We start from the raw sequence: 230,686 nt of genomic DNA on the forward strand, positions 1-230,686 counted from the left end.
AAGGAAAGCTGGACGGCGGCCATCGTGCTTTGGGGCATGTCCATGTCGTGCCTTTTATCGATGACCTTGCTGGGCGCCGATTTCATCGGCGTCAACAAAGGGGCCGTGCATTTAGGGTTCTGGTTTGCCAGCGACCGTCTCAAAATTCCGGTGAATTTCATTACCACCGGTCTGAACGTCAGGATGGCGGCGTTGTTCTCGCTGCTGATTGCTATAGTGTGCCGTTTTTCGGTGAACTACATGCATCGGGAAACCGGATTTCACCGATTTTTTTTCACGCTCGGACTTTTCTGTTCGGCTATGCTGCTCTTGGTGTTGTCCGGAAATACGGTCGGCACCTTTGCCGGCTGGGAAATCGCCGGATTGTGTTCTTATTTCCTGATCGGCTACGCTTACGACCGTCCTGTGGCAACGCATAACGCCGCCCGCGTCTTCGTGACCAACCGCGTCGGCGACACCGCCTTCATCCTCGGCATCGGTCTTGGCTATATCTGGGCCGAGAGCGTGAACTGGCTCAAGCTGAACGCGCTGGCCGAGCAATTGACTTTCGGCGAGGCGACGGGCATCGCGCTTTGTTTTACCGTGGCGGCCCTGGTCAAGTCGGCGCAATTGCCGTTTTCTTCCTGGCTGGCGCGGGCAATGGAAGGGCCGACGCCGTCCAGTGCGGTTTTTTACGGGGCGGTCATGGTTCATGCCGGCGTTTTTCTGATCCTTCTAACGCATCCGATTATTGAAAAAACCGCTTTCGTGATGATTCTTCTGTCCGCCGCGGGCATACTCACCGCCTGTTACGGTTTTTATGCCGGTTTAACCCAAACCGACATCAAAAGTTCGCTGACCTTCGCCGTCACGGCTCAACTCGGCTTGATGTTTTTCGAATGCGGCATGGGCTGGTGGCAACTGGCCGAATGGCATCTTGGCACACACGCGGTGGTCCGCTGCGCTCAGTTTCTGACGGCGCCTTCGCTGTTGCACAATCTCAAGGGGGTTCCCGTTGCTCCTTTCCACTCGCGTCTTTCCGAACAGCCCTGGGCGTATACGGCGTCTTTGCATCGTTTCTGGCTGGAGCCCATCATCGATTGGGCCCTGGTTAAACCGGTCGGCCGGTTGGGTCAGGATCTGGCTTATTTCGACGATTTCATCGTCGATAAAAGCCTCGGTTCCCCGGCATCGGCGATCAACGCCATTTCTTCCCTGGCTCTGATGGAAGAGCAGAATCTCGGAGCCAGACTGGATAACGATTCCGACGAATTTGCCCAGGGCAGCGGCTTTGCCGGCAAGCTGACCGCCTGGTTCGCTGCTCTCAGCCACTGGTTCGAGGAGCGTTTCGTCTTGCGCGGCATAGGCAAGGACACGCTTCATTACGGCCGTCGCCTGGGCTATGCGGCCAACCGGTTCGAACAGTTGATTCTAAGGCCCCGTTATCTGGTGCTGTTCGTGTTTATTACCTTTCTCGTAGCTTTTTGATGCCTTTGATGGATAATTATGTAAGCTTCTGGCACGAATCGGCGGGGTTTCCGTTACTGACGGCGCTGACGCTGATACCGTTGCTCACCGTGATTGCCGTGCTGATCTCGTCCTCCGGCAGTCGGGCGCGGCTTTGGGCGTTCGCCGGAGCGCTGTTGAACGTCCTGCTGGCCCTGTATCTGCTGATAGTGTTCGATCCGGACGCCAATGGGATTCAATTGTTTGAACGCGTGGAATTTGCCGGGATGACTTACTGCGTGGGCGTGGACGGGGCCAATATCCTGTTCATTCCTCTTGCGGCGATTCTGGCCTTGATGGCTTTGGTGTACACCTTGATTACCCGCCATGCGTCAGACCGTCTCTTCATCGCCTGCCTGCTCGGTTATGAAGGCATTATGATCGGCGCTTTCGCCGCGTTGAACATCATGCAATTCTGGTTGTGGAGCGTACTGGAATTGTTGCCGGTCAGCGTTCTGACGCTGCACGCCGGCACCGGGCAGAACAAGCGTTGGGTCCTCGACCGGTTTTTACAGTACTGGATCAGCGGATTATTGATGACGTTGACCGGTTTTCTGCTGCTTGCCTTCGGTCTGATCGATTCCGAACATCCGTTGACGTTCGACTGGCTGACGCTGAAACAGAACAATGCCTATCTGCACGACGAAATTCTGATCTTCATTCTCCTGTTCTACGGCTTTGCCATTCGCATGCCCTTGTTTCCGTTTCACGGCTGGCTTCCTTTGCTCGCGGAACAAGGCACGGTCGCCAGCGCCGCGATTTTCCTGGTGGGGCTGAAACTGGGCATCTATGCGGTGATCCGTTTCATTTTGCCGATCGTGCCGGGCGTCGCCGAAGTCTGGAGCGATTTTGTCCTGACTCTGGCGGTCATCAGTATTTTTTACGGAGCCTTGCTGGCCTTGATGCAAATCAATATCCGGCGTTTGCTGGCCTTTGCCGTCATCAGCCATACCGGCATGCTGGTCATCGGCTTGTTCTGTTTTAACGATTACGGTCTGGAGGGGAGCATTCTGCTGTCCGCGGCGTACGGTTTGGCGACCTCGGGCATGTTGTTCAGCGTCGGCCTCATCTACGAACGAACCCGCACGGCCTATCTTCCCCGGCTCGGGGGATTGTTCGACACGAACGCCACCATCGCTCTGCTGTTTCTGGTTTCCGTATTGAGCACCATGGTCATGCCGGGAACGCCGGGCTTCGACGCGGCGCATTTGCTTGTCGAGGGCACCATTGAAGAGCGCGGCTGGCTCCTCGCCGTGTTTATTCTGATGGGCAACGTGCTGGCGGCCGCTTTTCTGCTGTGGGCTTTTCAACGCATTTTTCTGGCCACGCCCAAACGTTCCGTTCAGCCTGTCAGTTCGCTCCGTCATCCGGTCAGAAAAGAGCGCATCATTGCGGTGACCGTCTGTTCCCTGCTGATCGGCACGGGTTTTTACACGACACCGTGGCTGAAATTCATTGACCAGGAGGTGGCCGCCATGGGCGAAGGCTATCCCGTGCACGGCAGTTCGAAAGCCGTGGACGTGAAGCCGAGCGGCACGGACGAAGAAGAGGAACAGCCATGAGTGCCACTTTCCCCTGGTTAAGCCTGATTATCGGGCTGCCTTTGGCAGGCGCGCTGCTTTGCGCATGCATACGCCATCTTGCCGCCGCTCAATGGTGCGCGGTATCGATTACCGTTCTGGAACTCGCGGCTACGTTGAAAGTGCTATCCCTCTTTCATGTCGAAGACGGCGATCAATTCCAGTTGGTGGAGAAACACGCCTATCTTCCGGGGCTGAACATCGACTATTTAATAGGCATCGACGGCATTTCCGTCCAGTTTCTACCGCTGTCCGCGCTGTTGACCATGGGCGCCGTCGTTGCCGGCTGGAATACGGCAAATCGGCTGCCGCACTTTCATTTAGCCTTGCTGCTGGCTTTGGAAGGCGTCACGATGGGCGTCTTCACCGCGCTGGATACGGTGTTGTTTTTTTCCTTCTGGGAACTGACGCTGCCTCTTATTTTCTTTTTGATCAGTTTATGGGGCATAGGGCCGGAACGGCGGGGCGCGGCCATGAAATACACCATGTTCATGCTCTTCGGCAGTGTTCCGCTGCTGTTCGGGATCGTCATCCTGGCCGTCAATCATGCCACTGTAGTGGGCGGCCGCATCCCGCAGGATCTGGCTTTCAGTATGCCGGTATTGCTGGAAACGCCTTTGCAGGAGCATTGGCAGACCCTGGTGTTTGTCTTGTTGTTGACCGGTTTTGCGGTAAAAGCTCCGCTGGTTCCTCTGCACACCTGGCTGCCGACCGTGGCCATGGAAGGGCCGGCGCCTGTGACCGCACTTCTGGTCGGCCTGAAACTCGGGGCTTACGGCATCATCCGGTTGGCCATGCCGCTGGCGCCTTTCGCCGCGGTTCAATACAGTTGGCTGCTGGGCATCCTGGGGGCGATCACCTTGATCTACGGCGCCTTGATTGCCCTGCAGCAAACCAATTTACGCCGCTTGCTCGCCTATGCCGGCATCAGCCATGTCGGGCTGATCATCATCGGCATCGCCTCGCTCAACATCCATGGGATACAAGGGACGCTGCTGCAACTTTTTAATTTCGTTTTGTCGGCCGCTTCTCTGATGCTGATCGCCGGCTTTATTCAGCATCGCCTCGGCAGCACGGAAGCGATTCATTTGGGGGGGCTGGCCAAGGTTATGCCGCGCCTGACCGCTTTTTATTTCCTGTTCATGCTGGCCAGCATCGGAATACCCGGCACGAACGGTTTCCCGGCCGAGTTGTTACTGATCGTCGGAGCCTTGACCGCCCATCCCAGCCTGGGCATTACGGCTCTGGCCGGAGCTGTGTTGGGAAGCGCCTACACGTTGAACTATAGCCGGCGGGCATTTTTCGGCCCGGTCACTCATCCGGCGGTCGGCCAGATACAGGACTTAAGACCACGCGAGCTGGCCGTTTTATCTATTCCGGCCGTGTTGGTCCTGATTTTCGGTTTTTTTCCGGACGGCCTGGTCAAAACCGGGGCTGCCGCAACGGAAGCCTGGCTTGACCGCTTACTGGAGCAACCGATTAAAGAAAGCCGCGAATCGGACAGGGGCTGCCATTGGCCGGCAGTTCACGGATAGCCTTTGGGTTCCGGATTCAATTCATGCCACGGAATGTTCCTGACAGATTTTTTCACTATCGTTCTGACTGAGCGGTTCTTTGGTCAAATCGCAGACGAACCCGCTTCCAGTCGGGGTAAAATGGCGGCAGCTTTTGCAAAGACCGAAGGACTGCGACTGATGCGCTTTTTGCAGAGCCAGTAACGCATTGGCGAAAATGATCTCGTTTTGATCGATGTGATAGTTTTTCAAGAGCAGCGTCGCTCGTTTGAACAGCTCCGTGGAGCGGGCTTTGGTCAGGATGGCGGCGCCCTCGGGCAGCAGGTGAAGATGGACCATGCGGCGATCGTTGCTGTCGGATTTCTTTTCGAGAAATCCTTTTTTTTCCAGCAGCAATAACGTTTGCGATACGGTTCCCCGGGTCATGCCCAGATAATTGGCGAGCGCCGCCGGCGTATCGCTGTAACGATTGCAGCGGGATAAATAGTCCAGCACTTGAAAATGAACCGGTTGCAGTCCCAGCTCGGTGCATTTTTTACGTTCTTCCGAACGAATCAGCGCGGCCATCCGTTCTATCAATTCAAATATCTCAAGTTTTTCCATAATTTTCGACGATCCCGGTTAATTAATTATTGACAATAAGAGATATTCTATCATACTCTAAATATGCATCGAATCGATACTATATTTACAATCATTCAAGAAATTTTTTCGATGTAATTTCCAACGTCCGCTTTTGATTGAATGCGAAGATCGAAGCGCGGTTATTATACGATAATATCCTACTTTTAAGCTCCAATAGCATGCCGGTGCCTCGTCACCGGTTTTTTTGAGGAAAACCCAATGCCGATTTCACATGTCTATGACACCTATGCGAAAACAACCAAAGGAACGATCATGCACTTCGATGTGGTACTCGATGAACAGGATCAGGAGAAAGCCATTCGATACGCCAGGGAATGGCTGCAATCGATAGGAGAAGGAGATGCGACCGTGACCAGCGAAAACTGTTATTTTTGTCACAGCGCCGAAGCGCCCGCGGAACTCAGAAAACAAATCGACAGCCAGGGTTATGCCATTTATAAAATGGAAGGCTGCCCCAGGGATTAATCCACTGCGAACAGCTCTGTCTTTTCAATTGGCCGGTTTCGGACTTTCCTTCAGGTAACGGCGGCTCATTGTCAAACAGGGTTTAGAGCATTATCTTGTCGTGTGAGACGAATGCATTCGCTCTATCTCGTCCCGGCCATTCGGAGTCGCAACGCCGGCTTTGCCAATGGTGGAACTGACTGACAGAGCGTGCCTGGCCTTTCCGCTAAGCAATCCAACTCTTGCGGAAGCAAACCTGGCAGATTTTTGAAACCTGCCAGGTCTGTTATGGTTCCGATCCTTGTCTGTTTTGAAAAGCCGTCCGCTTTGACTGTCGACACCGGAGGTCCGAATTCATGCTCTTTCCAATGCCAGCGGGTAGCGGGCGGGATTGAGCGGACAACGGCAAGGCAACAAGCGGTCGAACTCCTGTTTGACCACGGTGTAACATTCGCACACCCGCTCTTCCAGACCCTCCCGGTGCTCGATCGTAATATGCCCGCGGCTGTAGCGGATCAAGCCGGCTTCCTGCAATTTTCCGGCCGCCTCGGTGATGCCTTCCCGGCGCACGCCGAGCATGTTGGCGATGAGTTCCTGAGTCATGACCACCTCATTGGACGGCAGCCGGTCCAGACTCAACAGCAGGCAGCGGCACAACTGCTGATCGATCGAATGATGGCGATTGCACACCGCCGTCTGCGAGATTTGCGTCAGCAACGCCTGGATGTAATGCAGCAGCAATTGGTGCAGCACGCCGTCCCGATTGAATTCGTTCTTCAACAAACTGCCTTTCAAGCGGTAGCAGTCGCCCGCGCTGCGCACCACGGCGCGGTGGGGCATGGTGCCGCCGCCGGTCAACAGAGCGACTCCGATCATCCCTTCGTTGCCGACCACCGCGATTTCGGCCGACGAGCCGTTCTCCAGCTCGTACAGCAGGGAGACGATGCTGGTCGTGGGAAAATAGGCGTAACACAAAGCATCGCCGGATTCGTACAGCACTTCGCCCGTCGGCATCGGCGCCGGTTCCAGGTGCGGCCGGATCCGGTCGAACACCTCGTCGGGCAAGGCGTTAATCAATAAGTTGTGTCTAGGCATAAGGTTTGGCCTCTTCTAAAGAAGGAACAGCGTTATGTCCATCAGACAGTGTTCCGTTAACAACCGTTAAGAAGACTCATGGGTTCCTGACCAGCCGAACTGAGAGTTGGTTAATAGCACTTCACGCAATCGGCTCAACCAAAAGCACCGCCGAAACCCGTCGAATCTTTAATTTAACGTTAATTTGGTTAGTAAAAACAAGACCATAGTGAAATTTATAGAACGTGGCAAAATTGTTAAGTTCAAGTTTTGGATGAATAGCGGTAGTTACTTACCGCTAATCATGAATTAGGCGCTATCTTGCCCTAACTGAAGCAAATTAACGGCGTATGGTATTGAATTACGCCGAAAATCGTCAAAAGTGCCGGTCAGGACCAAATAAAAAACCGATCGAAAGAAGGTCGCCGCGGCAAAACGGCTGAGCCTTCTGTCTGATACCGTACAGACCACAAAGAGTCGGTCCGGTATATTGAATTTGTTTTTGAACGAAATTCAGGAGGAACGCAGTTATGGACCCTATTTCGATAATCATAGGCCTGATCGTGATCGGTATCGTGTTATGGCTGGTCAATACTTACATTCCTATGGATCCAAGAATCAAGCAGATCTTGAACATCGTTGTGATCATTGTAGTAGTCAGTCAATTTAAATCAAAAGGATATATTGGGCTTGTAAGTCACTCTATAGTGGCATTGATGGTTACTGATTGAGGTCAAGCAATGCCAGCTCTTAAATACAAAGTCAATCTGACTGAAGACGAAAAGCGTGGCTTGGAAGCCATGATCAACAAAGGAAAAGCCGCGGCACGCCATCTGACACGCGCGCGAATTTTATTAAAAGCGGCAGCGGGTATTCAGGATAAAGACATTATCCAAGCTTTGGGTGTCTCGGAATCAATGGTGTTGACGACGCGCCAACGGTGTGTGGAAGAAGGCCCGGAAGCCGCCCTGAAAGAACGCCCCCGTCCAGGACGTGCCCCAAAACTGACGGAGAAGCAGGCCGCCCATATTATCGCCTTGGCTTGTAGTGAGGCGCCGACAGGGCATGATCACTGGACCTTGCGGTTGTTGGCGGACAAAGTGGTGGAATTAGCGTATGCCGACCGTTGCAGCTATGAAACCATCCGTCAGCTTTTAAAAAAACACTCTCAAACCCTGGCAGAAGCAAGAGTGGTGCATTCCCGAGGTGAGTGCTGAATTTGTCGCGGCGATGGAAGACGTGCTGGACCTTTATGAAGAACCCTACGATCCGTTGCGCCCGGTTGTGTGTTTCGACGAAAGTCCGAAGCAACTCATTGCGGAAGTCCGCCAACCTCTCCCGCCTGAGCCCGGTCAACCGGCCCGCTATGACACCGGCTATGAACGGAAAGGCGTCTGCGATTTGATGATGATCTGCGAACCTAAACGCGGTTTTCGGCAGGTGGACATCACCGCGCGGCGGACCAAAATCGAATTCGCGCACAGCATGAAGCATATCGCTGAACTTTATCCGGACGCGGCGGTGATCCGGGTGGTGCTGGACAATCTGAATACCCATAAAATGGCGTCTTTGTATGAAGCCTTTCCAGCAGAGCAAGCCCGTGAATTGGCGCGACGGCTGGAGTTCCACTACACGCCCAAGCATGGCAGTTGGCTAAACATCGCTGAGATCGAACTGGCCGTCTTGTCGAACATGTGTTTATCACAGCGGATACCGGACACAGAGAGCCTCCGGCGTGAGGTCGAAGCCAATATCCTACCGCGCAACACCAAGGCGACGCCCGTCAATTGGCGATTTACGACGCAACAGGCACGACGTAAACTGGCTCGCCTGTATCCTTGTGTTTCTTCGTGACTGACTAGTAGTCATTCTGTGGGTATTCAGTGCTTTTGGGCTTTAAGCCGGCTGATTGCAGATCCGCTCTCAAGAAATACAAAACGACTGTGTCTTTGCTTGAACGGTTTAACCACAACATTCAGTTCAAACCCGCCTGCCGAACGGCATTTCACTGATTGATTGTTTTCATTCACAGGAACAGGTTCATTTCGCTCATTTGCAAGACTGAGCACGAGCTTTTCGCCAGTTTAGAGGGATTTAAGCCGATAAAGGAGAGATAAGGTTCCGGCGCCGGCTGCTGTCGATCTTTTATTTTCAGCAGCCTATAGCCGTTTTATCAACATTCACTTTGAGGAATTGACCATGAAAATCTTGAATGCTTTACGAATAATTTCTGCCGATAAGGTGCTTGTGGCTTTATTGGTATCCGCTGTGACGGGACTGACCGCCTGCAAAGAAGAGGGACCTGCCGAAAAGGCGGGCAAAAAGGTGGATCAAGCCGTCGAAAAAACCAATGAAAATATCGAAAAACAATCGGAAGCCATACAGCAGAACGTGGAAAAGAGAGATGAAGCGATGGGGCGTAAATCCGAATCGCTCGGAGAATACGTGGACGACGCCACCATTACTTCCAAAGTAAAAGCGGAAATGATGGCCGACCCCTTGATTGGCGAAAACGACATCGAGGTGGTTACCGATAAAGGCATCGTGAAACTGACCGGTACGGTGAAGTCTCAACAGACGGCCGACAGAGCCGTTGAAATAGCCAACGGCATCAAGGGAGTGCAATCGGTGGAAAGCCATCTGCTGGTGAAAGCCGCGCCGTAAACCGGAAGACAGGCTTCCGGCGGCAGTTGGAGCGCCGATCGGGCGCCGTATCGACTGTTCGCCGGGAGCCGGCGAGATGCCCGAAACCGGCCATAAGATTCTCTCGATGGACGGGGATCGGGATCGAGTTTACAAACAATCCCGCTTTTTCCGGTAAATTCAGGGCTTGATAGCCGCCCCGGCCATTTTCATAAGGTCAATTCATTTACCTTATTGAGTTCGGAAGACAGCAATCTTAATTTGTCGGGCCGAGCCATTTTTTTGATGGCGCATTCCCGTTTGCCGGCGGAGCTGCGGTTATGCCCGGTTTCCAGATACACCAGACGTTGAGGCGGCCTTCCGCGGAAATATTTCGCTCCTCGCAATGTCGAGTGACGGCCGTAACGCCGGCGAATATCGGTAGTGATGCCGGTATAAAGGGTATTATCAGCGCAGAGAATGATATAAACGCTCCAGTTCATGCAAGGATCAAATTGCGGTGCCGAACCATGAACCGACCGCGCCGGTGAGGCCCATCGCCAGAGCGCCCCAAAAAGTGACGCGGAAGGCGCTCTTTACGATTCCGGAGCCACCGGTATAGGCCGCAACCGTTCCCAACAGGGTCAGGAAGAATAAAGAAGCCAGGACAACTGTCAAAACCAGATTCCGGGCAGGCATCAGCAGAATGATCGACAAGGGCAGCAAGCTCCCGGCCGCAAAGGTCGCGGCCGAGGTAACGGCCGCCTGAACCGGCCGGGCCGTGCCGGCGGCTGAAAAAATGCCCAGTTCGTCTCGGGCATGCGCGCCGAGAGCGTCGTGCTTCATCAACTGTACCGCGACCTGTTCGGCCAGAACGGGATCCAGTCCACGCAAAATGTAGATACGAGTCAACTCGTTCTGCTCGTAGTGCCTGTCTTCCGCCAGTTCCTTGCGTTCACGGGCCAAATCGGCCTGTTCGGTGTCCGCTTGCGAGCTGACGGAAACGTATTCGCCTGCCGCCATCGACAACGACCCGGCCACTAATCCGGCAATGCCGGCCAACAGAATCTCGTCCCGAGACGCCTGCGAGGCCGCGATGCCGACAATCAAACTGGCCGTGGAGATAATGCCGTCGTTGGCGCCCAATACGGCGGCCCGCAGCCAGCCGATGCGATGGGAACGATGTCTTTCCGAATGGAGTGTAGGCATTTTTGCAAGCCGTGATAAAAATTTTTCCGGAAAAGCCGGGAATCGTGCGAGCACTGCCGCCGTTTTCAAGCCGTTCAAAATCGCCCGCAGAGAAAGAACGGGCGACGTTTTTTCTTACTGTCCTCAAGGAACGGCAGCCTACCGGTCATACCGCTACCGTAAAAATGCCTTGTTCTACCTCCGGTTCGACGAGAGTTGCCGGAGTTATTTAACCTTGACCAGTTCCTTGCCGTTGCTGGAAAAGCGGCAAATGCCCGTGACAAAGTTGTCGCAGTCTTTGGACTGTTCGATTTTTGCGCCGGTCGGGCTCAGAGTTACCTTCAACTGACAGGAGGTCGCCTCGCTTCCCGAATGCTGTTTGAAGACCAATACATTGTCGCTCTCCATCCTGCCTTCGCCGGCCATTTCGCCGGAACAGGCTCGTGCGTCCGTCTCGTTGGCGTTGGGTTCAAAGTTGACGTCGGCGCTGGCAGTGATCTTGTCGTCGATTTTGGTGATTTTCAAATGCTGGACATGGTTGCCGTCGCGCAGCACATAATGATCCGTGACCGCATAGGCTGCATGGGACGCCAGCAAAGTAGCCGCTAAGATCAAACTTTTCTTCATGGATTCGCTCCTTTTGTGATGATTATTATAAATTCAACGGGAAATGGGGCCTCTGTGCGAGAGCAATGCCGTTAAGTTAAAAAGAGGAATTCGTCATTCCGGCAAAGAATGCCGGAATCCAGATGCCAGGGATGGCAAGCTTTAATACATCCTTGTAGTCTGTATCTCGGCAATCCATGCCGAAATGACGGCTTAACTTAACGGCATTGTGTGCAAGGGTCGGCCTGCATGCGGTTTTTGAGACCGTCGCCGAAGAAGCCCATTCTGCCGAGCATCATTTTACCTCAGAGAAGGTTATCGTCCCAAGGAGATCGACATCAAATTCGTCGATAAAAGCTTTTCTCCGGAACGGCCGGGGATTAGCGCTTAAGGGGGACGACGGAACCGTCTTCGATGGAGATTTCGAAAGCCCGCCCGAAGCCGGCCACATAGCGTCCGCTTTCCGGCGACAACTCGAACAAATGAAAATCGGGCAACGAGCGCAAAAGGGCGACCGTTTGTCCGAATTGTTCCTGGAGCCGGTCCAGTTGTTGCGTATAACTTTGTTCGGTCCGAGAAATTTCACGCGCCCGGCACTGAAAGGTTGCGCGTTCGCGCGCAAATGGATTGCGGGATTGGGCTTCCGGTTCCATCACCATCACCGAAGCTTTCGGATTATTGCGTAAATGGGCGGTGTGGACGGCCAATTCGCTGACGAAAATATAAAACCGGCCCTTAGGGTCCCGGATGAAGGGAGCGTAGCTGACGTCCGGACGGCCTTCTGGAGAAACCGTCGCGAGCAGCAGCGTTTGCCGGGAATCCAACAGCCGGCGCAAATCCTCAGACAGGACCGTGAAATCTTCATTTTCGCGGGTTTCATGCATGATTTTGTTTTTTCTCCGGAGATTTCCCGAGCCTGTCGCGGGGCAGTACGGTTTAATCTATAAAGAGCTCGAATGAAAAACGGCCATTTTTTCGATTTGCATGTCCCGAAAAGCATAGGGAATGCCGCCGGTGCCGTAGCCGGATTGCTTAAGCCCCGCAAACGGCATCCAGTCGACGCGAAAGGCGGTATGATCGTTGATCATCACCGCCGAGGCCGCCAGATGTTTGTAGGCGTACAGGGCGGTATCGAGCGAGCGGGTGGCGATCGCAGCCTGGAACGCATAGGGCAGGGCATTGGCCTGTTCTATGGCGTCGTCCAGGTCTTCGTAATCGTAAACGCAGATGACCGGGCCGAAAATTTCCAACTGGCTGACTTTGCTGGTTTTGGGCGGATTATACAACACCGTCGGCTGATACAGCGAGGAAGAAAGCCGTTTGCCGCCCGCTTTCAACAGGGCATTTTCAGTTACCGCTTCGTCGACCCAGGCTTCGATGCGGTCGACTTCGCGGCTTCGGATCAACGGCCCCACCTCGGTGGCGGCATCGGCCGGATCACCCACTTTCAATTGTTCCGCCAGCCGAGCCAGTTCGGCCGCTACCGTTTCGGCTACGGAGCGATGGGCAAAAATGCGCTGCACGGAAATGCAGACTTGTCCGGCATGATAAAAACCGCCTTTGATCAATAATGGCAACATTTTCTCAAGGTCCGCATCCTCGGCGATAATGACCGGCGCCATACCGCCATGTTCCAGCGCCGTCCGGGTTCCGGGCGCCAGTTTCGAGCGCAGCCGCCAACCGGTCTCGGCGCTGCCGATAAAGCTGAAAAAAGCAACGCGCGGATCGGTCACCAACTGTTCGGCCACGTGAAGGTCTTCCATCATGACGGGCTGGCACCATACCATCGGCAAACCCGACTGATGAAATATTTCGGCCAGGGCAAAAGCGGACAAGGGCGTCTCCCGGGCCGGCTTGACGACGACGGGGCAACCGGCAGCGATGGCCGGCCCGATCTGATGCACGATCAGATTAATCGGGTGATTGAACGCGCTGACGGCCGCTACGGGCCCGATAGGCTCCTTATGGGTAAACGCCAGCCGGTGCATGGAAGCGGGATTCAATTGCATCGGTATTTCCGTTCCCCATCCGGTGCGAATGCAGTCGATGCAAATTTTAATGCCGTCGATGGCCCGGCCGAGTTCGACCCGGGTATCCGCATACGGCTTGCCGCCTTCGGCCACCGCCAGCGCGATCAGATCCTCGGAACGCGCCATCATGGTTTGCGCCACCCGTTCCAGAATGGCGATCCGCACATAGGCAGGAAGCCAGTTTTTCCGGTCGCGGAAAACCGCATCCATATTGGCCAGGGCCTGTTCGGCGCCTTTTGGGTCGATCGTTTCCACCGAACCGACCAGTTTCCCGTCGTAAGGAGAGAAAACTTCGATCAAACCGGCCGGTTCGGCGTGGGGTACTTTGATTGAATAATGCATGATTGGGGCCTCAACAAGTCTCAAGGAGCGCAATTGTCAACCATCGGAGCTATTCGAGTAGACCATCAAATTATCCAGTAATTCATAAGAAAAAAGTAATGTACTGAATAAATACCGCTTATCCAGGCATTTCGGATAAAACCGGAGTGGGCCTTCTCTAAAAGTGAAGGATTCTTTCCGATCCGATGGGGAGCTGTTAAAATCCGAACCGGCTATCTCTCGAACTTTGCAGGCGGCGACGTCGATGTCCGATCATCCTTGAAAAGGCCGGATCCCATGAAAGCGATGGTATTGAAAAAACTCTGCGATCTGAAAGTCGATCCGTGCCCTCTGGAGCTTGAGGAACTGCCGGTTCCCGTCCCGGGAAGCCGCGATCTTCTGCTGAAAGTTTCCACCTGCGGCGTATGTCACACCGAGCTCGACGAGATCGAGGGCCGAACGCCGCCCAGGCTGCCGGTCGTCCTCGGGCATCAGGTCGTGGGCCGGGTCGTCTCGGCGGGCAGCGACACCGGTTTATTCCGGACAGGCGATCGGGTCGGGGTGGCCTGGATCTTTTCCGCTTGCGGCGCCTGCAAGTTTTGCCTGGCCGGCAACGAAAACCTGTGCCCGATGTTTACGGCCACAGGCCGCGATGCCGACGGCGGCTACGCTCAATACATGGTGGTCCCCGAAGCGTTTGCGTACTCGATACCGGAGTATTTTTCCGATGCCGAAGCGGCGCCTTTGCTGTGTGCCGGAGCGATCGGCTACCGGTCGCTGCGCCTGACCGGCCTCAGGAACGGCCAGCGGCTCGGCTTGACCGGATTTGGCGCGTCCGGCCATCTGGTGTTGAAAATGGCCCGGTTCCGCTATCCCGATACCGCTATTTTCGTCTTTGCCCGCAGCGCCGAAGAAAGGGCGTTCGCGCTGGAACTCGGCGCCGTCTGGGCCGGAGACGGCAGCGAAGCGGCACCTGACAAACTGGACGCCATCATCGACACCACCCCGGTCTGGGAGCCGGTCGTGCAAGCTCTGACCCAGCTTGAAGCCGGCGGAAGGCTGGTGATCAATGCGATCCGCAAGGAAGGAGACAAAAAGAGCTTGCTGGATCTGGATTATCCGGTGCATCTGTGGCTGGAAAAGGAAATCAAGAGCGTTGCCAACATCACCCGCCGCGACGTCGACGAATTTTTAAGCCTGGCCGAAGCGATGTGCTTGAAGCCGGAGGTTCAACTGTTCGGCCTGGAACAGGCGAACGAAGCGCTGCTTCAGTTGAAGACAGGGCGAATTCGCGGGGCCAAGGTGCTCGTCATCGATTAGAAACGCCCGCATCGATTTCAGGCTCATCGAGTTCATCGCCGGTTAAGGGAGTAGCCGTCAAAAATCGGCTGATCTGATCCATGTCGGCCGCGGTCAGATTGCTCGACAGTTGCTTCAAACGGATGCTGTTGATCACGTAGTCGTAACGAGACCGGGAAAGATCGCGCCTGGCCCTGTACAAGAACCTTTGCTCGGTCAGCACGTCCACCATCGTCCGGGTGCCCACCTGAAAACCCGCCTCGGCGGCGGTGAGCGCGGTTTCCGCCGATACCACCACGGCCTTGAAGGCTGCCACTTGGCTCAGATTGGCCATGACTCCTCGAAAGGCATCCTTGACCTGTCGTTTGATCGACCGTTTCGTCGCGATCAGGTTTTCTTTGGCGGCTTCGTATTCGAATTGGGCCTGGCGTATTCTCGAATTGACCGCTCCGCCTTCGAACAAAGGCAGGTTCAATTGCACGCCGACGCTCTGGGTATCGCCCCGAAAACCGAAACTGCTGTTGACGTCGGAGGCGTTGTAGGAGGCGATCACGTCCAGTTGCGGCAGATGGCCGTTGCGCTGCAGGTCGATCGACTTGCGCGCCGACTCCGCCTGGTTCAAAGCCGCGATGACATGGTAATTGTCGAGTTCGGCCCTGTGGCTCCATTCCGAAAGGATCGCAGGCTCCGGCTTTTTCAGCGGCAACCGGTCGCTCAAGGCATCGAGGGTTACCTCCTGTTCGCCGATGATTTCATATAAGGCTTCCCTGGCATTATCCACCTGGTTGATGGCTTCTATCTCGCTGGCGCCGGCCTGATCGAAGCCGGCCTGGGCTTCATTGACGTCGGTAATGGCGGCAATGCCGACTTCGAACTGCTGCTTGACCTGATCCAGTTGCTTGGCGATGGCGTCTTTTTCCGCCCGGATAAAAGACAGATTGTCCTGCGCGGACAGAACATTAAAGTAAGCTTCCGTCGTTCTCGTCATCAAATTCTGAAGCTCTGCCTGATAGTTCGCTTCGGCCTCGGCTATCCGGTTTTCCGACTGGCTGAGTTGGATCCAGTAGTCCCAGTGAAACAGGGGCTGGGTGATGTTCAGGCTGAACGTATGGCTCCAGAAATCCTGATTGACCTGGAGGCCGCGGAAATCGAAAGCTCCCGCTCTTTTATTGTGCAGATAATCCTTGCTGCTGGTTCCGGTCGCGGTAATCACGGGAAAAAAGCGCGCGGTGCTTTGATTCTTCGATTCGCCGACGGCGGCCTGCCGGGCTTCGCTCTGCTTTAATGCAGGGTCGTTTTGCAAGGCCAGTTGATGGATTTCCGATAAATTCTGGGCTTTTATCGATGGGGTTCCGGCTAGAAAAATTACGAGAGCAGCAAGTTTCTTTAATCCAAAGTGCCTGATCATGGTCCAGGATGGCTGATGAGGAAGCCCATTGTCCGGTTTAATGGGCATTTAATGGGCTGATGCTATTATGTAAGGTTGTTTTTCAACTGTCTTTTCCGATATCACTATAACGCATGAATCCGCTATTTAAAATTTTCTTTTTATTCGCAACAGCAGCTCAATTAAGCGGTTGCGCCAGCTTCGGCAAGGGCATGGTCGAGGCTTATCTCGAGAAACAGCAAACGGTCGACAGCCGCCTTTGCGAGGTCTGGGGCAAACCTTTCGACGGCATCGAACCGTATCTGGACAATGCCAGAGGAAGAATGAAGGTACTGATGGTGCACGGCGTGGGCGACCATTTGCCGGGTTATTCCACCCAGTTTCTTGAAAAACTGGCGCAAAAGCTCGATTTGCCGGTCATGGCGGCCAGGCAAAAAAACATCAAACTGACCAGCCGGACGGAAACCGGAAAAAAACTCGGAAATTTGAGAATCAACCGTTTGTTAAGCAGGGATAGAAGAAAAGAGTTGCTCTTTTATGAACTGACCTGGTCGGAAATCACGGCGTACCAGAAAGAAGTGCTGGCCTACGACAATTCCGGCGAGTATTCCTTCCGCCGGGCAAAAATCAACGATCTAATGAAAAAATTCTCCAACGATACAGGTCCCGACCCGATCATTTATCTGGGCGAGAGCCGGGAGGATATTCTGGTATCGTTCGCTCAAGCATTTTGCTGGATGACCAAAAGCGACTGGAAAAGCCTGCCGGACGACGTCATGCAAGCCTGTTCCTTCAATGAAGATAGTGCGCCGGCCAACATTCGCAACGACCAGTACGCGGTGATTTCGCACAGTCTCGGCAGCCGCATCACCATCGACGGCATGCAACGCATTGCTTCGATCATTGACGAACGGGACCCCGATTTCAGAAATGCCTTGAAAAACAAGGAAATTCCCATTTACATGATGTCCAATCAGTTGCCGATGCTGCAACTCGGCCGGAAGCTGCCCGAGATCAGCAATCAGAAAGCAGCCTATTGCCGGCCCGAAGGCGAAAAATTCAACGAACGCATCATCAGCAAAACGCCGATCATTGCTTTCAGCGATCCGAACGATTTGCTGAGTTACGCGATTCCGCACGGTTTTGCCGAAAAATATCTGGACTCCCGTTTATGCATCGACGTGACCAACATCAACATCAACGTCGCCACCATTTTTGACGCCTTCGGACTCGGCAAACTGGCCAATCCTCTGGATGCCCATATCGGCTACGATACCGACGATAGGATCATTGCGCTGATCGCCAAAGGCATCGGCAATCACCACACCGATCAACTGGTTCTGGACCGCTGCAGGTGGGTTGAGACCATTGATTGAGGAAAAGAATCAAACAGAAACTTTTAAATATTCTGAAACTATAATAATTAGACTCTGCTCAGTAAATATAACCTATTGAATAAAAATAATTATTAAGCGTTATTTGCTCTAATTAATGCACGTTGGTGCTGGGTAAACGGGACAAACCGGTCGACTTGGGTGCCAAACTCGGCGTCAGTCTAACCGGCGAGAGCTTGGCCCATGTCGATCACCTGCGTTGGGAGGCCTTCCATGAAGGGCTGGACTTGACGGCATCAGTGGAAGCTTACCGGGATCGCTACGGGTGCTCTCCGGAACAGGTGTTCGCCGATCCCGGCAAAAGCCTGACAACCCTTATCGAATTGCGCTGGGAGATCAGACAATAAGGCCGATAATATTTTTATCCCCCTCAGTCCTTTCCGCGGCTATGGTCCGTGAAAATACTCAATAACCCTTATGACCCAGCGACTGAGCCTACTAACCGAATGCCGACCAAATCGCGCGGCCTGATTTTAAGGCCCGATGCCGAGCAGTCGGCCGCGGAAGTTTCCGGTTTCAGACGCACGGTCACTTTCTGCTTAGTTCTCTGATTTTCACAAACGGCGCTTTGCAGGGTGAATCCGCTCGCCGTCGCTTTCACGGAGCGGCTGTTGAACTGAACCGTACCCTGCAAACGGACGCCGACCTTGTCGTTCTCGCTGACGGACAGGCCGGCTTTGACGCAATCGGCCGACGTCGATCCGGGCTGGACGGAAACGAGCACTTTCTGTCCCGTCGTCAGATTTTTTAGACTATTGAAGCCTTCATGTTAGTCCGGCATATGAGGCATTTTTTCTGGGCAACATAACCCATTATGGACCTAATGCCGGTCACCATCGGCAGTCCGGCATTCCGCTTAGAATATCCGTGGCTTTCCGTCCTTGCCTTACGACGGTTTAGCTTCAATTAATTTGGGATCCCGGGATTTTCTGTTCAATGCTTGGGAGCGACCCTTATGGACTTTACCAGACTGATCAGTTCTTTTCTGCTACCATCTGCGACGCACGAAGACATCACTCGCGCCATTGTCATCCCCCGGGACCAAGTTGCTGGCATCGGAGCCAAACGCCACGAAGCGGCCGTCGGCGGAAATTGAAGATTGGTAACTGGAACCGTTGCTTTCAAATCCCGAACTATCTACCGACACACGTTGGGTCACCCCCTTATTGAGGTCGCGAATGAAGATATCAGGTGAATTGTTGGTATCCTCCTCCACAAAGTTACTGGCAAATGATTCAAACGCCACAAAATGACCATTGGCTGAGATGGAGGGATTGAGGCTACCGAAGGAGCCGTTGTCTTCAATTCCCGTGCTATTCAATGAGACGCGTTGTGTTGCCCCCGTTTTTAGATCGTGGAGGAAGACGTCAAAAGTGTCGTTATTGTCTTCTTCGACCAGGTTGCCGGCTTCGGATGAAAATACCACGAAACGGCCATTAGCCGACATGGCAGCCGGGCCAATACTGCTGCCATTGCCTTCAACTCCCTGACTATCGATGGAAACGCGTTGAGTCACGCCGGTTTTAAGGTCGCGTACAAAGACGTCGGTTCTTCCATTATTGTCGTTTTCGACCAAATTGTTGGCATAAGATGCGAACGCAACGAAGCGACCATTGGCAGAAAGAGAAGGACCGTAGCTGTATTGATTGCTTTCATCCCCAAAACTGCTCAGGGACACCCTTCGTGTGGTACCGATTTTAAGGTCGCGAACAAAGATGTCCGCTACTCCATTGTTATCGCCAGTGACCAAATTGCTGGCATAGGATACAAATGCCACGAAACGCCCATTGGAGGAAATTGCGGGCCAATAACTTTCGAGATTAGCCTCTCTTCCCGCGCTGTCTACGGACACTCGTTGAGTTACGCCAAGTTTCAAATCACGCACAAAAATATCCATCCAGTTATTGTCATCCCCAGGGACCAAGTTGCCGGCATCGGAAGCAAACGCCACGAAGCGGCCATCGGCGGATATGGCGGGTGACAGATAACTCCCATTATTACCTTCTATCCCTTTGCTGTTAACGGAAACTCGTTGTGTCAGGCCGGTTTTAAGATCGCGCACGAAAGTGTCTGTTACGCCGTTAGAATCTTCGGAAACCAGGTTACTGGCATCGGAATTAAACACCACAAAACGGCCGTTGGCGGACATGACGGATCCAGTACTGCCGCCATTACCTTGTACTTCCGTACTGGATACCGACACTCGACTAGTACTGGGCGGAGCGGCTAAAGTTGTAGAGATGGGGGATAGTGCAATATTTAAAGCGCTCACAATAGCCAGAGCGGCCCATTGATTGAAAAACGGTAGTTGGGTTTTCATGGAGAATCACCTTCATTTTATCAGTGAGTGACCCTAACGCTGGCCATTATCGGCAGTCCGGCTTTCCCACAAGGATCCGCGACTTTCTGTCCCTACCTTGCGATAGGTTTGGCTTTGATGAATGATCAGTCGCTTTTTACTCTGTTCTTATTAACATTTCAACTGAGTGTTTTAGTCATCTTTAAATCTTAGAGCTTGCGCCTGATAGAATGAAAATGAGACAAAACCGATTAAGTTGCTCAGCGCAAATGCACCTTGATCCGATGGCGAGGCTCCTCCGGTTGAAACCAACGTTCAATCGCGAGACCTCAAACCGGAGCGCCAAGGAGCCCCGATTGAGCAAGATTTCACTGTAAGCATTGCCAATGCTTGATTTTGTAGCGTCGTTTCTTTGGATTCATACTTTTAATCCCAGCCGACGGTCTGATAACCTCGCTCTTGCAAACATCGGTTTACGAAATTCTCAAAGGCAGGACTGCGGTCCGGTTCGCTAAACAGCCAGTGCAATAGGCCGGTGGTCGCGCCGGCGGCCGCCCCGATCGCCGATCCGGAACCCGCCGCGCCCACCACCGCACCGCCCACGGCACCCGAAGCCGCACCGACGGCAGCGCCTCCGGCGGTCTGAGCGGCCGCCTTTCCGGCGCCGCCGCTATCCGAATCGGCCCCGGCCGCTTCGGCCAGATCCATGCAAACGTCGATGTCGCGTTGCGCAGTTTCAGCTCCGACCGCGTTGTAGTGCGCGTTGGGATAAAGAACCGGCCGGGTCGAGGCGCAGCCTTCCAGCATCAGGGCAAGGGCAAGAGACAAAATAGCAAGAGACAAAATAAACTTGGACATGAGGCTCTCCCATTTCAGAGGACAAGGGTATGCCAATGCAGTCATGGAATCAGGCGGCAAGCAACCGGCTGTATTCTCGCCAGCATCGAATTTAACGATCGACTCAACGCCTTGAAGTCGTTATAGATTACTAAAATTGAGCAATTAATTGAATTTTCTTGCAGACTTTCCGTAATTTTCCATACCCGGTCGAATCAGCTTGGACTCTCATCAGTTTAAATCGATACAGTTATCCTGAAGGCCGGAATGCCTGTGAAAATTAAAGTAAATCGCTAAATAGAATCGATCAAATAGAGGTCGGTTTCCTGAATTGATGGAAATTAGATAATGGGCTGGCAAACGGGTTCATTTTCAATGATTGTTGCTTTAGGGTGCAAAAGCTCAGGGTGCCATCGCCGATGGCGAGCTTGGGCATTTTCTATAGGTTGTGAATCGGCAAGTCCTGCACCGTTGATGCCGGGCGAGATTCAGCCCCGCATCATTTCATTAAATAATAAGCGCTCGCGGCAATCAGCAACTGCAAGAATGCCAGACCCCAAAAATAAAGCCCGAAAAGCACCGCTTTGACCTGCCGGGGCTGTTCGGACGAATAGCCTTTAACGATCATCCAGCCGCCGAGCGCCGACAGTGAAAGAATGATGACGCCGGCCAGGGCTATGTTCATCGTCAATCCTTGACCGGGGCCGGCGCCAGCACGACGCGTGAGCCGTTCGATTCGGCCGGGCTGACGACGCCGGCGGCTTCCATTTCCTCGATCATCGTGGCGGCCCGGTTGTAACCGATCTTGAAGCGCCGCTGCACGCTGGAAATCGAAGCCTTGCGCGTTTCAGTCACGAATTGTACGGCTTGATCGTACAGGGAGTCGGTTTCGGAGTCGCCGTAACTGCCGCCGCCATAACTGCCGCCGTCCCCGGTGTCGGAAACGTCCCGGGTAATTTCTTCGAGATAATTGGTCGGCGCGGTCTGTTTCAGGAACTCGACTACGCGATGCACTTCGTGGTCGTCGACAAAAGCGCCGTGCGCGCGGATGGGAATGCTGGTGCCCGACGGCAGGAACAGCATGTCGCCGTTGCCCAGAAGAGCCTCGGCACCGCCCTGATCGAGAATCGTGCGGGAATCGATCCTTGAAGACACCTGAAAGGAAATCCGGGTGGGCACGTTGGCCTTGATCAGGCCGGTCAGAACGTCCACCGACGGACGCTGCGTGGCCAGAATCAAATGAATGCCGGCGGCACGGGCTTTCTGCGCCAGCCGGGCGATCAGCTCTTCCACTTTTTTGCCGACGATCATCATCATGTCGGCCAGCTCGTCGATGATGATGACAATGCTGGGCAGCATCTGTAGATGAGGAATTTCTTCGCCTTCGGCAAGCGGATTGAGCGGTTGGAACATCGGATCGCGAATGGTTTCCCCTCGGGCTTCGGCGTCCAGAATCAATTGATTGAAGCCGGCCAGATTTCTGACGCCCATTTTCGACATCAGCTTGTAGCGCCGCTCCATTTCGGCGACGGCCCAGCGCAAGGCGTTGCTGGCCTCTTTCATGTCGGTGACGACGGGCGTCAACAAATGCGGGATGCCTTCGTACACCGACAGCTCCAGCATTTTGGGGTCGATCATGATCATCCGGACCTGTTCCGGAGTGGCTTTATAGAGCAGGCTGAGAATCATCGTATTGATGGCGACCGATTTGCCGGAACCGGTGGTGCCTGCGACCAGCGCATGCGGCATTTTGCCGAGATCGGCGATTAGCGGCGCGCCGGAGATGTCCTTGCCCATGGCCAGCGTCAGCAGAGACTTGGACTTACTGAAAGCGGCCGAGGCCAGGCACTCCCGCAAACTGACCATTTCCCGTTCGCGGTTGGGGATTTCCAGGCCGATGACCGATTTGCCGGGGATCACCTCAACGATGCGCACGCTGGTGACGGACAGGGCCCGAGCCAGGTCTTTCGACAGCGTGCTGATGCGGCTGACTTTGACGCCGGCCGCAGGTTGCAGCTCAAAGCGGGTGATCACGGGACCCGGCAGAAAACCCACCACTTCGACGGTGACGTTAAAATCCTGCAGGATGTTTTCAACCAGCCGCGACATTTCTTCCAGATCGCTCTGGGTGTAACCTTTTACCCGCGTATCGCGATTATCCAGCAACTCCTGGGCGGGCAGGACGCCCATGCCGGCATCGAAGCTGACGGTTTGCGGTTTTTTGGCCGACGGTTTCGAAGTTTTTTCGGGTACGGCATTGGGTTTTTCCGGAATGACGGTCGGTTTTGCCGGAGCCTTAGGCATGCCGGCCGCTTTTTCCGGAGCATTAGCGGAGAAGGAAGGCGTGCTTTTGGAAAGAGAGGGTTGTGAAACCGGGCGGTTCTCTTGTCCTGAATGTTCGTGCCGCAAATGGGCGGCACTGTGAAATACGACTCGGCAGAGAAAGACGGTGTATTTTCCGATGAGGTCGAGCAGCGCCAGCCAGGAGAGCTTGGTCACCAGCGTGATGCCGGCCAGAAGACCCACGATTAAAAACAGCGTCGCTCCCGAATTGCCGAACATGATGACCAGCGCATTGCCGATTTCCTGGCCGATGATGCCGCCGGTGCTGTTGGGCAGTTCGACTTTGATCCTGAGCAGATACAGATTGGCCAAGGCGGCACCTGAAACGATCGTCGTAAGGATGCCCAGCCACTGAAACACCAGGGTCATTTTCTGCAACGCTTGATTGCGCTGCCGGTAAATGCTGTATCCCTGCCAGAAAATGATCGCCGGGCACAAGTAAGCGATCAACCCCAGGAAGCTGAGGCTGAAATCGGCCAGCCAGGCGCCGAAAACGCCGCAGGCATTGCTGATGGTCTGCACTGTGCCGCTATGAGTCCAGCCTGCGTCTTCATTGCTGAAAGTCACCAGGGAAATCAAAAAAAACAATGCACAGGCTAAAAAAATCAAGACAGCGATTTCACGCAAACCACGAACCGTTTTTTCTTCCATCACAGCAGACATGTTGTTACTCAAATGAATTAATTCCGACAAAACATGATTATAGATTATCTATTGCGTATTTTACATGAATAATAACTTCAGGAGTAACCGGCTTTTTAGGGAGATTTTCACCTGGAACGGCTTGATTTTGAAGTTTACGAAACCCATATTCCTCTTCATAATTTGTTGCAGTTTTCCTATCTTGCTTTTCATCGAGGTTTTTCATGAGCGACTCCAAGCACTGCCGATTATTAATTCTTGGTTCCGGTCCGGCCGGCTACACGGCGGCGGTCTATTCCGCCCGGGCCAATCTGAAACCGGTGATGATCACCGGTCTCCAGCAAGGCGGGCAATTGACCACGACGACGGACGTGGACAATTGGCCCGGCGATGTGGAAGGTCTGCAAGGGCCCGATTTGATGGAAAGAATGCGCCAACATGCCGAGCGCTTCGATACCGAAATCATCTTTGACCATATCCATACCGCGGATCTGTCGGTCAGACCTTTCAAACTGAGCGGAGACGCCGGCAGTTACACGTGCGATGCTTTGATTGTCGCTACCGGTGCTTCGGCTCGCTATCTCGGTCTGGAGTCGGAGGAAGCCTACAAGGGCAAAGGGGTTTCCGCTTGCGCGACCTGCGACGGATTCTTTTACAGAAACAAGCCGGTGGCCGTGATCGGCGGCGGCAATACCGCGGTGGAAGAGGCGCTTTATCTGGCTAATATTGCTTCGCAAGTCACGATTGTCCATCGCCGCGATAAATTCCGTTCGGAAAAAATTCTGTCCGACAAACTGATTGAAAAATCCAGAAGCGGCAACGTCTCCATCGAATGGAACCATACGCTGGATGAGGTGCTCGGCGACGACATGGGCGTGACCGGCATCAGAATCAAGAACACTCTGGACGGTTCGACCAAAGAGCTCGACGTACACGGGGTATTCATCGCCATAGGCCACACGCCCAATACCGAGATCTTTGCAGGACAACTGGAAATGCTGAACGGTTACATCAAGGTCAGGAGCGGCATTGCCGGCAACGCAACCGCTACCAGCGTGGAAGGCGTTTTTGCCGCCGGTGACGTCATGGATTCGGTGTACAAGCAGGCCGTCACTTCAGCCGGGGCGGGCTGCATGGCCGCGCTGGATGCGGAAAAATATCTGGACGAATTGAAATAGCAGGAAGATGGCCGGTCAAAGTCGATAAATTGAGAGGACCCGAAAGACGCCACTTGCCGCAGCGAAGTATGCAACTGACCATCCTCGATCCGGATAACCCCGAGCAGGAATTTCCCGCTCTGGAGAAAGCGTTGCGCGAGCCCGACGGCTTGCTGGCGGTCGGCGGATGCTTGTCCGTCTCCCGCTTGCTCAATGCTTATCGGCACGGCATTTTTCCCTGGTACAATGCGGGCGAGCCCATTTTATGGTGGTCGCCCGATCCCCGGTTGGTATTATTCCCGGATCAAATCAAAGTTTCCCGAAGCCTTAGAAAAACCATAAGAAGGCAAAAATTTTCGGTCAGTTACGATCAGGCGTTCGACGCAGTGATTGCCGGTTGCGCAGACATTCGAAAAGGCAGTCTGGGGACCTGGATTACCCAGGACATCAGCCGTGCCTATAAGGATCTGTTCCGGCTCGGCATAGCTCATTCGGCGGAGGCATGGCACAAGGGCAAACTGGTGGGAGGGTTATACGGTATTGCCCTGGGCCGGGTGTTTTTCGGTGAATCGATGTTTCATACCATGACGGATGCCTCCAAAGTGGCTTTCGTCACTCTGGTCGAACAACTCGAAGAATGGGGATATCAACTGATCGATTGCCAGGTGCATACCGAGCATCTGGAAAGTCTGGGTGCCGTGGAAATCGACAGAAGAGATTTTGTCGAATTACTTGCCCGCTATTGTGAAGCCTCCGCCAAGACCGAGGCCTGGAGTAAGCAATGACTTCCATCCCTTTGATTCTGACCCAGGCGCATCCCTGTAGTTATCTGGAGGGAAAACAGGCGCAATCGCTTTTCGTTCATCCGGCCTGCCGGTTAACGACGCCGATCTACGCCCAATTGCTGGAGCTGGGTTTTCGCCGGAGCGGTGACGAGGTTTATGCGCCGCGTTGTGCGAAATGTTCGGCCTGCCTTCCGGCAAGAGTGGCGGTGGAAGAATTCAAGCCCGACAGAAGCCAGAAACGCTGTCTGAAAAAGAACGGCAATACGCGCGTCGTGCTGAAACCGGCCATTTTTGAAAAAGCCCATTATGAAATGTATCTGCGCTACCAGCATTTCAAGCACGAAGGAGGCGCGATGGCGGATGCCGGTCCGGCCGATTATCTTGATTTTCTCGGAAGTTCCTGGTGCGACACTCAGTTTGCCGAATTTTCGATCGGTGACGAACTGTCGGCGCTGGCGGTCATCGACCGGTTCGACCAGTCCTGGTCGGCGGTTTATACCTTTTACGAGCCCAAGTTTTCCGAATACAGTCCCGGTATGTACGCGGTTTTATGGCAAATCGAGCAAGTTCTCCGGCTTCAGAAAAAATTTCTGTATCTCGGCTTCTGGATAAAAAATTGCCGGAAAATGTCTTATAAAAGTATTTATCAACCCTTGCAATTGTACGTAGGGCAGGAATGGGTCGATTTTGCATCGGCTGAGAATTAATTCCAGGGCTCGCGTGGGGCTACTGTTGTTAAATCCGGTGTTATGATATTATTTAGCGTTTTAACAACCAGGACCAACTTTATGGCTAAAGAAGATCAGATCGAAATGGAAGGCAAGGTTATCGATACCCTTCCCAATACCATGTTCCGGGTACAACTCGAAAATGGTCACATTGTCACCGCGCACATTTCCGGAAAGATGCGCAAGCATTATATCCGCATATTGACGGGGGATACCGTCAAGGTGGAATTGACTCCCTACGATTTAACCAAAGGCCGGATTACTTTCCGCATGCGTTAATTCCATAGAATGGAAAAAACGCATGCTTCCGGTTCCGCTGTCTTACGACACTGTCAACTCTTTGCTTTCGATAGAAAAAGCAAGGTCGTTATTTTCCACGTATATCCGCACATGGCCACCGTTCGCCAATTTGCCGAACAATAGGTCATTCGCCAGCGGCTTCTTAATTTTTTCCTGAATCAGACGGGCCATCGGCCGGGCGCCCATTTTCGGATCGCAGCCGTGTTCGGCCAGCCACAAACGGGCATCGGCATCCAGGTTCAGAGTCACCTTTTTTTCGGTAAGCAACGCTTCCAGCTCGAAGATAAATTTATCGACGACGTGCCCGACAATGGAGATGTCCAGCGGTTTGAACTGAATGATGGCATCCAGGCGGTTACGAAATTCCGGCGAGAAGCCTTTCTCGATCACTTTCAAGCTGTCGGTGGCATGATCCTGTTGCATGAACCCGATCGAAGCCCGGCTGCCTTCCTCAGAACCGGCATTGGTCGTCATCACGATAATGATGTTGCGGAAGTCGGCTTTCCGTCCGTTGTTGTCGGTCAGCGTGCCGTGATCCATCACTTGCAGCAGCAGATTGAAGACGTCCGGATGGGCTTTTTCCAGTTCGTCCAGAAGCAGCACCGCATGCGGATGTTTGGTGACCTGTTCGGTCAGCAAGCCGCCCTGGTCGAAGCCGACGTAGCCCGGAGGCGCGCCGATCAGCCTGGAAACGGTGTGCCGTTCCATGTATTCGGACATGTCGAAACGGATCAGCTCCACGCCGAGGATTTTCGCCAACTGGCGGGTCACTTCGGTTTTTCCGACGCCGGTCGGGCCGGCAAATAAAAACGCACCGATGGTTTTTTGCGTTTCGCGAAGCCCCGCGCGCGACAATTTGATCGCCGAAGCCAGTGCCGAAATGGCTTCATCCTGACCGAAGACCAGCATCTTGAGATTCTTTTCCAGATTGGCCAGTTTGTCTATTTCATTGATGGAAACCGACTTGGCCGGAACCCGGGCGATTTTCGATACGATGTCTTCGATTTCGGCGGCGTCAATGACCTGCTTGCGCTCGGTCTTGGACACCATGCGCTGTTTCGCGCCGGCTTCGTCGATGACGTCGATGGCTTTGTCGGGCAAATGCCGGTCGGGAATGAATCGGTGTGACAGTTCCGCCGCAAGACGCAAGGCTTCGCCCGAATATTTAACGTCGTGGTGTTCTTCGAAGCGCGATTTTAATCCTTTCAGGATCAGTATGGTGTCTTCGACGGACGGTTCGACGACGTCCACTTTCTGGAAACGGCGAGCCAGGGCGTGATCCTTTTCGAAGACCCCGCGGTATTCCTGGTAAGTGGTGGAACCGATGCAGCGCATCTGGCCGGAAGCCAGCAGCGGCTTGATCAAATTGGAAGCGTCCATTACCCCGCCCGAAGCGGAGCCGGCGCCGATGATCGTGTGAATTTCATCGATGAACAGTATCGAGTCGGGCTCTCTTTTCAACTGATTCACCAGAGCTTTGAGCCTTTTTTCAAAATCGCCGCGGTATTTGGTTCCCGCCACCAGCGCGCCCAAGTCCAGCGCATAAATGGTGCTTTTCATCAGCACTTCCGGTACGTTTTCTTCGACAATTCGTTTTGCCAGGCCTTCGGCGATGGCCGTTTTTCCGACGCCGGCTTCTCCGACCAGGAGTGGATTGTTTTTGCGGCGGCGGCAGAGTATCTGAATGGTGCGTTCGATTTCCAGTTCGCGTCCGATCAGAGGGTCGATCCTTCCTCTTAACGCTTCTTCATTCAGGTTGGTCGTATATTTATCGAGAGGGCTGCCGGAGGCTTCCGCATCGGGATTGCCCGGATCGGGATTGCGATCATCCGACGATGGGTTTTCCTGATCGACTTTCGAAATGCCGTGCGCAAGATAGTTAACCACGTCCAGCCTGGAAATGTCCTGTTTGTTCAACAGGTAGACCGCATGGGAATCCTGTTCGCTGAACAGGGCAACGAACAGATTGGCGCCGGAAACTTCTTTTTTATCGGAAGCCTGGACGTGAAATACCGCCCGCTGCAGTACCCGTTGAAACCCGAGAGTCGGTTGGGTTTCGCGTTGCACGCCCGGAGGAATCAGCGAGATGGTTTCGTCGATGAATTGAGTCAATTGGCCCCGTAGCAGCTTGATGTTGCAGCCGCACGCTTTCATGATCGCTTCGGCAGACTCATTGTCGAGCAATGCCAGGAGCAAATGCTCCACCGTAATGAATTCATGCCGTTTATCATGGGCATTTTTAAAGGCATTGTTTAAAGTAACTTCGAGTTCTTTACTTAACATAAGCTCACCAATTCATGCTTCTTCCATTGTACACAGCAACGGATGCTGATGCGCGCGGGAATAATCATTGACCAAATAGACCTTTGTTTCCGCCACGTCTTTGGAATATGTTCCACATACTCCCACACCCTGGGTGTGAATTTGCAGCATGACCTGTGTGGCTTTATCTTGGGGCATGGCAAAAAAATTCATCAGTATCTCAATCACAAAATCCATCGGCGTAAAATCGTCATTCAATAGAATAACCTTGTATAATGGCGGTTTTTTCAGTTTCGGCTTGGCTTCCTGAAGGGTCAGGCCATTCATGTTGTCTTGAAACGGATCGTAATCGGACATAAGGCATCGCAAAAAAACTTTATGTGCGTAACATAATACCAATAACAGCGGATTTCAAGCCTGTGCATGGATCCTTTCCGAACTCGAAGGTTTCTTTGCACGATAACAGTGTAATAGTAGTCAATTTTTGCAGTTTCAAGCTTCCTTTGAGGAAAAGTCGAGGATCGGTTGGTGTATCGAAACAGCCGGCCGGCCATTCAACACGAAGGGTTATCGCACGATTTGACCTTGTGGGCGTAAAGAGTTCAATTCTTTCTTATCATCATACTTAAATCGAGTAAAATAGTCGCATTTTTTATATTGGGTCGGGTTGCGATGGTTTGGAAGCCTCACGTCACTGTCGCCGCGGTGATTGAAAGGAACGGCCGGTTTCTTCTGGTCGAAGAAGAAACCGATTTGGGCATTCGCTTCAATCAGCCGGCCGGCCATCTGGAAGAAGGGGAAACCCTGGCCGAGGCGGTCCGGCGCGAAGTTTACGAGGAAACCGGCTGGCGTTTTGAGCCGGAATCGGTCGTTGCGGTTCAACTCTGGCGGAGAAATCCCGGAGCGCCGAGTTTTCTTAGAGTCTGTTTTTCCGGCCGTTGCACAGGCCACGATCCGGACCGGAAGCTGGACGACGGCATCCTGGCAACCCACTGGCTGAGCCGCGACGAGATCGCCGCGGCGCATCCCCGCTTGCGCAGTCCCTTGGTGCTGATCAGCGTCGACGAGTATCTGCAGGGGCATCGTTATCCTTTATCCTTATTAAAATCATTTCTCGATCTGGACCATGAGTAACAACATCATCGTCGGCATGTCCGGCGGCGTCGATTCTTCGGTGACGGCTCTCCTATTGCTGGAGCAGGGCCATCAGGTGACCGGCTTGTTCATGAAAAACTGGGAAGAAGACGACGGCACCGAGTATTGCACGGCAATGCAGGATCTGGCCGACGCCCAACAGGTATGCGATCGGTTGGGCATCGAGCTGAAAACCGTCAATTTCGCCGCCGAATACTGGGACGAAGTGTTCGAAGTATTCTTGTCCGAATTCGCCAAAGGCCGCACGCCGAACCCGGACATTCTGTGTAACAAGCATGTCAAATTCAAGGCCTTTCTGAATTACGCCATCGAAGATCTCGGCGCCGAATACATCGCGACCGGTCATTACGCACGCGTCGGCGAACGGAACGGCGAATATTTTCTGCTCAAAGGCCTCGATCCGGGCAAGGAACAAAGCTATTTTCTCTACACGCTGAAGCAAAAACAACTGGCACGCACGCTGTTTCCGATCGGCCATCTGCACAAGACCGAAATCCGGGCGATGGCGGAAAAGGCCGGCTTCGCGAACAGCCGTAAAAAAGACAGCACCGGCATCTGCTTCATCGGCGAGCGCAAGTTCAAGGAATTTCTCCAGCGTTATCTGCCGACTCAGCCCGGCGACATCCGTACTCCGGAAGGCCATTTGATCGGCCGCCACCACGGCCTGATGTATTACACGCTCGGCCAGCGCCAGGGCCTCGGCATCGGCGGAATCAAGGACACGCCGGACGAACCGTGGTACGTGCTCGACAAGGATCTCGAGCACAACGTGCTGATCGTCGGCCAGGGCCACGATCATCCGTTGATGCTGCACAATACGCTCGAAGCCGGCCGACTGGACTGGTGCAGCGGCCGGCCGCTGACCGAAACGATCCGTTGCGCCGCCAAAACCCGCTACCGGCAGGCCGATCAGGGTTGTACGGTGACTCCTTTGCCGGACGGACGCTGCAAGGCCGTCTTCGACGAACCGCAACGAGCGATCACGCCGGGACAATCGGTCGTGTTTTATGAGGGCGAGGTTTGCCTGGGCGGTGGCATTATCGAAACCAAACGGAATGAATAAATTGATACAAAAAGCCTATCAGCCCGTCTATTGACCTTTTTTCTTTTTATCGAGCCATTGTTTCAAGTCGCTCGAGTTAGCATTATATTTTGTCAAATAAACCCGGACCTCATCATGACTGATTTTCCCCTTTTTGCCATCTCCCCCATCGACGGCCGCTATGCCGATAAAGTAAAGAATCTGCGTCCCATTTTCAGTGAATACGGTTTGATCCGGTTTCGCGTTCAGGTCGAAGTGCGCTGGCTGCTGGCTCTGGCCGCGCATCCGGGCATTGCCGAAGTCCCGGCCTTTACCGGGACGGCGGTCGACGTTCTGAACGAAATCGTGAGCGATTTCTCGGAAACGGACGCGCAGCGGGTCAAGGAAATAGAAAAAACCACGAATCACGACGTCAAAGCCATCGAATATTTTTTAAAGGAAAAAATCGCCGGCAACGCCGAACTGGAAAACGTCGCCGAGTTCATCCATTTCGCCTGCACTTCGGAAGACATCAACAATCTGTCCTACGCCCTGATGCTGAAGGAAGGCCGCGCGGTCATGCTCGAACAGATCGAGGCCTGTATTGCGGCGATCAAGAAAATCGCGGTCGAAACCGCGGCACAGCCGATGCTGTCGCGAACGCACGGCCAATCGGCCAGCCCGACCACCGTCGGCAAGGAATTCGCCAATTTCGTCGCCAGGATGGAGCGCCAGCGGCGGCAACTGGCCGACGTCAAGCTGCTGGGTAAAATCAACGGTGCGGTCGGCAATTACAACGCGCACAGCGTCGCCTATCCCGAAGTCGATTGGGAGGCGTTTGCGCAAGATTTCGTCGAATCGCTGGGGCTGACCTTCAATCCTTATACGATCCAGATCGAGCCCCACGATTACTTGGCCGAGTTTTTCCATGCGCTGTCGCGGTTCAATACGATCCTGCTGGATTTCGACCGCGACGTCTGGAGCTACATTTCGCTGGGCTATTTCAAACAGAAAACCGTTGCCGGCGAGATCGGCTCGTCGACGATGCCGCACAAAGTCAATCCGATCGATTTCGAAAATTCCGAAGGGAATCTCGGCATCGCCAATGCGCTGTTCGCGTTTTTGGCGGAAAAGCTGCCGATATCCCGCTGGCAGCGCGACCTGACCGATTCCACCGTGCTCAGGAACATAGGCGTCGGCATCGCGCATACCAGCATCGCCCTTCAATCGACCTTGAAAGGCATCGGCAAACTGCAGATCAATCCCGACGCCCTGGCGGCCGATCTGAATGCAAACTGGGAAGTGCTGGCCGAACCGATCCAGACGGTCATGCGCCGCTACGGCATTGAAAAACCTTATGAAAAATTGAAGGAGCTGACCCGAGGCCAGCGCATCACGCCGCAACAATTGCGGTCTTTCATCGAAAATCTGGAGATACCGGACGAGGCCAAATCGGCCTTGCTGGCGTTGGAACCCGGTACATACACGGGCTATGCCGAAACACTGGCCGGAAAAATTTGAAAGGTCATTCCGAATTTGCGATTCGGTTCACAGAAATTTGGCTGTGATCTGCCATGCTTATAGTGCATTACGATGAACTGCCCCTCAGAGTAATGCAAATAATATTATTTGCTCCCAGGCTGTACCGAAAGGTACAGCCTTTTTCTTTTTCACATCCTGGCGCTTCCATGAAGGTTTTTACGCCTTCGCCGGAAATCGGAAAACAACTCCTTTTAGATTTAAATAGGCACATCGTCCACCGTTTCGGCGGCGTCGTCGATGACGTCGTGCGCGGCATTGCCGGCAACCGGAACAATGGAAACCGCGGCTCCCACTACCCGCATCGGCACCGTGGCGATCTTCGTCAATACACAGCCCGATAACAGAAAGCTGGCGGCGGCCAATAACAAAATCTTGAATTTCATAAGCAACCTCGCAAGTCGAACTCATAATAAAACCGACCTTTGACGGCCCTCGGAATCTTGTAAGGTCGCCGTATTTTTATCGTCGGTATTTATTTTTGATATTGGAGCAAGACAATCGTTCCGGGCAGGCAATAGAATAGACCCCCATTCCATCCTTTTATGGTCGATCGTGCTAAACCTCATCTGGATCTGTTTTTTTCTTATCGCCTTCGTCACTGCCTCGGTCAAATGGCTCGTTTTCGGAGATGTTCAGGTCTTCGCCGACATCATGGCCGCCATGTTCAGCCTGTCGAAGTCGGCTTTCGAAATCGCCCTGGGCTTGACCGGCATTTTGTCGTTGTGGCTCGGCATCATGCGCATCGGCGAACGAAGCGGATTCATCCGCTTGTTGACCCGGGGGTTGACGCCGTTGTTCAGCCGTCTGACGCCGGAAGTTCCGCAAGATCATCCAGCGCTCGGCGCGATGGTCATGAATCTGTCGGCCAATATGCTGGGTCTCGATAACGCGGCCACGCCGCTGGGCATCAAGGCGATGAAGGAACTGCAAACGCTGAATCCGGATCCAGCCACCGCGAGCAACGCGCAAATCCTGTTTCTGGTCGTCAATACCTCGTCGGTAACCTTGTTTCCGGTGACGATCTTCACCTACCGGGCCCAGCTCGGCGCCGCCAATCCCACCGACGTCTTCATTCCGATCCTCCTGGCGACCTACGTGTCGACGCTGGCCGGACTGCTGGCGGTCGCCGCCGTACAGAGGATCCGTCTGGCGGATCGGGTGGTGCTGGCGTATCTCGGCGGGTTTACGCTGCTGGTCGGCGCCGTCCTCGGCTATTTCGCCGGACTGCCGAGACAGGCCATGCTTGAGCAATCGGCCCTGATCAGCAACGTCGTCCTGTTTTTCCTGGTTGTGGCGTTTATCGTCGGCGCTTTGCAGAAAGGGATCAATGCTTACGAAGCGTTTGTCGACGGCGCCAAGGAAGGCTTTCAGACCGCCGTGACGCTGATTCCCTATCTGGTCGCGATGCTGGTCGCGATCGGTGTGTTTAGGGCCAGCGGCGCGCTGGAGCTGGTCAATGATCTGGTGCGCTATTTGGTTCGAATGATGGCGCTGGACGACCGTTTCGTCGACGCGCTGCCGACTGCGCTGATCAAACCGTTCAGCGGCAGCGGCGCCCGGGCGATGATGATCGACACGATGAAAACCCTCGGCGCCGATTCCTTTGCCGGCCGTCTGGTCTGCATCGTCCAGGGCAGCACCGAGACCACGTTTTACGTATTGGCCGTTTACTTCGGAGCGGTCGGCATCAAAAATATCCGCCACGCGGCAGGGTGTGGGATAATAGCCGATTTGGCGGGCGTTATCGCCTCCATTTATATTACCTACTGGTTTTTCGGTTAATGTTGGTTCATCTTAAAACACTCGGTTGCCGTCTGAACGAAGCCGAACTCGAAACCTGGGCTCAGGCTTTTCAAAAGGCCGGTCATCGGATCACCCGCGAGGCGGAGTCCGCCAACCTGGTCGTGATCAATTCTTGCGCCGTGACTCAGGATGCGGCAAGAAAATCGCGCAATCTGATCCGCCGCATCCACCGGGACAATCCCAGGGCCAAACTGGTCGTCAGCGGCTGCTATGCAACCTTGAACCGGGACGAAGCGGCCGCGTTGATGGGCGTCGATCTGGTGGTCGGCAACCGGGACAAGGATCAATTGGTGGAACAGGCTCTGGCCGAACTCGACGTGACCACGATGCCGGCGATGTCGACCGAGCCGGGCGAGATTTCATTGTTCACCCGAGGCCGCCAGCGCGCCTTCGTCAAGGTTCAGGACGGCTGCCGCTATCGGTGTACTTTCTGCATCGTCACCGTTGCCCGCGGTGAGGAAGTAAGCCGTCCGATCGCCGACGTGATCGGCGAAATCAATTCGTTGCATCGGCAGGGCATCGACGAAGTGGTTCTGACCGGCGTTCATCTGGGCGGCTACGGCAGCGATTCGGGGCAAAATCTCGTCGAGCTGATCAAAGCCGTGCTCGCCGAGACGCCGATTGCAAGGCTGCGCCTGGGCTCTCTGGAACCGTGGGAGTTGTCGGACGAGTTTTTCGAGCTGTTCGACAATCCGCGTCTGATGCCGCATCTGCATCTGCCGTTGCAGAGCGGTTCGGACAGCGTGCTGCGGCGCATGGCCAGGCGCTGCAAGACGGCGGAATTCGCCCGGATCGTCGAGCGCTTGCGCGCCAGGATGCCGTATTTCAACGTCACCACCGACGTCATCGTCGGCTTTCCCGGCGAAACCGAACAGGAGTGGCGGGAAAGCGTTGATTTCATCGGACGGACCGGATTCGGCCATGTCCATATCTTTACTTATTCCCGGCGCGAAGGCACCAAAGCGGCATCCTTGCCCGATCAACTGCCCGACAGCGTCAAGAAGGAACGCAGCCGAGAACTGCATCGACTGGCCGAAGAAATGAAGCTGAAGTTCCTGACCGACAATCTCAGCCGGGAGTTTCCGGTGCTGTGGGAGGGTTATTCCGAACCGCTCTCCGAAAACCAAAAACGAGTTTATGGTTACACGCCCAATTACATTCGGGTAGGCTGCGTGATCGGCCGCGAAGAATCGCTCGAAAACCGGATCCTCCAGGCCGAATTGAAAACGATCGGCGACAATTATGTTTTGACAGAGATTTAAAAAACCGCTCACAATAGATCCAGGCCCGATATGGCCAAACGATCGGTTTTCGCATCAGGCGCAGCCGGCAGGAAAGTGCCGAAGCCGTCCGATCAATCAAAAATACCCAAAGCTTCCCGGTCTTAAAGCCCTCAAACGATAGTTGAAGGAGTACGGTGCATGCCATTACCCGACGCTGCCTTCCCCACCGACTGGCTCGCCGAAGAAAATCTGGCCGAATGGCGCCGACATTGCCCTTCCGCCCGAATTCTTCACCTTCCCGACAAAGCCTTGCTCTACCGCCAGGGAGAAGAATGCCCTTATGTGTTCATGCTCGGCCGGGGCATCGTCAAGATTTCCTGCCTGACCGAACAAGGCAACGAATGGACCGTGGCGCTGCTCCGGAGCGGCGACATCCTCGGCCGTCTTCAAGGTCAAACCATTGAAAAAACGATGCCGGAAACGGCGCGGACGCTCGGCGAAGCCGCCGTCGTGCGCCTGGATCTTGACGAGTTTGTCCGGTTGATGAGCGAGCAAACGAGACTGCTGTGGCAGGTGGTCGGGACGCAATACGCCAGAAGGCGGCAGGCCGAGCGCAAACTGATCGACATGCTGGCCAAGCCGGTGGAAATTCGAGTTCTGGAGATGTTGAAAGAACTCGCCGAATGGTTCGGCAAGCGATGCACGCACGGCTATGCGCTGGAAATCCGTCTGACCCAGCAGGAACTGGCGGACCTGGTCGGCGCCAGCCGGCCGGTGGTCAGCACCGTCATGAACGACCTGCGCAGCCGAAGCCTTCTGGATTACACACGGGAGCTCATTTGTGTCAAGGACGATCTGTTCGACTATCCGGACAAGCCGGCGCCGTTGTTCTCCGGCTAACAGACAGCTCCGCCCGGCTTGTTGTAGGGTATGAACGACGGTGACCGTTTCGGTGACCCTTCGACAAAAGGAGCAAGCTATGAATTTTTTATCCAACATCGCGCACGGCTATCTGGATTATGTCACGGTCGTCATCTTTTTACTGGCGCCAAGCCTCTTCGGCTTGAGCGGCCTGCCGGCGATGATCGCTTACGGCCTGGCCGCCGTCCATCTGCTGTTGACGCTGGCCACCGACTTTCCCAACGGCATGGTCAAGATCATTCCTTTTCATCTGCACGGCTGGGTGGAGCGACTGGTCGGTCCCTTGCTGGTCGTTCTGCCGTTCATTCTCGGTTTTTCAAACGATGCAGCAGCCCGCAACTTTTACATCGGAATCGGTATCGTCATTATCGCCGTCGGAATCGGCACCGATTACAAAGCACACGGTAAAGAGACCGAGCGGGAAGGCACCGCCGCGTCCACCTGAGCCTTTCTTCGAGAGCAAGGCGGCGTTTATGTTATGATCGATCCGATCAGCGCCGCCGATCTGCTTTTTTCAACACGGCGCACTCGGTTGTCCCGACGGAAAGCCGTTCCTGCTGATATAATGCGGTTTTTCTTCTTCTATGGAATAATCCGTTTATTTCGGCAGATCGGGATGACTCTTATGACTTTTTCTACGATTGAATCTTTTGTCGGCAATACGCCTTTAGTCAGGCTTCAGCGCTTGCCCGGAGCAACCGGCAATACCATTCTGGCCAAACTGGAAGGCAATAATCCGGCGGGCTCGGTCAAGGACCGGCCGGCGCTGAGCATGATCAAACACGCCGAGGCCCGGGGCGAGATCAAGCCCGGAGACCGTCTGATCGAAGCCACCAGCGGCAATACCGGCATCGCTCTGGCGATGGTGGCGGCGATCAAGGGCTACAAGATGACTCTGATCATGCCCGACAACATGAGCGAAGAACGCCGCGCCTCGATGAAAGCCTACGGCGCCGAAATCATCCTGACCCCGGCGGCCGGCAGCATGGAAGCGGCCATCGATCTGGCGCGGGCGATGGAGGCCGAGGGCAAGGGACGGATTCTGGACCAGTTCGCCAATCCCGACAATCCCAGAGCCCATTACGAAGGCACCGGTCCCGAGATCTGGCGGGATACCCAGGGCACCGTTACCCATTTCGTCAGTTCGATGGGAACGACCGGGACGATCATGGGCACGTCGAAATTCTTGAAGGAGCAAAACGAGGCGATTCAGATCGTCGGCGTGCAGCCGGAAGGCGAATCCAAGATTCCCGGCATCCGGCGCTGGCCAAAGGAATATCTGCCGAAAATCTATCAGGCCGAACGGGTGGACCGCATCATCGAGGTGGACCAGGCGTCCGCGGAAAATACGATGCGAGCCCTGGCCGCGAAAGAAGGAATTTTCGCCGGCGTGTCGTCGGGCGGCGCGGTTCATGCCGCGCTACAGTTGTCGCGTCAGGTTGAAAACGCCGTGATTGTGGCGATCATTTGCGACCGGGGAGACCGGTATCTGTCGACCGGGGTGTTTCCGGGATAACGGTCTATCGACTTCTTGCCGAGTTCCCGTCCTTGCGGGTAAACGAGCCCTTCCTCGCATTCTCAATGATGAGGATTCTTCTGGCTTTTCTTCTTGTGGCCGCTCCGCCGAAAGCCGTCGCCGTGCAAAACGTGGTTTTCGATGCGGCGGCGCTGAAGGCTCGGGGGTGGCGCCTGGAGGGAATCCATCTCACTCTGACCGACGTCAAGGCGGCAAGCCCGCGGCTGATTCTGGCCATCGACCAGTTGATTTTGCCGCCGCCTTATGATGCGCTGCGCATGGCCAATATTCGCTGCGATGTTTTCGACTGGGGGAATAACGAGCTTTGGTGCCGACGGGGCGGGGCGGAGATCGGTATTTTTCGGAGACAGACGGTTTCCGGCAAGATCTTCCTGCATATCGGCGAAAAAGAGATCGTCTTCGCTCTAAACGACTTGCGCCTGGCGCGCGGCCGGCTTTCCGTAGAAGGCATCGCGCGGGGCGATGAATGGCGGCTGCGCGTTCAAGCCGAAGAACTCGATGGCGGTCCTCTGCAACGGCTGCTGAAAATCGGCTTGTTCGACATTAAAAGCGGAAAAATCAGCCTGAATCTGGAAGCTGCGGGCCATAAGGCGCGGATCGACGATTTCGACCTGACGGCCGAGGTGGAGGATTTGACCTTGCAGACCCAAGAAGGTCGATGGGCTTCGGAAGGCTTGATTCTGGCCGCGGCAGTGTCCGCGCAAAACCGGGACGGCCTCTGGCAGTGGCGCCATCGTGCCCGTTTGGCGGGCGGCGCGGTGTTTATCGATCCGGTTTATCTGGACGCGGCGGAAAAACCGATCCAGTGGGATGCGGAGGGAGCCTGGAACAGCGCAAGGGAAGAAGCCGAAATCCGTTCCTTCCGGTACCGGCACGAGGGTACCGGAGAAGCTGAAGGCAGCGCCCGGATCCGCTTCGGGGACGGCTTCAGCCTGGAGCAGGCCGACCTGTCCGTCGGCAGCCGGGATCTGCAGCGCTTTTCCGTCGTCTATTTCAAGCCCTTCATGGAAGAAACTCCGGGGGCCGGCATTTCGATGGGCGGCAGTCTGACCGCGCATCTCGAATTGGCGCGAAATTCATTAACCGACGCTTCGATATCCTTTCACGATCTGGAAGTCACCGATGCGGAAGGTCGCATCGGCGTCGGCGGCGGCTTCGGCACGGTCAACTGGTCGCGCCGCGAAACCTTCCGGCAGCCGTCCCGCCTGGCCTGGCGGCGCCTGCAACTGGGCGCTTTGCCGGTCGGGCCGGCCCGTTTGTCGTTGTTGGCCAAGGCCGACACGATCCGTCTGCTGGAAAAGGCCAAACTGCCTTTTTTAGGTGGCGCCATCGCGATCAACCGGTTTGACTGGCTGGCGAACCGGCACCGGGAGCCGGAGCTTTATTTCGAAGGAAATCTAAACAACGTATCGCTGGAACAATTGTCCCGGGCGCTTGACTGGACGCCTCTGTCCGGCACCGTCAGCGGCCGCATTCCGGGCGTCGAGTACCGCAATGGCACGTTGAAACTGGGCGGCGAGCTGATCTTCAAAGTGTTCGACGGCCTCGTGAAAGTCGGAGAGCTCGGTTTGTCGGGACTGTTTTCCGATTTGCCGAGGCTCACCGCCGAGATCGAAGTCGACAATCTCGACATGGATCAAATCACCCGCCGGTTTGAATTCGGCGGCATTACCGGCAGGCTTTCGGGATTCGTTAAAAATCTGGTGATGGAAAACTGGCGGCCGCTTTCCTTTTATGCCTGGCTGGGCACGCCGGACGACGACGATTCCAGGCACCGAATCAGCCAGAAAGCCGTTAAAAACATCGCCAGCATCGGCGGAGGCGGCGCGACCGACCTGGTCTCCCGCAGTTTTTTGAGCCTGTTCGAAACGTTCGGCTACGACAAACTGGGCCTGGGCTGCTATCTGCATCAGGGCGTCTGCCAGTTGATGGGACTGGAGCCGACGGAATCGAAAGAAGGCTATTACATCATCAAGGGCGGCGGACTGCCGCGCATCGACGTGATCGGGTATAATGCCAGGATTGACTGGAATGTTCTGATGGAACGGCTAAAGCGCATCACATCGTCCGACAAAGTCATTATTCAATAATTCAAGAGATCACTATGAAAAAACTATCGATATTGGGTGTATTGCTGCTGAGCGCGTGCGTCACCATTAATATCTATTTCCCGGCGGCGGCGGCTGAAAAGGCGGCCGATGAAATCATCCAGGACATCCAGAATGCCGCCCCGCAAAAACCGGAACCTCAATCCGCCTTGCCGGATTCACAAAAAACCGTTTATCTGTGGCTCGACAAGGCCATCGGCGCCTTTATTTCCCCGGCGGCCGCTGCCGAAGCCGATCTAACGATCGACAGCGTCGACATCAGGCGCCTTACGGCCTCGATGGAAAGCCGTTTTCCGTCGCTGAAACCTTTCTACGACAGCGGCGCGATCGGCATTCAGGAAGACGGCTTGCTGACGGTGCGCGACGCCGCCAACGTGCCGCTCAAGGACAGGAATAAGGTCAATAAACTGGTCGCCGCCGAAAACAAGGACCGCACCGGCCTGTACCAGGCGATCGCCAACGCCAACGGCCATCCGGACTGGTTCGGACAGATCAAGGCCACTTTCGCGAAACGCTGGGTCGGCAACGCCCGGTCCGGCTGGTGGTATCGGCAATCCGGAAGCTGGAAGCAGAAATAACCGTATGGCCGTAAGAAAACCGAGAAAGAAAGTCCTGCCGGACACCCCGGTGCAGGCCGAGATAGAGTCCCTGACGCACGACGGACGCGGCGTGGCGCATGTCGGCGGCAAGGCCGTATTCATCGACGACGCCTTGCCCGGCGAATCCGTCGAATTCGTTTACACCGACAGCCGCCGCGATTACGCCGAAGGCAAGGTCGTTAACGTGCTTCAGCGCTCCGCGGACCGGGTCGAGCCCGCCTGTCCCCATTACGGCGTCTGCGGAGGATGCAGCTTTCAGCATGTCGAAGCCGGTGCGCAAATCCGGATCAAGCAGAATTTATTGGCCGAACAATTCAAACGCATCGGCAAGGTCGAGGTTCCCGGCTTCTGGCCGCCTCTGACCGGCCCCCATTGGGGCTATCGCCGCAAGGCGCGCATGGGCGTCAAATACGTGGCCAAGAAAGATCGGGCTCTGGTCGGTTTCAGGGAACGGCGCCATCAATATCTGGCCGAGATCGGCAACTGCCGGGTCATGCATCCGATTGTCGGCACTCGTCTGACCGCACTGTCCGAGCTGATCGCAGGCCTCAGCATCCGCGAAAAGATTCCTCAGATCGAGGTGGCCATCGGCGACGAGCAATGCGTTCTGGCCATTCGCGTGCTGGAGCCGCCGACCGCCGCCGACATCGAGCGGCTGCGTAGCTTCGGGCGGGAGCACGGCATCAGCCTCTGCCTTCAGTCGAAAGGTCCCGATACGATCGAGCCCCTGCCGGGAGAGCCGGAGGTGACTCCGGTTTATGCGCTGCCGGATCAGTCCGTCGAGTTCAAATTCAGGCCGGCCATGTTCACCCAGGTGAATTATGAGATCAACCGGCAGATGATCAACCGGGTGCTGGAACTGCTGGATCTCAACAAGAACGATAACGTACTGGATCTTTTTTGCGGACTCGGCAATTTCACGCTGCCGATGGCGACTCTGGCCGGTTCGGTGACCGGCATCGAAGGCGACCAGCCTCTGGTCGATCACGCCAGGGAAAACGCCCGGCACAACGGCATCGGCAACGTCGAGTTCTACGCTGCCGATTTGAGCAAGGATATCAGCGATCAGTCCTGGGCCAACCGCAAATACAACAAAATCCTGCTCGACCCTTCCAGGGCCGGCGCTTCGGAAGTCTTGCCCCATTTCAAGAAATGGCAGCCCGAACGGATCGTCTACGTCTCCTGCAATCCCTCCACGCTGGCCCGCGACGCCGGAATTCTGGTGAACGAGCTGGGCTACCGGTTGATCAAAGCCGGCGTCATGGACATGTTCCCGCAAACCGCGCACGTGGAGTCGATTGCGTTGTTCGAGAAGTAAAAATGATGTGTCTTGCGGAGGCTTCGGGTTTAGACGGCATAGCCTTCCGCAAGCTCACCGGCAATCATTTCGGCCTGTTTCAATACCGTTTCGGTGGCCAGTAACTGCATATCCGGCGGATAGCCAAATTGCCGCAAGGTTCTCTTCACGATGACCTTCAACTTGGCTTTGACGCTTTCTTTAATCGTCCAGTCAATCGAAGCGTTTTCTCTGACGCGTTGCGTTAAAACCACCGCCAATTCCCGCAATTGATCGTGCTGCATCAGCTCTTTTGCGCTGTCGTTGCTGGCGACCGCCGTGTAAAAGGCATACTCGAAATCGGTCAGACCCAGATTTTTTGCCTCGTTGTCGGAATCAACAATTTCTTTGCTGATTTTGATGAGTTCATCCATGACCTCGGCGGCGGTCAGGATTTTGTTATGGTACTTTTTAATCGCCGTTTCCAGCATCTCCATCAGGGATTTGCTTTGCACCAGATTCTTTTTCGCACGGACTTTCAGCTCGTCATTGAGCAGTTTTTTCAGCACTTCTAACGCCACGTTTTTATGCTCCATTCCTTTCAGTTCCAGCAAAAACTCATCGGAAAGAATGGAAATATCCGGCTTTTTAATGCCGGCCGCATCGAATATATCGATCACTTGTTCGGACACGAGGGCTTTATCGATCACCTGCCGGATCGTGGTTTCGATTTCCTCATTAGTTTTGCCGGAGCCTGCGCCATCAAACTTGGCTAAGCGTGCCTTGACCGCCTGAAAGAAGGCGACTTCATCCTTGGCATCCATGGCTTGGTCATGCGGAATCGCAATCGCAAAGGCTTGGGACAAAGCGGTGACTTCATTGATGTAGCGTCTTTTGCCGTCTTCCAGACCTAAAATATGATTCTCAGCCGCGAGGATTAGCGATAGCTTTTGCGCGGTGTTGGCTTCAAAATAGTTCTCATAAGGGAAGCCGTGATACATCGCGGAGATCACTTCGATTTTCTCCAGCATCACATTGACCGCTTGTTCTTGAGCCAAGGTTGGATCACCCCGACCGCCGGCATCGGAATGAAAGACAGCGCTTCTTTCAGATCGGCGGCAATGCCCAGATAATCGACGACCAAGCCGCCGGGCTTATCTAGATAAACCCGATTGACCCGCGCTATCGCCTGCATCAGGTTATGCCCCTTCATCGGCTTGTCGATATAAAGCGTGTGCATGCTCGGCGCATCGAAGCCGGTCAGCCACATATCGCGCACGATCACGAGTTTCAGTTCGTCATCGTTATCCTTCATGCGCTCCGCCAAGGCTTTGCGCTGCTGCTTGGTGGTGTGGTGTTTGGCGATCTTGGCGCCGTCTGATGAGGCGGACGTCATCACGACTTTAATGGCACCTTTATTCGGGTCATCGGAGTGCCATTCCGGTTTGAGTTTGACGATTTCTTCATAAAGATCGGCGGCAATGCGCCGGGACATCGCCACGATCATGCCCTTGCCGGAAAAGACTTCCTGCCGCGCTTCAAAGTGGACAACCATATCCTTGGCGATATTCCGAATGCGTTTTTCACTGCCGACCAAGGCTTCGACTTGCGTCCATTTCGCCTTGGCTCTTTGGGTTTCCGGTAGGGGCGAAAAATTTTTCGCCCCTACATCATCAAATTCCTGATCAAGTTCGGCAATGAGTTTTTTGCCTTCATCGCTCAAGCCCACTTTCGCCAAGCGGCTTTCGTAGTAAATCCGCACCGTTGCGCCGTCTTCGACCGCTTGGGCAATGTCGTAAATATCAACGTAATCGCCGAAGACCGCCGGAGTATTCACGTCCGTTTTCTCAATCGGCGTGCCGGTAAAACCTAAGTAAGTCGCATTGGGCAAGGCATTGCGCAGATATTTGGCAAAGCCATACACGACCTTTTTGCCGACGACTTCGCCCTAATCGTCTTTCTCATCGACCGTCTTTGCCTGAAAGCCGTATTGGGTGCGGTGCGCTTCATCGACCACGACGATGATGTTCCGGCGATCGGAGAGTTGTTCGTAAACATTGCCTTCCTCCGGCTGAAACTTCTGGATCGTCGAGAACACCACGCCGCCGGAGCCGACTTTCAGCAGTTCCTTGAGCTGTTGCCGGTCATCCGCCTGTTTGGGCTCCTGCCGGAGCAATTGCGCGTTTGCGGCAAAGGTATCGAACAATTGATCGTCAAGATCGTTGCGGTCGGTAATCACCAACACGGTCGGATTATCCAATGCCAACACGATCTTGCCGGTATAAAACACCATCGACAGCGATTTACCGCTGCCTTGGGTATGCCAGACGACACCGGCTTTTTTGTCGCCCCTGGCTTGCTTATCCACGCAGGGCAAACCGTAACTGGCGGGTGGTTCTTGTAGGGGCAAATAATTATTTGCCCCTACATTTGCCCCTACGGCGCGAAAGGTCGAGGCAATAGCCGCGTTCACGGCGTAATACTGATGATACGCCGCCAGTTTTTTCACCGTGCCGATGCTGATGACGCCGGTCTTCGGGTGCCCCTGGGCATTCTTTCTGGCTTCGCTATTCACCTTATCTTCTTTTTTGGATTTCTCGAACACCACGAAATGCCGGATCAAATCGAGCAGCGTGGCTTTGTTGAGCATGCCGTTAATCAGGGTTTCGAGTTGGCTGACCAGAGGCGAGGCTTCGGTTTTACCGTCAACCGATTTCCAAGTCATGAATCGGCTGAAACTTGCCGACAACGATCCGCCTTGGCTTCCAAGCCATCGGAAATCACCAGAATCGCGTTCGTGGTAAACAGGCTTGGAATCGTATGCTTGTAAGTGTCTACCTGCTTGTAGGCGGCTTTGATCGTGGCGTTTTCATCGGCAGGATTTTTCAGCTCGATCACCACCAACGGCAGACCGTTGACGAACAGAACCAGATCGGGGCGCTTGTTCTGGTCGTTTCCCCCATGCGGGGATAAATCGATGACCGTAAACTGGTTGGCGACGACGAATTCGTTATTGTCCGGCTTGGCAAAATCGATCAGCCAAACCAGATTGCCGCGATCCTGCCCGTCCTTTTGATAACTGACCTTCACGCCCTCGGTGAGCAGCCGATGGAAGATTTCGTTGGCCGCCAGCAATTCCGGCGAATGGATGCGCTCAACCTCTTTCAGCGCCTCTTGCAGCGAGCTCTGTGGAACGGCCGGATTGATGCGCTGCACGGCTGACTAGAGGCGGTCTTTCAGGATCACTTCATCATAGTGGCGGCGCTCCGGCTTGTCGCCATCGGGAGCAATGTCGGGAGCGTAGACGTAGTTATAACCAAGCCGTTCGAACAGCTTGATGGCGAATTCTTCTATCGCGGATTCGATGAGTTTAGACATGATAGGTATCGTCCAGCCATCGTTGAGGATTGGTTTGGATGTATTCCACGATTTTTAAGTAAGCTTCCTCATTGCGGATGATGTGTTCATGATAATTACGCTGCCAAACCACATCAATATCCGTATTTGCGCGAAACCATTTTGTAACGCCAATCTTAAACCCTCTTATGATCGAACCGATGGTCTTGGATGTGCCATGTAGGGGCAAATAATTATTTGCCCCTACATAATTATTTGCCCCAACGGTAATGGTGATAATTCCATGCACGTGATTGGGCATCACGACAAATTCATCGGCGACGACATCAGGAAAATGATCGGGGATGGCGCGCCAACAATTTTCTGCAGTTCTGCCACCATCATTCAATCGCATTTCTCCATCCACAATTTCGCCGAATAACGGCAAGCGTGTATACGTGCAAAGGGTGACGAAATAGAGCCCCGCCTGAGAATAATCATAGTTTTTAAGTCGGATCGATTTTCGATGATGAATTTCCGGATTAAATTTCATATCTTTAGGGAGAGCGCCGTTTTGGGCAAAATGGGAATATCGGCACGGGCAAAATTTTTTTATCATCGGCACGGGCAAAAAATTTTACCATCGGTAGGGGCAAAAAATTTTTTGCCCCTACAAGTCGTCCGGCAAACGGATGTGCAATTGATTATTGACGGGAATGTCGGTTTCGATTTCGTAATAAGCTTGCATGGCTGGTGTCCTATGGGGTAAGTCTGACGCGGATTTCGCCGCTCATGAGTTTGGGCAGTAAAGTGTCGCGGAGTTTTTCGAGGGTGTAAATTTGAGAAATGTTTTTGAACTTCTTGCCCAACAAGCATTTTGCTTGTTGTGTAAAAGCATCAATTTTTTCTTTAGGCGGCAAGAAAAACTCATAGCTTGGAATAGCTTCCTTGCTCAAATGCAACACCGTTGAGCCATTTGATAGACCCAAGCAGTGCTGTTTGAATTCTCTTGTTCTCATCATTCGGTAAAGGAATTCATTGGACAGCCATTCAAATTTTGGAGTGACTTTTACCAAGTCCATAGAAATGACTAATGTCTCGTATAGCGGATCGGATATGACCATCACCGGATTTCCTATAACGGCAGCATCTTGTGTGATGTCTGTGTGTGCAACTACCAAATCCCCTTAGGTTACAATATGCTGATCTTTATATTTACCAGTGAATTCTTTGAAGCCATCGAGCCTAAATTTAATTTTGGCTGGACAGCACCGGTGATGTATTCATTCAAATCCAAATTTTTGAAGTAATAAACAATAATGTCACTAAGATAACCTTTTTTGCATTTTAGAATATGAGCATGATTATTTACCCAGAATTGACCGATTGCCTTAAATGCTATTGGGGTTTTTCTTGTTCTTAGATTTTCTCCGTCTTCAGAGACCAATACATATTCGCCATCAAAAATGTAATCATTTATATAATCAACAATACCAGATGCGCCGTAGTATGGAAAAACGCCTTGCCTTTTAGACCTTTCCATAGAGCTAAGCGGTATGCGTTTTTGATTTTGGATTTCTGCAAAATCTTCTATTTTAAACTCTTGCCACTCACTCATAGCTGCACCTTCGCCAGATTTTCAGCAATGGCTTTATTGAGCGCCGCTTCCTCCAGTAATTGCGCTTCAAACTCGGCTTTCAGGACGGCAAAGCGTTCCTTGAAATCGAAATCGTCTTCTTCATCGGGCAGTCCGACATAGCGCCCGGGGGGCAGGACGTAATCCAGTTCCTTGACGCGCTCGGTAGGAGTAGATGAGCAAAATCCTTTAATATCTTCATACTTGGTCGCTTCCGGCTTCCGGCCTCCCGCGACATTAGCACTTCCCTGTGCGTCACCTACGACGGTGGCCGCTCCCGACATCCTGTCTCCCGCGGCATTAATGCATCCCTGCACGTCACGCCAAGCGTGGTAGGTGTCGGCGATCTTTTGAATGTCCTCGTGCGAGAGTTCCCGGGTGCGGCGGTTAATCAGGTGCCCCATGTTGCGGGCATCGATGAACAGGATTTCATTTTTGCGCGGGTGTTCGCTCTCACCCCCTCTCCCTGAGGGAGAGGGGAGAGGGCGGGCACGGTTCATAAACCAGAGCGCCGCCGGAATCTGGGTGTTCAAAAACAACTTGGCGGGCAGGTTGACGATGCAATCGATCAGGTTGCCGTCGGCAATCAGAGCCTTGCGGATGTCTCCTTCACCGCTGGTTTTGCTGGTGAGCGCGCCTTTCGCCAGGACGATCCCCGCCTTGCCGGTCGGCGAGAGGTGATAAATGAAATGCTGCAACCAGGCGAAGTTCGCATTGCCCGTGGGCGGTGTGCCGTATTGCCAACGCCCGTCGGTGCGCAAGAGTTCGCCGCTCCAATCGCTGTCATTGAACGGCGGATTGACGATGATGAAATCGGCTTTCAGGTCCTTGTGGGCATCGTTCAGGAAGGAGCCTTCGTTGTTCCATCTGACTTGCGAGCTGTCGATGCCGCGAATGGCAAGGTTCATTTTCGCCAGCCGCCAGGTGGTCTGATTGCTTTCCTGCCCGTAAACCGAAATGTCGTCGATCTTGCCCTGATGCTCTTCGACAAAGCGCTCCGATTGCACGAACATGCCGCCCGATCCGCAGCAGGGATCGAGCACGCGGCCTTTATACGGTTCGAGCATCGCCACCAGTAATTCAACGATGCTGCGCGGCGTGTAGAACTGCCCGCCCTGCTTGCCTTCGGCGAGCGCGATATTGCCGACCAGATCAATCAGTCCGCCCAAATTGGTAGGATCGAGATTTTGCCGCGCATAGACTTTGGGCAAAACGCCCTTGAGCGAGGGATTGTCTTTTTCAATGGCATCCATCGCCTCATCGACAAACTTGCCGATATCCGGCTGTCTGGCTTTGGCCAGCAGGAATGACCAGCGCGCTTCAGACGGGACGAAGAAAACGTTTTCGGCTTTATATTCGTCCTTGTCTTCCGGATCCGCTCCGGCGTATTCGGCTTGTCCCGCTTGCAGCTTGGCGAAATGATCCTCGAACGAATCGGAAATGTATTTGAGGAAGATCAGGCCCAATACCACGTGCTTGTATTCGGCGGCATCGATATTTTTTCTGAGCTTGTCGGCGGCCTTCCAGAGTTGTTTTTCGAGCGCTTCTTCTTTGCTGTCTTTAGCTGATTTAGCCTTGGCCATGTCGGTTGTGGATTCCTTGTTTCGGCAGTGGGTGTTTTTTGTGGAAAATGATTATACGGTATTTTCCAAGCCCTGCCGTCCTCAGTACGCAAGCCCAATCTACTTGCCGTACTGTCGCTCCAGATAATCCACGATCGGCGCCACGTCTTCCGGCGGGACCTGTGCGCCCATGGCGTGGATCATTTTGTCGACGGTTTTTTCCCAGCCTTTCCGGTCCAGGAAGGCCGAGTTCATCGGAATGTAATCGAGGCTGTGGCAGACGGCGCAGTGAGCGCTGACCAGCTCCTTGCCGGGGCCTTCCTTCAGTTGGATATCGCTTTCATCGGCGAAGGCGATTTTTGTAATCACCATGCCTAACAATATGACCCACAGTTTCACGGCGGCCTCCTAGACAATGACCAGTTCGAGAGTCTGTATGCGGTTGTGATGATACCCCGCGGGATTGGGAACCGGATCGATCGGCTGCATCGCTCCGGCTCGGTTGGTGGCTCTTACCATCAGTTTTAAGGCGCCTTTGGGTTGTTCGGATTGAAACTCGTAATGCCATTGCCGCCAGGAAAACCGGCCGTAATCTTCCTGGAGATCGGCTCGCCGCCAGGACTTGCCCTGATCGACGGAGATTTCGACCCGGTCGATGCCGTGTCCGCCGTCCCAGGCGATGCCTTTCACTTTGATCGGCTGTCCTGAATTGAAAGACTGGCCGTTTTCGATGTTGGTGACCAGCGAGTTGACCAGGATGTCGGTAATCGGCGTGGTGGTTTCGGAGGACTGCGAGTCAAACTCCCGCGGCACCGGAAAAGCGCCTTTGGGAACGCGGTAAGCGGTTTTCATCCAGAAGCCGTCGAACGGCGCGGAAACAACGCGGAGAGAAGACAGGTGTTTCATCCAGTAGGTCGCGGTCCAGCCCGGCACCACCAGTCGGGCCGGAAAGCCGTGCCAATGGGGCAGGGGCGCGCCGTTCATCTCGAAGGCTATCAGAGTGTTTTCATCGAGCGCTTTCCATAGCGGCAGGCTTTTCGCGAAATCGGGCAGCTTGGCGGTCAGACCGGCATCGGCACCGTTCGCGACGACTTCCAGCGCATCTTTTTTAACCCCCGCCTTATTGAGCACGTCCTTGAGCCGGACGCCGCGCCACCTCGCATTGCCCATCGCGCCGTAGCCCCACTGGATGCCCGGCACGTGAGGCTGCACCAATCCTCTTCGGTTGCCGGCGCATTGGTTTACTGCCGCGATCTCGACCTGTTCGAAGTTCCGCTTCAGATCGTGCAGGGTCAATTCGATGGGACCCGCAACCGAATCGCCGCCAATCTGCAATTTCCATTCCCGCGCATTCATTTCCGGAATGGAAGCCATGTGGTAGCGGACGAAAAAAGCTTCGTTCGGCGTGAAAACCTCGTTGAAATAGCTTAAAGGCGTCTCGAAATTCGGCGGACGAAACGTGCGCTTGATCAGCGGGACTTTATCCGGCAGCGCCGCCAGCAGGGCGGATTCGCGAGCGCCCGACGGCAATTCGGCCGGATCCCGAACGATCGGCCCGGCCAGGACGAGATGGGAGAGAAAGCTGCTGCCGGCTCCGGCCGTTGCCGCCGCGGTCACTTTTCTTAAAAATTCTCTTCGGTTCATTCCCGTTACCTCGCTTGGTTATTGTTATTTTCCGTTGCCGGTGGGAAAGCTTAGCCGTTGGCGTGCAACAAGGCGGATCCGGATGACGTCTCCGTGCCCGATTATTTCAGCCACGTCCGTTTCAATTTCTCCCGGTTCAAAGCCAGCCACTGAAGGGCGATGATCGGGATCGCGGAGACGAATTCCCCGTTTTCCAGCATTCGATACGCCTCGTCGAAAGACACCGCCCGGACTAGTATGTCCTCGTGTTCGTGATCCAGCCCGTGAATGCCGCCTACCGATGTGCAGTCGACCTTGCCGCAGAATAAGGTGATGCTTTCGGCGCAGGCGCCGGGCGTCGTATAAAATTCGCCGACCACCATGAGTTCCTGAATCCGGCAGCCCGCTTCCTCCAGCGATTCGCGGTAGGCGACTTCCTCGGCGGATTCGCCTTCCTCGATCGCGCCGGCCACGATTTCGACGAGCCAGGCCTGGTCCGGCTGCATCAGCGCCCCGACCCGGAACTGCTCGATCAACACCACCTGGTCGGCGTGGGGATCGTAGAGCAGGACGGCGACGCAACGGCCGCGCACGAACAGCTCGCGTTCGAGTTCGGCGCTCCAGCCGCCGCCGAACAGCGTATGCCTGAGGCGATATTTTTCCAGGCGAAAAAATCCGGAGTAAGCGATTTCCTTGTCAAAAATTTCAATCTGTTTTTGCATGCGAGCCTTTGTATTGCACCTTGTAAATGACGCCCAATTGATCGTCGCTGATCAACAGGCTGCCGTCCGGCAAGTCCAGGACGTCGACCGGCCGCCCCAGTACCTCTTCCTTGCCGGTGAGCCAGCCGCTGATGAACACTTCGTCGGAGATCGCCTTGTCTTTGTCGAATTTTACCACGGCGATCCGGTAACCGTCCGGCACGGAGCGGTTCCAGGAGCCGTGCTGGGCGACAAACAGTTGATTATGATATTGTTCCGGAAACTGCCGTCCCCGGTAAAAACGGATGCCCAAGGCGGCCACGTGCGCCTTGAACTTCCATGCCGGCGGCTTAAACTCGCTGCATTTTTTCTCCTTGCCGTATTCGGGATCGGAAACGTCGTCGCCGTGGCAGTAGGGATAGCCGAAATGGTCGCCGACAGCGGACCAGCGGTTCAACTCGTCGGGCGGCTGGTCGTCGCCCAGCCAGTCGCGGCCGTTATCGCTGAAAAACAAAGCGCCGGTTTCGGGCTGCCAGTCGAAACCCACGGTGTTCCGGATGCCTTGAGCGATGATTTCGAAATCGCTGCCGTCGGCATTGACTCTGACCAGCGAGGCATACACCGGCTTTTCCGGCCGACAGATGTTGCAGGGCGCGCCGACGCCGAAATACAGTTTGTTGTCCGGTCCGAAACGCAGGTATTTCCAGCCGTGATGCTTGTCCGAAGGCAGCTTGTCGAAAACGGTCACCGGCTTGGGCGGGTTATCGAGTTTTTGCGTAATTTGATCGTAGCGGAGGATGCGATTGACTTCGGCCACGTACAGCGAGCCGTTCCTGAAAGCGACGCCGTTGGGCATATAGAGTTCTTTCGCGATGACGTACCGGCTTTCGGCGACGCCGTCGCCATCCTGGTCCCGAACCGCGTAGACTTTGCCGTCGGTGCCGGTGCCGACGAACAAGACGCCGTTATCGCCCAGCGCCAGGCTGCGGGCCTGGGGCACGTTGTCGGCGTAAACCGAAATCGAGAATCCGTCGGGCAACCTAAGTTGTTTAAGGATGTCCTGCGGATTTTTTTTCTCGGCGCAGGCAATGCAGGTCTGCAGGACAAAGACAAGAAAAACGCTCAATTTTGCGATTTGCATGATCAGGCCCTCGTTCAGTAAACTTTGTTTTATCTTAACACTCTGAGGAGTATTGATTTAATAAATTCAATCCCTATATCGGCCATGACCTAAATTTTATTCGATGAAGGCAATCACATGATGCGTATATTTCTTTTTCTGGCGACCAATGCCGCCATACTCGTAGTTATCAGCATTGTATTCAATCTTTTGGGACTCAGCGGCGTCCTCGACGCGAACGGCGTCAACCTGAACCTGAACGCTCTGCTGATCATGTCGGCCGTCATCGGCATGACCGGCTCGTTCATTTCGCTGCTCATGTCGAAGTGGTCGGCGAAAAATGCGATGGGCGTGCACGTGATCGATCGCCCTGACAACCAGACCGAGCGGTGGCTGGTCGATACCGTCGCCAAACTGGCCCGGGAAGCCGGCATCGGCATGCCGGAAGTCGGGGTTTTCCAAGCGCCCGAAGCCAACGCCTTTGCGACCGGCATGAACAAAAACAGCGCGCTGGTCGCGGTCAGTACCGGTTTGCTGCAGACGATGAACGCCGATGAGGTTGAGGCTGTCCTCGGCCATGAAATCAGCCACGTCGCCAACGGCGACATGGTCACGATGGCGTTGATGCAGGGCGTGGTCAACACCTTCGTGTATTTTTTCGCGACAATCATCGGCCACGTGGTCGACCGCGCCGTCTTCAAAAGCGAGCGGGATTATGGTCCGGCTTATTACGTGACCCAGCTCGTCGCGCAAATCGTGTTGGGCATTCTGGCTTCGATGCTGGTGATGTGGTTCTCCCGTTACCGGGAATTCAGAGCCGATGCCGGCGGCGCCCGCCTGGCCGGACGCGACAAGATGATCGGCGCCTTGCGTGCCCTGCAGCGGGCTCACGAGCCTCAGGCCTTGCCGGGCCAGTTCGCCGCGTTCGGCATCAATGGCGACGGGGTCATGCGCCTGTTCATGAGCCATCCGCCGCTGGCGGAACGCATCGCCGCGCTGCAAAACAGCCGTTAATCCGGTCCGGTAAAAAGCCGGACAGAGGTCTCTCTGTCCGGCTTTTTTGCAATTTATTCCACATCATTCGCGATGGATGCGCTTCGTTTATTTGGCCTATGGCTTGCTCTTATTGCCCACTCCGTATCCTGGCCGATTCCTGTTGGGCCGGGTGTTCTCTGCCTCGGCAATTCTCCTTAAATCGCCCGGTTTAGGTATAATTCCGGTTTTGCGCCGGAATGGCTCCGGTCTCCTCGAATCAAGGCTCGCACCGTCCATGGGAATACTTCGAAAATTGGCATCGCAAACGGCGATTTATGGAATCAGCAGTATTTTCGGGCGTTTTCTCAACTATCTTCTGGTGCCGCTGTACACCTATTCCTTCAGCCCGGCGGAATACGGGGTCGTATCCGAGTTTTACGCTTACGCCGGTTTTTTTTCGGTGCTCTTGCTGTTCGGCTTCGAGACCGGTTATTTCCGCTTCCGCAGCAAGGACAATCCGGGCAGGGACAAGGCCTATTCGACTGCGCTCTGGTTCATTCTGCTGGTCAACCTGGGTTTCTTTCTGTTCATCCGGCTGATCAATCCGAAGCTGTCGGCCGCTTTGCATTATGCTCACCATCCGGAATACGTTCTCTGGTTTGCCATTATTCTGTGCCTCGATGCGGTCTCTTCGATTCCTTTCGCCCGGCTGCGGGCGGAGAACAGAGCGGTGCGCTTCGCTTCGATCAAAGTGACCGAGATTCTGGTCACCGTCGGCTTCAGCCTGTTTTTCATTCTGTATTGCCCGAAAGCCTACCAGGAAAATTCTTCTTCGTGGATTTCGCTGGTTTACGATCCCACCATTGGTTTGGGATATATTTTCATCGCCAACCTGATCGCCACCGGGGTTAAATTTCTGCTGCTTCTGCCGCAATTAAAAGGGATGATTTGGGGATTCGACCGGGCCTTGTTCGTCCGGATGCTGCGCTATTCGCTGCCGATGGTTGTGATCGGCTTCGCCGGCATCATCAATGAAATGCTGGACCGGGCCTTGCTGAAATATCTATTGCCTTACGACGTCAAGACCAATCTGAAAATGCTGGGCATCTACAGCGCCTGTTACAAGCTGTCGATCTTGATGTCGCTGTTCATCCAGGCGTTCCGCTATGCCGCCGAGCCTTTTTTCTTCGCTTATGCAGACAAGAGCGATGCGCGCCGGGTCTACGCCGACGTGCTCGAATATTTCGTCATTTTCTGCATGTTCATCTTTCTTCTGGTGACTCTGTACATCGATTTTTTCAAATATTTCATCGGCGCCGAGTTCCGCTCGGGGCTCGACGTGGTGCCCATTCTGCTGATGGCCAATCTGTTTCTCGGCATCTACGTCAATCTGTCGATCTGGTATAAACTGACCGACCGCACCTTGATGGGCGCCTGGGTGTCGCTGGGAGGCGCCGTACTGACGATCCTGCTCAACCTGTACTGGATTCCGTTGCTGGGTTATCGAGGTTCGGCGTGGGCGACGCTGGCCTGTTATGCCGGCATGGCGTTGGTTTCCTACCTGTTGGGACGGAAATATTACCCGGTCGCCTACGACGTCAAGCGCATTCTCGGCTATATCGTTTGGGGAGTGAGTCTCTATCTGGCCCGGGAAAAATGGCTGTGGATTCTGGATTGGCAGCCCTGGGTGACTGCCAGTGCGCTGATGTCGGTCTATCTCTTGACCGTTTTATTGTTCGAAAGGCGCCGGTTGGCCGCAAGAGCACGTTAGTCATGAGCGGCATCTTGATCTCTGCAATCTTTTATGCCCGGCCGGCGCCGGGTCTTCCCTGGGCAAGATCGTGACGGTCAGGGGCGAAATTTCATCTTCATAATTTCATCGGTTTTATGGAAAACAAAACGGAAGTTCGATCCCGCCTCGCCGCCAGTGTTGTTCTGGTGCTGCTCGGCGGCTGGGTGTTGCACAGCTTTCTTGCTTTGCTGATTTGGGCCGTGGTCATTGCCATCATTACCTGGCCGCTTTATCAGCGGCTATTGGCAGGGAAGCAGTTTCGGCATAACGTCACCTGGACCGCTTTGGGACTTACGCTGGCGATCGGCGCCATCTTTCTGGCGCCGTTGGGCTATGGTTTGAGCCGTCTATTGCAGGAGATGCAGTCGCTGGGGCGATTTCTGAGCGAAGCTCAGCAGGTGGGCATCCCGCCGCCCGCCTGGCTGGAAACCCTGCCGTTCGCAGGGCAATGGGCTAAAAACGTCTGGCTGGACATTCTAGGGAGTCCGGACGCGGCCAATAATACTTTGCACTGGCTCGGCACCGGCACTGCGCTGGGTTACAGCAAGGCTTTCGCCAGCCAGATACTGCACCGTTTCTTCGGTTTTCTGATCACGTTGCTGGTTCTGTTTTTTGTTTACCGGCACGGCGAGGGGCTGGGCCAAAAAGTGCTGGAGACCAGCAGGAACTTATTCGGCGAAGTCGGCATCCATTATGTATTGCATGCGATTGTTGCCGTTCGCGCCACGGTCAACGGCCTGGTTCTGGTAGGGCTGGGAGAAGGGTTATTGCTCGGGATCGGTTATGCAGTGGCCGGGCTCGGTCATCCGGCCCTGCTGGGCGCTTTGACCGGAATTCTGGCGATGATTCCGTTTGCGGCCAAATTGATTTTCGGCGGTTGCGCACTGGTGTTATTGGCCGAAGGTCATCTGGCCGCCGGCATGGGCTTGTTGATTTTCGGCCTGGCCGTCATCCTGGTTGCGGATAATTACGTACGTCCTGCCTTGATCGGCGGCGCGGTCAAACTGCCTTTTATCTGGACTCTGCTCGGAATTTTCGGCGGCCTTGAAAATTTCGGCTTGCTGGGCCTGTTTCTGGGGCCGACATTGATGGCCGTGCTGATGTCGATCTGGCGAGACTGGACTCTCGACCTGTCCAGGCAGGAAGCTGTCGATAAATAACAAGCCGTAAGGAAAACCGGTCCGTTCAGAGTATGTTAAGATTTGTTCCTTATGATGAGCGTCACTTATTACGACGAACAAAAATTTTTAGTTAGTCCGGATTATTTAACCCTGAAACTTATCGCTGGATGAGTTTGTGTCGGCTTCGCCAGAAGCCATTAACCGTAACAAGGCCTTAAAATGATGAAAAAAACTGTATTAGTGACTGGAATCGCTTCGATTCTTTTAACAGCCTGCGTTACCGATCCTTATACCGGCCAATCCACTATCGGCAATACGGCAAAAGGAGCGGGTTTGGGTGCGTTGGGCGGAGCTGCCCTGGGAACGGCCTTCGGCGGCAACGATCTGAAAAATGCCGGCTGGGGCGCGTTGGCCGGAGGTGCCCTGGGCGCGGCGGTCGGAGCTTACATGGATCACCAGCAGAAACAGATGGAGCAATCCTTGCAGGGGACCGGCATTGAAGTGCAAAGAACCGCGGAAAATACGCTGAACCTGAACATGCCGAGCAGCATTACCTTCGCCTTCGACTCCGCCACATTGACGCCTCAGGCGCAGTCGGCGTTAAATTCGGTGGCCAGTATTCTGAATCAGTATCCGGAATCGAAAATCACGGTCACCGGGCACACCGACGATATCGGCTCGGACAGTTACAACCAGCGGTTATCCGAACAGCGGGCGGCCAGCGTAGCCGGCTATCTGGCGCAGCAGGGCGTCAACTCCGCCCGTTTGAGCCAGCAGGGAATGGGCGAAAGGATGCCGAAATATCCGAATACCGACGAGGCTAACCGGGCGCAGAATCGCCGCGTCGAACTGGCGATCGTGGCCAACAATAATGCCGGAGCGCAGCAACAGGGATATCCTCAGCAACAAGGCTACCCGCAGCAGCAAGGATATCCGCAACAACAGGGCTATCCTCAGCAGCAAGGATATCCTCAACAAGGCTATCCGCAACAACAAAGCTATCCTCAGCAAGGATATCCTCAGCAAGGATATCCTCAACAAAGTTATCCTCAGCAACAGGGTTATCCGCAACAGCAATATCAACAGCCTTACGGTTATCCTCGATAGCCTTTGAAACAGACGGTGGGTTGACAGAGCGAACCCGCCGTCTATAAAGAAGAATCGGTATGGGATTGGCGAAGCAGACTGTTCTTCGTGTTGTCGGACAGTCAGAGTATCCGGCTATCAAAACTTCGTCCTGCGCCAGTTAGGCGAATTCATGCGGTAATCGCTTTCCGTTGCTTTATCGGGAGGCGAATAAGACATTCGAGGAGGCGCTCATGAGTTTAATCAACACCTTCCGGTTTCTCAGTATTTTGTTCACCGCGGTGGCGATGTCCGCCGGTTTTGCGCATTTGTTCGAGCTTCCCCACAAGATCGGTTTGTCCCGTGAGGACTACCTGATCGTTCAGCAGATTTATCGGGGCTGGGCTTTGCTCGGAATCGCCGTTATCGGTGCGCTCGTTTCCACGCTGGCGCTTTCCTTTCTGGTGCGGGAAGAGTCCGTTGCGTTTTATTTGACGCTGACCGCTGCGCTATGCATTGCGTTTAGCCTTATCGTGTTTTTCACGTTCACTTACCCTGCCAACCAGCAAACAATGAACTGGACCCGGTTGCCCGAGAACTGGCTGGAGCTTCGCCGGCAATGGGAATATTCGCATGCGGCCGGTGCCGGCTTCTATTTCCTTGCGTTCGTCGCGCTGACGATTTCGCTGCTGCTGAAGAAATAAAAATCGCCCCCGAATTTTCATTAGAGCATTTTCGGTTCGCGTGTGGTCCCTGCGTAGGGGCGAATTCATTCGCCTGGATTGGGCACCCAAGGCGAATGAATTCGCCCCTACAAGCGATATGAAAATGCTCTAGCGATCTGCTGAGTTAAGTTTGCAGGCCAGTACGCTATTTCATTGGCCATGGTAGGCCGGATAAGCTTGTTCTGTCGAAAGGGAAGCGCATCCGGGTCTAATAACCATGAAGTCGCTGGCATCGTCTGGAAGAGTAGGTTGATTATGTTTTTTAGGAAGCGATCGCCAGAAAATCGGCAATCGTTGCGGTTATTTTTCGCGATCCGGCTGGGCTAAAGAAAGAATTTACCGCAAAATAATGGCTTAAGGTTCTGTCGTTTTTTCACAAAAAATAACAACCCGGTCACATTTCTAAGGATACGCGGCTTTAAATCTGTTGAAAAGCCCGCTGTGCATTCCGGCAGCTCCCCAAATATTGTTGTAAACGTGCTACAGATGCAATTGTTGTGGGTTTGCAACGCTTGATCGATAAGCGGATCGTAAAATCGTTAAATGGTAATTTTTCCTTTCTTAAGATTTTCTTAAAACACTTGTTTTGCCGACTTTTTAAGTGGATTATTGTCCCACGGATTCAGCTTTTTATTCAGGTTACTCATCATGAAAGTCATCAAAATAATGCTTTTAATGGCGTCTTTTTTTGCAATTGCGGGAGCCGCCGTGTTTCAATTATTCGTCTTAATGACAAGTAAATTGTCAGCCCAGCACGATACTAACCGTCATACTCTCGGGGCAAGCTAAATCGTTTTGTCCGGCTTGTGTTTTTCTGTACCGGACAATGCAAAAGTAAAGATCCGAGGAGGTATAAAATGACAAACGGAGCGGTTAACGATCGAGAAACTGCATGGCTTCCCGCCACCAGGGATTCCAGGAGGCAAGGGGCAGCGTATTATGACCGGCGTGCTCAAAACGCCAAAGCCGTTTCCGCCCCGCCAAAGCCTCGTACAACGCCATCGTAGACCGATTGGGGATGATTTCATCCCGTTCGGCCAGAATGACGGCAGTGCTTCCGTTAAAATCTTCAAGATTTTTTAGGTTGTCGAATTTATCCTTGAGCAGCCATTTGGCGAAGAAAAACCAGTAATGGTGCTGCGCCACGTTCGCCATCGAATCGAAAGGCGTGATCAGCAGTAATCCTTTGACCGGCACCTCTTTCGAAGCGACAATGCCGGAAACGACGCCGCTTCCCAATGATTCACCGCACAGAAACAGAGGATCCCTGAATTCCTGCCACGCTTTTTTTGCGGTGGTAATCCCGTCCCTGATCAATTCCGCTTCGGAGAGAATACCCTTTCGGGCGCCGTAGCCGGGGTATTCGGCCACCATCACCCGATAGCCGAGGCGTTCCAAGGCCTCGATGTAGTACGTCCTGTGCATGGCCGATCCGGCATTGCCGTGAAACACGACCACGGTGCCTTTGGCGGAGGCTACCTGTGTCCGGCTGACGACGGCGCGGTTTTCTTCGTCCGTCGGCCAGGATTTCAGGTTCAGGCTGGCCAGTATTTGCCGATGCTGCTTGGGACCGTGCCGTTCGGGAAAATAGATCATTTTGCGTTGCAGCAAAAAGACCGCGAGCAGTATCAGCAAGTAGATCAGCAATAGGGACATCAAACGGTTTCCGAGCATTGCAGCCATCGAATCCGAACAGCAAACAGGATTCAGTTTTCTCCGGATGCCTTCGCCGCCGGTTTTTTCAGCCGGTACAGAGCCGAAATATCTTCGTCGCCGTAGCCTTGCGCCATCAGTTTTTGATAATCGGCTACGGTCACATCCGCCAGGGGAATGGAGATGCCGGCCTGCCTTGCCATTTCCTGGCAAATTTTCAAATCCTTGTGGTGCAACGCGAGTTTGAAGCCGGGAGCGAAAACGCCGCGCGTCATGGTCAGTCCGCGGCGGTCCAGAAACCAGTTGCCGGCGGCGCCGCCCGAGACGACCTCGATCACTTTTTCCATCGGCAAGCCTTGCGCTTCGGCGAATGCCAGAGCTTCGGTGACCGCCTCGTTAATGCCGGCGCACAGGATCTGATTGACCGCTTTGGTAGCCTGTCCCGCCCCGGTTTCGCCCATATGAGCGATACGGGAGCACATGGTTTCCAGCACCGGCCGCGCTTTTTCCAGCGTTTCGGCGGAGCCGCCGACCATCATCGCCAGGGTCCCGTTCCGGGCGCCTTCGACGCCGCCCGATACCGGCGCATCGAGAAAATCAACCCGATGTTCGGCCAGAAGCGCGGCGGCCGTTTTTGCGGTGAAGCGGCTGACCGTGGACATGTCGACCACGATCGAGCCGGGCTTCAAGGCTTTTGCGATGGCGTTGATCACACCGAGCAGATCGTCGTCCGCCGACACGCAGATTAATACGATATCCATGTCGGCCGCCAGTAAGGCCGGCCGTTCATAGGCAGGTACGTTCAGTTCCCCGGCCAGGCTATGCGCCTTGGCGGCGGTGCGGTTGTACAAGCCTGAAAGCAGGCCGGCTTGGGCGATGTTGCGGGCCATGCCGGTACCCATGCCGCCCAGTCCGATGAAACCGGTTTTCATGTTTTCTCCAGATAAGTATAGGCGGTGAGCCCTGCGATCAGCTCTTCTTCGTATTCCTGCCGCTGCTGGGCGCTGAGTGCACTGTTAGCCAGTTTTTCGCGGTAGGCTGCTTTCAATTCCTCGCTGCTGATATGGACGTAATCGAGCAGATCGGAGACGTGTTCTCCTTCCTGGAAATCATAAAAGTGGTAGCCGTTCTCGTCCAGTTCGATGTTGATCGAATGCGTATCGCCGAACAGGTTGTGCATGTCGCCCAGGATTTCCTGATACGCGCCGAGCATGAAAAAACCGATCAGGTAAGGCTGCGTCAGATCGATGGCATGCACCGGCAGGGTCTTTTCGAGATTCCGGCCGTCGATGTACTGGTCGATGCGGCCGTCCGAATCGCAGGTCAGATCCTGCAGCACGGCGCGCCGGATCGGTGGTTCGTTCAGCCGATGAATCGGCATGATCGGAAAGATCTGGTCGATGCCCCAGATGTCCGGCATCGACTGGAACAGGGAAAAATTGCAAAAGACCTTGTCGGCCAGTTTTTCGTTCAGCTCCTGCAGGATGGCGGCTTCATTCTGATTGTTCGGATTCAATTTCGACTGGATTTGCCGGCAGAGCAGGGCGTACCGGTTTTCGGCGTCGGCCAGTTCGGTGATGTTCAGCTTGTCCTGGGCAAAGCGGGCCCGCGCTTCGGCCAGGGTGAACTGGGCGTCGTGATAATGTTCGACCGGGTTTTGTTTGTCCTCGAGATCCGGCAGCCCGGCATCGCTGCTGTAGACCGTTTCGACGTCGGTAACGTTGGTGATCAGAACGGCGTGATGGGCCGTCATCGCCCGGCCGGATTCGGTGATGACGTCGGGCTGCGGCACGCCTTTTTCCGCACAGATTTCCGCAAAGCTGCGGACGATGTTCTGGGCATATTCGTCCACGCTGTAGTTCATCGACGAGTCGCGCCGCGAACGGCTGCCGTCGTAGTCGACGCCGAGGCCGCCACCGGCGTCGACGATCCGGACCGGAGCGCCCAGACGGTGCAGCTCGACGTAAAACTGGCCGGCTTCCTTTAACGCGATCTTGATGTCGTGAATGTTGGCGATCTGCGAGCCCATGTGAAAATGCATCAGATTCAACGTGTCAAGCAGGTCGGTTGCCTTCAGGCGCCGGAGCAGTTGCAGCACTTCGTGGGCGTGCAGGCCGAATTTGGATTTTTCGCCGCCGCTGTTCTGCCATTTTCCGGCGCTGATGCTCGATAGCCGAACCCTGAGGCCGAGTTGTGGCCTGATGTTGAGACGAGCCGATTCTTCGATGATCAGCTCCAGTTCCTGCGGTTTTTCGATGACCAGATACAAATCCAGGCCCATTTTCAGTCCGATCAGCGCCAGCCGGATGTAGGCCCTGTCCTTATAGCCGTTGCAGACCACGACGCCCTGATTCGACAACGCCATGATCGCCAGAAGCTCCGGTTTGCTGCCGGCTTCGAGGCCGATGTTGCGGGCTGCCAGAATGCCTTCCACCACCTGGCGCTGCTGGTTGACCTTGATCGGATAAACCGGCGTGTAGCGCCCCCGGTAATGGTGTTTGTCGCAGGCCTTCTGGAAAGCCTGCTGCAGGCGCATGACCCGGTCTTTCAAAATATCGGTGAAGCGCACCAGCACGGGCAGGGAAAGATTCTTGTCGTGCAAAGAATGGGCGATTTCGAACAGATCGAGCTCGACGGCTTTATCCGAGCTGGGTTTTACGCTGACGTGGCCGTCGGCGTTGATCGAAAAATAGCCCTCGCCCCATAAACGGATGGCATAAGTTTCCGCCGAGTCTTCGATGGTCCAGTGTTGGGTCTGACTTAAGTTCAAAATGATCTCCGTTGTAACGTGATTTTCCGAATTCTAATATAATGTAGCGAACTTCATCCTTTTATTTTTCAGGACCAGTCCATGAATGAAACTCAGTGGTTTACCGAGGAAGTCCCAGGGGCCGAATCGGCTTTTTCGTTAAAATATAAGAAAAAGCTGCACGAAGAACAATCCGAATTTCAGCACATCGAAATCTATGAAACCGAAGGTTTCGGCAATTTGATGGTGATCGACGGCTGCACCATGGTATCGACTCGTGACAATTTCTTTTATCACGAAATGATGAGTCACCCGGTGCTCTTTACCCATCCCGATCCCAAACGGGTCTGGATCATCGGCGGCGGCGATTGCGGCACCTTGAAGGAAGTGCTCAAACACCGTTCGGTAGAGCAGGCGGTGCAGATCGATATCGACGAGCGGGTGACCCGCCTGGCCGAGATTTATTTTCCCGAATTGTGCGAATCGAACAACGATCCTAGGGCCGAACTGAAATTTATCGACGGCATCAAGTGGGTCAAGGACGCAGCCCCGAATTCGGTCGACATCATCATCGTCGACAGCACCGACCCGATCGGGCCGGCCGAAGGGCTGTTCAACGAAGCGTTTTACCACGATTGTTTTGCCTGTTTGTCGGAACACGGCATGCTGGTGCAGCAAAGCGAGTCGGCCTTGTATCACATGAAACTGATCGGCGAGATGCGCCATGCGATGAGTTCGGCGGGATTCGCTCATCTGCAGACGTTGTTTTTCCCGCAATGCATCTATCCTTCCGGCTGGTGGAGCGCAACGATTGCCGGTAAAACCAGTCTCAATCAATTCCGGGAACTGGACTCGGCCGACAAACGATTCGATACGACCTACTATAATGTCGATATCCATCGCGCGGCCCTGGCTCAGCCCGAATTTTTCAAGCGGGCCATCGCTTGAGATAAAAAGCCGAGGCTGCCGGAGCGTATGTTTCGAGCCGAACCCGGGCCGGATCAAGGAAAGGTCCGGCATTTACCCTTTGGCCGGGTTGCCGTATCCGGCCCTTTTATTTGATAGAGAGATTTCCGATGTTTGATCCCAAATCGATAGACGACATTGCCGGCCGCCTGGCCGGAGCAATCCCTCCGGGCCTCAACAGCCTCAAAGAGGACCTTGAAAAAAATTTCCGCGCCATTCTGCAAAGCGCGCTGGGCAAATTGGACCTGGTAACTCGAGAGGAATTCGAAGTGCAGAAAATGGTGCTGGCCAAGACCCGCGCCAAGCTGGAAGACCTGGAACAACGGGTCGCTCAAATGGAGCAGCAGATCCTGACCAAGGAAGACGTTTAATTTCCTGGAGAGGCAGGATGCAGGGATAAGTTTTAACAAGGAAGAATTCAACGTGCCCGTTCAACATTCTGACCTTTTCTCATGTCGCTAGCGGTAGTTTACAGCCGGGGCCGTTCCGGCATCGACGCGCCTCTGGTCACGGTCGAAGTGCATGTCGCCAACGGTTTGCCGGCGCTGAATATCGTCGGCCTGCCGGAAACCGCGGTCAAGGAAAGCAAGGACCGGGTGCGCGGCGCCATCCTGAACTCCCGCTTCGAGTTTCCGGCTCAGCGCATCACTGTCAATCTGGCGCCCGCCGATCTGCCGAAAGAAGGCGGCCGCTTCGATCTGGCCATTGCACTCGGCATTCTCGCGGCGTCCGGCCAGATTCCGAATGTTCATCTGGATCAATACGAGTGTATCGGCGAACTCTCCCTGGGCGGCCAATTGCGCCCGATCAGCGGCGCCCTGCCGGTCGCGATCCAGACCCGGAACCAGCGGCGCAAGCTGATTCTGCCTCGCGAAAACCGGGAAGAAGCGGCTCTTGTGAAAGAGAGCGCGCTGATTCCTGCCGGGCATCTGCTGGAGGTTTGCGCCCATCTTTCGGGACAGCGGCCGATCGAGGCCGAGTATCGGCAGACCGAGCAGCCTCTGCCGGAGGCCGACCTCGATTTTACCGACGTCCACGGTCAGTATCAGATCAAGCGGGCATTCGAAATCGCCGCCGCCGGGGCTCATAACATCCTGATGATGGGCCCTCCGGGCACCGGCAAGTCGATGTTGGCGGCGCGCCTGCCGACCATTCTTCCCCAACTAACCGAAGAGCAGGCTCAGGAAACCGCGGCCATCGCTTCGATCAGCGATCAGGGACTGGACGTGGCCCGTTGGCTGAAGCCGCCTTTCCGGGCGCCGCATCATACCGCCTCGGCTGCGGCGTTGGTCGGCGGCGGCAGCAATCCCAGGCCGGGAGAAATCTCGTTGGCGCATAACGGCACTTTGTTTCTGGACGAACTGCCGGAGTTCGACCGGAAAGTGCTCGAAGTCTTGCGCGAACCTCTCGAAACCGGCCATATCACCATTTCCAGGGCCACTCGGCAGGCCGACTTTCCGGCGAGATTTCAATTGGTGGCGGCGATGAATCCTTGTCCCTGCGGTTATCTCGGTGATGCTTCCGGCCGCTGTCATTGCACGTCGGAACAGGTGGCCCGTTATCGGGCGCGCATCTCCGGCCCTTTGCTGGACCGCATCGACATGCATCTGGAAGTGCCGAGAATCCCCATGGAAATCCTGCGCAAAGGATCGGCCCAGGGCGAGGAAAGCAGCGCCGTCATTCGCGAGCGCGTAGTGGCCGCAAGAAATCTTGCCCTGGTCCGAAGCGGCAAGGCCAACGCCGCGCTGAATGCCAAAGAAGTCAAGCTGTTCTGCCGTCTGTCCGAACCGGGGCATCAATTGCTGGAACAGGCCATGGAAAAATTCGGCCTGTCGCACAGAGCCTACCACCGCATTTTAAAACTGGCGAGAACCATCGCCGATCTGGCGCATTCGGAAGCCATTGACATCACTCATCTTAGCGAAGCCATCGGCTACCGCAAACTGGATCGTCGGGCGTGAGGGGAGAGCGGCCGGGATCTTTGGCCAATTTCTGGTGCTTAGGATAGGGTCACAAATCACTTTCCGGAATCTGAGTGGTTCCGAAGCGCACGATGGTTGCTCTCCGCTTTGACAAGAGGGGCGGGGGAGATTTTTTTTAACAAATAATGAGAAATCCCCCGGCTTTGCCGCACTGCCATTAAGTTAAGCAACCTTTGGGAGCGGTAAAGGTCGTAGAAGGATTTGGAGGCCGTCATGGACAAAAAAGCAGGCGTTGAACCGGAGCCGAGAGAAAATCAGCGATGAGGTTTTCAAGCGGCGGCACTCGGCGACGGACCGAGCCTTCACCCGGTTGCGCAGCTTGCCTTTCAGTTTAGTGCTGGTAATGGTGCTCCGGAACAGTGTGAAGGCCCTCCAGAACGTGGTGAACGAGGTCATGGCGTGGTTGGAGCAGTGCCCGGTGACTGCCAGCGCGTACTCACAAGCCCGCTACAAATTCAAACATACGGCTTTCATCGAACTGAACGAGGAAGCCGTGGTGCGGGCGATGTATGGAAGCAACTATCTGACGTTCTGGGGGATGCGCATTCTGGCTGTGGACGGTTCCCGCCTGATCCTGCCGAACACCGAAGAGGTCAGGCAAGCGTTCGGAACACTCCCCCACACGAATGGCCGGGACGCGGGACGGCTTGGGGAACATCCCTACGCCACGGCGTCGGTGCTGTTTGATGTTCTGAATCGCGTGGCGTTGGACGCGACGCTGGGATGCGCTAAGGCCTACGAAGTAGATCTCGCCGTGGCGCACCTGCCCCATACCCGCCCAGGCGACCTTCTGATCATGGACCGGAATTGTGCATCCTACCGGATGCTCGCGGAGTTCGTCCATCGCGGACGTGATTTCGTGATCCGCTGTTCTGCGGCCTCATTCGGGCCTGCGCAAAGGATGATGAGAGGAGAAGGGCCTGACAGCCAGATCGTCACGCTGGTTCCGTGCGCTGCGCAAGCGGGTCCGGTTCGCCAGCTTGGCCTGCCCGCATCCATCAAGGCGAGGTTTGTGCGCGTCCTGCTGAATACGGGTGAGTGGGAGGTGCTGGTCACCTCCTTGCTCGACGAAATCCGATATTCCACGACAGAATTTCGGTCGCTCTATGCCTGGCGTTGGGGGATTGAAACATTTTACGGCTTGCTTAAAACCCGGCTGGAATTGGAGAACTTCACGGGTAACGGCGCCGAGGCCGTGCGTCAGGACTTCCACGCCACCATTTACCTGTCCGGCTTGGAATCCATCCTGACCGAACCGGCCCAAGCCCGCTTGGACGCGAGGACAACCCGTTATCCACAAGCCGTGAACCGCTCGGTCTCCTTCAATGCCATCAAGATGGCCGCTCTGGAATTGCTCTCCAGTGATCTCAACTTGGAGCCGCTGCTGGAACGGTTGACTCAGTTATTCCAGACCAGCCCCGTAACGGTCCGGCCAGACCGTTCCCCTCCGCGCCGGAAGCCTTCCGACCGCGTTTCGCTGAATTTCCATAAGCGCAAGAAAAAGCACGGTTTATAGGACTGGCAAACCTTAACTTAATGACAGTGCGGCAGAGCCGGGGGATTTCTCATTATTTGTTAAACCCTACGAAATCGGGGTGTTTGTCCGCTCTGAAAACGAATTAGATAGAGCAATCGCCGCAGTTGAACAATCAAAACTCCTTTCAAAGTCCTGGATGAGCATGTCGAAACGGTCAGCGGTTATGCTTCGGTTTGCACCATGCCTCTCGCCAAAGGGTTGGAGTTTCGAGCGGTTGTGGTGATGGCCTGCGACGATGAAGTTATACCGTCGCAAAAGCGTATCGAAACGGTTGCCGACGACGCCGACCTCGAAGAAGTTTATAACACCGAGCGGCATTTACTCTATGTAGCATGTACTCGGGCGAGAGATCATTTGCTGGTGACCAGTGGTGACGTTCCTTCCGAATTTCTGGATGATTTCTGTCAAGTGAATTGACGTTCTGCAGATCTTAGTTGTTTTTTAAGCTGATATCCATCACCACGAAATCCGACGAACGGTTCTCAATTGAGCGGCATAATGGATGTAAGCTGGCGTGAGCTCGGGATGAAAATGCTGGAGCTTCCGCCCGGAGTCCGGCTTTAGCTCGAAAATAGTAATGCAAATGGCGTTGCCTGGTCGTAGCCGGGTTTGCTTTTTAATATTTTCTTTTGGAAAAAATCACGATATAGCCGTTTTTCATGGCATGGTCCTGATTGTAAGTCACGCCGGTGGCCTCTATGTCTTGTAAAATTTCAGGGGTCGCGCTGGCCGGGCAAATCACATGAACGTTGCCGCCGGCTTTTTTCGCCATCGCATTGGCCTGGATCAATTGGTTCCTTGTCTTTTTCGACAGTCTGTTTCCCGAAATGATTTGCTTGTTGGAATAAACGTGTTTTTGAGTTACCACGAAATCGTCCAGCCGGCTCGGGGCATTTGCCGGCCGAGCCGGATACCGGTCGGTGACTATCGCCCAGATCGCCTGGGCTTTATCGGCTGTATTGGCACAGCCGGATAAAGGGAGCGACAGAACACCGATGACAATCAATAATAATTTCCGCATGGCTCAAAAAGGAAATGAGGGCTTAACACGGCCTGATACCATGGAAGTCATGGAGAAGCCAGACTTTTCGATGATCGAAATGGCCGTCCGAGCCTAATTTTTGAAAAAATCCTTTGCCCAGTCATCGATATTTGGGTCACTCGATAACCCTTTTTTGGATTTTTTTCTTTTGCCGGCGGAAGCGCTGCGCCGTTTGCCTTGCTCGTTGTTTGAAGATGCGGCCTTTTTCTCGGGCGTAGCTGCCTCTTCCGTTTTCAGCGCGGTCGCCTGCGGGCCTTCTGCCGCACGGCCCGCGTCCTCGCGGTGGATGTCATCCTGATCAGGCGCCGTGAGCATGGATTGAATTGAATTATCGGCGGACAGGAAAGGCTCATTGCCTGGAGAAGCGGTTAATGTGGAGACAGAAGCTAATTCTTCCGCCGACGAAAATTGCGCCAGCCGGAACAGATAGCCGGATCCGCCGGTCAGCAAGGCGATTAACAGAATAAGGACAGGATAATCTCGGCAAAATCTGAAAAAACGGTTTTCGATTTTGATGACCGGAGCCACCACCGTTTTGTCCGCTGTTTTGTAGAGCACCTTGTTTAATTCTTCAATAAATTCCCGGGCGGTGGCAAAGCGCTTGTCGGGCCGTTTTTCCAGCGCTCTGAGCACCGTTTTGTCGAGCATCACCGGAATCGAACCGGCAAAAAGCCGCAACGATTTCGGCTTTTCTTCGATTTGCGATTTGATTAAATCGTAGTCGGTGCTTTTTTCGAAAGGCAGCCGGCCGATCAGCATTTCGTAAAGAACCACCGCGGTCGAGTAAAGGTCGGCGCGTTCGTCGGTCTCTCTGCCTTGAAGTTGCTCCGGGGATACGTATTCGAGCGTTCCCACCAGATGGCCCAAACGGGTCAGCCGGGCTTTTTCCAGAATGCGCGCTATGCCGAAATCCAGGATCTTGAGTTCGTTGTTGGCCGTTACGATGATGTTGGAAGGCTTGACGTCCCGATGCACGATGTTGAAACCGTGCGCATGGGACAAGCCTTCGAGAATGGCAATGGCGCAGTGAACCGCTTCCCGCCACGGCAGGAAGCCTTTCTGTTGGATAATGTTCTCCAGCGTGTCGCCGTTGACGAATTCCAGCGCCATGTAGTATTGGTCTTGGTAACGCCCGAAATTATAGACCGCGGCGATATTGTTGTGATGCAGCCGTCCGAGCGCCACCGCTTCCGACCGGAACCTCTGGACCACGTCTTCCTTGCTGCTGAGTTCCGGTTTAAGCAGTTTGATCGCGACCTCCCGCTCGAGCATCACGTCGATCCCTTTATATACTTCTCCCATGCCGCCTTCGCCGATTTTTTCCAGGATCCGGTAATTGTCGATCTGATTCATCATAGCCGTGGCATTAATAACGGGTAGCCGGGATAGGGTCGAAAGCGCGGGCGGCTTTCAATATCTTGACAACGATGACCGAAATATTATCGTAGCCGCCTCTTGCATTCGCCAGATCGACAAGAAGTTTGCAGGCCTGCTGGGAAGGATGACGATCGATCAGCTCGACCATTTCGGCTTCTTCCACTAAATCGTATAAACCGTCGGAACACAAGAGAAAACTGTCGCCGATCGCGGCCGCCAGCGGTGCTTCCGCGACGTCGACCCGGACTTTGGTCTGAGTGCCGACCGCTCTGGAAATGACGTGCCGGTCGGGATGCGTTTTGGCCGCTTCGGGGGTGAGCAAGCCTCTATTGATCAGCTCATTGACGACCGTATGATCCTGGCTGAGCTGGCGCCATTGCCCGTCCCGAATGCGATAGAGCCGGCTGTCGCCGGTATTGGCATAATAAACGTACCCGTTCAGAAGCAGCATGGCGACCAGCGTCGTGCCCATTCCCGCCAGTTCGGGCGATTGCCGGGCTTGTTGAAAAATGGCCTTGTTCGCTTCCTGAAAGACTTTTTTTAACGCCAGGAACCCATTGTTGCGGTAGTCCAGCAATTTCGACAATTCTCTTTGCACGGTGTTCACGGCCATTCGGCTGGCCGTCTCGCCGCCTTGGTGGCCGCCCATGCCGTCGGCGACCATCGCCAGGAGATTTCTGCTGTTGGCGAAATTGATGAGGCCGACGTTGTCCTGATTGTTCGGGCGAGCGCGTCCGGTGTCCGATACCGAGCCGATTTCCAGGCAGTAGGCCGCTTCGGGGGAGGCGCCGCAGCCGGACGGATCGGAGTTTCGGTGATCGATGAACTGCTTCCAGTACTGAAACATGGCCGGCTTAGTCGAGGCTCGGGGTAATCCCTAACAGGGCTTCGCCGTATCGGATCGGTATGGCGAGACTGGCCGGGTGGCCGGATGAATCCGTCCGGCTGAAGTCGGCAATGGCGATGACTTTCCCTTTCTTGTCGAAAATCGGCCCGCCGCTATGGCCGCTGCCGCTCGCCGGTACGGTCAGTTCATACACTTCGGTCGTTCCGCCGGAGGTGACGGCCGAATCGAATAAGGGGCCGGCGGTGCTGCCGGTAATTTTACCGATGCTGCCGCCGGTCACGGTCGGCTCGGGCAGCGTTGTCGTCGGCCCGCTGCCGCTCACGGCATCCTGAGAACTCAGGCCGGCCGCGGGCAGGTCGGCATTGCCGGGATAACCCAGCACCGTAATCGGATCTCCGGCCGTGACGAGAGGCCGGGAATCGATCTCGACGCTCTTCAAATTGTCCGGCACGTCGATCTTGACGGCGGCGACATCGGCCGCATCGGATATCTGCGTGATGCGGGCGGGCAGTTTTTGTCGGGTTTTCGGAAAGGTGACGTTCAGATAATCGTTGCGTCCCTCCAGGCTGCTCTCGTTGGCAGGCAAAGGCCGTCCATTGAAGCATTTGGGTTTGAACGGCAGCCACTTGCTTTTATAGGCAAGCAAATCGGGATAGAGGATATAAGCTTCCGTCAAGGTCAGCGTGTCTGCCGTGTCGCAAGCGGCGTCTTTACAAATGTAAGCGATTCCTCTGAAGTCTTTCGGCAGGGAAAACCTGGCTTCTTGCGATCGCCATCCGGCGGCCACGTGACGATTGGTCAAAATAAAACCGGTCGGCCGGGCTACAAACCCGGATCCTGTGGCCGGGAAGCCGATTGCGATGCCGGAATCGGTTACCAGATAAGGCTCGACGATGCCGTTGTAAAAGGTATACCAGGGCAGTTTTTCGGTTTTACACAGCCTTTTTTTATCCCGAATGCAATCGATTTTCTGAAACACCGGCTTGCCCGAGGGAATATGGATTAACCTCCAGCTGGCTTCCACCCGGACGATTGCCGGGCTGTTCCGGCTGAAAATGTCCGAAGAATTGAGCGGCTGATTCGAGTGCAAGGCCGCGATCTTCGACCTTAACGCCGCGATCTCGTCTTTACGGATCCGGTCTCTGTCCGCCTGATTTCCTTCCAATTCCGTCTTGTTTTCGTAATTCTGGTAAACGATCAAGCCGAAAATCAGCACGATAATGCCGATGATGCCCGATCCGATATTGATCATTTTTTTCCGGGTGTTGGATTCGGCCTGAGTGATCAGCCGTTCCACGGTATGCCTGCCGACGCCCGTTCCGGACGGATCGGACGGCCGTGAATCGGCCGAGGGCCCGGCTTGGGAAGAACGAGGGTCAAGGCCAAGTTCGCGCGTCAGTGGCGCTTCCGACGCGGCATCGCCCAGCCGGGTGGCTTTCGGCGCGGGCTTCGGCCGGGGATCCAGGTCGAACACGAAGTGCGGGCCGCCTTTGCCCAATTGCACGGTATCGCCGGCGTAAAGCCGGATGGGCGCCACGATTTTTTGATGATTGACGAAAGTGCCGTTGCGGCTATCCAGATCGGTCAGGTAAAACTGATCGTCGTTTTGTACGGTGATCCGGCAATGCTGACGGCTGACCAGGTCGTCCTTTTCAGCATCGTATGCCACCTGGCTGGCCGCATCTCTTCCAAACGTCAGTTCTTTGACCGGAAATTCAAACGTTTCGGTTTGATTGGATTTCGAGCCGGACAAGTGTTTAATGATGACTTTCAACATGGTCATTCCCGCCTTGATTTTTATTCGATTCCGATTTTAGCTATTAACTATTGGCAATTCAAACTCTTGGAGATCCTTGCGCGCCGGGATTTCGGCATTAAAAAGACCGGAAGCTTCGGTAAGGGTCCGCGAATTCTTTTCTTGTACCCGGGATTTTCCGGAGCCAACCGAATGCCATTCCATTCGAATGGATCCGATTGATTTTTTCAGGGAAAAGCAAAAGCAGCCCGAACCGGCCCGGTTTCGGGGGCCGGAATCTCTTTTCCCAGGATATTCGGGAGGATATCAACAAGGTTCCGTTTCCGGTATTGCCTAGCCGCCAAAAATATCGCCGATTTTATCTCAAAGCGCTTAAAGTCCTCTTATTTGGGCGCATGAATGCCGTTTTTTCATATCACTCGCAGCCGGATCCCAAAAGTGGGGCATTCATGGGCATCCGCCTCGTTATTTTTCGATAAAGATGAACGGGAAAGATGAACGGAAGATGAACGAGGGATGGTTCTATCGAAGGCGCGGGCGTTGTGCCGGCCTTGGCCGGCTCTCGAACGCCGAGAAAGAGACGAGGAAAAAGCGCAAGCCGGCCTGTTCGGGAGATCAGGAACTCATCAGCGGTATTTTTTCCTTCAACTTCAAAAACCGCCGATAGCGGGTCATCGAGATCGTCCCGTTGTCCGCGGCTTCCCGGATCGCGCAGCCTTTGTCCGGGCCGTGACGGCAGTCGTTGAACCGGCAGTTGCCGAGAAGCGGTTGAAATTCCCGGTAGCCGTAGGCCAGTTGCGATTCCGAAAGATCGGCCAGACCGAAGATCGACACGCCGGGGCTGTCGATCAAATCGCCGCCGTCCGGCAAATGGTACAGCGTTGCCGCCGTGGTGGTGTGCCGGCCCAGTTGGGTGGATTCCGAGATCGCGTTGGTTTTCACCGCCTTGTCCGGAATCAGCGCGTTGGTCAGCGACGATTTGCCGACGCCCGATTGGCCGGAGAAAAGGCTGGCCTGATTTTTTAATGCCGCGCCGAGTTCCTGCAATCCGGTCGAGGTCAGGGCGCTGACCCGGTACAACGGATAATGCAGATTGCGGTACAGCAGCAGCTCGTTTTCCAGGGTTTCGTCCTGTCCGAGATCGGTTTTGTTCAACACAATCGCCGCGGAGATTTTGCTGTTTTCGCAAATGGCCAGGTATTGGTCCATTAACAGAAAATCGCAATACGGAGCCACCGCGATCACGATGAAAATGGTATCGATATTGGCCGCCACGGGCCGGATCTTGCCGTTTCGGGACGGGCGAATCAATAACGAGCGCCGGGGCAGGACTTCCTCGATGCGCCCTTGATCGGGACCTGCCGGCGACCATAACACCCGGTCGCCGACGGCAACGGTGGCCAACCGCCTGAGCGGCTGGCACAGGATGATTTCGTTCTCATGCTCGACGGCGATGCCCTGACCCAGATGGGCGATGACCAATCCTTCCTTCACCATGGACACTAAGCGGCCGAAATCTTTTCTTCCAGATGGGCGATGCGGATGGCCGCGGGCGGATGGCTGTAATGGAATGCCGAATACAACGGGTCGGGCGTCAGCGTGCTGGCGTTTTCTTCGTACAGCTTGACCAGGCCGCTGATCATTTTGGCCGCCTGCGCATGCTCGGCGGCAAAGTCGTCGGCTTCGAATTCGAACTTGCGCTGGAAATAAGCGCTGATCGGCTGCAGGAACACGGTGAACACCGGAGACACCAGCATGAACAGCAGCAGCGCCGCCGCATGGGAGGGCTGGGTAACGCCGAGGCCGTTATAAAACCAGCTCTGGTCGATCAGCCAGCCCAGGATCGCGAGGCCGATCAGGCTCATGACCGAAGTGGCGGCCAGCATCTTGATCACGTGCTTGCATTTGAAATGGCCCAGCTCGTGCGCCAGCACGGCTTCCAGTTCTTCTTCGTCCAGCGATTTGACCAGCGTGTCGAAGAAAACGATGCGCTTGTTGTTGCCGATGCCGGTAAAATAGGCGTTGCCGTGGCCCGAGCGCTTGGAACCGTCCATGATGAAAATGCCCTTGCTGTGGAAACCGCAGCGGGTCAGGAGCCTCTGGATCCGGTTTTTCAACGAGCCCTCTTCAATAGGCGTGAATTTATTGAACAAGGGCGCGATCACCGTGGGAAAAAGCCAGCTCATCAGCAGGGAAAAGGCCATGATGACGCCCCACGCCCAGAGCCACCAGAGCGAACCCAGGCTGTCCATGATCCACAGGATCAACGCCAGGAGCGGCAAGCCGATCACGGCGCCCAAAGCCAACTGCAAAAGATGATCCTTGACGAATTGCACCACGGTGCTTTTATTGAAGCCGTATTTTTCCTCGATGACGAACGTGTGATAAATACTGACAGGAAGCTCGATCAGGGTCGTCAGTAGAAAAACGGTGGCGATGGCGGCCACTCCGGACCACAAGGGCGATGCGATCATCCCCGACCAGAAGGTGAAGGCCTGGTCGATCACTCCGCCCAGCGTCAGCAACAGCAGCACGATGACGCCGAGGAAGCCGTCGATCTGGCCCAGCCGGTTTTTTTCGATCGTATAGTCCGCCGCTTTTTGGTGCGCGCTCAGAGAAACCTTGTCGGCAAAGGCGGCCGGCACCCTGGAGCGGTGCTCCGCGACATAGGCTGCCTGCCGTCTGGCCAACCAGAAATGGATCGAATAAGAAATGAACAGGGCAATTAAAAAGACAACGGTAAAAATGTTCATAAACGCAACCAGTTTAAGAATTAGCTATAGAGATGTGCCAATGCTACACTAATCGCCTTGTGATTTACATAACGGAGGCAATAAATGACGCAGGATTCTCAGCATCTGATCTGGATAGACCTCGAAATGACCGGGCTAAATCCCGAGACCGATTTGATTATTGAGATAGCGACGATCGTTACCGACAAGGAGCTGACCGTTCTGGCCCAAGGCCCCGTGTTGGCGATTCATCAGTCCGACGCGGTACTGGCCGCGATGGACGACTGGAACCAGAAGCATCACGGCCAGTCCGGCCTGATCGAACGGGTCAGAAATTCCGGAATCGACGAGCGGGAAGCCGAACGGCAAACCCTTGAGTTTTTAAAGCAGTGGGTTCCGGAAAATACGTCTCCGATGTGCGGCAACAGCATCGGCCAGGACCGGCGGTTTCTTTGCCGTTATATGCCGAAACTGGAAGCCTATTTTCATTACCGCAATGTTGATGTTTCGACATTGAAGGAGCTGGCGGCCCGTTGGGCGCCGGAAGTCAAAAACGGCTTCAACAAAGTGGCTTCGCATCAGGCTCTGGAAGACATCAAGGAATCGATTGAGGAACTGCGCTATTACCGCGAGCATTTCATCGCCAAACCTTACGCGGGTGGCCAGGGCGTTATTTAAATTCGGAGCATCATGAGTCAATTGCTTGCTGTGGCTTTCGGCGGCGCCTGCGGTTCGGTACTGCGTTTTCTAGTGTCCACCGGCTTTTATCAATGGCTGGGTAGAAGCTTTCCTTTCGGCACGCTGGCGGTCAACGTCATCGGTTCGTTTCTGATCGGGCTGCTGGCGGAAGCGCTGATCCTGCAGCGCATCACTTTTACTCTGGAATATCGCGCCGCGATCCTGGTCGGCGTCTTGGGCGGCTTTACGACCTTTTCCAGCTTCTCGCTGGAAACGCTGTATTTGATGGAACAGGGCGCCTGGGCCAAGGCGGCGCTGAACGTCACGCTCAGCATCGTGGCCTGTCTGTTTGCCGTCTGGATCGGTTTGCTGTTGGGCCGGTCGCTCATGTATTATGCCGACGGCGTGGTCAAATGGCCCGACGGCATGTTTCCGTATGCGCTGGTGATCGTCAACGCCCTGCTGGCTTTTCTGATCGGGCTGGTCGGTGCCGTGCTGCTGCAGAAAGTGACGCTGACGATGGAATACCGGGCCGCGCTGATGGTGATTCTGATCGGCGCCTATTTGACTTTGTCCGGCTTGTATTTGATCCTTTATCTTCTGGAACACGGCTTTTCCTTCGACGGTCATTTGAATTTAATGCTGGGGGTTTTCGTCAGCAACGGGCTGTTTTGCATTCTGCTGCTCTGGATGGGCTTATTGACGGGGAAACAGATATGACTACCAAAGACGTCGTCATCGCCAGAATCTATACAATGGAAGGCCGGGATTTGCTGGACCGCGCCCTCGAGATTCTTCACGGCGAGGCCATCGAGGGCGTTACCGTGCTTCGAGGCATCGCGGGCATCGGCGCGTCGGGCGAGATTCATACCTCCTCGCTGATCGATTTATCGCTGGATCTGCCGCTGATCATCGAGTTTTACGACGAGCCCGCCAAAGTGGAAAAAGCGATCGCCGCGCTGCAATCGAATCTCAGTTTGAAGCACGTCGTCAGTTGGCCGGCCTCCCTTCATGCCGCCGATTCATAAGAATTTGTTTTTTATTTTACCCAGGTTATCACGCTTACTATGTTAGATCCCCGTTTATTCAGAGCCGATCTTGATTTTGTCAAACAACAGTTGGACCGGCGCTCGTTCGATTTCGACAGCGGCCATTTCGCCGCTCTGGAAGCCCGGCGCAAGGAATGCCAGGTGAAAACACAGGAGCTGCAAAATGAACGCAACAGCCGCTCCAAAGCGATCGGCCAGGCCAAGGCCAAAGGCGAAGACGTCCAGCCGTTATTGGACCAGGTGCAGAATCTCGGCGACCGGCTGAAAGAGCAGGAAACCGAGCTGGCGGCCATTCAGACGGAAATGACCGCCTTGATGGAAGGCATTCCCAATTTGCTCGACGACAGCGTGCCGGACGGCAAAAACGAGGAAAGCAATCTGGAAATCAGCCGCTGGGGCGAGCCGCGCATGTTCGATTTCAGCCCCCGGGATCACGTCGATTTGGGCGCACGATTCGGCATGGATTTCGAACTGGGCGCAAAAATTGCCGGCGCCCGCTTTGTCGTGCTCACCGGACGATTAGCCAGACTGCAACGCGCGATCATCCAGCTCATGCTCGATACGCACACCGAGGAACACGGCTACAGCGAAACCTACGTGCCCTATCTGGTCAATGCCGACAGCCTGCGGGGCACGGGACAACTGCCCAAGTTCGAGGCCGATCTGTTCAAGGCCAGCCAGGACCCGGCGCTGTATCTGATCCCGACGGCCGAAGTGCCGGTCACCAACATCGTCCGGGACGTCATTCTCGATCCCAAGGACCTGCCCTTGAAGTTCGTCTGCCACAGCCCCTGCTTCCGCAGCGAAGCCGGCGCCTACGGACGGGACGTGCGCGGCATGATCCGCCAGCACCAGTTCGAAAAAGTCGAAATCGTCCAGATCACCCGGCCCGACGATTCGGCCAGGGCGCACGAAGAGTTGACCGCGCACGCGGAGGCGGTTTTGAAAAAACTGGAGCTGCCTTACCGCAAAATGCTTCTGTGCGCCGGGGATACCGGCTTTTCCTCGGCCAAAACCTACGATCTGGAAGTCTGGCTGCCGGGGCAGGGGGCTTACCGGGAAATTTCCTCGTGCAGCAATTTCAAGGACTTCCAGGCCAGACGGATGCAGGCGCGCTGGCGCAATCCCGAAACCGGCAAGCCCGAGCTGGTCCACACCCTGAACGGCTCCGGTCTGGCCGCAGGCCGAACGCTGATCGCGGTCATGGAAAATTATCAGGACGCCGAGGGCCGCATCCACGTTCCGATGATTTTGCAACCTTACATGGGCGGCCTTGAAATCATCGAATGATGCATTCCGGACGGCGTTTCATTCCGTGGCCGGATCCCGTTTGAAAATGCCGTTCGGTTAAAAATGGTAACGCTTGCCCCAATAGATCATTGTAAAAAATGTCGAGATACAAAATGCATCCTAAAGAACGATGCGCTTCACTGTGTTCGGCACATCCTACGTTACCGATTGAACCGATAAAATAAACTCTTTTGACTTTTTAAACTTGTTCATACCAGAATGCGTACGTCCCAATTTCCTCTCAATACCGTTAAAGAAACTCCTGGCGATGCCGTCATCGTCAGCCATCAATTGATGATTCGCGCCGGACTGATCCGGAAACTGGCGGCCGGACTTTACACGTGGCTGCCGTTGGGCATCCGGGTACTGCGCAAAGTCGAAAAAATCACCCGCGAGGAAATGGACAGGGCCGGCGCTCTGGAAGTATTGATGCCCGCGTTGCAGCCGGCGGAGCTCTGGCAGGAAACCGGGCGTTGGGAGCAATACGGTCCGGAACTGGCGCGGCTGAAAGACCGCCACGACCGTGATTTCTGCCTTGGCCCCACGCACGAGGAAATCATCACCGACCTGGCGCGCAACGAAATCAAGAGCTACAAGCAACTGCCGATTACTTATTATCAGATACAGACCAAGTTCCGCGACGAAATCAGGCCGAGGTTCGGCGTCATGCGTTCGCGCGAATTCATCATGAAGGACGCCTATTCGTTCCATCTGGACCAGGAGTCCCTACGTGAAACCTACGAGGTCATGTACCGGACCTACACCAACATCTTCAACCGCTTCGGCCTGAAATTCCGCGCCGTTATCGCCGATTCCGGCTCGATCGGCGGCGCGGTTTCGCACGAGTTTCACGTGTTGGCCGATTCCGGCGAAGACGCCATCGCCTTTTCGACCGGGAGCGACTACGCCGCCAACATCGAAAAGGCCGAGGCGGTAGCGCCCACAGGATCGCGCGCCGCACCCGGCCAGGAAATGAAACTGGTCGATACGCCCGAGCAGCACAGCATCGAAGACGTCAGCCGCTTTTTCAATGTTGATTCGTCGCAGTGCCTCAAAACTCTGATCGTCAAAGGCGAAGAAGACAGCCTGGTGGCGCTGTTGCTGAGAGGCGACCACGAACTGAACGAAATCAAGGCCGCCAAAATCGAAGGCGTGCTGTCGCCGTTGGCGTTTGCCGGCGACCAGGAAGTTCAGGCGGCCTGCGGCTGCAAGCCGGGTTCGATCGGTCCGGTCGGCCTGAAAATCCGAATCATCGCCGACCGCAGCGTGGCGCTGATGTCCGATTTCGTTTGCGGCGCCAATCAGGACGGCAAGCATTACGTCGGCGTCAACTGGGAACGCGATCTACCGTTTCCGGCCGAGACCGCCGATCTGCGCACCGTCGTCGCCGGCGATCCGAGCCCGGACGGCCAGGGCGAACTGACCATCGCCCGCGGCATCGAAGTCGGTCACATCTTCCAGCTCGGAATCAAATACAGCGGCTCGATGAAAGCTTCGATCATCAACGAAGCGGGCAAAAACCAGACCATGATCATGGGCTGCTACGGCATCGGCATTTCCCGCGTAGTCGCCGCGGCGATCGAGCAAAACCACGACGAACGCGGCATCGTCTGGCCGGAAAGCATTGCGCCGTTTCAGGTCGCGATCTGCCCGATGAACCTGCACAAGTCCGAACGGCTCAAGCAGGCGGCCGAAAAGTTGTATCAGGATTTGCAAGACGCCGGTTTCGAAGTCCTGTTCGACGACCGTAAGGTGCGCCCCGGCTTCATGTTCGCCGACATGGAACTGATCGGCATTCCGCACTGCATCGTCATCAGCGACCGCGGCCTGGATGCCGGCACTCTCGAATATAAGGCCCGGACGGCGAAGGAAAATCTGGAGATTCCGATGGGGGGTGTGATTGGGTTTTTGAAGGAAAAGCTGGGTTAAGGCGCGAACTTGCGGTAGCGGATTGGGACCGTTTTTGTTTTCCCAAGTTCTTAGAATCCGGCAGGTATCCAGCCGAGTGGGGTTATGGTATGGTATGAAAAATAAGGTTGTGGAGACATAGCGCGATCGATGCGGTGTTTTCTTCTCACCGCGTTGTTCGCCTTCCTAGCCTCCTTGCAATCCATGGGGCCTTTCGATTTCCCAGTTTCATTCGGCGGCTCCGATTTCAAACGTTTGTCAAAGAGATGACGGCCATGGAAAACTTCATGAAAGCTCGCAATATCATTCTTTCCTCACTCGACTGCGCCCGCTTGCGCGATTTGTTGATAACGGCCAAACAATTCGGGGCCACGGATTCAGCGATCTTGCGTACGCTGGAAGGCGAACTCGAACGGGCCAGGATTGTCGCGCCCGAAGAAATTCCACCTTACGTGGTCACCATGAATACATGTGTTTGCCTCATCGATACAGCCACGCACGAAGAGTTTCAGTACACGCTGGTATTTCCAAGCGAAGCGGACCCCGAGCAAGGAAAATTGTCTATTCTCTCCGAGTTAGGCGTTGCCCTTATCGGCTTTTCCGTTGGCGATACGATTGAATGGGAATTCCCCGAAGGTCCCAGATGCATACGGATAAACATGATCTATTTTCAGCCGGAGGCTACTAAGCAATACGATTTGTAGAGACCGTGCGAGCAGAATCAATGGCTCGACTGAACATCTACATAACCAATCAAACCCGATAAAATAAGCCGTTTTGACTTTCCAAACTTGTTCCTATCAGAATGCGTACGCCCCAATTTCCTCTCAACACAGTTAAAAAACTTGGCGATGCCCATCGTCAGCCATCCATTTGATACAGACCAAGTTCCAGGACGAAATAAGGCCGAGGTTCGGCATGATGCGCACGCGCGAGTTCATCATGAAAAACGCCCATTCGTTCCTATTCAAAATGGGATAATGAGTGAATGAATAAAAAGTAATTTACTATTTCATAATCACTGCAATGTTATCTACGCATATATTTGAATGCTGTTTTTTAATAATAAAAACAAGCGCCATATTGTGAGCTTTTATCGATGCTATTTAATTCTTGGCAATTTATATTTCTATACATTCCAGTAACCTTTTTTGTTTATTTTTTTCTTAATAAAGTCAGGTTGTTAATAGCCGGAAGAGTTTGGTTGGTTACAGCCAGTTTGTTTTTTTACGCCTACTGGGATGCAAAATATTTACCTCTCATCCTATGTTCAATTCTGTTTAACTTTGCCATAGGCACGGGACTGACACAATCTCATAATGAATTGACGCAAACAAGAAAAAAAAAGTACTCAAATAGAAAGATAGTCTTACTAATCGGTATTTTTGCAAATATTTGTCTGCTTGGTTACTATAAATATACTGATTTTCTACTGAGTAATATTAATTTCATTTTTGGGGAAAATTATAATTTACATCATATTGTTCTTCCGCTTGCAATCAGTTTTTTTACATTTACTCAAATTGCATACCTGGTGGACAGCTATCGAGGAGAAACATCGGAGTATGATTTATTAAGCTATTCTCTTTTTGTAACTTTTTTTCCTCATTTAATTGCCGGGCCAATCGTCCATCATAGACATATAATGCCCCAATTCGTTTCTAGATGGGCAGTTTTCCAAAAAACGTCAAATATCCAAAAAAGTTTATTTATATTTTCTATTGGATTATTCAAAAAAGTTGTTATTGCCGATAATTTTTCTTTATATGCAGATTATGGGTTTGACGGTGGCGCAGCACTCAATTTATTTTCTGCATGGGCAACCAGCTTGTCATATACATTTCAGATTTACTTCGACTTTAGTGGATATTGCGACATGGCAATCGGTTCGTCTTTATTATTTAATATCTGGTTGCCAATAAACTTTAACTCGCCATACAAGGCTTTAAATATTCAGGATTTCTGGCGCCGATGGCACATTACCCTGAGTTGTTTTCTAAGAGATTATTTATATATACCATTAGGCGGCAATCGATGTTCACAGCTTCGTATTTATATGAATCTTTTCATCACTTTCGTGCTTGGAGGCTTATGGCATGGCGCAACATGGTTATTTGTCATCTGGGGAGCAATGCATGGAGTTGCTCTTATAATCAATAGAATATGGAAAGGTTTACCATTCACCATGCCTTCTTATCTGGCCTGGCTTTTGACGTTTATATTTGTAAATACAAGTTGGGTATTTTTTAGAGCGAAAACATTAGACGACGCAATTAGAATACTTAAGGGCATGGTGGACATACGTTCAGTAACATGGTCATCTTCCACTTCGGATCTGGCATGGGCTGGCTGGATGTCGGACATTTTATTAAAAATATTTCCAGCTAGCTTTATTGGTCAATTACCTATATACCTATTTATTTCGCTTGCATTCGTAATTTTATCTTACAGTAACTCTATTGAGATGTTGAATAAAAATATAAATTTAAACAAAATGACGTATAGCGCAATACTTTTTTCTACATCTATTTATTTTATGCTGTCTTCCACAAGCACAGTGTTTCTATATTTTAATTTTTAATTATGTCGATATCATCAACACGATTTAGAGTATTTATTTTTATAGCATTTTCCTATCTAAACATAGCAATAGTGCCAATTATAAATATAGTTTCTTCTCCTGACGTTGATTTTATAAAAATTAAAGACAAATCATTTCTTTATAATATGGATTTTTTATCAAGAGCCATAGCGAAGCTTCTTTATCCGTTAGGCATTAACATAGACTCACGAAACGTTGTAATTGGTAAAGATGGATGGCTTTTTTTAGGGGATAATTATAACGACACTATTACCGTTGATCATCGTCAATCAACAATAGAAGATGGCGCTGTGGCAAAAAAAATTATTGAAGCAATGCATGCATGGAAAGGTTTTCTTTCACAAAAAGGAGTGCAGGATTTTAAAATTTTGATTGCACCGAATAAAGGTACTGTATACCCGGAACATATGCCTACATGGGCCATTCCACGTTCCCCAAATGCTACAGATATATTGATAGATAAAGCAGAAGAAAGTAATATTTTTATCGATCTGAGGAAGCCTTTGTTGTCGGCTAAAAAAAATCAGTCTGAAATATTATATTACAAGACAGACAGTCATTGGAATTTATTGGGAGGAGCAGTTGCCTTTCGATATTTTGCCCAACAACTTTCTAAAAATCACCCTGAGCTAAAATGGCCACAAGATGACCTATACAAACTAACGCACACGAATCAGCGAAATGGTGGCGATTTGGCTAATTTTCTTAGATTGTCCAACCACTTACATGATTTGGATCCGATTATTAAAGTGATGGAGCTTCCCGTACCCAATATTCGATATGATTATGATACTAATCATATGGTCTATCGAGGTGAAAATCCCTTGATTGAGCAGCATAATAAACCTCTACTGATAAAATCTCCCGGTGCATTAAATAACAAAAAGGTTCTTTGGATACGAGATTCATTTGGCACCGGAATCTCGCCGTTTATGACAATAACTTTTAACGAAATACTTCAAGTCAATTATGATGAAGCGCTAAAACCTGGCGGTCGATTTGTTCAGTTGGTTGAAAAATGGAAACCGGACTATGTTTTTTTTATTATTATTGCGCGAGATTCAAGAAGAGATTTATTTTATCAGGCTCCACCCATTACATTTATCAAAACACCTGATAATTTTGAGTCAAATCGTACTGGCACTCTGGTCAGACTGAACAATGTCGCAACAATCAATTCCCGGTATAAATTTATTATTGATGGAATTGACCCTTCTTTAGAATATTCCTTATCGGATAGCGAAATAACGCCGGAAAAAAATCGTTATATTAATCTTGAAATAGCATGTGAAGATCATTCTTCTGTCGTACCGATTCAATTATTTTGGCAAGAAAACAGGCAAGCCTACTTTGATGAGGAACATAGTGTAAGAATGAACTTTACTACCGGAAGAAATTTGATAGATATTCAATCGATACCAAAATTGTCTTTAACAAAAAGACAAATAGTAAAACTGCGCCTGGATATTGATCCACAACAAAATTCTTGCCAAAAATTTAATGTGGATGGCTTATATATGGGTAATTTTAATTCAAAATCGTGATTATAAATCGTACATGGGCGCATTCGGTACATCCTGAACAGGATGATGCCGAGGGCGTTTACGATAAAAAAATCTAAATAGCGAATGGCCGCATGCTGAATGGTCAAGCATTTGAAGAAATGCCACTGATACTCCAGCATCGTTTCCGATAAACGTCCGATGGTAGATAAAAACCATAAAAATTTTAATTTTTTTAAGGTTCAATTTATCTTCGCATGAAAGAATAATTCATCAGTAGCCAATTCTATTTGCACCCGGGCGCCCCGGATCGCCAAAATCGCGGCTGGGTTCATCTACAGGGAAAAATCCGAAGCGGTTTCGACTGCGTAAAGCAGGCGTGAAAAGTTGTAATACAGCGATTTCATATTGATTACGGAGACAGTGATTGCGATGAATAATAAAACAACCTCGAAAAAAGACATTTACATAGCCTTAGGGTACGTTTTATTGCTGGCTGTCATGGCGTTTCCTTTATCGCTGGCAGGCATGAAGATGCTTAACTTCGTTTTAGGCCATATCAAGATGTAAGTTTTATCCTGTCGATGGCGGATTCTACTTTCGCCTTATCGGCGGCAATCGGCCTCTTCGTTTTTCTAACCATAAAATTAAGGATAAGAAATGAAAAAAATAATGTTTGCTTTGATGGTGCTTGGGTTCGCCGTTACAACCCGAGCGGCCGAGAATATGACCTATTACGGTCATTTCACCAGCACCACCAATGCCGATACGCTGATAACGACCGAAGGGCTCGACGGCCAAAACACCAAATTTATCGTCAATAAAGTAGCCATCAACGTTTTCCAGGACTGCAACTCCCTGCAATACGGAGGGTTTAAAAAAACAGGCGCATGCGGAGCTTATAAGATGGGGGCGCAGTTGTGGCAAAGAGCGGCGACGACCAACATAAGCACCAACGGCGTCGCGGTCCGGGTTTATCCCTCAACAACGCCTTCGACGGAGATTTACGCCACGCCGAACATGGAGTACTTCATCGTAGGAAATCCGAAGTCCTACGCATGGCAGGATTGTACCAGCGCCAACACGGTGGATTATGCACTGGTCGGCTCTTGTACCAGCGGCTTGTCGCTCTGGAAGCGGACTACTCCTGTTCAATAAGTTTGAGCTTAGTTAGCCCTAGACTTTAAGATATCGAGAAAAGTTAATCAGGCTACGCACCGCGTACCAATCAAAAAACTTGATTGATCAATGTATTGTGAAAAGTCAAGTAGGATACGCACCGCGTACCTGCTCTAAACAGATTGAATGATCAAGCTCGTGAGTGGTACACGGTGCGTACCCTACCTTTTTGCGATTAAGGCGCTCGCTCAAGTTTTAAATGTTTACTCCTTTCGCCTGCATGTCGGCATGGTACGAAGATCTCACCAGCGGCGCGCTCGCGACCTGTTCGAAGCCCAGCGATCCGGCGATGCGTCCGTATTCGTCGAATTGCTCTGGCGTAATGTAGCTTTTCACCGGCAGATGGTCCTTGCTGGGTTGCAGGTATTGGCCGAGAGTCAGCATGGTGCAGCCGTGGTCGATCAGATCGCGCATCACTTGCAGCACCTCTTCCGGTTCTTCGCCGATGCCCAGCATCAGTCCGGATTTGGTCGGTGTTTGGGGTCTGGCTTTTTTATAGCCTTCCAATAACTTCAGAGAGCCCGAGTAATCAGCGCCGGGACGGGCCTGTTTGTAGAGCCTGGGCACCGTTTCTAGGTTGTGATTGAACACGTCGCAGGGTTCGGCCGCCAGGATGGCGATGGCTTTGTCCATGCGGCCGCGAAAATCGGGCACCAGAATTTCAATCTTGGTCGCTGGAGACTGATGCCGGATGGTTTGGATGCATTCGGCAAAATGGCCGGCGCCGCCGTCCCGTAAATCGTCGCGGTCGACCGAGGTAATGACGACGTATTTCAAGGCCATTGCCTTGATCGCCTCGGCCAGATGACGCGGTTCGTTTTTATCGAGAGGCAGGGGCTTGCCGTGGGCGACGTCGCAAAAAGGACAGCGCCGGGTGCACAAATCGCCCATGATCATGAAGGTAGCCGTGCCGTGCTGGAAACATTCGGCCAGGTTGGGGCAGGCGGCTTCCTCGCAGACCGTATGCAGGTTGTGCTCGCGCAAGAGCTGTTTGACCCGCGCGATTTCATTGCCGGCGGTCAGTTTGACCCGTATCCATTCGGGCTTGCGCAGCGGCGCGGCGGCGGTTTCTACTTTAATCGGAATGCGCGCCAGCTTCTCTGCGTTGCGTTGATGGGAATCGGGCGTGGAGCGGGACGGAGCTTGATAGGTCATGAGGACAGGGCCTGAGTTATGGCCTCGACCAGAGGCGAGGCGAGTTCTTCGTTGCTGAGATTCACTCCCAGATCGGCAAGCCGGGTCACTTCCAGCTTCGAATAGCCGCAGGGATTGATGCCTTTGAAAGGACTCAAGTCCACGTAATTGTTGAGGCTCAGTCCGTGGTAGCTGCAATTTTTTCGGATCCTTATGCCAATGGAGCCGATTTTTTTGCCGTCGACGTAGACGCCGGGCGCATCGGCCCGTGCGTTCGCGGCGATGCGATACAAAGCCAGCGTCTCGATCATGGCTTCCTCCAGCAAGGTAACCAGTGGGCGGACGCCCAGTTTCGACCGCTTCATGTCCAGCAGCGGATAAACGACCAATTGGCCGGGACCGTGGTAGGTGACCTGGCCGCCCCGGTCGCAATGGACCACGGGAATCGATCCGGTGTCGAGAAGGTGTTCCCGCTTGCCGTTGAGTCCCAGCGTATAGACCGGATCATGTTCGACCACCCAGATTTCATCGGGAGTGTCCCAGGTCCTGTTCTCGGTGAATTGCTGCATGGCCCGCCAAGTGGCCTGATAGTCCTGTATGCCGAGAAAGCGCGTCGTTAAGGCCATGCCGGAAGAAAGGTATGTGCCGGATTTTATAAGACCATCATGATCAGAGGGTGACTCGATAAATCCAGATAGATGTTATCGAGCTGCTGTTTGCTGTGCGCCTCGATGATGACGGTAATGGCGGTGTAATTGCCGCCCTTGCTGGGGCGCGACTTTACCGCGCCCTCGGTAAGGTCGGGGCTGTGCCGCCGGACGATTTCCACTACGACCAAATCGAGTTCGGGCGTGGTTTTGCCCATGGCCTTGATCGCAAAACGGCACGGGAATTTCAGCAGGGTCTCTTCGCTCATCTCAGGGATTGTTTGTAATTCTGGAACAGCCGGTTCATGGTGGCCCAGACCGGCCCCGGTTTGCCGCCGCCGATTGGAGCGGAATCGAGTTCGACCACCGGCATGATTTCGCGGGTCGAACTGGTCAGCCAGATCTCGTCGGCACTTTTCAGCGTTTCCAGGGAAATGCTGTCTTCCCGATAGGAAATATGGTTTCTTTCGGCGATTTCAAGGAGGACGTCGCGGGTAATTCCCGGCAATAATTCATGGCTTTTCGGTGGCGTGACCAGGACGCCGTCGACGACCGCGAAAACATTGCTCGCCGCGCCTTCGGTGACGTGATCGCCCCTCACCAGAATGGCTTCGGTGCAGTCTTTCTCGACCGCTTCCTGCCGGTAGAGAATATTGGCCAAAAGGGTAATGGCCTTGATATGGCACAGTTGCCAGCGCCCGTCCGGCATGGTCATGGCCCTGACGCCGGAGTTCTGGCCGGGCAGGGGGACAATGGCCGACGACATCGCAAAGACGGTCGGCCGGATCTGTTTCGGAAACGCGTGGTCTCTTTTTTCCGCAGAACCCCGCGTAACCTGCAAATAAACATACTGATCCAGGGCCGGGTCCAACAGCGGCGTCAGAATCTCGAGCCATTGCGCATAAGGGAAGGGATTGCCCAGACGAATGCCGGAGAGACTGCGATCCAGTCTCTCCATATGCTTGTCGAAATGAAACAAATGTCCCGAATAGGACGGAATGACTTCATAGACGCCGTCACCGAATAAAAAGCCGCGGTCCAGGACCGAAACTCGGGCTTCATTCAACGGAAGATAACGGCCGTTCAGATAGACCGTTTTATTTTCCATCGCGGTTGACCACCAGAAGAATGGCGCTGTCGGTCAACTGGCGGAAAATATTGCCTTTTTCCACGGTTTTTAGGGCCACCAGGTCTTTTTTGATGATCGGTTCGCCTTTAAAGGAAACTTCAACCGAACCCAGCTTGTCGCCTTCCTTGACCGGCGCGGTGATGTTCTTGTCGACGTTGATGACGGCTTTCAGCTCGTTGTAATGGCCGCGGGGGATCGTCGCGTAAAGATCTTCGGTCAGACCCAGAGGCAATTCCTTGACGTCGCCTTTCCATACCCGGGCATCGGACAGCGATTTTTTACCGTCGTATAATTTGTGGGCTTCATAAAAACGGAATCCGTAATTCAAGAGATTCTGGTTTTGCACCGCCCGGGCGTTGTCGCTTTTGGCGCCCATCACGACCGAAATCAGACGCATGTCGTTTCTGAGGGCCGACGCGACCAGGCAGAAACCGGCTTCATCGGTATGCCCCGTCTTTACGCCGTCGACCGAAGGATCGCGGCCCAGCAACTGGTTGCGGTTGTGCTGAACGATTTTGTTGTAGACGAATTCCTTTTGCGAAAACCACGGGTAAAAGTCGGGAAATTCCTTGATCAAGGCCTCGGTCAGAATGGCCAGATCGCGCGCCGTGGTGTAATGGCCTTCCACCGGAAGCCCGTCGCTGTTTTTAAATTGGGTGTTTTTCATGCCCAATCGTTCCGCCTGCTGATTCATCATCGCGGCGAAGACTTCCTCCGATCCGGCCACATGCTCGGCCAGAGCGACGCTGGCGTCGTTGCCCGATTGAATGATGACGCCTTTCAGCAAATCTTCGATTTTGACCCGGTCGTTCACTTCCACGAACATGCGCGAACCGGACGTGCTCCAGGCTTTTTTGCTGATGGTGGCCAGATCGTCCAGTTTCAGATGGCCGTTGGCGATTTCCTTGAATACGACATAGACGGTCATGATTTTGGTCAGGCTGGCCGGCGCGAGTTTGGCGTCGGCATTGTTTTCGGCCAATACCTTGCCCGTTTGATAATCCTGCAATACGAAGCTGCTCGCTTCGATGGTGGGTGGGATGGGGATCAGAACGTCTGAATTTTCTGCGTTGGCCTGGAACGGAGCCGTCAGGAAACTGAAAAGGAGTATGAAAAAGACCCGCTGGAAATTTAATAAAGACATCATTGCTATGGAAAGTTCACTTAGAAAAACATGGCTTTATTGTAGCATGATCGGAGCAGGTTGTCGGGATTCGCTTAATCACGGCGGTTTGCCGACGCATTCTTTTTCCGGAGCGGACGAGGGGCAGACGGCCGGATTTTGACGCTGCCTCGGGGAGGCAAAAACGAGTCCCTTAAAAGGAGCGTAAAATTAGCTTCGGGCTATAGAGGATACGCCGGAGGATTTCTTTCCGTCGGTCCGAATTGGATTGAATGAGCGGAATGGGCCGGTCTATCGCTTGCCTTCTTTTTCTTCTTGGTCATTCTCCAGTTGCGGCAAAGCCTGGGCGTCGGTTAATGCCACAATTTCCACTTTGGCCAAACCTTCTTTTTGAATGCCCAGTTTTTTGGCGGCGGCATAGGAAAGATCGAGCAAACGGTTGCCGACGTAAGGTCCGCGGTCGTTGATGCGGACAATGACGCTGCGGTTGTTTTCCAGATTGGTCACCTGGGCATAGGACGGAATCGGCAGGGTTTTATGCGCGGCGGTCATTGCGTACATGTCGAAGATTTCGCCGGTAGCGGTCTTTCTGCCGTGAAACCGGGGGCCGTACCAGGAAGCGATGCCTTGCTTGATGTAACGGGTGATCCGGGGTATCAGCGCTTCCTGTTGGGGCGGCTCTTCGGGCTTGTTGGGCCGGTTTACCTGAAGAACGGCATGTTGCCGGAGGGGGCGGTCGGCGATCAGATGGCGTTTGCCTGGAGCGGAAAGGGGAGAGGAGATGGATGGGGACGGGGACTGGGTCGTGTCTTTATTTTGAGTGGCTTCGGCGGTCAGCCGGGGCAGAGGGGTGATTTTGTTGATCGATACATCTGGCGTTCTGACTTGCTGCGTGGAACAACCACACAACACAATGACAGAAATGGATGGTATGATTTTATTCATAGGGAGATGTCGGTTTGTATTTTGAGATAGCCTCGCTTAATTGAAAAACAGCCATGGCGTACAAGGGGCTGTGGTTGTAGCGGGTGATGACATAGAAATTATCGAAAGCAGCCCATAGTTCATCGCCATGTTCTTGTTCAAAAGCAAGCAGTTTGATCTTACTGTTTAAAGGCGGATACCCTGAAATTTCAACATGGGCCGATTGTAACTCTTCAATTATTAAATCCGGCTTAAGGTTGCCGTTTAATTTCGATTTGTAAAAATCCCCGGATGCCTTCGCCGGCATCGCAACCGGCTGGCCCGGTTGCCAGCCGTGACGGGAAAAATAATTGGCGATGCTGGCGATGACGTCGTTCGTGTTGCGCCAGATGTCGCGCCGGCCGTCCCGGTCGAAATCGGCCGAATACGAGCGGAAACTGCTCGGCATGAATTGCGGCATGCCCATTGCGCCGGCGTAGGAGCCGACAGGCTTCAGGGGATTCATATTTTCTTCCCGGCAAAGCAGTAAAAAATTTTCAAGTTCGCCGGTAAAAAAACGGCTGCGGGGAGGATAGGCGAACGCCAGCGTCGTCAGAGCATCGATGACTCGATAGTTGCCGGTTTTTTGGCCGTAACGGGTCTCCACTCCCAAAATCGCGACAATGATCGGCGCCGGAACGCCGTATCGACGTTCCACGGCGGCCAGGGCGTCCGCATTTTCCCGCCAGAATCGGGCGCCTTCGAGAATCCTGGATTCGGTCAGAAAGATCTTCCGGTATTTATACCAGGGCATTTTTTCCGCCGGCGAGGCGATGCGAACGAGAATCTCCGGTTTTAATTCGACCGAAAGGAACAGATCGTCCAGAGCGGCTTCGTCGAAATGATGTTTGAGGCTCATTTCCCGGATGAAAACGTCCGCCGGCCGGGTTTTCTCCGGCGCGCAGGCAACGCAAAACAAAGCGGCGCAGCTCAGAATAACGGGGGTCAGGTTGCTTGTCGGTTTCATTGAAGGCTGAATTTCCGGTGAGTGTGAATGGACATGAGGATGCCGAAGCCGGCCAGCAAGGTGACGATCGAGGTGCCGCCGTAACTGATCAGCGGCAACGGTACGCCGACCACCGGCAAAATGCCGATGACCATGCCGATGTTGACGAAAACGTAGACGAAAAAGGTGAAGGCCAGGCTGCCGGCCAATAAGCGGCTGTAGCTGTCGCGCGCCTGTGCGGCGATGTACAGACAGCGTCCGATGATCAGCAGATACAGGATCAACAGGCCCAGGCAGCCGAACAGGCCGAATTCTTCGGCGAACACGGCAAAAATGAAATCCGTGGAGCTTTCGGGCAAAAAATCCAGTTCGGATTGCGTGCTGCCGAGCCAGCCCTTGCCGTACACGCCGCCGGAACCGATCGCGATCTTGGATTGAATGATGTGATAGCCGCGGCCCAGAGGATCGGCTTCGGGATTCAGCAGAGTGACTACCCGCGCTCGCTGATAGTCGTGCATGAAGTGCCAGATGACGGGAGTCGAGGCGCCGATGACGGAAAAAATCGCCAGAATGAATTTCCAGGAGAGTCCGGAAAAAAACAGCACCGCGGCGCCGGAGCTGGCCACCAGCAGGGCCGTTCCCAGGTCGGGCTGTTTGGCGATTAACAGCGTCGGCACGATGATCAGGAGGCCGGCGATCAGCAATTGTTTGGTTTTCGGCGGAAACTGGTGTTCGGCCAGATACCAAGCGATCATCATCGGCGTAGTGATTTTGATCATCTCCGAAGGCTGGAAGCGGAAAAAACCCAAATCCAGCCATCTTTGCGCTCCTTTGCCGATTTTTCCCATGATCAGAACCGCGACGAGCAGTACCACGCCGATGCTGAACAGTTCCGCCGAATACCGTTTGAATTGGTTGGGATGCACGTGTGCCAGCGCCGTCATCAGCAGGAACGCCAGGCCGATACGGGCCGCCTGGCGCAGCAATACGTCCATGTCCTGTCCGCCTGCGCTGTACAGGATCACGAAGCTCAAAAGGGCGGTGAACAGCAGACAGATGAATAAAGGAATGTCGATGTGAAGTTTTCTGAGAATACTGCCGAGAAGCGACGGAGAGTGAAAATGTTTATGCTGGATTTCAGTTCTCATGGTTTTCCTGCAGGTATTGCTTGATGACTTTCGCGGCGATCGGCGCTGCGACCGAACCGCCGTGTCCGCCGTGTTCGACGACCACGGCCACCGCAATTTTGGGATCGTCGGCCGGAGCGAACGCGATGAACAAGGCATGATCGCGCAGTTTGAAGTCGATTTCGTTTTCGTTGTATTTGGCGTTCTGCTTGATGCCGAAAACCTGGGCCGTGCCGGTCTTGCCGGCGATTTGATAGGGAATGTCCCGGCCGATGCTTCTCGCCGTGCCGCCGCCGCCATGCACGACGTTGATCATGCCGTTAATGATTTCATTAACGTTATTTTTATCCAGAGGAATGACTTTGGCGTGAGTTTCAGGCCCCGGCCGGGTGCCGTTCGGGGTGGCGATCTTGTCCACCAGATGCGGCGTGACGACCTTGCCGTTGTTCGCCAAGGTCGCGGTCGCCCTGGCCAGTTGCAGCGGCGTGACCTGGTGATAGCCCTGGCCGATGCCGGTAATCAGCGTTTCGCCGGGGTACCAGTCCTGATTCTTTTTCTTTCGCTTCCATTCCTTTGAAGGCAATAAACCGGGCTTTTCGCCCACCAGATCGATGCCGGATTTTTCACCGAAACCGAATTGCTGAAGGAAATCGTGCATGTGATTGATGCCCAGCATCGAGGCCAGACGATAGAAATAAACGTCGCAGGATTGCGTAATCGCGGTGCTCATGTTTACCGTGCCGTGGCCGCCTTTTTTCCAGTCGCGGTACTTGTGACTGACGCCGGGCAGTTGATAAAAGCCGGGACAGAACAAACCCTGATGAGCATGGATGACGTCGTATTCCAGTCCGGCCAGAGCGATGAACGGCTTCATCGTGGAGCCCGGAGGATACAGTCCCCGCAAGGCCCGGTTATAGAGCGGTTGATCCTCCGAGGCTTGCAGTTCGCGATAGGCGTCGCTGCCGATGCCGACCACGAACGGATTCGGATCGAAGCCGGGACGGCTGACAAAGACCAGGACGCCGCCTGTCTTGATGTCGATCGCCACGACGGCGCCGCTGTAAAAATCGAGCGCGTCATAGGCCGTTTTCTGCAGATCGACGTCCAGAGTCAGATAGAGGTTGGCTCCCGGCGTCGGCTGGACCTCGTTGAGCGTATTGAGCAGGCGTGCCTGAACGTTCGTCTCGATTTCCGCATAGCCGGTTTTGCCGTGCAGTTCGGTCTCGTAGGATTTTTCGATGCCGAGTTTGCCCATGTGGGTCGAGCCGCGGTATTCGGAAATGGGCAGATCCTTGAGCTCGTCCTCGCTGATGCGGCCGACGTAGCCGATCACGTGGGACGCCAGGTCGTTGTAAGGGTAATGCCGGACCAGATGGGTTTGAATGTCGACTCCGGGAAAATAAGGCCGGACTACCGCGAATTTGGCCAGTTCTTCGTCGCTCATGTTCGACAGTAACGGCGTCGGCACGAACCGTTTCTGGCGCTTCCGGAGTTTCTGGTAGAGCTCGATTTTTTCGTCCGGAATGTCGAGCAGAACCTGAAGCCGCTTCAGGGTGTCTTCGAGGTCGCTGATTTGTTCGGGAATCAGTTCCAGACTGAAGGAGGTCGTATCGTCGGCCAGAATCCGGCCTTTTCTGTCGTAGATGATGCCCCGGGTCGGCACCAGCGGCACCAGTTTGACGCTGTTTTCCTTGGCCAGCGTGGCATAGTGCTCGTGGCCCACGATCTGCAGATAAACCAGCCGGACGATCAAGCCGGTCGTCAACAGGCCGATGAGAACGAGCGAGGCAATGATGCGGCCCAGAAAAAGACGGTCTTCGACTGCATTGTCTTTAATGGAATAAATGCGGGACATGATCGATCGTTATTCAACCGAGCCGCTTGGTCAGGCGAACAAACCTGAGTGCGGTATACACCAGAGGCCAGCACAGAGTGCCGGTAAACACGGGCAGCCAGAACGTGCCCTTGAGCTGAGCCGGATGCTGGGCGTTTTTAATGAAGAACAGCAGTAGTTGGGACAGTAGCAGGCAGAAAAAGATGAACAACGCTTGCTGGATAATGGGAAACTGCCTGAGGCGCTTGTGCAGTTTCAGGCAAAGATAGATGACCAGGGAATATGCCAGCGCATACTGGCCGAGCAGCTTGCCGGTCAGCACGTCGGTGAGCAGCCCGAAGGTCCAGGCGTGGAAGATGCCGACCCGTTCGGGAACGGCCAACGACCAGTAAATCAGGGACAGAAGCACCCAATCCGGATTGAACAGGCTTGCCAACTCGGGCAAGGGCAGAATGCGCAGTGCCATCGCCAGAACGAGAGTGAAAATGATCCGGTAAAAACCGTAAGAACTACTGCCCCTCATGCGTGGGATTCTCCTGTTCGTTTGGGGCTGGCTTGGGGCTCAGCGGAATCGGGGTGGAATCGCTCCAGACGATCATCAGTTCCCGGTTGCGGTCCAGCAAGGCTTTGGGCGTGGCAGTCACCGTGGCGAACGGCTTGTTGTTCTGCGAGGTGAATTCGTCCACGACCGCGACCGGATAACCCTGCGGGAAGGTGCCGCCAAGACCCGACGTGATCAACAAGTCTCCGGGACGGATGTCGGCATTGTTCGGGAGATAAGGCAGGTTGAGGCGGTTTATCTGGCCGCTGCCGACCGCGATGGTCAACAGGCCGTTGCGATTGACCTGGACGGGAATGGCGTGGTTGGGGTCGGTGATCAGCATGATTTCCGAGCTGAACGGCAGAGCCCGGAACACCTGACCGACGACGCCGTTGGCGTCCATGACCGGCTGCTGGGGATGCACGCCGAAGCGAGTGCCTTTATTGACCACCACGATGTGTTCATAAGGCGCCATGTTGACCGACAGCAATTCGGCGACCAGGACTTTTTCACCGAGCTTGAAGGAGTTTTCCAGCAGGGCGCGCAAGCGGATGTTTTCCTTTTCCAGCGCGGCCAGTTTGAGCAGACGGGTCTGATGAATGAGCCGTTCCTCATGCAGCCTGCGGTTCTCTTCCTTCAAGGTGGTATAACTGCTGACGGTCTCGGTCGCCTCCTGGATGATCGACGGAGGCAGGTTCACCAGGTATTTGACCGGATCGGTCAGGATCGACAAGACGGACCGGAACGGGGTGAGTTGTTGCCCGCGCTGGTCCAGGACAAGCAAAGCAATTGAAGCAATGATGGCGACCAGCAACCGGGTAGTGATGGACGGATCGCTCGCGAATAGAAGTTTTATGGCTGGATTCCTCGGTATCGGACACCCGCAGCGCTCTGGTTACACTTTCCCTAGTTTGCCCTGTCTCCCCTATTCATGGGGCGGTTCATCGAATCCCCCATTTTCCAAGAAGAAAAAACAAAACTCGATCGGGAGTTGTCAGCGCCATGCAAGGGTGGTCTGGATCAATAAAACAAACGGACGGTCATCGGTAAGAATTCACACCGGGACCGTAAAGTCAATAACCTGGTCATTCCAGGGAAAACGTCGAGATTCCCTTCTTGTCGAGCATTTCCAGAACCATGCCGCCGCCTCGAGCCACGCAGGTTAAAGGATCGTCGGCAATGTAGACCGGCAAACCGGTTTCTTCGGCGATCAGACGGTCGATATCCTTTAACAGGGCGCCGCCGCCGGTCAGATAAATGCCCCGGTTGGCCACGTCCGCGCCCAGTTCGGGCGGCGTCTGTTCCAGCGCGATTTTGACCGCGCCGACGATGCCCGACAAGGGCTCCTGCAGGGCTTCGAGAATTTCGTTGCTGTTCAGAGAGAAGCTGCGGGGCACGCCTTCGGCGAGATTGCGGCCCTTGACTTCGATCTCGCGCACTTCGCTGCCGGGATAGGCGGTGCCGATTTCGAGCTTGATTCTTTCCGCGGTCGATTCTCCGATCAGCGTGCCGTAATTCCGGCGCACGTAACTGACGATGGCGTCGTCGAAACGGTCGCCGCCGATGCGCACCGAGGACGAATAAACGATGCCGTTGATGGAAATCACGGCCACTTCCGAGGTGCCGCCGCCGATGTCCAGAACCATCGAGCCGCAGGGTTCGTCGACCGGCAGACCCGCGCCGATCGCGGCGGACATGGGCTCCTCGATCAGATAGACTTCGCGCGCGCCCGCCATTGCTGCCGATTCGCGGATGGCTCTGCGTTCGACCTGGGTCGAGCCGCACGGCACGCAGATCAGAATGCGCGGGCTGGGTCTTAGCAGTTTGCTCTTGTGCACTTTTTCAATGAAGAACCGGAGCATGCGTTCGGTCACGGCAAAGTCGGCGATGACCCCGTCTTTCAAGGGACGGATCGCGGTGATGTTGCCGGGGGTCCGGCCCAGCATGAGTTTGGCGTCGGTGCCGACCGCCGCGATGGTTTTGGCGCCGCGAACCTTGTCTTCCTTGATCGCGACGACGGACGGCTCGTTCAGAACGATGCCCTGTCCCGGAATATAAATCAATGTATTGGCGGTTCCCAAATCGATGGAAAGGTCATTGGAAAAGATTCCGCGAATTCGTTTGAACATTTTTTACTGTTTCCTTATAGGAATAAAATCGTATTACTTTATCAATCCAGCGGGTATTTAGGCAAGATATAAAGTATCATATTTTAGAAGCTGTTTGGCAAGAATCACATTTTTCAAATTTCGTTTTTTATCCGGAGCCAAAACCGAGGGGAATGACAAAAACGTCCGGTTTTTTTCGTTTTCAGCTTCGTTTCTGCTGCGCCGCCGGTAGCGGACGGAAATCCGGATTTTTTTTTAATATTGGCAAGAGGTAATCATGTCTTTAACGACGGATGAAGTAAGAAAAATAGCACATTTGGCGCGCTTGGGAATTGACCCGCAGGATATCGCATCGTACGCGCAGGATTTGTCTTCGATATTGAACCTGATGACGGCCATGAACGACGTGAATACGGAAGCGGTCATGCCGATGGCGCATCCTCTGGATCAGGTTCAGAGATTGCGGCCGGACCGGGTCAGCGAACCGAACCTTCGCGAGAAGTTCCAGGCGATAGCGCCCCAGGTCGAAGCGGGCCTGTATCTGGTTCCGAAAGTGATCGAATAAATAAGGAATGGAACGAACATGTACGATCGAAGCATAACAGAACTGGCCCAGGGCCTGCGTTCGGGCGAGTTTTCAAGCCGGGAATTGACGTTGGCGTTTCTGGAGCGAATCGAGCGCCATCCGGAAATCAATGCCTACATTACGGTCACCGAAGAACGGGCTCTGGCCGACGCGAAAGAAGCCGATGACCGCCTCGCCAGGGGAGAGGGATCCTTGCTGACCGGCATTCCGATAGCCCATAAGGACATCTTTTGCACGGAAGGCGTTAAAACCAGTTGCGGATCGAAAATGCTGGATAACTTTATCGCGCCCTATGATGCGACCGTGGTGGAAAAGTTTAAAGAAGCCGGCGCAGTGATGCTGGGCAAGCTGAATATGGACGAGTTCGCGATGGGGTCGTCGAATGAAACCAGTCATTACGGCGCGGTACGCAACCCCTGGGGTATAAACAAGGTGCCGGGCGGCTCCTCCGGCGGTTCGGCCGCGGCGGTGGCGGCGCGGCTGGCGGCGGCGGCAACCGGCACCGACACCGGCGGCTCGATCCGGCAGCCGGCCTCGCATTGCGGCATTACCGGGTTGAAACCGACTTACGGCCGCGTTTCTCGTTACGGCATGATCGCTTACGCGTCCAGTCTGGACCAGGGTGGGCCGATGGCGCGAAGCGCCCACGATGCCGCGGTTCTTTTGCAAACGATGGCGGGTTTTGATGAGAAGGATTCGACCAGCGTCGATTTGCCGGTGCCGGACTATACCGCCGGGTTGAATGCCGACCTCAAAGGGCTGAAGATCGGCCTGCCCAGGGAATTCTTCGGCGACGGCCTGAGCCGTGAGGTCGCGGCAGTCATCGAGGCGGCGGTGAACGAATACCGGAAATTGGGCGCCGAGATCCGGGAAGTTTCGATGCCCGATCTCAATCTGGCCATTCCCGCCTACTACGTCATCGCTCCGGCCGAATGCTCGGCTAATCTGTCACGTTTCGACGGCGTGCGTTTCGGTTACCGCTGCCAGAATCCCTCCGACTTGACTGATTTATACACCCGCTCGCGCGGCGAAGGCTTCGGCAAGGAGGTCAAACGGCGGATTCTGATGGGAACCTATGCGCTGTCGGCAGGCTATTACGATGCTTATTATGTGAAAGCTCAGAAAGTGCGGCGCCTGATCAGCGACGATTTCAAAAAGACGTTTGCCCAGGTCGACGTCCTGATGGGGCCGGTCGCACCCACGACCGCTTTCGGAATCGGGGAAAAAATGGGCGACCCCGTTGAAATGTATCTGTCCGATATTTATACCATCGCCGTCAATCTGGCCGGGCTGCCGGCGATGTCCGTGCCGGCGGGATTCGCTTCCGGCCAGCCGGTGGGATTGCAGATCATCGGCAATTATTTTACCGAGCCCCGGCTGTTGAATATTGCCCATCAATTTCAACGGATGACGGATTGGCATCAGCAATTACCGGAAGGGTTTGAGTAAGGAGGAAATGATGGAATACGCTCAACAGGAAAAATGGGAAGCCGTGATCGGTCTGGAAATCCATACGCAATTGGCGACCCGGTCGAAGATATTTTCGGGAGCGCCGACCGCTTACGGCGCCGAGCCCAATACTCAGGCTTGTGCCGTGGATCTGGGCCTGCCCGGCGTGCTGCCGGTATTGAACGAAGAAGCCGTGACCATGGCGGTCAAATTCGGTCTGGCCATTGAGGCCGAGATCGCGCCTTATTCGGTCTTCGCCAGGAAGAATTATTTCTATCCCGACTTGCCCAAAGGCTATCAAATCAGTCAATTCGAGCTGCCGATCGTCGGCCGCGGACATCTGGACATCGACGTGGACGGCGAACGCAAACGCATCGGCATCACGCGCGCCCATCTGGAGGAAGACGCCGGCAAATCGCTGCACGAAGACTTTCACGGCTTGTCGGGCATCGATTTGAACCGTGCGGGCACGCCGCTGCTCGAGATCGTGTCCGAGCCGGACCTGCGCTCGGCCAAGGAAGCGGTAGCCTACATGAAAACGCTGCACGAATTGGTGCGTTATCTCGGCATTTGCGACGGCAACATGCAGGAAGGTTCCTTCCGCTGCGACGCCAACGTCTCTGTGCGCCCGAAAGGGCGGCAAGCATTCGGCACCCGCACCGAATTGAAAAACATCAATTCGTTCAAGTTCGTCGAAAAAGCGATCAATTATGAAATCGAGCGGCAAATCGATTTGATCGAAAGCGGCGGCAAGGTGGTTCAGGAAACCCGGCTGTACGATTCGGCAAAGGATTTGACCCGTTCCATGCGCAGCAAGGAAGAAGCCAACGACTACCGTTATTTTCCCGATCCGGACCTGTTGCCCGTTTTTATCTCCGAGGAATTCAAGGCGCAGGTCCGGGCCGATCTGCCGGAATTGCCCTGGGTCAAAAGACGGCGTTTCCTCGAACACTACCGTCTGGACGAAGAAAGCATCCACCTGTTGACTTCCTCGCGGGAGATGGCCGATTATTTCGAGGCGCTTATTCAAGCTTCGGGATGTGAACCGAGATTATGCGCCAATTGGGTCGCCGGCGAATTGTCGGCGGCGTTGAATAAATCGGGTCTGGAAATTGCCGGATCGCCGGTGGATTACCGGCGATTGGCCGGCTTGCTGGCGAGAATCGCCGACAACACGATCTCGGGCAAGATCGCCAAGCAGGTTTTCGACGACATGTGGCAGACCGGAGCCGGTGCCGACGAAATCATCGCCGCGAAGGGGTTACAGCAAATCAGCGACAGCGGCGTCATTGCCTCGATCATCGATAAGATCATCGCCGATAATCCGGCGCAGGTCGAACAATACCGGAGCGGCAAGGACAAGGTGTTCGGATTTTTTGTCGGCCAGGTGATGAAAGCGATGCAGGGCAAGGCCAATCCGGAAGAAGTCAATAAAATGCTCAAGGATAAATTATCGCCGTAGCGCTCGGTCCACCGGGAATTCATGGGCCGCCTCCGGATTGAAATGCAAGGCGGGCCCATGACTTCGTCAATGAAAAAATCGTTGCGCTTTAGGCGGTGCTGACATACATTACACGCAAAATTGTTATATAAATTGGGGGAAATACTATCATGCCTGTTGAAACACCAGTCAAACTGGAAAGAAGACAGCAAGCGGCTCAATTGATTGCCGAACTGCAAAGTGAAAGGCAGGCGTTGTGGTCGTTATATTGCCAGATAGCAGACCTTAAACCTTTTACCAAGGTGGAACAGGTCAGGATCAAACTGACCCGGTTTTCGCAAACCTTGGTCGATTACGTGTCGCTGGGACATTTCGGCCTTTATGAACGCATTCTGTGCGGCACGGAACGGCGAAACCGCATTCTGTCGGTCGCAACCGACATGTATCCGGAGTTTTCGGCGGTTACCGAAGCCACCCTGGCCTTCAACGACAAATATGAAAACCTGGACGTCATGGAGACCTTCGACACCCTGTCCGAGGATTTATCCGCAATGGGCGAGTCGCTGGCCAAACGGTTCGACCTGGAAGACCGTCTCTGCGAGTTGATGCAGCGATAGTTTCCTTGTGGTCGTTGATTGGCGGCCCGATCTTTTTTGTTGTTTTCCCTGACTGTTCCGGATTTTGGGTCGAAAAAACAAAGATTCAAATGCCGCAAAGCATTGCTTCTTCTCACGACGGCACACGCAGCGGTCCTAAGTCTTCTTTCGAAGCGAAAAAATAGAACCGGACCTGCGAGGTTGTTAAAATCTCGCAGGTCTTTTTATTACGGCGTCAAGCGGCGATTATCGCTTCTGTCAATGCAAATCCTGCGGATCGGCTACCTCTCTGTCCCGGGAAGAGTCAATGTCGGTGCGGACGTTCCCGTGCCCGCGTGCTCCCTGGCCTCTTTGGTATGCATCTGTTTCAAACGGTTGAACGCCGACCAGAAATTGGTGTCCATCACCACCTGGTTGCCGATCGAAACAATGATCCTGAGCAACTCGGGAATGGCGTTGTTCTTCGAGACGATGTATACCGGCTGCACGTAGAGCACGCTGTTGCCCATCGGCATGATGATCATGCGGCCCAGTCGTATGTTCGAGCCCCCTTGATCCCAAAGCGTGAATTGGGCGGATATTTCCGGATCCTGCTGAATGAGCGCTTCCACCTGGGCCGGACCGTTGACCTGAACGTCCTTGCGGAACTTGTAGATCGTGATGCCGGGTTTATAGTCCGTGCTGCAGGTTTTGGCATCCAGAATGCCGGCCACGCCGATCATGCTGAGGTTGTTGTTGTTGATCGGCGTCATCGGATTCAGCATGACGAACTCCTCCTTGCCGTTGCAGTTGCCGAAATCGATGGTCTGATAATACGGCTTGACCGGCTCGCCCCGGACTCTGGCGAATTGCCAGGTTTCGGCCTGTTCGTAGAACAGCTCGGGTTTTTGCTGATGATATTTCGCATACACTTTCATCTGCAGATAAAACAGATCACGCGGGTAGCGCAGATGAGACTTCAGGTCGGCGGGCATCTCTTCCATATTCTTGAAAAGGCTCGGATAAGCGTTACTGTAGGCCTGGATGATGACGTCCGAAGGATCGGAAATATAATACTGAACGTTCCCATCCAGTGCGTCGACCGCCACCTTGACCGAATTCCGGATGTAATTGAATTCCTGTTTGCCGTCCAGTAAGTCGTCCTCGGCGGGTTTCGCAACGGGATACCATTTTGACAGCGTGTAGGCGTCCTGGATCCAGTAAAACCGGTCTTTGGTCAAGACCAGATAAGGGTCGCTGTCCAGGTGCAGGAACGGCGTCAGCGTATGAATGCGTTCCGTGATGTTCCGGCGTATCAAGAGCTGACTGTTGTCCGTGATATTGGTCGAGAAGAATATTTTTTCATCTTTGAAATAAAACGCGAACAACGCCTTTCTGAACAGCGAAGGAATCGGTATGCCGCCTTCGCCTTTATAGAGGCTTGCCACGCCGGGATCGGTCGGGGTTCCGGAAATGCCGACGACGTTCAATTTATTCGGCACAATGGCGTAAGTGTATTGCTCCTGGCCATAATAAATGTCCGGATATTTTACCGTCAGGCCGACGGTCGAGTTCAGGTTCAAATCGCGCAGATACCAGAGCAGCGGCTTGCCGGCATCCTGCGCCGCCGGCGTCACCACGGCGCCGTAGCCGTGCGTGTAGCGCAAATGGGTGTTTTCCCAGTTTTGGGCTTCGGCCGGAAGCTTTTCCAGATTGATTTCCCGTGCGGCCAGATTGACCTGGCGGGTGTGATCCAGCAGAAAATAACGGTCTTCGTCGACGAGCGGAAACCGGTAATAAGGCCTGATCGATTGCAGTTGATTGTACGTGTCGATCAGGACTTCCCGGTCCCAGACCGGGATGTTTTCGAAATGTTTTTGCGTGCTCCAGGTTTCAATGTCCTCGCTCGCGTCGAGCTTGATGGTCTGGTCGACAATATGGATATTCTTGAGGTCGTAGGCGTCCTGAGTCGCGTCGATATTGTTCTGCATGAACGGTTTTTCAGTTCTGACCGGATTCGGATTGACGATGTATGTTTGAATCAATTCGGGGATGAACTGAACCCTAGGCAGCCACAATACGCAAAGAAAAAGCGTGAAGGAAATAAGCAAAGGCGCCTTGATCCGGTGTTTTTCGGAAAAAATGAACAGGCCCGCGGAAACGGCGGTGGCCAGAAAAGTAATGATGCCTAGCCAGATCAGCGGCAGTTTCCAGCGGATTTCGACAAAGCCGGGACCGAAAAAAACCGGTTCGTGATTATCCACGTACAGCAGCGAAAAACGCTCCAGCATGAATCCCCAGACCACGAATAAAACCACAAAGCCCATCAGAATGACCAGATGGATCTTGGCGCCCAGAGGAAATTCCTTGCTTTGATCGGGCACAAAAACGTGTTCCAGCCAATACAGGATCCCGACCATGCAGAACAGCAGAATGGCCGTGCTCAGCAGCTCTTTCTGGATCAGCATGTAGAGCGGATAGGACAGCAGATAAAAACTGCTGTCCTGGCCGTAAACCGGCTCGGTGACTCCTGACGATCCGCCGAAAAAATAAAGCAGCGCCGCTTCCCATTGATCATAAAAAGGGACGGCAACAAAAATGGCCAGAATCAGGGAAATGGGCGTATAGATCCTAACCGAGCCGCTCATGAAGAGATCGGCAAAACGCTGAAAACGCCGGCGTTTGTCTATGCTGGAAAGCACTTCATCGCGCGGATTGATGCCCAGATAACGCGAGGCGATCCAGAAGTGAAAAAAGAAGATGGAGAAGAACGCCAGAGTGACGACGCCCGACAGAAAAAAACGGTAGAGCAGCCTGAGCCAGAAGTAGGCTTCCAGTTTTAACGACTGAAACCACCATAAGTCAACGAACAGATCAAGGAAAATGAAATAAAAAGCGACATAAACAACGATCGCAATTCCCAGGGTCGCTCCAATCAACGCGGGTATAAACTTCAGGTTCCGCATAATGTCCTCTTTAGTATCGATGGTAGGTAATTGGTATTTTTATTGTCTTTCTACGGTACGGCAATAAGCCGTCGAACGGCGCAGCGCGATCCGGCGGGAAGGATAACAAGGGTGGGCCGGCCGCGTGGCGCATTGAATAGACTCTTCTTTAACATGAATTACTTGGGTTGAAGGCAACGTGAGCGCAATGTTTGTTGTTGGCAGAAAGGTCTTAAAAATGGATTGTATCCAAATACAAAGGTCTTTTCCCGTCGTTTGGAGAAAAAGCTGTTTTCGGGGGTTTCGCCGGTATTTCCAAGACTCGAACGATTCCGTGCGCCGGCCGAGTCCTGCGGCGACAGCCTGTAAGAGCGGCAATCGGCCAATCCGTTTGCGTGCTTGAATGCCGAATAAAATATCGCCATTTTAAACTAAAGAATGGCCGTTGCGCCTTCAAATTCCGATTCGGTTTGGAATTATTTGCGGGCCGGCCATACAAATTCATGGTTTTACTATATTTTTGCAATGTTTTTAGGTTAAAATAGTCGGCTATCGACGCTGGACGAGTGGGGGCGCTGGTGACTTAATAACGCGGTCTCACTTGGCTTGATCTACTTGTGATGTTCAAAAGCTTTTCATCCAAATCCCTTGGTTGTCGCGATCGCGGTCTTAGTTAGACTTAAGACGGCGGTGTAATGCTTTGTAGTTCAATTGCCCCGGTACGGATCCTTATTGAGTTTATCCTCAAGGCCGGTCACCAAAAAAGTTTTTTATGCCCAACTTAGAGTAAAAACATGACTGATTTATCGCTTTACAGAAATATCGGTATATTCGCGCACGTGGATGCCGGTAAAACGACCACCACCGAGCGGATTTTAAAGCTCACCGGTAAAATCCATAAAATCGGCGAAGTGCACGACGGAGCGGCGACCACCGACTTCATGGTGCAAGAACAGGAACGCGGAATTACCATTCAATCGGCGGCCACCACTTGTTTCTGGAAAAACCACCGCTTCAATATCATCGACACTCCGGGCCACGTCGATTTTACGATCGAAGTGTATCGTTCGCTGAAAGTGTTGGACGGTGGTATCGGCGTGTTCTGCGGTTCCGGCGGCGTTGAACCGCAATCGGAGACCAACTGGCGCTATGCGAACGATTCCAAGGTCTCCCGTCTGATCTATGTCAACAAACTCGACCGTATCGGAGCGGACTTTTTCCGCGTGATCAAACAGGTCGAAGACGTCCTGGGCGCCACGCCGGTCGTGATGACTTTGCCGATCGGCCGCGAAGATCAATTTACCGGCGTAGTCGATCTGTTGACCCGCAAGGCGTGGATCTGGGATGATTCCGGCGATCCGATGAAATTCGAAATCAAAGATGTTCCTGCCGACATGGCGGCCGACGTCGAAAAATGGCGCGAAAAACTGATCGACCAAGTTGCCGATCAGTACGACGAGGTCATGGAAAAATATCTGGAAGGCGAAGAGCCGGACATCGACACGATCAAGCGCTGCATCCGCAAGGGTACCATCAATATGGATTTTTTCCCGACCTATTGCGGCTCGTCTTTTAAAAACAAGGGCGTTCAGCTCGTGTTGGACGGCGTAGTCGATTATCTGCCGAATCCGACGGAGGTTAAACCTCAGCCTGAAACCGACATCGAAGGCAATCCGACCGGTCAATTTGCCGTCGTCGACCCCAGCCGGCCGGTGCGCGCCCTGGTATTCAAGATCATGGACGACCGTTTCGGCGCGCTGAACTTTATCCGTATTTATTCCGGCCGCCTGAAAAAAGGCGATACCCTGCTTAATACGTACACCGGCAAGACCGAACGGGTGGGGCGTATGGTGGAAATGCACGCCGACGACCGTTCCGAAATCGAAACCGCCCAGGCCGGCGACATTGTCGCCCTGATCGGCCTGAAAAACGTGCAGACCGGGCATACCTTGTGCGATCCCGACAAGCCGGCGACACTGGAGCCGATGGTGTTCCCGGATCCGGTGATCTCGGTGGCGGTGACTCCGAAAGACAAAGGCTCCAACGAAAAGATGGGCATTGCGCTCGGCAAAATGGTTGCGGAAGATCCGTCGTTCCACGTTTCGACCGACGAAGAAAGCGGCGAAACGATCCTGAAAGGCATGGGCGAGTTGCACCTCGACATCAAGGTCGACATCCTGAAGCGGACCCACGGCGTCGAAGTGACCGTCGGCAAGCCGCAGGTCGCTTACCGTGAAACGATCACTCGCCGCATCGAAGACGAGTACACGCACAAGAAGCAATCGGGCGGTTCAGGACAGTACGCGAAGATCAACTATGTAATCGAGCCCGGCGAACCCGGCAGCGGCTTTGCCTTCGAATCGGCGGTAACCGGCGGTAACGTGCCGCGCGAATACTGGCCGGCCGTCGAAAAAGGCTTCAAAAGCATGCTGGACCAAGGCACTTTGGCCGGTTATCCGTGCCTCGACTTCAAAGTGACCCTGACCGACGGTGCGTTCCACGCGGTCGACTCGTCCTCGATTGCGTTCGAAATCGCCGCGAAAGCCGCGTTCCGCCAGTCGATTCCGAAAGCGGCGCCGCAACTGATCGAACCGATCATGAAAGTGGACGTGTTCACTCCGGAAGACCACGTCGGCGACGTGATCGGCGACCTCAACCGCCGCCGCGGCATGATCAAATCGCAAGAGCCCGGCGTTACCGGCGTTCGGATCAAAGCGGACGTGCCGCTCAGCGAAATGTTCGGTTATATCGGCGATCTGAGAACGATGACTTCCGGACGCGGCCAGTTCTCGATGGAGTTCTCGCATTATCTGCCTTGTCCGAAAAACGTGGCCGATGAAGTCATCAAGGAAACGCTGGAACGCAAAAAACAGAAATAAACTCCGTATTTCCGGCAGACCGGGCAGCCTCGCTGCCCGGTCTTTTTTTTATCCCGTTTTTTTTCCACTTTCTCAAACACAGCCGATTCTCCTGAAGAGGATTGCGCGTTCATTTTTTCATCCCGGCATTCGGTCTGAATCGAGTGCCCTGGAAACAGTTCGCAAGATAGCCTCAATGTATCCGGAGGCTTACCGCCTTGATTGACAATCGTTGGTCCATACTTCATTCTTGGTTCCGAATGAGGGCATCTCATCATCGAGAGCGAGGAGGAACCATGTTAATCGATCACGAAGGAGGGCTTGCCGCGGAAGTTTCGGCTCTGGTGGAAAACGCCCGCCGCGCACAGATAAAAATCGAAAATTATTCCCAACAGCAAGTCGACGAACTGGTGACGGCGATTTGCTGGTCGGTGGTTCGGCCCGAACGGGCGCGCCGGCTGGCCCGATCGGCAGTGGACGAAGGAGGCTTCGGCAATTACGAGGACAAGATCGGCAAGATCCGCAATCGCTGCATGGGCACGTTGCTGGACATGCAATCCGTTAAAACGGTAGGGATCGTCGAAGAAATTCCGGAAAAAGGCCTAGTAAAAATCGCCAAACCCATCGGCGTGGTCGCGGCGCTGATACCGATTACCGGACCGGATGCGACGCCTCCCCTGAAAACCTTACTGGCGCTGAAAGGCCGGAACGCCATCATCATCGCCGGCCATCCCCGGGCGCAAAAAACCACCGAATTGACGGCCGAGTTCATGCGGGGCGCGTGCCGACAGGTGGGCGCTCCCGAGGATCTCATTCAAGTCGTGAAAAAACCTTCGCTGGCAAAAACCCAGGAATTGATGAAGCAGGCCGATCTGATCGTCGCCACCGGCGGCGCGGTCATGGTGAAGGCCGCCTACAGTTCCGGAACTCCGGCTTTCGGCGTCGGCGTCGGCAATGCCGTCCATGTGGTCGATGAATCGGCCGACCTGGAAGACGCCGCCTGCTGCATCGCCGCCGCCAAAAAATTCGATTACGCCACCAGTTGCCTGGCCGACAATGCGGTGGTCGCCCACGACTCGATTTATGCCGATCTGTTGCGCCGGCTCGGCGCCGCCGGCGGCCATCTTTGCAACGACGTGGACAAGGCAAGATTGCAGAAGGTGATGTGGCCGGATCCTTCGACTCACATCCCGGTGCTGGAGGTCATTGCCAAACCGGCCGCAGCCATAGCGCGCCTGGCCGGAATCGAGGTTCCGGACCACTGTACTTTCTTGATGGTCGAGGAAGACAACGTCGGCCCGGAATTTCCTTTTTCCGGAGAGAAACTCAACTCCGTCGTGACTTTGTACCGGTACCGCGGAGACTTTGCCCATGCCGTCCGGCAGGTGAACGCCATCACCCGATATCAGGGCCAGGGCCATACCTGCGGCATTCATTCGCAAAACGAAGCCAATATCATGGAATTGGCTTTTCAAACGCGGACCGGCCGAGTGATGGTCAATCAGAATTTGAACGAAGGCGCCGGCAGTCCGCGCAACGGTATGCCTTACACCCTAAGCCTCAGTTGCGGTACCTGGGGCGGCAACATCACCACCGAAAACGTCAATGCGCGCCATATGATCAATCTGACCTGGGTATCGCGGCCGATACCGCCCCGTTCCCTGGATGAGACGGTGTTGTTCGCCGATCATTGGCAGAAATATGGGCATTCCGAAGAATGATGAATATATAACAACAGCGGCTGGGTTCTCTTTTTCGACAGCCGGACTTTGAAATAAAAACAAGGATTTTCAAGGACTCGCCGGACTTAGGCAACCTTCCGTCTAGGCCTAAAGTATTATTGACAATGCGGAAATAAAGGAAGAATCTATTGCACACAGGGAGCGTTTGCTACAGAAAAGGTCGTTTTTCCCTTGTAAATAAAAAATAAACTTTCAGGAGGTACCTAATGAATAATAATAAGCCTCTACTGCCTACCAGCATGGTGGGCAATTATCCCAATCCAAGATGGTGGGACGCCGGTTTCGCCCGGTATTTCAATTGCGATCAGCAGCCTCCCGATTCGATGATCCGCGAAGCGCTCGAAGATGCTATGGCGGCCATCGTGCTCGATCAGGAAAAGGCCGGGCTCGACATCATTTCCGACGGCCGCCTGCACGGCGACAATTACGCCGATACCGCCGTTTATTATTATCTGCGCCGCCTTGGCTGCGACCTGTCGGGCGATTATCTCGGCTTTCCGATCTATAGCCGCCTTCATGCCGGTACCGTGCGGGAAAAAATTCGGCGCCGCGGGCAGATCATGGTCGAACAGGCGCGGGCTTTGCGGCGGGCCACCGACAAGCCGGTCAAGGTTCAATACACAGGAGTGCAAGTATTGGCCCAGTGCATGAACGATCAGTTTTATTCCAGCAACCGCGACCGCGCGATGGACGTGGCCAAAGCGATCAACGAGGACATCCTCGCCGTCGACGCGCTGGGCGTCGATTACATTCAACTGGACGAGTTCACCTCGCCCTACTTCTTTGAAGACTGGGCGATCGAAGCCTTCAACAAAGCGGTCGAAGGGGTAAAAAACGCGAAAATAGTATGCCACATCTGCTGGGGCAACTGGGGCGGCACTCCCGCGTATTCGCCCGACGACTCGGCTCAGCCGGGAAAAATATACGATCTGACCCAGCGCGCCGGTCAGCCCAAGGCGCCGATGCCCACTACGAGCGTCGTACCTAAAGTCTATCAGCAGAATATGGACGTGATGAATCTCGAAGGCATCGGCCGTCTGGATTTCGAACGTTCGGGGCTGTCGACGCTCAAGAGCCATCCGCTTCCGGGCAATATGGAATTCTGGGCCGGCGTGATCGACGTCAAGAGCACCATCACCGAAACGGCCGAAGAGGTCGCGAACAAGATCCGTCAGTTATTGACCGTCGTGCCGGCCGAAAAGCTGGGATTGACCACCGATTGCGGGCTGATTCTGCTGCAGCGGTACATTGCCCAGGAAAAGCTGCACGCCCTGGCGGAAGGCGCAAAAATCGTGCGTGCCGAACTGAGTTCCGCGAGCAGAAGCGCACAGGCCGGCGGCCGTTAATCCGACCCCCATCCGACAGGAGATCCGCCGTGGCCATATGGATCATCGAATGTCCCGACTGCGGTCATGTTTTTCAAAGCCTGGTCATGGACGGCACGGCCATGCCGAAAGAGTGGGTGTGTTCGAAGTGCGGCGGCCGCAAGGCCGCGCCTGTCGGCAAATCCGATCTTGAACACCCGCTGGAGCGGCGGCACGGCGCCGGCTGTCCCTGCTGCGGAGATTAAGAGGTAGGCGGGAAAAACAATGAAGATCATCGCCATCATGCGAAGAAAGAGTTTGGAATGGCGGGGATGCGCGCCGGATGAACTGCCCGTCTCGACTTTCTCTTCGAGCAGTCGCTTTCTGCTCCCGGCATAACCGAGGCCCCCGCCGAAGTCATGTACACGCAAGCCGATAAAAGATGTTCCATCAGCGAACTGGTCGGCCATATAAAATGCGGCGACTGTGTCGCCGTTGGAGGCGGCTTGTCCTGGCGGGAGCCGATGGCCACCTTGCGTGAACTGGTGCGAAGCGGCCTGTCGGATCTGACGGTGGTCGGGTCGGCGCACGGCATCGATATCGATCTTCTTTGCGGAGCCGGTTCGATAGCGGTCTGCGCCGAATCCTATGTCGGCTTCGAACAGGATTTCGGAATAGCTCCCAACTTCAGGCGGGCCTGCGAAAGCGGACGTATCCAGGCTTATGACAACTGCTGCTACACGCTGGTCCAGCAGCTCAGAGCCGCCATCATGGGTCTGCCGTTTCTGCCGATACGCTCGGTTCAAGGTACCGATCTGATGAGCCTGCACCCCGAATTCAAAACAATGCATTGCCCGTTCAGCGGCGAAGAGCTGGTGCTGGTGCCGGCGCTTTCTCCGGACGTAGCAATTCTGCACGCTCAATACGCCGACAGCCACGGCAATATTCATATCGACGGTCCTCCGGTGGCGGACGTACTGTTTGCGAAAGCGGCCAAAAAAACCGTTGTGACCGTGGAAAAGATCCTTCCTCATGCCGAACTGGCCGGAAAAGGCATCAGCATTCCCTACTTCTACGTGACCGCGGTTTGCGAAATGCCTTACGGCGCTCATCCGACCTCCTGTTATCCTTTTTACGCCTACGACCGCGCTCATACCCGAATTTATTACGAGGCGGCCAAGCTGGGCGAGCCGGCGTTCCGGACCGATTATCTCGATCGCTACGTCTACGGCTGTCCGACACACAACGATTATCTCCGCGCGGTGGGAGGGGTGGCCGTTATGGACAAATTGAGCCGCTGGAGTCAAGACACGGAAGCCTGGATGGAACTGTATGCCTGACACCTCCGCACCCTCTGGCTGCACCCTGGGCGAACTGATGATTTATCAGCTGGCGCAAACCGTTGAGGACGGCATACTGGTCTTTCATGGTTTCGGTTCGCCGTTGGTGCAAATCGCCCTGCATCTGGCCAAACGGACGCATGCGCCCCATACGGTACTGGTGGCCGGCGCGACCTACGGCGTCAATCCGAAGCCGCTTTTTATAACGCCGACTTCGAACGACTGGGCATTGTCGTCGGAAGCCGAATGTTCGCTCGATATCGGAGAATTATTCGACCTGGCGGCTTCGGGCCGCATGGGCCGGATGTTTTTGTCCGGCCTGCAGATCGATCGGTGGGGCAATCTGAACGTGACCCGCCTGGAAAGGGACGGTCGGATGACCTTGAAATTGCCGGGAGGAGGCGGAGGCTGCAACTTGTCCTGCGACGCGAACCGTATCACGCTCTGGACCGCGGCGCATCGGGCTGCCTCGGACGATCGGGGCAGGCGGCGCTACCGTCTGGTCAAACAGTGCGATTTCGTCACCAGCGTCGGCCATCGTACGGCCGAGGGGCTTCCTCGCTCGGCCATGCCTTACCGGGGACAAGGCCCGGACCGCCTGATTACCGAATTGGGCATTTTCGATTTCAACAGCGAAGGCCATGCCCGCCTGACGGCGCTTTATCCCGATACCGACGTCGAAGTTCTGATCGACAATACCGAATTCGACTTTCCCATCGCCGACGGCCTCGGCGTGGCCAAGCTGCCGGATGCGGATTCGGTCGAATTTATTCGCCGCCTGGATCCTTTGAAAGTCCATCAGCGGGAACTGAGCCCGGCGGACCGACAACGCACTTTCCCCTTGTCCGGAGTTTAGATTCATGACGCGCGACAACGGCGAAATTCTTCGGGTCGGACAGTTGAAACAGCAGCGAAACTTCGTTCCGTTGCCCTACCGATGCGTCAGTTTTCAGCCTTACGACGGCGAGATGAGCGCTTCGGCGATAACAGGCTACTTGTCGGAAAGAGAAGTCTATCGGCGCACCGATATCGTCATTCTGCATAATTCCGGCCAGGAGTATGCCGTTGCCGCGGTACAACGCGCCTCGTCGGATGCTCTGTTCAGCCGGGTGGAAAAGGTCGAAATACTGGCCTTGCCCGGCGAATGCCTTTTCATCGAGGATAAGGCCACCGATCCCGCCAACCGTTCGGCGCTGGCCAGACTCGCCCTTCGCCATGGCGTCGGGCCGGACCGCACGGCCATCGTCATGGGCGCGTTCGATCACGTCAACCTCATCCATCGTCCCGATCCTCTGGCTTTGCGCGTGGTCGAGGTGGTGCCGCCGGAGCCTCCCAAACTGTACCGCATGGTCGAACAGGTCCTGAGCTATGCCGACCTGCCGCCGATCGTGCCGGAATTGGTCCCGATCGATTTACGCGAACTGGCCGGGACGGTCCGTCCTGAAGCCTATCTGGTGCCTTGCCGTTCGGGCGGCCTTCAGGAATTGAGCGCGCCCGTTTTTTTTCTCGACGAACGGCCGAAACGGCGGGAAAACTGGACGCTGCTGGGATGCGAGCGCAGCCTGCAATTCCACAGACATTATTACGGAGACGAGCCGCCCCGGGTGGAAATGTGCCCAAGGCGGCTTTTCGAACCGGACGGCAAGGCGACGATCCTCAAATGCTGCCTGCTGGAATACGGTATCGAACCGGACGGGAATTCGATGATCGTGCCCTGGGGGGCGGATCTTCGCATGATCGAAAAGGCACTCTATCAACTATCGAAGGATATAACATATGTCTGAGCTGGCATGGGGAAGCGTTATCAAAAGCCTCAGGAATTCGCGAACAAATAAACCGCGTAAGAAAGGCTGCACGATGATCATGGACGTCGGTCTGGGGCTGGAAGAAACCAAAAGCCTTCTTCAGATGGACGCCAATTACATCGACCACTGGAAGTTCGGATTCGGCACTTCGGCTTTCGTCGATAAGGCCCTGTTGCAGGAAAAGCTTCGCTTGCTGGCGTCTCACGATATTTTGACCTTTCCGGGGGGAACGTTGCTCGAAGTCGCTCTGCTGGAAAACCATTGCCGCGTTTATATGAGCCATGCGAAGGAGCTCGGTTTTACCGCCGTCGAGATTTCGGACGGTACGCTGCCCATTCCCCGCTTCAGGCGCAAAAGAATCATCGAATGCGCATTGAAGGCGGGGCTCGTTCCGATTACCGAAGTCGGGAAAAAAGATCCGAAACGGCAACCGACCGCCGATCAAATCGCCGATGAAATTCTCGAAGACATCGATTGGGGCGCCGCCTGGGTGCTCATCGAAGGCCGGGAAAGCGGCCAGGGCGTCGGCGTTTTCGACGAGTCCGGAAACGTCGAAGATTTCGAGGTGGACAGGATCGTGGAAATCATCGGTCCGCATGTCGATGCGTTGATATGGGAAGCGCCGCTCAAGTCCCAGCAGGCATTTTTTATCGAAAAATTCGGCGCCAACGTCGGGCTCGGCAACATCAAAGCGGATCAAATTCTTGCCGTGGAAGCATTGCGCAACGGTTTGCGGTTCGACACGTTGAACCGGGTCTCCGGTAAATTGCTGCGCGAAGGCCGATGGAATCCGGAGCAGGTGGAACCGGAAAAAGGAATAGAAAATGCTGTTTTGGCTAACAAATACAGGGACGCCTGATGGCCGCGCATGAGCCCGGAGAAGCCCTGTCCGATCAGGTGCTGGAGATCGGGAGCCGTTTGAAGTCGGCGCCGGCGGCAAACATGGTCCAGTCCGTGTTTGCGCTGGAATTGAGCCACCAGAACGGTCTGTTCGAAGCCATGGGGCAGGCCGATCTGGCGTACACGCTGACCGCGATGGAGCTGAACACCATTCCGCTTGAAGCAGGGCGACAACTTTTGGCTTCATTGCTCGAGCTCCAGGCAAAACCCGTCAGCTTCGACACCGATCCGGCAAGAGGAGATATGTACACCAATCGGGAGGCCTGGCTGGCCGAACGGACCGATGCGGTCGGCTGGCTGGGCGCGGGGCGCGCACGGCGCGAAGCCACCACGGCGGCCTTTTTTATCGTGATGCGGGAAGAATTGCTCGAATTGGGCCAGGCCGTCGTTCGGTTGGCGGAAGCCCTCGTTGCCCAGGCCGATGCCCATAAACAGTCGGTGATGCCCGATTACACTTATTTGCAGGCGGCGCAGCCGACGACCTTCGGCCATTATTTACTGGGTTTTGCTTATCCGCTGCTACGCGACCTGGAGCGCCTGGAAGCATTGTTCGCACGGTTCAACCGAAGCCCGATGGGGTGCGGCAGCACCAACGGCTCCAGGCTGGCGCAGGGCCGGCGGCAAATGGCTGAACTGCTCGGTTTTGCCGGCGTGATCGAGCACGGCCGCGACGCCATGTGGCAGCCGGACTTGTGCATCGAAACCGCCTCGATACTGACCGCCTGTGCGATCAATCTGAGCCGCCTGGCGGAAGATCTTCAGATCTACGGCACGCAGGAGTTCGGGTTGGTCGAGCTGGACGACAGCCATGCGCGCGCCAGCAAAATCATGCCGCAAAAAAAGAATCCCTTCGCGCTGACGCACATTCGGGGCGTCGCCAACCGGATGATCGGTCTTTCGGCCTCCGTTTCGGCCACGGCCAGAACCCCTTCGGGACAACCCGACAATCGGCTGTTCCTGTACGGCGAGCTGCCCGAAGCGATGACGCTGGTGCTGAACGCGGTCGAATTAATGGCCGAGGTGCTGGCGAAGATCAGTTTCAACAGCGAAAGAGGCCGTCAACTGGTGGCATCGGGCTGGGTCATGGCGACCGACCTGGCGGAAACGCTGGTCCAGGAATGCGGGCTGGATTTCCGGGGCGCGCATCGGCTGGTGGCCAGTCTGGCGAGCGAATTCCCGGAAAAAAACCTTCGGGAGCTTGATCATGATACCGTCAATCGTTTCGGCGAGATCATCCTGGGGAGGCGGCTGGCCGTAACCGAAAACCAGTTGAGCATGGCGCTCGATGCGCACCGGGCGCTGGAGGCCAGGAAGGAGCCAGGAGGCACGGCCGTTGCCTGCATGGATCGCATGATGGCCGAATGCCGGGAAAGACTGGACGGTTTTCACGGCAAGCTTCAGGCCGGCAGAGCCCATCTGGCCGCAAAACACCAGGCTCTTCTGGCTCGTGCCGAGAAGGAAGCCGGCCTGTTCGAAGTTCCGGCGTAACGCGGCAGGAAACAGACCATGCCCAGGCCGATAGTCGATTACATTATTGTAGGCGCCGGCTCGGCCGGCTGCGTTCTGGCCCATCGTCTCAGCGAAGATCCGGCGTGCCGGGTGTTATTGCTCGAAGCCGGCGGCGAAGGCGATGCGGCGGCGGTTCGCACTCCGGGCTTGTTCTCCCGGTTGCAGGACAGCGCCTACGACTGGGGCGATCGCACCTTGCCTCAACAAGCCATGCAGGGGCGCCGCATTTATCTGCCGCAAGGAAGGGGGATTGGCGGCTCAAGTTCCATCAACTACATGATCTACATGCGCGGCAACCGGCGCGATTACGACCGTTGGGTCGATCTCGGGAATGCCGGCTGGAGCTACGAAGAGGTCTTGCCGTATTTCATCAAGTCGGAAACGAACCTGGCTTTTGCCGACCGCTATCACGGCCGCACGGGCCCGCTTAAGGTATCCAGCCATCCGCAATTAAGCCCGGTCACGCGGCGTTATCTCGAAGCCGCTCAGGAAGTGGGCCTTCCTTACAATCCGGATTTCAACGGCGAGCGTCAGGAAGGTTGCGGCCCCCTGCAAAGAACGATTGCAGACGGTATCCGATGCAGTGCCGCTCAGGCTTATCTTCAGCCGGTCCGGCATCGTCCCAATCTGAGCGTGATCGATCATGCGCACGTGACCTCGCTGCTGTTTCGCAACGATCGGATCACCGGCGTGCAGTATCTGCGTTACGGCGTCGTGGAGCAGGCCCATGCCGCCGTTGAAACGATTCTGTCGGCCGGCGCCCTCCGCTCGCCGCAACTGCTGATGCTATCGGGTCTCGGACCGGCGCGGGAACTTGAGAGACTCGGGATTGAAGTGCGCGCGGACATGCCGGAAGTCGGCAGGAACCTGCAGGATCATGTTCACGCCCGAGTGCGCTGCGAACTGACCCGGCCGTTGACCTTCGCCGCGCTTTCCGGCGAGGAAAAGGCTGCGGCCGCGGCGCTTTATGACGCTACCGGAACCGGCCCGTTATCCTCCAATTTTCTGGAAGCCGGCTGTTTCGTCGATAGCCGGTCCGAAGCGGGCTACCCCGATCTGCAACTGTTTTTATTCGGTAATCTGACTCCGGAATATCCCGAAGCGGCAACGCCGGACCGTCACGGCATCGCGCTGACCGCCTACGTCAACCGGCCGCGCAGCCGAGGCCGGGTGACCCTGTCTTCCGCCGACCCTCTGGACCGCCCGAGAATCGACCCGAATTATTTTAGCGATGCCGACGATCTTTGCTGCCTGGTTGCCGGAGTGCGCTGGAATCTCAAGATTCTGTACGGCAAGGCTTTCGACGACGTCCGGGGGAACGAGTTGTCGCCGGGCGCGGCGATTCGAAACGATGCCGGCCTGGAAGATTTCGTGCTCCGCACGGCTTCCACGACCTGGCATCCCACCTCGACCTGCCGAATGGGCGCCGATGCCGGGGCCGTGGTCGATCCGTTCTTGCGGGTCAACGGCGTCAGCGGTTTGCGGGTGATCGACGCTTCGGTGATGCCCGCCATCGTCAGCGGCAACACCAATGCCCCGGTGATCATGATCGCGGAAAAGGCGGCCGATCTGATCAAAAATCGCGGAGCTTGAGATTTGCCGGGGAAAGGGTTTCGGCGCGAGCATTTAACGAGCCGAAGATGATGCTTAGAAAACCGATCCGTCAGCGGATCGATCGCAATCAACAGAAAACGATGCATTCATGATGGATTCCGTTCATTTAAGCGATTCGACGATCTATGGCCCATCCTGGGCGGATCCTGAATTGCGCTGTTTCTTTACCGAATCGTACCGGATCAAAGGCTGGCTGGAAGTCATGGCCGTGCTGGCCGAAGTTCAGGCCGAATTCGGCCTGATTCCGGAGCAGGCGGCCGCGGAAATCAAAAAGGCTTATGATCGGCTGGAAGTCGATCACGCCTTTTTAAAGGAAATCGGCGAGGGCTTTGCCAAAACCCAGCATTCCTTGATGGGCCTGATTCAGGCGGTAAAAAACCGGTGCGAGAACATTGGCGGCGAATGGCTTTGCTACGGCGTCACCGTTCAGGACGTTACCGATACCCATACCGTTCGAACGTTGTTGAAGGTTCATCGCCATTTTTTGGAACGTCTCGCCGAAATCGAGCGAATTCTGGCGGATCTCGCCCGGCGGCATCGGGAAACCGTCATGCTGGGGCGCACTCACGGCCAGCCGGGCCTGCCGATCACGTTCGGCTTCAAAGCCGCCTCGTGGCTGGACGAGCTCGATCGCCACCGGCAGCGTTTGTTCGAAATGGAGCCCCGCCTTCGCGTCGGCCAGTTGGGCGGCGGTGTCGGCAGCCTGTCTTCCTTGGGCTCTAATGCCCTGGCCTTGCAGGAAGCCGTCATGCAGCGCCTGGATCTGAACGCACCGGCCATTTCCTGGACCAGTTCGCGCGACCGCTTCGCAGAATGGCTGAATACGCTGGCCATGACGACTTCGACCGGCGACCGGATCGGCCAGGAAATCGTCAATCTGCAGCGCCCCGAAATCGGCGAATTAAGCGAAGGATTTATCGAAGGTGCGATCGGCAGCATCACCATGCCGCAGAAACGCAATCCGGAAATTTCCGAGCATCTCGGCACCCTGTCCAGAGTGGTCAGACATCATGCGGCCCATATGGCCGAAAATCTCGTGCACAGCCATGAACGGGACGGCCGCTCATGGAAAGGCGAATGGGTCATTCTGCCCGACGCGACGCTGGCCGCCGGCAAGTCGTTGGCGCTGTTGAAGCGGCTGCTGAAGGACTTGCAGATCCATCCGCAGCGGATGCGAGCCAATATTCTGGCAACCAACGGATTTGTTTATGCCGAGTCGGTCATGCTGGCTTTGGCCCTGAAAATAGGCAAGCAAAGCGCGCACCGGCTCGTCTACGAAGTGGCTATGCAGGCTCACAACGAAGGAATGGATTTTAAGCAGGCGCTGATTCGCCATCGGCAAATCGCTTCTCTCCTTAATAACGACGAGATCGAGGCCTTGTGCGATCCCGAGCAAAGCACGGGAGTGTGCGGCGAAATGGTGGATCGAGTCATCGGACGTCTGCAGAGGCTTTAATGCCATGACCGATCTGTTCAGCGAAATTGAAATTCGCCGAAGGCACGCCGTTATCGAACGCATAACCGGGCAGATTCCCCGGCGCATTCTTGCCGATTATCCCACGCCGCTGCTGCGGGCGAAACGGCTGGAGGAAACGCTGGGCGGGGCCGAACTCTGGTTCAAACGCGACGATCTGATCAGCTTCGGCCTGGGAGGCAACAAAATTCGCGGTCTGGAAGTCCTGTTGGCCGATGCCCTGGCCCGGCGGGCCGACTGGCTGGTGACCGGCGCCGGCGTGCAGTCCAATCACGTGCGTGCCACGGCGGCGGTGGCGGCGCACGAAGGACTGGGTTGCAGCGCCGTGTTCTGGGGCAAGCCTCCACCTTCGGTTGACGGAAATTATCGGATGACCCGAATGCTGGAAGCCGAGATTCGTTTTACCGGCGACGATGACCGGGAGTCGGTGGACCGAGGCATCGCGAAGGCCGCAGCCGAATTGTCGGAACAGGGCCGCCGACCTTATGCGATTCCGCGCGGCGGAGCCTGTTTAATGGGGGCATTGGGTCATGTACTGGCCGTTTTCGAATTGTATCGGCAGTGTCTCGCCCGGAATTTACAGCCGGATACGATCGTGCTCGCCGTGGGCTCCGGAGGAACCTATGCCGGTTGGCTGCTCGGCATTCGCCTGTTGCATTTGCCCTGGAAACTGGAAGGTTACACGGTAAGCCGCGAGCCCGATCAGGCGAGCCGTCAAATTGCCCGCCTTGCCGGCGAGGCGGCTGAATTTTTGCAGTTGGCTCTAGGTTTTAGCGACGAGGACGCCCCGATACACGGGGGCTTTATCGGGCAGGGCTACGGCATTCCCAGTCCGGAAGCCGCCCAGGCCATCCGTCTGGTCGGCCGCGCGGAAGGCATCCTGCTGGATCCCACCTATACCGGCAAGGCCATGGCGGGCTTGTTGCACGGTATGCGGCACGGGCGGTTTGCCGAATCCCGAACCATAGTCTTCATTCATACGGGCGGCGAGCCGGCTTTTTTTGCAGGGCAGGGGGATTGGTTGTCCGACTGCTCGAATTAACCGACAAGAAACGAGAACTCATGCGAATCATTATTGTAGGCGGCGTCGCCGCCGGCGCCAAGGCGGCGGCCAAGGCCCGCCGGACCGGTCCCGATCATGAAATCATCCTGTATCAGGACGAGGCGGAGGTTTCCTATTCCGCCTGCGGAATGCCCTACGTCATCGGCGGCATTATCGATAACAGACGCAAGATCGTCATTCGTCAGCCGGAAGACTTTGGCCGGGACGGTATCCAGGTGTTGACCCGACGTCTGGTCACTCACATCGATCCGGAGCAACGGCAGCTCACCGTAAGAAATCGGCTCGATGATTCGGAGGAACGGGTATCTTACGACCGCTTGATCCTAGCCACCGGTGCCCGCCCGATGGTGCCCGAAGTTGAAGGAATCACTCTCGAAGGCGTTCTGACCTTGCGGAATTTTGCCGATCTGGCCCGGTTTCTATCGCTGTTGCAGACGAAACGGCCGAAACGGGCGGTGATCGTGGGTTCGGGTTACATCGGCCTGGAACTGGCCGAAGCGCTCCATGCGCTCGGCATCAAGACCACGATTGTCGAAAAATCGCCGCGGATACTGCCCAGGTTCGATGTGGAAATGGCTTGGCACGTCGTTGAACATCTGGTTGAAAACGGAGTGGAGTTGATGCTTGGCGAGGGGCTCGCCAAACTGCATGGAGAAAACGGGCGGGTCACCACCGTTGAAACCGACACCGGAACCTTGCTGGCGGCCGATCTGGCGGTGATCGCCGTCGGCGTTCGGCCGAATGTCGAGCTGGCGAAAACCGCTGGCATCGCACTCGGCGAAACCGGGGCGATTGCCGTCAACTCGGCCATGGAAACTCGAATGCCGGGAATCTATGCGGCCGGCGATTGCTGTGAAACGGTTAACCGCCTCAACGGGAAGCCGGTCTGGATGCCTTTGGGCGATATCGCCAATTTACAGGGACGGGTGGCGGGCGAAAACGCGGCGGGCGGGAATGCCCGTTTTCCGGGCGTTTTCGGAACCGCCATTTTCAAGTCGTTCGATATGGGGGTGGCGATGACGGGCTTATCCGAGCAGACGGCCCGGGAATCCGGCTTTGATCCGGTATCGGTCGAAATGGAAGGATCCGACCGGGCCCGCTATTATCCCAGCCGCCGGCCGTTCTTTTTTAAACTCGTCGCCGACCGGCGCTCGGGTCTTGTGTTGGGAGCGCAAGCCGTCGGTGAAGGAGCGGTAGACAAAATGATTGATATTGTGGCAACGGCGCTGCTGGGCAAATTGACCTGCGCAGACCTCGAAAATGCCGACCTTGCTTATTCTCCGCCGTTCAGCCCGGTACTCTCGCCGGTCATCGTGGCGGCAGGCGCATTGAATAATAAAATGTCCTGGTAATTGAACGCGGCGAGAGAAGATCATTCCATTTTCCCGATACCATCCATGCTTGCGTGTCGGTTTATGACGGCGGCTTGTACTTTCAGCCTGGAATAATTAGTCGTCCCTGATTAATTCATAAGAAATTGATTAATATCATATAAATGGATATTTATGAGGTCAAAAATTGCAAGAAAATGTTAAAATGGGTTTTATTTTCTTGCAAATTTTCACCGAAAAATGAAGCCCAAACGTCCTCAGGAAGTTGTGCAAAATGACCTTTTCAAAACTCGCCTGGACGAGTTTTTGAACCCGAAACATGAACTTTATCGATTGGCCAGCAAAATAGACTGGGCTCGGCTGGACGAAGAATTCGGCCCGTTTTTTGAAGCAGAACAAGGCGCCCCGGCGTTGTCGACCCGTTTGATCGCCGGATTGCATTATCTGAAACATGCGGAAGGTTTATCGGATGAAGCGGTCGTTAAACGCTGGGTTGAAAACGGTTATTGGCAGTACTTTTGTGGCGAAACCTTTTTTCAGCATGAGGTTCCCTGTCATCCGACCTCGCTGACGAAATGGCGGCAACGGATCGGTGAAGCCGGCTGTGAGTGGCTGTTGTTATTGACGATCGAGGCGGGCGTCGCTACCCGGACCGTGAAGAAACGAGATTTTCAATCGGTCACCGTCGATACTACCGTTCAGGAAAAAGCGGTTGGCTTTCCGACGGACGGCAAGTTGTACGAAAAATGCCGTCGGGAGCTGGTCAAGCTGGCTGGACAACACGGGCTGCCCCTGCGACAGAACTACAATAAAAAGGCACCGCTGCTGTTAGTGCAATCGCATCGTTATCATCATGCCAAGCAAATGAAGCGTAAGCAAAAAGCCCTGAAGCAACTGAAAACCCTGGTCGGTCGTGTTTATCGGGATATCCTGCGGCAACTGCCGCAACAGGAGCTGGCCGCGCAAAGGGGGCTTCAGGACGCCCTGGCCAAAACCCAGCGGATACTGAATCAGAAACACACCGACAAAAACAAACTCTACAGCTTTCATGCACCGGAAGTGGAATGCATCAGTAAAGGGAAAGCACACAAAAAATACGAGTTCGGCGTCAAAGTCGGCATCACGGTGACCAATAAAAGTAATTTCGTGCTGGGCGCCAGGAGCTTTCCCGGCAATCCTTATGACGGCGATACCTTGTACTCCTGCCTGGAACAAGCTGAAATCCTGAGCGGTACCCGAGCCAAAGAAGCTTTTGTGGATTTGGGCTATCGGGGGCGAGAAATACCCGGTGTCACCCTGTACAAGTCAAGGCAAAAACGGGGAGTCCATACCCGACGGTTGAAAACCGCGTTAAAACGGCACAATGCCATCGAGCCGGTGATTGGACACATGAAGAACGATGGCTTGCTGAGCAGAAATTACCTGAAAGGCCAACTCGGTGATGCCATGAATGCCGTTCTCTGCGCCGCTGGACACAACATGCGTTTAATCCTCAGGCGGTTGAGGATTTTTTGGCCGGAAATCGGGGAAGCCATCTGCCGGTTTTTACAAAATAAAACGGTTCAGGAATCTGTTTATGTTTCCTAATGAGCTGTTTTTTTCAAAAAAATGACTTTTTCAGGGACGACTAATTAATCGATCATTTTTGTTTTTGAGATTTACCTAAAAGAATTCTGTTGTTATAATATGATTTTGAAGTTGATACTTCAGGCGCGTAGCTCAGTTGGTTAGAGCACCACCTTGACATGGTGGGGGTCGTTGGTTCGAGTCCAATCGCGCCTACCAAATTAATTAAGCACTGCTCGTCAGTGCTTTTTTTATTTCGGAAACTGAACAGATTATCCAGAATGCCAGTAATAACTCTCCCGGACGGTTCCAGGCGCGAATTTGACCATGCGGTTACAGTGATGGATGTCGCTCGCTCCATTGGGGCAGGGCTGGCCAAGGCAACCTTGGCGGGCAGGGTTAACAATCAATTGGTGGACGCCGCCACACTCATCGAGCAGGATGCCACCGTAGAAATCGTCACGGCAAAGGATGAAGACGGCGTCGATGTAATCCGTCATTCCACCGCCCACTTGCTGGCGCAAGCGGTCAAACAACTGTTTCCCGATGCGCAGGTGACCATAGGGCCCGTGATCGAAAACGGCTTTTATTACGATTTTTCCTATCACCGGCCGTTTACTCCCGAAGATCTTGAGGCCATCGAAGCGAAAATGCAGCAGTTGGCGGCCGAAGATTTCGAGGTCAGGCGCTCGGTGATGTCCCGGGACGATGCGATCCGGTTTTTCAAGGATCAGGGCGAGGCCTATAAGGCCGAAATCATCGAGTCGATTCCTTCCGATCAGGATTTGTCCTTGTACCGGCAGGGCGATTTCATCGATTTGTGCCGCGGTCCGCATGTACCGAGCACCGGCAAGCTGACCGCATTCAAATTAATGAAGATCGCCGGGGCTTATTGGCGGGGCAACTCCGAAAATGAAATGCTGCAACGCATCTACGGCACGGCCTGGGGCGACAAGAAAGAGCTGCAAGCCTATCTTGCCCGTCTGGAAGAGGCCGAAAAGCGGGATCACCGGAAGCTGGGCAAAGCCCTGGATCTTTTCCACACCCAGGAAGAAGCTCCCGGCATGGTGTTCTGGCATGAAAAAGGCTGGACCGTCTATCAGCAGATCGAGCAATACATCCGTGAAAAACTTCGGGTAAACGGCTACGGCGAAGTCAGAACCCCGCAAGTGGTCGATCGTTCCTTATGGGAGAAATCCGGCCATTGGGATAAATTCAGCTCCCTGATGTTTACCACCCATTCGGAAAATCGCGATTATGCGATCAAGCCGATGAACTGCCCCTGTCATGTGCAGATTTACAATCAGGGCCTGAAAAGCTACCGCGACCTGCCGATTCGTCTGGCCGAATTCGGATCCTGCCACCGCAACGAGCCTTCCGGCACTTTGCACGGACTGATGCGGGTCAGGAATTTCGTCCAGGACGATGCTCATATTTTCTGTACCGAAGCGCAGATTCAGGACGAAGTGTCGACCTTTATCGACATGCTGTTCGACGTGTACAAGGATTTCGGTTTTCACGAGGTCATCATAAAGCTGTCGACCCGTCCGGAAAACCGGGTCGGCGACGATGCGCTCTGGGACAAGGCCGAATCGGCTCTGGAACTGGCCCTCAACAACAAAGGGCTGAAATGGGAGTTGCAGCCGGGCGAGGGCGCCTTCTACGGGCCTAAAATCGAATTTTCCCTGAAGGATTGCATCGGTCGGGTTTGGCAATGCGGTACCATCCAGGTCGACTTTTCGATGCCCGGGCGTCTTGGCGCCACTTACATTGCCGAAGACGGCTCGAGGCAAACGCCGGTCATGCTGCACAGAGCCATACTTGGATCGTTAGAGCGGTTTACCGGCATTCTGATCGAACAATATGCGGGAACGTTCCCGGTTTGGCTGTCGCCGGTCCAGGTCATCGTTCTCAACATCGCCGGACGTCACGGCGATTATGCGGCCGGAATAATGAAAGAGCTTGAAAAACAAGGCATTCGGGCTAAAATGGACTTGAGAAACGAGAAAATCGGGTTTAAAATTCGCGAGCATTCGATGCAACGCGTACCGTATCTGATCATCGTCGGCGATAAAGAACTCGAAGAACAAAGCATTTCAGTTCGTACGCAGAAGGGTGAAGATTTAGGCCATCTGACAATTGCAGAGTTCGCCGAAAGGTTGAAACAAGAGATTGCGGATAGAAAATAAACAGTGTGTGGAGGATTAGGATATCGCTGCTAAAAAAGATGAAACGCGCTTGAACGACGCCATTACGGCACGACGTGTCAGGGTGACAGGCGCGAACGGTGAATCACTGGGAATTATCTCGCTGGAAGAAGCAAAACAGCTTGCTTATGCTGCGGACCTGGATTTAGTGGAAATATCGCCAAACGCGGATCCTCCCGTTTGCAAGATAATGAATTACGGCAAATATCAGTTTGAGCAAAACAAAAAACTGCAACTTGCCAAAAAGAAGCAAAAACAGATTCAGGTCAAGGAAATCAAATTCAGACCCGGTACGGACGAAGGAGACTATCAGGTTAAGCTGAGAAGCCTGATCAAATTCCTGAATGACGGTGACAAGACCAAAATAACCGTACGTTACCGCGGGCGGGAGCTGGCCCACCGCGAGATAGGCATGGATCAATTGAAACGCCTGGAAAAAGACCTGGAAGACATCGCCGTTGTCGAGCAGTTTCCGAAAATGGAAGGCCGTCAAATGATTATGGTGATGGCGCCTAAAAAGAAAAAATAAGCATCATTTTATGAAACGACCGGCCACAAATCTTTTTAGCCCAACGGCGCCGGCCCGGTTTCATAACGAATTTTGAATGATGATTCAAGTATTACGGCAGTTCAGGAAGAATCTGCCCCGTATCGCCGCGCGTGCGATGCGAATAATTCTTCAGGGCCATGCATTTTGCCTTGCTGGGTTATTTTCTCTCAGGGATCTTTTATTCATGTTATTGGAGCAAACAAATGCCAAAAATTAAAACCAACCGCGGAGCCGCAAAGCGTTTTCGACGCACGGGCGGCGGCGGTTTCAAATGCGGCCAGTCGTACAAGCGTCATATTCTGACCAAAAAGTCGACTAAAAGAAAAAGACAGTTACGCAGACCTGCGTCAGTCCATCCGTCCGATGTGCGCATGGCGGCGCGCATGATGCCTTACAGCTAATCCGGGAGAGTCATCATGCCTAGAGTAAAACGCGGCGTAACGGCCAGAGCAAGACACAAGAAAATATTAAAGCAGGCGAAAGGCTATTACGGCGCCCGTAGCCGCGTCTATCGCGTTGCGAAACAGGCGGTCATCAAGGCGGGACAATATGCGTACCGCGACCGCAAACAGAAAAAGCGTCAGTTCCGCGCCTTATGGATCGTCCGGATCAATGCGGCGGCGAGATTATGCGGAATGTCCTATAGCCGCTTAATCAACGGTTTGAGCAACGCCAACGTTGCGATCGACCGTAAGGTATTGGCGGACCTCGCGGTTCGCGACATGGATGCTTTTGCAGAAATAGCAAAAATTGCGAAAGCAAATCAGAGTCCGCTTTAAAGTGCTTTGATTTTCACTGACAGGACGATGGCGGGCAACCCTCTGACAAAGAGGGTTGCTTTTTAAGTTCTGTTACACCGTAATCGGCTGCAAAAAAAGTAATTTGCAGCGGCCTAGTTGCGGTGTCAACCCGATTTTGAAGTATTGGATGTTTGATCTTGTCGCACACGATTATGCAACCGTTCAGGCTGGTATCATTTTCCGACGCTTTGTTTGTTGCGAAAATGGAATGCTTCCAATACGCGTCACTCGAATTAATCCTTATCATAACTAACAAGCGAGCCTAGCAGTGTCGGCTAATCTGGAAGAAATTCTCGCGCAGGCATTACAAGAGCTTGCACAAGCACAGGATCTGAATCAACTCGACCAGGTTCGAGTCCGGTATTTGGGCAAGAAGGGACTCTTTACGCTGGAGATGAAAGAGCTCGGCAAACTGGATCCCGACCGGCGTCGGATTGCCGGACAGATTATCAACCAGGCCAAAGACCGGTTCCAGGAGGAGTTGGACAACCGTAAGAAAATCATGGAAGACCTCGCTCTGGCGGCGAGACTGGCCAGCGAGTGCATCGACGTCACCTTGCCGGGCAGGGGACAGAACGTGGCCGGCCTGCATCCTGTGACTACTACGCTCAGACGCATTTCCAGGATTTTTACCGGTATCGGCTTTCAGGTGGTCGAAGGGCCTGAAATCGAAGACGATTATCATAATTTCGAGGCATTGAACATTCCGGCGCATCACCCGGCCAGGGCCATGCACGACACCTTTTATTTCGATGCCCATACTGTTTTGAGAACCCATACTTCGCCAGTGCAGATCCGCGTGATGGAATCGGAAAAGCCGCCGATCAAGGTCATTGCGCCGGGCCGCGTCTACCGCTGCGATTCCGACCTGACTCATACCCCGATGTTCCATCAGGTGGAAGGGTTTCTGGTCGACAGCGACGTCAGCTTTGCCGATTTAAAAGGTTTGGTCTACCAATTCCTGCAGGCCTTTTTCGAAAAGGATATCCAGGTCCGTTTCCGTCCGTCTTATTTTCCCTTTACCGAGCCTTCCGCAGAAGTCGACATCGAATGCGTGATGTGCGGCGGCGAGGGCTGCCGGGTGTGCGGACAATCGGGCTGGCTTGAAGTCATGGGCTGCGGGATGATCCATCCGGAAGTGTTCAAAGCGGTCCATATCGACAGCGAGCAATACAGCGGCTTCGCCTTCGGCATGGGCGTGGAAAGACTGGCCATGTTGCGCTACGGCATTAATGATTTACGGTTATTTTTTGAAAATGATCTTAAATTTCTGGAACAATTTAGATAACGGGTCATTACCAAGGACAGCATGAGCCATGCAAATTAGTGAAGCCTGGTTAAGAGAATACGTTAATCCAGCAATCGATACCGACGGCCTGGTCGAACAATTGACCATGGCCGGTCTTGAAGTCGACTCGGTGGAGCCTGCGGCGGCCTCGTTCAGCGGCATCGTGGTCGGCGAAGTGCTGGCCATGGAACCGCATCCCGACGCGGACCGGCTGCGCGTCTGCCGGGTGGCGGTCGGCCAGGAAGAATCCTTGCAGATCGTCTGCGGCGCCAGCAACGTTCGAGTCGGTCTGAAAATCCCGGCGGCTTTGATCGGCGCCGAGTTGCCTGGCGATTTCAAAATTAAAAAATCGAAGCTTCGGGGCGTCGAATCCTTCGGCATGCTGTGCTCGGAAAAGGAATTGGGACTGGCGGCCGAATCGAACGGCCTGATGGAACTGGCGGCCGATGCACCGGTGGGTGTCGACATTCGCGAATACCTGTCATTAAACGATTCCCTCATCGAAGTCGATTTGACTCCGAACCGCGCCGATTGCCTGAGCATTGAAGGCATTGCGCGAGAAGTGGCGGTCCTGAATGAAATGCCTTTTGCGCCTTTGGCCTTTGCTAAAAAAGACGTTGCGCACCCGGACTCGTTACCGGTTGCGGTGGCCGCGCCCGATGCCTGTCCCCGTTATCTGGGACGTTTGATCCAAGGCGTCAATCCCGAAGCCGAAACCCCTTCATGGATGCAGGAGCGGCTGAGGCGCTGCGGCTTGAGAAGTCTGGGCCCCGTCGTCGACGTCACCAACTACGTATTGATCGAACTGGGCCAACCTTTGCACGCGTTCGATGCCGACTTGCTGAGCGGCTCCATTCGTGTCCGCTGGGCCGACGAGGGTGAGGAGCTATCCTTATTGAACGGCCAGTCCGTCAAGCTGGATCCGGCCACGCTGGTCATCGCCGATGAACGGCGGGCCCTGGCTCTGGCCGGAGTCATGGGCGGCAGCGAGACCGCGGTCAGCGACACGACTCGGAACATTTTTCTTGAATGCGCCTTTTTCTCTCCGCAGAGCATGGCCGGCAAAGCGAGAAAATACGGGCTTCATACCGATTCTTCCCATCGTTTCGAGCGGGGCGTCGATCCTTATCTTCAAGAAAGGGCCATCGAGCGGGCCACACAACTGATCGTCGATATCGCCGGAGGCCGCGTCGGCCCCATCACCGAGGCGGTGGCGGAGGCGGTTCTGCCTCGGCGCAAACCCATCTTGCTCAGACGGCAGCAGGTCGAGAAAATGCTGGGATTGTTGCCGGAAGATCAAAGGATCGCCGGGATATTCCAATCGCTGGGAATGAAGATCGAGCCTCAGGCCGACGGCTGGCAAGTGACGCCGCCCGGATTTCGCTTCGATATCGCCATCGAGGCCGACCTGATCGAGGAAATTGCTCGCATCTACGGATACAACAATCTGCCGAACAACCGCTTGCTCATGCGTTCGGACATCAGCCCCGTCACCGAATCGGTCCTTGAACTGGACCGGGTGAAGGATCTGCTGGTCGATCGGGGTTATCAGGAAGCGATCACTTACAGCTTTGTCGATGAAGCCATCCAGCAGACGGTCGCGCCGGGGAGCCAGCCGGTCCGCCTGCAGAATCCGATTTCCTCCGAGATGTCGGTGATGCGCACGACCTTGTGGTGCGGACTGTTGAAAGCGGCTTTGCATAATCTCAATCGTCAGCACAGTCGCGTCCGCCTGTTCGAAACCGGATTAAGATTTGTCGCTAAAGATGGCGAGCTTCGCCAGGAAAAAATGGCGGCAGGGCTCGCGACAGGGACGGCTTATCCCGAACAATGGGGCGCGGCTGCCGGAAAAATCGACTTTTTCGATATGAAAGCCGATATCGAAGCCGTCTTTTCGCTGACCGGTTGCGAGGTTCGGTTTGTTGCTGCTCAAAATCCGGCCCTGCATCCCGGTCAGACGGCCGATATTGTAACGGAGGCCGGGGAAAAGATCGGTACGCTGGGCATGTTGCATCCAAATATTGAAAAACAGCTCGGATTCGATAACCCGGTGTTTTTATTTGAATTAAATCAGGATTTGCTGCTGAAAAAACGAATTCCAGCCTTCACTCCGCTGTCTAAATTCCCGTCGGTGAGACGCGATCTGGCTTTGATCGTCAAGGAAGAAGTGACCACCGAGCGAATGCTGTCCTGCATCCGCGGCTGTAACGAAGCTACTCTTCAGGATATGGTCGTGTTTGACGTCTACCGGGGCAAAGGCATCGAGCCTGGTGACAAGAGCATCGCCTTGAGCCTGATCTTTCAGGATCATGCGCAGACCCTTACGGATTCGGAAATAGATGCTATATTTAGCAGGATCTTGGAAACTTTGAAAAATCAAATTAGTGCAAAGCTGAGGGATTGAATTAATGGCATTAACTAAAGCAGATTTTGCCGAACGGCTGTTCGATGAGCTGGGCTTAAACAAGCGCGAAGCAAAAGACATCGTAGAGCTTTTTTTTGAAGAAATAAAAAAATCGTTGGAACATGGAGAGCAGGTAAAGATCTCAGGATTTGGAAAATTCGAACTCCGGGACAAAAACAGCCGCCCCGGAAGAAATCCAAAAACCGGAGAAGAAATTCCCATCACGGCCAGACGTGTGGTAACATTCAGGTCTGGTCAAAAACTTAAAGCCAGAGTAGAAGCATATGCTGGAACCGAGTAATAACAATGAATTGCCGCCCATACCGGCCAAACGTTATTTCACGATAGGTGAAGTCAGCGAATTGTGCGCGGTCAAACCTCACGTTCTTCGTTATTGGGAACAGGAGTTTACCGAGCTCAGTCCGGTCAAAAGACGCGGCAATCGTCGTTATTACCAGCGCCACGATGTGTTGATGATCCGCCAGATACGCTCGCTTCTGTACGAGCAGGGTTATACCATCGGCGGCGCAAGGGCCCATCTGACCAGCGACAACAGCAAGGAAGACGCCACTTTGACCAAGCAACTGATTCATCAGATGGTCATCGAGCTGGAAGATATTCTGGAATTGTTAAAATAGATTTTCTCGAAATTGCAGAGGCGAATATAGTATAATGGCCTCTCCCTCTTCAGGATCGAGTTCTCGATCCTTCATTATCAGTTTATAACTTCAATTTCTCGGGGCGTAGCGCAGTTTGGTAGCGCACTTGCATGGGGTGCAAGGGGTCGAAGGTTCAAATCCTTTCGTCCCGACCAATTGAATCAAGGACTTACGAAAAGCCATCTTTCCGAAAAAAGCAAAAAATCAGTTTCGGGATAACATCCGGGATAACAAAATTTTCCGCTGGCTTGCTTCGCCATAACGCCAGTAAAAAAAGCCCGGCATCGCCGCCATCCCTCCCACTCCCGAAAAACCTGCCGTTCCCGCCATCCCCTCATGCAGTGACGTGCTCCTATTTGGAAACAATCAATTCCCTAGCATGATTCCGTGCCAACTCTTTGAAAGCCGCGCCATACGTGAATTACAGCCGGGTATGATTCTTGCTATTGGCGTTGTTTCCTAAAAGTAGCACATCACGGCATTGCCCGATCCGGTCAACGTCAACATGGGCATGGTGTCCGGCAGGATAAAACCGTCAGGCATAAAAAAGCCGGGTTGCCCCGGCTTGTGGGTGGTTTAGTGCATCGGTCTCGTTGGCGGGTCTGCGATTACTCGGACAATCAGCATATCGGGCAATGGCCGGCCAGGGTGCTCTGCTAGCCATTGACTTGTGCCTGACTGCCCTTGTCTGACGATCACTCGGCCTATCGTCGGAAACGGGTTTCTACGCCCCTCCAGCTTCGCTAATCTCGTTTTGATGCTCATCTAGGAACCCCCGTCTTGACCAACAACACGCGCCCGGCAGTGGTTCGCCCGGTTTCTTCCAGATACCGCTGCATGGCTTCCGCTTCGGTTTCGCCGGGTGAAACGACGATGATAGTCGACTTGTTATTGCCGACTTCAAGCTTGGCTAATCTCGTCTTAATGCTCATTGCTTTGCCTCCAGCGCCTCGATACGCTTCTCTAAATCGCTGCCCTCGATCACCTTGCCGACCGCCTGCAAACACCATACAAGCTTGCTGGCGGTGGCCGGGTCGATCACTTCCGAACGCGCCTCCCGGTACACCTTCGCCATTTCGCGTCGGACATCGGCCATGGTGTCCAGCTTACATCGGTACCGGCCACCTCGTGGTGGGGGTAAGTCCTCTATTTCGCCGGTTTTACCGTCTATCTCTACAGGGTATTGGTTTGCCATTTTTCGGGCCTCCTAGGCGGCTCTACGTTGCGATTTTCGGCATTATAAACCGTGGGTTTAGAATCGCTCATAATTTATCGACCACCAGCGAGTAAGCGTTATAGGGCCTTCCCGCTGGCGACATCTTCTTGCCTAAGAAGGTAATCGCTACCAAGTCGCCTTTATCGGCTCCTTGCGCCCTCAGATTATCTTTTAACCAGGCAGTGAGCCATGCCGCGGTAACGTGCCCGGTTTCGTCCTTGATGAGGATCTGGATGTTTTCGCCGTAAATGCCCGATGCCTTTTGTGAACCGATCAATTCGCCTATCAGGCTTTCGCCCGGTTCCGGCTGCCACGTCTCGATGGCTAACGTCGTCTTTTTTCTTAGGGCGGCGATACGGTCGTTTAGGGTGGCTGACAGATTGTCTTGGTTTTCCATTTTATTTTTTCCTTGCCTTTCGGCGGTGGTTTTCAATTAATAGATCAGTTCGGGCATGAGCATGCTCGTTTTAGATAATACGCCATGGCATCCGGGTTACTGGCGCAATACTCAATAACATCATCCATCACGGCCTGATCCGTTTCACCTATGGAATGAAGCCAGCGGAGAATGGCGGCTCTGTCTTCAGGTTTTACACTGGATCGGTTGTTCAAATCGCCTGTTTTCGATGTTTCGCTGTTCGGCCGAACTTCATTGTTTTGGGGAAAATGAGCCATTTGGCTACTGCCTTTACTGCCTAAAGGGGCTTTTGGCGGTTTTGACAGTGCCTTAGTGGCTTGTTTTTCTGAATTTTGCGCTTTCAATCGGTCAAGGTAGCTCATTCTGAAAACCCTCTCGGATTGGCGGTGTAGATCGTCGCGGTACGTCCGCCGGTCTTCTCTTGCCTTATGCCCAACCAATCGAGTTCGACCAGCAGACGCAAGGCATCGGCGACTTGCTCCCGATCCGACAGCATCGCCCAGCCCGGCCGCCATACGTCACGACTTGAAAAAGTCCGCGATAAGTCGCCCTTGCGTAAGCGCTGAATGATTGCCTTTGCCGCCGATAACTCCGGGCTTGTCACGCTGGCATAGGCCCGTTGTGCATGGGTTTCCAGGTATTCGGCCCACGCCAGGGCTTGCAGCGTTGCCTGTTCTGAGACCGGCCCGGTACCGCCGCCGGCAACGTGCAGGATCAGTGCCAAGCCAGGAACCAGCTTGCGGTATTTGGCAAGGTGGGATTCCATCGCCGGATGAAGGTCTCCACTGCGTAACTTGGCTTCCAAGTCGGTACGCCATTCCAAAAACAAGCCGTGCCCGCCTTCATCGAAGCGCAAGTAAGGCATTCCGTCCGGTTCGCCGTGGTAATCGGTATCTTGCGCCGCGCCGATAGTCATCGGGTCCAAACGGTCCAGTCGGTCGAAAACACGGAAGGCTTCATTTTTGGCGATGCTATCCGGCCATCGATCCACGTTTTTCCAATCGCCGCCGGTGTCCGGCCAGACCAGCAAGCCGAAACGCTGGATTAAGCCGTCATCGCCCGATCCGCCGCGCACGGCTTGCCGGATGTACTCGGCAATCCGGCCCGGCTGCGTCGATCCCAACAGCGATAAACAAACTGCCGGGATATGCAGATTCATCCCACGTGTAATGCGATCGAAGGTATAGGGACTGTCACCGTTCCAGCCGGTCAGATAAAAGCCCCGTGCTTCGGCGTTGTCTTCACGGTCCAACGATTTGAGCAGCGCAACCAATTCATCACGAAAGACCAGCAAGCCGTTAGGATTCTGCCGGTGCAACTCGCCCAGAGCGGCCGCCGTCGTATCGTTGGCAATGTAACGCCGCAAGGCCGGCAAATCCGGCTCATCGACCTGCAAGGCAAAGAGCAATTCCGTTTCCGTTGCGCTGCCTTTTGCCAGCTTCTTTTTGACTTCCGCCGCCGCGCTCTCTTGTTGCAGCTTGAACAAGGTCGCCCGTGCTTTGTAATCGGCCATTTCCGCTTCGTGCGCCTTCGATGCTTCGGCCGCCAATCGCTTGAGTGGAGAAAGCGCCGCCTCCATCGCCGGACTTTTCAGAACGCCAGGCCGCCCGACTACCAGTCCCCATTGATTCGGCGTAACGGTCCAATCGGTCTTGGCTTGCGGCCGAATGCCGATCTTACGGCCAATGGCGGACCCCAAGCCCGACATGATCGCCACGCCCACATAATCGGGAGCACATTGGACGCGCTCACAGATGTCTTGCGCCCAAGGCCGTAACGTATCCGGCAACAAGGTATGATCGAAAGCGGCCACAGGCGGCAAGCCTTCCGGCAAGGGTTGCGGATTAGGCCATTGGTCATCTGCATCCGGGTCAACGGCATCATCAAGCGTCGGAATCTCGATAAAAGGTGCATTCATACCGCCACCTCCGTATTGACCATATCCCGCCAGGCATTGATGGCGTCATTGAAATCCTGCCCCACTATTGGCGGGATGAGATACTTCCCGCCCACGGCCAGCGCCGCCGCCCGTGCCGCTTTCTGGCCGGTGCCGGATGCGTCATTGTCGCCACAGATAATCAGCTCGTGATTCGGGTACAGCGCCTTGATCCGTCTGGCGACTGGCTCCAGATTGCCGGCATTGAACGCCACGATAACCGGCTGCCGGAACCATTCGGATAAACTCGCGCCGGTGGCGAAGCCTTCGGCTATCAGAATCCGGCCCGGCTCGCTTGCTGTCACTCCAGACATGCCAATCCCGAAGAAACAACCTTTGATTTCGCCCCCCGGTAAAAACCGCTTACCGCCGTCGGCCTTGATGAATTGCAGGGAAGTCAAACCGGATTCCCCCATTATCGGAATGACCAGAGACGACCGGCCTTGGTATTCGCTCAGCCTTGCGTTGTGCGGCTGTATCCGCTTGGTTACCAAATAAGGATGTTCCTCTGATTGGTGAATGAGCTTTGAGCGGCTCCAGATAAAACGGGCTTTATCGGCGGCTGTTCGGTGCGCTTGCTGGCGTTCCTGTTCGCGCCGCTGGCGTTCGGCGGCAATGGCGGCCCGGTCGGCATCGGATAATCGTGCTCGCCGGCCGTAGGCCCGCCAGGTCATAGAAGCGCCGGTGGTGAAGTCCAGCGCCCAGCCCGCCGGATGGCCATCCAGGTGCAGGATGTAGGCGCCGTTTTTCGTTCCGGGCTTGTGTCCGTCCAGATGGCCTCGGTGCAAGGTGCCATCGGCAACAATTGCTCCAGTCAAGTGGATTCCGGCGACGCCGGCCGCGTCGGTGAACTGCCGTTCTATGTCCGCTGTGGTAAAATGGTGCTGCTCTGAATTTTTGTAAGCCGCTGGAGTCGGGTAACTCCCAGCGGCTTTTTTGTGTGCGGTCATTGGCTTATGCCTCCTTGCCAATCGTCCGCGCCGCTTCCAGCTCGACGACAAGCTTCTTTATTTCTTCGTCTGATTTTCCGGCTATCCGCGCCGCGTTAATCGCCGCCACTTCATGCGCGGGCCAGCCGGTTTGACTTGCATTTCCGTTTTTGTCGCGGCCAATACAAACAGGTTTTGGGAAAAGGCCGCGTTCGATTTTGCGGTATATCGTTGATCGACTTTCGCCGGTCGCAGCTTCAACGGCAGGGCGGCGTAAAAGCGGCTTAACATCGGGTACAACAGCGGCCGCGGTGGTGGGTCTGATAGTTGGGGTGGTGTGTGTAGCCATTGATATTCCTCAATAAAGGTTGTGCCGCTCCGGGATTGGTGCGGTATGGCTACAGAATAAGGGGGTGGATTCGCTCTAGCCGGTTAGAGCGATTTAACTTTTTTTCTGGCTCTCGACATTCTGTCTTTCAATCCTGATATGGGCGCGTCTTTAAGCTTGCCTTTATCGTAAAAACTGATTACTCCCTCATCCTCATCAATTTGTTCAATCACTGGCCCCGCCTCATGTTGACGCAAAGCTTCCAGAACCCCATGTTCGGTTAAGCTTGGATTACCGATAAGGATTTCGACAATCAGTTCTTGAAGGGAATTAGAGCGTGGTTTTCTTGCGTTCTGCCGCTGTCTGCTTTTCCCGTGCAATGCTTCGTTGATTGCGCCCTCATATAGAACTTGGTGCTGAGCATGAGCTTTTAATTTTTTCCCGGCTGCTTCGAATTTGCCGTTAGCAGCCAATCGCAGAGCGAGGAATAGGGAATCAAGCTCACCATTGCTTAGGTGGTCATCCGGCAATTTTTGTGTTGCTTCGACAATTATATTTCCAGCTTCCAATGGGATATTTAAAGGGTCAAGACCAGCATTTTTAGCATGATCCGCTATCCAGAGTCCGAGAATCAACTTTCCGAGTTCTTCATCGGGTAATTCAAAATGCTCCGGCTCTAAAGGTAGAATTTGAACAGTCATACGCCTCCTTCAAAGCGTTACCCTTCATAATAGGAACCACGCCAGCCGGTTGAAGGTGTCCGGTTTTCGCCCCGTCGGGCTAGGCGTGGTAAACAGGTTATGCCGCCTTCGGTTTTTCGATAGGCTTCACGTTGGGGTGGGGCTTTTGTCTGGCCTGCCACAAATCATACTCGGCCTGCATCCGAACCCAGCTTTCCGCCGTCGGTCCTTTCATCCAGGCTTCGAGCCTTAGCGCCATGTCCGCGCTGATGCCGGCCTTGCCGTTAATCAGCCGGGACAACGCCACGCGGGACACTCCCAATTGAGTAGCCGCTTCGGTCACGCTGATACCCAGTTCGGGAAGCACGTCTTCTTTTAAAATACTGCCCGGATGGGGCGGGTTGAACATCGTCATTTTGTAAGCCTCAATGGTCATTTTGGTGAAGCCCTTTTGAGCACGATCACATTCCTTGCATCCCCGCGTGTCAACAGCTCCAGCCGGCCGCCCAATTTCCGCCAAGCATCGGCTTGCTCGGCCTTCAATTCCTGACGCTGGTAAACCCGCTTCATTTTGTTCTGCTCGGTATGGTTCAGGCATTTTTCAATCACGTCGGGCAGGATGCCCAAATTGCCCATGATCGTGGCTCCGGTGCGCCGTAAATCGTGAGGCGTCCACTTACCGCCGGATAGCCGCAAGGCGTCCTTGTGGGCGCTGCGGTTGCTCAGATTGCGGTCGGTCTGGCGGTCATTGATCTGCTTCGATATGGATTTATCACAGACGTGGGTGGTCTTGGTTCTGTCCATGAATAGCCAGATGTCGGACTCCCGGAAGGCCGCCAGGCGATTGAATTGCTCCAGGGCAAAGTCCGACAAGTAAATCGTGTGGGGCTTGCCGTTCTTACTGTGCTCGTCCGGTATCGTCCAGGTCTTGGCGTTAAAGTCGACATGCTCCCATCGAGCCTTCGACAGTTCCCCGACTCGGCAACAGGTCGAAAGCATGATCCAGATAGCGCACTCGGTTGAGGGAATCAAATGAGCGTCGGGCAATTGGCGGAATAGGGCACGGATTTCGTCGTCGGTCAGGACGCGGTCACGCTCGACCGATTTACCGCCGATTTTCGATTTCCTGATACTGGCGGTGGGGTCGAACTCGATCAGGTCACGATCCACGGCAAAGCGGAACATCTGCCGGACAAGGGACAAGATCAGCTTCGCCATGCGGTTGACGCCACGCAGTAATAGCGCGTCGGTAATCTCCGTTATATGGCCTTTCTTCACGTCGGCCACGGCAAGCTGTCCAATAAACGGCAACACGTCCTTTTCAAACATTCGCCGGATTTCCTTGCCGCCATCCTTCCGGTTTTGCAGGTCGGTAGCGGCCCAGCGTTCGAACAGGTCGCGGACGGTAATCAAGGCTTGCTGCCGGGCAAGCTCGGCCTGTTCATCGAGTTGCTTTTGCCGCTGGCGTTCCTTCTCCAACCGCTTCTCTGTGCTTGGGTCGATGCCGCGTTTAACTTGCGCCTTGAATATTTCGCGTTCTTTCCTGGCTCCGGACAACGTGGTGGCGGTCAAGGTCGCCCATCGCAATTTGCCGCCGATCCGGTAAGCCAATCTGAACGAGACCGCGCCGCCGTCGGTTATTGGACGAATCCGCACGAACAGCCCGCCGCCATCCTTGATAAGCTGCTCTTTATCGGTTGGTTTAAGGTTTCGGAATGCCTTGTCGGTTAATAAATTCTCTGCCATTTGCTATTACCTGTACGTTGTGCAAGGGATAGAACCGCGGTTTTTGCTCATTTTTCCGGGATAACATCCGGGATAACATTTTTATGCGCTTGAGTGAGATTATATGATACGGCTTGAGAATGTGCAACAGTGCAACACAATGAAAAACAAGGGAATAATTTTTCGATAGAAACTCTGTGAGATTGCCTGAAACAAGGATTTACCCTTATGGGGTGCAAGGGGTAGAAGGTTCAAATCCTTTCGTCCCGACCAATTGAATCAAGGACTTACGAAAATCCAGAAACTCCGGAAATCAGAAAAAAGGGTTTTCGGGTAACTTTCGGGTAACTTTTCTGAAAAATTAGGCTGCGTGTTTCCGCCATCCCCCCCACTCCCACCCCTACCGCTTCCGGCATCCCCCCATGCAGTGACGTGCTTCTATTTGGAAACAATCAATTCCCTAGCATGATTCCGTGCCAACTCTCTGAAAGCCGCGCTATCCGTGCGTTACAGGCGGGCATGATTATTGCTTTGGGCGTTGTTTCCTGAAAGTAGCATATCACTGCAATGCCGATATGAACGCCGGGCACAAAAAAGCCGAGTTGCCCCGGCTTGTTGTTTAGGCGGTTTTATCCGCCTCATCCAAGAATACCACCTGATCCGGTTTCTCGTCTGGGTAACAGCGTTGTAACGCCTGCTCCTCGGTTTCTCCGTCCATCAGGATAATCACCACCAGCCCTATGGGGCGGTGTTTGGCTTCCAGTTTATTTACTCTCGTCTTGATACTCATTGTTTCGCCTCCAGGGCTTCCACTCGTCTAGTCAGTTCATCCACTTCAATGATTTTCGATTGCGCCGCCAGGGCGGTTATCAACTGGCTGCCGATGTCGGGCGGTATCTGCCCGGCCATCGTTGCCCGGATAATTTCGACGCCTTGTTCGGTCAGCGATCCGTTCACGGGCAAGCTAATCGGCAAAGCTTGCGGCTTCAATGGCGGGCATACCCGGTCAATCAAGACCTTGGCGGCGGCCACGTCTCCGGCCTTGGCCTGTTCGACCAGTTGCGCCAGAATCTCCGGCATGGCGTCGGCAATGGCTTTTCGAAGTTTTGTTGCCGGGGTAGCTCCGGGTTCCCGGCCTTTGGGATTGCCCGATTGTCCGGGCTTGAATTTTGTATCTGCCATCCTGCTGAAATCCTGCTGATTCAGGTTGATTATAATTAAACATTGTTCAATTTATCGACGACCAGCGAATAAGCGTTATACGGTCGCCCCGCTGGCGACATCTTCTTGCCTAAGAAGGTAATCGCTACCAAGTCGCCTTTATCGGCTCCTTGCGCCCTCAGATTATCTTTTAACCAGGCAGTGAGCCATGCCGCGGTAACGTGCCCGGTTTCGTCCTTGATGAGGATCTGGATGTTTTCGCCGTAAATGCCCGATGCCTTTTGTGAACCGATCAATTCGCCTATCAGGCTTTCGCCGGGTTCCGGCTGCCATGTCTCGATGGCTAAGGTGGCTTTCTGTTTCAGAGCGGCTATACGGTCATTGATGTTGGTAGGTAAGGGGAGGGTGGTTTCGGTAATGTTGTTCATGGTGGTGTTCCTTCGTTTCGCCAATGATTGGATATGCGTACTCTTTGCGTACCGCCTTGCGTACTGTTCAAGCGTATTCGTCCGTGCCGGTGTAGTCTTTGCAGCGGCGGGGAATGTCATCGACCGGCCTGAACCGCTGCCGGGTGCAATAGCCGTTCCTCAGGTTCAGGCATTCGCGGCAATGATGGCGGTCATCCGGCGGTGGGATTTCTTCAGCCCGCTTCAGGTAGTAGGCCAGGGCTTCGGGGTTGCCGGCGCAATAGTCGAGCACGTCGTCGATGAGGGCTTTGTCCGTTTCGCCGATGAAGTGCAGCCAGGCCAGGATGGCGGTTTTCTCATGCCGGGTAGGCGAATCGCCCAGAATGCCATCAAGGAGGCCGTCAAGCATTGGGCAAGACCTCCCATTCGGCGGGGGCGATTCGGACATCGCTGTTAACCACATCGACGGCCTTCCGAATCATGCCGCACTCACGCAAGATCGATTAGGCGGTGTCTCGCTTGTGCTTGTTCCGTAAGTGCTTGGGTGTTGCCGTTTTCAAGTGGTCGTAAAAGCGTTCAAATCCGGATTTGCCGTTCTGCTCCGGTTCAAGATTAACCCGCTGCACATTCGCTAGAGCATTTTCAGATTGAATTAATGGCAACTTCTATCGGTAAGAGGCATCGAAGATTTATTTGAAGGAGAGAACCTCATGCCTCAAGCTCATTCGATGGATTTGCGCCAGCGGATGATCGAAGCCCGCGAGGAAGGACAGACTGTAGCCCAGGTCGCGAAACGCTTCGCGGTCGGCCCGTCCTTTATTGAAAAGTTGCCGCAGCGGTGGCGGGAGTGCGGTACGCTGGAAGCCAAACCCCACGGCGGCGGAGGCTAGCCCAAGCTATCCCCCGAACAGGACGAGAGGCGGCGTACCCTGTTGAGAAAGAAGTCCGATACGACGCCGGTCGAGTTGCGGCAGAAGTTGGGGATCCAGGTTCACCTCTCGACGCTCTGGTATCGTCTTCGGCGTCTGGGCCCGACGTTTAAAAAAATACTGACAGCGGCCGAGCAAGAGTGTGAGGGCAAGCGCCTTCAGCGCGATGCCTGGCAAGCCGCGCAGCCGATGCTGGATCCGGCCCGACTGGTCTTCGTTGATGAGACCGGTCTCGATACGGCCATGGTGCGCCGCACCGGCTGGGGCGACTGCGGACAGCGGGTTCGCGGTTCGTCTTCACAGAAGCATTGGCATACGAGCACGTTCGTGGCCGTCTTAGGCCAGCGGGGATTGACCGCCCCGATGGTGAGTCGGGGACCGATGGACGGGTCCCTGTTCAAGCCGTAGGTGCAGGCGTTCCTCTGTCCGACGCTCGCACCGGGCGACATCGTGATCTGGGATAACTTGTCATCCCATCCGGTGGCGGGGGTTCGCGAGGCCATTGAAGCGGTCGGAGCGGTTCTCAAACCCTTGCCGCCTTACAGTCCGGATTTCAATCCCATCGAACAGTTCTTCGCCAAGCTGAAAGCCGGGCTCCGAAAGGCCGGGGAGCTGTGGGAGGCTCTTGCCGAGGTGTTGGACCAGTTCTCTCCGGCGGAATGTGAAAATTATCTTCGCGGCGCCGGGTATGCCTTACAGATAAAATGAAAATGCTCTAATCCGTTCGCTCGATTGCATTGAGCTCGGCCTCCACGCAAAACCCGCCCAATTCGTCCGAGCGGCGCAAAGTCAGACGACCCCGGTATTGCTCGGCGATCCACTGGGCGATGGCCAGGCCGAGTCCGTGACCACTGACTTCTTCATCCAGGCGCGCGCCGCGCTGGGTTAATATCGCCAGGTCGTCATCCGAAACGCCGGGCCCGTCGTCCTCGACAATCAAACGGATCCGGCCGTTGCAATGAAAAGTGAGCTTGATCCTGGATTTGGCCCATTTGCAGGCGTTGTCGAGCAGATTGCCGGTTAGCTCGAGCAGGTCTTCTCTGTCGATGTGTAACGCTCCCGCCTCCGGCGCAACAAAATCGATTCTCAGCTTCTTGTCCCGGTACATGCTTTGCAGAACCTGGATCAGCGCCGGAATTTCCCGACGGACGTCGAATTTGGCGACGGAAGGCCCCGAGCCGGCCAGACGCGCCCGTTTCAATACCCGCTCCATCAATTTTTGCATGTTGCCGGTTTGGGCTTGCAGCACACCGCGGATTTCGGGGTGCAAGGCCAGCGCTTCTTCGCGCGGCAATTGCTGTAGCACGGTCAGAGGCGTTTTCAGGGCATGAGCGAGATCGGCCAGGGCATGGCGGGAACGTTGCAGCCGTTGATCCAGTATTTTCAACAGCCAATTGACTTCGCGCACCAAGGCTACGACTTCATAAGGCACGTCGGTATCGATCTGGGTTCTTTCGCCGCGTTCCAGGGAGCGGAGCTGCTGCTGTATCCGAACCAGAGACCGGAAGCCGCCGCGCAGAATGACGATCTGCACCAGGATCAGGAACAGCAGCAGAACCCCGGACCACAGCGTGAAGCGGGTTTCGAAAGTCTCGATCAACGTCAGCGTCGGCGATAAATCCTCGGCGACGGCGACCGTCAGCGAGCGGTCGTGCTTCCGGTAGCCATAGGCCATGATCATCAGCGGTTGTCCCTCGGGCCCGTTCCGGTAAAATCTTTCGGAGGAGCCCGGAGGCAGGGCGGGCGCGGGAAAATCCCGGTCGCCCAGAGAAAGCGAGCGGAGCGTCTGATTCCGGCTCGTCACCCGGTAATACTGACCGGATTTAGGCTGGAGATAAACCGGTTCAATCTGGGCAACGTCCACTGCCAGGGAACCGGAGGCGTCGGTATGAACGGCCGCGAGGATGCTTTCGGCATCGTGCTCAAGATGCGCGGCCATCGCGTCTTCGGCCAGAGCGCGCACGGCGTCGGCGGTTAGCCACCAGAGCGTAAAAAAGACGGTGATCAGGCTGATCAGCAAGCCGACGCCCAGACGCAGTTGCAGCGATTTCATTCCGTGCGGTCCTTGAACACATAGCCTTGCCCGCGGCGGGTTTCGAATCGGTGCTTGCCCAGGAGACGGCGCAGATGATTGATGTAGACCTCGATGACGTTGCTGTCCTTGTCGGATTCGAAATCGTAAATCTGATCGGTCAGCATCGACTTGCTGAGCACCTGTCCCGGATGCAGCAGAAAAAAACGCAACAGCTTGAATTCGATGCCGGTCAGATCGTGGACCTCGCCGGTTTCGGTTCGGACTTGCCGGCGTTCTTCGTCGAGGGTCAAGCCGCCGACCTGCAAATGGCCGCCGCCGGGTTGCTGATGGGTCCGATGCAGCAGCGCCTTGATCCGGGCCAGGAGTTCCTCGATATGAAAAGGTTTGGCCAGATAGTCGTCGGCGCCGGCCTTGAATCCGTCCACTTTTTCATACCAGGCATCGCGCGCCGTCAGGATCAGCACCGGAATGGCGTTCCGTTTCGCCCGCCAGTTCTGCAGCACGGTCAATCCGCTCCGCTGCGGCAAGCCCAGATCCAGCACGGCCAGCGCATAAATGTCTTCGTTTCCGAGAAATTCGCCTTCGATCCCGTCCAGGGCCACGTCCACCGCATAACCGGCCTTTTCCAGGTCCTTTTTCAGGATGCGCACCAGATCCGGATCGTCTTCAATCAACAGCAAACGCATGGATTTTGTCAAATTCTTGTGAAAGGTGAAAGAAAGTCGGTAAGTTTAGGTGCATGCCGTTCTTCGCCTGGCCGATTGGGTGCTCTCTTGTTCCATCGGCGATTCTTCGTCATCCAGCCCGCCGCCATCGGGATAGAGTAACCGATTGATGTTGGCTTTTACCAGCGCGGCGGTCGTTGCCAATGCTTGCTGCTCCAATAAATTCAAATCAGGACGCAAATACCGGGTGACGCCGGCCCGGCCGACCACGACCGGAATGCTGAAACAATTTTTTTTGATGCCCAGCCACTCGTTGAAATAAAGGCTCAACGGCATGGTGCGGTGATCGTCGTAAACGATCGCCTGAATCACCTCGCAGGCGGCGGTGGCGATGGCGTAATTGGTATGGCCTTTCAAGCCGTAGACTTCATGGCCCGCGTTATTGACGGTCTCGCAGAGAAGACGGTTCGGAAGATTGTCGACGATCTGTTCGCTGCCGGCCGAAGCATGGCTGAACACCGGAAATTGATGGGGACCGTGTTCGCCCAGGATGTAGGCGCGCAAATCGGCCGGATGAATCTGTTCCATCCGGGAGAGCAGGGAGCGGAATCGGGCCGAATCGACCAGTGTGCCGATGCCGAGCACTTTGGAAGCGCTGAATCCGCTCAGCCGGTAGGTGAGGTAAGTCATGACTTCAACCGGATTGGTGATGACGATAAAAATGGCGTCGGGATTGTTGGCCGCCAGGTCCGGGATCAACTCCTTGAACAGAGCGACATTGGCAGGACCCAGTTCGATTCTGGATTTCATCGCCGCGAACGGCACCGATGCGGTCATGATCAGAATATCGCAAGCCGTGACCTCTTCGATGCGGCTGCTTTCGATGATGATGGGATGCTCGCAGAACGACAGCGTATGCTGCAGGTCCAGGGCATCGCCTTGTGCTTTCGTGACGTTCCGGTTGGCCAGAACCAGATGTTTGCATAAACCTTTCAATACCAGCCCATACGCCAGGGTTGAGCCTACGTGCCCCATGCCGATGATTCCGATTTTCATAGTCGAAGTCTCCAAATTCCTGAAATGCCGCAACCACCGCGTCAGCGACAATCACGGTAATGCAACCAAGGTTTAGGTCAGGCTTGTTCAAAGGATCTGTCCGTGAATCCGGCGCCGCCGATGGTTTACCGCCTTTCCTGTAATTATTCTCAAGCAAGATGGATGCCAATAAATTGACAAGATGAGATCGTTAAGGATGGGCCGGCCGGCTGCCCGATTCAGCGAAAGATGCCTGTTTTTACACTAAAACCTCGTTTTCAGTATGGTTCAAAGGCGCGATTGTTGCAATCGAGCCCGGCCGGACTTGAAAAATGACAAAAAGACCCAATGATTGCCCGGATGCAATTTTTTACCAGGAAACATTCACCATGACTGTAGAAGCAAAAAAAGAAACCCTCGGCTTTGAAACCGAAGTCAAACATCTGTTGCATTTGATGATCCATTCCTTGTACAGCAACAAGGAAATCTTTTTGCGGGAGCTTATTTCGAACGCTTCCGATGCCGCCGACAAATTGCGCTTTCTGGCACTGTCCGACGAAAGCCTGTACGAAGGCGACAGCGATTTGAAAATCCGCCTCGAAGTCGACAAGGACCAACGCATCATCAAGGTGATCGACAACGGCATCGGCATGACCCGCGCGGAAGTGCAAGAGCACATCGGCACCATCGCCAAGTCCGGCACCAAGCAGTTCTTCGAAGCGTTGACCGGAGACCAGGCCAAGGACAGCGAGCTGATCGGCCAGTTCGGCGTCGGCTTTTATTCCGCGTTCATCGTGGCCGATAAAGTGACGCTGATCACCCGCAAGGCCGGTGCGCCGCTTAACGAAGGCGTGCGCTGGGAGTCGAGCGGGGAGGGCGACTACACGATCGAAACGGTCGACAAGGAAAAGCGCGGCACTGAAATCATCCTGCATTTGAAAGAGTCCGAAAGCGAGTTTCTCGACGGCTACCGCATCCGCTCGGTCGTACGCAAGTTCTCCGACCATATCTCGCTGCCGATCGTCATGGACAAGGAAATTCCGCCTTCCTACGACGACGAAGAGAAAGAAGAGGAAAAACCGGCGCCGGTAATCGAGGAAGAAACCGTCAACAGTGCCTCCGCGCTCTGGACCAAGGCGCGCCAGGACATTTCCGAAGACGATTACAACCAGTTTTACAAGCATGTCGGCCACGACTTTCAGGATCCTCTGGCTTACGTGCACAGCAAGGTCGAAGGCACCAACGAATACACCCTGCTTCTCTACGTGCCGTCGCGCGCACCATTCGATCTGTGGGACCGCGACAACAAGCACGGCGTCAAGCTGTACATCCGCAAGGTGTTCATCACCGACGACGCCGAGCAGTTGATGCCGCGCTATCTGCGCTTCATCAAAGGCATCGTCGACGCCAACTCGCTGCCTCTCAACGTTTCGCGCGAGATTCTGCAGCAAAGCAAACAGATCAGTACGATCAAATCCGGCGCGGTCAAGAAAGTGCTCGGCATGCTGGAAGGGCTGGCGAAAAACGAACCGGAAAAATACGAAAAATTCTGGACCGAATTCGGCGCGGTGATGAAGGAAGGACCGATCGAAGACCATGCGAACAAGGAACGCATCGCCAAACTGCTGCGCTTCGCGTCGACTTTTAACGACAGCGACAAACAGTCGGTCAGCCTCGAAGATTACGTTAGCCGGATGAAGGAAGGCCAGGAAAAGATCTACTATGTGACCGCCGACAGCTACGCGGCCGCGAAGAACAGCCCGCATCTGGAAATCTTCCGCAAGAAGGGCATCGAGGTGCTGCTGTTGTCCGACCGGGTCGACGAATGGCTGGTTTCAAGCCTCGACGAATTCGACGGCAAGCACCTGCAATCGGTCGCCAAAGGGCAGCTCGATCTCGGCAAGCTGGACGACGAGGAAGAGAAAAAGCATCAGGAAGAAGTCAGCAAGGATTTCGAGTCGGTGCTGAAGCAGATCCAGGACGTGCTCGGCGACAAAATCAGCGAGGTCCGGGTGAGCCACCGTCTGACCGAATCGCCGGCCTGCCTGGTGTCCGATATTTACGGCATGAGCCTGAACATGGAACGGATCATGAAGGAAGCCGGCCAGAAAATGAGCTTCGGCAAAAAACCGATCTTCGAAATCAATCCGGATCATGCAGTGATCCAGCGTCTGAAAGCCGAGCAGGACGATGCGCGCTTCGCCGATCTGACGCACATCCTGTTCGACCAGGCGATCCTGGCCGAAGGCGGCCAGCTCGACGATCCGGCCGCGTTCGTGCACAAGCTGAACGGATTGCTGCAAGGACTCTTGCACTAACTGCGACGAAAAAAAAGGCCGGATGCTCTCCGGCCTTTTTTTGCAGGATACTTGAACATCGACGATCAGATGCCCCCTAAATGCGAAGTCATACGACTGTCATAAATTCTGATTATTATTGAAGGGATTGGAACCCTACGCCCGGATTTTCGAAACACTGTGAATTCCCTTATCAATAGCGATCCCTATAACGACATACTCAAACAGCTTTTAAAAGAGGTTTCGGAATTGCGGAGGAAAGTCGAAACTCACGCAAATTCCCGCCTGCATCAATACCGGGATAAATACCGCGACGGCGTGTTCACCCGGAGCGCCTGCAATCTGGCGCACTATCTGGCTTTAAGGCAAAACGATCTGCGCAACCTTCAGGACCGGCTGGCTCAGGCCGGCCTGTCCTCGTTGGGCCGGGCGGAAGCCTCGGTCATTTCCACCCTGGACGCTCTGATCGACATATTGAAGCGCGCAACCGACGAGGCGTTTTTGCCCGGCGACAAAAATCCGAGCGAATTCGGTTTTACCCGGGGGCATCAGTTGCTGGAGCAGCATGCTATCGAGCTGTTCGGACCGTTTCACGAGCAAAGCAAAGCCCATGTGATGGTCACCTTGTCGACCGACGCGGCCTGGGACTATGAATTGGTCCATGCGCTGCTGGAAAAAGGCATGACTTGCGCCCGGATTAATTGCGCTCACGACGATCCCGTACTATGGCAGGCCATGATTCGGAACATTCGCCGGGCCGAGACCGAATCGGGCAAGTCCTGCCGGGTTTTGATGGATCTGGCCGGCCATAAAATCCGCACCGGATCCATTGAACAGGGTCCCGCCGTTCATCACATCAAAATCAAGCGGGATGCTTCAGGGCAATGCATCAGTCCGGGTTATCTGGTATTGGCTTCGGACGAAACCTGCCCTTTTACAGCATCGGAAGCCCATCAAACCTTGTTTAAAATTACGGTGCCGCAAACTGTCTTCGAAAAATTTTCTCCCGGCTTTATCCTGACGTTTACCGACGCGCGTGGCAAAGAACGCCATCTGCTTCTTGAAAAGTCTCTATCCGAAGCCGAATGGCTGGCTTCCTGCCCGCAAAGCAGTTATCTGGCTTCGGGCTGCGAGTCAGCCTTGTACGAGTCGGCTCCGGTAGCGGAAAAGACACCCATTGTGCAATTCAATCTGGGCGAATTCTCCGGAGCGAGTCAGATCATCCGCTTGTTTAAAAACGATTTGCTGTTATTGACCGACAACATCGTTCCCGGAGGTCCTGCCCGCTACGACGAGAATGGCATCGAGATTGCTCCGGCGCACATCGGTTGCACCTTGTCGTCCTTCATCGACCGGCTGAAAGTGGGTCAGCCGGTCTGGATCGATGACGGTAAGATCGGAGCAATGGTGGAAGGACTCACCGAACAGGGCGCCTTGTTGCGCGTGACTCAGGCCAGAAGCGACGGCGTCCGCATCCAGTCCGACAAAGGCATCAACTTTCCGATGACCGATCTGGGGCTGCCGCCGCTCAGCGACAAGGATTTGAGCGATCTCGACTTTGCCTGCGCGCACGCCGATCTGATCGGTTTTTCCTTCGTGGAAAAACTCGCCGACATGGACTATCTGATCGACGAACTGGCGAAACGGAGCGCCACCGATTTGCCGATCATCGCCAAAATCGAGACCAACCGCGCGGTCAAGAATCTTCCCGACATCATTCTCGGCACCCTCGGCCGGCACAGCCTGGGCATCATGATTGCTCGCGGCGATCTCGCCGTCGAGCTCGGCAGCGCCCGGCTTGCGGAAATTCAGGAAGAGCTGCTCTGGCTCTGCGAGGCCGCGCACGTGCCGGTGATCTGGGCGACGCAGGTTCTGGAATCGATCGCCAAGAAAGGCGTCCGATCTCGGCCCGAATTTACTGACGCCGCGATGGCGGTGCGCGCCGAATGCGTGATGCTGAACAAGGGACCCTATATTCTCGACGCGATTGAAGCCCTGATCAATGTGATGGATCGTATGCAGGCGCATCAACGGAAGAAATTTTCCAGGTTAAGGGCTCTGCATTGGTAATTTTTTCAGGACGAAATTGCGAACCGTTTTAGGAATAAAAATCTTCTTGAAACTCATGCTGAATGCGAAGAATTTCCGGTTCGTGCGCGATCAAGGCATTCACGCAGTCCCGATCGAATTTTTCGCCGCTCAGTTCTTGCAGCAAAGCGAAGGCGGCTTCATTGCTCCAGGCTTCCTTATAGGGCCGTTTGCTAGTCAACGCGTCGAAGACGTCGGCGACCGCGACGATGCGCGCTTCGATCGGAATGGCCATGCCTTTCAAACCCTCGGGATAACCGCTGCCGTTGACCATTTCATGATGATATTCGGCGATGTTGCGGAGAATATCGATATCCTTGAGGCCGCCCAGGTCGAAATTCGCCACCAAATCGTCGATCATTTGCCGGCCTTTTACCGTATGGGTTTTCATGCAATCGAACTCGTCGTTGTCGAGTGGTCCGGATTTGAGCAGAATCTTGTCGGGGATGGCGATCTTGCCGATGTCGTGCAGCGGGGCGAACGTGAAAACGCGGTCGATGAACACGTCGTCCAGGCGGTATTTTTCCGCCAGCGCGGAAGCGATCAGGCGGGCGTAATGGGACATGCGGTCCAGATGATTGCCGGTTTCAGGATCGCGGAAATGGACGATGTGTTGAGTGGTTTTCACTGCGGCGTTCATCATGCCCACGACCGACAAATCGTTGACGATCAGCAAGGAAACGATTTGTCCGTAAATGTCCAGTTTATGCAAACAGCTTTCGGTAAACACGTCGGTTTCAAACGAATTGAAAAACTGAAACCCGAAAATCAGGCCGTTATGAAACATCGGCCGGGTATAGCTGGCGGCATAGCCCTGCCGGCCGATTCGAATGGTGTGCTCGTGTTCGCCGTTTTGAAAGATGGTCAGATTGTTCACCACTCGTGGTTTGCCTTGCTGAAGAATCTCTTTCAGCGAAGGCGCTTCGTCGAGACTCGCCTGATAGTTGGGCAAGGGATCGTCCATCCCGCTGCTGTGGAGGAAAGTCGACAAGACTTCGGTTTTCTGGTCGTAGAGCGCCACCGCGATGCGCGAGATGAAAGGTATTTCTCCCTGAAGAATGCGATGCAGGTTCGCCAGCTTTTTCTGTAACGGGACCTGATCGTCGAACTGGATAAACCGATCCTGATGGAAGAACATGATGATGCCGCAAATGATGAAGACAAAGTTATTGTAGATATAAAATTGATATTTATCAGAAAAATCAAAGACGCACCGGTTACTACAAGCGCGATCCCGAGAGTGAACCCTATGAGCGCCGGGCGTTTTTATAACAGGGAGGCAAGGGCGCCATCGAGCCGATGGGCATTGAACGGCGGCGCTTTCGGGGCCGGAAAGGGTCGCTGGATGCGCGCTGCATAGCCTGGAGGGCTAAATACATGACGGAACTGAGCCGAATCAGTTATCATCGGCTTTTTTGATCCAGCGGAAATCCAACATGGCCGAAGCAATAAAAACGACTCATCCCGGCGGCTGTCCTCACGACTGTCCCGATACCTGTTCGATGATTTTCGAAGTCGAAGGCGGCAAACTGACCGGCGTCAAAGGCAATCCCGAGCATCCGATGACGCGGGGAGGGCTTTGCGTCAAATTGAAGGATTACGAAAAACGTCATTACCATCCGGACCGCCTGTTGTATCCGATGCGCCGCAGCGGCCCGAAAGGCAGCGGACAATTTACGCGGATCACTTGGGACGAAGCCTTGGATGAAATCGAAACCCGCTGGCGGGCGATCATCGCCGAACACGGACCTCAGGCGATCGTGCCTTACAGCTACCTCGGCAATCAGGGCCTGGTACACGGGCTGAACGGCGGCGATGCGTTTTTCAACCGGCTCGGCGCGACGGTGACCGAGCGCACCTTCTGCGGCGAAGGTTCGAGCACCGCCTGGCTGTTGACGCTGGGACCGACTGCCGGAGTCGATCCGGAAAGCTTCGTTCACTCGAAATACATCGTCATCTGGGCCTGCAACTCGGTCAGCACCAATCTGCACCACTGGCACATCGTCAAGGATGCGCAGAAGCAGGGCGCCAAGGTCGTCGTGATCGACGCCTATGCATCGAGAACCGCCAAGGAAGCCGACTGGCATCTCGCACCGAAGCCGGGCACCGACGGCGCCTTGGCGATGGCGATGATTCATACGATCGCCGAGGAAGGACTGGTCGATCGGGATTACGTCGACAGCTACACGGTCGGTTTTGCGGAACTGGCCGAACGCGCCAGAACGCGGACGCCGGAATGGGCGGAAGCAATCACCGGCATTCCTGCCGGAGACATCCGCAAGCTGGCCCGCGAATATGCGACCACTCAACCCGCCGCGATCCGGATCGGCGTCGCCTTGGAGCGGCATCACGGCGGCGGTCAGACCGTCCGCGCAGTTTCCTGCCTGCCCGCGTTGACCGGCGCCTGGCGTCATGTCGGCGGCGGCATCCTGCAGTTTCCGGTCTGGGAGCATCCCTACAAGTTCGACGTGATCTGCCGTCCGGACCTGATCCCGGAAGGCACGCGCGTGATCAATGCCTTGCAAATCGGCCGCGCTCTGACTACCGAGCCGCCGGCGGGGCCTCCGATCAAGTCGATCATGTGCTGGAACGCGAACCCGGTCACTCAGGCGCCGGAAACCGACCGGATCGTCGAAGGATTGATGAAAGAAGATCTGTTCCTGGTGTCGGCCGAACACTTCATCTCCGATACCGCTCTATACGCCGACGTCCTGCTGCCGGCATCGATGGGCGCGGAAATGGAAGACCTCATCCTGTCCTGGGGGCATCTGTATCTGACCTATAATGCCAAGTGCGTCGAATCGCCGGGCGAAGCGGTCCCGAACAACGAGATTTTCCGGCGCTTGGCCGCACGGTTCGGCTTCAAGGAAGACAATTTCAAGTGGTCGGATTCCGAATGCCTGGAGCATTACGTCGACTGGAATGCGTCTGCCTGCCGGGGGATTGATCTGGATTACTTGCGGAAGCACGGCTTCGCGCGTCTGAACGTCGGCACCCGGGACGACCGCGCGCCGCACCGGCAAGGCCATTTCCCGACGCCGTCCGGCAAATGCCATTTGAAAGCCGAGGGCGCGACCAATTTCGTGCCGGGGCCTTTCCGGCAGATGTACGAGAGCTTCCAGCCCGGAGAAGCGCTGGATCCCTTGCCGGATTACGTGCCGCCCAGGGAATCGGCCGCGACGAATCCCGAACTGGCCGCCAAATATCCGCTGAACATCGTCTCGCCGAAGAGCCACGGCTTCCTGAATTCCTGTTACGCGAACATGGAAAGTAAAATCCAGGGGCAGGGCGAGCAGTTCGTTTTAATCAATCAAGCGGATGCCGATTCCCGCGGCATCCGGCCCGGCGGCAAAGTCAAGGTCTTCAACGGGCGCGGCGCATTTGCGGGCGTCGCCCGAATCACCGACGACGTGAAGCCGGGATTAATCGTTGCAACGCTGGGTTATTGGCGGCAGTTGAACGACGGTACCGTGAACGGCATCAGCTCGGCGGAGCTGGTCAATATGGGCAATGCGCCGTCGTTTTCGGATAATTTGGTGGAAATCGAGGCATTGCAATAAAATTAATGTTGAGTTGTTGCGTCCGTTTATGAGGTACGCACCCTGTATTATTTTCGAACCCCATTGTTAAGTCAGATTCGAAAAAGTATGCGATGCGGACTTTACCTTGCTGAATTCAGACCTTGGGAACCCGCTATATTAAGGAAGATCGTTATTTATGAATGTAATGGTACACATGATTTTTATCATGATTTTTTTAGCGGCCAATAATAATGCCCTAGCCGAACAGGTTCATCGTTATTCTCATCGTTCTTCCGGAGTCGAAAAAAAATCTTTACCCGAAAAAAAAGCGGGTAAACAGAACGGCAGCGCCAAAAAAGCGCCTTCGAAAACGGCGAAAGTTCCTCAAAAACCGAAGAATGTTTCGTCGAAACCGCAGAAAAAAGAAACGGTTCCTTCCAAAGCTCCGGCGAAGACTCCCACGCCAAGACCATACGAAAGAAACGCAAGCGACAGCAAAACAGAAGTAGCGCAACTGTTGCAGCGACTGGCGGAACTGGGAGCCGTTTCCAGCATCATCCCGCTGCTGCAGGACAGTGATCCCGGCGTGCGCGAAGGAGCGATAGAAGTTCTGGGACAATTGGACGCAAAAAACGCGATTTCCAGCCTCATTCCTCTTTTGAAGGATGAGAATGATTCCGTGCGGAATAAAGCAATCGAAGTATTGGTGCAGTTTCGTGCCAGGGAAGCGATTCCCGTTCTTGTTCTTCTGTTGCAGGAAAAGGACAGCCAGATGCGCATCAACGCCATGGCGGCCCTGGTGCGATTGAACGCTCGAGGGGCCATTCCGGATATGATTCGACTCCTGAAAGACGACAACACCACGGTGCGCACCGCCGCGATGGACTCGTTGGCGGAATTGCGGGCAAAAGAGGCGGTTTCCGGCATTTCGGCGCTTTTGCAAGACAACGACAGCCGCATCCGTATCCGGGCCATGGAAGTACTGGCCTTGCTGGATGGAAAAGAAGCGGTTCCCGGCATTATTTCGTTACTGAAAGACAAAGACGACAGAGTGCGCGTCAGCGCGATCAAGGCCCTGCAGGCGTTGGACGCAAAAGAAGCGGTGACGGGCATGATGCTTCTGTTGCACGACAATAATGCGGAAATTCGTTCCATGGCCTTGAGTCTGCTCCGCACGGTAAAGGCCGAAGAAGCCGTTCCGGAGATGATTCCTCTTTTGCGGGACGGCAATCCCGGCGTACGGATCAATGCCATTGCCGCATTGGAAGAACTCCGGGGAGAACAAGCCGTTCCCGAGATGCTGCCACTGTTGAACGACAGCGTCGGCAGCGTGCGCCTTCAGGCGATCGATTCGTTGTCGCGGTTGCAGAAAGAAGAATTTATTCCTCATATCGCATCCCTGCTGCATGACAAGGATGAGCGCGTGCAAACCCGTGCTCTGGAATTGTTGGCGGAAATTCATCGTAAAAATGCCGTAATCCCCGAAAAGAAAACGATTGCCGACGTGGCCGCTCTATTGCAAAGCCCCAATAAAAACCTCCGCGCCAAAGCAGCCGCTGCATTAAAAGAATTAGACGCGAAAGAAGCGATTCCGGATATTCTGCCTCTTTTAAAGGATAGCGAGGAGGAAGTACGCCTCGAGGCGATCCGGGCCCTGGCGCAATTACAGGCAACGGAGTCGATTCCTGCGCTTGTCCATTTTCTGAAAGATAATGAGCCGAAAATACGCATTGCCGCCATGGGTGCCCTGGTCGTGTTGCAGGGAAAAGAAGCCATGGCTGAAATTGCGCCTTTGTTAAAAGATCCGGTTCCCGAGGTCGTCTATGCCACAAAAGAAAGGCTGTCGCAATTACAGAATCCGTTATTGACGGCCGTGATCAGTAAATCCGTCAATCTGCTGATCGTGTTATGCCCAATTCTGGCGATTCTGCCGCTGTTTCTGAATGGGGCAAAGTTTTTTATAAGTATTACGGTTTTTATCGGCTCACTGTTTTTGTTCCGCCAATTGGCGAATCTGTCTCTCGACACTCCCTATCTTAAAGAAGGCGCCCTATTGGGGAACGTCTATCTGATCGGGGTATTATTGATTTTCGGCGCCGCGCTGTTTTTGAAGGCGAGCTGGTGGATTCTGGTCAGCTTGATCAAAGGCTCGCCGGATGGGGAGGAGGATCATCTTGAGGCAAGGATCAAGTAAGGTTTGGGTGAATTCTTGTGAGATGGCGTTGAAAACTCGTACAGCCGGTTAGCACGGCAACCGATCCATTGCATTTCCACGACATTATCCTCCTTTAGCCGACGGCGTTCGGATCGCCTCGCTCTCCCTGTAACGGGTTAGGCGAGGTTGAGTTGTCCGGGGGCGGGGACTGCGGGGAAACGGTTCCCGATGCCCCCGGCAGTTGTCTGGCATTTTTCTCGGCGTCGTCCTTTTGCGCCAGTAACGAACGCAATCTTAGAAATTCTCCGAGCGTGTTGTACCAGAACGGTGCGCCTAAACTGAGCAACAGGATCGAAATAACGACGCCGGGAAGACTGACGTTGTCCCAGTTGCTCCACCATGTTTGAAGGTCGTTCGGAAGATTGATCAAGCCTTCTTTGGCCAAAAGGGCCAGATATTCTTTTTTCCTCTTGACGTCGGCGCTATTGGCTTCTTTTGCGGCGGCGGCCAGAGCGTCGGCCCTGGATTGGGCTTCCAGTGCGGCTTTCTCTTTATCGGCGGCATCGGCTGCGTTAGCGCTTGTTGCGAGTTTAGCTGTCGTTTCGGCGGCTTCGGCTTCCTTTCGAGCTTGCTCAGCGTCGCTGTTTTTCGCCTGAGCATCGGCTACTGCCTGGTCCTTGCCCATTCTGACCGCGGTTTCGACAAAAGACGCTCGTAACGCGTCGTCAATGGACAAGCGGTTTATTATATGGATCGCATCCAGTTGCAAGGCAACGGCGACGACAGCCGCACTGATGAAAGTCACCACCCGCGTGGTGGCGGTATAGCGCACGCTGACCCGGTCCATCACTTGATCGAAATTCTGGTTGATTTTCGCGAGAAATTCGCTGAAAGCTTCCTGCAGGAGCGCATTGGCTTGACGGAAATCGCCGGCCAGCTCCGGGTGGGATTTTTCATACTGGAGCGCCAATTGCCGGACGTTTTTTAACGTATCGGCGGGATCTTGAATGCCGTTTTGATCGAGTGCTGTCAATAATTTCTCGAAAGGAGCTTTTTTCTCTGAAATGGCTTTTTGCAGAGAGTCGAACGCTTTCTGCCGCGTCGCGGCATCGGCCGCGGACTCCAGATTTTTGATGAACTTTTCAAAGGGCTTTGCCGCCAACTCCGGAATTTTTTGCAAATCGGATTTGAGCGGGTCAAGTGCTTTTTGAATGTTTTCTTTTGTGCCCGTTGCCACCTCCGCTTCAAGGTTTTTCAACGCATCGTTCAGGCTTTTCCAGGAGGCCCCGAAACCGAGCAATAATTTGACGAATTCTTCTCTATGGATGACGTTGCCCCGCTTGTAAAACTGAACAACGGTTCGCACAAAAGGTATCCGGGTAGGCATCCACGATCCTGTTTTTCCGCCAATGACGGGATGCAACAGAACGTTTTCGGCAATGACTTTCCCTTCCTTGCGAGTCATGCCGGCATCCAGTAATTCGAGCAGATCGGTCAGACCGTCGCTCAGATTGTCGGCTCGACTGGCCAGCAGATTCAATACCGCCTGATTCAGCAAAGTGACTACCATGCTGATGATCAACATGACGACCGTCAGTCCGATCAACACGTCAAGGGATTCCAGCATCGCTTCACTCCTGTTCATTGTTAGAGAAGGTACAAGATTTGCTAATTGCCTGGCTTTTTCGCAGTATATCGACTCCACCGATTCAAGTTGTTAGCAAATTGTTATTTTTTTGTTAGTTTGTGTTTTTGATTTTCAGGCCTCGAGAAAGGGACAACTATTGCCGCAAAATAAGGTCCGAGTAATGTATGAACTTATCTTTCAATTATTTTGTTGGTGAATTAACCGGATGACTTCGAAAAACATGCGTATTACAGAAGCCGAATTGTCTAAAGCCCGAGCTTACATTGCCGATCATTTCGCTGCACACAGTTGGTGGCCTAAAGAGCAGCCGGGCGAAGCGAAGCGGGAATTCGAACTGATGCAAGGCAGCGCTCTCTCATTGAATGCCTGGTGCGATAAATGGCTGGACGCCGAGCAATGCAAAAAACTGGAAAAAGCGCTTCGAACTCCGTAAAGGACTCAAGTGCGTCTCGGGAACGGTCGGAATCCATCACGGGAGATACTGCTGCAACGTTTCGTGCCATTGTTCGAATTGGCCGGCATTGGCATCGTTCAACAGGTCGGCCGGATAAAATTCGAAATAGGTGCTGTTGAAATTAGTGAATCCATAACTCAAGCCGGCGCCCGGAGAATCGTTGGCGAGCCAGTGGCACCACGGCCAGGCGGACTGGTTCGACCATTCGCCGCAGGCCTGGAACAGAATGCGGGTTTCATTTTTGACGCCCGCCAGGATATTGGCCAGATCCGAATTGAGCGTTGGCGCGTTTCCGGTCAACACTTCCTGAAAGAAGTTGATGCGCGGCGTACCGGCGCCGTTAAAGCGGGACAGAAGTCCGTCCCTTAACGCCTCGGCCGTGGTCGGGCCGGTGGCTCCGTCCGAAATGCCGAATAAGCCGGCGTAGAGAAACTTGCCGGGAAAGGCGTTCGCCCAATAACCGACCGAAGCATAGACCGCATTGATAAACGTGGGGGCATCGTATCCGGGCGGCAGTTGGGTTAGCCGAATGGATTGAATGCCGCCGATCGATGCGTCGATTTGCTTCACGGCCGGATGATTTTTTAATTCGACGCCATTTATTGAATAGGTGCCGGCGGCATTGGCGAGTTTTTCAAGAGCGGCCAGCAGCGTGGCATCCCAGGGTAGGCTGGTCATCCCGAACTGAGGATGGAAGAAGGTTTCCGTTTTATTGAGCAGCCAGGCTGGCTCGGCCATGGCCATAACGGCAATGGAAACGCTCTGGTTCAAGGATTCCGCTTGCCGGATGACTCTGGCGAGCCTTGAAAAATCGTAAACACCTTCGGCTTTTTCGATTTCGCTCCAGTACAGGCGAACGAGAACCCCGTCGACAAAAGGTTTATCGACGACGGTGTCGATGGCATAAATGCCCGCCGGATAACTGATGCAGTCGTCCGTGCCGTCGCTGTTGCCGGAGTCCTCGCAAAAGTCGGCGCCTTTGCCGCCGTATATCGCATCGTTGCCGTTGCCGCCGTTGAGGTTATCCTTGCCGTTGCCGCCGCTCAGGGTGTCGTCGCCGTCGTCGCCGTTGAGGGTGTCCTTGCCGTTGCCTCCGCTCAGAGAGTCGTTGCCGTCGTCGCCGTGCAGATCGTCCTTGCCGTTGCCGCCCGCCAGCGTGTCATGGCCGGGACCTCCGGTCATTACGTCGTTGCCGTTCTCGCCTTGCAGAACGTCGTCGTCGGCATCGTCCGGCAGATCGGGATCGTCGGTGGCATCATCGTCAAAGCCGTAGACGACGTCCTTGCCGTTGCCGCCGAAGATCTCGTCGTTGCCGTAACCGCCGTACAACACGTCCTTGCCGTTGTTGCCGTAGACGACGTCGTCGCCTTCTCCGGCATCGACCACGTCGTTGCCGTTCCCGGCGCAGATCGTATCGGGGCCGCGGGTGCCGTAGATGACATTCTTGCCGCTGCTGCCCTGAATGATCAGGCTGTTGACGCCGTCGTTGACGAAAGGCACCGTCTGGCAGTCGCCCGAGCCGTCGCAGACCGTGTACGAGGTGTTCACCTCGTCGGAGTCGAGCGAAAAATCCGGATGTTTTTTAGTCAACACAATGTGCGGATCAAGGCATGGTGACTGGGCGTCGGCTGCTGCCGTCAGAGCCCGGCTAGCGCCTAAAAAACAAGCGCCCAGAAGAAAAATTGTTTTGCATGAAAAGACGCCCAGCCCGCGCCGGCGGACAGCGGCTCTTGCTGGAAGAATCGCCGCATTCTTCATGCCGTGTCATCTCTTGTTGATTTTAACGCCATTGATTTCCTCCCGGCACCCGTGCTGCGAAAATCACACGGTTTTCGGTTTTTGCCGCGTAACGGCTTCTCTTTTCATAACGGGAAATGATTTAAGAAAGAGACAAAAATAACAGGCGAATATTTCATAAACAAACTCCGCCATGGTAGATAATAATGTCCTTGCCCCTAATATGCCAGCACGGAACGATCTCTTGCGGACGCGTCGTCAAAGAATGGCGCGCGTTGCCGGTAGGTTCAATGCGGCGGTTTATCCTATAATGCCTGCAAACTGCCCACGGAGAGATCAATGAACCATATAAAAATAATCTTTTTGTCCCTGGCCTTCAGCCTGAGCGCCTGTTCCAGCATGTATTACAGCGGACTGGAAAAAATAGGAATTCCCAAGCGGGAAGTCATGGTCTACCGGGTGGAAAAAGCGCGGGATACGCAGGAAGAGACGAAAGAACAATTCAAATCCGCCCTGGAGCAGTTCACGGCGCTGACCGGTTTTCAGGGCGGCGATCTGGAAACCACTTACAATAAGCTCAATGGCGAGTATGAGGCCAGTGCCGGCAAGGCGGAGGAGGTCAGGCAGCGCATCCGGGACATCGAGGACGTCTCGGAAGCCTTGTTCAGCGAATGGGAGAATGAAATCACGCAGTACAGCAGCGCCTCGCTCAAGCGCAGCAGCCAAACCAAGCTCAAGGAAACCAAAATTCAGTATCGGCAATTGATTACGGCCATGAAAAGCGCCGAATCGAAAATCCAACCCATTCTGACGGTTTTCAAGGACCAGGTGATGTTCTTGAAGCATAATCTCAACGCCCAGGCCATCGCTTCCCTGAAAACCGAACTGGGCTCGATCAAATCGGATGTTTCCAATTTGATCGCCGCCATGGAAAAATCCATCAATGAAGCCAATGCGTTTATCAAAACGATGGAAAAGTAGCCGGAGTCTCATGGAACGGCAGATGTTTGCCGGGAGGTGCTTTGGGCAACCGGAAAGCAGGCGGGGAGGGCGACCCGGTATGAATTTCAATCATATCGATCCAGGTGTCCGGAAAGGGTTTGCCGTTCGGAAACACCTTCCTCGTGCCCAAGCCCTTATATGGGGCCGCGTTTCCGCAGGGCTCCAGCCGAACCCGTGGGCTATTCGTTGAGTGAGCCTCGAAGGGAGCGAGTCGAATGGAAAAAAGGACCGAAAGAGCAAGCTTCCATCATGCAAAGCTATTCGCTGAAATTATCCATGTTCATTTCTTTTAAAGCGTTGCCGGCGATTTTAATTATGTAGATCAACGTGACAATCAAAACGAATAAACCGATGACCAGCGCTGAATAAGGAGCAAAACCGGTTTGCTCCGACCTTATTATTAAACCGGTCAAATGTTTGGTCGCGTAGCCAAAATAAACCAGACTGCCGTTGTAGATTAAAATGCCGCTGGTCGCGGCCAGATAGGGCCGGAATGAGACCTTCGTAACGGACAAGGCATAATTAAGCAGGGCAAAGGGCAGCGGCGTTAAGTGCAGCAGAAACATTAATTTGAACTCGTTTTTGCCGGTTAAGAGTCTGTTCAAGGTCGTAAAACGCTTATTTCCGGCGATCCATCTCAGGACCCATTTGCGTAAAAAATTCCGACCCAGGTAGAACATGATGGCGGCCGAAAGAAAAGTCGAGATCAATACTACCAATTCGCCGGTAATTAAAGGAAATAAAACGCCGGCGGCAAAACAGAGTGCGTCGATTGAAACAAAAGCCGGGGACAAAATCGCAAATAAGAAAATAAACCCCAGCGGCGCAAAAAATCCCATATGCTCGATCCAGAGTTCAACGTCCGGAAGATAAAGCTTAACTTCGTGGCCAATCAATAGCATCAAATCGGCAAACATCAAAACAGCCCACAACGTCCGAATAAGATTTAAATACTGTGTTTTCATAATGGAAAAGTCCCGAACAATAGGTTCAGCAAAGAGTATTTTTGCATAGAAACACGCCGAGAGGCGGTCGAGCCTAATTTTATCGTGCCGTACGTGTTGTCGCCTAAAACGGCGCTTAGAGTCACCATACGCCGGGAACAAGCCGGTAGCGCACGCGCGTCAAATAATCGCCATAGCCGGGCAGATCGCGCTTGAGCAGGCGTTCCTCGAACACTGCACGCTGCGCTATGCCGGCAATCATGACCGGTGCGAACAAAAACCCGTACCACGATCCCAGCAGTAACGGCATTCCGACGATATAGAGCAATGCCGCCGAATACATCGGATGGCGCACCAGCGCATAAGGACCGGTGTCGATCACGCGCTGTTTGCGCTCAATCTGCACGCGGATTACAGGCGCAGCGAAACTGTTTTCACGGAACACCAACAGCGTTGCCGTGAACCCGGCGATGACCAACAGGCCGCCTATCATATTGAGCAAGGGCGGCATGTCGGACGTATGCCAGGCTTGCGCGTCCAGCGCCATGAGCACCAGCCAGCCACACCATAGGAATACGAATGCAACCAGAAAAATTCTGTCCCACAGCGGCTGGCCGCGTTGCAGCAGAGGCCCCAGCCGGGCTGCCAGCAAATCGGGATCGCGGTGCCATAGCCAGGCGCTGAAAGCAATGGAGCCGCCGGCAAAGATCGCGAGAAAAGCCCATGCCTGTACCCAATGCCAATTGCCTGCGGGGAAGAAGAGCAAGAAAACCATGATGGCCAGCCACACCGTTGACTTAACGAAGAGGCGTACAAACAATTTCGTCGGCTGCATGCTTTAATGACCTGTGTTAAGAAGCACTCTTGGTTGCTTGTCCATCGTTTGGAGTTTTCCAATACAGACTCCAACTAAGCCGTTTTATACAGTCCGGTACCCTTCTGAAACACCGTAAAGTCAACAAGCGAAGCCATCAAATGCTGGACGAGGTTATAAAAAATAATGGGCAGCATAACTTCCGGATGATCGGCCAGGGCGACTGAAACCAGCACCAGCCCGGTGCCGTTGTTGTTCATGCCCAAGCCGAACATGAGCGCGGCCATGTCCTGCCGGTTGGTGTGAAAGAGTCGAGCGATCAGATAACCGGTCGCAAAAGCCATGATACAGAGCGCAACCACAATCACCAATAGAAGTCCCAGAAAGTCGAGATCGGGCTCGGACATCGCTTTGGGCAGACTCAAGGACGCATTGGAGTAATTGAGTAAAAGCAAGACCCCGTAATTGACGAGCTTGATGTGGGGTTTAACGGCAGCGATTCGCTCTTCTCCGATCAAATGATGCGCCAGCATGCCGCACAATGAAGGCATAATGACCCAAATCCCCAAAAAGCTCACCACCCCGTCGGAAGCCACTTCATGTAAATCCTCGGAATAGTCGCCTGTGGTTACAAATCCAACCGCATGCAGGACCAGTGGAGTCAATAGAGGACTTAAGAAAGTGGTGAACAGCACCAAACCCAAGCTCAAGGCAAGATTGCCGTCGGCGTTCTGCGCCCATGCGGTGGATGCCCCCGCAATAGGCATGGAGGCGACCAACGCCAGACCAACGAGAATGTGCTGAACCTCTTCCGGATTATGCCAAAGCGCCATCACGAAGCTGGCGCCTATAATAAAGCCGAGAGGAGTGACGAGATTACCCAATAAACCGCTTAACAGGATCTGCGGTTTGTGCGCTACGCGGGCGAGTTCTTTAGGTTTCACGCCTAAACCGGCATTGAACAGCAATAACGAGAGCAACAGGGGCGGTAACGAAAGGTCTATTTTGTTCCGTAGTACAACCAGGCTGCCCAATTCGACTTCACGAACCCATAGACCGAATCCCGGCAGCCAAGCGGCCACAAAATAAGACGCAAGAATGATCCAAATAAAGTAATGATGGATCAGGCGGGTAACGAATTCGATGGATTGCAGAATGGGTTTCATGTTTTATATCCCGTTTGGATGATGAATTCTCGGGTCATTTCCGGACAGCTAAAATTACGACGACGAGACCTACCAAAAAAATCCCGATCCATTCCCAAAACGATGGTTGCTCGTTCAGAAAAGTCACGGCGAAGACGGCCACCAGCACCACACTGTATTGTCTACCGGCGCAACCGGAGGCGTCGCCGATTTTCAAAACACAAAAGCAGCGCACCCACAAGACGTCCGTTGCCGAATTGAAATTTATACCTTCAAGCTCGATCTTCGCAAAAATGGCGGCAAGCGTGAACTGCGTACTCGCCAGGACTGTTTTTATTGTAGAATGAGTGGGCAGTCCATCAAATACAAATCATTTTCTGGAGAATAAAAATGTTACGCTTATCTATATTATTCGTTTCAAGCATGCTTGTCTTGGGTTTGACTGGCAATGCCCAAGCGGCCGATGCATCGGCCGGTGCGGAAATTTTTGCCAAAAATTGTAACATGTGTCATTCGGGTGGAAAAAATATGCTTAACCCGGCCAAAACGTTAAGCATGACCGATCTAAAAAACAATCAAATGGATTCCGAAGCGGCCATTATTACACTGGTTACTAACGGAAAGCCTCCCATGCCGGCATTTGGCTCAACCTTGTCGGAGGAGCAGATTAAAAACGTTGCCGCTTATGTCGTGCAACAGGCGAATGCGGACTGGAAATAATGACGCTTCAACAGTCTCGCATCCCAGGGTTCCAAGGCACAAAACCCATCGCATCGTTAGGATGGGCTTCGTGCTTCAACCCCTCCAATCGTGCTTTCTTGTAAGATAAGAACATTTCGTAAAGGATGAATGCGTATTGATGTAGTGCCATAGGACGGGCCAAACGACGTGAGGCCCATCAGCCGCAAACGATGGGCTTCCTTCGGCAGCTAATTCTGTCAGCGTCGTGGACTTCATCTATTCAACATGCTTCGCTGAACAATGGTATATTGAAAAACGTCGTCCGAATAGTAACAGCCCCTCGGACATCTTCGGATAACACCGTATGATAATCGAAATACTGGGGGGGACGATAATGGAGCCAATCAGGACACATCCGGACAATGTAAAAAAATAACCGGCTATCCCTATTCTTGAACGTCGTAATATTAACCATGGCGGCAGCGGTGTCGTCCAGATGACGACAGCGGATGATTCGGACAGTCCCTCCAGCAGAATCACTGAGGCAAACGCATACGGAAACAACATGATTACCGATAATTTTAACCAGACCGACGTAGAGATGTATTTCTTAAAAACAAGACCATTCCGATGGTAACTTCGTAACAACCCAAAATGAGAAAATATACGGATCGGGATAGGAATCCTCCCAAATGCGCAACACTGCCTGGCTTGACAGTAAAAAAGAAAGCAGTATAGGGTAAGCGAATTTTTAATTTATTTAGCGGCAAGGGAAAATCTGTACGGCGCCATGAATCCCACTATGACCGGTTTTATCGTATTCACATGCGCGTTCTTAGGCGCTTTGTTCGGGATGTGGCTGCGCAACGTGTTGCCGGAACATCACCTTGACGAAGAGTCGAAAGAAACGGTGAAGGTCGGTATCGGGCTCATCGCCACGATGACGGCGCTTGTGCTCGGCTTGGTTACTGCCTCATCCAAAAGTTCCTTTGATGCCGTGGACACGGCGGTGAAGCAAACCGCCATGCAAGTCCTCACGCTCGACCGCGTATTGGCTCGCTACGGGTCCGAGACAAAAGAAATACGTACGGGCTTGCGGCACATAATTGGGATCCGCATCGAAAAGATCTGGCCGCAGGATTCGACCAAGCTTGCCAGCCTGGATCCGACGCGTGCGGGAGCAATGCTTGAAGCTGAAGGACTTGCCGATGCAATCCGCAACCTGAAGCCGCACGATGATTCTCAACGGGCGCTCCAGTCCCGCGCATTGGATCTTGCCGAAGCGCTGTTGCAAACCCGATGGCTAATGCTCACCAGCAGCGAAACGTCGGTTCCCATGCCGTTTCTGGTCATTCTTGTGTTTTGGCTTACGATCATATTTGCGAGTTTTGGGTTGTTCGCATCCCGGAACGCAACGGTTTTAGGGATCCTTTTCGTATGTGCGCTATCTGTTGGCAGCGCCGTATTCCTTGTGCTGGAAATGGATGCCCCATTTTACGGATTGATTAGAGTTTCTGCAGATCCCATTCGCAACGCTTATGCGCATCTCAATCAGTAACTGCATCGGTTCGTGTCTCTGCCCATATTTACTTCAAACTATTATTTATTATTGACTGTTCAAATACAGTCTGCCGTCAACTTGACAAGGCCCGTTTAATTACTAATCTTAAACCGTGGGCTTAAAAGCGATAAACATCCAAAGCTTTATATCCGCTTTCTCTCCGAAACTTTTGAGCCCACTGCAACCTCACGCCTATTCGTTATCACCGCCTTTCTTGTCCTGAAAAGCAGACGGGCAGGGGAGACCCGGTATTAATTTTGGCCGTCCCGAAAGATACCGGTCCTTCGAACAGAATTCTATGTTACAATAAACGGCTCATGCAGGAGAGATGGCAGAGAGGCTGAATGCGCCGGACTCGAAATCCGGTATACGGTTTACCGTATCGAGGGTTCGACTCCCTCTCTCTCCGCCAGAAGTAACTTATTGAAAAGTAAGTAAAAAAGACAACATAACCTCATTAGAAAAGCGGTTTTTGCTACAAAAACTTGCTACAAAATGGGCTGTTGTCATGGCTAAAATTCCTTATCTTGTAAGGCGAAAAAACGTCTTTTATTTTCGTCTTAGCGTTCCCGCCGAACTTCGCGAATCAATCAACGCTCGCGAAATCATCAAAAGCCTTAAAACTGAAAACCGGTTCGAGGCAACCTATCAGGCATTAAAACTTGCCGCACATTACAAAGCGGTTTTGCACGATCTGAAAACCGGCAAATCCCTTGCACTCAACCATTTAGCTTTACCCGAACCACAGATGGCCGCACTTGTAGCGCCGGTCATTGCCCCACCTGTTCAAGTTAAATCATCCGCGCCGCTGTTGTCGGCCGTCATTGCAGACTTCCTGAAGCGTTACGACCGAAATAACAAGGCTACCCTGGTGAAGCTTAATGCCACGTTGCCTATCTTTCTTGAGCTTGTTGGCGACCGGCCGATTGATGGCATTTTGCAGGCGCATATCAACACTTTTTTTGATGAAGTGCAGGGGTTGCCACCGCGTGCAGGCAAGGCTAAAAAATACGAGGGTATGTCATTACGTGAGATTATCGCGGCCAATACCGGGGAATGTATTTCGGCGGGAACGTTTAAATCCACTTACCGGGCACTGATAAGCATTTTTTTGAATTGGGGGGCGGTTCACTACCATGATCAAGGCTTCCCAAGCCTTAGCGTTCAGGGCGCCGTATACCGTGGTGAGCGGTCCAAAGGCATCAACAAGCAACGCGCCATGACGCGGGAAGAGATTCAAAAGCTATTTACTCATCCAACGATGAAGAGTTTTGCCGCCGATCCGGAAACCGAGCATTGTTTTTGGCTGCCGGCAATTGGCCTGCATACCGGCTGCCGAATCAATGAGGTTTGCCAACTTAACCCGCAAACCGATATTGTGCGGGATGAAAAAACAGGCATTTGGTATTTCAATTTCGACGATGCAGGGGAAAGCGCCGAAAATGTCGAAAAGAGTCTTAAAACCGAATCATCGCGCCGGATTGTTCCTATCCATAGCCGCTTAATCGAGTTGGGATTTTTAAATTACGTCGAACGCATCAAAGCCGGCGGTCACAAGTTGATTTTTCCAAAATGGCGGCCACGCTATGGTAAGGCATCGGTCAATGCGAAATTGTGGTTTACCGATTACGTTGCAAGCATCGGTCTGAAAGACACAACGCCAGGCGCACGGTTAAGCGGTTTTCATTCATTTCGGCATACGTTTGTTACCCATGCGATAAACAATAAAATTTCAGGGGTTTTTCAGCTTACCGGACATGAGACCGGGGAAATTGACGGGTTCGGCAAAACGTCAAAAGTTGCCGCCGGGTATTGGACGCGAAGCCGGACGGATAACATTTCGGAACTGAAAGAGACTATCGAACGCTTTGATTTTGGTATCGATTTTTTTAAACCGGCATGAAGTAAGTCACTGGTGAACTATCGTAAGTTATTGAAAATAAAATAAAAAAATTGATTTTTTGCAAGCCATTGAGTAGCATTTAGTTTCTTTTTAATCAATTGAGGTTACATCATGAAAAAAATATCTTTGCAACAAATGGCTGATCTGTATTTCGAATTGATCGACGTTGAGACTTTAAACCGGGCTGAAGTCGTCATTCATGCCGGCCGGCATCCGGAATTAGGGGATATCGTGCTTACTCAGTGGGCTGGGGACGATCAAGCGTTTTTGAATATTCGCTAAAACGCGCTTTGACGTTCCACAAAGTCCGGTGTATAGTCCGCGTCCCTTTGGCAGAGGGGCTTTTCAACCACAAGAGGATTCTGAATGACGACAGCAAAAATTGAAGCGGTAACAGTGGACAAAAAAATTAATCACTTAATTAATATGATCGAAAGATACAGCGGTTTTCTATATGACTACCAGCTCAAAAGCATACATGAAAACATGCCAATCATTTTTAATAACTCGAAATCTGTAGAGGAGCAGAAAGACGCGGCCTTATCGATTTGGTGTGCACTTGACGACAGCAAAAGGATTGATTTTTGCGGTTGGGCATGGTGTGAACATCTACTATATTCTATCCTTCCCAAGCCGGTATTTTCGTCTGTATTGATTGAAACCCACCAAAGGGGAAAGGGTGGAAGTCTGTTGATCCATTTTTCATTGAATGAACGGATTCAAATGTTTGAACTTGCTGATCCGCAGCATTTAATGACATCGACAGAGTATGAGAGGTTTTTGGCGCTACCGGATGAAGTCAAAATTTATAGGGGCGGATCGGGAGCAGCGCCCAACAAGTTAAAATATGGCATGAGTTGGACGACTGATGTAGATTTAGCAGCTTGGTTTGCAAATCGGTTTACAAGTAGGGGTAAGCCGTTAGTTATCGAGGGTATCGCTAAAAAGAAAAATATTTTTGGCTGCTTCGATTACGAAGACGAAATAATTACCGTTGGAGGTCGGGTGTCAAAAATGAAAGTTTTAGACATCGATATTGATTCGGCAGCCTCAAGGCATGGCGATAAAATGAAAGCCGAATGGGAAGCTGAAATGGAAAAACTGAAAACCGCCGCGTAATAAAATTGTAACAAAACCACCTGCTAAGCGGTCTCCAGACGGGGCCGCTTAGCCTATTTGTTAACCCAATCAAAAACAATAAGCCATCAATCGGCCGGACTTGTCTTCGGGGTCAAACTTGTCTATTTTTAACGCCGTTTTGACGCCTAAAACCGCTCATTCTCAAGCGAAAACTTAAAAGTAATGGTAGGGTAGCGGGTAAGGGAAAACATGGCTGACTGATGGCTTAAATCACGTTTTTTGATTACCGCGTCATTGCCGCCTTTCCACCCCCAACAATCTAAAAAACAAGCACGATTGACGGATTGATTTACCCGTGACTCAAACAATGCGTTTTAGAGCTTCAGGAAGCCCTTTTTTAAGCTATTTCAGCAACGAAAACGAAAAAGTAATACCGATTTACCGCACAACGGAAGTTTTCGTGTCTTAAATCGCGTTTTTTGACATATTACGTTAAAACTCAGTTGACGCGGCGAAGAGAAGTCTTTCCGCAACTTATTGGACGCCGGCGGCAGGCCTACGGGTTCCGGAGATTCTCATCAGGACTGTAGATCTGCGTTTCTACGTTTCTGCATCCCGGCAGGCCTTCATCCCCCGCAACTTCTTCTTCACGGGAAAAACCTTCATCCCCCGCAACTTCTTCTTCACGGGGAAAAGCCTTCATCCCCGCAACTTCTTCTAATTTCCGGAATTATTAAACCCACCGGAGAGCAAAAAACGAAGTGAGGCGAAGCCGAACTGTTTTTGCTCTCCGTTCTTTTAATTACATATCTATATAAGTCTATATAATTAGTGGTCATAAAAAACACCAAAAATTGCCTTCAAAGCAAGTAAACACGCGTCTTTCAGGCCGACACTCTGCCCGACACGAAAACGCCTTTAGGCCGACACGCTGCCCGACACGCTTATAAAATTGACGCCCTTTTAAAGAGTTCAACGCGCCGCCTTAATTTTGATTTGCCGATGCTATCGCCGGATAGTTTTTCATAAGCGGCCATGATTCCAGAAAGATTACTGATCTTACCGCCGGAATACTGAAGGGCAACCCAAATGTTTACGCACTCATTCATATCAATAATTTTTGTATTAACGGGATTGGTTTTAGCGTATTTATCCAACTTGTGCCGGATGTCAATTGCTCGCACCCTCAGCCTATCAAGTTTTTCCTGTTCGCGCTGTGCTTTGTTTTTGGCTTCATCCTGCCGCTGCCGGATAGCACCCGATCGTAAGACGACTAATTGCTCTTGCCAACATTCCGGCAAACGTAAATGTTTGATCTTTTGGATAGCGGTTAAATGTCCCACCTTTCCCGTTTTTGTTTCATATCGACCTATGGCGATTTTGTGCGCTTTCTCGAAGTCGAATTGATCACTGGTAAAGATGCCATCGAAAAGGCCATCATTGGCCGCCGAGTCGGTTTGGTGGCCGTTTTGAGTATGCCATAACCAAAGCAAGTCAAATATCTGTAAATCGAGCATATAGGCGCTAATCGCCGGGGTTTTACATGCAACCCAGTTATACTTCGGAAAGCCGCGTTCGATCGGCGAAATGCCCCGTTTTGTGAGCTCTAAGGCAATATTTCGGTTAAGTGATTGCTCGGTATTGGTATAAGTGAAATCACCTGAAAAATGCGATTTTTGAAGGCTTAATAAGGTGTCTATCGACAACAAAGCAAAATCTGTTTCCGGTTCGGCTTGGGGCGTATCAGGCGCCGCTTCGGGTTCCTGAACAGGCAATGCCGGGGGCGGGATAATTTCCGGTTGCTTTTGATCGTGTTGGGCGGCCGGGGAATCCGGGACAGTCGGCATGATGCCAATTTCACTAAATACGGCATCAATTTCAGCCCATTCTTCAGGTGTGTCCGCCGAAGCATGGGGAACGGGCGCCGGCCGGTTAATGGTTGCCGGGGTGTCGTCAAGCAACGCTATTTCGTCCAAAATTCGCAACGCTTCTTCAGTGTCTGGATCGTCTTTGTGATATTCCGGATTTAAAATGAATTCATCGTTAACGCTTAAATATTTGGGAATCCTTACTAACTCTTCATTTGTCGAAAATAAATCGCTAGATGTTGAAAAATAAAGCTTTTTATGTAAATCCATAGTATAATATACTCCATCATTTTTTCATTCTGTTGTGTTATCCATGTCCCCGGTAGCTGCAAACTACCGGGTTTTTTTGCCTTTGATGTATCGTTCGGCTTAAGCCGCTTCGTCTTTCCTTTCCAGTAATTCCTTTTCGAATTCATAGATACGGCGTTTTGCAGTCATTGCAGCCCCTTCGAAATCAATTGATTCTCTGTGTATCCAGTCGCCGCTATGAAAAATTTTTGCGACTTCCGAATCTGGATGAATGCCGATTTGCTGTTCAATAAATTCTTCGATGATTCGGCAAAGCCAGTTTGAACTGTGAACCGTGACATCAACTATATTGGGTTGCGCCTGAAATTGAGCTTCAAATGCCCGCAATGCCTGTATATAGGGTTCCGGCACAAAAACAGTAACGGGTTTTAAACCGACTTCATTTAATTCTTCCGCAATGATCTTAACTCGCCGTTGATGGCGGGCCTGTCTTTCCGCCCCGGACATTGATGTTTTACCTTTGGGTGGTCTTCCATATTTTTGATTTTTCATTATTTTCCTTGTTTGATGTTTAACAATGGGGCGATATTTTATCACATAACGTTATTAATGACATATTTATTTGTTAGTGGTGATAAAAAGGGGCGGTGGAGCTGATTTAAATTTTTTGGTCGGTTCGGGCCGGCCGCCGGCCGCCGTTTTGAAGAGGTGAGAGGGTATCAATAATACAAATGATAATGATTATCATTTGATGCCTTTGCCATCATATCCGGGCATACCAAGCCGCCGCCGTCGGCGCCAATGCCGAACCGCTCTAAAGCCGCATCATTTCGGGCTTTGCGGGCTGGAGTGGATGCAGTATTGTTTCTTAAAAAGAAACAATAAAATAACTAGCTTGTTACTATGCTAACTATGAATTTAAATAATAAAATCATGTATTTATAAACGGCATGAAAATTGCAATAGACGTTGTTTCAAATAAAGAAACAATAGGGCAGGTTCCCTGCAAGCATTGTTGCAGTAAATTTACCGCCCATGGGCTTGAGAATGCTTCAGGCACAAAAAAAGCCGCACAGTGGCGGCTTTCGTTTGAATCGATCGGTATTAATCGTTATGCTTCGGCAGCTTTAATTACTCGCTGAACAACGCTTGTGCCGATACCAAGCGTTTTGCCTATCTTTAAAACGCCCATGCCTTCAGAACGCAGTTTGATGATTTCTTGTTCTACCGATGTATCAGTCTTCGGCCGGCCCAATTGCTTACCTTGTTGTCTTGCCCGGCTCAATCCGGCATGAACGCGCTCTTGAATCATTGACCGCTCGAATTCGGCAAAGACGCCGCACATTTGAAACAGCGCCCGGCCTGATGGCGTTGTGGTATCGATGGCTTGCTGATGCAAATACATATCAACGCCGACACTGTGTAGGTCGTGCATGATACCTACCAAGTCTTGCAGGCTTCGGCCTAAGCGGTCGACGGACCACGCCATAATGACATCAAACTTCCGTTGTGTGGCGGCTTTAAGCATCTTATCCAATGCCGGGCGTTTATCGCGGCCTTTAGAACCCGAAATGCCGGCATCTTCATAAACCTGCACGATTTCCCAACCTGATTTGTTGGCAATCTTTTCAAGTTCTAAACGTTGGTTTTCTGTTGTTTGCTGATCGGTTGAAACGCGGATGTATAAGGCGGCTCTTTTCATGACTTGTCCCCGGCTGTTATTTAGTGGCTATAATTATAGCTGTTACATATACGGAAAACAAGTGTTAAACGTATATTATTTTTGCCAGTCTGAAAGCCTTGATTTTTGTGGGTAGGGAAGGGGGAATTTTCGAGGGGTTTTCCGTATAGGTTAATCCGATTCCAGAACCGCCGCCGTATGTGCATCAAAGGTGCGGTAATCGCTTTTCGTGATATCGCGGCTTTTTTTGACTGTCCCCAGATTGATCAGGATTCCTTTCAGGTGCGCGGTATTGGCTCTGTAATTGCCTTCATCAATTTCTTCGCCGTTGAGAATCTTTAATTCGTCTCGTTCGCACAGTGTCGCAAGCGTGGCCGCCCGCCGCATAAGCATAGCTTCGGCGGTCGTCGGGTCGCCGCCTACCTGATAATTCAAGCCGGCCAATTGGTCTCGATACCGGCGGGCTATGGCGGTTCGGCCGTCAATCTTTTGCCCGTCGATCAGTAATTCCGGAAGTTTAAAATCATCACTTGCCATTTTCTGTTCTCTTTCTGTTCTCTTTTTTGAGCTTCGGACCGCTATTTGCTCGTTCGCTTACCCATCATTGACGCAACCAACAATGAAACCCCTTGTTTTCCTTTGTTTCCTTTATTTGGTTTCCCATTATCAACCCGACATCAATTCGACCATCAAGCCGACATCAATTCGACCCCTTGTTTTCCTTTGTTTCCTTTATTTGGTTTCCCATTATCAACCCGACATCAATGCAACCATCAAGCCGACATCAATTCGGCCCCTTGTTTTCCTTTGTTTGGTTTTCCAGCCTTTGCCTTTGAATGCGCCAAATATCGATCGATAACGATCTTTTGCACTGCATCGGCATCAAGACCGGCTAACCAACATACGGCTTTAAAATCACTACCGCCTTCATAAAACCATTTCCTTGCTTGCTGTTGATAGCTTCTAAGGGTTCGGACTGATTTGGTTCGCTTTCCGGTTGCATCGCTTAAGGCTTGAAGCAATACGCCACACCAAAGCTGCCGTTCTGGCATTAAAGAAATCAATTCTTTATCAATAACTTGATCTATTTGAAAGCTTATAAAATCTTCACTCTCGCTCATGGGACTTTCCTTATCACTGCACGGCAACGGCAATTGATTTCAAGTGGCGGATTCATAAACGGCCCGAATGGTGTTTGAAATGGCTGATTGATGCTTACGCCTTTGCTGTTCATTACTTCGGTTTGGTAATGGGCATGCCTTACCCGTTCATCATGGGCGGTTCGCCAGAAACGGCGGTAATTGTTGGGATTGATTAGCCCGGCTTTACCGGCAATATTGATTGCCGATTGTTGGGCCGTATGGGCAATTTTACTTGCCAGATTGCGGGCTATGGCGTTTGCACGATGAACCAATAAAGCCTTGTATTGCTTGATTACAAGTCTGTCAATTGCTTCGGGATCAAGCCCACGTTCGATTGACTTTCTTATGACGTTTCGCTGACTGGCTGAAAGGTTTCTGATGACTTCCGGGGGTAGGGTGTCCATACTGGGTCGGCTATAGTCTTGCGTTAGCGCTATAGATTCCAGCGTTTGCCGGTAAGCTCTTAAACTCCTTGCTTGATTCGGGGATAAGCCGATAGTTTCGAGTATCCGCTTCGGATTCGGCCCGGCCAAATGAACCGCCTTTTTGATTTCGGCGGAAATTTCCCGAAGTTGGTTGTTGATGAATTCGATTTTCAGTGAAACCGGATATTCGAAATCCGGCAATCCCAAAGTCAACAAAAGCAAATTGATTGATTCATCATGCAGAGCGGTCAAATTTTCTTTAAAACCCTGTAATAACTGGGCTTCAAGTTGCTCTATGGTTAAATTGTCGAAGTTGTTTATACCGTTTAATTGTGCGGTATCTGTAGGGTAATTTTCCCGGATATAGTCAATTGCCGATAAAAACGACTCTTTTAACTTCAGTTCGAAGTTATCTATCAAATTTTCAAAGTCGTTCATGGAATCAGTTTTGCCGAATATTGGGGTTGCTCGACCAAATACGGCTTAAGCAAGCTCATGACATAATCGGGTAAAGGACCTTCTTTCATTGTGCGGTAAGAGGATTCCGATTCGCCTACCCGGGCGGAACTCAATTTGTAGATTTGTCGATATTGCACCGGGTCGGTTATATCGTGATTCAACAGAAAATAGGCAAGTTCACAATTTGCGTCTTTGATTTTGCCCGGTATGACGTTCGAGGCGATAGGTTGCCCGTTACGATTGGTAACGCCTGTTCTGGGCCACTGTAACGGCTGTTCCGGGTCTGTGGGTTGCCCGATAAATTCGAGCTGATCGATAAGCCGTGTAGCCAAAAACAAGGCATTATTGAATTGACTATCCCCCAGTAAGTCAACGGCATTTAGCCTTACTACCGTGTATTCGTAAAGCTCAAATTCGCTAACGAAAGAGTTTGTTCCTAATTCGATTGCCGCCATAATTCAACCTTGAAAAAATGGGCATCCTTGCCCGATTGCTTCCATAATTCCTTAATTGTTTCGATAATTTCAGGCGTTAAATTGCAACTTCCTCAACCGTCAAGGAAGCTGAAATCGGATGCGAACCAACCAATACCTTTTTTCCGTAAATTAAAGGAACGGGCACACCTTCCATTTCCGTATTGACCGGCCCGTCAAAGTAGTATGATGTGCCATCGGCTTTTTTGCCGATGTCGCCCGTGTTGATCTTGGGTTGTGGCGTCAACATACCGACAACTCCGCCTATTACCAAAGAGGCGCCTATTGCCATTAGCCATCCTTGCCCGGTAAATGCACCGATCGTAAAGAGAACCACGCCGGCTATGATTTTAAAGGTATTACCAGAGCCGGCCGCCAGTGGAGTAAACCGAATCTTTTTCAATTTACCCAACATTTCCAACTGTTCTTCACCAATGACTTCCTTAACGCCATTTTCGAATTCACAAGTCACTCGCAGGACTTACGCAAGACTCATGCGTAGAGATGGATTTCTGAGCTGTTGGCAGAGGTAGTCATCGAGTAGCTTCTGTTTCAATTGATAGACCGTCCGTCCCGAGGTGTAGGCCAATTGCTTCAGTCGAACCCAAACCAGGAAAGCGCAGGCAATATGATTGCGCTGAATGCGGGCAGAGCGGCACTGGCAGCGTTCCCTTCCGGTGACCTGTTTGCCTTCGCGGTGCAGTTGCTCGATCTTCCAGCGATAGCCGCACGCCTGTTGTGCGGCCGCCGTGGAATGCTGAGTGGGCTCGTTGGTCACGACCCAATCCGTGCGGTGGGTGGACACCTCAACCCGGAACAGGTGCACCTTGTGGTGTTTGGGAAAGCCTCTGATCTTGATGGTTTTACCGTGCGCCCGCTCGGTCGGGCTCCAGATCAGCGAGTCGACCCGTTGGTAAGGTCGCTCGCCGCCGGAATCATCCACTTGGCGGTTAGCCTTGAGCGGACAATAATAGACTTTCTGCAAGGATTCGATGAATAACATCAGGTCTTTCGTGGCGTACCAGCTATCCATCAGCACGGCGTGAAACGGCAAACGCTTGTGATGCACGGCATTGCCGAGCATGTCGTGGACATGATCCAGTTTGGATTGGCCGTCGCCATCGGGATCGTAGAGCCGGTAGTCGATCAGCCAGAACTGATCCAACTCCGGATTGACATAGACGCAGGTCACGACGCCGATACCGCGAATCAGGCCATGGGCATTGCCGCTGTACTGGTGACGTACTAGGGCAATCTTTCGGGAGAAGTCCTTATCCAGCACGGTGTCGTCGAAGATCAGGTAGCCGGCCGGTGTGAGGACGATGTCGTTGCGGACGTTGTCCCATATCAGCCGCGGGGTCATCCGTTCTCGTTGCAGGTAGCGGTTGATGGCATCGTGGCTGAAGGTGTCATGGTGATCGGCAAAATAGGTCAGCGTATAATTGATCTGGCTGACCAGCAGAAATTGGCAATAATCCAGGCGAGTCATAAAAGATTTGATCATAACTTGATGTCGCTTTTGACCTCAGTCTTTGATTCATGTGCCTTCAGCGATCAGATATTTTGCGTAAGTCCTGACTCGATAATTTTCATAAGTGGGTAGGTTGTCTCGAATCCAGGGCAGGAAATCCGGACGATTGGCTGTTATTAAACGAATGGCTTCAGCCGGGGATTTAACAAACAATTCCCATTTTCTGCCGAATTTTTTTCCCATAACGCCATCAAGAATAACCGTCGTCTTCATCTTTGTTCCGTAATTGAATATTAAAAAAGTGGGCATCCTTGCCCGATTGCTTCCTTAACCTTTTTACAACAGCAAATTAAATAATGACGCCCTTTAAACGGCTTGCGCATTTGGGGTGCTTCAAGACTAAACCGCTATACCATTCAATTCGGGTGCGGTAAGCCGGCTTTGTCTCGATTTCGCCCAAATCGCGAACGTCCATCGGTTCGGTTTGGATGCCGTGCATTGCATCAGGACCGAACTTAACCGCATAAATTGAAGTGGTTGCATTACTGGAACCTTGCGTTTCGGTGCTTGTTAAAATGGGGTTGCCGTCGGCGCCGTCTTCGATAATCCCGATTGGGGTGCCGGCATAAGTTTCAACTTCGCGGCCGAAGTAATCACGGGTAACGCTGACAACGCCACTTGCCCGGCCCAATGCAACAAGTTTGCGGCGGGCGGCCTTGTTCATCAAAAGTATGCTTGGGGTGCCCTGAATCGAGTCAATCAATTCGTCAAGCATACCCATATCCAAAGCGGCGCCGTTTGCGCCTGCCGTAATAACCTGATTTCCGGTTAAGCGAACGTTCAAGCCGTCAAATTCTTTAGGGTTTGTTCCGGTATCGCCATGAAAAAACGTTGATAACCAACTTAAGGTTAAAGCTTTTGCTTTCATGGCATCGTGAACCGCCCGGCTATCGTTATCGCCGGTTCCCATCTTGATTTGTGCAACGTCGAAATCCGAATCGCCGCCGATGATAGTAAGGGATTCGGTAACAGGATTTACAACGCCGGTTGATTCCGTATAGCCTTCATTGAAGCCGCGAAAGGCAATACCCGGCAAAGTGTCTTCGATGTTGTATTTGTAGGCATTGCCTTTGATATTCACGAAAGGCAGATTGGCCAATACCGGATTTTCACGGGCAAAAATTTCAACTACGCCACTTGCAAGCGGGGTAGGATTTAGTTTTTGCCATTCTGAAATTGTTAACATTTATTTTCTCTCCTTGAAAAATTTAAAAAACTTATTTGTAGCCGTGGCTCATTCGAGCAATCGGTGGTAATTCGTCCGGGTTCACCTTTTGCGGGGTGATACCCGGTTTCTTTGTATCGGTTTCTGGCACTGCCGTTCTGAAAATGCCGGTTTCTTTCGCTTTATTGAACCATTTCACTTTTGCTGCCGGGCTCAGTTCTTCCGGAATCAAGGCTTTTAAGCCGTCCGGAATCGTTGCAAGCATTGCGTTTGCGACAAACTCCAAATCGGCCGTATTTGCCGCGAGTTCTGTTTTTAAACGTTCAATTTCGCTATGGGAATCGGCGGTGACCGGGGTTCCTGTTTGTTGTTCGGTTTGTGTTATTTCTTGTGTCATATTAATCAACTAAAGTAATTTGGCTGGATTCGTCTTTGCGCCGCAATAGCTCTTGAATGGCGTCTTGCCGGGTCGGGTATCCGTCCGGGTTTTCGGAAATCAAAACATCAACCGGAGACCAAACGCCCATTTCAAGCTTTGCCCGTGCATTGTTCAGGCGTTCGGTTTCGGTTAAATTCTCTTGCATTTCTGCAAAGTCAACCGTAACGCGGGCGTCTTCGGCAATGGTGCCGGGTTGATGGGTGTTAACCACGCGCTTGATGATTTCAAACAATTGCGTTTCATATCGCCGCCATAAAGCAATATCGTCTTGCCGTGCTTCTCTTAAATCGATTTGTTCAACATGTTTTGCCGCGCCGGATTCAGAACGCCGATCAAGGTCGAAAACATCCGCCGAAAGATCGTTTGAGGCCGCGATTTGCCGCAATACAAATTGAATGGCTTCTAAAATATCGCCAATAGGCGCATTGGGGGCGGCAAAGCCGAATGAACCGCCTTCGGGCAGGGTAACGGCCCTTTCCGGCCCCACGTTCAACGCTTCGCCGGCCGGGATACCGGCGGCCCATGCTTGCCCGTGGGCTTGCAGTTCAACCGCCCGCCAAAGATTCGACAAGGCAACGTTTATTGCCTCTTGCGCTTCGATAAGATCGTCCCCGCCGGCAACAAAAAATTGATCGTCCGGTAGTGAATCGAATAAACAGATAAAAGGGGGCAACCCGTAAGGATTAACGCCTTTCGGATTGCCCCCCATTTTCACAGGATTGCCGCGATAGTCCCGCCGGGTATACGTTCCCGCCGTCCAATCGGAATAGGTCACTTCCTGTTCTTTTGCCGCTTTGTGAGTGACGATAAACCGCTCAGGAAACAGCGGGTTGCCATACTCAACGTCTAAAATGTTTGGGGTGATAACCGATAAAGTAAGCTGATCATTCATCCAGCCCACTTGTAAAACGGACGTTTTAAGCAACTTCGTCAAACGGCTCAGGCGTTTTAACACTATGTCGACACCAGCGGCTTTGTAAATTTCTTCCGCCGCTACTTGGTCAATTCCGGTAAACGTCCGTCTTGGGGCTAATCGGTAAATGTAGCGGCTTGCATTTGAAAGCGGCCGGACTCGCATTTATCGCCGATTTCGGCTCGAATTAACTGCAACTGAAAATTCCGTTCGGCTCAGATTAAATGCAACTGAGCTTGCATTTATCCATTCGGGCTCGCATTCGATGTTCTTCGGCTCACTTTAACTGCAAATGAAATCCGGATTCAAATGGGCAAGCCCGCCGCCAAAAATTGGCTACGCAGTTCCGCTACGCGCGTAGCGTCCAGGTTATTGCTGAATAGCGTCTTGATCTCCCGTGGTTTAATATCGACCAGAATCCACCGAACGTAAGTTTATAAAATTGAATGTGACAAAAGCTCATCCAGAATATATTCCAGATCATGGCTCATTAGATTTACATCGGACTCCACCATATCCAACATCACAGCTCGATCCCGTAGCTCGCCTGCAGAGTACAAGCCGCCAGCACCGAAAAACAGCTCGATACGGTGTTGCTCCTCTACTAAGTTAGCTTCTCCGAGACGCCCATCGTGTCGCCAACGAGCAATCAATGTCTCCCGCAGGGATCGGTGAGAAGAATCTTCCGGCAACGGCCGATTCAAGAACCGCCACACTGACCGTGGAAATAATCTCGATTGCTTGGGGCCATCCCAAATTTCCTTCAATATATTTCGTTCATGGCTGAACTCATGGGTCAGAGAATTCGATAGTGCCATGGTGCCAAATGCTGCTTCGGTAACACCCGCGATAATGCCTGCGATTGCCGACCAAGCGGCTTGCGCGCCGAGAGATAGTCCGCCGGATAACGCTCCGCCCAAACCGCTGCCGAGAAGGGAAAGAACGGTGAACTGGGTCGACTGAAGTTCCTGACGGTCTTGAAGACGATCGGCGGCATCGGCAGCTCGTTCTTCTTCGCAGTCGGCTTCCGCTGCGGCACTCTTTACGGCCAGCAAAGCTTGCAATATCCGAATAGCTAGCTGTTCTCTAACTTGCAACCGTTGTATTCGCTTGTCTGGTTCACGTTGCGGATTCTCACCATCCTGCAAATGACGATCCTCTACTGATTTCGTAACGCCTATGATATTGGCGATGTCCAATGTTGCGGGAGATAACGCAGAGACTTCCGTAAGGGATAGCGCGGGATTTTCTTCATCGTACCGTTCCGAACCGGAAATGTCCTTAAACTCCGATGCAGGACCGCACTTGCGGTCTACAGAATGGGCGATCAGTGTTTCACCGGTAGGTTTTGGTGCTTGACTAGCGCATCCAAAAGCCAAAACAATCGTGGCGGCCAAAGCACAAGATAGGCCCGAAAATCGGCGGTCTTTCATGGCAAGCGGGTTGCTGTGGTCATTTAATATCTCTAAACCGTATGATATTAGAATCGATAACTCAGGTTGGCGTTCACATTATGCGTGAGGACTATGTCACCGCCGGTTTCCTGAATGGTTTGCCCAAGATACCCCAGGTCCATGCCTAGCTGCCGGTTGAGCTGGAAACTAAATCCGGCCATCGCGCGGTTTTCGCTGAACCCTGTCGCTCCGAAACTATTGGCATTCAGATGGCAGAGCACCTCGTCGCCCACGTACAGGGACAGTTTGGGATCGATGAATGCCAGGTGAAACTGGAGTGAGGACATTTGTCGCAAACGAATCCCCACGTTGCCCGTAGACTGGTTGACCCGCTCTTCCAGACGGGTGCGGATCTTGGCTGTAAAGCGCGCGACCGGAAAGTCGAACACTAGATCCTGGTAGGGCCGGCTTTCGTGGTAGTCGGTCTTGCCGAGAGAATGATGCCAATCATGGACATAGCCCAGCCAGACGCTGGCGTAGGAATTGACGGAAAAGCCCATCTGCGCGTAGAACTGGTCTTCGTTGAGGCGCCAGGCAGAGGGACTGTCGTCCCGCAGGCGCGTCTGATCGATGAGGGTCCAGCGGAATCCCCGAAGCCCGGGAGAGAAATCGCCGAGCTTTCCGGAAAGAGTGAGCGAACTCCAACTGCCCGCCATGTTTTCCACGGAATCGGCTTTTGCCGTTGCCCCCCACAGGCTGCCCGCCAGCAGGACGAACCCAGCCGATCTGGCGGGCAATTTGTGGAAATGAAGATTGTTTAGCGCTTTGCTAACGATTCCGGACATCGTTGGCATCCGTATTGTTTTGCAAAATTCATAAAAGGGAACGGAGCGAAGCCAGCCGTCCCCTGGATAAATCAAGGCAACACTTTGAGTTGTTTGACCTCCAATTCTTCCGCCTCGCCGAAGTCTTTGTCGAACTCGCCGCTGATTTCCACTCGGGTCTTGGCGTCAAGGGTTTGGCCGGCCGGCAGCAGTTGCGGTTCGATTTCCACGCGCAATTTACCGCTGTCATCGGCAAAGGTGTAATGTTTGCCGCCGTCGTGCGACACCAGCCGGCCGCGTAAGGTCGCGTATTGGTCGTCCGTGCCGGTATCCAGCAATTGCTTGACGGTCATGGCCGGCACATTGCTTGGGCCGGCGTATTCCGCCAGCGCGGCATTGGCAACGAAAGCGAGAATAATCAAGGTCGTTAAGGTCGATAAGCGTTTCATGGCTGCTTCTCCAAATAATCGATAAATGAAAGGCACGTCCCGTACAAACGTGGGTATGCACCGGGATCGTGGCAATCATTTGACCATGCGGCGATGAAGCGAATATGAAGCTAAACGGCGTTTTTTTCCTGCCCGGCGATGGGAAAGTCCAGCACTGCGCTCAAGCCGCGTTGATCGAGGCCGGTCTCGAAATGCAGCGTGGCGCCGTGCAGCGCGGCAATGCGCTCGACGATGGACAGCCCTAGGCCGCTTCCGCTGCGGTCGTTGCCAAGCACCCGAAAGAAACGCCCGGCCAGCCGACTGCGCTGGGATGCTTCGACTCCCGGACCGTCGTCGCGCACCGCCAGACGTATCCCGCCGGCAATATACTTCGCGTCGATGCGCACCCGGCACCCCGGCGGGCAGTAACGTAGCGCGTTGTCGAGTAAATTACGCAACGCGATACGTAACAAATCCGCGTTGCCGACTAATGTCGCCACGCGGCACTCTATGGCCAAGCCGATCTGTCCGGTTTCGGCTTGAGGCAAATGATAGCGGCGTAGTTCGTCAAGCAAATCCGGTAACGCCACAGGTTCGCGCGGCAATGCCGCCGCTTGGGCAGCATCGAAACGGGCCAGTGTCAGCAGATTTTCGATCAGCGCGGTGCAGCGGTCGGTGTCGTGATAGAGCTGGCGTAACGACGGCCGATGCTCGGGATGCTGCCGTTCCAGCAACTGGATCTTCATCCGCAGCGCGGACAGCGGCGTGCGCAGTTCGTGGGCGGCGTCCGCGGTGAAGCGGCGTTCGGCTTGCAGCGCATGGTCCAAACGGCCCAACACGGTATTGAGCGCATTGACGATCGGTTGCAATTCCACCGGTTGCTCGACAACCGCCACCGGCGTCAAGTCTTCCGGCGTCTTGCCGGCGAGGGTCAGCGCCGTTTGTTCGATCGGTCCGATCAACCGGCTGATCGCCAGCCAGATAACCGCACCGAGTAATGCCAGTAACATCATGGCCGGCCAGATCAGATCGTCCGCCAATTCTTCGAGAATTTCGGTGCGTGCTTCCAGCGGCTGGCCGACCTGGACTTCGAGACCGCCGTCTTCGTCGCGCAAGACGAATACCCGCCACGGCGCCATGCCGACCCATGCGGTTCGAAACCCTTTGTGCCGATCGAAATCGGTCACGAACGGTTCATCGGGGCTCGGCCCGGTACGGCGCAATACGCGGTTGTTAGCGACGAGTTGGTAATAAATGCCGGCATGGCGGCGGTCGCGGTCTATCGGGCCGGTATTCGCCACTGCCGGCCCGGATAAGTCGGCTCCCGCCGCGCGAATCAATTGAGCGGCGTCTTCCAGGCCGTCGTCGAACACATCGTTGGTTTCGTCCCAGGCAATATTGACCATGATCGCCAAACTGATCGACCATAACAGCGCGCTGGCCCCCAGCACCGAAACCAACAATCGCCTTCGTAGCGAATAGGGCGAAGGGGAAACGCCGCCGGCCTTGCCGCGCAGCCATTGCAGAAGCCAACCCGTCACGGCGATTCCAGCACATAACCCAGGCCGCGCATCGTGCGGATCAGGCCGTGTCCCAGCTTTTTGCGCAGGTGGTAAATGTGTACTTCGACCGTATTGCTTTCCACTTCCTCGCCCCAGCCATACAGGGCGTCTTCGAGTCGATCGCGGCCGGCCGGCCGGCCGCCGTGCAGCATTAAGGTATGAAGGATGGCGAATTCTCGTGCCGTTAACACAATGGTTGCCCCGTTTTGGGTAACATGCTTACCGGCCGGGTCAAGCGTTATGCCGCCGTGGCGCAGCACGCCGTTGGCCTGCCCGGAGCCGCGCCGGATAGCGGCGCGGAGGCGCGCCGATAATTCTTCCAAGTCGAAAGGTTTCACCAGATAATCGTCGGCGCCGAGATCAAGGCCCGCAATGCGGTCCGACAGGGCGTCGCGGGCGGTAATCAGCAATACCGGCATGTCGTCGCCATGGGCGCGCAGGCCGGAGAGCAAACGGTCGCCGCTCAATCCCGGCAAACCACGGTCGAGTAGTAGACATTGGTAAGATTGGGCGCGCAACGCCAATTCGGCATGGTCGCCGCGTTTAACCCAATCGACCGCATAGCCGTCGAGTTGCAGCCAGGATTGCAGGGTGGCGCCTAACGACGGATCGTCTTCGGCGAGCAGGATACGCATAATTTATCGAAGGCGGGCTATATCGATTTTAAAAGACCTGTTCAAGGATTGATCATTAAAAATGATCCCGTAATTATTGTTAACTTTTTACATCGCACTTGACAACTCTCTTTTTTCGCTCGGAAGTCGACTAATTCAGAGGTTGAAAACCAACAATCTAACGGATTGGATGTTATCGTGTATTTGGAATAAATGAGCTTTTCTTAAGTGTTGAATATAGAATCTATTAATCATTAAATTTTTAAAATAGCATGCAGAATCAATCTATTTTGTTGCCTACGATTATTTGGCCTTATGGTGAAACTTTAATTCGTTTGTCACTGAGTCTGGTATTAGGTTTGTTAATCGGGCTTGAGCGAGAAAGACGCGACAAAGAAGCCGGTCTTAGAACATTCGGATTTATTGGATTACTCGGCGGAATAGGAGGCGCAATGGGGGAAAATTTTGCCTTACTGAGCCTTTTCCTGGTCGGGCTATTGACGTATACCCTAAACATTCAATTATTGCATACTAAACAAACTATCGAGTTAACAACCTCCGCCGCCATGTTAATCACCTGTTTCGCTGGCATTCTATGCGGACAAGGACATACCATTTCTCCTGCAGCGGTTATGGTTATAGTCACCGCACTTTTGGCCTTGAAAGAACCTCTCAGCGGCTTTTCGGTCGGATTAACGGAAAGCGAACTACGTTCCGCACTACTTTTGGCGATTCTAGCTATTGTAATTTATCCGGCACTACCATCCGGTTCAATTGGTCCCTGGAAATTGATTGATCCAAGAGCGACATGGGTTACAGTTATATTAATTTCAAGCATAGGTTTTACAAACTATGTTCTTTTAAAGATTTATGGTATGCGAGGCACGGAAATTTCCGGTTTTTTAGGAGGATTGGTAAACAGTAATTTTACCGTCATTGAGCTTACCAGTCGCGTTAAAGATAACGATAAATTGGTCGACTATGCTTATAGAAGTATTTTGTTGGCAACAACTGCGATGTTAGCCCGTAATGCGATGCTTTTGCTCATCCTGGCACCAAGTGTTTTATTAAATAGTTGGTTGGCGTTCGTGCTGATGTTTTTTACAAGCGCGGTTTTGGTTTTGGTAAGCTATCGTAGTGATAGGGTCATCATCGAAAATGAACCTATACAATTAAAACTGGGTTTACCATTTTCTTTATGGATTGCATTGAAATACGGTTTTGTATTTCTAGTTATTCATATGTTTGGAACAATATCCCAAAATATTTTCGGAGAAACCGGGTTTTATACTGTGAGTATCATTGGCGGATTAATGTCGAGCGCCAGTGCCGTGGCCGCTTCGGCCAATCTTGCGTCACACGGAAGCATTTCGGCGGCGCTTGCAAGTAAGGCTTCGATATTGGCCTCGTTTACAAGCATTGCCTTTAGTCTTTCATTTGTTCTTCAAACCAGAAATGGTACTTTGATTAAAAAATTGGTTGCTTCTATGTTTTTTGTAGCCGTTGCAGGGCTTACAGGGACAATTTTTTCAGAAAGGTTCTTACCAGTATTAATCAACTTATACGAATCAAGGATGGGATAGCAATGGAACGGTAATTGTATTAAACAGGCTCGTATTAATTGGAAATGAAATTATCGGTTTTCTTGTTCCATTTCGGTATACCCATATGAATCAGCTCTATGAGACAGTTTATCTGTCTCAATAGGGTTGTTTTGCTAATTTTGATATGATACTGTCTAAGCCTCTAAAGGCTAATGAGACACTATCGATTTTATGGCTCTCTACGGGTATGCTCGCGTTTCCAGTAACGATCAAGATTTCACCTTGCAAGAACAAGCGCTTCGTGCCGCCGGTTGCGAAGTCGTTCGGGCGGAGAAAGCCACTGGCACCAGTCGGACGGGGCGGACAGAGCTTCAGGTACTGCTGGATTTTTTGCGTAGCGGCGACACCTTGGTCGTCACACGGATTGATCGATTAGCCCGCAGCATCAAAGACCTTCAAGACATCGTCTTTACCCTGAAGGCACAAGGCGTGACCTTAAAAGCCACCGAGCAACCCATCGACACCCGCACGGCGGCCGGCAAGGCGTTTCTGGATATGCTGGGCGTGTTTGCCGAATTTGAAACCAATCTGCGCCGCGAACGCCAGATTGAAGGCATTACTGCCGCCAAAGCGCGTGGCGTTTATCGAGGGGCCTGCTCACGAAACGGAAAAAATCGTACGCTAAGCTTATCGGCGTGTATTTAAAGGTCTAAACCCACCTTTTTCAACTTGTTTGCTTTGCTGCCAGATATAGTCGCCGGTCAGGTTTACGTGTTCCCATCCTAGCGGCGATAAATGTTTCAGTAGTTTTTCGTCGACTTCTTTGCCTGAATCCCGCAATGCCTGCACTGCTCTTTCCAAATAGACTGTATTCCATAACACTATGGCAGCCACCACCAGATTGAGACCACTTGCACGGTAACGCTGATTATCGAAGCTCCGGTCTCTAATTTCGCCCAGTCGATTTAGAAATACCGCTCTGGCAAGTGCGTTTTTTGCTTCGCCTTTATTCAAGCCAATTTGCACACGGCGACGTAATTCAACATTTTGCATCCAATCAAGCGTAAATAGTGTTCGCTCGATACGTCCTATTTCCCGTAACGCTACAGCCAAACCGTTTTGACGTGGATAACTACCAAGTTTGCGAAGCATAAGTGAGGCAGTGACAGTGCCTTGCTTGATTGACGCCGCCAATCTCAGTATTTCCGGCCAATGTGCGCGAATATGTTTCACGTTGATGCCGCCACCGATTAGGCTTTCCAACGTCGGATATAATTTCGGGTCACCATGAATATACAGGCGTTTATCGGCTAGGTCTCGGATTCGCGGGGCAAACCGAAATCCAAGTAGGTGCATCAGCCCAAACACGTGATCGGTGAAGCCCGCCGTATCAGTGTAATGCTCTTCGATCCGCAAATCAGATTCATGATATAGCAGTCCATCCAGAACATGAGTAGCATCACGTGCCGTGGCATTGATCACATTGATATGGTATGGCGAATACTGGTCGGAAATGTGTGTGTAAAACTGTACCCCCGGCTCCTGTCCATACTTTAGATTAACTTGCCCAGCAAACTGACCGCGACCACCGGCCTTGAAGTTTTGTCCATCGGATGAGGAAGTCGTACCATCCCCCCAGTAGCTGGAAAACGGTTGGCGGAACTGAGCGTTAACCAGTTCGGCAAGCGCTCCGGAATAGGTCTCGTCGCGTATGTGCCAAGCTTGTAACCAAGTCAGTTTGGCATAGGTCATGCCAGGGCAGGATTCCGCCATTTTGCTCAGTCCCAAATTGATGGCATCAGCAAGAATGGTTGTCAGCAATAGGTGTTGATCTTCGGCAGCCTCGCCATTTTTAAGATGTTTGAAATGGCCGGTAAATCCTGTCCAGCTATCGACTTCCAATAGCAATTCGGTGATTTTCAGATGTGGTAGAAGACTGTACACCTGTTGCATCAACGCTTCTGCTTCATCCGGAACGGCATTGTCCAACGGCGTGACCTTAAGACGTCCGCTACTCAAAATGGTAGCATCTGGCAATTCATTTGCCGCAGCAAGTCGTTCAACTGCCGCCAGTTGACGATCCAATTCGGCCAGCCTAGCTTTCAAGAAGTGTTCGCAGTCGGTTTCTACGGCCAAACCCAATTCGTTTTTCGCGAGTTGTGCCGTAAATCGCAGTGAAGGTAAAAGATATTCATCAAAATCCTTGAATTGGCGTGATCCTTGTACCCATATGTCGCCGGAGCGTAATGAGTTTTTCAACTCCGATAATACACATAATTCATAGAAGCGGCGGTCGATGCCGTCTGGTGTTTGCACCAGATTCTTCCAGCGCTTACGGACAAATGAGGTTGGAGCATCGTCCGGTACTTTGCGAGCCTGACGATCATTCATTCCTTTCAGTACTTCGACCGCCACCAATAATTCACGAACGGGGGGTGCGGCCTTCATGCTTAAAGAGCTTAACAAAGTTGGCGTGTACCGGCGAAGTTGATTATAGCCATCGCCAACCAGTGACAGATAGTCGAACTCTTCGGGTTGGGCTAATGTTTCTGCTTCAGCAAGACTCTCGCTGAACTTATCCCATGGAATAATAGCTTCAATTGCCGCAAAGGGATCTCCGCCAGATTCCTTTGCATCCAATAGAGCACGACCAATGCGAAAATACAGGCGCACTTTTTCATTGATCGATTTACCGGACTGTTGAAAGTGTTCGGCATGATGTCGTTTAGCCTTGCTAAACAACGTTCCCATGAACCGGTCATGCAAATCGATAATTTCGTCAATTAAGGTAGCGCGAGTGTCGAATATTAGCGCAACTAGGGTGGCATAGCGTCTGGCCGACTCTAAATCCCGTAGGTGTTGAGCGGTCATTTGCCCGCCTTCGCGGGCGAGTTTAAGCAATCTATTTTGATGAATAGCGCTTGCCTGGCTATTCGGCAACCATAGGTCTTGGATGGTTTTCAGCCGTTCCAAATGCGCCAGTATATGCTTTGGTTTTGGTGGACCTGGTGGTTGGCGAAGCCAAATAAGTCCACTTCCTTTCGTTCCGTCTCGAACTGTCAGTAGGGTATCAAGCGCTTGTCGATGTAGATCAGTTAATGATTGCGTTAGCGATTCATAAAGTTGACGAGTGCCTCGCGTGAGGGCTTCGCTACAGAGGCGTTCGATGACATCAATTGTTGGTATGATGATGTGCTGATTTCGCAGTATTTCGACTAAGAATTCCGCGAGTACGATGCCACGATCAGTTTGTTGAGCCAACTCTGCGAGTTGATGGACGAAATGTCGGTAATCGGTAGTATTAAATGGCCTTAACTTTAACAGCGCCTGCAATTCCATCAGGTGTTCGCGACGAGTTTCAGCTCTCTGTGCATATTTAGGCCAGGTACTTGGATCGATACCTAATTGCCTCCCCACTAACATCAACAGTGGCCTTGGCGGTTCCGAATCTATCGGAAGAGCAAAACCTGGGTAACGCAAATAACACAACTGAACAGCAAATCCGAGACGGTTATGTTCGCCGCGTCTCTGCCGGATTAATGACAAGTCATGCTCGGAAAAGGTGTAATGGCGTATCAGTTCGTCGTCTGTCAAGGGAAACGAAAGCAGGCCGCTACGTTCTGTGGGGGTTAATAAACTTCGACGTGACATATATTAATTGGGCAATCCCGCCCGCTAAAAAGGTGCTAGGAATAGCTGTGCATCAAGTATTCAAGTACTTTGCCCATAAAATCATTGATGATCTTATAGCTAATAGCCGGAGCGCACCGAATCTGCCGCTCGCTCTGAATAAAACGGTGAGTTAATAGTTCGTGCCGCCCATTTTTGAGCATGGTTGCCATGCTTTTTGGCGTCATTTCAAGATGAAACTGTAAGCCGATAACGCGCCGCCCAATCTGGAAAGCTTGGTTACGGCAGGCAATACTGCTGGCAAGCAGACGAGCGCCTTTGGGTAAATCAAAGGTGTCGCTGTGCCAATGGAAAACTTCCATAGTTCCAGGAAATACCAGGGAAGTAGCGGTTTTTTGCTGTAAATGCACCGGAAACCAGCCGATTTCCTTTTCTCTATTGGGGTACACTTTAGCCTCCAGCGCACTCGCAATAAGCTGGCAACCCAGGCAAATGCCAAGAACGATTTTGTTTTCTTGAATGGCCTTGGCTAAGAATCGCTTTTCGTCCGCCAACCAAGGGAATTGGTCTTCATCGTTAACGCTCATGGGACCGCCGAGCGCAATGATGAAATCAACCTCATCAAGATTCGGCAAAGAAACGGATTCCAAAAATCGTGTAAAAGTAACGGTAGCATGCCGATTCTCAAGCCAGGCTTCGATACAGCCTAAGCCCTCAAAATCGACATGCTGAAGTACGTGAACGCGCATAAAGTTACTGTGCCTTGCGGGATATTCTCGAATAAATACGCGATAGACATAGCAACACCAATGCACCACCGAGCGTGGGAAACCATAGGAACTGCCAATCTGGTTGGGTCAGAAAAATAATGACCGGATTGGAACCCGCTGGTGGATGTACGGTTCGGGTGGCGAGCATCACGGCCAACGCGGTACCCACCGCCAATGCCATGAACCACCAATCAGTACCGAGGAATTTGAGAAAACTCAGGCCGATTAACGTGCACAGCACATGCCCACCGATTAAATTGCGTGGCTGAGAAAATACCGCATCCGGAAAGCCAAACAATAAAACACAAGACGCCCCGAAGGAACCGAGCATCAGTGGTTGATCAGAAACTTGGCCCAAATACGCAACGCAAGCGATGGCCAAACTGGATGCAAGCCAAGCTACCAAAATTGCTGATATCGCCGGCCTTGTTGGAAGTGCTACGGCGCTCGTTCTGTTTTTACTTTTAAGCGACATGGATTTAGCTCGAAAACAAGAAGGGATGCGGGCAATACACCACGCATCCCTTGAGTTAGATCAAACGGTGACTATCAAGCTTTCTTGAATTTAGCCGCTTCTTCCGAACCCCCAGTAGCATTGCCTTTGCTGTAGGAATGAGCGCCGACGCCAGCCAACTGACCACCTTGCACGATCAGGTATTCGTCACGAATAGGACGACCTTCAAAGTAGCACTCCAGTATTTCGCGGGTACCGGCTGCATAACGGGTTTGCGCTGACAAACTGGTTCCGGAGATGTGCGGTGTCATACCGTGATTCGGCATGCTGCGCCAAGGATGGTCTTGCGGCGCGGGTTGTGGAAACCAAACGTCGCCGGCGTAACCGGCCAGCTGGCCACTTTCCAAAGCAGCAACGACTGCATCGCGATCTGCGAGTTTGCCACGGGCGGTATTGACCAGATAAGCCCCACGCTTGAACCATTTCAATGACTGCTCATTAATCATGTGCTCAGTTTCAGGATGCAGCGGACAGTTCAAAGTCACGACATCGCAGACCTTCGCCAGACTTTCCAGGCTGCTGTGGTAGGTCAAATCCAATTCCTTTTCCACATCTTCCGGCAGACGATGCCTATCCAGGTAATGAAGCTTGACGCCAAAAGGTTTCAACAAACGCAATACGCGTAAACCGATACGGCCAGCAGCCACGGTGCCGACGCTCATCGCTTCAAGGTCATAGGACCGCGAAACGCAGTCGGCAATGTTCCATCCGCCTTTCAGCACCCAATTGTGGGATGGGATGAAGTTGCGCACTAACGCCAGTATCGACATCACCACATGCTCCGCCACGGCGTTGCTGTTGCAATATGTGACTTCGGCCACGGTGATATTGTTTTCAATCGCTGCTTGCAAATCGGTATGGTCTGAACCGATACCGGCTGTGACTATCATTTTGAGTTTCTTCGCTTTGGCGATACGCTCGGCGGTCATATAAGCCGGCCAGAACGGTTGCGAAATCACGATTTCGGCATCGTGCAGTTCGCGGTCCAATACGCTGTTTTCGCCGTCTTTACTGGAAGTCACGATCAACTCATGGCCGTTGGCTTCCAGATATTTGCGCAGGCCCAGCTCGCCGGATACGCTGCCGAGCAATGCGCCGGGCACAAAATCGATGGCTTTGGGTGTCGGCAGGGTTTGGCCGTCGGGATAAATTTCCGGCTGCGGACAATCGTCACGCGCATAGGAGGTTGGATAGCCGTCGACGGGATCATCGTAAAGAACTAAAACAATTTTTGCCATTTTATTGTTACCTTGGTGTTTATTGGGTGGCTGAGCGTATCTGCCATGGCAGCACGCCCCGATGTATCCCGGCCGGGTAACCGTATTGTTTGCTTTAGAAGCGATGGCGTCTAATCGTTTTGAGGTATGGTTTGATAACTAACAGTTATCAAAGAGTCGAATCGTTGTTGCAAATCCAATTGTTGGGCTATGTTCCAAGCGGCGTCTTGTATGGGGGAAAGTAAATCTTGGCGGCGAATGATTAATCCCACTTCCCTCGATAGTTCGGGGGTTAATGGTATGGCGGTTACGTCTTGATGTGTCTCGAACTGGTTTAACATGCTGTGCGGAACCACGCTGTAGAGACCCGCACTGCGGACATGTGCATATAAAGCAAAGATTGAGTCGGTTTCCAGCATGACCTTGGGTGTGACATCTGCATCGCGGAAGGCGGCATCGATCAGACGACGGTTTTGCATATTCTGCGTCAACAAGCACAACGGCAGCCCCGCCACGTCACTCCAGTTTAAATTGCTTTTAAGCAATCGAGGCTCCGGATTACGAGTCAGCAGAACATGGCGTTCGCGGTATAACGGTAATGTTTTGAATCCTTTAAGCCTGGGGTCGTCGAGATAGGTCAAGCCCAAATCCAGCTCAAAACTATCGAGCTGACGTATCAGTTCTTCGGCGCAAAGTGAAACCAGTTTGATGGATATGCCTGGATGCTCAGACTGGCACGGCTCGGTCAATAGCGGCGTAACAGCCAAGGTAGTGGGGATGGCGCCTATTCGCAAAACGCCGGTGAGTTGTTGGCTATATTGAGTTGCGGCTTGCCGCAGGCCTTCCCAGTTTTGGGCTAAAATTCTTGCCCATTGCAAAATCCTCTCGCCTTCTTCGGTAAAGCCCTGAAAACGCTGTCCGCGCTTAATAATGGTAATACCGAGTTCTTCCTCAAGATGTTGGATCGCGGTAGACAAGGCTGGCTGAGAAACATGACTGATTTCAGCGGCCCGGCCGAAATGTCGTGTCTTTGCAAGCGCGAGCAGATAATGAATTTGACGAATAAACATGAAAGATCAAGTGACGGTAAGCTAGAGGCTGGTAAAGATCAGAAATTTCACAACCTGAATAGCCCACATCATTATCATTTGTGCCGTGCAAGTAATCGTGAGACTGTTGCCGGGTGAACATCAAATAGTCTGGCGGCGTCGGCTGCGGTTTTTTGGCCAGTATTCACAAGAGTCACAATTTCTTGTTCTTGATGCGTTTTAAGTTTGCGACGGCGACCGCCTACACGACCTTGCTCCCGTGCGGCATTTAACCCATTACGAGTGCGTTCCCGTAGCATGGCACGCTCGAACTCGGCAAAAGAACCGACAATCTGCATCATCATACGGCCACCCGGTGAAGTCGTATCTATAGATTCCGTTAGGCTTTGAAATCCGGCAGAAGCTTGTTCAACTTTCTCCATCAAAGTCAGAACATCTTTTAAGGATCGAGACAATCTATCTAACTTCCATACCACCAGAACATCATCTTTGCGGAGTTGTCCGAGTAAGCGATGCAATTCCGGTCGATCCCATCGACCGCCACTAGCCTTCTCTTCAAATATAAGTTCACAGCCAGCAGTTCTAAGCGCATTAATTTGCGCTACGTTGTCCTGTTCTTGTGTTGAAACCCGTGCATAACCGATGAGCATAATTGCGTAAACCTATTGCTAATTAATATGATTATGCAATATGTTTATGCAACGAGCAATCCCTTTGTTTTCGGGAAGAGCTTTTTTGTTGCGCAAACGTTCGTTTGTGCAATTAGCTTAGCGTACGATTTTTTCCGTTTCGTGAGCAGACCCCATCGAGGCCGTAAACCCTCAGTCGATACCGCCGAAATCAAGCGTCTGCGCGACGAAGAAAAATTGGGCGCCACTGAAATCGCGCGGCGCTTAGGCATCGGTCGCGCGACGGTATATCGCGCACTGGCGAGCGGTGGACAGGAAACGTAGGATTATTCCGGTCGATTCCCTGCTGCAATTACGGCAGCGGCTCGACCGCTTGCCGCCCAAAAGTCCGGAACGCGCTAACCAGATTGCGGCGGTGGCCGATTTATACGGCGTTTCGACCACGACCGTCTATCGGGCGCTAACTGACTTCCGCAAACCGCACGCCACACACCGTGCCGACTATGGCAAATCTCGTTTGCTGCCGGCGGCCGACTTGGAGCGTTATTGCGAACTGATTGCGGCGCTGAAACTGCGGACCACCAATAAACAAGGCCGGCACTTATCGACCCAGCAAGCCATTCGGCTCTTGGAAGACTATGGTGTGGAAACTGCCCAAGGCTTGATCAAATCGCCTAAGGGCTTATTGAAGCGAGCCACGATCAACCGCTACCTGTCGGCTTATCATCTGGATCATCCACGTTTGTTACGCGAACCGCCCGCCGTGCGTTTCCAAGCCGAATTTAGCAATGATTGCTGGCAATTCGATATGTCGCCCTCCGATCTCAAGCATATCGACAAACCGGAATGGATCGATCCGGCCAAGGGTCAACCCACCTTGATGTTGTTCAGCGTGGTCGATGACCGTAGTGGTTTCTGTTATCAGGAATACCGCTGCGTGTATGGCGAAGATACCGAATCGGCCCTGCGCTTTCTGTTCAATGCTATGGCCGCTAAAGCCGATGCCGGCTGTCCCTTTCAAGGCCGGCCCAAGCTGATTTACCTGGATAACGGCCCGGTCGCCAAAAGCCTGGTGTTCCAGAATGTGATGCTGGCACTGGGTATTGAATGGCAAACCCACATGCCGGCCGGCAAGGATGGTACGCGTACCACTGCACGATCAAAAGGCAAAGTCGAACGACCGTTCAGAACTGTCAAGGAAGCCCACGAAACTCTTTACCACTTCCACAAACCGGAGACCGAAAAACAGGCCAACGAATGGCTGTTGCGCTATCTGCTTCGTTATAACGATCAGAATCACCGCACCGAGAAACATTCCCGCTTGACCGACTGGCTGACCCATTTGCCGGCGGAGGGCCTACGTGAAATGTGTAGCTGGGAGCAATTCTGCCGCTTTGCACGGGAACCCGAAACCCGCAAGGTGGGCGTCGATGCCCGGATTACAATCTCCGGCACGACATACGAAGTAGAGCCCGACATGGCAGGCGAGACCGTCATCTTGTTATGGGGACTCTTCGACGACGAAATGTATGTCGAGTACGAAGGCGAAAAGTTTGGGCCTTACTATCCGATATCCGGTCCTATCCCGCTGCATCGCTACCGCGCTTTCAAGCATGGTAAAAACGTTGCGCGTGCCAACCGTATTCGTACCTTGGCAAATCAACTGGCATTGCCGATTTCGGCGTTGGCCGGCGATGACATCCGCTTGACACCGACGGACATGACGGTAGAACTGCCGAAGCAGCCTTTCGAGTCCCCAATACAGGAATACCAGTTTCCCAATACAATCGCCGCCAAACTGGCTATTGCTGATGAATTGGCCAGGCCACTGGCAAAGCTTTCGCCCTCTCAGCGAACGGCTATCGATCAGATTTTGGCCGAAACCCTGACGCGCAGCGTGGTGTTGTCACGCGTGCGTAGCTACTTTCGTGAACAACAAGCAGGAGAAGGACATGCGGGTTGAAGTGACGCAACATTTTGGGCTGACACAGCCGCTAAGCCAAGCCGGTTATTTCGAAACCGAACTACACAAGCAATTGCTCAAGGACATCAAGGGTGCTATCCAGGAAGGCAAGCTCATCGCGGTCTGCGGCGTGGTCGGCAGCGGCAAGACCGTCACCATGCGGCGCTTGCAGCAGCAACTGAAGGACGAAAACAAAATCACCGTTTCGAAATCACTGAGTGTCGATAAGCATAGCGTCAAATTGAGCACTTTGATTGCCGCCCTGTTTTACGATCTGGCCACCGACAAGAAAGTACAAATTCCGAAAGGCGAACAGCGCGAGCGGGCATTGCGTGAACTCGTGCGCAAGAACAAGCGACCGGTGGCCTTGTTCGTCGACGAAGCGCATGACCTGAATGGCCACACCTTGATCGGCTTGAAACGACTGATGGAGGTGATCGAGGATGGCGATGGCCGTTTGTCTGTCGTGCTTTCCGGCCATCCAAAATTACGCAACGATTTGCGACGGCCGACGATGGAAGAAATTGGCTTTCGCACCGATGTTTTCAATCTGGATGGTATTGCCGGCAGCCAGCGCGAATACATTCATTGGCTGCTGAAATCCTGCACGAAAAACGAGGCGCCGGTTGAATCGATCCTGACGCCGGACGCCATCGATCAGTTGGCCACGCGCTTGCGGACGCCGTTACAAATCCAACTGCACTTGGCATTAGCGCTGGAAGCTGGCTACCAAACCGGCGAAACGCCGATTTCCGCCGACCTGATTGAATCAGTGCTTTCACGCCAACTGGATGACCTGGAGCCGACTTTGGCCCGCCACGGTTACCGCATCAAGGACCTGGTCGAACAATTCGACGTCAAACCAGCGGAGATCAAGGCGCTATTCAGCAATAACCTGGACGCTACGCGTGTAGCAGAACTACGAGGGCAATTTTTGGCGGCCGGTTTGCCGATTTGAAGCCGGATTTCATTTGCAAATAAAGTGAGTCCAACAAAATCAAATGCAAGCCGGAGCCAATGAATGCAAGCTCATTTGCATTTAATCTGAGCCGGACGGGATTTTCAGTTGCAGTTAATTCGAGCCGAAATCGGCGATAAATGCGAGTCCGACCGTTTTGAAACGCGAGCCGTTACAGGTAAAGGTTCGCCCGCTTGTTGATGACTTTTTTAACCGCGTTGACCTGAAAAACTCGAAAGCTTTCAGGTTTTGACCACCGCTGTTTAATCAGTCTCAACGTTTCTTCACTTTGCTGATCGTGGTAGTAATTCATCCACTTATCAGCGCGCGCCTTCCTCGCCGTTGATGATTTGACGATTTTTAAAAATTCACTGTTTGAGTTGCTTAATCTATCTAACATAGTATTTAACAGCTAAAAATATAGCAGCTATATAATAATTGAACATTGTTTAATTTGCAAGAAAAATTTAACAATTTCAACGCGGTAGGGTATGGGCGCCGATATTTTTTAACTTGGTTTGGACGAATTCATCAAAAGAAAGAGGGGTTAAACTTCCCCGCGCCAAATAGCTTTTATACAGATTGTGGGCGGTTAACATGCTTCGGCAGGTTTCGGCGCAAGGCGGTATCATTTCCCCATCGTTGAGTAAACAAAGCCGGATGGCCGGGCCGGAGCCGTGGCAATGAATGCCGTTAATTTCGTAGGGGTTTAGCTCGAACTCACGCAAGCTGTAGACTGCCCACGCCAATGAATAAACATGGTCGTCATGGCAACCTTTGGCGGCTTCGAACCGTGGGGCTTGTTGTCCGTTCCGGCCGGTCGACGCGTTCACGATCCGGTATTCAAGCGTTCCCATTTCCGAAAGCAACTTTTCAAAAGAAGGGTGAATATGCAACCTGCCTTCGGCGGCCGCGTTATAGAGCGCAACAAATGCGTTTGCTTGCTTGTCGGCCGTAGCATGGACAACTTCATGATCAAAGGGCTGATCACCGCACCACGCCGCTATATCTTGCGAATTGTAAGATTCAATAACGGCACGGGTTAAGTTGAATTCTTTCCGGTAACGGGTAAATGCCTTACGAATGCCGGCCGCACTGGAAAAGCTGATTTTGTCCGATGCCAATACATAATAATGATCGTCTTCCCCTTGCAGCGTTTTGATAACACAAGTTGTTACCGTGTTGTCGCCGTGCACCGAAAAACCATAAGCCCGGTCCAATCCGGCACCGACAATATAAGCCGCACCGCCGACAATGCTGGGAATGTCTAAACGGTATTTATCCCGGCACTTATCCAATACTTCGGGCGGAAATAAAGAGGATTGGCCGCTTGTCCATTGGTTTAAATGCTGTTGCGCGAATTCGGCCGGCAACATTTGCGCCGCCCGGCTTTTTAACGCACTTGGCTTAATCCAGTGGGGTGCATTGTCCATTGCATCTTTCAGGTCTTGATATTGGATGTGACTGAAAAACAGCGTTTCATCGTCCCCGCGTTCGGCAATGCTGTAAAGCGCGAATAGGGGAGATGAACGCGGGCCAACAGTGGAATCAATCAAAACAAGGCCGTCTTCAGTGTCGATGGTGCTTGAGGCTACAACTTGGTAACTTGCATCATTGGCCGCCGCATGCAGTTCCGATACTTGAGCAATCGTTAATTTCTTACCATACAGCGCCGCCGGATTGTTGGAATAACCTTTGATGATGTTATCGAGTGCCGGATATTGAATTGTGCCGGTATCGGCAATAATGATTGAACCCGACTTGATAAGGTCGGCAGTGTAGGGCGTTTTCCGGAGAATAGAGGCGACGGTTTTAAAGGCGGTATCAACAATCTGCTTTTCACTGTTTGCAATAATGCCGATTGTTTGAGTTTTACGGGTTAGGAACCGCCAAACGATAATTAAGGCAGTAACAAGCGTTTTGCCGTGTCTACGTGGCCAACAAAAAACGATGGTGCGGTAATCGCCGTCGATTGCTTTTTCGATTTCCGCTCTTTCCAGTGGTCCGGGTGCGTAGACTTCGAAACCGCCTTTGGACGACGGGACAAGCGGCTTAACGTCTTCCAGCCATTGAAAGAAACCGGCCGAACCGTTCCGCCATGAGGTAACTTTCGAAACGGCTTTCGCCGTCGAGCTCTTTTTTTCCTTGTGCATAAAAATTCCGTGAAATTAAACATTGTTCAATTACATGAATTATAATGCTTTTTTGTATATAATTCTAGCTGCTATATTATTGATTACGAAAAAGGAAAACTATGCAAACATCAAAAGACGGCCGTTCGAAATACGCAACCGGGCGAACGCATCAATTCGCGACGCGGGTAACGGAAGAATTCCACCGGGAATTTAAAACAGTGGCCGCAAGGGAGGGGCTGAGTATGACCGTTCTACTTGAAAGGTGCCTTGATGCCTATTTGAAACAAGACGGCAAAAATGAAACCTTAATTGAGCACTTCAAGCGGGCAAGTAAGGCGGAAAAGAAAGAGTTATTAAAGTGGGTAGGGATTGAAGATTAGGAACGAAATTTTCAATCTTAGATAACTTTACAATTAAGAAATTACTCGTCTTTTTCTTGTATCTTTTTACCTATGTCAACCACGTTTTCAACTCCTTTCTTAATAGCGCTAATAGTTGAACTAGTCATTAAAGTGTTACTTTTGGAATTTTCAATACCCGACACAAGGAATGATGAATCGCGGGTAATATTCCAATGCTCAAATACTGACTTAACGCTCTCCCAAGTTGCTCCTGCTCCATATGTTCCTAAATAGAACTTACCAAAATTAATGGCATGCTGACGTTCGATATTTCTAAGAGCTTCATGCATATAAGCCTTGCTGAACATCATCGAGTATTTTGCTAAAGCAAAGATAATACCTAGTCCCACTAAGCTCTTTGCAGCTAAAAAGCAAATGAGCATCCATCCAATATCCTTATTCCCTATTATTTCTTGAGCTCCTTTATGCAAGGAATACAAAAGCATGATCAAGCCTACTAAAATACTAACTCCCCCTAAGAGTGACCATCCGAAAGAAGTCCAATAAAAAAGGTTTTCCTTCTTTTTTAAAGCATCAATTGCATCATTTACATATGCGGATGACTTTCCTTCAATTCTCTGTTGGATATCGGCATGATATCGCAGTTTTTCCTCAGCCAATTCTCTTAAAGCTTCTTTGTATTTTTCCTCAAAATCCCTTTTTTCGTTTAATGCATGCTCGCGAATTTGATTCAGAGTCGACTCATAACTGGCAGAACGACGTTCCATTTCAACTACTCGCCGCTGTAATTCGGATTCTCTATTTACAAATATTACTTCTCGCTCTTGTAATTGTTTTTGTAGTTGTTCTTCTCTGGCGATAAGTTCTTTCCTCATTCGCCGCAATTCAGTTTCTTTAGCCTTTAATACTAACTGCTGGTTGTTTACATCTTCAATCAGTATTTTTTCTTTAGCAGCAAACTCTTCTTTTAATTCTTGGCTAAATTTATCGAATTTTATTTTTAATTTCTCAAAGAGCTCAGAGAACTCTTCATTGTTGAAATCTTTAGATAGTGTAAGTAATTCGCTGATTGTCTGTGGAGAAGGTTCTTTAGTCATTGTAAGCTGCTAAGAATTAAAATTAAAGAAGATGGGCATTGACTATTTTTATATAAATAAAAACCCAAGTTATCTTAATTTTTAAAATCTTCGAAAATATTTCTTCATAAAATTTTTTATAAAAAATATATTCAAAATTAAAACTCACCACTGCCTATCGCAAGGGGGCGGTTAACATACTTAGGTCCCCTGTAAAGAGATTTACACGATTTACAATTCCAAGAGTCATTTTCCCCGCCTTGTAGTCTTACAAGATGTTGCTCAACATCATAGCAACGTTGGCAAAAGGGACCATCTTTACCGTTGTCGGAAACTATCCAATAACTCGGCTTTTCATAGATCAATTCTCCCTGTCTTTTTAAGGCTGCTTCTAACTCCTTGATTTTTGCTTTTAAATCTAGGTTTTCTTCTTGTAGCTCAAGGGCTCCTGCTCTTAATTCCATTATTTTTTCTTGGGCCTCCATAGTGGCTCCTTTTTTCATTAGATCCATTATTTCGCTGTATTTTGGCAACATCTACATTCCTCCTTTAGTTAAATCAGTATACAGCGTAACACTAAAGCTATGCGGACTAAAAACGATTTTACGCAATTACAAAAATGTGCTACAAAATACAACAAATCCACTCCGTTTTTCCGGGGTTATGTCTTGAGATGGCAGATTCGAAGAGCAAGCAAAGCATTGAAATTTTTTTAAAAAATTCAATGCTTTGCTTGAGAGGCTGAATGCGCCGGACTCGAAATCCGGTATACGGTTTGCCGTATCGAGGGTTCGACTCCCTCTCTCTCCGCCAGAAGAATTAAATATAACAAGCAGTTACTAACTGTTAATCTTCAGGTCGGCTGTTGAGCCGACACCTACTTCTAACGCGTGTTCACAAATATTCACAAGTGAGACCCCTCTGTACCTCAGATCGCGATGATGAGGAAAACGTGCCGCTTGCCGATCCGCTTGATCTTGTTTGAATACCCGGTCTCGAACGACACGGATCGAGGTGGGCAATTTCCATTATTGATACGTCGCCCCATGGTGTAAGGGCGTTAGGCTTTTTTCCGATATCGGCAGGGTGCCAGGTATCGCAGATCAATTGATCCTAGTCAAAACGGCGCGGATGTTCGGCAATCAACCGATCCTCGACAGCCATGCGTAGCCGATCCGCCGTCACCCGCACGGAAACGACCCGGTTTGCCCATTTGGCCGGCGCACTGTAGCGGAATAATTCACCCTGACCAGACAGGTGCTCGAGACGCGCAGAGTTTTCTCCGCATAGCCGTCAAAGCCAGCGCCGATCGCTTTTAATGGATAAGTTCTTAGAGTTGAGTCGCGGCTTGTTGCTTGTCGCAACTTACCACATGCGGCGCACGAAGACATCCGAAACGCCATTATTATCCTCCTCGACCAAGTTGCTGGAAGTGGAACCAAACGATATGTAGCGGCCGCTGGCGGAAATAGAAGGGGAATAACTCAATATTGCTTTATTGTTTGCCGCCTCCGGATCATCCGATACGATTTTTGTCACGCCGGTTTTAAGGTTATACACGACAACATTCGTAGTGTAAGAACAAAACCCAGTTGAACAGCCCATTAGTGCTCCTGCGCCGTAAGTGGATGTAAACGTCACAAAACGACCGTTGGCGGAAATGGAAGGGGAATAGACGGGGAAATAGCCGTAAGGCGTGCCTCTCACACCATCTAAGAACACGCGCTGGGTCACGCCTTTTTTTAGGTCGCGCACGAAGAGATCCGAAAAACCATTGTCGTCTCCCGGGACGAGATTACTGGCATAGGAATAAAACGCAACATAACGCCCATTGGCGGAGAGAGCGGGAGTTTCGAAGTCAACACCGTAATTAGCTTCTATCTCTTCGCTACTTACCGATACCCGCTGCGTTAGGCCTTTTTTAAGGTCGCGCACGAAGATATCGGAAGAATCATTGTGATCCCCCTCAATTAGATTACTGGCATAGGAATAAAACGCAACATAACGCCCATTGGCGGAGAGAGCGGGGTAATAGCTGATGCTGTTGCCTTCCACCCCCGTATTATCTACCGACACGCGCTGAGTCACGCCTTTTTTAAGGTCGCGGACGAAGATATCGATAGCATCATTGCTATCCCCTTCAACCAGATTGCTGGCAGAGGAATCAAACGCCACATAGCGGTGTTTAGCGGAGATTGCGGAACTATAATTAGAACTAGGAGAATTACCTTCCGCCCCCGAGCTGGATACCGATACTCGAACTGTTAGGGGTGGGGCGGCCAATGCGATGGACACAGTCGCCAGAGCCGAGAGCACACAGCCTGCAAGTGACAGGAGAGTTAGTTTTCTTAAATAAGTACCAAGTGCTGTCATAACTGATCACCGTTTTCTTGTTATTGAGTTAACCGCCGCTAACCCGACTGCTTGCTTGCCGTGAATAATCCTGACGACGTCCACCTTCGGCACCAGCTTTCTTTTGAAGATTGGAGGCTTTCCGCTTCTATCTTGCAATAGGTTTGGTTTTAATAAATCAGATCATACTCAAACTTCCAATGGATTCTACTGAGGGAGCATGTCTATACAAATCGTCGAATCAAACTCTGAGGTAACATCGAATTTTTTTATTTTCGGCTCTTGCTCTTAGTGCCCAGTTTTTTCTTTGTTTTAGCCACGACCCTTATCCAACTTATCCTTTAAGCATTAAGGCGCATTCAGCACGTGCACGGTGACTTTGTCCGTCTTGCTGTCGATGGCTCCGTCGTTGACCGTCAGACTGAATTTATAGCTGCCCTTGGCGGTCGGGGTAAAGTTCGGGGTGGCGGTATCGGCTCCGTTCAGGATGATCGCAGGACCGCTGATTTGAGTCCATCGGTACGTCAACGGCGAAGGCCCGGTGTCGGCATCGACGCTGGCGCTGCCGTCGAGACGGACTTCGGCGCCGACCGTGACCTTCTGTTTCTTCCCGGCTTCCGCTTTCGGGGCCTGGTTGATCGTGAAGACCGCATCGCTGACGTCGCACAAGGATTCGTCGGGCTTGACGCAGACCTTGAACAGGGCCTGTTTCGAAACATAGCGGTTCTTCGGCACCTTCCAGGCTTTTGCAACGGTATTTTTCGGCGAAGCGATCTTGGTCCAGGTCTGGCCGTTGTCGATCGAGAGGTACAGCGCCAGACTGAGTTTGTCGTCGAGGTGGCGCGAAATCCAGGTGATGGTCTGTCTGGATTTCTCGTTCCAGACTTCGCCTCCGTTCGGACTCTGGATCAGCACAGCATTATTTTTTCCAGGCTTGCACTCGAAGTTGGCCGCGTTGTCGGTGCTGCCCTGTCCGCTATAAACCGCGACGTTCGGGTAGGGGCAGAGGGGCCGGGTTTGAGTCCCACTCGTAATAGCCTTTGATGCGAGGATCGTCTCGGGCGCCACGCCGTTCTCGACCCAGTTCACGACGTAATCGAACGGATTTTGCGGCAAGGGCCCGGTATTGATCCCGTACCCGCAATGAGCAACGCCGGGGGCCATGAACAGCCGAGCGAACTCTTGAGCATGCGGGTAATCCCCACCCAGTTTATTGACGACCTTGTCGTAATAGTCGATGGTGCCTTCGGGCATGATCAATTGATCGGCAAAACCGTGCCACAGAATCAGCTTGCCGCCGTGGTCGCGGAAGACAGCAAGGTCCGGGTTGTCCGTGGCCGTTCCTCCTTCCTTCATCTGATCGATGGTTTTATCGAAGAAGGCCTTGAAGTTGCTGTAATCCAGGACTTGCCAATCCCACGAAGGGTCGAAATAGACCCAGTACCGCGGCTGTTCTATCGCAACCTGAAACGGATCCGGGCCTGCCAGAGCGGACAAGTCGGTGCCGCGAACTTCGCCGTACCACAGGCGCTTGTTTTTCTTTTCATTAGTGGAGCCGTACCAGATCTTGTTGATCGCAGCCGCCTCCGAGGCGGTAAGACAGGTATTGTCGCTTGCCGTACAGCCAGCGCTGGCCAATTCCTCCGCACCGTAGGTGCAGTCCCTTGGATCGGTGAGCACGCCGTCGACCACCCCGTCCAGATCGTCGCAGGCGGCAACGGCCGCGTTGGTCGCCAGGGTAAGTTTGTCAGGTGTCACGGCTCCTCCGTTTTCCAGGCGGCTTGCCATTTGCGGCCAAATCATGGCGGCCTGGAAGCGGTCAAAATGGATTGCGGGAGCGCCGGCCAGAATGCCGTCATAATCCTCGGGATAGCGCTGCGCCATCGCCAGGCCCTGGCGGCCGCCGGTCGAACAGCCGTTGAAATAAGAGTAGCCGGGCGGCGTCCCATAGAAAGCCTGGGTCAGTTGCTTGCCGATGACCGCCATCAGATGTATGGACCGATAAGCGAAATCCATCTGAAGCGGAATGTTGGGATTGCCGGGCGACGACATGGCAAAACTGCCGTCAAGAGGTGCAACAGACGGATCGGAATAGATGCTGGTATGCCCGGTATCGGTGGTAATGCCGACATAGCCCGACGCCGTCGAGGCCGGAATGGTGTTTATTCCTGCGTAAACACTGCCGCCTTCCGATTGCAGACGCCCATTCCAGTTCCCGCCCGTCGGAAGGCCGATCCAAATGTGGATAGCCTCGGGCACGAGAACCTTGACCAGGCAATACGGAATACCGGTGTTCGTTGTTTCCGGAGCCGCAGACTCGATGGTGGCGGCAAGGGAAGAGGAATCATCGGTGACCAGGCCCACAGATCCGACGCCGGCCATACTGCATTCCAGAATAGGGCTGGGGCCCGCCTGGCTGACGGTCGTGAAGACCAGCAGCGCCAGCAGGCTGACGGTTCCGGCGCAGTAACGCACTTTTTTGCCGAAGAGATCGGAGTTTTCCGAAGGAATTTGGGCAAATCTCATAATTCTCCTTTTTACTAATTTTACGAGTTAGTCTGACGACCATTTTGCGTTATAACTCGTTCGAACGAAAGACGGATAGCATGAAAATCGGCCCGTTGTTTCGTTTCTTCTTATGGCGTCTTCTTTACCTGGACGGTGACTTTGTCCGCTTTACTGTCGATGGCTACGTCGTTGACCGTCAGACTGAATTTATAGCTGCCCTTGACCGTGGGGGTAAAGCTCGGCGTGGCGGTATCGGCCCCGCTCAGGGTTACGGTCGGTCCGCTTATTTGAGCCCATCGGTAAGTCAGCGACGAAGGACCGTTGTCGGCATCGACGCTGGCGCTGCCGTCGAGATGGACTTCGCGGCCGACCGTGATTTTCTGTTTCTTGCCTTGAAGACGATGCCGCCGCCATTGACCGTAGTGTCATAGAAAGTGCCGTCGCTGGCCTGAATCAGTCCGGCTTGAGGATTCTTTCCGCCCTCGGCTCCGTCGAATTAGTGCAGCATAGTAAAGTTTCCGGTGGCACTGATCTTGAACACCGTTCCGGCCCCTTGGCTGCCGCCGTAAACCGTGGTGCCGTAGAAGTAGCCGTCGCTGCCCTGGACCAGCTTGCCGCGGGGCGTTCCTTCCGGCTTGCCCAGAGACTGAAGCACTTGATATTCGTAGGAGGCTAGGGCGCTGGTTGAACCCATCAGCCAAATCAAGCAGTTCAGCATGACGCCGATCTTCGCTCGGGAAAAAGGAATCGTATTCATAGGGGCCTGCTTTTTGATTATTCAGTTCGTGGCGTGACTGTCCAGGCCGAGGAACAAAATTCTCAGCCTGGACTTTCTTATCGCTTTCGCAGATTTAGAGCCACGCCTTTGCGGCATGGCAAGAAACCTTCGTCGACGGCGCTATTTTATTGGCTTGTCGTGAGGATAATTGTCTTTTCCCCGTTTGCACTCGAAGTTGGCCGAGTCATTGATGCCGGTGCTGTCCTTCCCGGTATAAACCGCGACGTCAGGGTAGGGACAGAGCGGCCGGGTTTGTGTCACTACCCCGCTCGTAGTCTTCTTTGCTGCCAGGATCGTCTCGGGCGCCACGCCGTTCTCGACCCAGTTGACGACATAACTGAACGGATCTTGCGGCACGGGCCCGGTATTGGTTCCCGTGTCTCCACAATGACCGACGCCGGGCGCCATGAACAAGCGGGCGAATTCCTGCGTATGCGTATAACCCCCGCCCAGTGTGTTGACGACTTCGTCGTAATAATCGATGGTGCCTTCGGGCATGATCAACTGATCGGCAAACCCGTGCCACAGGATCAGCTTGCCGCCGCGGTCGCGGAAGGCGGAGAGGTCCGGGTTATCCGTGGCTGTTCCTCCCGGAGCCATCTGGGTGATTGTGTCATCGATATAAGACTCGAAGTTGCTGTAGTCCAGCTCCGTCTTCCAGTCCCAGTTCGGGTCGAAATAGACCCAGTATTTCGGCTGCTGTGTCGCAACCGGAAATGGGTTTAGAGCTCCTGCCGGGGATAATGTCAAGGCTGACAAATCGGTGCCGCGAACTTCGCCGTACCACAAGCGCTTGTTCCCTTTCTCGTTGGTGGAGCCGTACCAGATCTTGTTGATCGCGTTAGCCTCGGTGGCGGTAAGGCAGTCTGTGCTGTTTGCCTTGCAGGTCTTGCTGACCAATTTCTGTGCGTCGTAGGTACATCCGCGTGGATCGGTGAGCACGCCGTCGACCACGCCGTCCTGATCGTCGCAGGCGGCCACGGCCTTGCTGGTGGCCAGGTCGAGCCTCGCCTTGGGTACCGCTCCTCCATTCTCCAGAAGGCTTACCATCGGCGGCCAGAGCATGGCGGCCTGAAAAACGTCAAAGTTAATTGCCGGGGCGCCAGCCAGAATGCCGTCATAATCCTCGGGATAGCGCTGCGCCATCGCGAGCCCCTGGCGGCCGCCGGTCGAACAGCCGTTGAAATAAGAACGGCTGGGTGATGTTCCGTAGAAAGCCTGGATCAGTTGTTTTCCGATGACGGACATCAGGTGCACGGACCGGTAAGCGAAATCAATCTGAACCGGAATGTTGGGGCCACCACCGGACGGAAGCATGCCAAAACTACCGCTAAGAAAAAAACCGGAATGTCCGGTATCGGTTGTTATGCCGACATATCCTGACGACATCGAGGTCGGAGGGGTGCTCGCCCCCCCATAGACACTGCCGCCCTCGGACTGCATGCGCCCATTCCATTTCTCTTTCGTCGGTAGGCTGACCCAAATGTTAATCCCTTGAGAAACGGAACTATTAGCCGGTTGAGGCGGCACGTGAACCTTGACCCGGCAATAATCAATATTATTGCTCGTCTGCGATGTCGCTTCCTCGATAGTAGCGGTGATCTGGGGGACATCATCCGTAACCGGATGCAGAGATGCGAAGGGCGTACTGCAATCTATAGCGTAGCCGACGGCCGTAAAGCCCAGTAGCGCCAACAGACTGAATGCTCTGGCGCAGTAACGCGCCCCTTTACCGAAGAGATTGGAATTCTCCGGTGGTATTTGGGTAAATCTCATAAAATTCTCCTACTGATTAAGTGATTTTCCGAATGAGTAGCACAATCAGCCACCCACTGAATGGTGCAACGTTAAGTCGCAAATATCATAGGCCTCCGCCTACCACAGGCGGCTTACGAAGGCGTCATAGACTCCGTAGCCGCTGGCTCCGCCATTGTTATCCCCCGGAACCAGATTGCTGGAATCGGACGAAAATGAGATGAAACGACCCGTATCGGAAATACGGGGACGTTGACTGCCGAAGTAGTAATAGTCTCCCGCCACAGGATCAATCGAGGCCAGTCTTGTTTCCCCGGTTTTCAGATCATGCACTACCACATTGGTCGTTATGTAGTAATAAGAATTAAGTTCTCCGCCATAGAAGGAGGTAAATGCGACATGACGGCCATTGCGGGAAATTGAAGGGTCGTAGCTTAAGCCTACCTGAACACCCGAACTATCAATGGAAGCGAGCTTCGTCTCACCGGTCTTACGGTCGTGTATGAAGATATCCGTCCCCGGATAGTCGTAACCTACAGAGTAAAAACCATTGTTGGTATCCCCTTCCACCAGATTGCAAGCATCGGATTCGAACGCTACGAAGCGGCCGTCGGCGGAAAGAGAAGGCGAACCACTATAAATAGAAAACCAAGCACCGGCACAATATTCCGAAGGATCATATCCGGAAATGCTGGCTTCTTCTCCAGAGCTGCTGATGGAAACTCGTTCGGTCACCCCCGTTTTCAGATCGCGAACGAAGACATCCATTAATCCGTTGGTGTCTCCATCCACCAGATTGCTGGCACCGGATGTAAACGTGACGAAACGGCCGTCGGCGGAAAGGACCCGTCTGCTGTCATATGAACCGCTACCATTGTTGCCTTCCACGCCGGCGCTGTCGACGGAAGCCCGCCGCGTTACGCCGGTTTTCAGGTCGCGCACGAACACGTCGCTGACACCGTTGGTATCGTCCGGCACCAGATTGGCAGCATTGGACGAAAACGCCACGAAACGGCCGTTCGCGGATAGGGAGAAGCCATAGTTTGCGGGGTAACCCTGCTCGTCCGAGCTATTGACGAAAATCCGCTGCGTCCGGGCCTTTTTCAGGTCGCGCACGAACACATCGGCAACGCCATTGGTGTCACCGGCGATCAGATTGCTGGCCTCGGATAAAAAAGTCACGAAGCGGCCGTTGTTCGATAAGGCGAGAACGGAACTGCCGCCCTTGCCCTCATTGCCGGCGTTGCCCAGCGAGACCCGCTGCGTCAAACCGGTTTTCAGGTCACGAAGAAAGACGTCCTGAACCCCATTGTTGTCTACGGAGACCAGGTTACTGGCGGACGAATCGAACGCCACGAAGCGTCCGTCGGCGGAAACGGGGCCGTCAACGCTTGACGCATTGCCTTCTTCGCCGGTGCTCGATATCGAGGTGCGGATCGTTAGCGGGGGGGGGGGCCGAAGTTGCCGCAAGGGGCGTCAGAGCGGAAAGCAAACCGCCGGCGACAGCCAAGGGAAAAAGTCTGCGGGAGAGAAAAATTGATTTGTTCATGCTTCACCGCCTTGGGTCTCATTGTTCGGTGGCCATGACGCTGGTCATAATCGGCAGCCCGGCTGTCCCATGGGGATCCGCGGCTTTCCGTCCCTACCTTGCGATAGGTTTGGCTTTGATAAATCTATATAAGTTTTTTACTCTATTCTAAATAACTTTTCAACTGAGCATTTTACTCATCTTTCAAATCGCTCGAACGAACGGCTGCGCAAACTCCTTCGCCTTATACTGATCAACCCGACCAACTGTCGGCTGAGAGATCGCTCTGTTCGGCTACCCATTCAAGAGAATTTACACACAAAGATCATGCCAATAATTCAATAAGAAGAAGTAGTTAGTTTTATCAGCTATTTGATTGGAGTTATCGGCAAATCTCTTTTGCAAAAGGCGACATCTGAGACACTATTATGTCTCATAATTGTCTCGAAGTTGTCTCAAGAGACAGATGTGAGACGGTTTTTGGACGGGATAGAAGTTGGTCTGGATCTTTACTTTCTCCAGCTTTTCACTTGCGGGCTCGAGTTCGTCCGGCAAAACACGACGCCGGATTCAGGCTTATCCATTCGTACTGACAGGTGACCGTCACGATCCCGAATTGAAGCGAGTAAAAAATAAGCGCGCCATTGCTGCCGCCTGAACTTGCGCAGAAGGCGAACCGGGGATAATGAAATACTTCCGGCACGTTATCGTCCGGACGAATTCATTATCTTGGCCGAATCTGAAGAAAATCCTGATCGCAGGAGAAGCGGAATCCCAGGTCCGCGCAGATAAAATAATTTCGCACATAGTCCTCGAGATCCCGGCGCGCGGGCGGATGATCCATCGGCAGCAGATTGAGCATGAACTCGGCAATGGTGTAGGCGGAGTTAAAATCGGTGGTGTTGACGTGAGCGGGCACGGTCTCGATGGCGACCTCGTAACGATCGCCCTGTTTGTCCCGAAAGGCCCGGGCCAGAGCAGGCAAATCGAAACTTCGTTCCAGGAAATGCCGCATCATCCGCATGCACTGCGTGTCGTGGTGCTGCAAAACGACTATCAGTATGCCGTCGGACGACAGCATCGAGGCGAGTTTTTCCAGGGTCGGCATCCAGTCCGAACTATCCAGGTAGTAGAGCACGTGGGAACAGAGTACGAAATCGCCCGAGTCCGCGATGGCCGCTTCCATGATCCCTTCGGAGAACACTTCAGCCAAAGGGCAATTGTTCTTAAGTTCCGCCCGTAACGAGTCATTCGGCTCAAGCGCAATCGTTTGATCGAACGCATCGGTAAACCACGAGGTAACCAGTCCGTTGCCGGCGCCGACGTCTATGAAAACCTGCCGTGACGGCAGCGTTTCCACGAAGCCGTTGAGCCATTGATGAGCCTTGGCTTTCTGATCGGTGTGATTGAGAAAGGTTTGGAAGGCGTGATAATACTCGCTCGACTGCGAGCCGTAGACGTTAATGGGTTGCGGCGTATTCATAGTCGTCACTCCTCGAATCCGGTTTCAGGTTACGGGGTTAACTGCGGCCAATCCTCATTGTACCGCTACGATCCAATGTGAGATAGCCTTTAATTGCCGCGTTCAAAGTTTTGCATGCCGGGTGTCGGTTCGGTCTCATCAGCCCTATCGTATTTTATGTTCAGTACCGAACAGATCGTCCGACTGCCTCTCTTTATGATGATTTATGCCGATTTTGTGGATCAGGCAGTTAATGCCGAAGAAATCGTCTACAGGACGATTCGCCCATATAACCAAGCAGCGCAAGTTCCGCTAGCAAACGAATATCCGATTTTTTCAAGCGTTCGGAAGGGTGGGGCTTTGATGTATCCGGGGTCTGGCGCATACGGCGGTCGCTGAAGAAAGCACCTGTTTCGTGGTTCGGATCTTTTCCCGGCCGCTTTCCAATAACAATTCCATGACTACTCAGAGGAGGTTGGTAATGGCATTCAATATCTATGAACATCGGGGACGCCCGATCGACAAACAATTTCTGACCTGGAAGGAGATGGTTCAGGTTCCCATCAGCAAACTGGACGACGATGCATTTACCCGGGTCAGGATTATTCTGATGAACGGAATCGAGCTGGAATCGATTCAATTTTCCAGAGCCTGCGCCCGGATGAACAGGAATCTGCAACTGCCTCTGGCCCAGCTTCGCCGGATCGACCAGCAGCAGGCGACTCTGGTCAACTGGATGATCGGCGCCGACCATTCTCCTTTGGAAACCACGATCGGCTACGAGCAGGTCGCCATCGAGGTGACCGCCGCTGTCGCGCAAACCGAACCCGATCCTTATCTTGCCCAGGTCTACCGCTTCGGCCTGCTGGAAGATTTCGACCATATGTACCGCTATTCGGCGTTGCTGGATCGCCTGGAAGGCAAGGATTCGAACAACATTCTGCAAAGTTACACCGACGTGCTGCCGGGCCGGCCCACGATCTACGAGCATCGGGCGCCCGAGGACGATTTGCGGGAGCCGTACGACCGCAGCCAGGCCGCGCCGTTGACCAAAATGCATGCGTTGACGATCATGTCCGGAGAGCAGCAAACCTGGAATTACTATATGAACATCGGGCCGCTCTTCAGCGATCCTCTGGCCCGGCAGCTCTACGCGGAAATCGCTCATATCGAAGAGCAGCACGTGACTCAATACCAGGCCATCATCGATCCCGAGGAAACCTGGCTCGAAAAGTGGCTGCTGCACAAAGCCAACGAAGTTTATAACTACTACGGCTGCGCCGAACAGGAAAGCAATTCGCGCATCAAGTCCATCTGGGAGCGCTTCCTGGATTACGAACTCGGCCAGTTCCATGTGGTCCGCGATCTTTTCGAACAATATGAAAACCGCGATGCGCAAAGCGTAGTGCCCGCCGAATTGCCCGAACCGATCGCTTACGAGAGCCAGCGCGACTTCGTCCGCGAGGTGCTGCGCGCCGAAGTCGACCTGAGGGCCAAAGGCACCGCCTTTGTCGGCCTGAGTGAGGAAAGCGAAGCGTCGAAAATGTACCGGCAGCGTTTGCATGCCGACGGCGTTCCATCGGAAATCGTGGCTTTGGATTATGTGTGGCAACCGGGCGGAGAGATCAACAAGCTTCTAAGCCCGATGCCCGCAAGTCAACTTCAACACTGAGGAGGCCATTATGAAAGATTCTGCCGAATTCGGTTTAAATAAAACCCCGACCCAGCTTCATCCTGTGATGACCCAATCGATGATGGAAGGCTATGAGGAATTTCCTCCGCACGCCGAAGACACGTCGATGGATGCCTTCACGATGCGGAAAAGCTATATAGAAAACAACGAGCCGTTGGGCGCGGTGCCGGTTCCGAGTACCCTTAAAGGCGCGCTCAGCGCCGGCGCTCAGGCGCTCCAGGGCAACAGTCCTTCCGTTTTGATCGATAAACTGGGTCAGCGGCTGGCGTTCGAACGCAGCGGCGTCCGGCTGTACGATGCGCTCATCACCAAATGCCAATCCGCCGAGCCGGCGCTGGACATCTCCACCCTTGTAGAATTCCGTAACGACGAAGCCGAGCATTTTGCCCTGGTCAAGGATTGCATCGTTTCCCTCGGCGGCGATCCGACTGCGCAAACGCCTTGCGCCGATTCGTCCGGCGTAGCGGCCATGGGCCTCATGCAGCTCCTCAACGATCCGCGCAGTTCGATTCCGCAATGCGTGGAGGCCGTCCTGATGGCGGAGCTGGCCGATTCGGCCGCCTGGGAACTGCTGGTCGAACTGGCGAACGAGGCGGGGCTCACCGATTATGTCGACAAGTTTCAGCAGGCCGGCCTGACCGAAGATCATCACATGCAAACGATCAAGGACTGGTTGCAGCGCCTGACGATGGACAATGAAGTGAAATCGGTGAGCTGACGCATTGCCGGTTCGATCGATTGCAAACGGGACAGCCGGTAGCCTCTGATGCAATGCAGTGGAATCCGGGATCATCGAAGCCCCGATGACCCCGGATTCCGTATAACTCCATCCGGGCTCCCGGCTTTGAATAAGAGCAATCGAGAGGGATTCATTAAACAATAACTTTTAAGAAATGGTACGGTGACTGATCGGAGCGGCCCGGTTCGACGGGTCAGTCGACTTCACAATTTGTAAAGCCCGCTTTGCGATTCCTTTCCATACAGAAGTCAAAAAACCGTTTCAACAGCGCATTGGCGGCCTCGGTATGACCGATTGCGGCTGTTAACGCTTCGGTGCTTCCACCGTGCGGCAGCGCGCCGGCGTATTCGCCGAGATAAGAGTGCATGATTTTCGCCGTGAATTCGGGATGAAACTGGACGCCCCAGGCGCTCTCGCCCAGACGAAATGCGTGGTGGTTTTCAAACGGGTTGCCTGCCAGCCGCAGCGCCTTTTCAGGCAGCCGGATCACCGTTTGCGCATGGGTGACGTGAGCGGTAAACGTCCGGGGCAGGCTGCCCAACAGGGCATCTTCTCTGCCTGCGGGAGTCAACCGGATCTCGACGGTGCCGATTTCGCGCCCCCCGGGATGATAATCCACTTGCCCTCCCATCGCCTGAGCCAACAGTTGATGGCCGAAACACACGCCCAGCAACGGCAGGTCTTCCTGCACGGCCTGCACGATCCATGCGGACAAAGCCTGCATCCAGTCCGTCCGGTCGGTGACCATCGCCGGCGATCCGGTGATGATCACGCCCGACAAATCTTCTACGGCAGGTAAAACCTCGCCCGCCATCGCGTCGATTACCGGAACTTCAGCAGGGCTCAAGCCGCAACCTTCCATCATCCAGTCTTCGAAATCGCCGAAGCGTTGCCGTATGGCGGGAAAGGTCGAGCCTGTTTTGACGATGACAAATGGTTTCATAGTAAAGTGATGCCATGGAGTGAATTTCAATGCGCTTGGACAGCGAACGGCTTAATCCATTTCATCTTATAATGATCCCTGGCGAGTCAAGCAAGCCTTCCCATCAAAATTCCCGGGTTTCTGCATGATCTTTTCGAAAATAATTATTCCGGTTCTGCTATGGGCCTTCATGGGCGGAACGGCCGCCGGTCAAGCCGCCGAACCTCAATCGGCGCCGCCGGAGACCGTGGACTCTTCCGCGGCCGTTGAGGCTTCTCCGGACATCGAAGTTTTCGTGCGCGAAGGCTGTCCGCATTGCGCCAGGGCGAAGGAATTTCTGTCTGCGCTGGTCCTCCGGCAACCGGACGTGCGCCTGTCGATACGCGATGTCGGCCGGGATTTCCTGGCGTTTGAGCGATTGCGGCAATTGTCTCTCGCTCAAGGTCTGACCCGATTGAGCGTGCCCGCGTTTTATATCAACGGCCGTCTGATCGTCGGCTTTTCCGAAGAGGCCCATACCGGAAGCCGGCTTCTGGCCGAGCTAAATCAGGCAAAATCTTTCCCGGACAGTTGCCCCGAAGGCGAGCCTCGTTCATGCGAAAGGGCGTCCTCGGCGCCTTCCGAGCCCGAAAGATTCGAAGTCACGCTGTTCGGCCGCAGCGTATCGCTCGACCGGGTGGGCTTGCCCATGTTTACACTGGCCCTCGGCTTGCTCGACGGCTTCAACCCGTGTTCGATGTGGGTGTTGATTCTGATGATTTCATTGCTGGCGCCGATGCAGAACCGCCGGCGCATGGCCGCGGTCGCCGGCACCTTTATCGCAGTGGAAGGACTGGCCTATTTCCTGTTCATGGCGGCCTGGCTCAATCTTTTTTTGATCGTCGGCCTTTCGCGGCTTTCGGAAATCATTATCGCCGTCCTGGCAATCGCCGCAGGCGCGATTCACGTCAAGGATTTTGCAGCCTACGGGCGCGGTCTTTCGTTGTCGATACCGGACCGGTCGAAGCCCGGCCTCTACGCGCAGATGCGCCGGATTCTTCAGTCCGAGAACCTGACCGGGGCGATGATCGGAGCGGTGGTGTTGGCCGTTCTGGTTCAGATCGTCGAATTTCTCTGCACTTCCGGTTTTCCGGCACTGTACACCCGCATCCTGACCTTGCGGGAGCCCGGCGGTTTCGGCTATTACGGTTACCTGTTGCTGTACAACGCGGCCTATATGTTCGACGATCTCATCGTACTCGGCATCGGCATCGTCACTCTCAGCCAGAAGCGGCTTCAGGAACACGAAGGGCGTTGGCTCAAGCTGATCAGCGGCGCGGTCATGATCGGTTTGGGCCTTTATTTGTTGGCCATGCCGTTTCTGGGCTGAACGCTCTTCAATTTGCGGCAAAACCCGAAGCGGCGCTATTGATCGAATCATTTTTTTAATTCAATATGGCCGGCTTCGATCATCGGGGATCACTCAAGCTATATTACCCGGCACCGAAGGATAGCATTCCGGAAAGGTGGCGGTTCAATCACAGCAAAGGAAATTATGAAAAACAGTCGAGATATCATTGCGTCAAGCCCGATTCGCTTCGGCACCAGCGGCGCGCGGGGTCTGGCGGCCGATTTCAATGGCGAAGCGTGTTTCGCCTATACGCTGGCCTTTTTGCACAGTATCGGGGCGCCTTTCGGTTCGCGCGTCGCCTTGGGCATGGATTTGCGTCCGAGTAGTCCCGCCATGGCGGGCGCTTGCATAGAGGCTATAAGGCATGCGGGTCTGGCCGCCGACTTTTGCGGCATTCTGCCGACGCCGGCCCTGGCTTTTTACGCGCAGGAACAGCATATTCCGGCCTTGATGATCACCGGCAGCCACATTCCTTTCGACCGCAACGGCATCAAGTTTTATCGCCCCGACGGAGAGATTTCCAAGCAGGATGAAACGGCCATCGGCGAAGCGGACGTCATGCTGCCCCAGGTTTTATCCGTTGCCGCGCTTCCGGAAACCCACCCGGCGGCGTATCGAGGCTATATCGGCCGTTATCTGCAATTTTTCGCGCCGAAGCCACTGACCGGTTTGCGTCTGGGATTGTACGAACATTCGGGCGTCGCGCGGGATCTGTTGCGTGAACTTCTGGAGGCGCTGGGGGCCGAGGTGATTCCCATCGAAAGGACCGATCAATTTGTGCCGATCGATACCGAGGCGGTCAGCCAGGAAGATGCCGAGAAAGCCAGGCGATGGGCCGAAATCTATCGTTTTGATGCGATCTTGTCCACCGACGGCGACGCCGACCGTCCGTTGCTCGGGGATGAAAGCGGCCAGTGGCTGAGAGGCGACATCGTCGACATCCTGTGCGCGCAATATCTGGGCGCCGAGGCGGTGGCGACGCCGGTCAACAGCAATTCGGCCGTGGAAAAATGCGGAGATTTCATCGTCAAACGCACCCGAATCGGCTCGCCGTACGTCATTGAGGGCATGCAGGAACTGATCGGGCAAGGACACACGTCCGTAGTCGGCTTCGAGGCGAACGGCGGTTTTCTGGTGGCCACCGAACTGGAAAAACAAGGTCGCCGACTGAAACCGCTGCCGACCCGGGATGCGGTCCTGCCGATGTTGTCCTTGCTGGCGATGGCCAGGGAGCGCGGCGTCCGACTGTCCGAATTGCCGAAGAGCCTGCCGGCCTGCTATACCGCCAGCGACCGCCTGCCTTCCTTCGCCCCGGAAAAAAGCCGCCGTCTTTTACAGGCACTGACGGCATCGGAAAACGCTGTACGACAGCTCCTCGGCGACGTCTGCGGGAAAGCGGCCGGTTCCGATCTGACCGACGGCGTGCGGCTGTTCTTCGAGAACGGGGAGATCGTTCATCTTCGCGCCTCCGGCAATGCGCCGGAGCTGCGCTGTTATGCGGAAGCGGCAACGCAAACGCGCGCCGAATCGCTGGTGCGGGTCTGTTTGGGGCGCATAGCGGCCAATGAAAGCGTCGGGTTACCGTTGTAATTAACAGACAATGACAACGAAGAATTGACGGAGGCGATACCGTCAGGAAATTAAAATGATTTCCAGCCGTAAGCCGCTATTATGTAGAAATTCTTACGGTCTCAGGAATTGATCTTAATCGAATTTCGTGTTATTTGTTTTCATTAGGTTGCTAAAAACAAAGCTGAATTTTCCATTATTTGAAAAATTTGAAAGAAAAAGCACGGCAACCTAATCCACCTTAAACAATGCTGTAATTTTGTTTAATTGTTTTTATTAACCTGAAAGCCCGGCAATGGGTAGATCTTGGTTCTAGTCCCTAGACAGCTCTTGATTATCGGGACAATCAATTTCCTACTTTTTTACCCTGTATTAACAATAAAGAGAATAATGAGGCTTAATTATGACAAAAACATTCACTATTTTGGCCGTATCCAGTTTGACGATGGCATTAACGGCATGCGCAACCCCTTACCCGGTTGGCGGGATATGGACAAACGTTGCCTTGCCTGTTACGGCAACTGCATCCGGGGAAGCTTCAAAAACCGGAGAAGCTACATGTAAAAGTTATGTCGCTATGTTCTCTACCGGAGATTGCAGCATCGATACGGCAAAAAGAAACGGGGGCATTACAAAAGTCGATCATATCGATTGGCAAGCGAAAAATTTCTTGGGATTAGTCGGAACCTATAAGGTAATAGTTCACGGCGAATAATAATCGCGCTGTTTTTTGTCGATTGGCTAAGCATTATTTTCTGGCCTCTGCCGAAGCACGAATTACTAAAGCGCAATTTCTTTATTAGGCATAGACGATTGGTACTGCATACAGAGACAACAGCCCAGGAAAAATGGCGAAGATAAACCCAATGCAGTAATCGATAATAAAGGGGCCTTCATCGGCCCTTTTATTTTTTTATATGTTCCAAGCCGACTCGACGCCGGGCTCCTCTAATCGCTGATACGCAGTTTTTCCAAAGGAATATGATTTGCTCAGCCGCAGCGCCTGCAACAGTCGTCATTGGGGAGCATCCGAGATGCCAGGTAATGGCCCCAGTATTATTTTTTCTTTCATCCCGCCACTCGTCTGCCCGGCTTGATCAGCCGACAAATGAATACGTCCCAAAGTCTCCGGGCTGAAGACATAAAATTCATCCATTAAAATGAATTTACAAACAAACCCAACCGAAATCCAAAATTCGCAGTATGGCGTGCGTCAATTTGAGTCTCTGGCTTAAATCTTTATAGCCCGCTGGAATTATCAAGCTTCTTAAAACCCTTTGACCCTGTCCGATCGCTTTCAACCCTAAATGTGCTACAATTTATATTAATGTAGCACGTGCTTTGTTGACTGTTATGCGATACTTGAATATTAGAGAAATGCGCGGCCTCCTAGGAAAACTCGATGAACTTGTCGAAGAACAACAGGAGCTCATTATTACGCGCAACAAAAAAGAAATTGCCAGAGTTCTGCCGGTTCAAGTCAAGAGAAAACGTCCCACCCATGCCCAACTAAGACAGTTGACGCAACGCAGCGAAGTTTCATCCGCCGAATTGATTCGCCAGGATCGCGATGAGCGGTAACGGCGTGGTTTATCTCGATACCAGCGCGCTGGCCAAATGGTATCTCTCCGAACCCAATTCAGAAGAGGTCAGCGCTTATGTTATCGGGCTGGACGTCGCCGTCGTCAGCACTCTCACGAAGACCGAGATGCGGTGTTTACTGGCCAGACGCAAACGCATGCAGGAATTCGATGCGAATGTGGAAGCGCAAATCTATGCCACTTTCCTCGACGACATTGCCCAGGGTCATCTGGCTGCTCTGAAAGTCGAAGACAAACACCTGGAGAGCGCGGCCCATCTGATCGCAATGCTGCCGGATCATGCCTTGCGCACTCTGGATGCGCTGCATCTGGCCATTGCCCAACATCACGGACTGGACCGCATCGCCACGGCCGACGCCTTGTTTGCGAAAGCGGCTGAAGCATCGGGATTTGCCGTGGATTTTTTTGGTTGATGTTCGGGCTAGCTTATATTTGTTCTTGTAATTACTGAAAATAAGGGAGTATAAAATGCCCGTAATTTCGTACTTTTTTGGCATCTATATACGCATGTACCACGACGATCATCACCCTCCGCACTTTCATGTGGAATATCAGGGGCACGAAGCATTGATGTCGATCGAAAGCGGCGAAATTTTAGCGGGCTCACTACCGAGTAAAGCAATAAAACTGGTGCGGGAATGGACAAAAGAGCATCAGCAAGAATTGTTGACCAACTGGCAGTACGCTATCGAACTGAAACCGCTGCAACGTATAGCAGGAGCCGACAATGATTAAAATCATTCGAGCAGAGCACATCCACCAAAAAGTATTACGTCTGTATTTTTCCGATCACTCATGGGGAGATTACGATTTACAATCTTTGATCGATCGACAAACCGAATTGACGCTTCCGTTAAATGACGAGGCGTACTTTCAGCAATTTTTTTTGGAATTAGGCGCATTGTGCTGGCCTAACGGCCTGGAATTAAGCCCCGGCAGCATTCATAAAAAGCTGGAAGAGCGCCAACAATTGCATAGTGAGACGAAAACGGCATGACAAACACGACAACTATCCGACAATCATCGTTACGATGAAACTGAGCGTAGAATAGTTTTTGTTATTTCAAACACTCTTTATATTTAAATTCAAGATACCGATTTTGAACATGGTGGATTGCTGAAGCGAATCCGCCTTATGGGTTATAACGAAGAGTAACATCAGAGGAAAGATACTTGAAACAGCCTTGGGATTGGATTGAAGACGACTTGTTAAAGCTCATTAATTTGGGAGTGAAGGAAAGCATTGAGTTGGATTACAAAGCATGTGACGCACTTGCTCAAACGGATGGTAAAAAGAATGAAATTAGCTCGATAGGTTGGGCTGACGTCAGGAAGCCCAACATTTCTGAACATTTACATATGTTGAATTTTGCTTTTTATGAAACGCCAACAAACGCTTGATATTCTTGCCAGACTCAAACCTGAATTGGTTAAACGCTTTGGGGTAACCCGTCTGGCATTATTCGGCTCCACGGTTCGTGATGAGGCCAAGAAATCGAGCGATATCGACATCCTTGTGGCTTTTGACGGCCCTGCCACATCCGAAAAATATTTTGGCGTGCAATTTTTATTGGAAGATGAGTTGGGACATCCTGTCGATTTGGTGACCGAAAAGGCGATGCGCGCCGAATTGCGTCCTTTTATAGAACGCGAGGCTATTAATGTCTGAGCGGGAATGGCGTTTTTATCTGGACGACATGATTCGCTTTGCGGAAAATGTGTTGGCTTATTGCGAGGATTTAGATCAGGCAACATTTGAAGCCACGGGCTTGAATTATGATGCAACGCTTCGCAATCTGGAATTGATCGGTGAAGCCGCAACCCATATCCCTTCCGAAATTCGGGAAGCTTATCAGTCAATTCCATGGCGTCAGATCATCGCGACACGAAATCGGCTGATTCATGGTTATTTGGGCATAGATAACGATACCTTATGGAGCATTATTAGGGATGATATTCCCAGGCTTATCATGGAATTAGAGCACATACACAAGTAGCGGATTGGAGATAAGATGTTTGCCCTGCCAAAACGTTAAGGTCGGGGCTGCAAGCCCCGACCCGCATCAGAAGCTCCCTTTAGAAATACCTCGCCATCAGCCCATACCCCGCATTCGCTTCCGGAATCGGTATCTTTACCTCATATCCTGCCCCCGGCGCTTCTTGCATTTCCTGCCCGTGCAGGTCCTCCATGCGCTCGACGACGATGTCGCGGTTGCCTTCGGGCAAAATCAGCTCGACCCTATCGCCGACCGCGAACTTGTTCTTGACTTCGATTTCGGCGAGGCCGGTCGCGCTGTCGTAATTCCGGATTTCGCCGCAGAACTGCTGCTGATGGCTTTTCGAATAGCCGGTGAGGTAGTTCTGGTAGTCCTGAGTGTGATGGCGCTGGTAGAAACCGTCGGTATAGCCTCGGTTGGCGAGGTTCTCGAGCACGCCCAGCAGTTCCGGATTGAACGGGCGGCTCGCCAGCGCGTCGTCGATCGCCTGGCGGTAGGTTTGCGCGGTGCGCGCCACGTAATAGTGCGACTTGGTGCGGCCTTCGATTTTCAGGCTGTCGACGCCGATCTCGACCAGGCGTTGTACGTGCTCGATCGCGCGGAGATCCTTCGAGTTCATGATGTAGGTGCCGTGCTCGTCCTCCATCACCGGCATCAGCTCGCCGGGACGGTTTTCTTCCTGCAGGAAATAGATGTTGTCGGCCAGGGGATGGCGGTCATTGCCGCCGCAGCCGCCCTGGCTCAAATCGCTCATCGACAGCGGACCGCCGGACAGGACGTAGTCGCCCTCGGCGTTTTCCTGCGCCGGCATCGTGTCGTATTTCCATCGGCAGGAATTCGAGCAGGTGCCCTGGTTCGGATCGCGGCGGTTGAAATAGCCGGACAGGAGGCAGCGGCCGGAATAGGCGATGCAGAGCGCGCCGTGCACGAAGACTTCCAGTTCCATGTCCGGGCATTGCTGGCGGATTTCGGCGATTTCGTCCAGCGACAGTTCGCGCGACAGGATGATCCGCTCGACTCCGACGCTCTGCCAGAACTTGACCGTCGCGTAATTGACCGTATTGGCCTGCACCGACAAATGCACCGGCATCTCCGGCCAGGTTTCGCGCACCATCATGATCAGACCGGGGTCGGCCATGATCAAGGCGTCGGGCTTCATCGCGACGACCGGCTCCATGTCCCGGAGAAAAGTCTTGACCTTGGCGTTGTGCGGAATTACGTTCGTCGCTAGAAAAAATTTCTTGCCGAGCCGGTGCGCCTCGGCGATGCCGATGCCGAGATTTTCGGCGAGAAAGTCGTTGTTGCGTACCCGAAGGCTGTAGCGCGGCTGCCCGGCGTAGACCGCGTCGGCGCCGAACGCGAACGCGTAGCGCATGTTTTTCAGGGTGCCGGCGGGAGAGAGAAGTTCGATTTTTTTCATGGAGTTAAAACACGGTTTGGCAATCCGCTATTTTAACCGATTAGCGGTTTTTGAATCTGGGTAATTGCAGGAAAATAGCCTTGTTCAGGCGGCACCGCCCAGAATTGATCCAGGGCCGCCGGATGCATACGTCGACAAGACGGATTCGCCACTAAAAATTCTTGTGTTTATCATGGCTTGAGAGTCTAATTTAGCCGTAATTCGGGGCAAGATTTCCGGCTCATGGCTGAACACTATCGGAGGCGATTATTTATGCGTACCACCCATTCATTTCAATGGCTGACCGTTTCAATGCTCCTGTGGCTGACGGGATGCGCCCATACCGACGTGAAGACGTCGAACGAACTTGCGAGTTCCGGGCTGCCCAGGCCGCAACAGGTGCTGATATATAACTTTGCGGTGACTCCTGAAGACGTTAAACAAAATTCGAGCATTTTTGCGAGATTGGGCAGGAACCTGGGCGATTCCAACCGGACCGAGGAGCAAATTCAGGTAGGGCGCGAGGTGGCGGATGCCCTGGCGACCGAATTGACGCAAAAAATTGCCAACATGGGCCTGACCGCCACGCGTGCGATCGACAATGTGCCGGTGGCTCCCGGCTCGATCTTGATTACCGGCCGTTTCGTCAACATCGACGAAGGCAACCGTCTTCGCCGCAACCTGATCGGATTCGGATTGGGCGAGTCCTCGGTGGATGCGGAGGTTCGGGTGCTGGCTCCGGGGCCGTCGGGTTATACCGAGCTGGAGGTGTTTGAAGCCCACGCCGACAGCGGCAACATGCCGGGCGCCGCCGTTATGGGGCCCGCGGGAGCGGCGGCCGGAGCCGGCACGGCAGCGGTTCTGGCCACCAACGCGGCCATTGGCGGCGTCAAATCCTACAAATCGGCTTCCGCGCAGCAGGCCAAAAAAATCGCCGACAAGATTTCCGAACAACTGACCCAATATTTTGTCCGGCAAGGCTGGATCAGTCCGGACATGGCGCAATGAACGTCGACTACCTCGACTAACTTGAGGCAACGGAAGGGCGGCCCACAGCAAAACACTATAACGCAATCCTTTTCCACGATTTTTCAAGCAGAAGATGACCATGCATTTCAGTTCAGAACGCTTTACCAATCCGTTTTTCAATGCCGTGATTCTGGCGCTGCCGATTCTTGTCGGCGGTTGTTCCTTCTCGGACAGTTCAAGAAGCATTTCCGACAGTATCGAGAGTTCGTCGGATTCTTCCGGCTCCATCAGCGACTCTTCAGAATCGAATAAGGAAAAAAAATACGAGAATGAAGTCTCCGACTACACGATGGCCTACGTCAAGTCCTCCAAAGAGGCCGACTACGCCGCGTATCAAAAAGGCTTGAGCGACATCGCCGCCAAGCGAGGCATCGTCAACTGGGATCAGGAGCCCAAGACCTACATAGCGATCGGCAAGGGCCTGAAGAAAGCAGGAATCGAAGGCGTCGCGTACGAAACCTATAAAAGAAATTTTGCCGGCTCCGACGAGGCGAAGATGCAGAACATCCAGAAAGGTTACGAATCGGAAAAATAGCTTTTATCGTAGAATTCTCAAGGCCGTTCGTTCCGATCATGATGGGCTCGAAACGGCTCGTTTTCGCCGCCGCCGCGATCGCGGCGGCGGCCTTGACGCTGGCGTCCTCGAATGCCTCGTCCGCCTCGTTCAATTACCTTTACATCGAAGCCAGCGAGGGCAATTCGAGCGGCGGTCATGCCGCAGTCCAGTTCGATGACGAGATTTATCACTTTCAGCACGTCGATTCCGGCCTGATTCGCCTGTTCCGGCAGGAAGAAAAGGAGTTCCATTTTATCTACCGGTATTTGCAGAACCGGCCTATGCATCTTGGTCGCATCGAAGTCGGTGACGATACGCTGGCGTTGCTGAAAGATCAGTTCAAACAGCGTTTTTTAGCGGAGGAAGGGCAGTTCAAACTGCTCGGCGATTTGCGCCGGGATCGCCTCTTGCTCCGGCATTTATTGCAACAATCCACCGGCGGCCGGGATCTCGCCGACCCCGAGGCCGCTTCGGTCTTGCGCTTGAAAGGCGTCGGCCTTTTCCATCCCGATCCGAGCCGGCAGGCCCCGCCGCCAAGCCACGAGGATGACCGGGAACAGTCGTTTATTATTCGCAACCTGCGCGAAAACATCGAGCGGCGCTACGGGCGCGGTTTTTTGCAGCGAAAGCGCAAACAACTGGAAGAAAGCATCGAGGCATTGACGCCTGTCGATTGGTCTGCCATCCATGCGGATCCGGACCTCGCCCGATTTCCGGCGTCTGTTTATTCCTTTTCCGACCGTTACTCGGATTATCTGACGGCCTGGCATGCAGTCAAGGTCCTGGCCGAGGCAACGCCGCTGCGGCCCGACGTGCTCGTGCAGACCGACCGGCAACCTTTCAAAATTTCCGAAGAGGAGAGGCGAGGGTTGCTGGCCCTGCAGCAGGATCTGTCTCATGCCCTGATTGAAGCGTTCGCAGCTTCCCGGCCGGACTGGGGCTATGCAGTTCTGATCAACCTGGCCCGCACGCTGGCGATCGCCGCCACGCTCCGGTCCGGCTATTGGGCCTTTGTCGACGATTTTGCCGAAGACAGCGAATGGCTGAAGCCGGCCCAATACCTTCCACACCGGGCTCGGTTAAGGACGTTGCTCAACGACGCCGGCGCATCTCTGGCTCGGCTCCGGCGCTCGGCCGCATCCCGTCAACGCCTGACCGAGGCCGACTACAGCCGGATCGAGATGGCCGCCAACCGCTCTCTCGAATTGTTAAAGAGCGAACAGCGCGTTGCATTCCGCTTTAACGGCGAAAAAGCGCTGCCGTCGAAAAGTCTCGGTTTTCCGGCCGGACCGCTGCCGAAATTGGCCCGCGCCCGGCTGTCGTCCGAGCTGGTCTCTTTGAACAACGTGGAAGAGGCGTTCGGGAAAACCTTGAACCGACACTACCGCTACGATCTGATCCAGCGTAATTGCGTCACCGAACTGTTCGGAACGATTCATCGGGCCTTGTTGACGTCTTACCGTTCGGACGAGCCGCTGACGGATCCGGAATCGTTCATCAAGCGGGAATCGGAAAAACGCCTCGGAGGCTACGTCGACGTTGCCGTGAACTTCATTCCCTTCGTGTCCTACCGCTCGGTCCGGAATCGTTATCGGGTGATACAGAATCTGGATCTTGACTCTTACCGGAGACTCGAACTGGCCAAGTTGATAAACCGGGATGACGGCCTGTTGACCGCTTTCCGGGAAAGCAGCATCCTGAGCAGCCGTTTATACCAATACAATCCGGACGATGCGTGGTTCGTGTTTTTTACCGACGATCAAACGCTGCTTCGTCCGCTGTTCGGCCTTGCCAATACCGCGGCCGGGATCGCTCAAGGGATTGCCGGGCTGTTCAGTTGGCCGGCCGATTCGGGAAAAAATCTGAAATCGGGCGCCACCGGCGTTTTAATGAGTGTGCCCGAGCTCTTTTTTTTCAATATGCGCAAGGGCAGCTACAAGTATCTGTCCTTTTCCCGAACGGCGCATACGGAGTCCTATAAAGCGTCGTCACAAAATCGAAACCCATAAAGAACGGCAGCCGGAAATGAAGCCCTTCGTACAGAAGGGCGGTACCGCGCCGACGCCCGGCTGGCCAGATGGCATTATTTTGAAATGGTAATGCTCGGAATCGCGTTGCCTCTAGGCAATTCGGACATCGTCATTTGAAAAATCTGCCACAACACACGAAATGCTTTTTTGTTCCAATTGTAATCCCGGTCCTCTTTAATGGAATAGTATTTACCTTGGTATTTGACGTTGAAATCCGATTCAGCCGGCAACGCGTCGGATTCCATGATGGCCAGGGTAAAAGTAGGGTTCTCGGAAACAAAAGGGGTACGCGGATCTTTTTGTATATCGTATTCCGGCTCAGTACCCAACGTCCGGCCGATAAAATAGAGAATATTGCTGAAACTTCTCAGCCTGAATCGGCCATGCAGCGGAAATTCGCCTCCCCGATAGCCTTTACGAATGTCTACAATCACGTCATTCACGGCGCTATTTTCGCTCTCTTCGAGGAGTCTGCTTCGTTCTTGTTCCGATAACAGTTTAAGATCGTAATTGGTAATCACCATCCGGCCTTCCTTGCGTTTGTCGAGATGATAAACTCCTTTTCGAGAATCAAGCGTGATATTGAATTCTTTTTCTAATTCTTGAAATTCTTTCGGGTTCATTTGGCTGATCGGCAATTGCCAATGCTTTACGACCGTCAGCGGTTCGAAATAGAGTTCGTCCTGATCCTGTATCGAAGAAAGGTGAAGAACAATCCGGCGAAACAGAGCATAGTCCGTCCTATCTCGAGGACGATTGTGATAGACTTCCTCGGGTTTGCCGTCCATGGCCCGATATTCCAGTACCACCAATCTCAATAACAAATCTATATCGACGTTTTGTCTCAGCAATAAAGCCAGTTTATCTTCGCTGATGGGCGCCAGCATCCGCTTTGTAAATTCTTCGCCTTGCATCGGCACAATACTAATGGTCGGATTTTCCGCGGCGGCTACCCCGAAGGTTGGAACGAGCGTTGAGCCGCTACTGCCGGTAAGCGCCGGCGAAACGCCGAGATTGGCTTGAAAATTTAAAGTGGCGGCAATGTTCGATATCCCCGAGAAGTGAATGGGATCATCATTTTTAGCTCTCGCAATATTCAAAAGCAATTGTTTGGAAATATCGTTTTGAGTGGCTTCGTTATATGCGAGGGATAAACTGTCCAGAGCAGCGGGTGAAAGGCAGCCGTCTAAAAACAACGTCAGGCAGACAACAGTGACTCGAACCATTGAATTGAGAATAATGTTTATTAGTTATGTAAGGCTCTAATAAAAACAGGCGCGCCGATAAGTAGACAAACTATATCAACCTATTGCTGCCGCTGTAAATTGAAGGGCATGACCGCGACCGACGCATTCTGATTGAATAGCTTATTCGGCAGAAGCCGGCCGTGATCAGCGCCGCCCAGGCTGCGAGAGAACCCGCAACGTGCTACCATGTTCTCCGACTCGATATGGGCGCTTGCCGTCCCGGCCAGTTTACCGGTATCTTGCAGCCGCAGTCTTTTTATAGAGCCGGAAGAGCGGGAACAAGGCGCGAATCCCTTGAATCCTGAAATAGAGTTCTTTCGTTAACGTGTCTTTCCTTTTCACTTGCATTACGGAGTCGCCTTCATGCAAATTTCCATGTACCAAGCTTCAATCCCGGTATTCGTCCGCATGCTGGATAATTTATCGAAAATACTCGAGCACGCGGCTCGTTACGCCGACGAGAAAAACATCGAGCCGGGCGTTTTGATCAATGCGCGCCTGGCGCCCGACATGTATCCTCTGTCCCGGCAAGTGCAAATCGCCACCGACATGGCGAAAGGCTGCGCCGCGCGCCTGGCCGGTCTGGAAGTGCCCGTCTACGAGGATAACGAAACGACGTTTCCCGAGTTGCAGGCGCGCATCGCCAAAACCGCCGCGTTCGTCCAGAGCGTTACGGCCGAACAAATCGACGGCTCCGAAGAAAAGCCGGTCACCCTCAAACTGCGCCATCAGGAAGTCAGCTTTTCAGGCTTGACTTATCTTGTCCATTTCGTGCTGCCCAATTTTTATTTTCACATCACGACCGCTTACGCGATTTTGCGCCACAACGGCCTGCCGCTCGGCAAAAGAGATTTCATCGGCGGCATTTAGAGTCTTTTCGAGCCCCTGTCAGGCAGGAACAAATCGTCCGCATTCCCACGACCCGCCGTGGGAGTGCGGAAATCTTCACTTTGTCCGTTTCCGTTTTCATGCGGATTTAATTCAAACCGACAACTGGTTTGAACCGCCGGCGGACTTGAACGCTGGCGCGCGAAGTTTCGGCTTCGACAAGGCCGGATGAACAGGCAGTGCTTGATTCCGTTCGGAGCAAGTCTTCGGTTAAGTTAATCACATGCAGGATACCAAGCCGTACCATTTCCGATGCGCCGTATTGGACCAGGCGCCCAAAAGATACGCGGTGCATCCTTATATCCGTGCCGTCAGGATAAGGGGTTCCGTAGGCTGTACAGGCGAGCTGGAAAGGCGCTAAAAGCCGCGGGCTGGCTATGGCAGCTTGTCTTTCTCCGGCAGTCTTCCGATAAAGAGCCTTATTGCGCGGACGGCTACGACAACCGACCGATTAACCGTGGCATAAACATTGCTTAAGAATTGGTAAGGTAGAATTGATGTCGACCGGGCGTTTGCCGCTTGCGTCACAATTCTGTCGCATAATTGCTCTAAGATGGTCTTGTAAAAGATTTTTCTGCCAAATTTTATCGGAGGATAAGTCCATGTTGCCTATTTTTGCAGCTTTTACCGAGTTTATAAAAACCGCTTTTTCTTCTCATGTGTTTTTATCGGAGGAAATCACGGTTGTTTTTCTGATATCGGTTTTTATCGTTTTGTCGAGTCTGGAGTGGCGTGCTCCCAAAATTGAACACTCCCGAAAGAATAGAGCGCAATCCTACCGGACCAATCTGGGGATGTTCGCATTCAACAGCCTCATGTTTTCGGTTTTATCGATTTCATCGGTGTGGCTACTGATCGAACCTTTTTCCGGAAAAGGCCTTTTGCACTGGATTGACCATCCTGTGATCAAGGGGGTGCTGTCGTTGCTGTTGCTCGATCTGTTCCATTATCTTTGGCACAAAACCTGCCACAGCTTCGACGGATTATGGATGTTTCACAGAGTTCATCACAATGACTCTTATCTGAACGTCTCGACCGCGTTCCGGATTCATCTGGTGGAAATGATTCTCACGGCATTGTTGAAGGCGGTTTATATCGTGCTGCTGGGCATCGATAAAAAGGTCGTGCTGGCGTATGAAACGGTCTATCCGTTTTTTGTCATGTTCCATCATACAAACATTGCCTTCCGGGGCGAAAAGTGGCTGGGGCATCTGGTTGTGACGCCCTCGTTGCATCGCACGCACCATTCGCAGGAACGCAAGGAGCACGACAGCAATTACGGAGCCATTTTGTCGATATGGGACAGCATGCTGCTGACCAGGAAAGAAGTGGAGCCCGCAGCGGTCGGCATCAAGGGCGAGTCTCCGCAAACCTTGCCGGCGCTGATCCGGTTCGGATTCAGGACGCTCAAACCTTCGGCGTCTGCGCCAGTGTTTCCCGCCGCGCCGGCAAAGGGATTCACCCTCGACATTCACGCCATGATTGCGGAAGCGGCTTATTACAAAGCGGAAAAACGCTCTTTCTCTCCGGGGTATGAGCTGTACGACTGGCTGGAAGCAAAAAGGGAAATCTTCCGACAGGTTTACGGTGACCGCTGTGCCAACTGTTAAACGGCTTCTCAAGGCGGCGATTCGGTTTTAACCACGCCGCCTTGGGTTAAATGGATCGGATCCAGCAACTTCTCCAGTTCCTCCCGGGACAGATCGGTCATTTCGACCGCCACCTCGATAATCGGCCGGCCTTGGCGATAGGCGGCTTTCGCTATTTCCGCCGCCTTGGCGTAACCGATGACGGGATTCAACGCCGTGATCAGAATCGGATTTTTTGCCAGGGAGCGTCCGATCGTGTCCTGATTGACCCTGAAATCGGCAATGGCTTTGTCGGCCAGCAGCCGGCTCGCATTGCCCAGAATGTCCAGACTCTGCAGAAGATTGTAGGCGATGACCGGAAGCATGACGTTCAACTGGAAATTGCCCGACAGGCCCGCCACCGCAATCGTCGCATCGTTGCCGATCACCTGTGCAGCCACCATCGCCACGGCTTCCGGAATCACCGGGTTGACTTTGCCCGGCATGATGCTGCTTCCCGGCTGCAGCGCCGTCAGTTCGATTTCGCCGAGACCGGCCAAGGGGCCGCTGTTCATCCAGCGCAGATCGTTCGCGATTTTCATCAGGCTGACCGCGACGACTTTGAGCTGGCCCGACAATTCCACCGCCGTATCCTGGCAGCTCAGGCTTTCGCAAAAAGAATCGTTGGGCCGGAAGGGCAGGCCGGTTTCCTCGCTCAGCAGGGCGGCGAATTGCCCGGCAAAATCCGGATGAGCATTGATGCCGGTGCCGACCGCGGTGCCGCCCTGGGCCAGTTTGCAGAGCCGGGGCAGGGTGCTCTCGATCCGTTCCAGTCCCCGGCGGATCTGCAGCGCCCAGCCTGCCAGTTCCTGTCCGAACCGGATCGGCATCGCATCCATCAGATGCGTACGCCCCGTTTTGGTGATGTGGTCGAGCGATGCGGCTTTCGCTTCCAGGGTTTCGACAAGGTACGTCAGCGCCGGCAGCAGATGCCGCCGGCAGGCCAGAGCCGCACTGACGTGGATGGACGTGGGAATGACGTCGTTGCTGCTTTGTCCGCAATTGACGTGGTCGTTGGCGCCGACCGGCCGGCCGAGCTTCCGGGTGGCCAGGGCGGCCAGCACTTCGTTGACGTTCATGTGAGTGCTGGTGCCCGAGCCGGTCTGGAACACGTCCACCGGAAACTGCTCCCGGTGTTCGCCGTCGAGCAGGCTTTGCGCGGCTTCAGAGATGGCTTCAGCGACCTCGGCGTCGAGCATCCCCAAGGCTCGGTTGCAGCGCGCCGCCGTTTTCTTAATCAACGCGAGAGTTTTGATGAACGCAGGCGGCATCGCCAGCCCGCTGATCGGAAAATTGTCGATGGCCCGCTGGGTTTGCGCGCCGTACAAGGCGTCTTCAGGGATTTCCATCGGACCCAGGCTGTCGTGTGCCAATCGGTATTTCTTGTTCATCGGTGCCACCTCTTGTCTCGTGCCGGACTTCGTTTTATTTTTCGGTCAGCCAATAAAAATGATAGGGCGGCAAGACGATCCGGCGCTCGTATTGAGCGGGGCTCCGGCCGCTGTATAAATCGATGAATTGGCTGTACAGGTTGATGCCGCTGCCGCTGATCGCCTCCAGATCCAGATATTGCGGATGAGCATCGAAATTGGCGACCACCAGAATCCGTTCCGACGGCCGCTGATGATTGAATCGGATGAAGCACAGCAGATGATCGTTCCGGGCGTCCACCAGTTCGCGGTTGTTGAAATCGGCAAAGGCGGAAGTCTCCTTGCGGATGGCGATCAGCTTTTTGATTGCGTTGAAAATCGCGTATTCCACGGTGCCCTGCTTTTTCCGGTTTTCCGCGCGCTCCCAATTGATTTTGGGGCGATGAATCCAGCGGTTGTCGGTGTGCTTATGGGCGTCGTCGAGGTAACTGTAATCGTTCAGGACGCCGAACGCATCGCCGTTGTAGAGCAGCGGCATGCCGCCGAACGACAGAATGATGCTGTGCAGAAGGACGATCCGGTCGACGGCGGCCGAAACGAGCTCGGGATTGCCGTCTTCCAGCGCCGCCTCCAGCCCTGCGAGAGAGGCCAGGGAGCCGCTGATGCGGGCGTCGCCGGTGGCCTGATTGGGCATGAATACCAGGCCCCGGGCCGGCGAACCGGCGAACCGTCCGCTGAAATAGTCGACCAGAAATTTTCTGTGGGCGAACGGCTCGTAGCCCGCGGCAATGACGTCGTTGTCGTCGAAACCGAAACCGATGTCGTCGTGGCAGCGCACATAGTTGAGCCAGGTCGCGCGTTCCAGTTTGGAAGGAAAATGTTTGATGCCCTGATACAGCAGTCGGGCGTTTCTGGTGGCAATGCCGTCCCAGAGCAGGGCCATCAGCGTCGCGTTGTAGGCTATCTCGCATTCCTTGGCGATAATGGCGTCCTCGCCGAAATATTTGATGATTTCCACCGGCGCGACAATCGCCTCGGCGATGAACAGAACGCCGGGAGCGGTCACCTGACAACAGTCTTTCAGCAATTGCAGGATCAGATGGGCGTTGCGCTCGTTCTGGCAGGTCGTGCCGATTTTTTTCCAGAGAAAGGCGACCGCGTCAAGCCGCAGCACGTCGACGCCCCGGTTCGCCCAAAACAGGAGGATGTCGAGCATTTCGATGAACACCGCCGGATTGCTGTAATTCAAATCCCATTGATAATGGTGGAAAACGGTCATGACCCATTTTTGCATGGCCTCGTTCCAGGTAAAGTTGCCGGGATCGTTCTCCGGAAAAATTTCCGGCATCGTTTGCTCGAACATGTCGGGGATTTCGCGGTTATCGAACATGAAGTAATAATCCTGATACGAACGGTCGCCCATCGCCGCTTTTTTGGCCCATTCATGCTCGTCGGAAGTGTGGTTGACCACGATGTCCAGGACCAGCAGGATGTCGCGTTTCCTGAATTCTTCGGCGACCTTGAGAAAATCGTTCATGTCGCCGAGTCGGTCGTCGATTTGCCGGTAATCGCTGATGGCATAGCCGCCGTCGCTCTTGCCCGTAGGGCACATCAGGATCGGCATGACGTGCACCATGTTGATGCCGAGTTCCTGAAAATAGGGCGTTTTGTCGGCTAGGTCCGCCAGATTTTCCGCAAAGCCGTTGGTATAAAGTGCCATGCCCACCCATTTTTGCGACAAAAACCAGTTGTGGTCCTGTTCCCGCTGCATGTCGATCGCTTCCAGCTCGGCGGAACGGCGGATGTAGCCTTTGGCCATCGTTTCCACGAGACGCAGCATTTGCGGTTTAAAATCCGCCCGATGACCGTAAAGCGTATAAAAAAGCGAATAGATGGCGTAAAAATTGGCGCCGAGACGGGTATAAAAATGCCGCAAATCCTGCCGGCTGATTTCCGGTCTTAAATTGTCCAGAATGGCGTTCAATAAGGAATGGGAAACTTGTTCGTACATGGCGGCTCAATAGTCGGATACATTCTTCGATAGATTCCATTGCTCGATAAACGGGCGGTAAAAGGTAGGGTCTTCGACGGTCGCCCCGCGCCGGCCGACCAGGGCGCCGGCAAAGGCCTGCGCCCGTTCGAGAGCGGTCCGGAGCGGCCATTGTTCGACCAGGCCCAGCAGCAGCACCGCGGCGAAGGCATCGCCCGCGCCCACAGTATCGACTACCGTGATGCCGCCGGCAGGACGCACCGAAGTGAGACGATGCAGTCTGTCGCAAGCCACGGCGCCTTGTCCGCCCCGGGTGACAATCAGGATTTCCGGATCGAACCGTGCGAAAAAATCCCGCATCGCGGTTTCAAGATCCCGATGGCCGGGACAGAGCATGTCGAGTTCCGCTTCGTTCAGTTTGATCCAGTGGGCGCCGTTCAACAGCGTCAGCAAGAATTCCGGCTGCCACCAGGGCGGCCTTAAATTGACGTCGACAAAAATTTTGCCCCGGTGCGCGGCCTTGAGCCGGTTCAGCGTGGCCCTGGAAACGGGGTTTCTTGCCGCCAGCGAGCCGTGGTACAGGACGCCTTCGGTGGTAGGCAGCGCCAGAGGCTCCTGTCCGATAAAATCGTAGGCGCATTGGTCGACGACGTCGAAACGGGGCTCGCCGTGTTCGATCGTGATCCGGACGCTGCCGGTGGGATGCGCAGGATCGGTTTGCAGCGTCCTCCGGTTCATGCCCCAGGCCGTCATGAACCCCGAGATTTCATTGCCTTCCGGATCGCCGCCGATGCGACTGATGAAACAGGGCGCCTGACCCAGGGCTTGCAAATGCCAGGCGACGTTAAAGGGGGCGCCGCCCAACACGCGGCTGCCGTCGGGGAAATGGTCGAACAGCACTTCGCCGAAGATGTAAATCGGATGGTTATGAGTCGTCATCGGGTTGCATCCAAAGTCGCGTTTCAGGAAGAAAATGATGGAGGCCTTCGAGAATGCCCGCACTGTAGTTGCCGTTCATGCCCAGAAAATTTCCTTGCGCCCGGTACAGGAACGCGAGGGTTCCTTGCTTGCGGGCCAGGTCTTCGGCTTGCTCGGCGACTTCGCGGCTGGCGTTGGCCACCAGCACGGACGGAATGGCGCTGATCAACACCGG

The 230,686-nt window shown here is 53.4% G+C and carries 224 protein-coding genes, 3 tRNA genes, 1 pseudogene and 2 riboswitches (2 of these 230 running past the window's edge); of the genes and pseudogenes, 112 read left to right on the forward strand and 116 right to left on the reverse strand.

The genetic code is table 11. From position 1 onward, the window contains the following. The 3 genes in view from A3OW_RS0102750 to A3OW_RS0102760 are tightly spaced (at most 8 nt apart) and all read left to right on the forward strand, a layout consistent with a single transcriptional unit that may run on beyond the window. Positions 1-1,467: the 3' portion of a proton-conducting transporter transmembrane domain-containing protein gene (locus A3OW_RS0102750; protein WP_020561902.1), read on the forward strand. It extends 96 nt beyond the left edge of the window; the window shows 1,467 of its 1,563 coding nt (coding positions 97-1,563); its start codon lies beyond the left edge, outside the window; its stop codon occupies positions 1,465-1,467. Positions 1,468-1,475: 8 nt separating this feature from the next. Further along, on the forward strand, positions 1,476-3,047 hold the full coding sequence (locus A3OW_RS0102755) for a complex I subunit 4 family protein (RefSeq protein ID WP_033411964.1): 1,572 nt from the start codon (positions 1,476-1,478) through the stop codon (positions 3,045-3,047). Next, on the forward strand, positions 3,044-4,600 hold the full coding sequence (locus A3OW_RS0102760) for a complex I subunit 4 family protein (protein ID WP_020561904.1): 1,557 nt from the start codon (positions 3,044-3,046) through the stop codon (positions 4,598-4,600). The genes A3OW_RS0102755 and A3OW_RS0102760 overlap by 4 nt, the downstream gene beginning before the upstream one ends. Positions 4,601-4,621: 21 nt before the next feature. On the opposite strand, the gene A3OW_RS0102765 is transcribed toward A3OW_RS0102760, so the two are convergent. Further along, positions 4,622-5,182 carry a MarR family winged helix-turn-helix transcriptional regulator gene (locus A3OW_RS0102765; protein ID WP_020561905.1) on the reverse strand — a complete coding sequence of 187 codons (561 nt, stop codon included), beginning with the start codon at positions 5,180-5,182 and terminating at the stop codon, positions 4,622-4,624. 240 nt (positions 5,183-5,422) lie between these two features. Here A3OW_RS0102765 and A3OW_RS0102770 point away from each other — a divergent pair, with 240 nt between their 5' ends. Further along, complete coding sequence (locus A3OW_RS0102770) at positions 5,423-5,689, forward strand: DUF2024 family protein (protein WP_020561906.1); 267 nt, start codon at positions 5,423-5,425, stop codon at positions 5,687-5,689. Positions 5,690-6,022: 333 nt separating this feature from the next. On the opposite strand, the gene A3OW_RS0102775 is transcribed toward A3OW_RS0102770, so the two are convergent. Beyond that, positions 6,023-6,763, reverse strand: a complete 741-nt coding sequence (locus tag A3OW_RS0102775; protein ID WP_051091786.1) for a Crp/Fnr family transcriptional regulator — start codon at positions 6,761-6,763, stop codon at positions 6,023-6,025. Positions 6,764-7,272: 509 nt separating this feature from the next. On the opposite strand from A3OW_RS0102775, the gene A3OW_RS28990 reads away from it, so the two are divergent. From A3OW_RS28990 to A3OW_RS0102795, 3 genes are all read left to right on the forward strand, one after another. After that, positions 7,273-7,473 carry a Thivi_2564 family membrane protein gene (locus tag A3OW_RS28990; RefSeq protein ID WP_020561908.1) on the forward strand — a complete coding sequence of 67 codons (201 nt, stop codon included), beginning with the start codon at positions 7,273-7,275 and terminating at the stop codon, positions 7,471-7,473. Between the two features lie 9 nt (positions 7,474-7,482). Further along, positions 7,483-8,596, forward strand: a protein-coding gene (locus A3OW_RS26840) for an IS630 family transposase (RefSeq protein ID WP_085984322.1) whose coding sequence is annotated in 2 segments (ribosomal slippage) — positions 7,483-7,910 and positions 7,909-8,596 — 1,116 coding nt in all. Because the reading frame shifts where the segments join, the coding sequence is not laid out codon by codon here. A gap of 345 nt (positions 8,597-8,941) precedes the next feature. Continuing rightward, positions 8,942-9,406, forward strand: a complete 465-nt coding sequence (locus tag A3OW_RS0102795) for a BON domain-containing protein (RefSeq protein ID WP_020561909.1) — start codon at positions 8,942-8,944, stop codon at positions 9,404-9,406. Positions 9,407-9,594: 188 nt separating this feature from the next. Here the strand turns inward: A3OW_RS0102795 and A3OW_RS0102800 are convergent, their stop codons facing one another. The 5 genes from A3OW_RS0102800 to A3OW_RS0102820 all read right to left on the reverse strand — a co-directional run bounded on the left by A3OW_RS0102800 (position 9,595) and on the right by A3OW_RS0102820 (position 13,530). Beyond that, complete coding sequence (locus A3OW_RS0102800) at positions 9,595-9,867, reverse strand: GIY-YIG nuclease family protein (protein ID WP_020561910.1); 273 nt, start codon at positions 9,865-9,867, stop codon at positions 9,595-9,597. A 7-nt stretch (positions 9,868-9,874) separates the two neighbouring features. Continuing rightward, the gene (locus A3OW_RS0102805; protein WP_026223281.1) at positions 9,875-10,573 is read right to left on the reverse strand and encodes a VIT1/CCC1 transporter family protein; all 699 of its coding nucleotides are present in this window, start codon (positions 10,571-10,573) and stop codon (positions 9,875-9,877) included. 204 nt (positions 10,574-10,777) lie between these two features. Beyond that, positions 10,778-11,179 carry a hypothetical protein gene (locus A3OW_RS0102810; protein WP_020561912.1) on the reverse strand — a complete coding sequence of 134 codons (402 nt, stop codon included), beginning with the start codon at positions 11,177-11,179 and terminating at the stop codon, positions 10,778-10,780. Positions 11,180-11,538: 359 nt separating this feature from the next. Continuing rightward, on the reverse strand, positions 11,539-12,042 hold the full coding sequence (locus A3OW_RS0102815) for a HugZ family pyridoxamine 5'-phosphate oxidase (RefSeq protein ID WP_020561913.1): 504 nt from the start codon (positions 12,040-12,042) through the stop codon (positions 11,539-11,541). 57 nt (positions 12,043-12,099) lie between these two features. Further along, on the reverse strand, positions 12,100-13,530 hold the full coding sequence (locus A3OW_RS0102820) for an aldehyde dehydrogenase family protein (protein WP_020561914.1): 1,431 nt from the start codon (positions 13,528-13,530) through the stop codon (positions 12,100-12,102). 276 nt (positions 13,531-13,806) lie between these two features. Between A3OW_RS0102820 and A3OW_RS0102825 the strand changes: the two genes are divergently transcribed. Beyond that, entirely contained in the window at positions 13,807-14,829 is a 1,023-nt protein-coding gene (locus tag A3OW_RS0102825) for a zinc-dependent alcohol dehydrogenase family protein (RefSeq protein ID WP_020561915.1), read from the forward strand. On the opposite strand, the gene A3OW_RS0102830 is transcribed toward A3OW_RS0102825, so the two are convergent. Then, positions 14,819-16,264 carry a TolC family outer membrane protein gene (locus tag A3OW_RS0102830; RefSeq protein ID WP_332309795.1) on the reverse strand — a complete coding sequence of 482 codons (1,446 nt, stop codon included), beginning with the start codon at positions 16,262-16,264 and terminating at the stop codon, positions 14,819-14,821. The two genes, A3OW_RS0102825 and A3OW_RS0102830, sit on opposite strands and share 11 nt — an antisense overlap. A 65-nt stretch (positions 16,265-16,329) precedes the next feature. Here A3OW_RS0102830 and A3OW_RS0102835 point away from each other — a divergent pair, with 65 nt between their 5' ends. Both A3OW_RS0102835 and A3OW_RS0102840 read left to right on the forward strand, forming a co-directional pair. After that, on the forward strand, positions 16,330-17,571 hold the full coding sequence (locus A3OW_RS0102835) for a hypothetical protein (protein WP_020561917.1): 1,242 nt from the start codon (positions 16,330-16,332) through the stop codon (positions 17,569-17,571). Positions 17,572-17,696: 125 nt separating this feature from the next. Then, entirely contained in the window at positions 17,697-17,936 is a 240-nt protein-coding gene (locus A3OW_RS0102840; protein WP_157385774.1) for a hypothetical protein, read from the forward strand. Positions 17,937-18,004: 68 nt separating this feature from the next. On the opposite strand, the gene A3OW_RS0102845 is transcribed toward A3OW_RS0102840, so the two are convergent. The 6 genes from A3OW_RS0102845 to A3OW_RS27595 form a co-directional block, all read right to left on the reverse strand. After that, complete coding sequence (locus tag A3OW_RS0102845; RefSeq protein WP_020561919.1) at positions 18,005-18,313, reverse strand: hypothetical protein; 309 nt, start codon at positions 18,311-18,313, stop codon at positions 18,005-18,007. Between the two features lie 264 nt (positions 18,314-18,577). Continuing rightward, the gene (locus A3OW_RS0102850) at positions 18,578-19,909 is read right to left on the reverse strand and encodes a TolB-like translocation protein (RefSeq protein ID WP_157385775.1); all 1,332 of its coding nucleotides are present in this window, start codon (positions 19,907-19,909) and stop codon (positions 18,578-18,580) included. 48 nt (positions 19,910-19,957) lie between these two features. Then, a riboswitch (cyclic di-GMP riboswitch) is annotated at positions 19,958-20,032 on the reverse strand. Between the two features lie 282 nt (positions 20,033-20,314). Further along, on the reverse strand, positions 20,315-20,746 hold the full coding sequence (locus tag A3OW_RS0102855) for a glycine zipper family protein (protein WP_020561921.1): 432 nt from the start codon (positions 20,744-20,746) through the stop codon (positions 20,315-20,317). Between the two features lie 478 nt (positions 20,747-21,224). Further along, positions 21,225-21,410 (reverse strand): hypothetical protein, encoded by a 186-nt coding sequence (locus A3OW_RS0102860; protein WP_020561922.1) that lies wholly within the window; start codon positions 21,408-21,410, stop codon positions 21,225-21,227. A 2-nt stretch (positions 21,411-21,412) separates the two neighbouring features. Continuing rightward, positions 21,413-23,731, reverse strand: coding sequence for a DNA translocase FtsK (locus A3OW_RS0102865; protein ID WP_026223283.1), 2,319 nt, complete (start codon positions 23,729-23,731; stop codon positions 21,413-21,415). 37 nt (positions 23,732-23,768) lie between these two features. Beyond that, positions 23,769-23,936 carry a hypothetical protein gene (locus A3OW_RS27595; RefSeq protein ID WP_157385776.1) on the reverse strand — a complete coding sequence of 56 codons (168 nt, stop codon included), beginning with the start codon at positions 23,934-23,936 and terminating at the stop codon, positions 23,769-23,771. Between A3OW_RS27595 and trxB the strand changes: the two genes are divergently transcribed. The 4 genes from trxB to infA all read left to right on the forward strand — a co-directional run bounded on the left by trxB (position 23,935) and on the right by infA (position 26,659). Beyond that, positions 23,935-24,888, forward strand: coding sequence for a thioredoxin-disulfide reductase (gene trxB, locus A3OW_RS0102875; RefSeq protein WP_020561925.1), 954 nt, complete (start codon positions 23,935-23,937; stop codon positions 24,886-24,888). The genes A3OW_RS27595 and trxB overlap by 2 nt on opposite strands. 68 nt (positions 24,889-24,956) lie before the next feature. Then, the gene (gene aat / locus A3OW_RS0102880; protein ID WP_020561926.1) at positions 24,957-25,652 is read left to right on the forward strand and encodes a leucyl/phenylalanyl-tRNA--protein transferase; all 696 of its coding nucleotides are present in this window, start codon (positions 24,957-24,959) and stop codon (positions 25,650-25,652) included. Beyond that, on the forward strand, positions 25,649-26,359 hold the full coding sequence (locus tag A3OW_RS0102885; RefSeq protein ID WP_020561927.1) for an arginyltransferase: 711 nt from the start codon (positions 25,649-25,651) through the stop codon (positions 26,357-26,359). The genes aat and A3OW_RS0102885 overlap by 4 nt, the downstream gene beginning before the upstream one ends. 81 nt (positions 26,360-26,440) lie before the next feature. Continuing rightward, complete coding sequence (gene infA, locus A3OW_RS0102890) at positions 26,441-26,659, forward strand: translation initiation factor IF-1 (protein ID WP_020561928.1); 219 nt, start codon at positions 26,441-26,443, stop codon at positions 26,657-26,659. 42 nt (positions 26,660-26,701) lie between these two features. On the opposite strand, the gene clpA is transcribed toward infA, so the two are convergent. Then, a complete protein-coding gene (clpA, locus tag A3OW_RS0102895; protein WP_020561929.1) occupies positions 26,702-28,963 on the reverse strand; it encodes an ATP-dependent Clp protease ATP-binding subunit ClpA in 2,262 nt (753 codons plus the stop codon). Between the two features lie 12 nt (positions 28,964-28,975). Continuing rightward, positions 28,976-29,299: an ATP-dependent Clp protease adapter ClpS gene (clpS, locus tag A3OW_RS0102900; protein ID WP_020561930.1), complete on the reverse strand. Its 324-nt coding sequence runs from the start codon at positions 29,297-29,299 to the stop codon at positions 28,976-28,978. Positions 29,300-29,614: 315 nt separating this feature from the next. Here clpS and A3OW_RS0102905 point away from each other — a divergent pair, with 315 nt between their 5' ends. From A3OW_RS0102905 to purB, 3 genes are all read left to right on the forward strand, one after another. Next, positions 29,615-30,076, forward strand: a complete 462-nt coding sequence (locus tag A3OW_RS0102905) for an NUDIX hydrolase (RefSeq protein WP_020561931.1) — start codon at positions 29,615-29,617, stop codon at positions 30,074-30,076. Continuing rightward, positions 30,069-31,160 (forward strand): tRNA 2-thiouridine(34) synthase MnmA, encoded by a 1,092-nt coding sequence (gene mnmA / locus A3OW_RS0102910; RefSeq protein WP_020561932.1) that lies wholly within the window; start codon positions 30,069-30,071, stop codon positions 31,158-31,160. Before A3OW_RS0102905 ends, mnmA begins: the two co-directional genes overlap by 8 nt. Before the next feature lie 114 nt (positions 31,161-31,274). Continuing rightward, positions 31,275-32,639 carry an adenylosuccinate lyase gene (purB, locus tag A3OW_RS0102915; protein ID WP_020561933.1) on the forward strand — a complete coding sequence of 455 codons (1,365 nt, stop codon included), beginning with the start codon at positions 31,275-31,277 and terminating at the stop codon, positions 32,637-32,639. A 218-nt stretch (positions 32,640-32,857) separates the two neighbouring features. On the opposite strand, the gene A3OW_RS0102920 is transcribed toward purB, so the two are convergent. Next, positions 32,858-33,043: a DUF6726 family protein gene (locus A3OW_RS0102920; protein ID WP_020561934.1), complete on the reverse strand. Its 186-nt coding sequence runs from the start codon at positions 33,041-33,043 to the stop codon at positions 32,858-32,860. A gap of 169 nt (positions 33,044-33,212) precedes the next feature. On the opposite strand from A3OW_RS0102920, the gene A3OW_RS0102925 reads away from it, so the two are divergent. From A3OW_RS0102925 to rlmD, 8 genes are all read left to right on the forward strand, one after another. Further along, a complete protein-coding gene (locus A3OW_RS0102925; RefSeq protein ID WP_020561935.1) occupies positions 33,213-34,442 on the forward strand; it encodes a nucleoside recognition domain-containing protein in 1,230 nt (409 codons plus the stop codon). Next, complete coding sequence (mtaB, locus tag A3OW_RS0102930; protein ID WP_020561936.1) at positions 34,442-35,725, forward strand: tRNA (N(6)-L-threonylcarbamoyladenosine(37)-C(2))-methylthiotransferase MtaB; 1,284 nt, start codon at positions 34,442-34,444, stop codon at positions 35,723-35,725. Before A3OW_RS0102925 ends, mtaB begins: the two co-directional genes overlap by 1 nt. 159 nt (positions 35,726-35,884) lie before the next feature. Beyond that, the gene (locus A3OW_RS0102935) at positions 35,885-36,586 is read left to right on the forward strand and encodes a Crp/Fnr family transcriptional regulator (protein WP_020561937.1); all 702 of its coding nucleotides are present in this window, start codon (positions 35,885-35,887) and stop codon (positions 36,584-36,586) included. Between the two features lie 79 nt (positions 36,587-36,665). After that, positions 36,666-37,052 carry an SPW repeat domain-containing protein gene (locus A3OW_RS0102940; RefSeq protein WP_020561938.1) on the forward strand — a complete coding sequence of 129 codons (387 nt, stop codon included), beginning with the start codon at positions 36,666-36,668 and terminating at the stop codon, positions 37,050-37,052. A 180-nt stretch (positions 37,053-37,232) separates the two neighbouring features. Continuing rightward, positions 37,233-38,123 (forward strand): cysteine synthase CysM, encoded by an 891-nt coding sequence (cysM, locus tag A3OW_RS0102945; protein WP_026223284.1) that lies wholly within the window; start codon positions 37,233-37,235, stop codon positions 38,121-38,123. Between the two features lie 65 nt (positions 38,124-38,188). After that, entirely contained in the window at positions 38,189-40,234 is a 2,046-nt protein-coding gene (locus tag A3OW_RS0102950; protein ID WP_020561940.1) for a hypothetical protein, read from the forward strand. A gap of 14 nt (positions 40,235-40,248) precedes the next feature. Then, positions 40,249-40,830, forward strand: a complete 582-nt coding sequence (locus A3OW_RS0102955) for a YdbL family protein (protein ID WP_020561941.1) — start codon at positions 40,249-40,251, stop codon at positions 40,828-40,830. A gap of 4 nt (positions 40,831-40,834) precedes the next feature. Beyond that, a complete protein-coding gene (gene rlmD / locus A3OW_RS0102960; protein ID WP_020561942.1) occupies positions 40,835-42,169 on the forward strand; it encodes a 23S rRNA (uracil(1939)-C(5))-methyltransferase RlmD in 1,335 nt (444 codons plus the stop codon). Positions 42,170-42,198: 29 nt separating this feature from the next. Here the strand turns inward: rlmD and A3OW_RS28430 are convergent, their stop codons facing one another. The 13 genes and pseudogenes from A3OW_RS28430 to A3OW_RS0103035 all read right to left on the reverse strand — a co-directional run bounded on the left by A3OW_RS28430 (position 42,199) and on the right by A3OW_RS0103035 (position 52,126). Beyond that, entirely contained in the window at positions 42,199-43,185 is a 987-nt protein-coding gene (locus A3OW_RS28430) for a DUF3387 domain-containing protein (protein WP_232422320.1), read from the reverse strand. Further along, positions 43,158-43,682: a type I restriction enzyme subunit R domain-containing protein gene (locus A3OW_RS28995; RefSeq protein ID WP_408605664.1), complete on the reverse strand. Its 525-nt coding sequence runs from the start codon at positions 43,680-43,682 to the stop codon at positions 43,158-43,160. Before A3OW_RS28995 ends, A3OW_RS28430 begins: the two co-directional genes overlap by 28 nt. Positions 43,683-43,853: 171 nt before the next feature. Beyond that, positions 43,854-44,852 (reverse strand): annotated as a pseudogene (locus tag A3OW_RS28440) (DEAD/DEAH box helicase family protein); the annotation flags it as partial. Continuing rightward, positions 44,849-45,343, reverse strand: a complete 495-nt coding sequence (locus A3OW_RS28445; RefSeq protein ID WP_026223288.1) for a type I restriction endonuclease — start codon at positions 45,341-45,343, stop codon at positions 44,849-44,851. The pseudogene A3OW_RS28440 and the gene A3OW_RS28445, both read right to left, overlap by 4 nt. A 6-nt stretch (positions 45,344-45,349) precedes the next feature. Then, a complete protein-coding gene (locus A3OW_RS28450) occupies positions 45,350-45,505 on the reverse strand; it encodes a type I restriction endonuclease (protein WP_232422321.1) in 156 nt (51 codons plus the stop codon). Then, positions 45,498-46,016, reverse strand: a complete 519-nt coding sequence (locus A3OW_RS23885; protein WP_033411541.1) for a transposase — start codon at positions 46,014-46,016, stop codon at positions 45,498-45,500. Before A3OW_RS23885 ends, A3OW_RS28450 begins: the two co-directional genes overlap by 8 nt. Positions 46,017-46,221: 205 nt before the next feature. Further along, entirely contained in the window at positions 46,222-46,587 is a 366-nt protein-coding gene (locus A3OW_RS25855; protein ID WP_020561946.1) for a restriction endonuclease subunit S, read from the reverse strand. Between the two features lie 68 nt (positions 46,588-46,655). After that, positions 46,656-47,081, reverse strand: coding sequence for a restriction endonuclease subunit S (locus A3OW_RS0103010; RefSeq protein ID WP_020561947.1), 426 nt, complete (start codon positions 47,079-47,081; stop codon positions 46,656-46,658). Continuing rightward, complete coding sequence (locus A3OW_RS0103015; RefSeq protein WP_020561948.1) at positions 47,078-48,682, reverse strand: type I restriction-modification system subunit M; 1,605 nt, start codon at positions 48,680-48,682, stop codon at positions 47,078-47,080. The genes A3OW_RS0103010 and A3OW_RS0103015 overlap by 4 nt, the downstream gene beginning before the upstream one ends. 99 nt (positions 48,683-48,781) lie before the next feature. Then, positions 48,782-49,060, reverse strand: a complete 279-nt coding sequence (locus A3OW_RS0103020) for a c-type cytochrome (RefSeq protein ID WP_020561949.1) — start codon at positions 49,058-49,060, stop codon at positions 48,782-48,784. Positions 49,061-49,069: 9 nt separating this feature from the next. Then, entirely contained in the window at positions 49,070-50,305 is a 1,236-nt protein-coding gene (locus A3OW_RS0103025; RefSeq protein WP_020561950.1) for a molybdopterin-dependent oxidoreductase, read from the reverse strand. Between the two features lie 101 nt (positions 50,306-50,406). Further along, the gene (locus A3OW_RS0103030; RefSeq protein WP_020561951.1) at positions 50,407-51,006 is read right to left on the reverse strand and encodes an NUDIX domain-containing protein; all 600 of its coding nucleotides are present in this window, start codon (positions 51,004-51,006) and stop codon (positions 50,407-50,409) included. Further along, on the reverse strand, positions 50,990-52,126 hold the full coding sequence (locus A3OW_RS0103035) for a PQQ-dependent sugar dehydrogenase (RefSeq protein ID WP_020561952.1): 1,137 nt from the start codon (positions 52,124-52,126) through the stop codon (positions 50,990-50,992). The genes A3OW_RS0103030 and A3OW_RS0103035 overlap by 17 nt, the downstream gene beginning before the upstream one ends. 117 nt (positions 52,127-52,243) lie before the next feature. Between A3OW_RS0103035 and htpX the strand changes: the two genes are divergently transcribed. The 5 genes from htpX (at position 52,244) to A3OW_RS0103060 (ending at position 57,762) form a co-directional block, all read left to right on the forward strand. Next, positions 52,244-53,119: a protease HtpX gene (gene htpX / locus A3OW_RS0103040; RefSeq protein ID WP_020561953.1), complete on the forward strand. Its 876-nt coding sequence runs from the start codon at positions 52,244-52,246 to the stop codon at positions 53,117-53,119. 256 nt (positions 53,120-53,375) lie between these two features. Beyond that, complete coding sequence (locus A3OW_RS0103045) at positions 53,376-54,851, forward strand: lipopolysaccharide biosynthesis protein (RefSeq protein ID WP_020561954.1); 1,476 nt, start codon at positions 53,376-53,378, stop codon at positions 54,849-54,851. Between the two features lie 116 nt (positions 54,852-54,967). Beyond that, positions 54,968-56,032, forward strand: a complete 1,065-nt coding sequence (locus A3OW_RS0103050) for an AI-2E family transporter (RefSeq protein WP_020561955.1) — start codon at positions 54,968-54,970, stop codon at positions 56,030-56,032. 183 nt (positions 56,033-56,215) lie between these two features. Further along, positions 56,216-57,100 carry an OmpA family protein gene (locus A3OW_RS0103055; RefSeq protein ID WP_020561956.1) on the forward strand — a complete coding sequence of 295 codons (885 nt, stop codon included), beginning with the start codon at positions 56,216-56,218 and terminating at the stop codon, positions 57,098-57,100. Between the two features lie 212 nt (positions 57,101-57,312). Continuing rightward, positions 57,313-57,762, forward strand: a complete 450-nt coding sequence (locus tag A3OW_RS0103060) for a hypothetical protein (protein WP_020561957.1) — start codon at positions 57,313-57,315, stop codon at positions 57,760-57,762. Between the two features lie 894 nt (positions 57,763-58,656). On the opposite strand, the gene A3OW_RS0103070 is transcribed toward A3OW_RS0103060, so the two are convergent. From A3OW_RS0103070 to speA, 3 genes are read right to left on the reverse strand one after another with little or no spacing between them, the layout of a single operon-like run. After that, complete coding sequence (locus tag A3OW_RS0103070; protein WP_232422322.1) at positions 58,657-59,439, reverse strand: alpha/beta hydrolase; 783 nt, start codon at positions 59,437-59,439, stop codon at positions 58,657-58,659. A gap of 50 nt (positions 59,440-59,489) precedes the next feature. Continuing rightward, positions 59,490-60,368 carry an NAD(P)-dependent oxidoreductase gene (locus tag A3OW_RS0103075; protein WP_020561960.1) on the reverse strand — a complete coding sequence of 293 codons (879 nt, stop codon included), beginning with the start codon at positions 60,366-60,368 and terminating at the stop codon, positions 59,490-59,492. Next, positions 60,365-62,206, reverse strand: coding sequence for a biosynthetic arginine decarboxylase (speA, locus tag A3OW_RS0103080; protein WP_020561961.1), 1,842 nt, complete (start codon positions 62,204-62,206; stop codon positions 60,365-60,367). The genes A3OW_RS0103075 and speA overlap by 4 nt, the downstream gene beginning before the upstream one ends. Before the next feature lie 81 nt (positions 62,207-62,287). Between speA and speE the strand changes: the two genes are divergently transcribed. The 5 genes from speE (at position 62,288) to A3OW_RS28160 (ending at position 67,087) form a co-directional block, all read left to right on the forward strand. Further along, positions 62,288-63,133: a polyamine aminopropyltransferase gene (gene speE / locus A3OW_RS0103085; protein ID WP_020561962.1), complete on the forward strand. Its 846-nt coding sequence runs from the start codon at positions 62,288-62,290 to the stop codon at positions 63,131-63,133. Between the two features lie 128 nt (positions 63,134-63,261). After that, entirely contained in the window at positions 63,262-63,522 is a 261-nt protein-coding gene (gene ubiK / locus A3OW_RS0103090; protein WP_020561963.1) for a ubiquinone biosynthesis accessory factor UbiK, read from the forward strand. Between the two features lie 81 nt (positions 63,523-63,603). Then, on the forward strand, positions 63,604-65,112 hold the full coding sequence (locus A3OW_RS0103095) for a YifB family Mg chelatase-like AAA ATPase (RefSeq protein WP_020561964.1): 1,509 nt from the start codon (positions 63,604-63,606) through the stop codon (positions 65,110-65,112). 253 nt (positions 65,113-65,365) lie between these two features. After that, on the forward strand, positions 65,366-66,649 hold the full coding sequence (locus A3OW_RS26195; protein WP_020561965.1) for an IS4 family transposase: 1,284 nt from the start codon (positions 65,366-65,368) through the stop codon (positions 66,647-66,649). A gap of 201 nt (positions 66,650-66,850) precedes the next feature. Next, positions 66,851-67,087, forward strand: coding sequence for a 3'-5' exonuclease (locus tag A3OW_RS28160; RefSeq protein WP_020561966.1), 237 nt, complete (start codon positions 66,851-66,853; stop codon positions 67,085-67,087). Between the two features lie 199 nt (positions 67,088-67,286). Here A3OW_RS28160 and A3OW_RS0103110 read toward each other — a convergent pair whose 3' ends face one another. From A3OW_RS0103110 to A3OW_RS0103150, 6 genes are all read right to left on the reverse strand, one after another. Then, the gene (locus tag A3OW_RS0103110) at positions 67,287-67,691 is read right to left on the reverse strand and encodes a hypothetical protein (protein WP_020561967.1); all 405 of its coding nucleotides are present in this window, start codon (positions 67,689-67,691) and stop codon (positions 67,287-67,289) included. 93 nt (positions 67,692-67,784) lie between these two features. After that, positions 67,785-69,068 (reverse strand): serine/threonine protein kinase, encoded by a 1,284-nt coding sequence (locus tag A3OW_RS26200; protein WP_020561969.1) that lies wholly within the window; start codon positions 69,066-69,068, stop codon positions 67,785-67,787. A gap of 10 nt (positions 69,069-69,078) precedes the next feature. Further along, complete coding sequence (locus A3OW_RS0103125; RefSeq protein WP_020561970.1) at positions 69,079-69,936, reverse strand: Stp1/IreP family PP2C-type Ser/Thr phosphatase; 858 nt, start codon at positions 69,934-69,936, stop codon at positions 69,079-69,081. Positions 69,937-69,943: 7 nt separating this feature from the next. Further along, positions 69,944-71,713: an FHA domain-containing protein gene (locus A3OW_RS0103130; protein ID WP_198291280.1), complete on the reverse strand. Its 1,770-nt coding sequence runs from the start codon at positions 71,711-71,713 to the stop codon at positions 69,944-69,946. A 594-nt stretch (positions 71,714-72,307) separates the two neighbouring features. After that, positions 72,308-73,189: a ribosome small subunit-dependent GTPase A gene (rsgA, locus tag A3OW_RS0103145; RefSeq protein WP_020561974.1), complete on the reverse strand. Its 882-nt coding sequence runs from the start codon at positions 73,187-73,189 to the stop codon at positions 72,308-72,310. Between the two features lie 5 nt (positions 73,190-73,194). Further along, a complete protein-coding gene (locus A3OW_RS0103150; protein WP_020561975.1) occupies positions 73,195-74,445 on the reverse strand; it encodes a M48 family metallopeptidase in 1,251 nt (416 codons plus the stop codon). Positions 74,446-74,529: 84 nt separating this feature from the next. Between A3OW_RS0103150 and orn the strand changes: the two genes are divergently transcribed. The 9 genes from orn to A3OW_RS0103205 all read left to right on the forward strand — a co-directional run bounded on the left by orn (position 74,530) and on the right by A3OW_RS0103205 (position 84,611). After that, complete coding sequence (orn, locus tag A3OW_RS0103155) at positions 74,530-75,102, forward strand: oligoribonuclease (RefSeq protein WP_020561976.1); 573 nt, start codon at positions 74,530-74,532, stop codon at positions 75,100-75,102. Positions 75,103-75,114: 12 nt separating this feature from the next. After that, positions 75,115-75,822, forward strand: a complete 708-nt coding sequence (gene crcB, locus A3OW_RS0103160) for a fluoride efflux transporter CrcB (RefSeq protein ID WP_020561977.1) — start codon at positions 75,115-75,117, stop codon at positions 75,820-75,822. After that, the gene (locus tag A3OW_RS0103165) at positions 75,819-76,130 is read left to right on the forward strand and encodes a DUF190 domain-containing protein (RefSeq protein WP_020561978.1); all 312 of its coding nucleotides are present in this window, start codon (positions 75,819-75,821) and stop codon (positions 76,128-76,130) included. Before crcB ends, A3OW_RS0103165 begins: the two co-directional genes overlap by 4 nt. A 39-nt stretch (positions 76,131-76,169) precedes the next feature. Continuing rightward, positions 76,170-77,441: a serine--tRNA ligase gene (serS, locus tag A3OW_RS0103170; RefSeq protein WP_020561979.1), complete on the forward strand. Its 1,272-nt coding sequence runs from the start codon at positions 76,170-76,172 to the stop codon at positions 77,439-77,441. A 219-nt stretch (positions 77,442-77,660) separates the two neighbouring features. Then, on the forward strand, positions 77,661-79,370 hold the full coding sequence (locus A3OW_RS0103175; RefSeq protein ID WP_020561980.1) for a proline--tRNA ligase: 1,710 nt from the start codon (positions 77,661-77,663) through the stop codon (positions 79,368-79,370). Positions 79,371-79,636: 266 nt separating this feature from the next. After that, positions 79,637-80,053 carry a GreA/GreB family elongation factor gene (locus A3OW_RS0103180; protein WP_198291281.1) on the forward strand — a complete coding sequence of 139 codons (417 nt, stop codon included), beginning with the start codon at positions 79,637-79,639 and terminating at the stop codon, positions 80,051-80,053. A 500-nt stretch (positions 80,054-80,553) separates the two neighbouring features. Further along, positions 80,554-81,930 carry an MBOAT family O-acyltransferase gene (locus A3OW_RS0103190; protein WP_020561983.1) on the forward strand — a complete coding sequence of 459 codons (1,377 nt, stop codon included), beginning with the start codon at positions 80,554-80,556 and terminating at the stop codon, positions 81,928-81,930. Positions 81,931-82,001: 71 nt separating this feature from the next. After that, positions 82,002-83,495 carry an alginate O-acetyltransferase AlgX-related protein gene (locus A3OW_RS23900; protein ID WP_157385777.1) on the forward strand — a complete coding sequence of 498 codons (1,494 nt, stop codon included), beginning with the start codon at positions 82,002-82,004 and terminating at the stop codon, positions 83,493-83,495. A gap of 618 nt (positions 83,496-84,113) precedes the next feature. Beyond that, positions 84,114-84,611 (forward strand): hypothetical protein, encoded by a 498-nt coding sequence (locus tag A3OW_RS0103205; RefSeq protein ID WP_020561986.1) that lies wholly within the window; start codon positions 84,114-84,116, stop codon positions 84,609-84,611. A 216-nt stretch (positions 84,612-84,827) separates the two neighbouring features. Here A3OW_RS0103205 and lipA read toward each other — a convergent pair whose 3' ends face one another. The 12 genes from lipA to A3OW_RS0103265 form a co-directional block, all read right to left on the reverse strand. After that, on the reverse strand, positions 84,828-85,787 hold the full coding sequence (gene lipA, locus A3OW_RS0103210) for a lipoyl synthase (RefSeq protein WP_020561987.1): 960 nt from the start codon (positions 85,785-85,787) through the stop codon (positions 84,828-84,830). Continuing rightward, positions 85,784-86,392: a lipoyl(octanoyl) transferase LipB gene (gene lipB / locus A3OW_RS0103215; protein WP_020561988.1), complete on the reverse strand. Its 609-nt coding sequence runs from the start codon at positions 86,390-86,392 to the stop codon at positions 85,784-85,786. Before lipB ends, lipA begins: the two co-directional genes overlap by 4 nt. A gap of 26 nt (positions 86,393-86,418) precedes the next feature. Next, positions 86,419-86,682 carry a YbeD family protein gene (locus A3OW_RS0103220; protein WP_020561989.1) on the reverse strand — a complete coding sequence of 88 codons (264 nt, stop codon included), beginning with the start codon at positions 86,680-86,682 and terminating at the stop codon, positions 86,419-86,421. Continuing rightward, entirely contained in the window at positions 86,679-87,521 is an 843-nt protein-coding gene (locus A3OW_RS0103225) for a D-amino acid aminotransferase (RefSeq protein WP_020561990.1), read from the reverse strand. The genes A3OW_RS0103220 and A3OW_RS0103225 overlap by 4 nt, the downstream gene beginning before the upstream one ends. Beyond that, on the reverse strand, positions 87,511-88,689 hold the full coding sequence (locus A3OW_RS0103230; protein WP_020561991.1) for a D-alanyl-D-alanine carboxypeptidase family protein: 1,179 nt from the start codon (positions 88,687-88,689) through the stop codon (positions 87,511-87,513). The genes A3OW_RS0103225 and A3OW_RS0103230 overlap by 11 nt, the downstream gene beginning before the upstream one ends. 267 nt (positions 88,690-88,956) lie before the next feature. After that, positions 88,957-89,610 carry a septal ring lytic transglycosylase RlpA family protein gene (locus tag A3OW_RS28800; protein WP_020561992.1) on the reverse strand — a complete coding sequence of 218 codons (654 nt, stop codon included), beginning with the start codon at positions 89,608-89,610 and terminating at the stop codon, positions 88,957-88,959. Beyond that, complete coding sequence (gene mltB / locus A3OW_RS0103240; RefSeq protein WP_020561993.1) at positions 89,603-90,595, reverse strand: lytic murein transglycosylase B; 993 nt, start codon at positions 90,593-90,595, stop codon at positions 89,603-89,605. Before mltB ends, A3OW_RS28800 begins: the two co-directional genes overlap by 8 nt. After that, a complete protein-coding gene (rodA, locus tag A3OW_RS0103245; protein ID WP_020561994.1) occupies positions 90,592-91,722 on the reverse strand; it encodes a rod shape-determining protein RodA in 1,131 nt (376 codons plus the stop codon). The genes mltB and rodA overlap by 4 nt, the downstream gene beginning before the upstream one ends. Further along, positions 91,712-93,556: a penicillin-binding protein 2 gene (gene mrdA / locus A3OW_RS0103250; RefSeq protein ID WP_020561995.1), complete on the reverse strand. Its 1,845-nt coding sequence runs from the start codon at positions 93,554-93,556 to the stop codon at positions 91,712-91,714. Before mrdA ends, rodA begins: the two co-directional genes overlap by 11 nt. A 13-nt stretch (positions 93,557-93,569) precedes the next feature. Next, positions 93,570-94,058, reverse strand: coding sequence for a rod shape-determining protein MreD (gene mreD, locus A3OW_RS0103255; RefSeq protein WP_020561996.1), 489 nt, complete (start codon positions 94,056-94,058; stop codon positions 93,570-93,572). Continuing rightward, complete coding sequence (gene mreC / locus A3OW_RS0103260; protein WP_083918122.1) at positions 94,045-94,932, reverse strand: rod shape-determining protein MreC; 888 nt, start codon at positions 94,930-94,932, stop codon at positions 94,045-94,047. Before mreC ends, mreD begins: the two co-directional genes overlap by 14 nt. Positions 94,933-95,161: 229 nt before the next feature. After that, complete coding sequence (locus tag A3OW_RS0103265; protein WP_020561998.1) at positions 95,162-96,205, reverse strand: rod shape-determining protein; 1,044 nt, start codon at positions 96,203-96,205, stop codon at positions 95,162-95,164. 256 nt (positions 96,206-96,461) lie between these two features. Between A3OW_RS0103265 and gatC the strand changes: the two genes are divergently transcribed. From gatC to A3OW_RS0103290, 4 genes are all read left to right on the forward strand, one after another. Next, positions 96,462-96,749 (forward strand): Asp-tRNA(Asn)/Glu-tRNA(Gln) amidotransferase subunit GatC, encoded by a 288-nt coding sequence (gene gatC, locus A3OW_RS0103275; RefSeq protein WP_020562000.1) that lies wholly within the window; start codon positions 96,462-96,464, stop codon positions 96,747-96,749. Positions 96,750-96,767: 18 nt separating this feature from the next. After that, positions 96,768-98,219 carry an Asp-tRNA(Asn)/Glu-tRNA(Gln) amidotransferase subunit GatA gene (gene gatA / locus A3OW_RS0103280; RefSeq protein WP_020562001.1) on the forward strand — a complete coding sequence of 484 codons (1,452 nt, stop codon included), beginning with the start codon at positions 96,768-96,770 and terminating at the stop codon, positions 98,217-98,219. 7 nt (positions 98,220-98,226) lie between these two features. Then, positions 98,227-99,681: an Asp-tRNA(Asn)/Glu-tRNA(Gln) amidotransferase subunit GatB gene (gene gatB / locus A3OW_RS0103285; protein ID WP_020562002.1), complete on the forward strand. Its 1,455-nt coding sequence runs from the start codon at positions 98,227-98,229 to the stop codon at positions 99,679-99,681. 149 nt (positions 99,682-99,830) lie between these two features. Continuing rightward, positions 99,831-100,277 (forward strand): Rsd/AlgQ family anti-sigma factor, encoded by a 447-nt coding sequence (locus A3OW_RS0103290; RefSeq protein WP_020562003.1) that lies wholly within the window; start codon positions 99,831-99,833, stop codon positions 100,275-100,277. A 260-nt stretch (positions 100,278-100,537) separates the two neighbouring features. Here the strand turns inward: A3OW_RS0103290 and A3OW_RS0103295 are convergent, their stop codons facing one another. Next, positions 100,538-103,201 (reverse strand): UPF0182 family protein, encoded by a 2,664-nt coding sequence (locus tag A3OW_RS0103295; protein WP_020562004.1) that lies wholly within the window; start codon positions 103,199-103,201, stop codon positions 100,538-100,540. A 773-nt stretch (positions 103,202-103,974) separates the two neighbouring features. Here A3OW_RS0103295 and fusA point away from each other — a divergent pair. From fusA to A3OW_RS0103415, 24 genes are all read left to right on the forward strand, one after another. Then, complete coding sequence (fusA, locus tag A3OW_RS0103300; protein ID WP_020562005.1) at positions 103,975-106,059, forward strand: elongation factor G; 2,085 nt, start codon at positions 103,975-103,977, stop codon at positions 106,057-106,059. Positions 106,060-106,334: 275 nt separating this feature from the next. Continuing rightward, entirely contained in the window at positions 106,335-107,759 is a 1,425-nt protein-coding gene (locus tag A3OW_RS0103305; protein WP_020562006.1) for an aldehyde dehydrogenase family protein, read from the forward strand. A 227-nt stretch (positions 107,760-107,986) separates the two neighbouring features. Next, positions 107,987-109,126, forward strand: a complete 1,140-nt coding sequence (locus A3OW_RS0103310) for a cobalamin-independent methionine synthase II family protein (protein ID WP_020562007.1) — start codon at positions 107,987-107,989, stop codon at positions 109,124-109,126. A 29-nt stretch (positions 109,127-109,155) separates the two neighbouring features. Further along, positions 109,156-109,350 (forward strand): hypothetical protein, encoded by a 195-nt coding sequence (locus A3OW_RS0103315; protein WP_020562008.1) that lies wholly within the window; start codon positions 109,156-109,158, stop codon positions 109,348-109,350. A gap of 153 nt (positions 109,351-109,503) precedes the next feature. Then, entirely contained in the window at positions 109,504-110,424 is a 921-nt protein-coding gene (locus tag A3OW_RS0103320; protein WP_020562009.1) for a CoA transferase subunit A, read from the forward strand. Beyond that, positions 110,417-111,280 carry a CoA-transferase subunit beta gene (locus A3OW_RS0103325; protein ID WP_020562010.1) on the forward strand — a complete coding sequence of 288 codons (864 nt, stop codon included), beginning with the start codon at positions 110,417-110,419 and terminating at the stop codon, positions 111,278-111,280. Before A3OW_RS0103320 ends, A3OW_RS0103325 begins: the two co-directional genes overlap by 8 nt. Positions 111,281-111,284: 4 nt before the next feature. After that, positions 111,285-112,208 carry a DUF7714 family protein gene (locus A3OW_RS0103330; protein ID WP_020562011.1) on the forward strand — a complete coding sequence of 308 codons (924 nt, stop codon included), beginning with the start codon at positions 111,285-111,287 and terminating at the stop codon, positions 112,206-112,208. Next, on the forward strand, positions 112,201-113,088 hold the full coding sequence (gene comA / locus A3OW_RS23910; RefSeq protein ID WP_083918123.1) for a phosphosulfolactate synthase: 888 nt from the start codon (positions 112,201-112,203) through the stop codon (positions 113,086-113,088). Before A3OW_RS0103330 ends, comA begins: the two co-directional genes overlap by 8 nt. After that, the gene (xcbC, locus tag A3OW_RS23915; RefSeq protein ID WP_020562013.1) at positions 113,088-114,617 is read left to right on the forward strand and encodes a 2-phosphosulfolactate phosphatase XcbC; all 1,530 of its coding nucleotides are present in this window, start codon (positions 113,088-113,090) and stop codon (positions 114,615-114,617) included. The genes comA and xcbC overlap by 1 nt, the downstream gene beginning before the upstream one ends. Positions 114,618-114,635: 18 nt before the next feature. Beyond that, the gene (locus tag A3OW_RS0103345) at positions 114,636-116,231 is read left to right on the forward strand and encodes a GMC family oxidoreductase (protein ID WP_020562014.1); all 1,596 of its coding nucleotides are present in this window, start codon (positions 114,636-114,638) and stop codon (positions 116,229-116,231) included. A gap of 109 nt (positions 116,232-116,340) precedes the next feature. Continuing rightward, a complete protein-coding gene (xcbD, locus tag A3OW_RS0103350) occupies positions 116,341-117,708 on the forward strand; it encodes a 3-sulfopropionylcysteine synthase XcbD (RefSeq protein WP_020562015.1) in 1,368 nt (455 codons plus the stop codon). Between the two features lie 4 nt (positions 117,709-117,712). Beyond that, complete coding sequence (gene xcbE, locus A3OW_RS0103355) at positions 117,713-118,768, forward strand: coenzyme M biosynthesis enzyme XcbE (RefSeq protein ID WP_020562016.1); 1,056 nt, start codon at positions 117,713-117,715, stop codon at positions 118,766-118,768. Between the two features lie 20 nt (positions 118,769-118,788). Then, complete coding sequence (locus A3OW_RS23920) at positions 118,789-120,141, forward strand: FAD-dependent oxidoreductase (protein ID WP_033411548.1); 1,353 nt, start codon at positions 118,789-118,791, stop codon at positions 120,139-120,141. Positions 120,142-120,360: 219 nt separating this feature from the next. After that, positions 120,361-121,707 carry an IS5 family transposase gene (locus A3OW_RS0103365; RefSeq protein ID WP_020562018.1) on the forward strand — a complete coding sequence of 449 codons (1,347 nt, stop codon included), beginning with the start codon at positions 120,361-120,363 and terminating at the stop codon, positions 121,705-121,707. A gap of 121 nt (positions 121,708-121,828) precedes the next feature. After that, a tRNA-Val gene (locus A3OW_RS0103370) sits at positions 121,829-121,905 on the forward strand. Between the two features lie 62 nt (positions 121,906-121,967). Further along, complete coding sequence (thrS, locus tag A3OW_RS0103375) at positions 121,968-123,875, forward strand: threonine--tRNA ligase (protein ID WP_026223296.1); 1,908 nt, start codon at positions 121,968-121,970, stop codon at positions 123,873-123,875. 22 nt (positions 123,876-123,897) lie between these two features. Continuing rightward, positions 123,898-124,422 carry a translation initiation factor IF-3 gene (gene infC, locus A3OW_RS0103380; protein WP_083918124.1) on the forward strand — a complete coding sequence of 175 codons (525 nt, stop codon included), beginning with the start codon at positions 123,898-123,900 and terminating at the stop codon, positions 124,420-124,422. Between the two features lie 224 nt (positions 124,423-124,646). Beyond that, positions 124,647-124,844, forward strand: a complete 198-nt coding sequence (gene rpmI / locus A3OW_RS0103385; protein WP_026223297.1) for a 50S ribosomal protein L35 — start codon at positions 124,647-124,649, stop codon at positions 124,842-124,844. A gap of 15 nt (positions 124,845-124,859) precedes the next feature. Continuing rightward, positions 124,860-125,222, forward strand: a complete 363-nt coding sequence (rplT, locus tag A3OW_RS0103390; protein ID WP_020562022.1) for a 50S ribosomal protein L20 — start codon at positions 124,860-124,862, stop codon at positions 125,220-125,222. A 289-nt stretch (positions 125,223-125,511) separates the two neighbouring features. Beyond that, positions 125,512-126,531 (forward strand): phenylalanine--tRNA ligase subunit alpha, encoded by a 1,020-nt coding sequence (gene pheS, locus A3OW_RS0103395; RefSeq protein WP_020562023.1) that lies wholly within the window; start codon positions 125,512-125,514, stop codon positions 126,529-126,531. Positions 126,532-126,559: 28 nt separating this feature from the next. Continuing rightward, a complete protein-coding gene (gene pheT, locus A3OW_RS0103400) occupies positions 126,560-128,935 on the forward strand; it encodes a phenylalanine--tRNA ligase subunit beta (RefSeq protein ID WP_020562024.1) in 2,376 nt (791 codons plus the stop codon). A gap of 4 nt (positions 128,936-128,939) precedes the next feature. Next, positions 128,940-129,236 carry an integration host factor subunit alpha gene (gene ihfA, locus A3OW_RS0103405; protein WP_020562025.1) on the forward strand — a complete coding sequence of 99 codons (297 nt, stop codon included), beginning with the start codon at positions 128,940-128,942 and terminating at the stop codon, positions 129,234-129,236. Further along, a complete protein-coding gene (locus A3OW_RS0103410) occupies positions 129,220-129,573 on the forward strand; it encodes a MerR family transcriptional regulator (protein WP_020562026.1) in 354 nt (117 codons plus the stop codon). Before ihfA ends, A3OW_RS0103410 begins: the two co-directional genes overlap by 17 nt. A 99-nt stretch (positions 129,574-129,672) precedes the next feature. Then, a tRNA-Pro gene (locus tag A3OW_RS0103415) sits at positions 129,673-129,749 on the forward strand. Between the two features lie 606 nt (positions 129,750-130,355). On the opposite strand, the gene A3OW_RS28165 is transcribed toward A3OW_RS0103415, so the two are convergent. The 14 genes from A3OW_RS28165 to A3OW_RS23930 all read right to left on the reverse strand — a co-directional run bounded on the left by A3OW_RS28165 (position 130,356) and on the right by A3OW_RS23930 (position 138,803). Continuing rightward, complete coding sequence (locus A3OW_RS28165) at positions 130,356-130,526, reverse strand: hypothetical protein (RefSeq protein WP_020562028.1); 171 nt, start codon at positions 130,524-130,526, stop codon at positions 130,356-130,358. Then, on the reverse strand, positions 130,523-130,789 hold the full coding sequence (locus A3OW_RS0103435) for a hypothetical protein (protein WP_026223298.1): 267 nt from the start codon (positions 130,787-130,789) through the stop codon (positions 130,523-130,525). Before A3OW_RS0103435 ends, A3OW_RS28165 begins: the two co-directional genes overlap by 4 nt. A gap of 67 nt (positions 130,790-130,856) precedes the next feature. Continuing rightward, complete coding sequence (locus tag A3OW_RS0103440; RefSeq protein WP_033411999.1) at positions 130,857-131,207, reverse strand: hypothetical protein; 351 nt, start codon at positions 131,205-131,207, stop codon at positions 130,857-130,859. Positions 131,208-131,251: 44 nt separating this feature from the next. Then, on the reverse strand, positions 131,252-131,590 hold the full coding sequence (locus A3OW_RS26850; RefSeq protein WP_083918125.1) for a hypothetical protein: 339 nt from the start codon (positions 131,588-131,590) through the stop codon (positions 131,252-131,254). Next, a complete protein-coding gene (locus A3OW_RS0103445) occupies positions 131,587-133,146 on the reverse strand; it encodes a YfjI family protein (RefSeq protein ID WP_020562031.1) in 1,560 nt (519 codons plus the stop codon). The genes A3OW_RS26850 and A3OW_RS0103445 overlap by 4 nt, the downstream gene beginning before the upstream one ends. Continuing rightward, a complete protein-coding gene (locus tag A3OW_RS23925) occupies positions 133,143-134,114 on the reverse strand; it encodes a toprim domain-containing protein (RefSeq protein ID WP_020562032.1) in 972 nt (323 codons plus the stop codon). The genes A3OW_RS0103445 and A3OW_RS23925 overlap by 4 nt, the downstream gene beginning before the upstream one ends. Positions 134,115-134,118: 4 nt before the next feature. Continuing rightward, positions 134,119-134,442: a helix-turn-helix transcriptional regulator gene (locus A3OW_RS26855; protein ID WP_020562033.1), complete on the reverse strand. Its 324-nt coding sequence runs from the start codon at positions 134,440-134,442 to the stop codon at positions 134,119-134,121. An 83-nt stretch (positions 134,443-134,525) separates the two neighbouring features. Then, positions 134,526-135,122 (reverse strand): hypothetical protein, encoded by a 597-nt coding sequence (locus A3OW_RS0103460; protein ID WP_020562034.1) that lies wholly within the window; start codon positions 135,120-135,122, stop codon positions 134,526-134,528. Between the two features lie 97 nt (positions 135,123-135,219). Further along, positions 135,220-135,516, reverse strand: coding sequence for a HigA family addiction module antitoxin (locus A3OW_RS0103465; RefSeq protein WP_026223302.1), 297 nt, complete (start codon positions 135,514-135,516; stop codon positions 135,220-135,222). A gap of 17 nt (positions 135,517-135,533) precedes the next feature. Beyond that, positions 135,534-136,847: a tyrosine-type recombinase/integrase gene (locus tag A3OW_RS0103470; protein WP_020562036.1), complete on the reverse strand. Its 1,314-nt coding sequence runs from the start codon at positions 136,845-136,847 to the stop codon at positions 135,534-135,536. A 598-nt stretch (positions 136,848-137,445) separates the two neighbouring features. Then, a complete protein-coding gene (locus A3OW_RS27600) occupies positions 137,446-137,616 on the reverse strand; it encodes a hypothetical protein (RefSeq protein WP_020561595.1) in 171 nt (56 codons plus the stop codon). Then, positions 137,613-138,008 carry a DUF5681 domain-containing protein gene (locus A3OW_RS0103480; protein ID WP_020561594.1) on the reverse strand — a complete coding sequence of 132 codons (396 nt, stop codon included), beginning with the start codon at positions 138,006-138,008 and terminating at the stop codon, positions 137,613-137,615. Before A3OW_RS0103480 ends, A3OW_RS27600 begins: the two co-directional genes overlap by 4 nt. Positions 138,009-138,043: 35 nt before the next feature. Next, complete coding sequence (locus A3OW_RS0103485; protein ID WP_020561593.1) at positions 138,044-138,415, reverse strand: hypothetical protein; 372 nt, start codon at positions 138,413-138,415, stop codon at positions 138,044-138,046. Between the two features lie 67 nt (positions 138,416-138,482). Further along, entirely contained in the window at positions 138,483-138,803 is a 321-nt protein-coding gene (locus A3OW_RS23930) for a hypothetical protein (protein WP_020562037.1), read from the reverse strand. 301 nt (positions 138,804-139,104) lie between these two features. Between A3OW_RS23930 and A3OW_RS26210 the strand changes: the two genes are divergently transcribed. Genes A3OW_RS26210 through A3OW_RS0103500 form a run of 3 tightly spaced genes read left to right on the forward strand, consistent with a single transcriptional unit; the run spans position 139,105 to position 140,031 of the window. Further along, entirely contained in the window at positions 139,105-139,284 is a 180-nt protein-coding gene (locus A3OW_RS26210; RefSeq protein ID WP_020562038.1) for a helix-turn-helix domain-containing protein, read from the forward strand. Between the two features lie 42 nt (positions 139,285-139,326). Next, positions 139,327-139,731 carry a transposase gene (locus A3OW_RS26215; RefSeq protein ID WP_020562039.1) on the forward strand — a complete coding sequence of 135 codons (405 nt, stop codon included), beginning with the start codon at positions 139,327-139,329 and terminating at the stop codon, positions 139,729-139,731. Further along, positions 139,732-140,031: a transposase gene (locus tag A3OW_RS0103500; protein ID WP_020562040.1), complete on the forward strand. Its 300-nt coding sequence runs from the start codon at positions 139,732-139,734 to the stop codon at positions 140,029-140,031. A gap of 7 nt (positions 140,032-140,038) precedes the next feature. Here A3OW_RS0103500 and A3OW_RS0103505 read toward each other — a convergent pair whose 3' ends face one another. Genes A3OW_RS0103505 through A3OW_RS0103515 form a run of 3 tightly spaced genes read right to left on the reverse strand, consistent with a single transcriptional unit; the run spans position 140,039 to position 143,079 of the window. Next, positions 140,039-141,376 carry an ATP-binding protein gene (locus A3OW_RS0103505; protein ID WP_020562041.1) on the reverse strand — a complete coding sequence of 446 codons (1,338 nt, stop codon included), beginning with the start codon at positions 141,374-141,376 and terminating at the stop codon, positions 140,039-140,041. Then, positions 141,373-142,044, reverse strand: a complete 672-nt coding sequence (locus A3OW_RS0103510) for a response regulator (protein WP_020562042.1) — start codon at positions 142,042-142,044, stop codon at positions 141,373-141,375. The genes A3OW_RS0103505 and A3OW_RS0103510 overlap by 4 nt, the downstream gene beginning before the upstream one ends. A 45-nt stretch (positions 142,045-142,089) precedes the next feature. Then, entirely contained in the window at positions 142,090-143,079 is a 990-nt protein-coding gene (locus A3OW_RS0103515) for a malate dehydrogenase (protein ID WP_020562043.1), read from the reverse strand. Positions 143,080-143,447: 368 nt separating this feature from the next. Between A3OW_RS0103515 and htpG the strand changes: the two genes are divergently transcribed. Both htpG and A3OW_RS0103525 read left to right on the forward strand, forming a co-directional pair. Beyond that, positions 143,448-145,376, forward strand: a complete 1,929-nt coding sequence (gene htpG, locus A3OW_RS0103520; protein WP_020562044.1) for a molecular chaperone HtpG — start codon at positions 143,448-143,450, stop codon at positions 145,374-145,376. A gap of 159 nt (positions 145,377-145,535) precedes the next feature. Beyond that, positions 145,536-147,425, forward strand: coding sequence for a pyruvate kinase (locus A3OW_RS0103525; protein WP_020562045.1), 1,890 nt, complete (start codon positions 145,536-145,538; stop codon positions 147,423-147,425). Between the two features lie 28 nt (positions 147,426-147,453). On the opposite strand, the gene A3OW_RS0103530 is transcribed toward A3OW_RS0103525, so the two are convergent. Then, positions 147,454-148,581, reverse strand: coding sequence for an HD-GYP domain-containing protein (locus tag A3OW_RS0103530; protein WP_020562046.1), 1,128 nt, complete (start codon positions 148,579-148,581; stop codon positions 147,454-147,456). Between A3OW_RS0103530 and A3OW_RS0103535 the strand changes: the two genes are divergently transcribed. The 3 genes from A3OW_RS0103535 (at position 148,570) to A3OW_RS0103545 (ending at position 153,158) form a co-directional block, all read left to right on the forward strand. Then, positions 148,570-148,803, forward strand: a complete 234-nt coding sequence (locus A3OW_RS0103535; RefSeq protein WP_020562047.1) for a hypothetical protein — start codon at positions 148,570-148,572, stop codon at positions 148,801-148,803. The genes A3OW_RS0103530 and A3OW_RS0103535 overlap by 12 nt on opposite strands. A 76-nt stretch (positions 148,804-148,879) precedes the next feature. After that, entirely contained in the window at positions 148,880-151,003 is a 2,124-nt protein-coding gene (locus A3OW_RS0103540) for a molybdopterin-containing oxidoreductase family protein (protein ID WP_020562048.1), read from the forward strand. A 157-nt stretch (positions 151,004-151,160) separates the two neighbouring features. Then, the gene (locus A3OW_RS0103545; RefSeq protein WP_232422323.1) at positions 151,161-153,158 is read left to right on the forward strand and encodes a HEAT repeat domain-containing protein; all 1,998 of its coding nucleotides are present in this window, start codon (positions 151,161-151,163) and stop codon (positions 153,156-153,158) included. Between the two features lie 94 nt (positions 153,159-153,252). On the opposite strand, the gene A3OW_RS26220 is transcribed toward A3OW_RS0103545, so the two are convergent. Then, positions 153,253-154,746, reverse strand: coding sequence for a hypothetical protein (locus A3OW_RS26220; protein ID WP_026223305.1), 1,494 nt, complete (start codon positions 154,744-154,746; stop codon positions 153,253-153,255). 241 nt (positions 154,747-154,987) lie between these two features. Between A3OW_RS26220 and A3OW_RS0103555 the strand changes: the two genes are divergently transcribed. Then, on the forward strand, positions 154,988-155,200 hold the full coding sequence (locus tag A3OW_RS0103555) for a hypothetical protein (RefSeq protein WP_020562050.1): 213 nt from the start codon (positions 154,988-154,990) through the stop codon (positions 155,198-155,200). 36 nt (positions 155,201-155,236) lie between these two features. Here A3OW_RS0103555 and A3OW_RS26225 read toward each other — a convergent pair whose 3' ends face one another. Next, complete coding sequence (locus tag A3OW_RS26225; RefSeq protein WP_020562051.1) at positions 155,237-156,814, reverse strand: calcium-binding protein; 1,578 nt, start codon at positions 156,812-156,814, stop codon at positions 155,237-155,239. A gap of 483 nt (positions 156,815-157,297) precedes the next feature. Here A3OW_RS26225 and A3OW_RS0103570 point away from each other — a divergent pair, with 483 nt between their 5' ends. After that, a complete protein-coding gene (locus A3OW_RS0103570) occupies positions 157,298-157,939 on the forward strand; it encodes a DUF2959 domain-containing protein (RefSeq protein ID WP_020562053.1) in 642 nt (213 codons plus the stop codon). A gap of 278 nt (positions 157,940-158,217) precedes the next feature. On the opposite strand, the gene A3OW_RS0103575 is transcribed toward A3OW_RS0103570, so the two are convergent. From A3OW_RS0103575 to A3OW_RS0103585, 3 genes are all read right to left on the reverse strand, one after another. Then, positions 158,218-159,066: a TVP38/TMEM64 family protein gene (locus A3OW_RS0103575; RefSeq protein ID WP_232422324.1), complete on the reverse strand. Its 849-nt coding sequence runs from the start codon at positions 159,064-159,066 to the stop codon at positions 158,218-158,220. Beyond that, a complete protein-coding gene (locus A3OW_RS0103580; protein WP_020562055.1) occupies positions 159,047-159,739 on the reverse strand; it encodes a methyltransferase family protein in 693 nt (230 codons plus the stop codon). The genes A3OW_RS0103575 and A3OW_RS0103580 overlap by 20 nt, the downstream gene beginning before the upstream one ends. Positions 159,740-159,813: 74 nt before the next feature. Then, positions 159,814-160,884 (reverse strand): bile acid:sodium symporter family protein, encoded by a 1,071-nt coding sequence (locus A3OW_RS0103585; protein ID WP_020562056.1) that lies wholly within the window; start codon positions 160,882-160,884, stop codon positions 159,814-159,816. A 369-nt stretch (positions 160,885-161,253) separates the two neighbouring features. On the opposite strand from A3OW_RS0103585, the gene A3OW_RS0103595 reads away from it, so the two are divergent. The 6 genes from A3OW_RS0103595 (at position 161,254) to A3OW_RS0103620 (ending at position 166,127) form a co-directional block, all read left to right on the forward strand. Further along, on the forward strand, positions 161,254-161,583 hold the full coding sequence (locus A3OW_RS0103595; RefSeq protein ID WP_051091789.1) for a c-type cytochrome: 330 nt from the start codon (positions 161,254-161,256) through the stop codon (positions 161,581-161,583). A gap of 763 nt (positions 161,584-162,346) precedes the next feature. Further along, positions 162,347-163,102 carry a bestrophin-like domain gene (locus A3OW_RS0103600; protein WP_157385781.1) on the forward strand — a complete coding sequence of 252 codons (756 nt, stop codon included), beginning with the start codon at positions 162,347-162,349 and terminating at the stop codon, positions 163,100-163,102. A gap of 325 nt (positions 163,103-163,427) precedes the next feature. Next, positions 163,428-163,517 (forward strand) — tRNA-Ser (locus A3OW_RS0103605). A gap of 96 nt (positions 163,518-163,613) precedes the next feature. Then, the gene (locus A3OW_RS23955) at positions 163,614-165,008 is read left to right on the forward strand and encodes a site-specific integrase (protein WP_020562060.1); all 1,395 of its coding nucleotides are present in this window, start codon (positions 163,614-163,616) and stop codon (positions 165,006-165,008) included. A gap of 111 nt (positions 165,009-165,119) precedes the next feature. After that, positions 165,120-165,290 carry a hypothetical protein gene (locus tag A3OW_RS27605; protein WP_020562061.1) on the forward strand — a complete coding sequence of 57 codons (171 nt, stop codon included), beginning with the start codon at positions 165,120-165,122 and terminating at the stop codon, positions 165,288-165,290. An 84-nt stretch (positions 165,291-165,374) separates the two neighbouring features. Further along, the gene (locus A3OW_RS0103620) at positions 165,375-166,127 is read left to right on the forward strand and encodes a hypothetical protein (RefSeq protein ID WP_020562062.1); all 753 of its coding nucleotides are present in this window, start codon (positions 165,375-165,377) and stop codon (positions 166,125-166,127) included. Positions 166,128-167,032: 905 nt separating this feature from the next. Here A3OW_RS0103620 and A3OW_RS0103630 read toward each other — a convergent pair. The 18 genes from A3OW_RS0103630 to A3OW_RS0103715 form a co-directional block, all read right to left on the reverse strand. Continuing rightward, positions 167,033-168,226 carry a hypothetical protein gene (locus tag A3OW_RS0103630; RefSeq protein ID WP_020562064.1) on the reverse strand — a complete coding sequence of 398 codons (1,194 nt, stop codon included), beginning with the start codon at positions 168,224-168,226 and terminating at the stop codon, positions 167,033-167,035. Between the two features lie 99 nt (positions 168,227-168,325). Continuing rightward, on the reverse strand, positions 168,326-168,757 hold the full coding sequence (locus A3OW_RS0103635) for a hypothetical protein (protein ID WP_157385782.1): 432 nt from the start codon (positions 168,755-168,757) through the stop codon (positions 168,326-168,328). 559 nt (positions 168,758-169,316) lie between these two features. Beyond that, entirely contained in the window at positions 169,317-169,907 is a 591-nt protein-coding gene (locus tag A3OW_RS0103640) for a recombinase family protein (RefSeq protein ID WP_020562066.1), read from the reverse strand. A gap of 150 nt (positions 169,908-170,057) precedes the next feature. Beyond that, entirely contained in the window at positions 170,058-170,423 is a 366-nt protein-coding gene (locus A3OW_RS0103645; protein WP_020562067.1) for a hypothetical protein, read from the reverse strand. 236 nt (positions 170,424-170,659) lie between these two features. Beyond that, a complete protein-coding gene (locus A3OW_RS0103650) occupies positions 170,660-171,007 on the reverse strand; it encodes a hypothetical protein (RefSeq protein WP_020562068.1) in 348 nt (115 codons plus the stop codon). Further along, positions 171,004-171,891, reverse strand: a complete 888-nt coding sequence (locus A3OW_RS0103655; RefSeq protein ID WP_020562069.1) for a phage minor head protein — start codon at positions 171,889-171,891, stop codon at positions 171,004-171,006. Before A3OW_RS0103655 ends, A3OW_RS0103650 begins: the two co-directional genes overlap by 4 nt. After that, complete coding sequence (locus A3OW_RS0103660) at positions 171,888-172,367, reverse strand: DnaT-like ssDNA-binding protein (RefSeq protein WP_020562070.1); 480 nt, start codon at positions 172,365-172,367, stop codon at positions 171,888-171,890. The genes A3OW_RS0103655 and A3OW_RS0103660 overlap by 4 nt, the downstream gene beginning before the upstream one ends. A gap of 76 nt (positions 172,368-172,443) precedes the next feature. Then, on the reverse strand, positions 172,444-172,857 hold the full coding sequence (locus A3OW_RS23960; RefSeq protein WP_020562071.1) for a tail assembly protein: 414 nt from the start codon (positions 172,855-172,857) through the stop codon (positions 172,444-172,446). 9 nt (positions 172,858-172,866) lie between these two features. Beyond that, complete coding sequence (locus A3OW_RS0103670; RefSeq protein WP_020562072.1) at positions 172,867-173,889, reverse strand: IS701 family transposase; 1,023 nt, start codon at positions 173,887-173,889, stop codon at positions 172,867-172,869. A 33-nt stretch (positions 173,890-173,922) separates the two neighbouring features. Beyond that, entirely contained in the window at positions 173,923-174,129 is a 207-nt protein-coding gene (locus A3OW_RS0103675) for a tail assembly protein (RefSeq protein WP_157385783.1), read from the reverse strand. A 76-nt stretch (positions 174,130-174,205) separates the two neighbouring features. Continuing rightward, a complete protein-coding gene (locus A3OW_RS0103680; protein WP_020562074.1) occupies positions 174,206-175,102 on the reverse strand; it encodes a major capsid protein in 897 nt (298 codons plus the stop codon). 31 nt (positions 175,103-175,133) lie between these two features. Continuing rightward, positions 175,134-175,478 carry a hypothetical protein gene (locus tag A3OW_RS0103685; RefSeq protein WP_020562075.1) on the reverse strand — a complete coding sequence of 115 codons (345 nt, stop codon included), beginning with the start codon at positions 175,476-175,478 and terminating at the stop codon, positions 175,134-175,136. 1 nt (position 175,479) lies between these two features. After that, on the reverse strand, positions 175,480-176,475 hold the full coding sequence (locus tag A3OW_RS0103690; protein ID WP_157385784.1) for a hypothetical protein: 996 nt from the start codon (positions 176,473-176,475) through the stop codon (positions 175,480-175,482). Between the two features lie 392 nt (positions 176,476-176,867). Further along, the gene (locus A3OW_RS0103695) at positions 176,868-177,866 is read right to left on the reverse strand and encodes a hypothetical protein (RefSeq protein ID WP_020562077.1); all 999 of its coding nucleotides are present in this window, start codon (positions 177,864-177,866) and stop codon (positions 176,868-176,870) included. Positions 177,867-177,913: 47 nt separating this feature from the next. Further along, on the reverse strand, positions 177,914-178,672 hold the full coding sequence (locus A3OW_RS0103700; protein WP_020562078.1) for a DUF2490 domain-containing protein: 759 nt from the start codon (positions 178,670-178,672) through the stop codon (positions 177,914-177,916). 71 nt (positions 178,673-178,743) lie between these two features. Then, the gene (locus A3OW_RS0103705; protein WP_005368751.1) at positions 178,744-179,100 is read right to left on the reverse strand and encodes a YgiW/YdeI family stress tolerance OB fold protein; all 357 of its coding nucleotides are present in this window, start codon (positions 179,098-179,100) and stop codon (positions 178,744-178,746) included. Positions 179,101-179,210: 110 nt separating this feature from the next. Beyond that, complete coding sequence (locus tag A3OW_RS0103710; RefSeq protein WP_020562079.1) at positions 179,211-180,620, reverse strand: ATP-binding protein; 1,410 nt, start codon at positions 180,618-180,620, stop codon at positions 179,211-179,213. Continuing rightward, complete coding sequence (locus A3OW_RS0103715; RefSeq protein WP_020562080.1) at positions 180,617-181,276, reverse strand: response regulator; 660 nt, start codon at positions 181,274-181,276, stop codon at positions 180,617-180,619. The genes A3OW_RS0103710 and A3OW_RS0103715 overlap by 4 nt, the downstream gene beginning before the upstream one ends. A gap of 251 nt (positions 181,277-181,527) precedes the next feature. Here A3OW_RS0103715 and A3OW_RS0103720 point away from each other — a divergent pair, with 251 nt between their 5' ends. Then, positions 181,528-182,838: an MgtC/SapB family protein gene (locus A3OW_RS0103720; RefSeq protein WP_020562081.1), complete on the forward strand. Its 1,311-nt coding sequence runs from the start codon at positions 181,528-181,530 to the stop codon at positions 182,836-182,838. A 192-nt stretch (positions 182,839-183,030) separates the two neighbouring features. Further along, positions 183,031-183,504 carry a recombinase family protein gene (locus tag A3OW_RS0103725; protein ID WP_020562082.1) on the forward strand — a complete coding sequence of 158 codons (474 nt, stop codon included), beginning with the start codon at positions 183,031-183,033 and terminating at the stop codon, positions 183,502-183,504. Here A3OW_RS0103725 and A3OW_RS0103730 read toward each other — a convergent pair. From A3OW_RS0103730 to A3OW_RS0103755, 6 genes are all read right to left on the reverse strand, one after another. Beyond that, the gene (locus tag A3OW_RS0103730; protein WP_026223308.1) at positions 183,487-186,450 is read right to left on the reverse strand and encodes a Tn3 family transposase; all 2,964 of its coding nucleotides are present in this window, start codon (positions 186,448-186,450) and stop codon (positions 183,487-183,489) included. The two genes, A3OW_RS0103725 and A3OW_RS0103730, sit on opposite strands and share 18 nt — an antisense overlap. Before the next feature lie 35 nt (positions 186,451-186,485). Further along, positions 186,486-187,178, reverse strand: a complete 693-nt coding sequence (locus tag A3OW_RS0103735; RefSeq protein ID WP_020562084.1) for a type 1 glutamine amidotransferase — start codon at positions 187,176-187,178, stop codon at positions 186,486-186,488. A 4-nt stretch (positions 187,179-187,182) separates the two neighbouring features. Then, positions 187,183-187,674 carry an HPP family protein gene (locus tag A3OW_RS26870; RefSeq protein ID WP_083918127.1) on the reverse strand — a complete coding sequence of 164 codons (492 nt, stop codon included), beginning with the start codon at positions 187,672-187,674 and terminating at the stop codon, positions 187,183-187,185. A gap of 74 nt (positions 187,675-187,748) precedes the next feature. Beyond that, positions 187,749-188,951, reverse strand: a complete 1,203-nt coding sequence (locus A3OW_RS0103745) for an NAD-dependent formate dehydrogenase (protein ID WP_020562086.1) — start codon at positions 188,949-188,951, stop codon at positions 187,749-187,751. A 110-nt stretch (positions 188,952-189,061) separates the two neighbouring features. Next, the gene (locus tag A3OW_RS0103750; RefSeq protein ID WP_020562087.1) at positions 189,062-190,000 is read right to left on the reverse strand and encodes a LysR family transcriptional regulator; all 939 of its coding nucleotides are present in this window, start codon (positions 189,998-190,000) and stop codon (positions 189,062-189,064) included. A 74-nt stretch (positions 190,001-190,074) separates the two neighbouring features. Further along, the gene (locus A3OW_RS0103755) at positions 190,075-190,629 is read right to left on the reverse strand and encodes a recombinase family protein (protein WP_020562088.1); all 555 of its coding nucleotides are present in this window, start codon (positions 190,627-190,629) and stop codon (positions 190,075-190,077) included. A gap of 141 nt (positions 190,630-190,770) precedes the next feature. Between A3OW_RS0103755 and A3OW_RS28170 the strand changes: the two genes are divergently transcribed. The 3 genes from A3OW_RS28170 to A3OW_RS0103770 are packed head-to-tail and all read left to right on the forward strand — an operon-like array spanning position 190,771 to position 193,529. After that, positions 190,771-190,932, forward strand: coding sequence for a helix-turn-helix domain-containing protein (locus tag A3OW_RS28170; RefSeq protein WP_198291282.1), 162 nt, complete (start codon positions 190,771-190,773; stop codon positions 190,930-190,932). Positions 190,933-190,936: 4 nt separating this feature from the next. Next, positions 190,937-192,571, forward strand: coding sequence for a DDE-type integrase/transposase/recombinase (locus A3OW_RS0103765; RefSeq protein ID WP_198291359.1), 1,635 nt, complete (start codon positions 190,937-190,939; stop codon positions 192,569-192,571). Continuing rightward, complete coding sequence (locus A3OW_RS0103770; RefSeq protein ID WP_020562091.1) at positions 192,561-193,529, forward strand: ExeA family protein; 969 nt, start codon at positions 192,561-192,563, stop codon at positions 193,527-193,529. The genes A3OW_RS0103765 and A3OW_RS0103770 overlap by 11 nt, the downstream gene beginning before the upstream one ends. A gap of 476 nt (positions 193,530-194,005) precedes the next feature. On the opposite strand, the gene A3OW_RS0103780 is transcribed toward A3OW_RS0103770, so the two are convergent. Then, on the reverse strand, positions 194,006-195,682 hold the full coding sequence (locus tag A3OW_RS0103780; protein ID WP_020562093.1) for a terminase large subunit domain-containing protein: 1,677 nt from the start codon (positions 195,680-195,682) through the stop codon (positions 194,006-194,008). Between the two features lie 101 nt (positions 195,683-195,783). Here A3OW_RS0103780 and A3OW_RS23965 point away from each other — a divergent pair, with 101 nt between their 5' ends. Beyond that, the gene (locus A3OW_RS23965; RefSeq protein ID WP_020562094.1) at positions 195,784-196,044 is read left to right on the forward strand and encodes a hypothetical protein; all 261 of its coding nucleotides are present in this window, start codon (positions 195,784-195,786) and stop codon (positions 196,042-196,044) included. Positions 196,045-196,085: 41 nt separating this feature from the next. Here the strand turns inward: A3OW_RS23965 and A3OW_RS0103790 are convergent, their stop codons facing one another. The 5 genes from A3OW_RS0103790 to A3OW_RS26230 all read right to left on the reverse strand — a co-directional run bounded on the left by A3OW_RS0103790 (position 196,086) and on the right by A3OW_RS26230 (position 201,980). Continuing rightward, positions 196,086-197,123 carry an OmpH family outer membrane protein gene (locus tag A3OW_RS0103790; protein ID WP_020562095.1) on the reverse strand — a complete coding sequence of 346 codons (1,038 nt, stop codon included), beginning with the start codon at positions 197,121-197,123 and terminating at the stop codon, positions 196,086-196,088. 137 nt (positions 197,124-197,260) lie between these two features. Next, on the reverse strand, positions 197,261-197,638 hold the full coding sequence (locus tag A3OW_RS0103800; protein ID WP_020562097.1) for a hypothetical protein: 378 nt from the start codon (positions 197,636-197,638) through the stop codon (positions 197,261-197,263). A 577-nt stretch (positions 197,639-198,215) separates the two neighbouring features. Beyond that, on the reverse strand, positions 198,216-198,359 hold the full coding sequence (locus tag A3OW_RS28460) for a Mu transposase domain-containing protein (protein WP_408605666.1): 144 nt from the start codon (positions 198,357-198,359) through the stop codon (positions 198,216-198,218). A gap of 108 nt (positions 198,360-198,467) precedes the next feature. Continuing rightward, positions 198,468-199,475: a TolB-like translocation protein gene (locus A3OW_RS23970; RefSeq protein WP_083918128.1), complete on the reverse strand. Its 1,008-nt coding sequence runs from the start codon at positions 199,473-199,475 to the stop codon at positions 198,468-198,470. A gap of 327 nt (positions 199,476-199,802) precedes the next feature. Then, positions 199,803-201,980: a tannase/feruloyl esterase family alpha/beta hydrolase gene (locus A3OW_RS26230; protein WP_020562099.1), complete on the reverse strand. Its 2,178-nt coding sequence runs from the start codon at positions 201,978-201,980 to the stop codon at positions 199,803-199,805. Between the two features lie 80 nt (positions 201,981-202,060). Here A3OW_RS26230 and A3OW_RS29210 point away from each other — a divergent pair, with 80 nt between their 5' ends. Beyond that, positions 202,061-202,393, forward strand: coding sequence for a hypothetical protein (locus A3OW_RS29210; protein WP_020562100.1), 333 nt, complete (start codon positions 202,061-202,063; stop codon positions 202,391-202,393). Between the two features lie 65 nt (positions 202,394-202,458). Here the strand turns inward: A3OW_RS29210 and A3OW_RS0103825 are convergent, their stop codons facing one another. From A3OW_RS0103825 to A3OW_RS0103855, 4 genes are all read right to left on the reverse strand, one after another. Then, a complete protein-coding gene (locus A3OW_RS0103825) occupies positions 202,459-202,719 on the reverse strand; it encodes a choice-of-anchor tandem repeat GloVer-containing protein (protein WP_020562101.1) in 261 nt (86 codons plus the stop codon). A gap of 141 nt (positions 202,720-202,860) precedes the next feature. Beyond that, positions 202,861-204,516: a tannase/feruloyl esterase family alpha/beta hydrolase gene (locus tag A3OW_RS23980; RefSeq protein ID WP_083918129.1), complete on the reverse strand. Its 1,656-nt coding sequence runs from the start codon at positions 204,514-204,516 to the stop codon at positions 202,861-202,863. A 99-nt stretch (positions 204,517-204,615) separates the two neighbouring features. After that, on the reverse strand, positions 204,616-205,851 hold the full coding sequence (locus tag A3OW_RS23985; protein WP_232422325.1) for a TolB-like translocation protein: 1,236 nt from the start codon (positions 205,849-205,851) through the stop codon (positions 204,616-204,618). A gap of 242 nt (positions 205,852-206,093) precedes the next feature. Next, a riboswitch (cyclic di-GMP riboswitch) is annotated at positions 206,094-206,168 on the reverse strand. Positions 206,169-206,747: 579 nt separating this feature from the next. Next, positions 206,748-207,506, reverse strand: coding sequence for a class I SAM-dependent methyltransferase (locus tag A3OW_RS0103855; RefSeq protein WP_020562104.1), 759 nt, complete (start codon positions 207,504-207,506; stop codon positions 206,748-206,750). A 460-nt stretch (positions 207,507-207,966) separates the two neighbouring features. Here A3OW_RS0103855 and A3OW_RS0103865 point away from each other — a divergent pair, with 460 nt between their 5' ends. Both A3OW_RS0103865 and A3OW_RS0103870 read left to right on the forward strand, forming a co-directional pair. Continuing rightward, positions 207,967-209,157: a hypothetical protein gene (locus A3OW_RS0103865; RefSeq protein ID WP_020562106.1), complete on the forward strand. Its 1,191-nt coding sequence runs from the start codon at positions 207,967-207,969 to the stop codon at positions 209,155-209,157. 10 nt (positions 209,158-209,167) lie between these two features. After that, positions 209,168-209,896: a ferritin-like domain-containing protein gene (locus A3OW_RS0103870; protein WP_020562107.1), complete on the forward strand. Its 729-nt coding sequence runs from the start codon at positions 209,168-209,170 to the stop codon at positions 209,894-209,896. 214 nt (positions 209,897-210,110) lie between these two features. Here the strand turns inward: A3OW_RS0103870 and A3OW_RS0103875 are convergent, their stop codons facing one another. Continuing rightward, a complete protein-coding gene (locus tag A3OW_RS0103875; RefSeq protein WP_020562108.1) occupies positions 210,111-210,860 on the reverse strand; it encodes a glutamine amidotransferase in 750 nt (249 codons plus the stop codon). A gap of 124 nt (positions 210,861-210,984) precedes the next feature. On the opposite strand from A3OW_RS0103875, the gene A3OW_RS0103880 reads away from it, so the two are divergent. The 10 genes from A3OW_RS0103880 to A3OW_RS0103925 all read left to right on the forward strand — a co-directional run bounded on the left by A3OW_RS0103880 (position 210,985) and on the right by A3OW_RS0103925 (position 217,396). Beyond that, positions 210,985-212,208: a glutaredoxin family protein gene (locus A3OW_RS0103880; RefSeq protein WP_020562109.1), complete on the forward strand. Its 1,224-nt coding sequence runs from the start codon at positions 210,985-210,987 to the stop codon at positions 212,206-212,208. Positions 212,209-212,373: 165 nt separating this feature from the next. Continuing rightward, positions 212,374-213,819, forward strand: coding sequence for a phosphomannomutase (locus tag A3OW_RS0103885; protein WP_020562110.1), 1,446 nt, complete (start codon positions 212,374-212,376; stop codon positions 213,817-213,819). 382 nt (positions 213,820-214,201) lie between these two features. Next, on the forward strand, positions 214,202-214,513 hold the full coding sequence (locus A3OW_RS0103890) for a TRL-like family protein (RefSeq protein ID WP_026223311.1): 312 nt from the start codon (positions 214,202-214,204) through the stop codon (positions 214,511-214,513). Positions 214,514-215,160: 647 nt separating this feature from the next. Continuing rightward, positions 215,161-215,379, forward strand: coding sequence for a type II toxin-antitoxin system Phd/YefM family antitoxin (locus A3OW_RS0103895; protein ID WP_198291283.1), 219 nt, complete (start codon positions 215,161-215,163; stop codon positions 215,377-215,379). Next, positions 215,369-215,812, forward strand: a complete 444-nt coding sequence (locus A3OW_RS0103900; RefSeq protein WP_020562114.1) for a type II toxin-antitoxin system VapC family toxin — start codon at positions 215,369-215,371, stop codon at positions 215,810-215,812. Before A3OW_RS0103895 ends, A3OW_RS0103900 begins: the two co-directional genes overlap by 11 nt. A gap of 55 nt (positions 215,813-215,867) precedes the next feature. Continuing rightward, positions 215,868-216,134, forward strand: coding sequence for a DUF4160 domain-containing protein (locus tag A3OW_RS0103905; protein WP_020562115.1), 267 nt, complete (start codon positions 215,868-215,870; stop codon positions 216,132-216,134). Next, positions 216,127-216,396: a DUF2442 domain-containing protein gene (locus tag A3OW_RS0103910; protein WP_020562116.1), complete on the forward strand. Its 270-nt coding sequence runs from the start codon at positions 216,127-216,129 to the stop codon at positions 216,394-216,396. Before A3OW_RS0103905 ends, A3OW_RS0103910 begins: the two co-directional genes overlap by 8 nt. 176 nt (positions 216,397-216,572) lie before the next feature. Beyond that, the gene (locus tag A3OW_RS0103915; protein WP_020562117.1) at positions 216,573-216,800 is read left to right on the forward strand and encodes a hypothetical protein; all 228 of its coding nucleotides are present in this window, start codon (positions 216,573-216,575) and stop codon (positions 216,798-216,800) included. Beyond that, positions 216,778-217,068 (forward strand): nucleotidyltransferase family protein, encoded by a 291-nt coding sequence (locus A3OW_RS0103920; protein ID WP_020562118.1) that lies wholly within the window; start codon positions 216,778-216,780, stop codon positions 217,066-217,068. Before A3OW_RS0103915 ends, A3OW_RS0103920 begins: the two co-directional genes overlap by 23 nt. Next, positions 217,061-217,396, forward strand: a complete 336-nt coding sequence (locus A3OW_RS0103925; protein WP_020562119.1) for a HepT-like ribonuclease domain-containing protein — start codon at positions 217,061-217,063, stop codon at positions 217,394-217,396. Before A3OW_RS0103920 ends, A3OW_RS0103925 begins: the two co-directional genes overlap by 8 nt. Before the next feature lie 79 nt (positions 217,397-217,475). Here A3OW_RS0103925 and trhP read toward each other — a convergent pair whose 3' ends face one another. Then, positions 217,476-218,816 carry a prephenate-dependent tRNA uridine(34) hydroxylase TrhP gene (gene trhP / locus A3OW_RS0103930; protein WP_020562120.1) on the reverse strand — a complete coding sequence of 447 codons (1,341 nt, stop codon included), beginning with the start codon at positions 218,814-218,816 and terminating at the stop codon, positions 217,476-217,478. 252 nt (positions 218,817-219,068) lie between these two features. On the opposite strand from trhP, the gene A3OW_RS26235 reads away from it, so the two are divergent. The 3 genes from A3OW_RS26235 (at position 219,069) to A3OW_RS0103950 (ending at position 222,389) form a co-directional block, all read left to right on the forward strand. Then, on the forward strand, positions 219,069-219,803 hold the full coding sequence (locus A3OW_RS26235) for a DUF4410 domain-containing protein (RefSeq protein WP_020562122.1): 735 nt from the start codon (positions 219,069-219,071) through the stop codon (positions 219,801-219,803). Between the two features lie 100 nt (positions 219,804-219,903). Beyond that, positions 219,904-220,359: a putative lipoprotein gene (locus tag A3OW_RS0103945; RefSeq protein ID WP_020562123.1), complete on the forward strand. Its 456-nt coding sequence runs from the start codon at positions 219,904-219,906 to the stop codon at positions 220,357-220,359. Between the two features lie 38 nt (positions 220,360-220,397). Then, complete coding sequence (locus A3OW_RS0103950; protein WP_157385785.1) at positions 220,398-222,389, forward strand: hypothetical protein; 1,992 nt, start codon at positions 220,398-220,400, stop codon at positions 222,387-222,389. A gap of 74 nt (positions 222,390-222,463) precedes the next feature. Here the strand turns inward: A3OW_RS0103950 and A3OW_RS0103955 are convergent, their stop codons facing one another. Beyond that, positions 222,464-223,324 carry a hypothetical protein gene (locus tag A3OW_RS0103955; protein ID WP_232422326.1) on the reverse strand — a complete coding sequence of 287 codons (861 nt, stop codon included), beginning with the start codon at positions 223,322-223,324 and terminating at the stop codon, positions 222,464-222,466. Positions 223,325-224,020: 696 nt separating this feature from the next. Between A3OW_RS0103955 and A3OW_RS0103960 the strand changes: the two genes are divergently transcribed. Next, complete coding sequence (locus A3OW_RS0103960) at positions 224,021-224,527, forward strand: DUF1993 domain-containing protein (protein WP_020562127.1); 507 nt, start codon at positions 224,021-224,023, stop codon at positions 224,525-224,527. Between the two features lie 620 nt (positions 224,528-225,147). Continuing rightward, complete coding sequence (locus tag A3OW_RS0103970) at positions 225,148-226,155, forward strand: sterol desaturase family protein (protein WP_020562129.1); 1,008 nt, start codon at positions 225,148-225,150, stop codon at positions 226,153-226,155. A gap of 8 nt (positions 226,156-226,163) precedes the next feature. On the opposite strand, the gene A3OW_RS0103975 is transcribed toward A3OW_RS0103970, so the two are convergent. The 4 genes in view from A3OW_RS0103975 to A3OW_RS0103990 are tightly spaced (at most 34 nt apart) and all read right to left on the reverse strand, a layout consistent with a single transcriptional unit that may run on beyond the window. After that, positions 226,164-227,564, reverse strand: coding sequence for a class II fumarate hydratase (locus tag A3OW_RS0103975; protein ID WP_020562130.1), 1,401 nt, complete (start codon positions 227,562-227,564; stop codon positions 226,164-226,166). A gap of 34 nt (positions 227,565-227,598) precedes the next feature. Continuing rightward, complete coding sequence (locus A3OW_RS0103980; RefSeq protein WP_020562131.1) at positions 227,599-229,554, reverse strand: alpha-amylase family glycosyl hydrolase; 1,956 nt, start codon at positions 229,552-229,554, stop codon at positions 227,599-227,601. A gap of 6 nt (positions 229,555-229,560) precedes the next feature. Beyond that, positions 229,561-230,472 carry a carbohydrate kinase family protein gene (locus tag A3OW_RS0103985; RefSeq protein WP_020562132.1) on the reverse strand — a complete coding sequence of 304 codons (912 nt, stop codon included), beginning with the start codon at positions 230,470-230,472 and terminating at the stop codon, positions 229,561-229,563. Beyond that, positions 230,459-230,686 carry the final stretch of an HAD-IIB family hydrolase gene (locus A3OW_RS0103990; protein WP_020562133.1) on the reverse strand. It continues 627 nt past the right edge of the window, so only the last 228 of its 855 coding nucleotides appear in the window; its start codon lies off the right edge, out of view; it ends in the stop codon at positions 230,459-230,461. Before A3OW_RS0103990 ends, A3OW_RS0103985 begins: the two co-directional genes overlap by 14 nt.

The organism is Methylosarcina fibrata AML-C10 (assembly GCF_000372865.1).
Classification (GTDB): domain Bacteria; phylum Pseudomonadota; class Gammaproteobacteria; order Methylococcales; family Methylomonadaceae; genus Methylosarcina; species Methylosarcina fibrata.

Coding starts and splice junctions, on each gene's coding strand:
- A3OW_RS0102770 (WP_020561906.1), top strand. CDS start 5,423: ATGCCGATTTCACATGTCTATGACACCTATGCGAAAACAACCAAAGGA.
- comA (WP_083918123.1), top strand. CDS start 112,201: ATGTCTGAGCTGGCATGGGGAAGCGTTATCAAAAGCCTCAGGAATTCG.
- A3OW_RS23955 (WP_020562060.1), top strand. CDS start 163,614: ATGGCTAAAATTCCTTATCTTGTAAGGCGAAAAAACGTCTTTTATTTT.
- A3OW_RS27600 (WP_020561595.1), bottom strand. CDS start 137,616: ATGAGTATCAAGACGAGAGTAAATAAACTGGAAGCCAAACACCGCCCC.
- A3OW_RS0102920 (WP_020561934.1), bottom strand. CDS start 33,043: ATGAAATTCAAGATTTTGTTATTGGCCGCCGCCAGCTTTCTGTTATCG.
- A3OW_RS0103515 (WP_020562043.1), bottom strand. CDS start 143,079: ATGAAAATCGGAATCATCGGCATGGGGCACGTAGGCTCAACCCTGGCG.
- A3OW_RS0103530 (WP_020562046.1), bottom strand. CDS start 148,581: ATGTTCTTCCATCAGGATCGGTTTATCCAGTTCGACGATCAGGTCCCG.
- A3OW_RS0103410 (WP_020562026.1), top strand. CDS start 129,220: ATGCTGGAACCGAGTAATAACAATGAATTGCCGCCCATACCGGCCAAA.
- A3OW_RS0102955 (WP_020561941.1), top strand. CDS start 40,249: ATGAAAAAACTATCGATATTGGGTGTATTGCTGCTGAGCGCGTGCGTC.
- A3OW_RS0103645 (WP_020562067.1), bottom strand. CDS start 170,423: ATGGCAAGTGATGATTTTAAACTTCCGGAATTACTGATCGACGGGCAA.
- A3OW_RS0102820 (WP_020561914.1), bottom strand. CDS start 13,530: ATGCATTATTCAATCAAAGTACCCCACGCCGAACCGGCCGGTTTGATC.
- A3OW_RS0103730 (WP_026223308.1), bottom strand. CDS start 186,450: ATGTCACGTCGAAGTTTATTAACCCCCACAGAACGTAGCGGCCTGCTT.
- A3OW_RS0103480 (WP_020561594.1), bottom strand. CDS start 138,008: ATGGCAGATACAAAATTCAAGCCCGGACAATCGGGCAATCCCAAAGGC.
- aat (WP_020561926.1), top strand. CDS start 24,957: ATGCAACTGACCATCCTCGATCCGGATAACCCCGAGCAGGAATTTCCC.
- A3OW_RS0102850 (WP_157385775.1), bottom strand. CDS start 19,909: ATGAAAACCCAACTACCGTTTTTCAATCAATGGGCCGCTCTGGCTATT.
- A3OW_RS0103700 (WP_020562078.1), bottom strand. CDS start 178,672: ATGTCCGGAATCGTTAGCAAAGCGCTAAACAATCTTCATTTCCACAAA.
- A3OW_RS0102815 (WP_020561913.1), bottom strand. CDS start 12,042: ATGCATGAAACCCGCGAAAATGAAGATTTCACGGTCCTGTCTGAGGAT.
- rplT (WP_020562022.1), top strand. CDS start 124,860: ATGCCTAGAGTAAAACGCGGCGTAACGGCCAGAGCAAGACACAAGAAA.
- A3OW_RS0103230 (WP_020561991.1), bottom strand. CDS start 88,689: ATGATGTCTTTATTAAATTTCCAGCGGGTCTTTTTCATACTCCTTTTC.
- A3OW_RS0103470 (WP_020562036.1), bottom strand. CDS start 136,847: ATGGCAGAGAATTTATTAACCGACAAGGCATTCCGAAACCTTAAACCA.
- A3OW_RS0103900 (WP_020562114.1), top strand. CDS start 215,369: ATGAGCGGTAACGGCGTGGTTTATCTCGATACCAGCGCGCTGGCCAAA.
- clpA (WP_020561929.1), bottom strand. CDS start 28,963: ATGTTAAGTAAAGAACTCGAAGTTACTTTAAACAATGCCTTTAAAAAT.
- A3OW_RS26230 (WP_020562099.1), bottom strand. CDS start 201,980: ATGAGATTTGCCCAAATTCCTTCGGAAAACTCCGATCTCTTCGGCAAA.
- A3OW_RS23885 (WP_033411541.1), bottom strand. CDS start 46,016: ATGAAATTTAATCCGGAAATTCATCATCGAAAATCGATCCGACTTAAA.
- A3OW_RS25855 (WP_020561946.1), bottom strand. CDS start 46,587: ATGGTCATATCCGATCCGCTATACGAGACATTAGTCATTTCTATGGAC.
- A3OW_RS28165 (WP_020562028.1), bottom strand. CDS start 130,526: ATGAGCATTAAGACGAGATTAGCCAAGCTTGAAGTCGGCAATAACAAG.
- A3OW_RS28990 (WP_020561908.1), top strand. CDS start 7,273: ATGGACCCTATTTCGATAATCATAGGCCTGATCGTGATCGGTATCGTG.
- A3OW_RS0103680 (WP_020562074.1), bottom strand. CDS start 175,102: ATGTTAACAATTTCAGAATGGCAAAAACTAAATCCTACCCCGCTTGCA.
- A3OW_RS0103725 (WP_020562082.1), top strand. CDS start 183,031: ATGGCTCTCTACGGGTATGCTCGCGTTTCCAGTAACGATCAAGATTTC.
- A3OW_RS0103985 (WP_020562132.1), bottom strand. CDS start 230,472: ATGACGACTCATAACCATCCGATTTACATCTTCGGCGAAGTGCTGTTC.
- A3OW_RS0102835 (WP_020561917.1), top strand. CDS start 16,330: ATGAATCCGCTATTTAAAATTTTCTTTTTATTCGCAACAGCAGCTCAA.
- cysM (WP_026223284.1), top strand. CDS start 37,233: ATGACTTTTTCTACGATTGAATCTTTTGTCGGCAATACGCCTTTAGTC.
- A3OW_RS0103910 (WP_020562116.1), top strand. CDS start 216,127: ATGATTAAAATCATTCGAGCAGAGCACATCCACCAAAAAGTATTACGT.
- lipB (WP_020561988.1), bottom strand. CDS start 86,392: ATGGCCTTAACGACGCGCTTTCTCGGCATACAGGACTATCAGGCCACT.
- gatA (WP_020562001.1), top strand. CDS start 96,768: ATGTACGATCGAAGCATAACAGAACTGGCCCAGGGCCTGCGTTCGGGC.
- A3OW_RS0103540 (WP_020562048.1), top strand. CDS start 148,880: ATGGCCGAAGCAATAAAAACGACTCATCCCGGCGGCTGTCCTCACGAC.
- A3OW_RS0103555 (WP_020562050.1), top strand. CDS start 154,988: ATGCGTATTACAGAAGCCGAATTGTCTAAAGCCCGAGCTTACATTGCC.
- A3OW_RS0103310 (WP_020562007.1), top strand. CDS start 107,987: ATGAATAATAATAAGCCTCTACTGCCTACCAGCATGGTGGGCAATTAT.
- A3OW_RS0102800 (WP_020561910.1), bottom strand. CDS start 9,867: ATGAACTGGAGCGTTTATATCATTCTCTGCGCTGATAATACCCTTTAT.
- A3OW_RS0103635 (WP_157385782.1), bottom strand. CDS start 168,757: ATGAAAAATCAAAAATATGGAAGACCACCCAAAGGTAAAACATCAATG.
- A3OW_RS26870 (WP_083918127.1), bottom strand. CDS start 187,674: ATGTCGCTTAAAAGTAAAAACAGAACGAGCGCCGTAGCACTTCCAACA.
- A3OW_RS0103905 (WP_020562115.1), top strand. CDS start 215,868: ATGCCCGTAATTTCGTACTTTTTTGGCATCTATATACGCATGTACCAC.
- A3OW_RS0103580 (WP_020562055.1), bottom strand. CDS start 159,739: ATGCAGCCGACGAAATTGTTTGTACGCCTCTTCGTTAAGTCAACGGTG.
- A3OW_RS0102885 (WP_020561927.1), top strand. CDS start 25,649: ATGACTTCCATCCCTTTGATTCTGACCCAGGCGCATCCCTGTAGTTAT.
- A3OW_RS0103675 (WP_157385783.1), bottom strand. CDS start 174,129: ATGAAGACGACGGTTATTCTTGATGGCGTTATGGGAAAAAAATTCGGC.
- A3OW_RS0103780 (WP_020562093.1), bottom strand. CDS start 195,682: ATGCACAAGGAAAAAAAGAGCTCGACGGCGAAAGCCGTTTCGAAAGTT.
- A3OW_RS0103165 (WP_020561978.1), top strand. CDS start 75,819: ATGACTACCAAAGACGTCGTCATCGCCAGAATCTATACAATGGAAGGC.
- thrS (WP_026223296.1), top strand. CDS start 121,968: ATGCCAGTAATAACTCTCCCGGACGGTTCCAGGCGCGAATTTGACCAT.
- A3OW_RS0103435 (WP_026223298.1), bottom strand. CDS start 130,789: ATGGCAAACCAATACCCTGTAGAGATAGACGGTAAAACCGGCGAAATA.
- A3OW_RS23965 (WP_020562094.1), top strand. CDS start 195,784: ATGCAAACATCAAAAGACGGCCGTTCGAAATACGCAACCGGGCGAACG.
- A3OW_RS26200 (WP_020561969.1), bottom strand. CDS start 69,068: ATGATGAATCAGATCGACAATTACCGGATCCTGGAAAAAATCGGCGAA.
- A3OW_RS23920 (WP_033411548.1), top strand. CDS start 118,789: ATGCGAATCATTATTGTAGGCGGCGTCGCCGCCGGCGCCAAGGCGGCG.
- A3OW_RS0103130 (WP_198291280.1), bottom strand. CDS start 71,713: ATGTTGAAAGTCATCATTAAACACTTGTCCGGCTCGAAATCCAATCAA.
- pheT (WP_020562024.1), top strand. CDS start 126,560: ATGCAAATTAGTGAAGCCTGGTTAAGAGAATACGTTAATCCAGCAATC.
- A3OW_RS0103600 (WP_157385781.1), top strand. CDS start 162,347: ATGACCGGTTTTATCGTATTCACATGCGCGTTCTTAGGCGCTTTGTTC.
- A3OW_RS26855 (WP_020562033.1), bottom strand. CDS start 134,442: ATGGCTACACACACCACCCCAACTATCAGACCCACCACCGCGGCCGCT.
- A3OW_RS0103075 (WP_020561960.1), bottom strand. CDS start 60,368: ATGAAAACCGGTTTCATCGGACTGGGCGGCATGGGTACCGGCATGGCC.
- A3OW_RS0103025 (WP_020561950.1), bottom strand. CDS start 50,305: ATGAACCGAAGAGAATTTTTAAGAAAAGTGACCGCGGCGGCAACGGCC.
- A3OW_RS0103010 (WP_020561947.1), bottom strand. CDS start 47,081: ATGAGTGAGTGGCAAGAGTTTAAAATAGAAGATTTTGCAGAAATCCAA.
- speE (WP_020561962.1), top strand. CDS start 62,288: ATGAATGAAACTCAGTGGTTTACCGAGGAAGTCCCAGGGGCCGAATCG.
- A3OW_RS0103330 (WP_020562011.1), top strand. CDS start 111,285: ATGACGCGCGACAACGGCGAAATTCTTCGGGTCGGACAGTTGAAACAG.
- A3OW_RS0102940 (WP_020561938.1), top strand. CDS start 36,666: ATGAATTTTTTATCCAACATCGCGCACGGCTATCTGGATTATGTCACG.
- A3OW_RS0103720 (WP_020562081.1), top strand. CDS start 181,528: ATGCAGAATCAATCTATTTTGTTGCCTACGATTATTTGGCCTTATGGT.
- A3OW_RS0103180 (WP_198291281.1), top strand. CDS start 79,637: ATGAAAGCTCGCAATATCATTCTTTCCTCACTCGACTGCGCCCGCTTG.
- A3OW_RS0103685 (WP_020562075.1), bottom strand. CDS start 175,478: ATGACACAAGAAATAACACAAACCGAACAACAAACAGGAACCCCGGTC.
- A3OW_RS0103205 (WP_020561986.1), top strand. CDS start 84,114: ATGAAAAAAATAATGTTTGCTTTGATGGTGCTTGGGTTCGCCGTTACA.
- A3OW_RS0103265 (WP_020561998.1), bottom strand. CDS start 96,205: ATGTTCAAACGAATTCGCGGAATCTTTTCCAATGACCTTTCCATCGAT.
- A3OW_RS0103800 (WP_020562097.1), bottom strand. CDS start 197,638: ATGTTGCCAAAATACAGCGAAATAATGGATCTAATGAAAAAAGGAGCC.
- trhP (WP_020562120.1), bottom strand. CDS start 218,816: ATGAAAAAAATCGAACTTCTCTCTCCCGCCGGCACCCTGAAAAACATG.
- A3OW_RS0103880 (WP_020562109.1), top strand. CDS start 210,985: ATGATCTTTTCGAAAATAATTATTCCGGTTCTGCTATGGGCCTTCATG.
- A3OW_RS0103545 (WP_232422323.1), top strand. CDS start 151,161: ATGAATGTAATGGTACACATGATTTTTATCATGATTTTTTTAGCGGCC.
- mtaB (WP_020561936.1), top strand. CDS start 34,442: ATGTTGGTTCATCTTAAAACACTCGGTTGCCGTCTGAACGAAGCCGAA.
- A3OW_RS0103535 (WP_020562047.1), top strand. CDS start 148,570: ATGGAAGAACATGATGATGCCGCAAATGATGAAGACAAAGTTATTGTA.
- A3OW_RS0102830 (WP_332309795.1), bottom strand. CDS start 16,264: ATGCCCATTAAACCGGACAATGGGCTTCCTCATCAGCCATCCTGGACC.
- A3OW_RS0103670 (WP_020562072.1), bottom strand. CDS start 173,889: ATGATCAAATCTTTTATGACTCGCCTGGATTATTGCCAATTTCTGCTG.
- A3OW_RS23925 (WP_020562032.1), bottom strand. CDS start 134,114: ATGACCGCACACAAAAAAGCCGCTGGGAGTTACCCGACTCCAGCGGCT.
- A3OW_RS0103745 (WP_020562086.1), bottom strand. CDS start 188,951: ATGGCAAAAATTGTTTTAGTTCTTTACGATGATCCCGTCGACGGCTAT.
- A3OW_RS0102860 (WP_020561922.1), bottom strand. CDS start 21,410: ATGAACATAGCCCTGGCCGGCGTCATCATTCTTTCACTGTCGGCGCTC.
- infA (WP_020561928.1), top strand. CDS start 26,441: ATGGCTAAAGAAGATCAGATCGAAATGGAAGGCAAGGTTATCGATACC.
- gatC (WP_020562000.1), top strand. CDS start 96,462: ATGTCTTTAACGACGGATGAAGTAAGAAAAATAGCACATTTGGCGCGC.
- A3OW_RS0103925 (WP_020562119.1), top strand. CDS start 217,061: ATGTCTGAGCGGGAATGGCGTTTTTATCTGGACGACATGATTCGCTTT.
- A3OW_RS28995 (WP_408605664.1), bottom strand. CDS start 43,682: ATGGTTGTCCACTTTGAAGCGCGGCAGGAAGTCTTTTCCGGCAAGGGC.
- A3OW_RS0103955 (WP_232422326.1), bottom strand. CDS start 223,324: ATGCAAGGCGAAGAATTTACAAAGCGGATGCTGGCGCCCATCAGCGAA.
- A3OW_RS0103945 (WP_020562123.1), top strand. CDS start 219,904: ATGCATTTCAGTTCAGAACGCTTTACCAATCCGTTTTTCAATGCCGTG.
- A3OW_RS23930 (WP_020562037.1), bottom strand. CDS start 138,803: ATGCTTGACGGCCTCCTTGATGGCATTCTGGGCGATTCGCCTACCCGG.
- A3OW_RS0102805 (WP_026223281.1), bottom strand. CDS start 10,573: ATGCCTACACTCCATTCGGAAAGACATCGTTCCCATCGCATCGGCTGG.
- rsgA (WP_020561974.1), bottom strand. CDS start 73,189: ATGGTGAAGGAAGGATTGGTCATCGCCCATCTGGGTCAGGGCATCGCC.
- A3OW_RS0103770 (WP_020562091.1), top strand. CDS start 192,561: ATGCGGGTTGAAGTGACGCAACATTTTGGGCTGACACAGCCGCTAAGC.
- mnmA (WP_020561932.1), top strand. CDS start 30,069: ATGAGTAACAACATCATCGTCGGCATGTCCGGCGGCGTCGATTCTTCG.
- serS (WP_020561979.1), top strand. CDS start 76,170: ATGTTAGATCCCCGTTTATTCAGAGCCGATCTTGATTTTGTCAAACAA.
- A3OW_RS0103225 (WP_020561990.1), bottom strand. CDS start 87,521: ATGGAAAATAAAACGGTCTATCTGAACGGCCGTTATCTTCCGTTGAAT.
- A3OW_RS0103015 (WP_020561948.1), bottom strand. CDS start 48,682: ATGGCCAAGGCTAAATCAGCTAAAGACAGCAAAGAAGAAGCGCTCGAA.
- gatB (WP_020562002.1), top strand. CDS start 98,227: ATGATGGAATACGCTCAACAGGAAAAATGGGAAGCCGTGATCGGTCTG.
- rlmD (WP_020561942.1), top strand. CDS start 40,835: ATGGCCGTAAGAAAACCGAGAAAGAAAGTCCTGCCGGACACCCCGGTG.
- A3OW_RS28450 (WP_232422321.1), bottom strand. CDS start 45,505: ATGTCTAAACTCATCGAATCCGCGATAGAAGAATTCGCCATCAAGCTG.
- A3OW_RS0103885 (WP_020562110.1), top strand. CDS start 212,374: ATGAAAAACAGTCGAGATATCATTGCGTCAAGCCCGATTCGCTTCGGC.
- A3OW_RS0103950 (WP_157385785.1), top strand. CDS start 220,398: ATGATGGGCTCGAAACGGCTCGTTTTCGCCGCCGCCGCGATCGCGGCG.
- xcbC (WP_020562013.1), top strand. CDS start 113,088: ATGGCCGCGCATGAGCCCGGAGAAGCCCTGTCCGATCAGGTGCTGGAG.
- A3OW_RS0103630 (WP_020562064.1), bottom strand. CDS start 168,226: ATGGATTTACATAAAAAGCTTTATTTTTCAACATCTAGCGATTTATTT.
- A3OW_RS0103920 (WP_020562118.1), top strand. CDS start 216,778: ATGAAACGCCAACAAACGCTTGATATTCTTGCCAGACTCAAACCTGAA.
- A3OW_RS0103110 (WP_020561967.1), bottom strand. CDS start 67,691: ATGCGGAAATTATTATTGATTGTCATCGGTGTTCTGTCGCTCCCTTTA.
- A3OW_RS0103870 (WP_020562107.1), top strand. CDS start 209,168: ATGAAAGATTCTGCCGAATTCGGTTTAAATAAAACCCCGACCCAGCTT.
- A3OW_RS0102905 (WP_020561931.1), top strand. CDS start 29,615: ATGGTTTGGAAGCCTCACGTCACTGTCGCCGCGGTGATTGAAAGGAAC.
- A3OW_RS26235 (WP_020562122.1), top strand. CDS start 219,069: ATGCGTACCACCCATTCATTTCAATGGCTGACCGTTTCAATGCTCCTG.
- A3OW_RS0103055 (WP_020561956.1), top strand. CDS start 56,216: ATGAAAAAAACTGTATTAGTGACTGGAATCGCTTCGATTCTTTTAACA.
- A3OW_RS0103865 (WP_020562106.1), top strand. CDS start 207,967: ATGGCATTCAATATCTATGAACATCGGGGACGCCCGATCGACAAACAA.
- A3OW_RS0103620 (WP_020562062.1), top strand. CDS start 165,375: ATGACGACAGCAAAAATTGAAGCGGTAACAGTGGACAAAAAAATTAAT.
- A3OW_RS0103070 (WP_232422322.1), bottom strand. CDS start 59,439: ATGTCCCTATTGCTGATCTACTTGCTGATACTGCTCGCGGTCTTTTTG.
- A3OW_RS0103650 (WP_020562068.1), bottom strand. CDS start 171,007: ATGAGCGAGAGTGAAGATTTTATAAGCTTTCAAATAGATCAAGTTATT.
- A3OW_RS0103125 (WP_020561970.1), bottom strand. CDS start 69,936: ATGTTTCAGTACTGGAAGCAGTTCATCGATCACCGAAACTCCGATCCG.
- trxB (WP_020561925.1), top strand. CDS start 23,935: ATGAGCGACTCCAAGCACTGCCGATTATTAATTCTTGGTTCCGGTCCG.
- rpmI (WP_026223297.1), top strand. CDS start 124,647: ATGCCAAAAATTAAAACCAACCGCGGAGCCGCAAAGCGTTTTCGACGC.
- A3OW_RS0103445 (WP_020562031.1), bottom strand. CDS start 133,146: ATGAATGCACCTTTTATCGAGATTCCGACGCTTGATGATGCCGTTGAC.
- A3OW_RS0102935 (WP_020561937.1), top strand. CDS start 35,885: ATGCCATTACCCGACGCTGCCTTCCCCACCGACTGGCTCGCCGAAGAA.
- A3OW_RS0103855 (WP_020562104.1), bottom strand. CDS start 207,506: ATGAATACGCCGCAACCCATTAACGTCTACGGCTCGCAGTCGAGCGAG.
- orn (WP_020561976.1), top strand. CDS start 74,530: ATGACGCAGGATTCTCAGCATCTGATCTGGATAGACCTCGAAATGACC.
- mreD (WP_020561996.1), bottom strand. CDS start 94,058: ATGAGGGGCAGTAGTTCTTACGGTTTTTACCGGATCATTTTCACTCTC.
- A3OW_RS0103510 (WP_020562042.1), bottom strand. CDS start 142,044: ATGCGTTTGCTGTTGATTGAAGACGATCCGGATCTGGTGCGCATCCTG.
- A3OW_RS0103505 (WP_020562041.1), bottom strand. CDS start 141,376: ATGAAATCGCTGCAACTGCGTCTGGGCGTCGGCTTGCTGATCAGCCTG.
- A3OW_RS0102760 (WP_020561904.1), top strand. CDS start 3,044: ATGAGTGCCACTTTCCCCTGGTTAAGCCTGATTATCGGGCTGCCTTTG.
- ubiK (WP_020561963.1), top strand. CDS start 63,262: ATGTTTGATCCCAAATCGATAGACGACATTGCCGGCCGCCTGGCCGGA.
- A3OW_RS0103150 (WP_020561975.1), bottom strand. CDS start 74,445: ATGAACATTTTTACCGTTGTCTTTTTAATTGCCCTGTTCATTTCTTAT.
- mrdA (WP_020561995.1), bottom strand. CDS start 93,556: ATGTCCCGCATTTATTCCATTAAAGACAATGCAGTCGAAGACCGTCTT.
- A3OW_RS0103305 (WP_020562006.1), top strand. CDS start 106,335: ATGTTAATCGATCACGAAGGAGGGCTTGCCGCGGAAGTTTCGGCTCTG.
- lipA (WP_020561987.1), bottom strand. CDS start 85,787: ATGACCTATCAAGCTCCGTCCCGCTCCACGCCCGATTCCCATCAACGC.
- A3OW_RS0102950 (WP_020561940.1), top strand. CDS start 38,189: ATGATGAGGATTCTTCTGGCTTTTCTTCTTGTGGCCGCTCCGCCGAAA.
- A3OW_RS0102795 (WP_020561909.1), top strand. CDS start 8,942: ATGAAAATCTTGAATGCTTTACGAATAATTTCTGCCGATAAGGTGCTT.
- A3OW_RS23980 (WP_083918129.1), bottom strand. CDS start 204,516: ATGAGATTTACCCAAATACCACCGGAGAATTCCAATCTCTTCGGTAAA.
- A3OW_RS0102775 (WP_051091786.1), bottom strand. CDS start 6,763: ATGCCTAGACACAACTTATTGATTAACGCCTTGCCCGACGAGGTGTTC.
- A3OW_RS28800 (WP_020561992.1), bottom strand. CDS start 89,610: ATGAATAAAATCATACCATCCATTTCTGTCATTGTGTTGTGTGGTTGT.
- A3OW_RS0103035 (WP_020561952.1), bottom strand. CDS start 52,126: ATGCAAATCGCAAAATTGAGCGTTTTTCTTGTCTTTGTCCTGCAGACC.
- A3OW_RS0103755 (WP_020562088.1), bottom strand. CDS start 190,629: ATGCTCATCGGTTATGCACGGGTTTCAACACAAGAACAGGACAACGTA.
- mltB (WP_020561993.1), bottom strand. CDS start 90,595: ATGAAACCGACAAGCAACCTGACCCCCGTTATTCTGAGCTGCGCCGCT.
- A3OW_RS0103715 (WP_020562080.1), bottom strand. CDS start 181,276: ATGCGTATCCTGCTCGCCGAAGACGATCCGTCGTTAGGCGCCACCCTG.
- A3OW_RS0103705 (WP_005368751.1), bottom strand. CDS start 179,100: ATGAAACGCTTATCGACCTTAACGACCTTGATTATTCTCGCTTTCGTT.
- A3OW_RS0102765 (WP_020561905.1), bottom strand. CDS start 5,182: ATGGAAAAACTTGAGATATTTGAATTGATAGAACGGATGGCCGCGCTG.
- A3OW_RS0103660 (WP_020562070.1), bottom strand. CDS start 172,367: ATGGCGGCAATCGAATTAGGAACAAACTCTTTCGTTAGCGAATTTGAG.
- A3OW_RS27595 (WP_157385776.1), bottom strand. CDS start 23,936: ATGAAAAACCTCGATGAAAAGCAAGATAGGAAAACTGCAACAAATTAT.
- A3OW_RS0103345 (WP_020562014.1), top strand. CDS start 114,636: ATGCCCAGGCCGATAGTCGATTACATTATTGTAGGCGCCGGCTCGGCC.
- A3OW_RS0102855 (WP_020561921.1), bottom strand. CDS start 20,746: ATGTCCAAGTTTATTTTGTCTCTTGCTATTTTGTCTCTTGCCCTTGCC.
- A3OW_RS0103050 (WP_020561955.1), top strand. CDS start 54,968: ATGGAAAACAAAACGGAAGTTCGATCCCGCCTCGCCGCCAGTGTTGTT.
- A3OW_RS0103640 (WP_020562066.1), bottom strand. CDS start 169,907: ATGAAAAGAGCCGCCTTATACATCCGCGTTTCAACCGATCAGCAAACA.
- crcB (WP_020561977.1), top strand. CDS start 75,115: ATGAGTCAATTGCTTGCTGTGGCTTTCGGCGGCGCCTGCGGTTCGGTA.
- A3OW_RS0103875 (WP_020562108.1), bottom strand. CDS start 210,860: ATGAAACCATTTGTCATCGTCAAAACAGGCTCGACCTTTCCCGCCATA.
- A3OW_RS0103825 (WP_020562101.1), bottom strand. CDS start 202,719: ATGAATACGATTCCTTTTTCCCGAGCGAAGATCGGCGTCATGCTGAAC.
- A3OW_RS0103750 (WP_020562087.1), bottom strand. CDS start 190,000: ATGTTTATTCGTCAAATTCATTATCTGCTCGCGCTTGCAAAGACACGA.
- rodA (WP_020561994.1), bottom strand. CDS start 91,722: ATGAGAACTGAAATCCAGCATAAACATTTTCACTCTCCGTCGCTTCTC.
- A3OW_RS0103465 (WP_026223302.1), bottom strand. CDS start 135,516: ATGACGATGTTCAACCCGCCCCATCCGGGCAGTATTTTAAAAGAAGAC.
- A3OW_RS0103570 (WP_020562053.1), top strand. CDS start 157,298: ATGAACCATATAAAAATAATCTTTTTGTCCCTGGCCTTCAGCCTGAGC.
- A3OW_RS0103440 (WP_033411999.1), bottom strand. CDS start 131,207: ATGGAAAACCAAGACAATCTGTCAGCCACCCTAAACGACCGTATCGCC.
- A3OW_RS0103220 (WP_020561989.1), bottom strand. CDS start 86,682: ATGAGCGAAGAGACCCTGCTGAAATTCCCGTGCCGTTTTGCGATCAAG.
- xcbD (WP_020562015.1), top strand. CDS start 116,341: ATGATGGATTCCGTTCATTTAAGCGATTCGACGATCTATGGCCCATCC.
- ihfA (WP_020562025.1), top strand. CDS start 128,940: ATGGCATTAACTAAAGCAGATTTTGCCGAACGGCTGTTCGATGAGCTG.
- A3OW_RS0103585 (WP_020562056.1), bottom strand. CDS start 160,884: ATGAAACCCATTCTGCAATCCATCGAATTCGTTACCCGCCTGATCCAT.
- A3OW_RS0102825 (WP_020561915.1), top strand. CDS start 13,807: ATGAAAGCGATGGTATTGAAAAAACTCTGCGATCTGAAAGTCGATCCG.
- A3OW_RS0103695 (WP_020562077.1), bottom strand. CDS start 177,866: ATGAAAGACCGCCGATTTTCGGGCCTATCTTGTGCTTTGGCCGCCACG.
- A3OW_RS29210 (WP_020562100.1), top strand. CDS start 202,061: ATGAAAATCGGCCCGTTGTTTCGTTTCTTCTTATGGCGTCTTCTTTAC.
- A3OW_RS23970 (WP_083918128.1), bottom strand. CDS start 199,475: ATGACAGCACTTGGTACTTATTTAAGAAAACTAACTCTCCTGTCACTT.
- htpG (WP_020562044.1), top strand. CDS start 143,448: ATGACTGTAGAAGCAAAAAAAGAAACCCTCGGCTTTGAAACCGAAGTC.
- A3OW_RS0103890 (WP_026223311.1), top strand. CDS start 214,202: ATGACAAAAACATTCACTATTTTGGCCGTATCCAGTTTGACGATGGCA.
- A3OW_RS0103655 (WP_020562069.1), bottom strand. CDS start 171,891: ATGAACGACTTTGAAAATTTGATAGATAACTTCGAACTGAAGTTAAAA.
- A3OW_RS0103975 (WP_020562130.1), bottom strand. CDS start 227,564: ATGAACAAGAAATACCGATTGGCACACGACAGCCTGGGTCCGATGGAA.
- A3OW_RS0103295 (WP_020562004.1), bottom strand. CDS start 103,201: ATGCGGAACCTGAAGTTTATACCCGCGTTGATTGGAGCGACCCTGGGA.
- A3OW_RS0103045 (WP_020561954.1), top strand. CDS start 53,376: ATGGGAATACTTCGAAAATTGGCATCGCAAACGGCGATTTATGGAATC.
- A3OW_RS0103060 (WP_020561957.1), top strand. CDS start 57,313: ATGAGTTTAATCAACACCTTCCGGTTTCTCAGTATTTTGTTCACCGCG.
- A3OW_RS0103030 (WP_020561951.1), bottom strand. CDS start 51,006: ATGCAAAAACAGATTGAAATTTTTGACAAGGAAATCGCTTACTCCGGA.
- A3OW_RS26220 (WP_026223305.1), bottom strand. CDS start 154,746: ATGCTGGAATCCCTTGACGTGTTGATCGGACTGACGGTCGTCATGTTG.
- A3OW_RS0103790 (WP_020562095.1), bottom strand. CDS start 197,123: ATGACTAAAGAACCTTCTCCACAGACAATCAGCGAATTACTTACACTA.
- A3OW_RS26210 (WP_020562038.1), top strand. CDS start 139,105: ATGCCTCAAGCTCATTCGATGGATTTGCGCCAGCGGATGATCGAAGCC.
- purB (WP_020561933.1), top strand. CDS start 31,275: ATGACTGATTTTCCCCTTTTTGCCATCTCCCCCATCGACGGCCGCTAT.
- A3OW_RS0102810 (WP_020561912.1), bottom strand. CDS start 11,179: ATGAAGAAAAGTTTGATCTTAGCGGCTACTTTGCTGGCGTCCCATGCA.
- A3OW_RS0103095 (WP_020561964.1), top strand. CDS start 63,604: ATGTCGCTAGCGGTAGTTTACAGCCGGGGCCGTTCCGGCATCGACGCG.
- A3OW_RS0102865 (WP_026223283.1), bottom strand. CDS start 23,731: ATGTCTGCTGTGATGGAAGAAAAAACGGTTCGTGGTTTGCGTGAAATC.
- clpS (WP_020561930.1), bottom strand. CDS start 29,299: ATGTCCGATTACGATCCGTTTCAAGACAACATGAATGGCCTGACCCTT.
- A3OW_RS0103320 (WP_020562009.1), top strand. CDS start 109,504: ATGTACACGCAAGCCGATAAAAGATGTTCCATCAGCGAACTGGTCGGC.
- A3OW_RS0103735 (WP_020562084.1), bottom strand. CDS start 187,178: ATGCGCGTTCACGTACTTCAGCATGTCGATTTTGAGGGCTTAGGCTGT.
- A3OW_RS27605 (WP_020562061.1), top strand. CDS start 165,120: ATGAAAAAAATATCTTTGCAACAAATGGCTGATCTGTATTTCGAATTG.
- A3OW_RS0103175 (WP_020561980.1), top strand. CDS start 77,661: ATGCGTACGTCCCAATTTCCTCTCAATACCGTTAAAGAAACTCCTGGC.
- A3OW_RS0103290 (WP_020562003.1), top strand. CDS start 99,831: ATGCCTGTTGAAACACCAGTCAAACTGGAAAGAAGACAGCAAGCGGCT.
- A3OW_RS0103980 (WP_020562131.1), bottom strand. CDS start 229,554: ATGTACGAACAAGTTTCCCATTCCTTATTGAACGCCATTCTGGACAAT.
- A3OW_RS0103960 (WP_020562127.1), top strand. CDS start 224,021: ATGCAAATTTCCATGTACCAAGCTTCAATCCCGGTATTCGTCCGCATG.
- A3OW_RS0103325 (WP_020562010.1), top strand. CDS start 110,417: ATGCCTGACACCTCCGCACCCTCTGGCTGCACCCTGGGCGAACTGATG.
- A3OW_RS0103485 (WP_020561593.1), bottom strand. CDS start 138,415: ATGAACAACATTACCGAAACCACCCTCCCCTTACCTACCAACATCAAT.
- fusA (WP_020562005.1), top strand. CDS start 103,975: ATGACTGATTTATCGCTTTACAGAAATATCGGTATATTCGCGCACGTG.
- A3OW_RS26850 (WP_083918125.1), bottom strand. CDS start 131,590: ATGAGCTACCTTGACCGATTGAAAGCGCAAAATTCAGAAAAACAAGCC.
- A3OW_RS0103970 (WP_020562129.1), top strand. CDS start 225,148: ATGTTGCCTATTTTTGCAGCTTTTACCGAGTTTATAAAAACCGCTTTT.
- A3OW_RS0102755 (WP_033411964.1), top strand. CDS start 1,476: ATGGATAATTATGTAAGCTTCTGGCACGAATCGGCGGGGTTTCCGTTA.
- htpX (WP_020561953.1), top strand. CDS start 52,244: ATGATGCGTATATTTCTTTTTCTGGCGACCAATGCCGCCATACTCGTA.
- A3OW_RS0103365 (WP_020562018.1), top strand. CDS start 120,361: ATGAAGCCCAAACGTCCTCAGGAAGTTGTGCAAAATGACCTTTTCAAA.
- A3OW_RS28160 (WP_020561966.1), top strand. CDS start 66,851: ATGCCTCTCGCCAAAGGGTTGGAGTTTCGAGCGGTTGTGGTGATGGCC.
- A3OW_RS0103595 (WP_051091789.1), top strand. CDS start 161,254: ATGTTACGCTTATCTATATTATTCGTTTCAAGCATGCTTGTCTTGGGT.
- xcbE (WP_020562016.1), top strand. CDS start 117,713: ATGACCGATCTGTTCAGCGAAATTGAAATTCGCCGAAGGCACGCCGTT.
- A3OW_RS0103460 (WP_020562034.1), bottom strand. CDS start 135,122: ATGACTGTTCAAATTCTACCTTTAGAGCCGGAGCATTTTGAATTACCC.